A 230,686-nucleotide genomic window follows, 5' to 3' on the forward strand; every position below is an offset into this window, starting at 1 on the left:
TCAAAAACACTCATCGCCACCGCCGAATGGATGACCCTGGGCGGAAACGCCGCCGAACTCGGAATCCGAGTCAATGACTCCCACGGAGAGCCAAGCCAAGCACTTACCGCAGACATCGGCGCGGTCAACCAACGAGTGCTAGCGCTCGCAGAAGCGCAGTCACAAGACATCCGCGCTCGGTTAAAAGCATCAGGAATCACCATCATTAACGGCCACGGGCGCCTCACCTCAGCAACGTCGCTGCACGTGACTGCCGGACACGACGAGAACGGGATCCCCATTCCCGACGCCACCATTGATGCAGACTTTATGTTGGTCTCAACCGGGGCAACACCGAGGGTTTTACCCACCGCCATTCCCGATGGTAAACGAATCCTCACCTGGACCCAGCTGTACACCATGACCGAACTACCTGAGCGCCTCATTGTTGTCGGCTCAGGAGTCACAGGTGCGGAGTTTGCCGGCGCCTTCCATGCATTGGGAACAGACGTCGTGTTGGTGTCGAGCCGTGACCGGGTCCTGCCAGGGGAAGACGCCGATGCCGCCAACGTCATCGAAGACGCGTTCACCACCCGCGGGATGACAGTGATGTCACGATCGCGTGCCGCTGGTGCCACAGTTGTTGGTGAAGGCGCTGATGAACACGTTGAGGTCACCTTGGAGGACGGCAGGGTAGTCACCGGCAGTCACGTGCTGTTCGCGGTGGGGTCCGTGCCAAATACGGCGGACATCGGTTTAGCTGAGGTGGGTGTGGAACTCACACCGAGTGGGCACATTGTCACAGACAAAGTCTCACGCACAACAGTTCCCGGAATTTACGCTGCCGGAGATTGCACCGGGGTTCTTCCCCTCGCATCCGTGGCCGCGGCGCAAGGGCGTGTCGCTATGTCGCATGCGTTAGGTGACTCAGTAGCGCCCCTGCAGTTGCGTTCTGTGGCGGCAAATATCTTTACTGCCCCCGAAATCGCCACAGTTGGGTGGTCGGAAAAGGACCTTCTCGACAAGCAAGTTCGTTTTGTTGCCACGACGTTGCCACTGAAACGCAACCCCCGGGCGAAAATGATGGGAGTGCGTGAAGGGTTCGTCAAACTCTTCACTCGCCAAGATTCCGGCACCGTGATCGGGGGAGTGGTTGTCGCTCCCCGTGCGTCCGAACTGATCTACCCCATCACGTTGGCTGTTGCCCACAGGCTTACCGCTGACATGGTCGCTGAAGCAATCACTATTTACCCCTCGCTATCGGGGTCAGTAGCTGAAGTGGCGCGCATGAGCCACCAACGTACTAGCGACTAACTGGCAGATGCTCGTGCAACATAGTCAGAACTGTTGATAATGAGCGGGCAAAGGAAGGAAGAAGTTCGCGGTCGGGGGTGTCGCTGGTGATGTTATCCAGCGGCACCCACTCCACCTCGAGCGATTCCATGTCGGTCGCACTCACCTCAAGGTCTGTACGGCGGGTGACAGCAATCGCAGTGGTGTAACTCCAATCCGGGTGCTCAAACACATGGGTGGTCAATACGTCGACCGCAGTGGAGTCGATCCCAGCTTCCTCAGTCGCTTCACGCAGAGCACCTTGGACAGGCGTCTCATGTTCCATGATTGCCCCACCAGGAATGCCCCACGTTCCACCATGGTGAGACCACAGGGCACGGTGTTGAAGCACAACATCAGTGGGCTGACCGTCTTCATCGAGTCGAACAAGAAATAAACCGGCGGCACCGAAGAACCCCCAGTGACGGTTCCCGCACTGGCAGTCCACCCAGCCGTCGCCGGACTTTTTGATAAATGGGCGTGGAGGTCGTTGCACAGTGCCTACGCTATCGCACCACCGTCTTAGTAGCCCCCGCACATGCTTGGGTAGCAAACAAAATGACGCCGTGACGTTGCCTGCTGTTCACTCAGACGCAGGCGTGTCCGGCGAACTTCATGTGGCGTTGTGCGCTTCGACACAACAGCGCCATGTCGCTTTTCTATCCTGTCCTCATGGCGTCACCCACCAACACCACCCAGCCAGCGACATCGGTAGACAGCGTGAAAACTTCAGATCATCCACACCGGGAACAAACCTGGCCCGTTGTGTGCGTTTTCGCCACGGTGCGCAATGAAGAACGGTATCTCGAAGCAGCACTAGACTCCGTGCTCGGGCAGCACTATCCCGGACAGATGCGTTTCGTCCTGTCTGTTGGACCTTCCCACGACAATACGTACGGGATCGCAGCCGAATATAGCCGCAAAGACCCACGTTTGTATGTCATCGATAACCCCACAGGGCTAATCCCACACGGCCTGAACACCGCAATCAATGCGGCCCCCAGAGACACCGAAATGTTCATCCGGTTTGATGGGCACACCAGGCTTCCCGAAAACTACGTAAAAACAATGGTCGAAACCCTGCTTCGCACCGGGGCTGACAACGTGGGCGGGCGTATGCGCCCCGTCGGCAAAGCGCCATTAGAACAAGCCATAGCTTGGGGTATGAGCAACCGACTAGGAATCGGTGCCGCATCATTCCACATCGGCGGAGTCGAAGGGCCAGAAGAGACCGCCTACCTGGGGTCCTTCAGACGCGAAGCTGTTGAACAAGCTGGCCTCTACGACGAGCAATTCCACAGAGCTGAGGACTGGGAACTTAACTACCGAATCCGCCGCAACGGTGGGCTGGTCTGGTTCAAACCAGACATCGAAGTTGAGTACCGACCACGTTCCACCTGGCGTGCGCTAGCCCGCCAGTTTTACGACACCGGAGGTTGGCGCAGAGAAGTGATCCGGAAAGATCGCCGGACTGCCTCGCTACGTTACCTCGCAGCACCCTTGGCTACAGCGGCGAACATCACCGGGCTGGCGCTTGGTATTCTCGGGCTCATCACCCCATGGTGGCCACTGCTTTTAGGGTTAGCAGCCCCGTGTGGATACATGCTGCTCATCACCGTGGGTGGGCTGATCGAATCACGCGGCCTACCCGCTGCCGCACGCATACGAGTACCAGGAGTGCTCGCAACAATGCACATGTGTTGGGGAGCAGGGTTTCTACGAGGCAGAAAAGACCGATAACCAGCGCTACACAGCGCAACAAAAATGGGGTGTGACCGAAAAACTCGGCCACACCCCATACGTTGTTTATGCCATCACACTTTCACCGGTCGACGCCGCAACGCCGCACGCGTCCCACGCCACGTATCCATGGCACGCGGAGGAACAGCACAGCGCGCAATACTGCGCAAAATCCTTTGACGCGCCTTCCTTGACATATCCCGAGGCGCTTGAACAAGGTCACCGTTCGCCCGCTGAGCGAGCAATGCAGCCAAAGCACCAGGCAGTTCACTGGCATCATCATGCAAATAATTCTGTTGCTGCCAAACAGGTGGTGGGACAGGAAACGTCAAATCACTGATCTCCTCAAGCGACAAGACACAACCACTATCCAAAAAGACCGCGTTCAAAAGACGCTCGTTCACACCAAAATCGCTAATAATTGCTGTCGGTAAACCCAATGCAAGAGACTCAAAAGCCGCTGTTGAAGACACTGTTACATGCGCCGTGCCAGGGGTCAAAAAATCACTCAGCGCGCCACCAGCAAACGTCACGGCACTGGGATGCAACGATTCATCACTTGCGCACAAATCCTGCCACAACACGTCATACGCAAACTTCTCGTTATGGGTTTGCTGCTCACCAGAAAACGCACGCACCTTCACCACCACATTCACCTCAGGGTGATTCCGAGAGACATCATGCAGCGCCTTTAAAATTTGCTCACGTTGGTGCCGCGACGCCGGAACCTTCGCCTGAGTGGTGAAAACCAATTGAGACAAGGAAACTTGCTCATCGCCACCCAGCGTTGCCTGAGGCAAAAAAGGAAGCCTCGACAACACCAGGCGACACTCCTGAAGTTGATCATCGAGCAACGCTTGATACTCCGTGCGCTCGCGGTGCGAGTGCACAATCCAGGCGTGGATTCTTTTGCGAAAGTTCAAACCTTTTCGGCGTGCAGGCAGAGCCATTCCGGGAATCCCAGATAACAACACTGGCGGGACAGGTAGTTCAAGCGCCATGTCTGCAACCCACTCAACAACTGGACCGGTTGCGGCAAGCAGCATCGCATCGGGTGTGGTGTCCCGCAGCATCCGCCCTATTCCTCGCGGTGTTAGCACGGGCAATTCTTTCCCATGCCATGGTGTGCCCAGTGTTGCCGCGTCAATCTGCGCTGCACTGGGGGCGATGGGGGAGCGGGCAATCACGATCTGATTTTCGTATGTGGTTGGGGAGCCAATATTTAGTTGTGTCAGCGTTGCGGCAGCCCACTTGAGATAGGAATCGGAGTCGACAACAGCGACGATGCGTGGAACTCGAGTCATTGGGCGATCCTCAACAGGTCAAGGGGGCGGAGTAGTTGTTCTCTAAGCAGTGGCGGAGTGGAATCAGTCCACCAGTGTGGCGGAATGTCTTGACTATGAACGGTGACACCACGTTGTGCGAACTGGCGATGCAACGTGAGGAGCGTCGTTGAAGGCAGTGAGTACACGTGTTGTGACGTTCCAAGATGTCGCAACGCGATCTCCGCGAGGGGTAGCCCCGATGCCACAGTAATATCTTTTAATTCTGCAATATGCCCCAAAAGATCTGGGTCCTGCCGCCGATGCGGAATATACGTTGCTGCTGTATCACCAGCGGCCTGTGCCACCCAAGCAAGGTAATCCTCCCGGTGGATGTACCCATCGGCTGCTAAGGCGCTTCCCACGATGATGTGGTCAGTGTGCACCAGCGATTCATCGGCGGGTTGGGTCCCAACCCAGGGGAAAGTATGAGCGCGCAGGGTGATGTCGAGGGTTTCTGCGCAGTGCATGCTGTGCTCAGTGAGAGGCAGCGCCGTAAAGAGAGTGACATGCCCCGCAAAAGCTGACTTTCGTAGTACGTGCGTTGTGGCTTTCCCCAGGGCTTTACGGGCCGGAGATGTAGCGGACGTCGGGCGCACAAGCGGGCGGTTCGCTGCGAGGTCTTCGAGCACACCAAGCGTAGACATGCCATCATCAACAATAACGATGTCCCCTAAAGCGTTGCGCCGCAGTAGCAGTGATTGCTGTTGTCCAGACAGAGGGTCCCCAAGAACGTGGGTGAACCGGCCTTTGGGGGCGGTGTGTCCGCTCAAATACCGGGTGTCTCGCGAACCGTACAGCCTGATTCCTTGCGGAAGCCCCAAGGCGTCGAGGTACTCCACAGTGCTTCGGTACTGTTGTTGCGCATCGCGTATAACAACGTCGGTATTACTTCCCAACAGTCCCGATGCGTGTGCCTCAAGCGTCGAAACGAGTTGGAGGGGGGATTCCACGTACGCTACGGATCTCCACCCTGTCATGAGGCTCTCCGTAGGCGTTGAATAAGGCGTTCCAGTGTTGAACGGTGTGCTGGTGTTTTCGATGCTTGGCGAGGTGCTGGTGCCACTGTCGCCTCTGGCGCAGGCGGGGAGTCTCCAAGGGAGGGTTGGGCTGCTTTGCGACTGGCTACAAGGCCTAGTGATTCAGCCCGCTTCTTCTTGATGTAACGCCTCCACGGAAAGGTGTGGTCAAGAGGATGATTGGCGATGAACGCTTCCGCTTGTTCTCGGAGCTGGGGGTTGATCTGTGGTTGCATGCAGTAGCTGACAGCTTCGATGGTCTGCTGAACCTCAGCGGTGGGCATGGCAGGCGCGGCAAGCGTGTCAGGTGCGTAGAGCAGGTCGCATATGGTCACCGGAATGCGGTTTGAGTTCTGGAAGGGGGATAGCCGTTCTAGGAGCAGGTCTGTGCCGATAGCCACTCCAGGTATAGAGAAAGCTTGTGACGCTGTCACCATGCCGGTGGAGAAGATGGACAGCACCATTGCGGGCAGTCGTCGAGCGACCATAAATTCCACCGGGCACGAGGAAGTGTCGACATGGAACTGCACGCCTTGTGACTGCGCGTGGTCGCGTAACACATGTGGCGAGAACGGTGGGGCGCTGGGGTGCATGCGGAAGACAATCTCACGGTGTCCCGCAGCAATGGCGTGATCGATCATGGCAAGGTACAGCGCGTCTTCTTCAGCGCGCGAAATGATCGAGAGCGCTGCCACATACTGCCCAAGGATGAGCGCGTACTCACCGGCTGGTTGTGTGTTTGTGTCAGTGAGTTGAGCCTCAACTATGTCGCGGATGCTTGATGTGGGCACGGCAACGTGGGCCGCAGAGGATTCGTTGAGCAACATCGGGCGCACACCAGGCCGCATGTCGAGGTAGATGACCTGATCAACACGTGCCAGAAACTGTGGAGAAAAACGCTGGCGCGATGGGCTGTACACCATGAGCCCATCGGCGTGAACGCTGAGGGGGGAGTCATAAAAGATCTCAGATAGAGCCCGAGCAGGGTTTGTTTGGACAGATTCGAGAAAAAGACGAACCGCAGGACTTGCGGGGACGCCTAGGTAGGTGGCGAGGAGCCGCCGCCAGATGTGTACGTGTGCGCGAGCTGGTGAAAAGTCGACGGGACGGAGCGGATGGGTGAGGTCGTTGAGATGGACCACCGTATCGAAGTGCTGTTCGACAAGACCGTGAAGCTCGGGGGCAACAATAAACGGGTGGGTTTCCGGAATTTTTGCGTTATTGCAGATCAGCAGCACTGACTTCCCGGTCGGACGGGGAATGCTGCCATGCTTCAAGGCCGCGCACACTGCGAGGATCTGGAACTGTGATGACACCTGATAAATGTGATGCGTTGATGTGGTCATACGATCACCGGCTCAATCGTTTGGTCACTACTGGACTGAAGAAGTGTGGTGATGTTCGCTTGGCGTTCCTCGTCGAGTGTGTCCACAGCAGTGACCATCCAGGTATCAGTGTCGAGTTCGTGCTGCACACGGGTTGCCAAAATATTTAGTAGGTCACCGTGATTTTCGCCTTCTTGGTCGCTGAGGCGTTCGCGGTGAAATAGTGCAATAGATAAGAACTGGCGTGCACGTTTGAGTGAAAGCTCATGATGCTGTGTGTCGGTGAGTCGCCCACTGGCATGTGCGCGCTCGACTTCAGAGGCAATGACGGCAAACGATTCCGTGAAATCGAGTTGCTTAGGCGTGAACGCTGAGGTCAATGAACCTGTGAGGTCGCGCCGGTAGAAAAAGTCGGGTGTGCTCAACACCGCGTAGTTTTCCGCATGAAGATGAACACGCCAGATCATTTCTCGGTCTTCTGCGGTGTGAAGGTCTTCGCGGTACGTCAAGAGCCCACGTTCCTTCAACGATGCGTGAAACAGTCCCGTGCACGGGTACGGATAGTCCAGCATGGTGCTGTAATGCACTGGGGTAACGCTATCCAATGGGTTGAGTACACGGTCGCGTCGTGATTCAGGCGCGTACCACACTTCCCGGTGGCCACTGAATTGGCGAGTGTGGTCAGTCCGAACAAACTCCACTGACAACCTACGCATAGCATCAGCACAATGCCGGAGATAATGTGGGCCAAACCAGTCGTCTGGATCGAGGTAGGCGAGCATCGTACCTGTGGCATGACGTGTTCCACGGTTGCGTGCAGCTGAGACGCCTTGTGGAGTGACGTTGTGCAACGTTGTGAGACGCGGGAAAACGTGATGAAACTCTTCGACAACACGAGTGGTGCCGTCGGTTGATCCATCATTGATGACGATCACTTCCAGGGCATCGAGGTCGATGCCCTGGAAGCGGAGGCTCGTCAGCGCATCGGCAATGTACTGTTCCTGATTGAGCGCTGGAATGATGACGCTGACAAGCGGAGTAGTCATGGTCAGGCGTCTACCCGGCGCAAGCGTGACAGTGGGGCAAGCTCACCTGGGAAGACCCGCTTGACGCCGTCACCCATTGCAGACTCGAGGATGCGGATGTCACGGACAAGGTTGGTGAACCCTGAAGGCTCAAGGCTCGCAGCCTGGTCTGAACCCCACATGGTGCGGTCCAAGGTGATGTGGCGTTCCACGGTGACAGCACCGAGAGCTACTGCGGCGAGAGAGATTTGCAGTCCACGCTCGTGCCCTGAGTAGCCAACAGGAACCTGGTAGCGCTCGGTGAGAGTTTCGATGGTGCGCAGGTTCGCTTCTTCTGGGGGCAGTGGGTAGGTGGAGGTGGCGTGCATCATGACGAGGCGATCGGTGCCCAAGATCTCAACCGCTGCGTCGATCTGCTCAATGGTTGACATGCCGGTCGACAAAATGATGGGCTTGCCGGTTTGTGCCAGTGCACGGAGCAGTTCGTGGTCAGTAACTGATGCTGAAGCAACCTTGTGGGTGGGCACACCTTGGTTCTCGAGGAACTCAACGGATGGAACGTCCCATGGTGAAGCGAACCATTGCAGTCCACGGTCAGCGGCGTGCTGGGCGATCTTTTGGTATTCGCTTTCGCCGAACTCCACACGGTAGCGGTAGTCCAAGTAGGTCATCTCGCCCCAAGGTGTTTGACGGATCTGGTCACGCTGCGCCATGGGGGTTGCGATGTCTGGGGTGCGCTTTTGGAACTTCACAGCGTTTGCGCCGGCGACTGCGGCCACGTCAATGAGCTTCTTTGCAACTTCGATGTCACCGTTGTGGTTGATACCGATCTCACCGATGACGTAGACAGGTGCACCTGCGCCAACAGTTTGGTCGCCGATTGCTACGGGCTTGATGTCTGTTGAGGTGGTCATGTTAGCTCCTTGCTGGTTGGTGTGTTGCTGGGGTTGATTCAGCGAGTTCTTGGGTGGTGGCAGTGGTGTGGGGGTGCTGCGAGTGTGCAGCGAGTCGGGTGGTGCGGATCAGGTCTGTCACTTCACGCACGGCACCGTCTCCTCCGCGGGAGTTCAACACCAGGCGTGCGGCTTTGTGGACTTCAGGGTCAGCATCTGCTGTGGCGATGGGCCACCCCACGCAACTCATGGGCCCGAGATCATTGATGTCGTTGCCGACATAGGCAACTCGGCTGGGGTCAACACGTTGCGCTGACATCCAGGTACGTAGGGCGCTGGCTTTGTCGTCAATTCCGTGTAGGACGTCGATGGCAAGTTTCTTGGCGCGTGCCGTCACAATGGGGTGTTTTTCGGTCGACAGGATCAGCATGGGGATACCAAGATCCCGTAGCCGTGCAACACCGAGGCCATCGCGTCGGTTCACACTGACCTGTTCGTTGCCGTCAACGTCGATGATTGCTCGGTCGTTGGTGTGCACGCCGTCGAAGTCTGTGATGAGCGCATCAACGTCCAACCCCACCAGTGGGCTGTCACGGCGGTGAGTTGCCAGTTGGCGGGCGATATCGAGTTCGGTGTGGTCGTCGATTTCTAGGGCGTCTTGGGCGGAGATTTCCTCTACACCAACAGAGCCGAAGAATCGTGACCCTGAGTTAAGGAACCCTTCGGTACGCATGACGTAGAAGGCCCCGGTTTCCCGGTAGGTGGGTGGTAAATCTTGCCGCCGTGGCCGGTGGTCACGGGAGTGTCCGAGGGGTTCAGCTTCGCCACCAGGTGTGTAGGTCCACCGGAAACCGTGATCTGGGGTGCCTGCAAAGACGACGTCGTGTTCTGCGTTGAGAACGCGATGAATTGCCCGTTGTAATGCAGAGGAATCGATGAAGGGGGAGGTGCACTGAACAAGAACCGTCACGGGTGGGACGTCGTTCCCTGCGTCACGCCACTGGGTGATGGCGTCAAGAATCGCAGATTCGGAACTTGCGTGGTGCGTTGCGGTGTCAGGGTTTCGGTGGATGACTGTTGCCCCGAACGCCAGGGCAGTTTCCGCAATGAGCGGGTGGTCGGTGGAGACCACCACGGCGTGGGTGAGTGCTGTTGAGGACGCGGTGATGGCTCGTTCGACTAAGGAGCGACCCCCGACGTGTTGCAGGTTCTTCAGGGGGATGCCCTGTGAACCGCCACGTGCGGGGATCACGACCAAAGCGCCGAGTTCCGCGTTGACTGTCTCTGTCACACCATGGACAGTATGTGTCCCAGGTTACGCAACGTTGGCTGGCGTGTGGCCCGTACGTGATGTCTCGTGGGTGTTTACATGACCGCTAGGTGAACGGAGAGCGGGGGCTAGTCCGTAATCTCGCAGATGACAGCACCAGTGGTGACGGGGTCCCCTGCTTTGATCTGGAGGCGTGTGATCGTTCCAGCGCGGTGTGCTGTCAACGGTTGTTCCATCTTCATTGCTTCCAGCACAACAATGAGGTCGCCTTGGGCTACGGTTGCGCCTTCTTCAACGGCTAACTTCACGATCGTGCCCTGCATGGGGGATGTGAGGTGGTCGCCGCCGGCTGCTGGTGCACTGCTTGCGCCACGTCGTGGTGCACGTCGGATGCCTGCGCGTGGTGTGGATCGGGAACCTCGACTGGCAAGGCCAAGCCCAACAGGAATAACGACCTCGAGTCGCTTACCTCCCACCTCAACAACTACGCGCTCTGTTTGTTGCGGCTCTTCTGTTGCTGAGGGCACTGCGGTGGAAGGTTGGCCAAGTGTGGTGCAGGTGTCGAGGAATTCGCTTTCGATCCACGAGGTGTAGACCGTGAAAGCTTCCTCAGGATCGCGAGGAGCGAAGGCGTCACAGTCCAACACAGCCCTGTGGAAGGGGAGGACCGTGGCGATGCCTTCAATAGTCATTTCTGCCAAAGCGCGGCGAGCACGGGCGATTGCCTGGGGGCGGTCTTTGCCTGTGACGATGACCTTAGCGATCATTGAGTCAAACGCACCGGAGATTACGTCACCTTCAATGACACCTGAGTCCACGCGGACACCAGGGCCGCTAGGCATAGATAAACGGGTGATGCGCCCGGGAGCTGGCAGGAAGTTCGCGGCAGGGTCTTCACCGTTGATGCGGAACTCAATGGAGTGTCCGCGGGGTGTGGGCTCGGTGTAACCGAGTTCTTGACCTTCAGCGATCCGAAGTTGTTCAACGACAAGGTCGATTCCGGTGATCTCTTCGGTGACTGGGTGTTCTACCTGTAGCCGGGTGTTTACTTCCAGGAATGAGATTGTGCCATCTGTTCCGACAAGGAACTCACATGTTCCTGCGCCTTGGTAGCCAGCTTCTCGCAGGATTGCCTGCGATGCGCTGACGAGTCGTGCGTTTTGGTCCTCGGTGAGGAAGGGGGCGGGTGCCTCTTCGACGAGTTTTTGGTGGCGGCGTTGGAGGGAGCAGTCGCGGGTTGAGACAACAACAACGTTGCCGTGGGCGTCAGCGAGGCACTGTGTTTCGACGTGTCGTGGACGGTCGAGGTACCGCTCGACAAAGCACTCTCCACGGCCGAAAGCTGCGGTTGCTTCACGAACAGCTGATTCGTAGAGTTCAGTGATTTCTTCCGTGGTGCGGGCGACTTTGAGGCCGCGCCCGCCGCCGCCGAAAGCTGCTTTGATGGCAATGGGAAGGCCGTGTTCTGCGGCGAAAGTGTGGACTTCGTCAGGCGTTTCTACAGGATCTGGGGTGCCGGGAACCAGTGGTGCACCAGCGCGTTGGGCGATGTGGCGGGCGCTGACTTTGTCGCCTAGTGCGTCGATGGCTGCGGGGGAGGGGCCAATCCAGATCAACCCGGCGTCAATGACCGCTTGGGCGAAGCTCGCGTTTTCTGCGAGGAATCCGTAACCGGGGTGGACGGCGTTGGCGCCGGAGCGCTTGGCGACGTCGAGAAGTTTCTCGATGTCCAGGTAGGTGTCCGCGGCACGTGTCCCGTGGAGGGAGTATGCCTCGTCAGCGAGGGTGACGTGTAGTGCTTCACGGTCGGAGTCTGCGTACACGGCAACAGAGTTCACACCGTAGTCAGCACAGGCTCGGATGATACGGACAGCGATTTCGCCTCGGTTTGCGATGAGGACCTTCGAGATAACGGGCACTGCCTTACCGTAATGCTTTGGCAGGGTGAAGGGAAAGTGCGCGACCCTGTGGCGTGAAAGATTGGACTGAACCATAAGGCTGTGCGTCTTGCTTTGTATGAACCCGCCATAGATTCTGCGCGTATTGAGGGTTTGGCCCGGTGGTTTTAGTGATGATGCGCTAAACCTGCAGGGCTTAAACACTCCACAGTGACGGCCAAGAGATGTTAAATCGGTCAACGATACGCCGCATCATAGGCAGCGATAAACCCACAACGAGATTGTGGTCTCCCTCGATCCGCTCCACAAAAGCGCCGCCGATGCCATCAATAGTGAATGCGCCAGCTACATGCAGCGGTTCACCGGTTGCTACGTAGGCGTCGATGTCTTCATCGGTGATGGTGGAGAAGTGAACGGTTGTTGTTCCTGATTCCCCGTGTCCTTCCATGGGGACACTGGTGTGCCCCTGCTGGGGTGGTCCAGGTTCACCGTGTGGGTCGAGTTCCACCACCCAGTGCCCGGTGTGGAGGACTCCGTGGTTGCCGCGCATGGCATGCCACCGTGCGCGAGCGACGTCGGGTGTGTGTGGCTTTCCGAGGATCTCACCGTTGAACTCAAGCATGGAATCGCAGCCAATGACTAAGACCCGTTTGCCTGCGGGTGCTACGGCTCGTGCGCTGCCTAGGGTGGTTGCCACTGATTCTGCTTTTGCCCGTGCTAACGCAAGAACAGCATCGGCGGGTTGCTGTTGTGGTGGGTAGGGCAGGGCCGCAAGAATGGCATCTTCATCAACGTCGGACACCATAATTTGTGGTGAAATGCCTGCGCTGCGCAGGATTTTTTGGCGGGCAGGGGAGGCGGAAGCAAGGATCAGCGTGGTCACCCCATAACCATACGGTTGGGGTGGGTGCACCGGCGAACCGGGCACCCACCTGCTCACCTAGTGGGAGAGTGTCTCTTTGAGAACATCCAAACCAACTGAGCCGAGGCCCAGCGCGCGTGCGTGGAATGCCTTGACATCGAATTGTTCACCAGCTGCTTCGGCACGTGTTTGCGCGTCGGAGCGAATCTGTTCCCACAGCCGTTGCCCCACCTTGTAGGCGGGAGCCTGACCTGGCCACCCCAAGTACCGGTTCAGTTCAAAGCGGATGAAGTCTTGGGGCATGTTGACGTTTGCGGACAGGAAGTGCCATGCCTTCTCTGCATCCCATGTTCCGCCACCCCACTGTTCGGGGCAAGGCTTCTTCAAGTGCACACCGATGTCTAAGACCACGCGGGCGGCACGCATGCGCTGCCCGTCGAGCATGCCAAGGCGATCCGCTGGGTCGGAAAGGTAACCCAACTCTTCCATGAGGCGCTCAGCGTAGAGTGCCCACCCTTCACCGTGACCTGACACCCAGCAAATGAGTCGGCGCCACGAGTTCAGGGATTCGCGGAGGTAAACGGCCTGTCCGAGTTGCAGGTGGTGGCCGGGAACGCCCTCGTGGTAGACGGTTGTTTTTTCGCGCCACGTGTTGAAGGTTTCTACTGAGGGCGGTACTGACCACCACATACGCCCTGGGCGGGAGAAGTCATCACTTGGCGGGGTGTAGTAGATGCCACCGTTGCTGGTGGGGGCGATCATGCATTCGAGGTCTAGGACTGGTTCTGGGATGTCAAAGTGGGACTGTCCTAGTTCGCGGATTGCTTGGTCCGATGTTTCTTGCATCCATGCTTTGAGGGCGTCGGTGCCGTGCAGAACGTACCGTTCGTCTTCGTCGAGGCGGGCTACTGCTTCTTCAACGGTTGTGCCTGGGCCGTAGAGTTCCTCAGCTGTTGCTTGTTGTTCTGCAACGATGCGTGCGAGTTCTTCTAAGCCCCACTCGTAGGTTTCATCAAGGTCGATGCTCGCGCCAAGGAAGTACCGTGAGGACAACTGGTAACGTTCGCGACCTGCGGCATCGTCGGTGGGTGCCAACGGTGCGAGTTCGTTCTCGAGGTAGTCGGCGAGCAGACCGTAGGCTTCGGCTGCTCCACGCGCCGCAGTTTGCAGTGCAGCGGTGAGCGCGGCGGAGTCGTCTGCCTCAGCGAGCACAGTTTGCGCAGATTCACTTGACACAAAGGTGACAAAAAACGATGTTGTGGGATCTGCGATCTCACGAGCCTGTTTCACGCCTTCAGTCACCTGGAGCAGCGCAGGTACTTTGCCTTGTGAAGCGCCGTAGCGCAACGATTCAATGTATGAGCTGATCGAGGTAGGCAACGCCGCGAGACGCGCGGCAATATTGCGCCAGTTATCTACGGTTGCAGTAGGAGTGATGTCAAAAACATCGCGAATTCCTTGCAGGGGGGAGGCAATGACATTGAGGTCAGCGTGTACCCACCCTGACTCGAACATTTCGATCTCAAGTCCCATACGCTCTGTCATTGCAGCGACAGTGACATCATCGGTGTCGTCCTGGCGTGGAGTTTTGGCAATGTTGGCTAGGGTGTCGCGAGTCAAATCGACGCGGCGCTGGTGGCCTGCCGGCGAGTAGTCGGTGACGAGGTGGTCGTAACCGGGAATGCCGAGAGCAGTCGCGCCAAAGGGGTCAAGGGCAGCGAGGTCTTGTACATATGCGTCAGCGATCTGGTCGATCGGTGACGGCGTGCGTGATGTCGTCATACTCCGACGTTACCGCAATGACGTTACTGACCAGTTACATTACTAACCACTAAAGGAGTGTGCCTGCCATAACTTCAGTATCGTGGGTGCAGAGCGCACATCCAAAACTCCCCCTTGCCGTGTAAGACACAGCTTGTGGTCAGCATCAACACGGGTTGAGGACCATCGTCCCGGACACACCCGGGTGGCAGCATGGAACTCTTGGGGGACAACCATAACTGGAGGGGGACCATGACAGCCACGCATACACAGGAGGATGAGGCCGCCGATGCGGAGTTCCCGCTCTATGGGCGTAGGCACTCAAGCCGTCGAATCTTCATCAAAATGCTTGTGGCAGCAGTGCTGTCATTGGTCGCTGCGTTTGTGCTCGCTGTCGACGCGATGAAGTTGGCATCCGATCCGACCTTAGCGTTAAGTTGCGACCTCAATGCGGTACTGAGCTGTGGAACTGTCGCACTGTCATGGCAAGCCGAAGTATTTGGATTCCCCAATGTTTTCCTAGGGCTCATCTTTGAACCCATGGCAATCACTATGGCATTGGTGGGACTTTCAGGGGTGAGAATTCCTCGCTGGTTGGCGCTTGCCGAGCAAGTAATTTACGGCTTTGCGTTGATCTTCGCGTTGTGGCTTTTTAGCCAGTCGATGTTTGTCATTGGCTCCTTGTGCCCATGGTGCATGCTGATCACATATTCCACTGCCTTCATTTTCCTGTCGATGTTGCACTACAACATTCGAGAGCGAAACATCTGGCGCTCTGGCCGGGGAGCGCGGCTCGCTTACGCCTTTATCGCCAAAGACATTGATCTCTATGTCGGGATTGGCTACGTTGCTGTCATCACGTTAATGGTCATTGTGAAATACGGTCCACAACTCGTTGCCTGAGCGTTGCCTGACATTCACCTGGTGACACTAGCGTGTGCTGAGTGACCATAGGCGCCTCCCCACCCCTCAACCAGACGCCACCTGAGATTCGTGAGGTGGTAGCACCCACACCACGTGTACCGCGTATTCGCGAACCGTTGTGGGACAACGCTCGCCTGCTGGCAGCTGTGTTGATTTGTGCCGGGCACTTCACCGACCCCTTTGTGGCCCCAGATAACTCATGGGCAGCCTTATGGGTGGCGTTGTGGCCGTTTCGAGTGCCAGTTTTTGTGGTGCTGTCGGGCTATTTCACGTCAACGCAGCCCCACACACTGCGGTCAGTGTGGGCTCTGGTACGTGACATCGCGTTGGTGTACGTGATTTTCCAAACGATCGCGATTCTGCAACAGGGTTGGTACCGCGACATATGGGACTGGTCCTATGACGAACCGGGCTTGGCGTTGTGGTTTCTTCTCTCTCTGTTTGTGTGGCGCCTTGCTGCCCCGTATCTGTGGCGTATCCCCGGGCGTTTAATAGTCGCGTTCGCTGTTGCAATCTTGGGCGGATTTCTGGACTTGTCCACTCAGTGGGCGTGGGCGCGCACTGTCGCGTGGCTTCCGCTATTTGTGGTGGGTTTGGAGCTTCGAAACCCTCGCTTCGTCGCTTGGTTACGCGTTAGAACCCAACAAATAGTCGCTAGCGTTCTGCTGACGGTCTCCTTGGCAGCGGGAATGCTACTGGGTGGGCAGGTCCGCCGCAGCCCACTGATGATGCGCTCAGGTTACAGTGGGGCTTTCGAGTCACAGATCATTGATGCTGGTGTGCGTTCCGTGGCTTTAGTGGTTGCGGCGGTCCTTGCTTTGGCGCTCTTGAGTGTCATTCCACGGGGGCGCATCGTGTGGTGGACGGCACTTGGCGCTGGGTCCTTCACGGTGTACCTATTGCACCCTGTGGTGTTGCGATACCTGGCATCGTTGGATGTGTTCTCTGACTTGGTCACGACCCCCAGATGCTTAGCGTGGGCGGCTGGTGCTGTGTTGTTGGGGCTTGTGCTTGCGACTCCACCGGTGCGGCGGGCAACAGCGTGGCTGACAAGACCCCGAACGTTCGCAGTGTTTATGACCGGTGTGACCAGCGCCAGCCGCCTGCGCGGTCGCCGGAACCGGCGGCCATTGCCGTGACGCGTCGCTGATGGGAACGACGACTCCACGCCGAAGTGGGTGGCGAGTGTGGTTCTTCGTCAGCCGAATGGTGCGATACAACGGCGGCAAGGCCAGCAACTAGTGCTGCGACCTCCACGTCGTTGGGGTTGCCCCCCACGACGTGGAGTCGAGCGGCTGCCTCTTGTGCAGCTTTGATGATGTCTGCTTGAGATGCTTCACTCACGTGAATGCTCCCTGTTGAGTGATGGTCACAGTGGGATATTTCCGTGTTTCTTCGTGGGAAGTGTGGCACGCTTTGTGCGCAGTGCCCGCAGGGAACGGACCACCTGTGTTCGGGTTTCGCGCGGGGCGATGACAGCGTCAACGTAGCCGCGTTGCGCGGCGTCCCACGGGTTGACGATAGCTTCTTCATACTCTGCCGTCAGACGTGCACGTTCAGCGTCGACGTCTCCACCAGCTTCAGCCACAGCCGCCAGGGCGCCTCGTTGCAAAATGTTCACTGCGCCGCCTGCTCCCATGACTGCGATCTGTGCGGTGGGCCAAGCAAGGTTGATGTCTGCGCCAAGCTGTTTGGAACCCATCACAATGTATGCACCGCCATAGGCTTTACGGGTGATGAGGGTGATGAGCGGGACGGTGGCTTCAGCGTATGCGTAGATGAGTTTCGCGCCACGCCTGATGATGCCATTCCACTCTTGGTCGGTGCCGGGTAAGAAGCCTGGCACGTCAACCAACGTCAAAATAGGAATGTTGAAAGCATCGCAGGTGCGAACAAAACGTGCGGCTTTTTCTGCCGCATTAATGTCGAGCGTCCCAGCCATGGACATTGGCTGGTTGGCAACAATACCGACCGATTGTCCGTCTACGTGCGCAAAGCCGATGAGGACGTTCTGAGCGTAGAGTGGCTGAACTTCGAAGAACACGCCGTCGTCAACGATGTGCTCAATGACAGTGCGCATGTCATAAGGCTGATTGTCAGAATCGGGGATGAGAGTATCAAGTGCTTCATCGTCGAGTGAGACCTCAAGGTCGACATCAACGGGGTACTCTGGCGCATCTGACAGATTGTTTTGAGGCAGGTATGACAGCAGGGTGCGGACGTAGTCAATAGCGTCATCCTCATCGGTGCCCATGTAGTGGGCTACCCCAGAACGTTGGTTGTGCGTGCGTGCACCACCGAGTTCTTCAAAACCGACGTTTTCTCCCGTGACTGACCGAATGACATCCGGGCCAGTGATGAACATGTTTGAGGTGCCGTCAGCCATCACAATGAAGTCCGTCAGGGCGGGGGAGTACACCGCTCCACCAGCTGAAGGCCCCAAAATCAGTGAGATTTGTGGAATAACACCTGAGGCTGCAACATTGCGCCGGAAAATCTCAGCGAACTGCGTCAGCGCGGCAACACCCTCTTGGATGCGAGCGCCTCCGCCATCAGATATTCCAATGAGTGGGGCTCCAGTGCGTAGGGCCATGTCCATGACTTTGGTGATTTTTTGGCCGTGGACCTCACCAAGGGAACCTCCAAATGAGGTGAAGTCTTGGGAGTATACGCATACTTGGCGGCCATCGATTGTGCCGTAGCCGGTGACAACGCCGTCACCGTCGATCTTCTTCTTGTCTAGCCCGAAGTTTGTTGACCTGTGTTGCGCGAAAGTGTCTAGTTCCACGAATGATCCGGGGTCTAGCAGTGCTTCAACGCGTTCACGGGCTGTCTTTTTGTTCCGTGCGTGCTGTTTGGTGTGAGCCGTCGACTCATGGTCAGCGATCGCTTTGGCGCGGCGCTTGTCGAGGTCGGCGAGCTTGCCAGCGGTAGTAGAAAGATCAGTCACATCCATGAGACTAGTTGGCGTAGCGTCTTGATGTACACCGCGCCACCCGAATCAAAACGGAGAACTAGTTGTTGATTTCCTACAATTTTGTGGTTCTACATGACCTTCACAGAAAGACAATGCAGTATTGAGGTATGCCCTCACCAGACCTTGACCTCTTGAACTCGTTGTTGTTGACGCCAGCTGGCCCGCTGGATGACATTATCGTGAAGGAGTCAGTGACTTCCACGAATGATGAGTTGCGCGATCATGTGGAGCACAGTGACCAAGCACCGGGGCGGGTGATGCTTGTTGCCCGCCATCAGCAGGCGGGGAAAGGGCGTGCGGGCCGCCAGTGGGTGACGGGGCCGGATCAAGCACTGACAGCGTCTATTTACTTTGAACCTGACATTCCGGCCGATGCCATGACGTGGTTGCCGCTGATTGCTGGGTACGGGGTGGTTACTGCGTTACGGGGCACCTATGCTGTGCCTGCAGCATTGAAGTGGCCGAATGACATTGTTGTTGCTGACCCTGATGCCCCTCAGCACGCTGGATGGTCGCATCTGCGAAAGCTTGGGGGGATTCTTGTTGAGCGGGTGGGTGAGCACGGCGTGATTGTTGGTGTGGGGATCAACGTTCATCAAGAGGTTGACGAGCTTCCGGTGCCTACTGCCACGTCATTGTCTGCACTGGGGGTGTCCGACGCGTCAGTGACATTCCTGCTTGCCGGAATTGTGCGCGCTTGTGCAGATGTTTTACTCCAGTTTGCTGAAGCGAATGCCGATATCATGGCATCTGGGTTGAGGGACGAGATTACACAATCCACCGTCACAATAGGCTCGACTGTTGTTGCTGAACTCCCTGACGGGTCCAGCATTGATGGTCAAGCAGTGGGCCTTGACCCGCGCGGAGCGCTCCTGATTGAACGCGACGGAGGGAACGTCACAGCAGTTACAAGCGGTGATGTGTATCACCTTCGCCTAAAATAACGTTGGCACACACACCACATTCCTACTGCGGGAGACATGGACACCACACCACACCCCCTTGGCGACACCCCGCCACCAGGCGAAACATCCGCAACCACCCCCCACAGTGCCACGTCACGCGCTGACACCAGCCGGCGCATCGACGACGTCCTACTGAGAGGCCCAGCCCTTTACAACGAAGAAACTCTCTGCGAGGTGACTGGTGCAACCTCTGCACAGGTCAACTCCTATTGGCAAGCGCTAGGGTTGCCCGTCACCAACCGATCAGCAGTGATCTTCACCGAAGATGACGCTGACGCACTGAGATCAATTCTTGTTCTCGCAGAGGCTGAACAATTTGATCACCGCACCCTGACGTCACTGATCCGTTCCGTGGGGCACACAGCCGACCGGTTAGCGTTGTGGCAAGCTGAAGCCCTCGTTGAACACATGGCACACAATTTTGACCTCGATGACCTCAGTGCCCGACAAGAAGTGCTGAAAAAACTCCCAGATATGATCCCAGTGCTTGAGGAGCAAGTTCTGCATGCATGGCGCCGACAGTTTGCCGCGCTTGCGGGCAGGTGGTCGGTGGAGTTTTCCACCCAACGCCCCGATCAGGGCTCTGGTGGGGGAGTACTGCCACTACCGCGGGCGGTGGGGTTCGCAGACATCGTGTCGTTCACGTCGCAGACAGCGAAGATGCGGTCCTCGGAGTTGTCAAACTTTGTGTCAAATTTTGAGGCCTCTGCGCGTGACGTTATAACCCGTGCTGGTGGCCGGGTAGTGAAGACCATTGGCGATGCGGTGCTATATATCGCCGATGACGTAGTTACCGGCGCAAATGTTGCGTTGGGTTTGGCGCAAGCAGGGCAAAGCTCTGATGATGCTGACGCCGATGTTCCCCCGGTACGGGTTTCTCTGGTGTGGGGCCGAGTGCTCTCGCGGTTTGGAGATGTGTTTGGGCCTTCGGTGAACCTTGCTGCTCGGCTCACTGATGAAGCTGAACCAGGGGAGGTGCTCCTTGACCCTCACACGGCGGCACTCCTTGCAGGGGACCACCGTTTTGCGTTGACGGGGACTGAAGCCCGAGATTTGCAGGGTGTGGGGAGTGTTGCTCCAGTGCGTCTTCAATGGGCTTATTCGCCGACGCCATTACCGTCCATGCCGGGAAGTGGCGTGATCAAGTGAGGGCCGTTATTGCGGACGTTACCCACCTCACGGCTGACTTGGTGTGCCGTCAACAATGGTGGCGCTGAACCCAGCACATCGGTGATGACTGTGCGAGATGCATCAGGGTGCAGCCACTGATCCCAACTGGTTGACAGCACAATCACAGGGCGACGGTCGTGAATATGCGCGAACTCTGGAAGCGCCTGTGTGGTGATCACAGAGGCGGTGACTAACCACGTACCATCTGGTGCTTGCCAGAATTCGTACACTCCAGCGAACATCATGACGTTGCTGTCAGCAGGCGCAATAAACCAGGGGGTTTTCACCCCGCCCTGCGGATCGGACTGCCATTCGTAGTACCCGCTGGCAGGAATAAGACAGCGCCGGGCGCTAATAGCTGCCCGAAAAGCAGGCTTATCAAAAATGGTTTCGCTGCGAGCGTTGATCATCCGAGAACCGATGCGCGGATCTTTGGCCCACGAGGGAACCAGACCCCAGCGGGCGCGCCGCACTTGGCGGCGCACCTCACCAGGTGCAAGAGCATCAGGCACGCATCCATCACAGGTCAACAGATCGCCCACACTGCGTTCTTCGCGCAGTGGACGATCAACAATGATGGGGATGTCTTGGCCCGGTGCAATGTTCCATGAAGCAGGCATGGCAAGCGTCTCATCTCCGAAGAGAACGCCATGGTCATACCCGGCGAGGGCGAACGCATCAACGAGGTCTCGTGCTTGTGCCGCTGAAGCATAACGCCCACACATCAACTACTCCGCCCCGTTGTCCTCATCAAAGTCATCGTCGTCAATATCATCATGGCCAAAGGGATCACGGTCCACACCCGGCATCCACGTCAAACCTGGGACGCCCCAACCAAACTCTTTGGACAATGCGCGAGCCTCACTAGCATCTTTGCCCTTGAGCCGGTCCACATACAAGAAGCCATCAAGGTGATCAAACTCGTGCTGCAACACCCGAGCAAACCACCCCTCACCATCGACCTCAATAGGTGCACCATGTTCGTCAAAACCAGTCAACCGCACAGCAAAATGGCGTTTAAGGTCAAAATCTGGCCCAGGGAATGACAAGCACCCCTCCACATCGGTCAACGACTTAGGGGGACGCTTACCCAAACCCTGCGCAAGGAAACGAGCAGGTCGCTGCACAATCGCCATCGTCGGATTGATCATCACACCGCGCCGCTGAGTGTCCTCATCAGGGGCATCAAAAACGAAAACTCGCCGAGAAACCCCAATTTGAGGAGCAGCCAAACCCACCCCATTGGCAGCAGCAAGGGTGTCAAACATGTCAGCAACCAACGTACGCAACTCATCGTCGAACGCTGTTACTTCCGCAGCGCGCTGGCGCAGTACAGGGTCGCCATCAATGACGATTGGGTGAATCATGGAATCTCTTTCAACAGGGTAACCAACCTAACGCACCATTTTATCGCGTGCCCCTGCCCCGCCGCCCCCCACATAGATATGATTTATCCGTGAACAATCCCGCGGAGCCCGCAGAAAATCCAAGCCAAGCAGCACTCCCACGCTACCGCCCCGGCATCAAATACATCCTCATGCTGGGCGCAATAGCGGCCATACCCGCGATCACCACCGACATCTATCTCCCCTCACTGACCACAGTGCGCGACGAACTGTTCACCACCGACTCCGCAGCCGCACTCACCATGTCCGGCATGCTCGTGGGAGGCGCACTCGGACAACTCTTCTGGGGGCCACTCACCGACCGTTTCGGACGCAAACGCCCACTGCTCTTGGGGCTGGCGCTACACGTCATCACCTCCATCCTGTGCGCGATTGCCCCAAACATCGAAATCCTCATCGCACTGCGGTTCCTGCAAGGTTTCTTCAACGCCGCCGCAGCCGTCGCAGCGATCTCCGTCATCCGCGACCGTTTCGTCGGAGCGACAGCAGCGCGCCTTCTCTCACAACTCATGCTTGTTGTTGGTGTTGCACCACTATTCGCCCCCTCAATCGGAGGAGCAATCGCCTCAGTCAGCTCATGGCGCTGGGTATTTGGGGCACTCGCCATCATCGGTGTCCTCATGGCACTGATCGTTGCCCGCTGGCTTCCAGAAACACACGCCCCCGAAAAACGCTCAACAGGTGGTGTGAAACAGGTCGGACGTGGCTACCTCACCCTCGCCACAGACACCCGATTCCTCGCGCTTGCAATGCTTCCAGCGCTAGCCATGACCACTATTTTTGCTTACGTTGTGGGGTCCACCTTCGTTTTCCAAGAGCAGTACGGGCTCAGTGTGTCCCAATACTCTCTGCTCTTTGCAGTCAATGGGATGGCGTTGGTGGTGTCCGCGCAAATCAATGCGAGCCTAGTTCGCAAATTCTCCCCAGAGAACCTGTTGCGTGTGGGACTCCTGGCGCAATTCAGCGTATCGGTTGCTCTTGTTGTCCTCGCCATCACCGGGTTTGGCGGATTCTGGGCCTTTGCCTCAGTGCTGTGGTTGCTTCTCGGGTGCCAAGGATTCATCGGTGCGAACGCACAAGTCCTCGCCCTGGCAAATTACGGATACATGGTCGGGACAGCGGCAGCGGTTCTCGGGTCTTTGCAATCCGGAGTTGCTGGTGCGCTTAGCCCACTCGTTGGAGTGTTCGGGGGCAGCGCCCTGGCCATGGCTGGTGTGATCTGCGGAGGGCTTCTCGCTGCGAACCTGATCGTGTTGTTCGGCACCGACCTGACCGCTGCGGGCCGGCGAATCCAAGCTCGCAAAACCGTGCAACGGCAAGTACGAGAACAAGAAATCACAGACCCAACCCACTAAAATCCTGCGGTGCCTGCGGTGCCTGCGGTGCCTGCGGTGTCTGCGGTGCCTGCGGTGTCTGCGGTGTCTGCGGTGTCTGCGGTGTCTGCGGTGTCTGCGGTTGCTTGAAGCGGCTGACGTTGATGGGATGGCAGTATGAAACGTTTTCTACTGCACCCAATTGTCGGCGCTGTCATTGCTGGAATTTTCGTAGCTGCTGTCGGATCCTTCGTTTTGTGGCTAACGGATTGGCCCGCTTTTTGGACTCGGATGGGTGTAGCAGTTGCGTTCATGATGGGGCTGGCTCTATACGATTTATTTTCTCGGTATCAAAAGAAAAAGCGACACGATGCCGAGGCTCTTCAGCGCACGGAGTAGAAGCAGTAACCACGTTTGTTCCTCAGTTTCAACCTTTCGCAAGTTTGGATTCTTCTCGCAAACTTTGAAACTTCATGGATTTTCGATCGCGGACCGAATCTCGTTGCTGGCAGGGGTACTGGTCGCGAATCTGATCGATGTGTTCGGCACAGGCCTGACTGCTTCCGGTCTGCAAATCCAAACCCGCAAGTCCTTGCAACAGCGTGTGCGAGAACAAGAAATTACCGACCCAACACACTTAAAATTTGCGCAAGCACTGCTCGATGCGGTCACTTGGGTAGGACTGCGAAAACCTGTCGTGGAGAGTCGTTGCGACGCAGTTTGGTTCGTTGGCAGTGGATGCAGCGTCTCGGTGATCAGCGACCCAACTTGCACCCGTGGGTGCAACAAGTGACGAGATTGAACGTGCAATCGCGGCTCACGAAGAGAGCCTGTCGAGCCAAGGCTATGCGCTCAACGGAGAGATTGGCACATTCGGCCCAGCCGACTACTACTCCTACTGTGAAGAGGGGAGGAGTGGACTCATGGTATGGACGAATAACTCGCCTTCGAACTGCTACGGATAGTACTATAAGTACTTAAACGGTCAAAGAGTTTCAAAGGTTAATATGATCCGACTCAAGGCCGAAAATGGTCCGGGAGTCAGCCTTCCTGACCTCAGTGCGTGGTGCTCCAACAACAGTTTTTGGTGCAACCTTGTGACAAATGCGATTCCTCTCGGGGGTGTTGGCGCCTATCTTAAAAAGCTCATGAGATAAGGGATGCTTGAAGTGACTGACGATCGTGGGAGAAGAACATGAGACGCGTACTAGGGAAGCCATTCGTTTTCGGTGCAATTTTTGCTACCTTCGGGCTTGCTATCGCAGCAATCATTTTGCGGTTCACCGATTGGCCCGCTTTTTGGACTCGGATAGGTGTATCAACTGCGCTCATTGTGGGGCTGGCTCTCTACGTGTTTCTCTACCGGCATCGACAGAATCGTCGACGCGATGCCGAGGCTATCCAGGGCACGGAGTAGAACCTGTAGCCACGGGGGTGCCTCAGTTCCAACCACTCGCAAATTTTGAAACTCCATGATGTTTCGATCGCGGAGTGAATTTCGTTGCTGGCAGGGGGTCTGGTCGCGAATCTGATCGTGGTGTTCGGCACATGCCTGACTGCTTCCGGTCAGCAAATCCAAACCCGCAAGGCCCTTCACCGGTGCGTTGGAGAACAAAGAAGGACCAATTCACACCACAAAGAAACCGCGCAAAAGCGCGTAAAAACTCCGAAAAATAGGCCGTGGTGCACCTTCACAACGCGAAGGCACCACGGTCTTGATGCATGACGGGAATCCTGTGGGGAGTTTTCCACAGAGACAGAGGTTCCCATCGAAGTGGTTCGCCAAACTCTCTAATGTGCATGAGGTGCCCCGGTCTACTGCCGGGGGACTGAAGCAGGTGAAGGAGAACGGCAGGATGGATGCGATAGCCCTTCTCGAACACGACGTTCGAGAGAGAGTGCGCCACTCAGGGATCGACCCCGTGAGTGACCCACAGGCAATTCGAGGGCTCATCACGGATGCTCTACGCGACTACGACCGCCAAGTCCTCCGCGGGTACGCACCCGCACTACCCGACGCAGAACGTACCGCAAAAGAGCTCCTCGACACCGTCGCCGGGTTCGGTCCACTACAACGACACCTCGATGACCCTGAGGTCGAAGAAATCTGGATCAACTCACCAACCCAGGTTTTTGTTGCCCGTCAAGGAGTTGCTGAACTCACCAACACTGTCCTCACCCAAGACGACGTAGCACGCTTGGTCGAGCAAATGCTGAAAAGCACCGGGCGCCGCCTCGACCTCTCCACGCCTTTCGTGGACGCAATGCTACCCGACGGTTCACGCCTCCACGTCGTCATCCCCGACATCACTCGGTCAAACATGGCCGTCAACATCCGAAAATTCATTGCCAGAGCAACGCACCTCTCCGACCTCGTCGCCCGCGGAATGCTCCCTACAAACGCCGCGACCTTCCTTGACGCGTGCGTTCGAGCCGGACTGAACATCGTCGTAGCCGGGGCAACTGGCGCCGGTAAAACCACCTTCCTCCGCGCGCTCACCGGATCTGTCAGCCCACTGGAACGCATCGTCACCGTCGAAGAAGTGTTCGAACTCAACCTGACACACCGCGACGTTGTTGCCATGCAATGCCGTGGAGCGAACCTCGAAGGCACCGGAGAAATCAACCTACGCCGACTCGTCAAAGAATCACTACGTATGCGACCCGACCGAGTGATCGTTGGAGAAGTCCGCGAAGCAGAATCCCTCGACCTCCTCCTCGCCCTCAACTCAGGCATGCCCGGAATGGCCACACTGCACGCAAACTCCGCACGCGAAGCAGTCACAAAACTCACTACACTGCCACTGCTCGCTGGTGAAAACGTCACCGCCCAGTTCGTGGTCCCCACCGTCGCCCAAGCAATCGACATCGTGGTCCATATCCAACGTGACCGCACCGGCTACCGTCGAGTCAACGAAATTGCCGCACTATCAGGCCGCATCGAACAAGACGCCATCGAAGTTGGGCTCATGTACCACACAGTTGGTGACACCCTCACCCGCGCAGACGCCTACCCACCCAAAGCAGAACAATTCCAACGCGCAGGAATCGACGTCTCCGCACTCCTCAACGGGAGAGACACATGGGTATGATCACAGGCCTATTCCTGGGCCTAGGGCTCCTCCTCATCTGGATGTCGCTGTGGGAAGCACCAACCGCCACACAACCCCGCCACTCAGCGCTACGCACCCTTGAAGAAGACCTCCTCGTTGCCGGGATCCGCGGAGTATCCACCACCACATTCCTCGGCGCCATCACACTCTTCAGCGCACTGATCGCCGCACTAACCTACGTGACAACAAGCCTCACCGTCGGAGCAGCGCTCGCAGGTCTCGCTGCCGCAGCCGCCCCGTTCTTTATCGTCCGATCACGAGCCACCCGCCAACGCGCACGGCGCCGTGAAGTATGGCCAGACGTCGTCGACCACCTCATTTCAGGTGTTCGGGCTGGGTTACCACTGCCCGAAGCAGTGGCCCACGTAGGTATGCGTGGACCCGACGAACTCAAAGACGACTTCTCACTATTCGCCCGGGAGTACCGCGCAACCGGCCGCTTTGACGAATGCCTCGTCACCTTAAAAGACCGGCTCGCTGACCCCACCGCTGACCGCGTCATCGAAGCTCTGCGAGTAACCCGATCCGTTGGTGGCTCCGAAATCGGGAACCTCCTCCAAACGCTGGCGACATTCCTGCGCCAAGATCTTCGAGTTCGAGGTGAACTCGAAGCGCGCCAAAGTTGGACCATCGGCGGGGCGCGAGTAGCCGCAGCCGCACCATGGATCGTTCTTGCGATGCTCGCCACCCGGCCAGAAGCAGCCGCCGCATTCAACACCACCATGGGCGGGATCGTCATCATCTCCGGTGCGGGAGCCACCGCACTTGCCTACGCAGTGATGTTGCGCATCGGCAAACTCCCTCAAGATGAGAGGGTCCTGCGATGACATCAACACAACTCCTTGGCATTGCGTTAGGGTTCGTTGCCGGGCTCGGCGCCTGGTCAATCTACGCAGCGCTCAGTTCACAACGAATCACTCTCGTTGAACGCATCAGCCCCTACCTTGCAAGCCACGAATCGCGTGACCCACGGTTAGGAACCCAACCAACACGCAGCCCACTAGCGGTATTCGCGAAACTCTTTGCACCGTGGACTCAGACACTCATACGTGTCGTCACAACCATTTCATCGCCCAACGCAGAGACCATTCGCCGCCTCGAACGCGCTGGCCGCTCAACAACATTGCACCAATACCGCCTTCAACAAGTCGCCTGGGCAACCGCCGGATTAACCACCGGCCTAGCAGTCAGCCTTCTCCTAGCGATTTACCGCAACGCCAACGCATTCGCGCTCATCATTTTGGTTGCAGCCGTAACAATTGCGGGAGTCGTAGCATGCGAATCACACTTAAGTAGCGCAGTGAAACGCCGCGGTGAACGCATCATCATGGAGTTCCCCACCATCGCTGAACTCCTCGCCCTCGCCGTAGCAGCCGGCGAACCACCAGTCGCAGCACTAGAACGAGTAGCACGCAGCTCACGCGGGGCGCTATCCGGAGAACTCACCCGCGTCATGAACGACGTCCGCGCAGGCGAAACCCTCGCTGACGCTCTACAACACTTCGGCGACCGGCTCGAACTGCCCATCATCACCCGCTTTGCCCAAGGAGTAAGCGTCGCCATCGAACGCGGAACACCACTCGCCTCTGTGCTACGGGCCCAAGCACAAGAAGCCAGAGACGCCGGTCACCGCAGCTTGATGGAAGTCGGTGGACAACGAGAAATCTACATGATGATCCCCGTGGTGTTCCTCGTCCTTCCCATCTCCATCCTCTTCGCCGTCTTCCCATCATTCACAGCCCTATCGGTCTTGCCCTAATCAGGTTCGCCGAAAAATTCCCCTCACCCCCGCACACCCAACCCCCATCACGAAAGGCCACCCCATGAACCCCGCCAAAACAGCCCGCCGCGCCACTCGCAAACTATCCATCACAGCAGCAGGCGCCGCACAGGCATGCAGCCAAGCAATGTTCGACCGCCTCACCGACATGCGGACCAACTCCCAACGCGGGGACGTCCCCGGCTGGGTTCTCATCACACTTATGACAGCAGGGCTCGTCGTTGCCATCTGGTCAATCGCCGGCCCAGCACTGGAATCACTGTTTAACGAAGCGATCGCCAAAGTCAGTGGACGCTAAGTTCACCGCATCTGGTACACAACCCGCCATGCTTCCTACTGTCCGCCGTTGGGTCCACCAACGGATCAGTAGAAAGACCTCGTCAGAACAAGGAAGCGCAGTCACCGGCTTCTTGTTCACCTCGTTACTGCTCACCATCGTCCTCATGGGGCTCCTGCAACTCGTCATGATCATGCACACCCGGGTCATGCTGATTGACATCGCAGGCGAAGCAGCACGCATCGGTGGTCGCTACGGAGGGTCCACTAACCAAGGGATCACCCACGCCCAACAGCTTCTGACAACGGTTCCAGGACAACACACAGTCACAGCGACACCGACAACTATTGGTGGTAGGCAAGCCATCACGGTAAACATCGCCGCTGAACTACCCATCCTGGGGCCATACGGGATCCCCGGAGGACTAAAAGTTCAAGGCAGTGGATTCATTGAAGAGATCGTGAGTTCCTCATGAGCCCTGCAACTCTGCTCTCACGATGCCGCACAGAAAATGAAGACGGCATGGCCGTTGTGGAGTTCATCGGCGTGGTCATCGCACTGCTCATCCCCGTCATCTACATCATCACCGCGGTATCAACCGTCCAAGCCGCACAATTCGCCGCCGACGCCTCAGCCTACGAGGCTGCCCGAGCCTACAGTTTGAGCCGTAACGAAACCCAAGGCAAAGCTCACGCACACGCCATCGCACAACAAATCTTCGCCGACCAAGGCTTCACATCAGGCCCAACAATTAGTGCCCGATGCGCATCAGGGGCATGCCCATCACCCGGAGCCGTCGTCCATGTCAGCGTGACCCACAAAGTGGAACTCCCCGTGATCTCATCATTTGCGCCACTCTCAGTAACCGTCAACGCTGAATCCAGCTCCCAGGTTGGCACATACGTTTACCGGGAAGGATCGTGACAATGCGCCACGACAACCATGTGCTGCGCCGGGTGTGCAACCATGTGCGCCGCCGTACTACCGATCATGAGGAAGGGCAAATCCTCCTCCTCGGGTTGGGGTACGTCGTCGTGATCTTGTTGTTGGTCATGGTGGTAGTGACCCTTTCCGCAGTCCACCGCGAACATCGAGAACTAGGCCGCCTAGCCGACGCTGTTGCGCTTGCGGCAAGTGACACATCCGTTGCCGCTGAGTATTACCAGTGGGGCAGTGGTGAGCGCACAGCAAACGCCCAACGCGCTGCGACTGACTTCATGGCTGCAGTGAATGTTCCACGCGGAACTGTCCTCGAACAGTTTTCCGTTGCCCCAAGCGGAACCGTCACTGTTGTATTGAGCCGTCAAACACGGCATCGGGTGATGGTGACTGTTGGCAAAGCAGTGGGTGGTACGGCACAACTCACTGCGGTGGGGACAGCGACACCAGTGTCCAGTGCCGACAATCCGTGACCTGCCCCACACGACTGGTGGCATTGATCGCCTGCCGTAGAATGGTGGACCGTGGCCATAGAATTCGCAGTAGAGATCTCCCAGCTTCGCGCAACCCTCGCAACCATCTCCGCGGTGAGCGATCCTGAGGCGTTGATCGCAAAAATCGCAGAACTGTCCGATGCAGCGTCCGCCCCTGATCTATGGGATGACCCAACCGAGGCGCAAAAGGTCACGAGCGCCTTGTCTCTGACACAAAACGAACTGAAGCGCATTGACTCAATGCAGCAACGCATCGATGACCTTGAAGTCCTTGTGGAAATGGCAGTGGAAGGCGACGACGCGGAAACGTTGGCCGAGGCTGAAGGCGAGTTCCACGCCATTAAGAAAGACCTCGATGCCCTAGAGGTTCGGACACTGCTGTCTGGAGAATACGATGCGCGTGAAGCGGTTGTGACAATCCGCTCCGGAGCTGGTGGTGTTGACGCTGCAGACTTCGCAGAAATGTTGATGCGCATGTACCTGCGTTGGGCTGAGCGGCACGGTTATCCAACTGCAGTGTTGGATACGTCTTACGCTGAAGAAGCCGGCTTGAAATCGGCGACGTTTGAGGTGAAAGCCCCTTACGCTTTTGGCACATTGTCTGTCGAGGCGGGTACTCACCGCCTCGTCCGTATCTCGCCGTTCGATAACCAGGGCCGCCGTCAGACATCTTTCGCTGCCGTTGAAGTTGTGCCCCTTATCGAGCAAACAGACCACATCGACATTCCGGACAACGAGATCCGAGTTGACGTGTTCCGCTCATCAGGTCCTGGTGGTCAATCCGTGAACACAACGGACTCCGCTGTGCGCCTCACCCACATCCCCACCGGGATTGTGGTGTCGATGCAAAATGAGAAATCACAGATTCAGAACCGTGCTGCGGCTATGCGTGTGCTTCAGTCTCGGTTGCTCATTGAGCGTAAGGCCGAAGAGAAAGCCAAAAAGAAGGAACTCGCCGGGGACATTAAAGCCTCGTGGGGTGACCAGATGCGCTCCTACGTGCTCCAGCCTTACCAAATGGTCAAAGACCTCCGCACCGAGCACGAGGTGGGTAACACCTCAGCTGTGTTCGATGGTCAGATTGATGACTTCATCGAAGCCGGCATCCGGTGGCGCCGCTCGAAAGACGCGCAAGAATAATTAGTTCCGCACCCCCGCCAAGGGGATAGTTAGTGCCACGCGCCCCGGGCGCCTCGTCATTGAGGTGCCCGGGGCACGTGTTGTTGACGGGGCTAGCGCCAGTGGCGAGTGCTAGGAACTGGGGGCAGGTTCACTGATGCAAAACTCGTTACCCCACGGGTCACTGAGCGTGTACCAGCGGTGGGGCCCCTGTGTGGCTTCATGGAGGAAAGTAGCTCCACGGCTGATCAGTGCATCGCGCTCAGCGTCTAGGGTGCCGGTGTCTACTGTAATGTCGAGATGCATCCGGTTTTTTGTCGTCTTTGCCTCAGGGACTCTCTGTACGAGGAGGCGAGGCGCCCCAGGGTGGTCGGGATCAGTGAGGGCAGCGCCATCGCGCCACACAAGGGTCCCGTTGTAGTCCACTGTCTCGTCTTGGTGAGCATGTCCCTGGGCGACCATCTCCCGGATGAAGTCAGGGTTGCTGGGCTCGACCTGCCAGTCCAACGTTTGCGCCCACCAGTGGGCGGTGTCGTGCGGGTCGGAACTGTCCAAGGCAATCTGAAATGTTCGGCTCATGCGTTCCACACTAAGTGGCCTGTCTGACACGTGCATGACGATGCCAGTACCCAGCAAACATGCAGGTAACTGTGAGTGTTCTCATGATGCGGCGTGTCCTGCACACAGAACTGGGGAGTACTGCCTAGTCTCAAACTGGCTGTTTTTCTGGTGCGGCGCGATTTCGCGCCCTGACCATGGGATGTTGTGTGATTCGGTTCGATAACGTCACGAAGGTCTATGCGCGCGGGGCACGCCCAGCGCTCAATGACCTGACTGTAGAGATTGAACGAGGAGAGTTCGTCTTCCTCGTTGGTGCGTCAGGGTCGGGGAAATCCACGTTCCTGCGCCTTACTCTGCGTGAGGAAAAAGCGACGTCGGGTCGTGTATTGGTGGCAGGGCAAGACCTTACCGCTTTGTCGAATTGGAAGGTCCCAGCGATGCGCCGCAAAATCGGCGCAGTGTTCCAAGACTTCCGGCTGCTTCCCAATAAGACCGTCTTTGAGAACGTTGCGTTCGCCTTGCAGGTGATTGGTAAGCCAAAACACCACATTCTTACGACCGTGCCTGAAACACTAGATATGGTTGGTTTGGCTGGTAAGGAGAAGCGACGCCCCCATGAACTATCTGGTGGTGAACAGCAACGCGTCGCTATTGCCCGGGCGTTCGTTAATCGCCCAGACATTTTACTCTGTGATGAGCCCACCGGAAACCTCGACCCCACCACGTCGCTTGGCATTATGCGGTTGCTGGACCGCATCAATAGAACAGGGACCACAGTGGTGATGGCTACCCACGACGATGAGATCGTGGACCAGATGCGAAAGCGCGTCATTGAGTTGCAGACTGGTGAGCTTGTGCGCGACCAGTCACGCGGCGTCTACGGATCGTCACGGTAGGGAGCCGCTATGAGACTGCAGTTTATTCTTTCTGAAATTGGGATTGGTCTTCGTCGGAATCTTTCGATGACCATCTCAGTGATCCTTGTGACCTTTGTGTCCCTGACCTTTGTGGGCGCAGCGATCCTGACTCAGGGCCAGATCCAAAAGTTCAAGGGTGAGTGGTATGACAAAGTAGAAATCACCGTGTACCTGTGCCCCCGGGACTCGACGGTTCCTAGTTGCGCAGATGGTGAAGCTACTCAGGAACACATCAATCAAATTGAGCAAGTACTTGAATCGCCGGAGGTTTCCCCGGAGATTCGTGAGGTCATGTTTGAGTCTAAGGACGATGCGTGGGTTGCGTTTGAACGCAACTTTTCGGACCGCTGGTGGTTCACTGAAATGTCTGTTGATGACATGAATGCATCCTTCAGGATCAAATTGACTGACCCTGAGGAGTATCAGGTCATCAACGAGGTGCTCACTGGGCGCGCTGGGGTTGAGGAAGTGCGCGACCAGCGCGAAATCTACGAACCGCTCTTCGATGTGCTCACAAAAGCAACGCTTGTTGCGTCTGGTCTGGCTGGGGTGATGCTGTTAGCTGCAGTGCTGTTGATTACCACAACCATTAGGTTGTCAGCCTTGTCTCGCCGCCGTGAAACCGGAATTATGCGCCTTGTTGGTGCCTCGACGTTGTTTATTCAACTGCCCTTCATGCTTGAAGGTGCGATAGCAGCGACTGTGGGTGCGCTCCTCGCGTGCGTTGCCCTCTGGGGTGGTGTCCACTATTTAGTGGAAGGCTGGTTGGGGCAAAACATGGACTGGATACCTTATGTCACCACCGGTGACGTGTTGATGGTGGCGCCGTGGCTCATTATTGTCGCGATACTACTTGCTGCCATCTCATCCATCGTGACCTTAAGCCGATACACAAAGGTGTGAGTATGGATAGGATCATGAGACTCCCGCGAGCAAACCGGTGGTCTTACACCGGGTGGCTTGCCATCACTGTTCTGTTGGCTCTTGTTCTTGGGCTTGTGGCTTTCCCGGCCTATGGTGACGATCTTGACGATCGCATGGCTGCAGCCAAGCGCAAGCAGCAGGAAAGTGAACAGCAAATCGGTCAACTCGAGAGTGAGCTCGCTGAGACAGATGCGGAACTCGCTGATGCCTATCTAAAACTTCAAAAGGTGCAGGCGGAACTTCCCGTTGCGCAGGCCAATGTTTCGCTTGCGCGGGCTGAACATGAAGAGGCGGTGCGTGAGGCAGAGTCTCTCGCTACAAAATTGCGCGATGCACAAGATGAAAAAACATCGTTGGAATCCCAAGTGGAAGCCAATGACGAATCGATGACCCAAGCCCGGGCTGGTGTAGCTGAGATGGCGCGCCAAGCGGCGCGTGGGGACCTCGACATGAGTACCTTCGGCATGGTTGTTGGCGCGCAATCCACAGAAGACTTTGTGGAACGCTACTCGATGTCCAATACAGCTCTGCGGGTTCAGAGTCAGTCGCTATCTGCCTTGCGTGACGCGCAAGCACTTTCCCGCAACGCAGAGATCCGACTTCAAGCAGTTGAAGAAATTATCGCTCAACTAAAAAAAGAAGCTGACGAGCAGGTTGACGTAGCGGAGCAGAAGGAACAGGCCGCTGAAGCTGCTATGCGCGAGGTGGAGAACCTCATCGCGCAGCAGGAGGAAGCTGCCGCAGCTGTTGAATCACGGAAAGAAGCCGCTGAGCAGAAGCTACAGAGCGAAGAAGCATCGGCGAACCAACTGTCACGTGAAATCCGTGAACTCGCAGGACTGCAAGAAGAACAACGCCTCGAAGAAGAGCGCAAAGAAAAGGAACGGCAAGAAGCAGCACGGAAAAAAGCTGAAGAAGAAGCAAAGAAAAACAACAACGGGTCCTCAGGCGGAGGGTCATCTGGTGGGTCCTCCGGCGGAGGCTCATCCAGTGGCGGTTCATCAGGGGGAGGCTCTTCCAGTGGCGGCTCATCCGGGGGGAGCTCCTCGGGTAAAGCATTTACTGCGTGGCCTACCGCGTATCGGGTGGTCACCTCAAGTTATGGATGGCGCCTTCACCCAGTCCTTGGGTACCACCGGCTCCACGCCGGCACCGATATGCGTGCTTACTGTGGAACGCCCATTTACGCAGCACGCTCGGGGAAGGTGCAGTGGGCGAAGTACTACGGTGGTTTTGGAAACCAAGTACTCATCAACCACGGCAGTTACAACGGGAAATCCTTGATGTCCTCCTACAACCACTTGACGTCCTTTTCGGTGCGCAGTGGGCAGAGTGTTAAAGCCGGCCAACTTCTTGGATATTCCGGTACCACAGGCACCTCTACCGCCTGCCACCTGCACTTTGAAGTGTATGTCAATGGATCAACAGTGGACCCTATGACGATGATGTGAGCATCACATTCACCCTGCGTGAAATTCCGTGGCTAACAGTGCCACCCTCGCGTAATGTATGTGGAGTTCCGCGATTCACCAGCCGCGTTGAGGCTGATGATCGTGGTGTGGCATGATCTGCAACATACGCTTGAAAGGAGAGTTGCTGTGGTCAAGAGCAAGATGTACAACGTTCCAGCGGCTCAATCCAACAAGCCGAAGGCGCAGAACAACGCCCCCAAGAAGGAACTCGTTGCTAGTAACAAGAAAGCTCGTCACGATTACCTCATTGAGGATGTGTTTGAAGCCGGAATGGTACTGAGCGGTACTGAAGTTAAAGCACTTCGGGCTGGGCGAGCTTCCCTCATTGACGGGTGGGTAACTATCGATGACAGCTTAGAGGCGTGGCTCGAAGGAGCTCACATCTCTGAGTACAACCACGGCACATGGACAAACCATGCTCCGCGGCGCAAAAGGAAGTTACTGCTGCACAAACAGGAGATCCTGCGGTTGGCAAACAAGTCAACTGATAAGGGGTATACGATTGTTCCCTTGCAGATCTACTTTTTGGATGGCCGGGCTAAGGTGGAAATCGCTGTAGCGCGGGGTAAGAAAGAGTATGACAAGCGGCAGTCGTTGCGTGAGCGTCAGGACAACCTTGAAGCTCAACGGGCGATGCGTCGCAAAGAGTTCCGGTAAAGCACCGGTGCCACACGACCAGTCTTGACGGGTGTTGTGGTGGAATATGCAGTGGACGCATCGCGTTACACTGGATAAGCCCTCGCTTGCGGGGGCGTTGTTTGACAACAACATAGGGGCCGATCGGTTTCGACGGTGGTCGTTTTTCTAGGGGAAGCGAGCCGAGGATGTGAACTTATCTCGTAAACGATGTTCACAAAACAATAGGTGCCGATACAAAGCGCACCGACTTCGCACTTGCTGCTTGATCAGTAAGTCCTGAAGTCCGTCAGCCCTAGGTTGCTATCGCCTAGGTTCCTGGCGTCAGCTAGGTAGCCACTGCTTGTCACATTTGTCGTTGGTGTGGCAGGGACTTTCAGACGACTGGGCCTGTCCGCAACTTGTCTGCGTGCGTGCGGGGGCCGAGAAAATCCAGAGCAGACTGCGCTCGGAGAAGTCCTAGATTCGCGTCATCGGACCGGGGTTCGATTCCCCGCGGCTCCACATATGGGTAATGCCCCCGCTACACGGCGGGGGCATTGCTGCTGTTCAGGGGTTGTTTCCATGCGCTGGGGGAGTGATGCGGGAAGGGCGGGGTCAGGAAATAATCAGGAAAAATTAAACACCCTGTACCTGGAACCACGTCACTCAAAAGAGTCCAAAATGTTGGTGACATCAGGGGTCAATGTTGCACGCTTCACGTAGTGCTTCCGTGCAGTGTCCGAACCGGCGTGACCCAACAGTTTCGCAGCTATTTCCAACCCGCCACTGTCACTGTTCGCCACAGCAGTCGCCGCTGTCTTACGGAACAGGTGCGTTCCAGTCCATTCCTCCCACTGCGTGCCCTGCACCAACCTAGTGATCCAGTCACGCACAGCAGCAGGCTGACGCAACAGGTCACGCCCACGCAAAGACGGAAACACCAGGTCGTGCGGTCCACCGTCCAAACCAACAGCAGCAGCTCGCCGTAACGCGTCGGCAGCAAAACTGGAGATACGGACCTCACGGGTGGACCCCGAGGTTTTCGGCATCTCTGAGAAGATCAAACCTGTGTCATCGCGTGTCAGTGTCGCATCGATTGTGATCGTTGGGTGATCAGTGTCAAGACCATTCACACGCGACCAGCGCAACGCCAGGGCTTCACCGATGCGAATAGCTGACCCCAGCATCACATCAATGATCTCGGCTTGCTGCACGTAGCAGTCAGCCTCGTCCGCCCCAGACGTACTACGAACGAACGCAAGCGCAGAAAGCTGATGCAGGGGAAGGGAACCTCACCGAAGCGACCACATAAAGCACAGGCAAGCACAGAGAACTCGAATGCACATGGTTCATTTCGAGATCGATACGTACTCGTACCCGTATCTGAAACTATTCACCCATTATTTAGACAGGAAATCACATAGCAGACTATTACGCTGGGTGCATGTTTCCAGGAGCCCAAAGTTCACAACTGACGCCCGAGCAATCTGAAATACTGGATGCCCAGTACTTCAAGTCTGACCCGTATTTGTACTACAGGTCGAGAATTGATTCCATCCTCCATTGGGTTGACAGTGGAGACCTTGATCGCACACAGGGTATGGCTGCAACTGTGTGGCAACGTTTGGGGCGAAAGGGTCTGGAAGACAAAGCACCTCCAGCGAAGGAGCGCGATTCCTTTGCTGCCATTGAAGCTTTCATGCTTCGTCATCACCTAGCAGAGGCTATTGCCAGGTTTACGTGGGCATGCATTAACCAAGATAAGACCTCTGATGAAAAGAAAAGGGCGGGGTTTTACCTGGCTCTTGTGGACTCACCCATGAAGACAGGGCAAGTATTAACCACTGTGATAGAAACCCTTGCTCAGGACACTGAGGGCCTCTATTTCAACAAGCTCCTCATGCCGGGTGACCTTCTGGATGCCGTGCGAGCAGGGGAGTTTAAACGTGACGAGGTTGAGGCTGTCTTTCATAATCTGTGTAACTGGCTGTGGCGGTCGTTTGACGTAATCGATAACGACCGTTTGCCCGATCTCAACAGTGCGTACAACAAGATGAAACACGGGTTTGCGGTACGTCCCGACAATCGCTTGAGAATGGACCTTCTGTCCGAGCCGCCAAAGTCCGAGCGTGGCTATTCCGTGCAGGAATTAAATGGCCCCAAAGCACATAAGTTTTTGACTGGATACACCGCTTCGTTCCTCTCAAGGAACAAACGAGACGGCGCTTGGGATTACACGGCGATGAATATCCCTACTGATGCGCTGTTGGCGGAGTGCGAAATGCTCGCAATGGTATACGGGGCTCTTTTTAGGGCCCGTGCGCTGCCAGTTGCGCGTAGTGCATCTGAGCAATGGCGAGTCGCTGACTATCCGCCAGTTAGCGCACGTCCTACCCCTGAAGAGTTTCTGAAAAATAGCGGATATAACGGCGTGGTTACGGCGGCAACTTTCAAGAAGGACGGGAGTCCTTGTGACCGTTCGACCATATTCTCTTCCCCTGCGGTGGAATGGCCAGCCACTGTCCAGAAGAGTAAGAAGTTTACAGCGTTCAATGATCCAGACGATAGTGAATGACAGGGGTCTAAACTGTCCCAGCCGTCCTCATGTCATCACTTACAGCCCGTCGCACACGCCAGGTGGTTCCCGCCGTGGTTCTCGCACTCATCCTGTCTGCGTCCGCGTGCTCAGGGGGTCAGGCTGAGGTGCCACCTGCGAGCGCACCATCATCACCGGCCGTAGTCGATTGCGGAGTCGGCGAACAGTCGGCAGATAGCCGTCGCGTCGTCACGTGCAAACAACTCGTCCAAGGCCAGGTTGAACTCGAGTCGGCGTGCAGCCGGGATCACCTATCACCGGGGCAGAGCGACTTCCCATGCCACATGCTTTCAAGCCAAACCCGAAAGTCATTTCCGACACGCGATGTACCTAGCTATCCCCCTTGCTTTTACTCATGCCCTCGGGAGCGCATGTCTGTGCCCGTAGTGGAGCGAGACGCACCCGTTTTGGCGGACTAGGCGTTAGCAGTCTGAGCGGATGATGCACCATGCGTTCTCGAATGCAAGGTTCTCGAGGTCACTGGCACGCATCCACACCTCTACAGGGTGGATGTCACCAAACCAACCTGTCAAAGCACCACTGGTATCCAGTTCCATCAACAGGACGTGCTCGTCGCTTTCCTTCTCTAGAGGTAGGACTTCTTCCACTGTTGGCCGTATAGCGACTTCTCCCGCCAATGACCGCCCATAAACGTGTGTGAACCCGCTCGGATCATCGCTTGGCTCCCCAATTGAGTAGACCTGCCACATGTTCAGATACTCTTCCAGTGCCGCCTCGGCGGCTTCGAATGAACCTGGCTCACTATCATCTATGTCTAGTGAGCTTGGCAGCATGATCGTGCTTTCCGAGGCAAATAACTGACCATAGGTTTCGTCCGGTAAATCAAGGTCTTCTGGCCCGTAGCACAGTTCCAACCCTTGCTGGGCTATATCACGGTAGCGAATCTGCCATCCCTGCGCGGCGTGGTCCTCACTCTCCCAGCCGTAGGTTTCTAGATCGTGGAACAGTTCCAGGGTTCCTGTTTTAGGTAGCCACGTTTTTGCGCCTGGGAATGAGTGGAATACCTCATCGCTGGTGTGGCCATACCACAGCGTTGACATTGGGAGTGTTAAAACATGCGCTAGCGGCTTCCCATCAGCGTTACGGGGCCAATCCTCAATTGATGCCAACAAGGATGGGCCACCAAGGTAAGTGAGTTCAATGTGAGGGAATTCAACCCGATGCTCTTCAACGGGCATGCTCATGTCTGGAATTTCAGGGAGCAGTAGCGTCCATGCTAGATATTCTTCTAGGTGAGCAGCAGAATACTCGGGTTGTCGTGTCCATTGAATGACTTGTGGGAGCCGGTGATTTGTAGGGGCTGAGGGCATGGTTGCTTTTTTCGGGTTCATTGGTTCACCTCAAAATCGTGTGGTGCATCAAAAGTTGGTGCACCACACGATTTGTGTTTAGAGCGTTACAGCTGGACACCGCAGTGCTTTAGCAACTTTACACCGATCTCATGCTGCTTCTGGAAGGAGTACGAGTTCACAAGATCTCTCATCGTTCGGGTCCCAGTGTTCAGGCCAAAGAGCTTCACATTCTTCTTGTTCATCCAGGAGTTGATGCACTTTTGGTGCACTTCCTTCGGTATCTGAACCAAGTTCTGTGGGTTGTGGATTGCGCGGACATCCCAGTCTTTTTTGAAGAACTTGCTTTTCTTAGAAACGTTTGACTGTTCCACGATGTGATGCCACTGGTAGTTCTTCTTCGTGCCATGCGCTTTCCTAAACGCCTTGAAGGTTTTGTACCCGTTCTTAATGGTGTACTTCATGCCCGCACGGATTGCGACTCCAGCAAATGCTCGGAGTACAGCCCCTGTGACAAGTGCGCGCGCGACGGCAGCTAACGGGATGGCAATCAATGGAAGTGGGTCTGAAACAACAGGGAACACTGCACCACTCGTATCAACGACCTGAATGATCGAGTCACCTTCGACTTCGTAGCGCGTTGGCAACTCAGTGCCTTCAGCATCCACAGACCACGGCGCTTGGAACTGGACAAGTGTCTCTTTGCCCTCTACGTCAACGCTGTAGGCCTCATCCCCTTGCGCTTCGTGAGCGTTCTCAAGAAGTTGAGCGCGATACTCCTCGACATCAAGGTCCGCGTCATTAGCAGCTACCTCAGCAACGATCTCATCGATGCTTTGTTCCGGGACATCAACATCAACAACATCTGAATCAGTAACGATTGCGATACCACCATTAGCAAGCGAGACGAGTTCTGCCCCTTCGGGTAGATCAAGGTCGTAGGTGTATTCGTGAATCTGTGTGTCACCGTAGGTTTCGTCCGCAACTGTCAACAGTCGCGGGGCTTCTTCACCGACATCCTGTAACGCGACTCCAAGACCTTGCGTAGTCGTCTCGAGTACGAGTCGATCATCAAGGACATCACCGATGCCAACAACGTCACCCGGAAGCGTGATCGCTATGCCTGTTTCACCGATCTCGACCGTGCCATCAGAGACGACACCTGATACCCCAAAGACGGTACCGTCACTAGTTTGCGTGAACCCTCCTGCACTCTCATCTAATCCGAGAGCTTCGAGGGCATCGTTCACTGAATCGCGTGTGTCTCGAACACTAAGACCAGACGATAGTTCGTCGTCGTTCGCCAGTGCCGGCTGAATCATCACACTGGACGCGGCCAAAGACACCGTGACAACGCCTGCTATCAGGCTAAACTTTCGCATTTCAACTCCTGTGGGTTGCGGGGCTTTGATAATGACGTGGCAACACATTCGACACATACGGGGAGTTCTCTCCAGGCGAAAGTAGTCGGATTGCGTGCCGAGGGAGTCGGCAAGCTGTCGCGAACGTCCACTGGGGCTTTATTTCGGGCAGTTTAGGTACTATCCACGTGGAAAGTTACAGTTCAGAACAGGTTTCCTATCTGACAAACCCCGTGAAAGTGTTGCCCATAAAGACCACATTTTGAGACGGCTTCCGTAGCGGTTGGTGGCGATTTCTATACGTGACGCAGCCATGCCTCGCACTCAAAAAATGGGGGGGTGAAGGTCACCGCTTAGGCAATTGGCAAGTGCTCCTTGCTAGTTCACTCACCACGACAAAACGAACCCGTAAGTATCTCTTAGGAGTTCGTTTTGTCGTGGTGATATTAGGCAGTTACGGCTCGAGGCGCTTGCACTCTGTTGGCGAGGTCAGCGATTAGATCTGGCCTAAACCTCGTGAAAGACGCGCTCTGGTAGATGAGATTTGGTTCCGCACCTGTCTGCCGCTGTAGACCCGGTGATGTGTGTGTAGGTGGCGGGTGCGGACTTCTCGTGCTTGGCGTACTCGTCGGGTAACCCGGAGCGTTGTGCGGCCTGAACTGCGACGGTCAGTTTCATGGACTGCCAGCCGCTGACCTTGACCAGCGCGTCGTAGAACTTATTTGACGCGTACTTTGGGTCCATGATCTGCTCGGGGGTTCCCCACTCCATGGAGGGGCGCTGTTGGAACAGGCCGAGTGAGTCCCTGTCTCCGCCCTTGATATTGACCAGGGTTGATTCCTGCATGGCTGTGGCAATGGCGATGATCCGCCCGAACTCGGGGACGTCCATCTCTTCACTGACCTGCACAATGGTGCGGGCGTTGTTGATGTGTTCGTCAGTGAGTTGTGAACCAGAATGCCAGGTAGGTTTGCCGGATACTGATGACGCACCGACGGCTGTGTTGGATTCGCAGACGGTGGTGTCGTCGGTGGCGGCTGCGTCTTCCTCTTCGCTGACAACTGCCGCGGTGATGGTGGTGACGATTGTGAACACGATGATGCCGTAGGTCAGCAGGATGACCCCGACCAAGGCGACGAGGACTTTCCACCAGTTGCGGCCCAGCTTGGACCGCGTGACAACGCTGGTTGCTTGGGCGGCGATCGCGCCGACCAGGAGTGTGCCTGCAGCGGTGCCGACGGCTTATGCTGCCGTTGAGCTGGCTCCACGTTTGGTGCGGTCCGGGGAAGGAGGAACGTCAGGCTTGCTTGTGGTGCCTTGAGGGTTTGGGGCAGGTTGTGGTGGCCCGCCACGACGTTTGGGTGGTAGAGGGGTGTCGGGGGTTCGCGGGTCGCTCACGCTGGCTTAAGTATGCGCAGGATTGGGTGCATGCTTTGTACATTTGCGGGGACCTGCAGGCGTCGCGTTGTGCGCGCCGGTTCGTGCCGCACATATGGGTAGTGTGCTCACGGATACCAAAGAACCCCGCCCAGGCGATCAGCCTGTATGCGGGGTTCTTTGTTGCTACCGGGCGGACACCAACCACCAGACCACCGTGGAGCTGATGCTACTTGGTAGCATCGATGACAATCGCGTCAAACTCGTCAATGAGGGGCTGTGCAATGGCAATGATGCCCTGTGGAGTGGTCGCGGTCAGTACACCGACGGACTCGACAAATGCTGGCGTAGCCTTGCGAATCTCAGGACCAGCGACAGTAATGGAGTAGTAGGAGTTAAAAGCCTTGCCATCAGCGCCGAACTGTCCAGCACCAACGACGATCACTGCGTTGACACCAGCGGCTTCAGCAGCAGCAATGGTCTCCATAAGCCCCTCGCGCGTGTCCATGAGTCCGTCGAAATCCGTGGGCTTCGCGGCGGCACCGGTGGTTGCTACGTCCTTGGTGACGAGTTCCTTGGCGGTCTTGCGGTCAATGACCACACCATCGCCGTTGCCGTTAGGTGACACGTAGACGGAGATTCCGGCTTCGCGTGCCGCCTCAACCTGGTCTGCGGTAATCTCAGCGCCAACCTCGGTGGGAATCTCAGGATCTGCAGGTTCCGTTGGCTCTTCGGGTTCTGTGGGCTCCGTTGGGGGGTCCGCAGGTGCAGTCTCGGTCTGTGTCGCTGTGGGCTGCGGCGCGGGCTCCGTGTTGTTGGAGCATCCGGTGAGGATGATGCCTGCGATGAGGGCGATTGCTGCGATTCGAGTGTTCATGGTCTTACTCCTTGTGGTCTGTGGGAGGGTGCCTTCCGTTGGTGTTGCCCCTATATGTGCGGCACGATCCGATACTGCGTTAAGAATCGTGCCGCCCACTAAATCGCCTTACCCCCTGCGCTGTCACTCATGTGACTTCAATAGTCCACCGCAGACGCACCGCTAGTGAGGCAGATAGCCATGGATTAGGCGCCTTGTCGTGGTCTACCTGGTCGTGGTGGCTGGTAGGTCGCAGCCCATGACGCGACCTGAGCAGCGTCCCAGACTGGGCCGCCGTTGAGCTCCCCGATGGGGGCTGGGTATCGGTCGGGGTGTCGTGTGCGGGCGACGCGCAGCGCTGCGCGTGTCATCCCGACGACTTCTGCAAGGTGGCCTTGGTCGTAGAGGCCACCGGTTGGTGTGGGGAGGTGTGTCATGGGGCCTCCGGTGTGTGGTGTGTGCGTTTCCCTTTTAATGCTAACACTGCGTTGCAGTTTCTAACCACTATTGATAACATGGCGTTAGCGATAGGTAGTGTGTGGGCATGCCGCACATACACCAAGGGGAACCACGAACCCAGGAGGCCACCCACATGACAATTGACGCCACAACAGCCAGTGCCACTGCGAGCGCACCTTTTGTGTCTGCGCGCATCCAGCCCGACTCGCGGGCTGTTGTACTGACGACAACGTGGCTTGTTGGCCTGCTTGCTGCTGTGAGCTTCGCGCTTGGTGTCCCTGGGCTCGTGGATGTCGCTAGCTGGGCGGGGCTACCCCCGCAGCTCCGGTGGGGCGTACCTCTTATGATTGATGGAGGACTTATTGTCATGGCCCTTGTTGCGATCGTTCGACGCGCTCGTCAGGAGAGCGCCATGTTCGCGTGGTCTGTGCTTGCGATACTCACTGTTGCGTCCATGGCGTTACAGGTCGCGCACGTTGCTTCACTGCCCGGTGAACGGTGGGCGCTCATGGTTGGTATGGGCTTGGCTGCATCTTTCCCCGCAGTAGTCTTTGCAGCCACACACAGCCTGCTCGATATTGCTGTCGCTCCCGCACCATCTAAGCGACGCAAAGCCAAAACAGCAAGCGTCCCTGTTCAACAGGCATCACAACGTGCCCGCACCGCGGCGTCAACGGCACCGCGGAAAAGCACGGTGAAAGCTAAGGCCACTGCTGCAGAGAAGACTGAGATGGTTGGTGAAGTGGTGCAGGGCGCAGGTGAAGCGCCAGAGAAGGCAACCACACCCAAGGTGAGCACCGTTGACACCAATGACAGAGAAGCCCTGCGCTCGCGGGTCCTAGAACTACGCAGCGAAGGAAAAAGCTACGGAAAAATCGCGGGAGAAACCGGCGTACCAGTCTCCACAGTCAAACGATGGGCGCCTGAGCCTGTGTAAGAGCCTGGGGTGACTAGCATTGTTGTGTCAGTGAAGACAGGTACTCTGTGGTTCTAGATGTTCTATGCAGTGTGTGGAACCTTTTGGAAAGGTTAGTTGCAACAAGCGCATCCATGGCATGACATGGGATAATTAAGTACAGAGCGGAGGTGCTGATATGCCCTTATATGAACCGAGTAACGTTGCCAACAACATCCTTGAGCGCGCATTTCGTGACGGGGCTGCTGTCTCGCCAATGAAGCTCCAGAAGATCCTGTATTTCACTGCAAGTGAGTACGGCAAGGCAACAGGTAAGGCCCTGTTTCGCGAGGAGTTCGAAGCTTGGCAGTATGGGCCGGTGTTGCGAAGCGTGTATAGCGAGTTCAGAGGGTACGGCGGAAGGCCGATAACGGACTACGCAAAGGATGCCCTTGGGGCTAGTTATGTTGTTTCCGAGAAAGACGATCCGCAACTTAGCAGCGCCCTTGAGCGAGTGTGGCAGGTTTCGAAAAACAGGAACGCTGCCGAGCTATCAAGGATCACCCACCTCAAGGGCTCCGCTTGGTATGACTCATGGATGGCAGATGAGGATGTCATTCCATATGAAAAGGTCAAGAGCGATGAGACATACAAAGACAGGCTAGGTGTCTGAGGTGTCAGTTCCGAGAGAGATTCCCGATATCCCTGACTCTGCTACGGAGGAGCTGGCGAACGGTAACACTTCTCTTGGTCAACGACATGGACGGCTGCAGAAGCCCGCGCGTGATTCCCCTCAGGCGCTCCATGATCGTGCCATGGAAAAGGACAAGCTAAGTTTCGCGAAGCGTCTAGTTTACTTTTCAGGTGCGACCATGTTTCTGCTTGGTGGCGTTTCATTCTTCTGGCCCGAGCGGGTTGCTGATGGGCCAACCGAGGCTCTATTTGAGTTTGCGAAACTCTTAGTGATGACTGTTCTGGGGTATGTATTCGGACGCGGGGCCATCGACAAGGGTTAGGCCAGCTTACCCATGGTCCGCAGTTAGGAGGCGAAGGTGGCTTTTCAGGTGTCGGCGCACCAGCTGGTTCAATTCGATGCAGTGAAGACGGCTCCCGCACCATCTAAGCGACGCAAAGCCAAAACAGCAAGCGTCCCTGTTCAACAGGCATCACAACGTGCCCGCACCGCGGCGTCAACACAGAAGAGCGTAGTGAAGGCTAAGGTCACTGCTGCTGAGACTGAGATGGTGGGCGAGGCAACGCAGGGCGCAGGTGAGGTACCAGAGAAGGCAACTATCGCTGACACCAGCGACAGAGAAGCCCTGCGCTCGCGGGCCCTTACCCTACGAGAGCAAGGGCTGAGCTACGGAAAGATTGCGGCAGAAACTGGCGTACCAGTCTCCACAGTCAAACGCTGGGCGGCTTGACGAGAAATGCGCCACGCTGGCACCGTCCAAGGTCTAATATTGCCGTACGGTTGAGAGATGGACTCTGCATCGAAGCGAGCTTTAAGGGATCATGCGACTCGACGTGCCCAGAACCTGCGCCTACTGTCCGACAAGTCACGCGCTGATGAGGAGGAGCTGCGATGGGCCGAGGGAGTTATCTCCGACCTGAACGCAGGTCGTGAACCGAATCCTCATTTTGATAGGTCTCTATTCCGGGATTGATGGCGACCCTCTTGGGTCACAGCACTCTGACCTTATTCAACGGAATCACCAAAGCGATCCAACGTTGAACGAATGTTCGGTGCCGCCGCAGAATGGGCAACATTGCGAGCTTTCGTGGACGCTGCTTGGCGGGCGCAGCAGTCTGCGTAGTGAACATCCTCGCGTCTCGCTCCTGATGTCAGGAAAAAGTCAGGGAAAAATACGCCATCACCATGCACCCGCTTGCATCACCCGGTAACCGTCAGCGAATATCATCGCAGGTCAGTGCACTTTCCTGAATCTCCCTGCACCGGGTTGCATCGCCGTTTTCGATTCCCCGCGGCTCCACATATGGGCAATGCCCCCGCCACACGGCGGGGGCATTTCTGCGTTCCAGGGGGTTATTTAGGTGTCGGAATGTTCGCATGGAACGTACTTCCAGTGTTCTGCTTGGAATGGCTTCGTGGGGCAAAGAAGCGATGAATCTATGAAGCGCCATTCGTCCGAATGTAGACTATAGTGGTAAATCGAGATGAGGTGCGATATGCCAGCGAAAACACTACTTGCCTCCGTGGCGGCTGTGGTGATGACAGTGGGGGCGTGTGGAAGTAGTGAGCCGAGCGCCCCGTACTCCGTAGAAACAGCAGGAGAATTTACGGCGGTTGTTTCTCACAATGACCTTGATGGTATGGACGCGCTGTTCTCTGGCTCTGTCACCAGATTGTCGTCGGGCTGCTTCGGTATTGCAGATAGTGAAAGCGAGCAAGTTCACCTCACCGTATGGCCAAGCGGAACAAAAATGTCCGACGACGGCGACTACTTGTTGCTCCCTGGTGGGGTGCCAGTTCACGAAGGTGTAGCTATCAAGGGCGGCGGCGGACTTGTGCCCGCTGACTCTGGAGAGTTACCTGAAGAATGTGGTGCAAAGGAAGTGCTTGTTCTGCATTCGGTGGATATTGAGAAATAAGAAACACCACATATTTCCTTTTCCTTGATAAAAAAGTGCACAGAGTGCCGGAAAGCCCAATGTCGTACGTGTCAATCACGCCGTTATCCTCGTCTGAGGAGTTATGGGTCGAACTCCATTATCAGAGGTATGCTGATCTCGATATTGATCATTCGTTGATGGTCGATTTATTACGAAAAACCCCCGTGTTGCAGATCCATGGCTCAATACTTGTCAAGAAGAGTCCCATAAGTCGAGGGAGGAAGCGTTCAGACTTCCTGTGGGCTGGTGGCTTACCGATCCATATTGTTTCTTCCGGTTTCGTTGACGCGCTGACCGAATACGGTGCGACCGGGTGGGAAACGTACCCCATTGACTTCGTTAATGGACGAGGGGATGAGGTTTCCGGTTATATAGGGTTCCTCGAAGACATTGGCGGTACAGGCGACGTGAAAAGTTCCTATGAGGATATGCGTAGTGGTTTTGGCATGGACGTGACAACGGAACTTTTCGATTACTTGAAGGCCAAGAAATTGCGTTTCAAAAAGGGGAGTTAGCCCGCCTTGCAGAGGCATGCACAGAAGCTTTTACTGAACGAGGACAGTGGGCTCTAAGGCATCGTTGATACGATGCAGTATCGTGAAGAAAGCTATCTTCGATAGTGCATAATAATTGATATGAAAAGCGAAAAGCCTGATGATCAGCGCGTAGATTCGATTGAGATAGAGCAAGAGATTCTTATGTCCAGAGGGTCTATAGATGTCAATGAACCAATGGACGAAGCGGAACTACAGGCATGGGTCGATCTCTACAGTGGAGACGGACCAGTTTTTCCACAGGCAGAAACGGCAGATGAAGTAGTGTCGATGGAGGCGTGGGTCGACAACAGTGAATCGTATATCCTGTTTTTCCAGGATGATCTACCACCTGACGAATCACCAGAGGCGGTTGGCAGTTCGCCCCTTATGGTGTGGCCTGGGTTCACGAAAGCCTTTGCCTTAGCGTTCGAGATTGATAGCCCCAAACTCAACCTGACATTCGCATATGCCCCTGATCGCACACCTAATCGTCAAGCACCAGTCATGACGATCGATGACGGTGGATTCATCGGGACTGCGTTCAACAATACCCATGTAGAGATCTGCCCGCCCGGTAGCTACTACCTCCAGGCTGACGTACACCCACAAGCCGCCACAAGCATCCTGGTTACTTTCGTACCAGTGACAACACCCTAAAATATTTCTCGTTGAGCCCTACGGACTATAACTTCTAACACTTCTGCCCTATTTACCTGAAGAGAGCGGCATGGGTCGAAGGAAGTGGAATTGCGTTCTGTGTCGGCGACTCATTACTTGCCAAAAACAGTCCCGTGAAGGCTTCATCCCGAGCATGTCACTACGGGCGTTGAAGACTATGAGCTGTGTCCTCTGCGCTTCCAATGGTTTGCTTGCGATGATCCGGTCGCTTTACCCACCACAGGAGGGACATGACCACAGCAGCCGCAACTGCCCCCAAACCAGCACCAATGGCAAGGCTTGTTAGTAGATGCTCCATTCCAGCCCCATCCTCGTGACGCACAACAACTACGGCGAAAGCTGCGACGCTCATCGCTATGACAAGAAGGCATGCCACCCGATGATACCGACGCCGGCGAATTGGGTCTGACGCGACGAGCCAGGCGTCTCTATGAAGCCACGCGTACAACGAAATTGCTAAGAGTCCGACAAGTGTGCTCAAGTGCTGCAGTAGCCGAGCCCACGTCAGCGAGGCAACAGCGTTTGCGCGAAGTACTGCGATGTTTTCCACGAACCACCCATCACTGTGTGTAAATGAGTCCCAAAGTACGTGTGTTAAAACACCTAGAAATAGTGATGCTCCTATCAACCCAACACTGGTATACCAAGTTAGCTTGGCGCTGTTTTCCTGTTGTGTACTTGCTGGAAGTGCCCACAGAGTAGGTTTTTTGCAAAATGCTATTGCGAGGTAGAGCACGAGAGCCACAGGGATGGCAACGGTGATGAACCCGGGCCAACTATGGGTCGTTGTGGCGTTGAAAAATGGTTCCCACCAAGATTGGGCGCTTACGGGCACTCGCGTTGCTCGGAGGAAGTATGGAACGTCAGGTGCTAGTGCCCCTGCCACAAGTGCTGTTGGTACGAGCGGTCCACGGACTAGAGGTAGCACAGCGGCCGGGTGGGCAAAAGTTAACGGCATCGTGGTTCTCTCGCGATAATGTATGAGTTAACAGGAATGTGAAGATTGAGGAGTGAATGTCTAAGCTACAAATGCCCCGTGAATTGACGTGCATACTCAACGGAGAGGTCGATGCAGTCTATAACTTAGCGAATATTATTCGCGACAGCACAAAAACTAACACGCTACTAGCGCTCTATGGATTCGCTTTTGATGCGGGAGTCGAGGAAGCCGCGCTCAACCTGGGCACGTACTTGGCGGATAAGGGCAGGTCGAGTGAAGCGATCGAGTGGTTCACCAAAGCTTATGACACAGGGGACACCAGGGCCGCCATGGCCATCGCGCAAGAATACAAAGAACTTGGTGACTATGAGCGCGCACTCCAGTGGTACAGGCGCGCAAAGGACATTCCTGAAGGCGCGGTTGGATACTCGAAGATTGCACGAAAACTAGGTCTTGAAGATGAGGCCCTCCACATTCTTTTAGAACATGCGGACCACCAGGGTGATGCCGCCGTTGAGCTCGTCGTCAGGTTCGAGAAACTCACACCAGAGGAATCATTTGACCTCCTGCAACAGCATTGGAGCCAGGGCCACTATGACGTCGGCGTAACTTTTGGGAACTTGCTGAGCGAGTTGGGGCGGGTAGAAGACGCGATCTCTGTTTACACTGCCGCAGCCCACTCCGGTGACTCTCATGCAGCCTTCAACCTGGGCATAGAACTTCTCCTCACAGACCCTGTCGAAGCTACGGAGTGGATTCGCCAGGCACGTGACGGTGGGAGCAAAAAAGCGAAAAAATGGTTAAAAAATCACACTGAAATTTGAGATCGACACTTTTTTCATAAATTACTACTGATGGCATCTAGGGTATGCGTTGTATATTCCAATTACTGCTTTAACATCGACGGATGAGCTCTGGGTAGGGGTTGATGACTATCGGTATCACGTGCTTGGCGTCGATGCAGTGGAACTCAAAAATCGTTTGACCTTTGATCCGCATCCAATTATTGAGCGGCCAGTTTTGGTGCGTAAGGCGTCGGAGTGTCGGGCAAGAAGACGTGCAGATCTATTGTGGGCTGGTGGGACGAGCCTGCACGTTGTGTCACAGGCTTTTATTGATGCTCTTGTTGAGTTTGGTGCGACAGGGTGGGAGACCTACCCGATTGATCTTGTGAACGGCCTTGGTCAGGAGATTCCCGGATACGTAGGGTTCCTTGAAGAAATTGGCGGCGCGGGTGATGTGCGTAGCCCTTACGATGACCGACGGTGCGCCTTTGCCATTGACGTGAAACCGCCTCTTTATGATTTATTGAAGACGAGGAAACTGCGTTTCAAGAAAGATGTAGTTCTCTGATTCCTGTATCTAAAAATCCTTCAGTTGTGTTTGCTCAACACTTCACAGCACACTAAAATAGTGTGAGAAATACTGAAAGGGAATTGTGTGTACATTGCAGTATCAGCATTGTCATCAACTGATGAGTTGTGGGTTGAACTTGATGACTATCGGTATCACCTTCAAGACGTGAACTCTTGGCACCTTCAAGATCGATTGATTGAAGAACAACAGCCCGCTATCAACCCGCCGATCCTCATGCGCAAATCGGCATCGTGTCGTGCCCGCAAACGAGCCGACTTCTTGTGGGGTGGGGGCGTGGGAGTGCATGTCGTGTCACAGGTTTTTATTGATGCTCTTGTTGAGTTTGGTGCGACGGGGTGGGAGACCTACCCGATTGATCTTGTGAATGGCCTTGGTCAGGAGATTCCCGGATACATTGGGTTTCTCGAAGAAATTGGCGGCGCGGGTGATGTGAAGAGTTCCGATGATGGTATGCGTGGCGCTTTCAGTGTTGACGTGACGGGAGATCTCTACGAGTTCTTGAGAGCCCGCAAACTTCGATTCAAAAAACATCACAGTAGTTGAATTGGTGAGCACACAACCGGTGAAAGCATGGGCGTAATATGGTGATATGCAAAATCGAACGCATCAGGTGATGGGATCGTTTCTCCGACAGTTCAGGACTGTTACAACAGTCTATGTGCGGGTGGCTTTCCTCATCTGGGCGGTTCAGTTCATTCCCATGATCGTTCTAGTGCTTTTGAAAGCATTTTTTATACGCTCGTTCGAGGAGATGGGTGGTCTTTTCACCTGGGAAGTACTGGTGGTTGTCATCATTCCCGCGCTTTGCGGAGCTATTCCACTGACAGCAATCGTGCTGACCTGGTCGCAAACCAGTGGCCCAGTAAAAATACTGGGGTGCTGTTGTGCCTGGCTATTCAGCCTCGCATCTCCGATACTCGGTCAACCATTTGACCTCAGCCTCGACGGTGTGGGTTTGTCCATCCTCGTCGGCTTGATGCTGGGGCACGGGTGGGGTGTCCCGCTCGCGACCGCCGTTATTCTTGGCGTCAAAGAGTTCTCACCCTCTGGGGGCCGCACGCCCGGTGTCCGGCGCACTCCGTCATCGATGGACAACGCTTTCGAAGACGCGCTGTAGATTCCTGATTTCATACACGACCTGACACCTCTAGTTGTGCGGAATATCACCGCTTCATGATGAGCCTTGTTGCGCACCGTGTCAGGAAGGAGTTGACACAACTCGTTGTGCCTACCGGATGCGAGGTGAGTGCTTCGTGGGGCGGTGTTTCTTCCGTGGTCAGAGAGGTTCTTACGTCATGTGATTGAAAGTTTCGTAAAACTGGTTCAGTCATGGGTGACAAACGGCATGCACCCTGGAGGTATCAAAAAAGGACACCGTGGTGAGAAGTGACCACATTTCTCTCGTGTCTGCGTCTCATGCGGTCGCTAACCTCGGGGAGGACGTTAACGGCATCATCATGATGACGCCTTTCCCGATTGAATAGTTGGAGACCATGAATATTTCGCGCACAATCGCCGCTGTGGCTGTTGTTGGATTGAGTATTGCAGGAACCGCTGCGTGTTCCTCCGAGGAAACACCCACCACTGAAACTTCAGCAACTCAAAGTGCTCAGCCAACTGACACGCAGGAACCTGAAGCAACCGATGATGCTGAGCAGGCGCCTGACACCGATGCGCCATCAACGAGTGCGCCGGAGTGGGCTGTGCCGGCAACCAACCCAGGTGACAAGATCGCTACCGCTGAAGGTGAAGGTTTCACCGTTGATGTTTACCAAGTAGGTACAGCAACAGCCTCGAAAACCGGGAACTTCGTTGACCCGGACACAAACAAGCCCATCATCGCTGAAGGTGATGAGGTTGTGTACGTGAACTACGTCTTCACTAACACTGGTGATGCTGACATCGCGTTGTCATACAGCCTTGTTGAAGTTGACGCGCGCTACGCCGACTGGCCGTACATGCAAGGCATGGATTCAGTGACAGACACTCCTCAAGCTGAAGAGATGGACATCGTCAGCTCAGCGATCGCCCCTGGCGGTGGGGAAGCGCCTTTCGTGTGGAGCCCAGGCCAGTCGTTCTCCTACGGTGAGAACTTCCGCTACCAATCAGGGTCAGACATTACATTCGCAGTGAAACTGACCCCCGTCGATGCAGCAGGCGACCTGATCCACGACGAACGCCAAGAAGTAACAGCAGACGCTACCATCAGCTAGGTCACGCATCGGGCAGGCAGTACTGCGCCGTGGAATAAGGCAAAATTCACCGCCTTCCCCGCAACATAACGTTGGGCTGCGCATCACCATGATGCGCAGCCCAACGTTATTGGTTGAAGTGTTTAGCAACTGAATGAGCTGTGGCACACACGGAAAGCGTATGGCTGGAAGTCAACCTGCATGTTTGCCCACGAGGAGACAATCCCAACAGCTTGACCATTCACGGTTCCGCCACCCCAGTTCAAACCGACAAAAGAAACATCGTTGGTGGATGGGCTGTTTGTAACCCGGAATACTGGTCCACCTGAGTCTCCGCCTTGGGAGCTGTAGGTGCCCATGTATTGGCAGTTCTGGGACACGCCCGGCATACCCTGAATGCTGCTGATTCGTACGCAGCTTTGTGTGATGGTTCCGGTGGACATCCCTGAGGTGCGCCCAACTGCTCGAACTGAGCCGGTAGGAACACTGGTTGAGGTGATGCGGTAGCGGTCTGTGCCATTCCAGTTGAGGTTACGGAGTGCCGCAGGGCGTGCAATGTAGCCGCGTTCCGTGGAAGTAAATGATCCTGTGTACACACCAAATGCTGCATCACTCAACCGGCATTGGAAGCCTGAGGGGCAGCTGGTTGCGGTTGATCCGTATGGGTTGCCAGTGAAGAGGGAAGGGTCAAGAGCTTCGTACCCAATCCTGTTTGCGGTGTTTGAGGAGATTGATGGCTGCCAGTGGTACGTGTTGTCTACTGCGGCGTAACTTGAGGTGCAGTGTGAATTGGTGAGGTAACCGTTCACGGGCGTGGCGGTGTTGGTGATTTGTGCACTGAGGCCAAGGGTGCAATTGTAGGTGCCTCCACCGGATTGGAACTGGATCTGTTGCCCGCCCACCACGGGGCGGTCAGCGTCACGTAGAGTCACCCCGAGGTCAGCTTCAACAACTTTCAGCGCGTTGACGGGTACGCCTGCTGCAGCCACTTCATCGAACACGGCCTTTTTCTCGCCTGCGCTGGAAACACCGAGGGTGACAGTGTTCGCTCGTTCGTCTGCGTCACTGAACACAACTTTGTCGCCAACAGTGGTGTCCGCGACGTCTTGCCATTTTTTGAGTTGAGCGAAGGTGTAGGTGGCTGTCTCGACTTCAAGTTCTGCCCCGTCGACCAGTGCGGTTGCTGCCCCAGAGGCCGTCAATATGGCCGAATCCTGTTCGGTGAAGTGACTTTCGATACGCGTCGCGAGTTGCTTGGTGGATAGCGAGCGCAGGCCTTTGGCGGGAGTCACGGCGACAGTGACGACGTCTTGTCCATTGACATCATCAACCCACATACCGGCGAACCCTGGAAGGTCTGAGGTGGCGGCGAGGAGTTGGCTGTCTTCGTCAACGAGGGTGGGTGTTGTGGTGGGATCGGTGACGGTGTCGAGAAGGGTGCGGAGTTCTGCGAGTTCACTGTCTGATGCGTCGGGCGTGGGTGGAGGGGTGTCGGCGGAGTGGGCTGGTGTGGCCGTGAAGGTGGCGGCCGTCAGCAGCATCGCTGCTGCTCCTGCTTGAGCTCTACGCAGGGTTGTCATGGAGGTCTCCCATCGTGTGGTGGTGTGCCACGGTAGCTGTCCATGCCGCGTATATCGCGGCTGTCACCGAGGAGGTGACGACAGCAGGCTACTCCGGGTGGACGTTGGCTTCGCAAGGTGCTGAAGCGTTTAGGTTGACATCCGTAACAGAAGTGTCTTGTAACGGTTACGCAGACGAATTCTTTCGTCACCTCGCCGAGAGGGCAGGACCTAAGGGGGATTGTGGCGCGTGGATTCGGCGCTTACGCTAACTCGCAACAAACCATGGCGACGGTGCAGACCTCCCGAAGGTACTGCGGTTTGACCTGGTGGCATCGCAGGTGAGGGAGTGGATGAAAATGCTGCGAGTGTTGCGCGGTGCCGGGGTAGCGGCGGCAATGTTGGCTGGCTTTGGGGTGGGGGCTATCGCTGTTGCAGGCGGGTTGGGGGTGCATCGGCGGTTCGGTGTCTCACCCCAGCAAGCATCGAGCACACTACCCGGTGATGAATTTGTTCCTCACCCAACACATCAAGGTGATCGAGGCATTGTCGTTGATGCCTCACCTGACCGCGTATGGCCCTGGGTGGCGCAACTTGGGCAAGCCAAAGCTGGGTTTTACTCGTGGGAGGCGCTGGAAAACGCAGTAGGATGCGACATCCATGGAACCAGCATTATTAACCCGGTGTGGCAGCAGGTGGTGGTGGGTGAGGAGTTCAAGCTCCACCCGGACATGGCGTTGCGGGTGGTGTCCTGCGAGCCAGGAAAGCATCTTGTGGTGTCAACGCAAGGCGCATCTGCCCCGCAGGACATGGCTTTCGATATGGTGTGGTCTTTCGTTCTCATCCCTGAGGTGGGCGGTGGCGGACATGAGAAGACGTTTCTGCATGTTCGTGAACGTTACTCGGCGCGGAGTAGAGGAGCGCATCTCATGGTGAGTGCGACGTTGTATGTCAGTGCTGCGATGACATGGAAAATGTTGCGCACTATTGCGCGTTACGCCCGGTCCTGATTGTGCATTTTTCGGTGGCCTCGTCGCGTGTCTGTCCCCTCAGGCGAGGTCTCACATCCGCCCTGTGAAACTTAACCTTTCGCGCACGCTCCCATATGTACCCCACGAGATCCTCGTTTCGGTACCGAAATCCTAGACGGGGACAAGGATGTCGCGCCGAGATCTAGGATCTCGGCGCGAAGGTGCGGTTGGAGGGCAAGTGGCAGCGGGGGCGTCTGCACTGCGCCGCCAGTGAATTACCGGGGCGGACGCCAGAGCTATCCATTTTCGCAACGAAGGGGTTGCGTAAATTGTGTGAAGAGCTTTAGGCTCAGTTCTGGAAAGGTAAGGCTTCACTAACTTATGGAGCCGCCACACACTTAGTGCCGTGCTGATTTCACGTGGTAAGGCCGGGGCAAGATCAATGGAAGGGTCCGCCCCGGCCCCCGCAGTACGGCATTGAGGCGATGCCACAAACGTGCCATCGCGACTCAAGGTGACGCCGTACGGCGTGCCCTCATTCTAGCTCAGGGGAGTTCAGAATCATGGCAACAATCAAGTCTGTAACCCGCGCACTTGGCGCTCTGACCGGCGCTATAGCCCTCGCGATGACCGCCCCACTTGCCGCCCAAGCGGCCACCGGAATCTCAGTAAGCCCATCAACGGTCTCTGGGGCATCTGGGGCAGTAACAGTCACGGTGAACAACCCCACCGTTGGGGATAGCTACACCGTTGGTCTGTGTTCTACTGCCCGGTTTGGTGGGGTGCCTGCCTGCACATATGTTGCAGACGATGTCACCGCGACATCATCATCAACCTTTACTATCCCCGCCGATGTCACCAAGACATGGTTGAACGAACACCGGTTCATTCCGGGGGGCTTGCAACCAACCACCTACGACTGCGGCACTAACCTGTGCGAAATCATCGTGGTCCAAAACCACGATGGGTCCTCCAGCGTCACCAACTTCACCGCACCCATCACGTTCAACTAACATCCGTGTCCCGTCACCGGGCACACAGTGACGGGTGACAGCGTGCGGGCCGACCACTCTAGGCGGCCCGCACACTCACGCCCGCATGATAAACACCGCGGTTCACTGACGAAACCGCGCCCCCGCCATTACTGCTGAAGGACCTCATGACCACCCACCTGCATGCCCGCGTACGGGCAGGTGCCACGCGCAGCGGCGCGTTTTTCCTCACGATGCTTCTCCTGCTGTCCCTGTCCCTCACAATCCCTGGTGCCCCAGCAGTTAGTGCGCCTGAAAGTATCTCAACAGGGAAACTGACCTGGGGAATCAAGGAGTCGTGGCGTTCCTATATTGGCGCGGCTGGGACCGCAACCTTTGACGGGGCGACCCGTTCAGCGTCGGGGGAGTTCACCTTCCCGGTGAAACAAGGGGCGTATGACGCACAGGCGCGGGCAACGGTCATTGAGTTTGCTGGGGGCGTGCACTTTCAGTCGTACTGTTCAGATGTGTGCGCGCTAGACACCACCTATTCCAACTTGACTGTGGAAATCACTGAGGACCAGCAGGTTCTGCGCGGTGACTGGGCTGGGCGTTTACAGGACTCTAGTGACACGGACATTCACCGTGCGAGCAACGTGGTGTTGGCGACGTTGGATGTGTATGGGGCGAATGTTTCTACAACTGGTGGGACAACTACGTGGGATTCAGTGCTGGCTACCGCGGCGGAAGATTTCATCACTTACCCGGCCGGGGTGGCACTAGATCCCGTCGCGTTCAGCTATGAGGGACCTGGTGGTTTACCAGACCTCAGCGAACGATGGGATACACCAGGTGCAGCTGTCCATGAGTTGTCTGGTGTGTCATGGGAATCTGTGACGAACGCTACGGTTGGCCGTAATACTCGCGCAACGCACCCAGGCAAGGACGTGACCTGGACTGTTGATGCACTCAACACGGCAGGTGGCACCCACCAGATCACTGCGCGTGACCCCGATACTCTTGCCCCGGCCGCGCCGGCAATCAGCGTCACTAAAGTGGACCGGTTTGTGTATAGCAGTGTTGACCCTGACACCAACGCGTTGTTCTGGTTAGAACGGGCCGCAGGAGACTTCACCTACAGTGTGAACCGGTCGGTGTATGACGCCACAACCGAACAGGTGACGACAAAAATACTTGGCAGTTTTACTGGTTCCACCTACCCCTATTCGGTGACGTGGAATGCTCAGGCTTCAGAGTTTGCGATCCTTGCACCAGCGCAAACGGCTCCTGGCGTCACACTGCACCGTTTTACCGCTGTAGGCAACGAGTGGAAGCACAACCACACGGCAATGCCGATGCCCGCGGACTATGACCCGAACCTCAGCGACACAACAGCAGGACTGGAAGCGTTTGGGTTGGTATTTGCCTCCGGGCGATTAACGGGGCATTCCCTTGCCGCTTTGAGTAGCGGGGAGTATGTGTACGCCGGCGGAGGAACCGTTACCCGTGGAGCAACAAACATTGCTGTTCCTGCGGCGCAACTAACGATCACCGATGACGGCAGCATCACAGCGCGAAGCATCGCCGGAACCGAGAACTACCGGATTGCCCTGCCCACAGGACAGCACATGACTCTGGCAAACCCGGGGGGAGCAGGGACCCTTCTTGACGTGCGTGTTACCGATGGCAATGCCAGTGCCCACGGTGACCCGTACACTCCACAGGAGATGACCGGGATTGGCGCAACCCTGGTGTATGACGAGCAGCGCTCAACGATCTACCTCACAGACAATAATCAGGCGACGCTTTTTGGTGTGCGAGATGGTGCAGTGATTTCGCAATCTGCACTCACTGGATACCTTGACGGCGACGATTCTTTGGCTATCGACCACGGTGGTCGTATTTACGCCAATTCACGGATCGGCACCAAGGGTGGGTTCCTGCGTTATGACCTCCTCGGAGTAGTTCCCAGTGTTGTCACTTCACCTCAAAACGTCACGGCGACACTTGGAGCCCAGGACACCACAAAGCAGATCACTTTCACCGCGGCTGGCGCTGGCACCCCAGCCCCCACCGTGCAATGGCAAATGAAAACGCCTGGTTCATCACGGTTCGCTGACCTGCCCGGAGAACAAGGCGCCCAACTCACTGTTACGGCTGCCAGAACATCTGACACAACCCAGTATCGGGCTGTCCTGGGGAACATCGCAGGTCAGGTTGTCACTGCTCCGGCAACCCTCACGGTGAATAGTGCACCGAACATCGATAGTTACAGTTCGGGCGCAACCATCTACGAAGGTCACAATGTCACCTTCTCTGTGTTAGCGAGTGGAAACCCGCACCCCACAGTGACCTGGCAACGCAAAGATGGTGACACGTGGAAAGCCATCAGTGCCAGCGCACACTATGCGCTAGATGGCGCAACCCTCACCATCATGGACGCCCCGGCATCGTTTGATCAGATGATCGTGCGCCCCATTGTAAAGAACTCTGTGGCCACAACAACTGGTGAACCCATCACACTGACGGTGCGTCCTACCCCCACCGCACCTGAACAAGAAGTGACGTATCACGGCGTGATGTTGGAGTGGACAGGAAGCGCCGAATGGCAAGCCAAACCACCCAACGGTTCCACCGCGAACTACTTCTCAGCTGGAGTTTCAGACGGCACCCCGGCGACCTATGCAGCCACACAGGGTGGCGTATCAATTCTCCAACGGGCAAAGAACGGGGCCGATGCGCCTGCCACGTGGGACACCCGTGGCGCGCACATTGCTTCCGGGGGGACAGCAGCACAAGTTATTCACCTTGATGAAGGAACAGCTGTCATCCAACCTGATTCTTCTGCTGTAATCACGTGGCCTGGTGCGGTATCAGTGAACTTCTACGACGGTCTCGTTCCATTCACCATGAGCGACCTCACCTTGAACGTCGATAAAACCGGAACAGGAACACTCACCGCGGACCTTGAAGGGTACGCAGGTGACATGGCGAACCCTGATGCGGAAAAGAAAAAAGTCACGCCACAGCAGGGCGTGACCATCGCGACGTTCACCAACGTGGTGGTCGACGCGAAAGACGGAATCACCATTGAACCCCACTACAGCAGGGTAAGCATCACCACCCCACAAGGGGCTACTGCACAACAAAAAACCGGCAACGGCTGGGGTGCATGGCCACAATCATTTGTTGACTTCCACCACGCCACCGGCCTGGCATCGTACTTCTATTCCACTGGCGGCACCTACGACCAGAACAAAAAACCAGCGCCACTCGTCATTGGGTTTGACGGCGCAGTACCAGAAGTGCCAGAACCCACCACGCCAGAACCAGAAGAACCCACCATTCCCCCCACACCCGTCACACCAGACCCAAGCCCCGGGGGAGGTACCGGGTCGACCGCTGTCCAGGGTTCGCTTGTGTGGGGAGTGAAAGAATCCTTCCGCACATACATCAAAGGCCCTGTCGCGAAGGGGAAAGTGACCGTTTCACAAGGAGCCGCAGAACGCAGTGGCGTGTACTGGTTCGGGCAGTCAGCAACGACATGGAAAAAGGGCGCCGTAAAATCTGCAACGGACTACGCAGGCAGCATCCGGTTCTACGGTCACAACGGTGAACTTGATGTCACCTTCTCCCAACCAGCGGTGCATATTGTCTCGGAAAAACGTGCTGAACTTCAGGTCACCGTCAATGGCACACAACTGAGCATCGGCGACCTTGACCTCACCCGTGCAACCACCCGCAACGTGAAAGGCGGAGTTGCCTACTCCGGCGTCCCCGTGACCCTCACGACCCCAGGCGCGAACGTATTCGCCTACGGTGACGCCCAGTTCTACCCGCCAGGTACAGTCATGGACCCAGTCAGCTTTGTGATCGGTTCAACCGCGACCACAGGCCCTGGAACAATCACCCCACCAGCAACAGCCACCCCTGACACGCCACAAGAACAACCTGCACAAACAGCCACCTCAAAAACCACCACATCAGGAGCTCAAGGATCACTCCGGTGGGGTGTGAAATCATCATTCCGCTCCTACATCACTGGGCCAATTGCCAAAGGCGCAATCTCAGTCAGCAACGGAGCCGCAGCCCAAGGAAGCAGCTACTGGTTCGGGCAATCAGCAACGACCTGGAAAAAAGACGCAACGACCAGTTCCACCACGTATCGAGGTGCCGTTCGCTTCACCGGCCATGCAGGAGTACTTGACCTCACATTCTCCGACCCCATTGTGCGCATTGATTCCCCCACCCAAGGCTCACTCCTCGTGCGTGCCAACGGGCGCGGACACGTCGCCGTTGGAAATCTGGCATTAACGTCAGGGGCACGTACCGCCACTAAAGGATCAGTCACCTACTCGGGGGTTCCCGTGACCCTCACCGCCTCAGGAGCGCAACTATTCTCCTACGGGTCGTCAGCTTTCTATGGCCCAGGCACCGCAATGGACCCGGTCACCTTCACTATCGGAAAAACCGCAACATCAACGCCCGCACCTACCGGCACCCAAGTGGACGCCTACACCACAAACGACTGGACCCCACCCGCAGAGCCTCCCGCCAACACTGGAATCTACATTGACCCAGAAACGCTCACCAGCATCACACCCGGCAGTGAAATCACAGCAGTCGCTGACGGTTTTGAACCCAATGAAAAAGACATCAACGTTGTCCTCTACTCCACACCACTCGTACTAGAAGACGCACTCACCGCGGATGCCACCGGACGCGTCACCTGGACCGGCCTCATCCCACTCGAGGTAGAACCCGGTGAGCACACGCTTACTTTCCAAGGCAGCATCAATAGAGGCATCACCATCACCATCCAAGAAAGCCTCGAACCACACGGGTGCATGGTCACTGGTGGGGCGCTGACCTGGGGATTCAAAGAATCCTTCCGGTCCTACATTTCCGGAACCATCGCCAACGGCGACTGGGCCACCACAGGTGGTGCGACCTACAACACGCCTGAATTCACCTGGTCCCCAGCCCAAGGTGCCCTAGACACTGAGGCTCTCACCGGCCAAGTGCAATACCCAGGGACAGTGCAATTCACCGGCCACAAAGGACTACTCGACACCACCATTTCCAACCCCACCATCGTGTTCGCAGGAGGCGACACTGCCTACCTTCTCCTTGACGTCGATGGCGTCACCATGGACGACGCCATGGCAGGTAACACACAGAACCGCCAAACCCGCACCGAAGTGTCCTTCGTAGAACTCGACCTCACCGCAACTACCGCCACCCCCAGCAGCGACGGGCTCACCCTCACATTCACAGACGTACCCGCCACCATCACCACCCAAGGTTATGAAGCATTCCCCAATTACGAGGCAGGAACAGCCTTCGACCCAGTCAGCTTCACCGTCACCGTAGATGACGGATGTGCCATCACTGCGCTCGCCGACACCACAACAACAACCGGGGTACCACCAACAGCCGACACCCCCACCGCAGCAGACACCACGGAACAACCCCTGTGGCTATGGATCTGTGTTGGCTTGCTCTTAACAGCGGGAACAATCACGCTAACGGTGTGGCTCATCCGCCGCCGCACCGCCGCCCGCGCACACCTCGACACCACCCAACTACACACCGAAACCGCACCCGAAGAGAGCGCCCACTGAAACACGGCAACCCCACGTCACACACTGCGCTGGCAGCCACACTAACCGTGGCTGCCAGCGCAGTCATTGTCCTCACCGCTGCGCAATACATCGGACCAGCATCCCCTCCTGCCCCAGTGAACACCACCCAAACACAGCCCGATGCGTCCCCACCACCAACCGCACAACCACAGCTAGCTTCACCCACACCACACGCCAACCCCGGCGCCACCACAGACATGAACAACCCGCCCACCACCTGGGTGCCCACAGGCATCGTGCTTGAAACAAACCCTCACTGGGTTGCACAAGTCGCCACCGTCACCACGATCCCACCACGGGCTTTGTCGGCCTACGCTGGTGCAGCTCTCACTGTGAGCCAGGAACAAGGGTGTCAGGTGGGGTGGAACACTCTTGCTGGTATTGGGTGGGTGGAGTCCCAGCACGGAACGATTGCTGGTGGTGAGATTGGCCTGGATGGTGTAGCTCGCCCTGCGATCATTGGGGTGGCGCTACAAGGGCAGGGAACAGCGGCGATACCAGACACTGATGAGGGAATGCTTGATGGAGATGCCACATGGGACCGCGCAGTAGGTCCGATGCAGTTCATTCCCCAAACATGGGAACAGTGGGGGAGTGACGGGGACGGCAATGGAGTTGCAGACCCACACAGCATTGACGATGCTGCACTGACTGCGGCCCGCTATTTGTGTCATGCGCATGGTTCTTTGAGTGGTCAAAGCCAGTGGATTGATGCGGTGCGGTCGTACAACAACAGTGCCGACTATCAATCTCAGGTTGCGGCTGCCGCAGGTCGTTATGAGGCAGATGCTTCACTTGTTGAGTGAGGGGCACGGCGCAACATGATGGCGGCGATAACCCCAACCACAACGGCAAGTATTCCTGCGGCGGCGTTTAATCCGTCATATCCCAGAGTTGATAGGCCGATTCCCGCGAGTACGCCGCCTAACGCGCCAGCGCCGCTCATGAGAGTGTCAGAGACACCTTGTACGGAGATCCGTTGCTCACTGGTCACAGATGATGCAATGAGTGCGGCCCCTGCGATGGTTGCTGCGCACCAGCCGAGCCCAAGCAGTACTAGTCCAACAGTGACCCATAGGTGTGAGTTGGCGCCTACACCTGCGAATACTGCTGCAGTGACGAGCAGAACAAAGCCAGTCATGGCCATTCGTGGGGCAGAGATAATGTCGGTGAGCCACCCGACCAGTGGGGACAGAGCATACATTCCGGCAATGTGGAGGGAAATGGTGACGCCGATGATGGTCACTGAGGCGCCATGAGAGTCCATATGCACTGAGGTCACTGACATCAGCGCCACCATGATGCCGTGTGCGCCCATGACGGTGACCAGTGCGCTCATGGCTCTGTTATTTCCTTGTAGCGCTTTGAGTGTGCTCCGGAATCCTTGGCGTACAGGGCGAGGGGGTGTTGCACTGTGATCGGTGTTCATCATGCGGGCAACGGTGGAGGGGTCCGGGCGCAGCCCTACGGTCAGCACAAGTGCGGCGACGAGTAGGCCTGCACCGGAAATAACGAAAATTCCACTGTATTGGGGTAGGGATAGTGCTTTCCCAATGTTCTCGCCAACCCCGAGGAGGTTTGGTCCGGCAACTGCACCGACTGTGGTGGTCCATACGACGAAGGATAGGTCGCGCCCGCGTCGGTGAGGTTGGGCGAGGTCGGTGGCGGCGAACCTGGCTTGGAGGTTTACGGCTGAGCCTGTTCCTAGCAGAAGACCTGCGGCGAGAAGTACCGGAAAACTGCCGATGCTCGCGGCGACAATCATCAGCGCGGCTCCTGCCGCTGCGATAAGTAGGCCGGTGACGAGAGCGCCGCGTCGTCCTCGTGCGCTGGCTAGCCGTGCGAGGGGCATGGAGGCGAGCATCGCCCCGAGGGTGAGGATGGTGGTGACTGACCCGCCCCATGCGGTGTTGCCTGAGAGGTCAACGGCTAGGAGTGCCCCGACCGACACAACAGCGCCGGTGCCTATTCCGGAGAACACTTGAGCTAGGGCCAAGCTGGTGACCGTGCGGCGTTGGTGGCGGGCGACTGCGGCTGTATTCCACGTGTTCACACCACCATCCTATGCTTACGAATGCCCCCCAGGGGATGTGTTCTTCGTCCCTTTCGCGCGTCGGGTGATTGACGAGATCGACAGTCTCTTCTGACGCAGTGTCCCACCGTTGCGTTCCAACCCTGAACCAACCAAGATTCCCAATGCGATGGAGAACATTGCCATACCCGTGGAGACCAAAATATTCATTGTTTCGTTGGAACCGGTTGCGGCTTCTGTGAACGAAATGAAACCCAGCGAACCGGGAACCAATATCCAGAAAGACACCACTTGAGTTACCAGTGCAGGTGGAGCGGTACGGAACTGCGCCAAGAACCGTGACAGCGGAACAACAATGAGTGCACCAAAGAAACCAGATAGCTCAGCAGGCACCAAGAACGCGCCAAGCCGCTGCATGCCCCACGTGATGGTCAACGCCAACACAATCCACAAGAACGCACCTTCTGGTGCTGACATCGCCAGCACATACCCCAATGCCAGCAGGGTGATACCCAACAACGGAACCCACGGCCCAATGGAGTTCAACACAACCGCGTTCGAGGTTGAACCGCCAGGCGCCAATTCCAAACCAATAACCACCCCAAACGCGAGCAGCATCAATTGCGCGATCCCGTATACCAGGCGTGACGCCCCAGAAATCACTTCATTGCGAGTCAATTCCAACGCTGCAATGGTCAACGTGAGCCCAGGGAGGAAGGGCACGAGAGCTGGGGCAATCAACCGCAACGGCACCTCTTGACTGAATCCCGTCAAGAACTCCGAGGCCACCACCGTCACCGTGATAGCAGCGATCACTGGCAGAGCTGAACGAATCGTAGAAAACCGTTTACCCACCTGAACAAGGAGACCAACAATTGCCCCCAAAATCAGGTAAGCCGGGATCGCAGCTACCGAAGGGTTGATGAGGAAACCAATAGCCAAGGTCATGATGATTTGACCGGCAAGTTGCACAAACCAACCAAAGCGAGGTTGGGAATTGGCGATGTCAGAGACCGCCTGAATAACCGCATCCGGCTCCATCACACCACGCCGTGCTTTAGTCATCAGGTCATCTATCGCCGCAGCTTGATCTGACCGTAACTCCCGCCCTTGGACAGAACCAATCTCAATGCGGCGATCAGTCCCCTCAATCTGCACAATAACCACCGTCGGCATCACAATGACCCGCACAGGGGGCATTGCGTACGCCTTAGCAATAGCAAACAACTCTTCTTGCACGTCGCTTGTTGCTTGCCCGGCATCAAGCATCGCCAAACCCAACACCCGCATCATGGTGAGAATGTGGTCGACCTTATCTTCTGGCCGCTCAATAGGAACCGTTGCGGTTGGGTCCTTCAACAAACGAGACACTAATTGCCCCAACGGCAACCGCGGCCCCTTAGGGCGGACCACTTCAACGTTGACCGCCTTGGGGCGTCGTTTCCGGCTTTTGGCTTTAAACGAGGGGAGGTCATCACCTAAGTCTTGGATCTCTGCCAACAAGTCCTGGACATCACGGCTCGTCGAGGCCGCCGACGGCTGAGTCGGCGCATACGTCGCCTGATGAGTTGACGCACTAGAGGCTGTGGGAGGGACCGCCTCATCGGGTTGCTGTTCGTGCGCCTCATCAGGTGTTGAGTGCATTGTGCCTCCTTCCGCGGTGGTGTGGGTAAAAACGTTGATGCTTACAGCAACAACACAACAGGGTTGCTAATGCCGAGGATCGTCAAGATCACGCCCCAGGAAACTATCGAGTTGCCGTCGCTCACGCTTAGTGGGGCGACCAGCCCCGCGATCCCGGCGAGGCATTGGTGGTGTTGAATCACGAACCGGTGGGGGCGTGTGATCGATGTAGCACGTCACAGCAATGGGTGCCCCAACGCGCTTTGTGATAATCGCCTTGACTTCCACCTCCCGGCGCACCTCACCTATCCGCACTGTGAGACGATCGCCGGCACTTACAGCCGTGGCAGGTTTAGCACGCTCACCATTAATAGTGATGTGACCAGCACGTGCAGCTTTCGCGGCAAGAGACCGAGTTTTTGCGAGTCGTGTGGCCCACACCCACACATCGACCCGTGCGTGTGCTGGCCCAGGAGCTGCTGTCATACTCCGAGGTTACGTGGGGTAAGGGGGGTTGTGCAGGGTGGATGTGGGGTTGGATGCATCACGTGTTACGGGCAGCGTACGGGGGCTGCTTCCGCGTAGAGTAGTCATCATGAGTGTGCATCTCCGGTTTAATTCGACGCCGTCCGACCCATTCTGGGACCACCCAGACCTTGGTGGCGGGTCGCAACCTGGCGGTTCAACCAGTGTTCTTGAACGTGAAGAAACAGTTGAGCAAACTGAGCCAGGCGACCATGAACGCTTCGCGCACTACGTGCGCAAGGAACGCATCATGGATTCCGCGTTGTCCGGCAAACCAGTCATTGCGCTGTGTGGCAAGGTGTGGATTCCTGGGCGTGACCCACAAAAATTTCCCGTCTGCCCGATCTGTAAAGAGATCTACGACGGTTTGCGTGACCCCCAAGACGGCGAGCCAGGAGAGGGCGATTCCGACAAGTGAATCCTGAGATTGATCTGTTTTCAGCGGTCGACACCGATGACGATCAGTCTGAGGGCACACGAGGCCTTTCGGCCGGTGACCTCCTTGCAGGATCAGGGCGTGCTCCGCAAGCCGCGTCTGTTGCTGCGGCTGAGCACCTGTCTCCGACCTATCCGACCCGTGCCCCGTGGGGTACGGTCACCAAGTTACGCGCGTGGCAAGCCGAAGCTATTGACATCTACCGGCAACGCCAACCACGTGACTTCTTGGCTGTAGCAACCCCAGGAGCCGGGAAAACGACCTTCGCGTTGCGTGTCGCCACTGAACTCCTTGACCAACGGGCTGTTCGGAAAATCACTATTGTTGCCCCCACCGAGCACCTCAAACACCAGTGGGCAGACGCTGCTGGCCGAGTGGGCATCAAAATTGACCCCAACTACAAAAACTCCCAAGGCCGCGCTGCCGATCACTATGACGGTGTTGCGCTGACCTACGCGCAAGTCGCCGCGAACCCAGCCTTGCACGCGAACCGCACAACTAATGCCCGCACCATGGTGATCCTTGATGAGGTGCACCACGGCGGGGACGCATTAAGTTGGGGTGACGCTATTCATGAGGCATTCGACATGGCGACGCGGCGCCTGTGTTTGACGGGTACACCCTTCCGCTCTGATACAGCTGCGATCCCCTTTGTGCGCTACGAAGAGGGCGCCGACGGGGTCAGGCGGTCAGTGGCTGACTACACCTATGGGTATGGTGAAGCGCTGCGTGACCACGTGGTCCGCCCAGTCATTTTCTTGACCTACGCCGGGTCCATGCGCTGGCGCACCAAAGCTGGCGACGAAATCGCCGCGAACCTCGGCGAAGCAATGACCAAAGACATGACCGGGCAAGCATGGCGGACAGCACTTGACCCTCAAGGCCAATGGGTACCTTCAGTGTTAGCTGCTGCTGACCAGCGGCTCACCGAAGTGCGCAGGGCTATCCCAGACGCAGGTGGTTTGGTGATCGCCTCAGATCAAGACGACGCCCGAGCCTACGCAGGGCACCTAGCCCGCATCACAGGAGTATCACCGACAGTGGTGCTCTCTGATGACGCAGGGGCAGGCTCCCGGATCGAAGAGTTCTCACTGTCACAAGACCGGTGGATGGTTGCTGTGCGCATGGTTTCTGAAGGCGTTGACGTACCACGCCTTGCCGTTGGTGTGTATGCCACGAGCACCCAGACTCCACTATTTTTTGCACAGGCCATTGGCCGGTATGTGCGCGCTCGCAAGCGTGGTGAAACGGCCACCGTGTTCCTCCCTTCAGTTGCGCCTCTGTTGGCGTTGGCGAACTCTATGGAGGAGGAACGCGACCACGCCCTCGATAAGCCTAAAAGTGCGGGGGAAGACGAGTTCTACGACCCTGAGGCAGCGCTGCTCGCGGCGGCTAACCGTGAGGAAAAAGCATCAGGGGACCTGCTCCAAGGTTCCTTTGAAATGTTGGAATCTCAGGCGTCCTTTGACCGTGTTCTTTTTGACGGCGGTGAGTTTGGTACGGGTGGGGTGGGCACTGATGAGGAACAGGACTTCCTTGGGTTGCCAGGTCTCCTTGATGCCGATCAAGTGTCGACGTTGTTGCGTCAACGCCAAAATAAGCACCGCCGGGACCAGGGGGATAGTGCCCCACAGGTCTCGGAGATGGACCACCGTGCCGCCTCGGCGCTGCGCAAGGAACTTCAGCAACTGGTCAACGCATGGGCTAGGCGTTCTGGGCAACCACATGGTTCTGTTCACAATGAGCTACGCCGCCGCAGTGGGGGACCTGAAGTTCCTCAGGCGACAGTGGCTCAGTTGCAGCACCGCGTTGAGTTGATCCGTGGTTGGTTTGTTGGCCGTAAATAACGTCTGAGCTGTGCGAAAAGGTGGTCACCGGTTCAGAAGCCGGTGACCACCTTTGTGTTGTGCTAGTTGCTTGTTGTTGTGTTCTCCAGGGTGATCACGGTGGTGTCCATGGCGAGCTCACCTGATTGCAACCGCCCCGCGTGAGGGCTGAGTTCCGCCCGTGAGGCGCTGTGCCTGGCGGCTGCCCGTGCTAAACCGTCTTTTCCTGTCCAACGGGTATCGATGGTCCCACCGGTGACGAAGCGTTCTTCGAGTCGCCGATATTCAGGTCGGGAGGCAAGCCACGCATCGGCGGTTGTGCTGTCTGCGACGAGAACAATTTCTTCGCGAGCGGTTTCATCCAGGACGAGGCGCGCCCCCGTTTTGCGCCCACCCACACTGGATTTTGAGGTGGATGCTTTTGCCACGGATTGCATTGTGCCGTTGCCGTCCTCGCGGGCGACAAGTTTGTAGACCATTGATGAGGTGGGGGCCCCTGACCCGGTGACGAGTTTGGTGCCTACCCCGTAGCCGTCAACGGGGGCTGAGGCTAGTGAAGCGATTGCGTATTCGTCGAGGTCGGAGGTCACAATGATCTTGGTGTTGTGGGCACCGAGTGAGTCGAGTTGTTCGCGGACTGCTTCTGCTTGGAGCCCGAGGTCACCTGAGTCGAGGCGTACCGCGCCGAGCGAGGTTCCAGCGACCTTGATCGCAGTCTCGACGCCTTGGGTGACGTCGTAGGTGTCAACGAGCAGGGTGGTGCCGGTGCCCAAGGATTTCACTTGTGCGGCGAATGCTTCTTCTTCGGTGTCGTGGAGCAGAGTGAATGCGTGCGCTGAGGTGCCGATGGTGGGGATACCGTATTTGCGGCCCGCTTCGAGGTTCGATGTGCCGGTGAAACCTGCCACGATCGCTGCTCTGGCAGCGGCGACGGCGGCGTCTTCGTGAGCGCGTCGTGATCCCATTTCGAGGCAGGGGCGCCCGTGCGCGGCGGAGGTCATGCGTGATGCGCCCGATGCGACGGCGGAGTCGTGGTTGAGGATGGACAGCAGCAGGGTTTCGAGGAGGACACATTCAGCGAATGTTCCCTCTACGGTCAAGACGGGGGAGTGGGGGAAGTACACTTCCCCTTCGGCGTATCCGCTGATGTTGCCAGTGAACTGGTACTCCTTGAAGTAGTCCAGTGTGGTGTCGCGTAGTGCGCCATCTTTGTGCAGAAAGTCGATGTCTGCGCTGGTGAAGCGGAATGTGTCGAGGTGTTCGAGGAATCTCCCTGTTCCTGCGACAACACCGTAGCGCCGCCATGATGGCAGCCTGCGCGTGAAGACTTCAAACACGCTGGTGCGGTGGGCGGTGCCGTGCTCTAAGGCGGCTTGGATCATGGTCAGTTCATATTTATCGGTCATCAAGGTGATGCTCATAGGGCAACGCTACAGCCGTGGCGCGGTGGGTGAGAGGTGGTCGCGTAGCATGGACGCGTGAGTGTCCAACCCTCAGAGAGCCTTGTTCTTGACCATGAGCCTGCCACGGTTCCCGACAGCCCGTGGATTTTGTTGGTGTGGAATGACCCGGTGAACTTGATGAATTACGTGGAGTGGGTATTCCACTCCTATTTTGCCTACCCCCGTGAGCAGGCGCATCGGCTGATGTTGGCGGTGCACCAGGACGGTAAAGCGGTGGTGGCTACGGGCAGCCGGGAGAAAATCGAATTTGATGTTCAGGCGATGCATAACTATGGGCTGTGGGCCACGATGCAACGCAGCGAGGAGGGGTAGGGGTGGCGCACCCATTTGTGTTTAGCCCATTTAGTGATGGGTCGTATTTGGCGTATTTGACCACGGGGGAGCGGTTTTACCTGGTGCAGATCGCCGGTGAGGTTATTGAGTTGTTGGGTCAGGACCATATGGTGGCTCCTGACCAGGACGATGCTGCTGGTGAGCAAGACCCAACCCGGGGGGCACCAGAGGTGCGGGTTCCTGATCTTCCGCAACTGAACCGGGTTCTTGCTGGTTTGAGTGGTGAGCCTTTCACTGATGTGCCCACGGATCCGGCTGTACGCCGGTTAGTTCCCGATGCGTCACTGGACCCTGAGGTCGCAGCTGAGTTCCGTAAGTTCACCGATGGTGACATTCGTGAGGCTAAGGTGACGCGGCTGGTGAACTTTGCGTCAGCTTTGATGGAAGCGACGCCGTCACGTGATGAAGATGAGCATGTGGAATTCGCGGTGTCTCGTCAGGATGCGGCTGAGGTTGCGATGGCGTTGACGGATATCCGGTTGGTGTTGGGGGACCGGTTGGAACTGGTCAATGATGACTCCACTGAGGAGTTGCATGAGTTTTTGGAACGCACAGCGGCTGTGGAAGACCTCGCAGAAGAGGATGAGCGGCGTTACTTGTTGGGCATGTTGTTTGCCTTGAGTGGTTACTTGCAAGAGTCCTTGGTTGAGTGCTTGCTTGATGATGGGCAGGGGGTCCCACCCGCCCTCTAAACCCGACGAAACCTGTGTTTCGTGTCACGTCACGGTGTGATCTAGGGGGTGCACGGCGCGTCTAGTCGGCCATGACAGTTAATCTCGTACATGTGAACAATTCACCGATCGGAATTTTTGACTCGGGCGTTGGGGGCTTGACGGTAGCCCGTTCCATTCTGGATCAGCTACCCAACGAGTCAATCCTGTACATCGGGGACACCGCGCACACCCCGTATGGCCCAAAACCCCTGGCCCTTGTGCGAGAACTTGCCCTTGGCATCATGGATTACCTCGTTGATGAGGGCGTCAAGATGCTTGTGATCGCGTGCAACACGGCGTCAGCTGCGGTGTTGCGCGACGCCCGAGAGCGTTACACGGTGGGTCGCGGAATACCTGTGGTGGAGGTGATTCTGCCCGCTGCCCGCAGGGCCGTAGCTGCGACACGCACCGGGCGTGTGGGGGTTATCGGCACCCAAGCGACCATTAGTTCGCGTGCCTACGAGGATGCGCTGTCAGTTGCCCAAAAACTCACTGTGACGTCCCAAGCGTGCCCAGATTTTGTGGAACTTGTTGAAGCGGGTGTCACCACAGGTCCGCGCGTCATTGACGCAGCGACCCGCTACCTTGAACCCATTAAAAACCACAACGTGGACACCCTCATCCTGGGTTGCACCCACTACCCACTGTTGACTGGGGCGATCTCCTACGTCATGGGGGAGGACGTCACCCTCGTGTCCTCTGCAGAAGAAACCGCAAAAGACGTGTACCGCACCCTTGTGGCGCACGGATTAGAGCGAGACACCGATGCCGGTCCACCACAACACAGATTTGTGGCAACCGGTGATTCAACCTCATTCAATGGTCTTGCCCGGCGGTTCCTGGGTCCAGAAGTCACCAGTGTGGAGATGGTTTCATGAAACTCACTGTCCTTGGTATGTCCGGTTCCTACCCCGGCCCAACCTCACCAGCCTCAAGTTACCTGGTGCAAGCAGAAGACGGACAGGGTAAAACCTGGTCGCTCGTCATGGACCTGGGTGCTGGAGCATTTGGGGCACTGCAACGCCACATCGACCCCTTCGATGTTGACGCGGTGCTGATCTCTCACCTCCACCCAGACCACTGCTCCGACCTATCAGGGTTCTACGTGTACTATCGGTACCACCCGGTAAAAGGCACAGAAGCCACAGGCTGCGCCCCAGTGGCCGTGTACGGTCCCACTGATGCAGCTGACCGGTTCGCTCAAGCCTACGGGCTTGGTGACAACGAATCGATGGACTGCCAGTTCGCACACAACACCCTGCATGACGGCCACACCACAAACATCGGCCCCTTCACCATCACCACGCGCGCAGTGAACCACCCCGTAGAAGCCTACGGATTCAGGGTTGAAGGCCCCAGCAGTGTGCGCCCCGGGGAACGAGCTGTCCTGACCTACACCGGTGACACTGACGAATGCGACTCTCTCGCTGACCTTGCACAAGGAGCTGACTTCCTCCTCAGCGAAGCAGCATTCATCGACGGCCGCGACGACGCGATCGTTGGACTACACCTCACCGGGCGCAAAGCAGGTGACCTCGCGGCACGAGCACAGGTCACAAACCTGCTGCTCACCCACATCCCACCCTGGAATGACCCGCAGGTCACACTCAACGAAGCGACCGCCATGTTTACCGGGAACATCGCCATCGCCGAAGCAAACCGCACCTACGCCCTGTAACCACCAGACGCCCAGGAGAGGTCCACCATGACTCGCATAGTTCTTGCCACCCACAACGAGCACAAAGTCAACGAACTCAGAGCGATCCTCGCCGCCCACCCAGACCTCACCGACCTGCCAGACAACGCCGTCGCATCGGCCAGCCAGTTCGATGTCGAACCACCCGTAGAAGACGGAATCACCTTCGCGCAGAACGCACTGATCAAAGCGCGCGCCCTCGCCGCAACCACCGGGCTGATCGCCATCGCAGACGACTCCGGCCTCTCAGTAGACGTCCTCGGCGGTGCACCAGGAATATTCTCAGCCCGCTGGGCCGGCACCCACGGCGATGATCAAGCGAACCTCAACCTCCTGCTTGGTCAACTCGCCGATGTCCCCGACGCCCACCGCAACGCCCAATTCGTGTGCGCAGCCGCACTCGTCACACCACAAGGCTACGAACACGTCGAAGAAGGTGCACTACGCGGCACACTCCTGCGTGCACCACGCGGAAACCACGGGTTTGGTTACGACCCGATCCTGCAACCAGCAGGAGACACACGCTCCTGCGCGGAACTCACACCCGCTGAGAAAAACACCATCAGCCACCGGGGGCAAGCATTCCGGGCCCTAGCCCCGGTCATCGCGCGAGTTCTTCGCACGAACCCGCACAACTGACCCCCACACAATCCGCCAACCCACCAACATCAACAACAAAAACCCCAACGACACCAACGGAAAACCACCACTATTGGTGTCACCAGTCGCCGCACGCAACGCCAACCCCACCGCCCACGTCACCGCGGCAAGCATGATCGCACCAGGCCACACCTGGAAAGCCACCGGAAAACCAGAACGCGTCGTCTGCCACTGGCGAGTAATCAACCACGCAACAACCAAACCCGCCATAAACGGCCACGCCGTATCAACGATGCCCGCCAACGTCCCACCCTCATCATGGGACTCACGGCCAGCAGCAGCAAACAACACAACAACCGCAACATCCAGCACACACCACACCAATAAACGCCTCACCCCACCACGCTATCGCAACTAGTATGGGAACAATGCAACTCCTCGCGCAGCAACTAGAGTTTTCCTACCCCGACACTCCCGTCTTCACCGGCGTCGACCTCAGTGTCACCACAGGGGACCGGCTTGCGATAGTTGGTGAAAACGGGTGCGGCAAATCCACCCTCCTCTCAGTCCTCGCCGGGCACCTCGACCCCGGCCAAGGCACTATCACCCGCCACGGCAGCGTGACCTGGATAAGCCAAGAATTCACTGCAGGTGACGACACCCTCGGCGACCTCATCGACGCCGCCCTCGCAGACATCAACGAACTCGCTGCCCACCTCGAACAAGAAGCCGAACAGTTCAACCACGACACCGGGAACCTCACCCAACTCACCGAACTGCTCAACCACCTCGACTACCTCGCCCCCTGGCAAGCCGAGCAACGAATCACCACAGCACTATCCCGCCTCAACGCACCCACCGACCGCGACCGCAAACTCGCCCACATGTCAGTGGGACAACGCTACCGGGCCCGCCTCGCAGTCCACCTCGCCGCCCGCGCCGACTTCCTCCTCCTCGACGAACCCACAAACCACCTCGACGCCCAAGGCATCACCTTCCTCACCCACGTACTCACACACTGGCGTGGCGGAATCATCTTCGTCACCCACGACCGCAGACTCCTCGACGACGTCGCCACCGCCATCTACGACATGGACCCCACCATGGACGGCACCCCCGTCCTCTACGGCCAACCCGGGTACCTATCCTTTAGATTCGCCAAAAACGAATACCGCCGCCGGTGGCGCTCCCTCTACGTCGCCCAAACAAAACGCCTCGCCCGCCTCGAACACCAACTCGACCGCAGCTACGAAGGCCTCTCCGACGAATGGCGCCCACCCAAAGGCTCCCAAAAAAACCGCCGCGCCACTCGCGCCCGCACTCACGTCAAAGCAGCAGACCGCCTCGTAGAATCCGGCAAAGCCAACGCCCTGCCCATCCCACCGCCACCACCACAACTCAACTTTCCCGACCTGCCCGCACTCAACCCCAGCTGGCACGCAGACGAACCCATCATTGACCTACGCAACCCACGCATCGGCCGTGACACAGTACGCCTAGACCTACCCGGGCAACGCATCACCATCCCCCCATCCGGGCGCCTGCTGATCACCGGAGCCAACGCGGCAGGCAAATCCACCCTGCTCGCAGCGCTCGCGGGTCAGTTGCCGTTGGAGCGCGGGTACCGTTCTATGCTTCCCGATGCCCGTGCCGGCGTTGTGCTGCAAGAGTCACCACAGCGGGTGGGGGCCAGTGGCGCCAGTGACCCAACAGGGTTCGATGCGGCAGCAAGGGTGGGGTTGGATTTGTTGGAATCGGGCAGGTTAGACCCAGATAACATCATGCCCGTGGCGTACTTGGGCCTCCTCACCGATGAGGAACTTGATACGCCACTGTCACAGTTGTCCACGGGGCAGCGCCGACGTTTTGATTTGGCGTGCGCGCTGCTCGCCAAACCTCACATTCTTATTTTGGATGAGCCAACGAACCACTTGTCAGTGGACCTCGTGGACGAACTCACCCAGCACGTGCTGAAAACCGCGGCTGCTGTTGTTATTGCCAGCCACGACCGGGCGATGCAAACAGACCTATCAACGTGGCCGGCATTGCATTTAGGGCAGTGAGCGCATTCACTGGGCCGGTTACCCGTCCGTACCAGTTGGCTACATGTCAGGCAAACGCCCCACGTGGGCGAGGGCTTGCTTGAGGAGAACATCTTGCCCGCCTTGCATTTGCGCAAGGTTTTGCGGGGTGCACGCCTCCTCTGGAGTGAGCCAGGTGAACTCTAGGTTGTTTTGCTGTGGGGAGCAGTCACCACGTACCGGCACAATGTAGGCCAGTGACACGGCGTGGTGGCGCTCATCGACGTACGAGGTCACACCAGGTGTGGGGAAGTATTCCGCAACCGTGAATGGTTGTGGAGAGGCCGGAATGGACGGCAACGCCATGGGGCCAAGATCTTTCTCGATGTGTCGCAGCAACGCGTCGCGCACCCGCTCGTGGTACATGACCCGGCCTGATACGAGGGCTCGCATCATGTGGCCTGATTCGGTGGCGCGCAGCAACAAGCCGATTTGCACCACGTCACCGGACTCGTCAACACGCACCGGGACGGCATCAACGTACACCAGAGGCATCAGGCCGCGTACCTCATCCATCTGGGTTGGGGTCAACCAACCCACTGGGCGGGTTTTGTCGCCAAAGTCAGGGTCCGGGAACTCAGCAGTCTCAGTCACCCCTTTGTTGTAACCCGAAACACCAGTGGTGCGCATGTTCGCCGCGCCTAATGGGCACCTGAAACGGCTGAGGTTCGCCAACAGCCGAACACCTGACGGAATAATGCCAAGCCCGGTAGTGTCATGTGGAGAGGGATTTGGTGGCAGCCGAGCTGCTGGATCACCCTGCGCGCCACCGCGCGGGAACACGACGCACAGGAAAGAGGCACCCTATGGCCACCCACAACGTCACCGAGGCAGAGTTTGAGAAAGCAGTTAACGAGAACAACATTGTTCTTGTCGACTTTTGGGCTGACTGGTGCGGGCCATGCAAGCAGTTCGCACCGATCTACGAGCGGTCCTCAGCGGAAAACTCTGACATTTTCTACGCGAAGGTTGACACTGAAGCCGAGCAGGGGCTTGCCGCTGCCGCACAGATCACCTCCATCCCCACGTTGATGGCGTTCCGTGAGGGCATTCTTGTGTTCTCCCAGCCAGGTGCTTTGCCTGCTCCAGCGCTCGCACAGGTCGTTGAAGCGGTGAGGGGCTTGGACATGGACGATGTCCGCAAGCAGCTCGCCGAAGCTCAGGCAGAGGCAGCACAGAACTAAAGTCCACTCACACATCAGCGCATTGCATGGTGTTGTGAACGTGCACTACGAGTGCGCTGAGGACAAACTGAGGGCGGAACAACCTTTGTGGTTGTTCCGCCCTTCTTTGCTGTGCCGCCCATTGAGAACCTAGCCGGTGAATGTGTAGGCCAGGTCGGTAATACCCCTGTCCTTTTCCATGCCTTTGCGTTCAAAGCTGGTGATGGGGCGCCCATCGAACCGCTCCGTACTGTGGAGTGTGAACTGAGGGTGAGCATCGAACGTTTCACGCATGTGGTCTGCGTAGTCTTGCCAGTCTGTGGCAAGGCGCACGAGCCCACCCGGCCGGAGAACACGCGTGAGGCGGTCAAGGAAGTATGGCTGGATGAGTCGCCTTTTGTGGTGCCGTGCTTTGTGCCACGGGTCTGGGAAGAAAATCCACACCTCATCAACACCGGCCTCGGGCAGGTAGGTTTCTACCGCTTGGGCGGCGTCTGCTTGGAGGACCCGCACGTTGGCGAGTTCTGCCCGGCGAATCCGGTACAGCGTTGAGGCGATACCAGGCATATATACCTCGATGGGCAGAAAGTTTGTGTCAGGCCATTGTGCTGCCGCGGAGGCCACACATTCACCTTGACCTGACCCAATTTCCACAACGAGGCGAGCCTCGCGCCCAAACGCTTCACGCGCATCGAACCGGACGTCAGGGTCAATAGAGGTCCGCGCAACATCGCGTGGTGGGCTGATCACATATTGTGGGGCCAGTTCATCCCAGGCGCGTTGTTGACGCTCTTTCAACCGGGTTGACCGCGACACGAAGGACACAATCTTTGGCCGGTGCCGAGTCTCACCTTCTCCGCCTTGAACGTGTGGGACGTCAGGAGTGGGCTGACTGGACTCCTCTGCCTGGGGGGCTGCGTCAGTGCTTGCGGTTGTGTTGGTGGTTGCGTCAGCGGGGGAGGGCTGTGGGGTCTCGTTGTGGCCGGCCACGAGGCTCGCTTTCATTACGGATGGGTGGTGCGGCTCTTGCGGGGCGCCGCCGCGTGCCGTTCACGGCACAACGCTCAAGTGTAGCGCCGGTACATTCACCGTGATGGTCCACCAGTTGGCTCGGGTCAGCTGTTGTGAGTGTCTATGCGTGTGCCGGTGGCTTGGAGAAGTTTGACAAGGCGAACATCTCGCGACCCAAAGATCTCCGTGACGCGGTTCGTTGTCGCTAGCACACAGGTGTCGACTAGTTCGAGCAGCGCTTCGTTCATGGCAACGCGGAGGTCCAAGTCCTCGCCCCCTGGAAGCGCGATGGGATCGTGATGCTCCAGCGGAAGGACAACCAGCAGATCAAGCCGTGAGAGCGCCTGATCAATAGTTTCTTCTAGGTGGGACGAGAAACGATGGTCCGAGGTGCGCCCCAGTTCATGCAGCGCTTTGAGGTACGCCAGGAAGTCCAGTGGTGTGCGTTCGATGATGCACGGTGTGTCGGCGGGTAGCTCTTGCAAGATATTCACCGAAATGCGCAGTTGCTCAACGTACTCGATGACCCCGGGCGGATCAGCTGCGTCATCGAGGTAGGTATATGGGTCATCGTAATGATCCATCGTTGGGTGGAGTGTGAGGTAGTCAGCGATGAGTGTGCTTTTCCCACTACCGTGCGTGCCAGAAACCGCAATCCTCACGCTTACTCCTTGTCTGGTGGCTGTGAACAGTGACGCACATTACCTTCGGTGGCGTTGCAACGTCAACCAGGGATAACAAGCGGTTTTCGAGGAGCCGCCGCGTGCCATTCACGGCACAACGCCCAAGTGTAGCGCCGGTACACTCAACCTGTGAGTCACCCGAGGAGGCCTGGATGTTTGTGAAGGTGTGCGGTTTGAGTACGCCCGAGTCGGTTGCGGCAGCTGTTGAGGCGCAGGTTGATGCGGTGGGGTTTGTGCACGCGTTGGGCAGCTCCCGTCACCTTGACGCCGATGCGATTCGCGCGCTGGTGGCGACCGTGGAGTGCCGTGTCGACACGGTGTTAGTGGTCGCGAAAATCCCGGCGGTTGCGGCAGCGCACCTTGCCTGTGATACGGGTGTGTCTGTTCTGCAGTTGCACGGCTCGTACACGCAAGCTGACTTTGAAGCTGCCCAGCAGGTGTTTCCCCGGTTGTGGCGGGCAACGTCCCTTGAGGCTGCACCTGACGTGACAGTGGGTGCCTTTGGGGAGGAAATGTTGTTACTTGATGCCCCACGGGCTGGTTCTGGTGAGCGGTGGGACGTGACGGCGTTAGCTGACCGCAACCTTGACGGGCGTTGGTTGTTGGCTGGCGGGCTCACCCCGGACAACGTCGCAGAATCCATTGCAGCGGCTAAGCCGTGGGGTGTTGACGTGTCCAGTGGGGTGGAATCAGCACCAGGGGTGAAAGACCTCGCGAAAATCCGCGACTTCGTTGCTGCGGCCCGTGCCGCCGGTACTGCTCCGCGATGATAAAAGCAGAATGACCCCCGCCTTGGAGTGTTACATCCAAGATCGGGGGTCATTCTGTGGTGGTGCGCGAGGGGGGACTTGAACCCCCACGTCCTAAGACACTGGAACCTAAATCCAGCGCGTCTGCCAATTTCGCCACTCGCGCGCACCATTAAGTGTACGTGAAGTTTTTAGTTGTCGAGACCAAGCTCTTTGCGTAGGCGTGCAACGTGCCCGGTGGCTTTGACGTTGTAGAGGGCCTTGTCGATGGTGTGGTCTTCGTTGAGTACAAACGTGGAGCGGATGATCCCCATGACGGTTTTCCCGTAGTTCTTCTTCTCCCCATAGGCCCCGTAAGCGCTGGCAATCTCTTTGTCCGGGTCAGCGAGGAGGGGGAAGGACAGCGACTCGTTGTTGGTGAAGGTTGCGAGTTTGTCAGCGGAGTCTGGTGAGATTCCCAGGACGGTGTACCCGGCGCCTTGAAGTGACGCTAGAGAGTCGCGGAAATCACATGCTTGGGTGGTGCAGCCGGGGGTTCCAGCGGCGGGGTAGAAGTACACGATGACTTTGCGTCCACTGAAGTCACTGAGGGACACGGTGTCACCGCTGGCTGACGTGGCGGTGAACTGGGGTGCTGGTGCGCCAGGTTCGAGGCGTGTAGTCATGGGGTCTCCTTGACGGTGGTTGCGGGCAAACAAGAGGCACCTCGTTGCGGGTGGTGCGTTGACGAATTGGTGCCACTGCCGCCCATCGTATCGGTACGGTAGGACATGTGAGTGAAACATCGAAAACTACCCCGGCTAACCCATCTGCCTCATCAACGCCGCTTCCAAGCGCTACCGCTTTGCCAGCGACACTTCCGGTGAGGATGCTCCACGACCGTGTTCTCGTGTTACCTGAGAAAGATGCGTCCGAGCGTCAATCAAGTTCAGGTTTGGTGATCCCTGCAAGTGCGGTGGGTGCCAGACGGTTGAGTTGGGCCGTTGTGTCAGCGTTGGGTGACTCGGTGCGGCAGGTGCGCCGTGGAGACCGGGTGTTGTACGACCCAGAGGAAAAAGCAGAAGTTGATATTGCGGGCCGTGATTATGTTCTTCTGCGGGAAAAAGATATTCACGGTGTTGCACATCAGGAAGACGCGGTGGCGTCCCCAGGCCTGTATCTCTAGTGGTGGCGGCGTTTCTCCGCGGGTGCTCGGCTGTATTTCCTCAAACTTGAGAGGCAGTTATGGGAATCAGTCACTATGGTTCTGTGCCTGTTGAGTCAGTAACCTGAAGGAACTAGGCGCGCTGTGCAGGGCAGCGAATTGCGGCATCACGGAGCGAAAAGTGAAAATCACCCGGAAATTCATCCTGGTTCTTCACATGATTTTCAGTTTCACCGGGCAGAGTGGAACACGATGACCTGCCGGCCTGGCTACGGAAGGAGGGGCGATATGCAAGAGATACCACGCGACCAGGGCGCAACAGACGACGACCTCTTCGATTTTGAGTTAACTGATGAGGTTCGTGACATCGTGGGGGACACGACCGGTCTTGGCGACCAGATCCGTGAGGGAAACATTCCTGCGGCTCTTCTCGCTGACCTTGCGTTAACAAAAGCAGCGGTACGCATTGTGCCAGCACCTCAGGTTGAAGAATCACCACGACAGGCGCGATCCGCCTAAGGTGATTGGGCAAAGCGCGGTACCTCCGTGTAATATTTTGCCGATGCGCCATTAGCTCAATTGGCAGAGCAGCTGACTCTTAATCAGCGGGTTTGGGGTTCGAGTCCCTGATGGCGCACCACACAAGATCCAGGATCAGCAATGATCCTGGATCTTTTTTGTTCCTTCTGAACTCGTTGGCGTGGAGTGACCTCCGTAGGTCATTGCGCACACCACCATGTGCAACGTGACGAGGGTGACATCCCCAGAAATTGGAGAATCCGCAGGCCGTTGCTATTGTTTCTTGTGCGCGCCATTAGCTCAATTGGCAGAGCAGCTGACTCTTAATCAGCGGGTTTGGGGTTCGAGTCCCTGATGGCGCACTGGAAGCCCCTCCAACCGGCGGGGTTTTTCACTGCCCAAGACGTTCACGCGTTATGGGAGTGGCCCAGCGGTCCACGCCAGCGCCATTAGCTCAATTGGCAGAGCAGCTGACTCTTAATCAGCGGGTTTGGGGTTCGAGTCCCTGATGGCGCACCACCACAACAAGCCGGATCATATGATCCGGCTTTTGTTGTCTCTCCGCATGCGAGCCTCCACTACTCGTGACAGGGTGAAGTAAAACCCCGCGCAATGATGGAGGAACACATGTCTACGCAAGAACCATTCGAGGTTTTCTCAGCTGAAGAAGCTCCTGACATGGTCCCCCTTGACGGGCGGGATGGCCAGCCCGTTGAAGAAGGTGGCCAAGACGACCCCCGCACCCTTGACGCTCACGACCCACTGAAAGATCCAATAAGCCAACTTGATCAAGCCGGTCTCACATTGGATGACGACAGTGCCCTGCTGACCAAAGACGACTTTGTGAACCCTGAAGCCCCAGAACCAGAGGATGTCTGACCCTCCTCTTACGATGCGGCTATGGTTACCCAGCACACGTGGTTTGTTCTTGGGGCTTTCACGTCGAGCCGTGAACTATGGGTTGTGCTTGAGGGCGAAGGAAAGCCCGAATATGGCCCGTGGAAGACTTCGGATGGCCGCGATGTGATTGATGAGATCGCGGTTGGGCGGATTGCGGAGCTACCGTTTCCAGTTGATTTTCGACGTGACACGGCCAGCACAGGGAAGAAACGCGGTGACATTCTGTGGCTAGGCGGTCACCCGTTGTTGCTGGTCTCGCGCAGGTTCGTTGAGGCGCTCGAAGAAATGGGTGTGACAGGTTGGTTAACGTACCCTGTCGAATTACGTGACTCCGGTCGGCGTTCGGGCGAACCTATCGAAGGCTATGTGGGGTTCGTCCCCGACTTAACTGGCAACGCCCCCGTTCGGAGTTACAACGTCGGAACCCCAAACTTCGCTATCCGAGTCAGGGGTGACATCCTCGATGGCTTAAAGTCTCGTGGCGTTGTCCGTTTTTCTGCGGAACTAGCTGAAGAGACTCTAGTCGAATAACTCACACCAGCTATGGGTGTCCCATACGCCACCTGTAGCTGGTCGTTGAGGCGCATCGGGGACATAAAAAGGGTGGTTGCACGCTGAGAGCCAGCGTGCAACCACCCTTTTTTTGTGAGTGGGGTGTCAGTTGATTCGGCGTGCCGCTGCTGCGGCTTCTTTCGCGCTCTCAATGTTTTCAGTGAGGAGTTCACCACTGGGGTTCTCCAAGTGGGAACGCATGAACCACTGGAACAACTCCAACTGGCCTGTTTGGGTGATCAGAAGGTCTTCAGTGATGGGGTCAATGGGGCCTACCGTGCCAATTGCTGCCCGGTGGTCTGAGAGGACGCCGCTGTACACAACGTCAAGTGCGGCCAGGTGTTCTGAGGTAGTTGCCCGCCCGATGGGGTAGTCGTTCCAGGTGCGCTTCTCAGTGAGGTCGCCAGGGAGCCCGTTGGGGGAGACCCCAAGGGTTGCCATGCGCTCAGCGAGTGCGTCGATCATGGCGCGCACCAAGTCAATTTGTGGGTCCAGCATTTCGTGGACGGAAATGAAGTCACGGCCCACCACGTTCCAATGCGCGTGCTTGAGTGTCAAGGCGAGGTCGTTCAGGGCGTGAATGCGCATCTGCAACGCGTCGGCAACCTTGTGACCTGCTTCGAGTTCTAGTCCTGGCACGGTGTAGTTTGCGTACATGTCGCTTGGCATCATGACCCTCCTTTTGGGCGTGGTCCGTTGGTTTCAACGGTGGTGATACTCGTTACGCTAACGCGCTTTGCCGATGCCCGCCTGCGCTGGCAGCGGGCATCGGCTATGGGCGAACACGGGTGCGGTTACTCGAAACGTGCAGTATCTCCCGCGCCGGTGCGGACGATTTCAGGTGCACCGTCGGAGTAGTCGATCACCGTGGTTGGTTCATTGCCACAGTCACCTGCTTCGACGACAGCGTCGAGCACATGATCGAGTTCTTCCTTGATTTGCCACCCCTCGGTCAGCGGGCTGTCGATCTCGGGAAGTATCAGAGAACTGGAGAGGATTGGTTCGCCAAGTTCAGCAATGATTTTCCGGACAATTTCGTTGTCTGGTATGCGAACACCAACGGTCTTTTTCTTCGGGTGGGAAAGACGGCGTGGAACTTCCTTCGTTGCAGGCAAAATGAAGGTGTATGCGCCCGGTGTTGCTGCTTTAATCGCGCGGAAAGCATGATTGTCGAGGATAACTAGCTGACCGAGTTGCGCGAAGTCGGAGCACACCAAGGTCATGTGGTGTTTGTCGTCGAGGTTGCGGATCGCACGTATGCGATCAGCGCCGAAGTGATTGTCGATGGCACACCCAAGGGCGTACCCCGAATCTGTCGGATAGGCGATGACCGCCCCTGATCGCAAAGCTTCTGCGACTTGGGTGATCAGCCGTGGCTGTGGGTTGTCTGGGTGGATATCAAAAAACTTCGCCATGTTCGCAGACTAGTTGCTACACAGTGAAATGCAACCGCGCTACCGTGGTGTTGCAGAACCGACTACGCTGGTACTTGTGACTGATCCACGTGTAGCCCTTGTGACCTGTTCTGACTACCCAGAGCTTGATGCGGATGACCGTATCCTCGCGGACGCCCTAAAGGACGCTGGCATTGAGGCGGTTCCCGCGATTTGGGATGACCCTTCGGTCCAGTGGGACGAGTTCGCGCTTGTCGTCGTGCGAAGCACCTGGGATTACGCGGGACGTCGTGATGAATTCATTGCCTGGGCGAAATCTGTTCCCACCATCATGAACCACGCGGACGTTCTGGAATGGAACACAGACAAGCACTACCTCAAAGAGATGGACGAGCGGGGCATCCCCGTTGTGCGGACACTATGGCTTGACCCAGCCCGCCACTTGACGTCCCAAGCCATCCACACGCGCCTACCAGCGCTCGGTGACTACGTCATCAAACCAACCATCTCAGCCGGTACCCAAGACACCGCCCGCTACCAGGAGTACACCGCGCAGGCGCGCGGCGAAGCGATCATGCACGTCCGGGACCTCTTGCGTTCCGGCCGTCACGTCATGATTCAGCCCTACCTGAAACTCATCGATGAAAAGGGCGAAACCTCACTGATCTTCATTGACGGTGAGTTCTCACACGCTGCACGCAAAAACGCGATGCTCTCCCGCGGAGACGCCCCATCACTGTCCTACCAGCAAGAAGAACTCACAGCCGGGGGAGCAGACCCCGAGTACCGAGAACTTGCAGAACGCGCCATTGAGCAAGCACATGCCATCATTGGGGACAACGAACCGTTCCTGTACGCACGTGTTGACCTCATCCCCGGAGACGACGGCGAACCTGTGCTCCTCGAAATCGAACTTGCTGAACCAACACTGTTCTTCTCCGTTGACGACCAAGCCGCACAACGGTTCGCAGCAGCCGTTGCGAAGCGCATCGCATAACCCGCAACTCACCAACAAAGCGACCACCACGGGGTGACGACGATTTAGTGCAACAGCACATCTGTGTCTAGAATCGTTGTGCCTCCGTAGCTCAGATGGATAGAGCAAGGGCCTTCTAATCCCTAGGTCGCAGGTTCGAGTCCTGTCGGGGGCGCAACACATCCCATAAACGGCTGTGCGACACGTGAAAACGTGTCGCACAGCCGTTCGTATTATCTGATGTAGTTACGTCGATCTCATCAACCCACACGCTCGTCTGACAGTCCGAGGCGGTCTAATACCTCAGTGCTTATTTCCAATGTGCCGTCGAGGCTACGCGCAACGATGCCGTCATCAACGACAAACGCACTTTGGCCCGCAGGTGATGTGAGTTGCCACCAATCATCTAGTTCACTGAGTGCAAGGACATACTCACGACCCACCTCGAGGCCTTGGGTTTCAGCCGTTCCCACTAGCCCTTCCTGAACCGCTGGAATAAGAACCTCAACGTGACTAGGGTCTCCTGACGTCGAGGCGCGAACATCCACCGTGTATGCGACCACGTCGTTCCCATTGAATTCGGTGCGCTCCTCAGTGATAACCGTGCCGCCCACGATCATCGCGCTCGCGCTTTCGAGTTGCTCAAACGTGGCGTAGAAAGCCGAGTCGACCATCGGCGGGGGGGGGGGCAGCACCTGCGACAGCATAAGCGCCGCAACACCTCCGAGAGCTAGTCCACCTGCGACGGCAAAACCAACCCACGATCGTTGTAGAGAAGCTCTCTGAACACGAACGGAGCCGGGCGGGATGTCACCAATTCCCGGGACAATCGAGTCAAGAGATGGCCGCTGCACTGGGCTGTTGGCATCGACAGGGTTGGCGGCACGGAGACTGTCAATCGGTTTCATCATGAGTTCCTCTGATTGGCGCGGGCATATTGTTCGGCGAAACGTTTACGTGCCCGGTGAAGTCGAACCCAAACAGCCGATACAGACACTTCAAGAAACTGCGACAGTTCTGTTGTGGCGAGCTCGTCCCAAAATCGCAACCGAAGCAGTTCCTGATCCTCGCGCGATAGCGATCCAAGCGTTTCCAGAACGCGGTCGTTTGGTCCATCCACACCACCTACCATCACGTCTTCCCGGAGCCGTGCGTCGAGTTGCCCCGCACGATTGCGGGAGCGGTAGAGATCACCGATGATGTTGTGCGCTGTGATAAACAGCCACCCTGGTGCCGGCACTTTGTTGTCACGCAGACAGCACTCCCAAGCCCGTCGGAATGTTTCTGCGGCAACATCCGATGCATCGCTCGAGTTGTCGACCCTCCGTTGGGCGAACCTCACCACACGGTCGAAATGCCCATCGAACAGCCTGGTGAAAGCGCTCACATGGGAAGGGCCGCTCGGTTGCTCTTGCTTCATAACCTGTACGTTGTCCACATCTTGATTTTCCTTACACGCAGTGCGACATCCCCCCACCCGTCATTATGAGTGGCCAGGTCCCCGTGACGCAGGTCAGGTAGCATCTTGGGTGACCCATTCACGCCACACCGCAGGACACTACGTGACGCAAAGCGCCGAAACAGCAGAGACCCAACCCACCGAAGTCCACATGTGGACCGATGGTGCGTGCAAAGGCAACCCAGGCATCGGCGGGTGGGGTGTGTGGATGACAGCAGGCGAACATTCCAAAGAACTCTTCGGTGGCGAAGCACAAACCACCAACAACCGCATGGAACTGCTCGCCGTCATCGAAGGGCTCACCACCCTCAAACGCCCCTGCACAGTGGTGCTCCACGTGGACTCCACCTACGTGATGAAAGGAATCACCACCTGGATCCACGGGTGGAAACGCAACGGGTGGCGCACAGCCGACAAAAAACCCGTCAAAAACGCTGACCTATGGCGTCAACTTGACGAACAAGTAGCCAAACACCACATCACCTGGCAGTGGGTCAAAGGCCACTCCGGTGACCCCGGCAACGAAAAAGCCGACGAACTCGCCAACAAAGGCGTCGACCAAGTGCGCGCTGGCGAATAACTAGGCTCCGTCCACGCATCAGCATCAGCATCAGCATCAGCAACGGCACCCCGCACGCCAACTACACGTCACACCGCGCCCAACACAACCGCCAACCCACCAAGGAGTAGCCTTAATACCGTGATTGAGATCAAGACGCCCCAAGAGATCGAAAAAATGCGAGTGGTTGGCAAAGTTGTCGCCACAGCACTAGAAGCAATGCAACAAGCCGCAGCACCGGGCGTCACGCTCAAAGAACTCGACGCGGTAGGCGCGAAAGTCCTCGCAGACAACGGCGCCACCTCACCCTTTTTGAACTACCACCCCGACTGGGCGCCAACACCATTCCCTGGCTCCATCTGCGCATCCGTGAACGACGTTGTTGTTCACGGCATCCCCAATGACTACGTCATCGCAGACGGCGACGTCGTATCCATTGACTTTGGTGCAGTGCTCGACGGCTGGTGCGGAGACTCCGCACGCACCTTCATCGTCGGAACACCGCGCCCCGAAGATGAACTCCTTGTCGACGTCACCCGCCAAGCCCTCGAAGCCGGCATCGCAGCGGCACAAGTCGGCAACACCATCGGTGACATCGGCTACGCAGTTCACGCACTCGCCCGCAAACACCGCCTCGGCAACCTCGAAGACCACGGCGGGCATGGCATCGGCACCGAAATGCACATGGACCCCTTCGTTCCAAACAAAGCCAAAAAAGGCAAAGGCGTGAAACTCCAAGAAGGCATGGTCATCTGCATTGAACCCATGTTCATCCTTGGCGGCAAAGACGGCTACGTCCACGACGACGACGGCTGGACCATCCGCTCACTCAAAGGCGGACGCGCAGCCCACTGGGAACACACCATCGCCATCACCGCTAACGGACCAGACATCCTCACAGCCCTATGACCACAAGCGCACAGAACCAGCGCATCGTCTGGATTGACTGCGAAATGACGGGCCTCGACATTGAGAACGACGCCCTCATCGAAATCGCCGTAGTCGTCACCGACAGCGAACTGAACCCACTCGACGCCGGCATCGACGTGGTGATCCGCCCACCCGCAGAGGCACTGACCTCAATGGGCGACTTCGTGCGACAAATGCACACCAGCTCAGGGCTCATCACCGAACTCGACGCCGGAATCACCCTCGCCGAAGCCGAAGAGCAAGTCCTCGCCTACGTGAAACGCCACACCACCACCGCACGCAAAGCACCACTAGCTGGTAACTCCGTAGGAACAGACCGGCTCTTCCTCGCGCGCGACATGCCACGGCTCACCGAACACCTCCACTACCGGATCATCGACGTGTCATCCCTTAAAGAACTCGCCCGCCGCTGGTACCCGCGCACCTACTACGCAGCACCAGGCAAAAACGGGGGACACCGGGCGCTCGCGGACATCCTCGAATCCATCGATGAACTGCGCTACTACCGGGCAACGATGTTTGTTCCCGCCCCAGGGCTCGACACTAAAGCAGCACGAACAGTCGCCACACAGATCAGCAAAACTGCTGTGGCCGATGCTCACACCACCACCAGCACGGATGGTGGTGTGGATCACCTCGATTGAGTTTTATTTTTCGGCCTCTCACCGGGTATGCTTTTCTAGGTCGCTGAGGGAATCAGCGCCATGGTGGGTATAGCTCAGCTGGTAGAGCACCTGGTTGTGGTCCAGGGGGTCGCGGGTTCAAGTCCCGTTACTCACCCCAATGAAAGCGCTGGTCGCAGACAATGAGTCTGAGACCAGCGCTTTTTTGTGTGCCGACACCATTATCCAACAAGCGATGTCATGAAAACCCCCGATAGACTGAATGCCTTATCAACGGTGAGAAGGAGCAAACATGACAGCAGCGGCACTAAGCAGCGTATCGGTCATCGTTTTTGTGGTTGCCGCAGTCGCGGTCCTCGCCACGCTAGGGGTCAAGTGGTACCGCAACAGGGCATCGAAGTAGAGCGTCGCCCATAGCCTTAGCCAATTCGGTGAGTTCTGTGTGATGAAGAGAAGAATGAGACGCGTCACGAACTGGCTGATCTTGATGAGATTTACGCCTACGCAGAGCAAATTCGCGGTACGGTCAGGCGTTGCTTGTGAGGTGGGTGTGCCTGCAGCAACAACAGTTCGTGTAGGCACACCTCGAAACCGTGAGGCTAGACCGTGAAGAACCCCGACCGCATTAAAAACCCGATGACAGCTTTCCGTGCAGGGCTAGTTGCCCTGTTTATCGGTGTTGTGATCGTTTTCGTTTACCCGTACGTGGGGTACGGGTTCCTTGCCCTCGGTGTCCTCTGGAGCGTCGCTGGCATCTACCGGTACCGCACAATGATCCGCTACCTCAAAGAGCACGGGAACTACCCGCTCTAACAAACAGATGAGTCAATCAGACCCCAACGGCAACTGACGGGGCTGTTTGTGTTGCATAGGCAGTCCAATAATCTGAGACCGCCGCATCCCAGTTTTCCTGCAACGATGCGTCCCGCAATGCTGTGAACCGTTCTGTGGCTGCTGTTCGGGATGACGCATCTGCGTGTGCGCACTGCTCGGCTGCGTGGGTGAGCGCGTTGTCATAGCGTGCGATCATCGCTGTGCGCAGTGTTGTACGGGTCATCGTCACGCTATACCAGTCCGACACAATGATGATGAATGCGCCGATCAGTATGCTCAGAATCGCCAAGCCACCAGCGTTTAAGAAAAACAGCAAAACCGTAGCGGGAATGAAAATCACCGCAGCCAACAATATAGTGCCAGTGGTCCTTGACGCCGCAAGCTTATCTGCCGCATTTGCCGGAATTCGCGTGTTGTTCAGTGCTGAGTTGAATGTCGCCATGCATGGATCCTATACCTCCTAGGGTTATGCTTGGAGAGGCGATGGATCCCGCCTGGGGCTAACCCCGAACCGCACCCTTTGTGCTGATGGTTCCTGTCTCGTCACCCGACGGGCAGGTCCACGCGTGCCCGGGGAAAGGAACACACGCCGTGTCAACGCCTTTTCAGCGTCGCCTACTCATCCCAAGACGGCCGCTCAACCGCCCCCTGTACCGACAGCCCCGAATCCTTGCCTGCATCATTGCCGGTGGCGCCCTAGGGACGACAGCCCGCCACCTCATCGAAACACGATGGGGCGCCGCGCCCGGGGAGTTCCCATGGGCCACGTTCTCGATCAACATCACCGGCTCTTTTCTGCTCGGTGTTCTGCTCACGGTCCTTTCTCTTGCTGGGCCTGACACCGGTCTACGCCGCACTGTTCGAGTAACCGTTGGAACGGGTGTGTTAGGCGGGTTCACCACCTACTCAACGTTCATTCTTGAAGCCAACACCCTGGCACGTGGTGGTGAGCTAGGACTTGCCGCGATGTACACGGCCAGCAGTGTCGCGTTGGGAATTTGCGCAGCAACCCTCGGCTTCCTGGCCGCGCGAGCCATGTGGCTCCGTCATCCGGCCCGAACACCGAAGACAACACAGATCGTGGGGGAGTAGTGATGATCCTTGCAATCGCTGTAGCGGGCGGTGTTGGAGCTGCTGTGCGGTTCATCATCGATGGGATAGTGGCGACCCATCGCCCCCCAGGTGCCCTTCCGCTAGGCACATTCCTCATCAACGTGGTGGGAGCTTTCGCGTTGGGGCTAGTCGTCAACACAGTGGGTGCGTGGGCAGGGTGGGAAAACCTCACCTTGGTAGTGGGCACCGGCTTGCTAGGTGGTTTCACTACTTTTTCGACGGCCAGTGTTGAAGCCATCAACATTGCGCGGCGAGGTGGGGCCCGCTCGGTTGCGCTAGCAGGCGCCCATGCGGCACTCATGGTGATGTGCGCCTTGGCTGCTGGGTGGGTGGGGCTGACACTCGGTGGACACTGACGCCACCAACGCCGTGTGACTCAGGTTACGATATCTTTCACGATTGTCCGCTACACCACGGGAAAGAGACGTCATGCCGCACCGGAAAAAAACTCCTCAAGACGACGCCCACCACACCCCTGGGCAAGATGCCTGGGTTGAGCAACCACCAGAACAAGACGGCGAAGGTTTCTCAACTGCAGCCCACATTCTCGCTCATGACGACAACACCCCAGAAACCGATACACCAGCGTCCTAATCGGCACATGACCGGAGCCGCCCCCATGCGCAATGCGCGACGAGGGTGAAACGCAAAACGCCACGCTGACTGCGCATGTTACAGCGCGGTCAGCGCGCAGTGTGCCATATTGTTAGGGCCAGGGCAGGCTTAACAACACAACCGAAAGACAGTGGTGACGGCTTCTAGCATGGTGACTCGCAGTTCTCGAACCCAGCGCTCAGGGGTGGACTCAACGGTCTACGACATCGTTACGGACGTCCGCCGTGATGTTGCTGCCCTAAAATTTCCCCTTGATACCGCATCGGCTGCCGATGCCCGCGACCAACAGGCTTTACTGCTGGCGCAACTTGATGACCACCTCATCCCACGGCTGGCACAATTGTCACGCCCCGCAGTCATCGTGGTTGCAGGGTCCACCGGCGCAGGCAAATCCACGCTCGTCAACTCGCTGGTTGGCGCCGAAGTCTCACCCGCATCGGTAATCCGCCCAACGACAACAACACCGGTCTTGGTCCTGCACCCCGACGACGAAAAACTCATGATCGGTTCCGCGCTACTCAGTGACGCTGACGTCACATTTAGTGAAGCAGTTCCACGCGGTTTAGCAGTCCTTGACGCACCGGACCTTGACTCAGTACGAGACGAAAACCGCCAACAAGCGGTGCGACTCCTCGAATCAGCGGACCTATGGCTTTTTGTCACCACAGCACAACGCTACGGTGACGCGTTGCCGTGGAAGACCTTAACCAGTGCGGCTGGGCGCGGTACGTCAGTTGCGTTGATTGTGAACCGCGTGCCACGTGACACCACCGCAACGATCCGCCAGGACGTCACCTCACGCCTCGCTGACCACGGCATGGATTCAACCCCCATCTTTGTCATCGCAGACCGTTCACCACACACCGGCCCACTGCCCCCCGCCGAGGTCGCCGAAGTCATGCAGTGGCTCACCACCCTCGCCGGCGCCGACCACGCGCGAACAGTTATTGTGCGCACTCTCAAAGGTGCGCTCGATGCCCTGCCGCCGCGCCTCGACACGCTCGCGAATACGGTAGCTGAGCAAGAAGAAGCCCACCGGCTACTTATCGCCAGGGCTCGAGAAGTGCTGGTTGACGTGGTTGAAAAAGCCCGCAAAGACGCCTCCACCGGCCAGTACGCCCACGGTCAACTCACAGCAGCATGGAACCGCGCCGCCGAACAAGCGCGGTTCGCCAAACTCATCAACCGCTCGGGGTATGCAAAACCGCTGCGCGGATCAGTGAAACCGCCCCAAGCCCTCGAAGCTCTTCACACCCAAGGCGTCGCAACAGCTGAGAAAGTAGCGGGCGAAACCATCGTGGTTGCGCGGCGGGCACTAGCCCGACTCGCAGACACAGATGACGCAGCGCGAATCATCGATGTTGCCCAACACCCAGTGCGCAACGCCACCGTTTCGGAACAAATCAACCGGTGGGCTGCAGCGATCCCCTCAGCCCTGACCCCGGTGCTGGAACAACAAACCAAACAGATAGTCGCCGCGCAACGCGCAGTAACCGACGACGGGCTCGCAACCATCGTGATGTTCGCTGCCTTAGGTGTGCCACAAGCTGGGGAACTCTTAGAACGGCTCATCGGGTTTGAGGCGGCAAACGTCGCTGAAACCGTTGCGGTGCGCCTCGCGGACACTCTAGACCGACTGATCTTGGACGAATACACCTACGTCACCCACACACTGTCTAGTTTGGGGTTGGACGAATCCACCGCGACACGTTTGAGAGTTCGAAACGCTGAACTCACCCGGCTGCGCGCCTGACCGGCATACCGCATCCTCGTGCACTACACTGACCAGCACCGTGACCCGCATTTACCCCCACCCTGCAGGAGGGACTCATGACTCAGCACACGAGCCCACCCATCGACTACATCGGCGTCGTCAAGTCGTTGAACACCGCACTTGAACAGGGCAAACCCTACCTGCCTCTGGAACTACAAAAACAGGCGCACCAATCGTTGCGTGCCATAGACGAGCGTCTTGCTTTGGGTGTGCACCACACCATCGTTGCGTTGGCAGGTGGCACAGGGTCAGGGAAATCCTCCACGTTCAACGCGATCTCTGGCCTCGAATTTGCCGATGTTGGGGTGCGCCGCCCAACGACCGCCCGGTTGGCATCGTGCTCATGGAACTCCACGGCTACCGCGTTGTTGGACTGGTTAGAAGTTGACCACGACCGCCGCATCTTCCGTGACACTGCACTTGATGGTGCAGACCAGCGTGAACTTGACGGACTGATCCTCCTCGATCTGCCTGACCATGATTCCGTTGCAGAGCACCACCGCACCATTGTGGACAAAGTTCTCCCACTCGTGGACCTCCTTATTTGGGTTGTCGACCCCCAAAAATACGCTGATGCAGCTCTGCACACCCAATACTTGCGAAAGCTTGTTGGCCTCGAAACCTCCATGCTTGTCGTCCTCAACCAGGCAGACAAACTCACGGCAGAAGAACAACAAACAATCTCCAGTGACCTCCGCAGGCTCTTGCAATCCGACGGTCTGGGGGACGTCGATATCCGCGTGATCTCGGCTCGCCACGGTGCCGGTGTTGACGACCTCAAAGCAGACATCCAACAGGCTGTCGCTGCGCAATCTATGGCTTCCCGGCGCCTTGATGATGAGCTCAGCCGCATCGCTGGAATGATCTCGGCTTACACCCCAACTGGGGTTGTCGAAGACCTTGGCCCCACGTTGTCTGGTGAAGTTGACCGCTACGCTATCGCTGCTGGGCTCGCCACTGTCAAAGAAACCATCGAAAGCACCACCGAGCATGACCGGGCAACAGGAACACCACCGCGCCTCTCTCCTCCCCACACGTCAGCGGTGGAGAACCTTCGCCTTGCCTGGCTGGATCGAATCACCAGTCCGCTGCGTTCCGGTTTCGCTGACGCTGTACGGGATGCAGCTGGTAGTGCCGAAGACCTGCACAGTGCACTGGTCAAAGCTTGCGACACCATGGAGGTGCCCTGGGGGCCAGTTCCAGGGGCACGAACCCGCCGCATTACCGCGATGAGCCTGATAGCAGCGGGGGCGATTTTCATTGCCGGAGGGGTGCTGTTTATGGTGTTCTCCCCAGTTGCGTTGGGGATTATCGGAGCGGTCCTTGGAGTGATCCTTGTCGCTGCGGGGCTCTTTGGTTGGTACTCGGCCCGCAAGAAAGCCCAGTACGAGGCGCGAGAACGAGCGAATGCTTTTGAAGAGCACGCCCGAACCGCACTTGGAGCAGCAATTATCTCGGTGTTGTTCACACCCGTCGCGCCGATCCTTGCTATCCACCACAACATCCGGCGGGCAACACGACACGTTGAAACCTCCACGCATCGAGTTGTCCCCACCCAACACGCATCTGCCGCACCACCGGCTACTCCACAAGCACGCTTGCCCCAGCGCACCACCTGAGCGGGGGAGCAGGTACTCCTAGAGAACACGGCGTGTAACTCCACGCCCACAACTTAAGGAGTATCTGATGAGCAACGATGCACGAGTAACAGTGTCCGGGTGGATTGGGTCTCAGCCTAGACTTTTCCCGGCCACTGACGATGGCGTGGCCTACGTCAATTTCCGGCTAGCAGTAACAAAAAGCCGTTATAACAAGGCAAAAGACGAGTGGACCGAAGGGCCCACAACATGGTTCACCGTGAAAGCATGGCGGTCACTCGCAGAGAACACGGCAGCGTCACTGCGCAAAGGGGACCCGGTTATTGTTACGGGTGCGCTGAGCACCGAAGTGTGGGCTGGTACTGAGGGACAACGTGAATCGCTGGTCATTGAAGCCGATTCCCTTGGCCCAAACCTCAGCCGCGGTCAGTGCGTCTTCACTGCTGTGAAGGCAGGCCAAGGTGCGCCTGCAACAGTAAACAGCGGCGCTGATGCCGGAAATGAATCTCGTGACAACGAGCCCGATGGGCTCCACGATGAACTCACCAGTAGACTGGGCGAGGAGAACGACGATCTCGTCACGCGCCAGCTCACAACAGTCTGAGCCCAGAGCGCGCCCTGCCCGCCACATCCCCGTGTTGTGGGGTGTAGCGTGGGCAGGGCGCGGTGGTGTGGCCGCGAGATGTCACCGAACACCATCAACTGACAAGGCGGAAAAAGAGACCAGTGGCTGAGTTCATCTACTCAATGTACAAAGCGCGCAAGGCGCATGGCGACAAAGTCATTCTTGACGATGTCACCCTCAACTTCCTGCCCGGCGCCAAAATCGGCGTGGTCGGGCCCAACGGCGCTGGAAAATCCACCATCTTGAAGATCATGGCCGGCATTGAACAGCCGTCCAATGGTGATGCGCGCCTGGCACCTGGCTACACAGTGGGAATCCTCCTGCAGGAGCCACCTTTGAACGAGGACAAGAACGTTCTGGAAAACATCCAGGAATCTGTGTCCGATGTGAAAGACAAACTTGACCGGTTTAACGAAATTTCAGCGCTCATGGCAGAACCCGACGCTGACTTCGACACCCTCCTCGCTGAGATGGGCGAACTCCAAGAAGCTCTAGACCACGCCAACGCGTGGGACTTGGACAACCAACTCGAACAGGCAATGGACGCCCTGCGTTGCCCACCACCAGACGCCGACGTTACCGTGCTATCCGGTGGTGAACGCCGCCGTGTTGCCCTGTGCAAGTTGCTGCTGGAAAAGCCAGATCTCCTCCTTCTCGACGAGCCTACTAACCACCTTGATGCTGAGTCAGTGTTGTGGCTGGAACAGCACCTCGCAAGTTACCCTGGCGCTATTCTTGCCGTTACTCACGACCGGTACTTCCTGGACCACGTCGCTGAATGGATCTGTGAAGTTGACCGCGGGCGCCTCTACCCGTACGAGGGGAACTACTCGACGTACCTCGAGAAGAAGGGCGAGCGCCTCAAGGTACAGGGCAAGAAGGACGCGAAGCTCGCCAAGCGTCTCGCAGACGAACTGGACTGGGTGCGCCAGAGCGCCAAGGGCCGCCAGACCAAGTCCAAAGCACGCCTCGCCCGCTACGAGGAGATGGCCGCGGAAGCTGAGCGCACCAGGAAACTAGACTTCGAAGAAATCCAGATCCCACCAGGCCCACGCCTAGGTAGTATCGTCATCGAAGCTGACAACTTGAAAAAGGGTTTCGACGAGCGCGTTCTCATTGACGGTTTGTCATTCTCCCTGCCTCGAAACGGGATCGTTGGTGTCATTGGTCCTAACGGTGTTGGTAAAACAACACTGTTCAAGACCATTGTGGGCCTTGAGCCGCTCGACAGCGGAGACCTCAAAGTTGGTGAAACCGTCGAAATTTCCTACGTAGACCAGTCACGTGGCGGAATTGACCCCAAAAAGTCACTGTGGGAAGTTGTCTCCGACGGCTTGGACTACATCAAGGTTGGCAACGTTGAAATGCCCTCACGCGCCTACGTCGCAGCGTTCGGGTTCAAGGGTGCAGACCAACAGAAGCCAGCTGGCGTGCTCTCCGGTGGTGAACGTAACCGCCTGAACTTGGCGCTCACCCTCAAACAGGGTGGAAACCTCCTCCTGCTCGACGAGCCCACTAACGACCTCGATGTGGAAACCCTCGGGTCTCTGGAAAACGCGTTGCTGGAATTCCCCGGGTGCGCAGTCGTCGTCTCGCACGACCGGTGGTTCCTCGACCGAGTTGCCACGCACATCCTTGCCTATGAAGGCACCGAAGAGAACCCCTCAAACTGGTACTGGTTTGAAGGGAACTTTGAGTCCTACGAGGCGAACAAGGTTGAGCGACTCGGAGCAGACGCCGCCCGCCCACACCGCATCACCCACCGTCGCCTCACCCGCGACTAACAACAAGCCACACCACAACTGACGTCATGCTGTGCATGGTGTGCTGCCCGCGGCGTTGTGCCCCACCGGTTCCACGGTGGGGCACAACGCCGCGCTGCATGATGGACACCAAGGTGCCAAACCGTCGCCGATCAGTCACAATGCTGACATGAGTGCGCGCACGGACGGCCTCCCCGAGGCACCGCCCCCACCCACCACACTCCAGGACACTGTCCACGACATTGAACGTCTCCTCTCCCAGGTGACGTTTCCACTCGACACCATCGATGCCGCACCTGCGCGTGACGTTACACAGCGGGTTCGCCACCAACTGGATAACTACATCGCCCCTCGCCTCAGTGATGAGCACGCCCCACTACTGACAGTGGTTGGCGGATCCACCGGCGCCGGGAAATCCACCCTCATCAACTCGATGCTTGGAACTCACGTCACCGCGGCTAGTGCACTGCGCCCTACCACCCGAACCCCCGTGCTGGTGTGCCGCCCCGAAGATGATGCTTGGTTTACCTACGGTGCCGTCCTGCCAGGGCTAGGCCGAGCGCATGTGGAACGCAGCGTCGAAGAACGGCCACAACCCAGCACGAACCCGCCCGCAGAACCCAACCACGGACCTCAACTACGCATCGTCACGAGCGAGCGACTACCTGGTGGGATTGCGCTTCTTGACGCCCCCGATATTGATTCGTTGGTTCAAGCGAACCGTGCAATGGCAACCCAACTGCTCGACGCCGCAGACATGTGGGTTTTCGTCACCACCGCAGCACGCTACGCAGATGCGATCCCCTGGGATGCCCTGCGAGCAGCACACGCCCGCAACGTCCACGTCGTGATCGTCCTCAACCGGATTGACCGTGGAGAGACCAGCGTGCTGGGTGACTTAACCCGCCTCCTCGAAGAACACGGTATGGGCCACACTCCCATCATCGCCGTTCACGAAGCTACCCTCACAGACGGGTTTCTCTCTGAAGAAGCCATAGCTCCGCTTTCGCGTCACCTCACCCGCACTGCAACAACAGATCACATACGCCAACACGTCATTGCCACAACTCGTGATGGCAGCCTAGAACACCTTGCTGCGCAACTCGGAGACATCGCCGCAGCACTCGACACCCAACTACATGTGCACCGTCACTTGCACGACATTGTCACAGCGAAATTTGATAGCGCGCGTCACGATGTTCTCGATCACCTCAACAACGGAGCCGCACTCCGCGCAGAGGTGCTCAGTTCTTGGCAAGACATCGTGGGTACCGGGCGGTTCATGCGAAACATTGAACAACGTATGAATGCGACCCGTGATCTTGTGGCGTCAATGGCTCTCAGGCGGGGGCGTAGCGCAACCGTCCAAGAAAAAGCCACCCAATCCATTGCCACCATCACCCTCAGCGCAGCACAGACGGCAGCACACAACACCTGGTTCGCTCTCTACCATGACCCTGCAGGTCAAGCGCTGACATTACGCCCAGAACTGGCCCACGCCTCACCAGATCTCGCAGACCACCTCGGCCAGCACATGCGACAGTGGCAAGACAGCCTCCGGGAACTTCTCCTCAGCACAGGGGGGCGCCGCCGAACCACCGCACGGATTCTCGCCGTTGGCACCAACACGTTGGGCGCTGCGCTCATCGTTGTCGTTTTTGCCTCCACCGGGGGACTAACTGGCACTGAAATCACTATTGCTGGCGGTACGGCGCTCGTCGCTCAGCGTCTCCTTGAATCAGTGTTCGGAACTGAAGCAGTGCGGCAACTAGCTAGCACCGCAGGTAAAGACCTGAGCGACCGGATCACCGCAGTATTGGCACGCGAAGAACAGCGGTTCCTCACGCCCCTCACCGAGTACGCCACCCCGCCGAACCTACCCATCCAACTCCGTCACGCGGCAACAACGTTGCGGACCACAATGGCTCGCACCAGCCCCACCAACACAAATAAACCCTCTCAAACACCGCACCATCCACCAGGTGCACTACGGGGGGCCACGTTCTCCCCACCTATTGACGACCACACCACGCCAACGCCCACGGGGCACACTGAGGGTGGGCGTTTCCACCGCCTCCTGCAGCAGATGAGAAAAATCGGTGGTGGGGAACGCTAATGAGTATTCGCACCTACGATAAAAAGCACAAAAAACGCGCCAACCTTGAAGTCAAAACCCGCATTGAAGCATTGCAAGAAGCACTCGATGCAGGGCGCCCCTGGCTTTCACAACGCACAGTTACGCACTGCGAACAACGCATTGCCAGTGCCCGCACACGCATCAAACTCTCACTGGACCACACCGTCGTTGTCCTTGCCGGGACCACCGGTTCAGGGAAATCTTCACTCCTGAACACCATGGCAGGGCGCGACATTGCGCACGTGTCAGCGAAACGACCCACCACTTCCCAACCGGTTGCTGTCGTGTGGGACGCCACCGAATCAGGGCAGAGCGAAGCCGCTGACATGGTGAACTGGCTGGGAGTTCGTAACCACCACGTCATTGATGCCCCGCAGCAGCGTAAAGCAGCCTGGCCACCGTGGCGCCCCGCCACCTCACCGGTACAGGAGCCCCCGTCTGCTACGCCACGCACCGCACCTCACATGCTGAGAAGCGGATTGGTACTCATTGATTTGCCTGACATGGATTCCCTCCAGGAAGAACACCGCACTGTAGCGCAACCTATCATCGACCGCGCTGACCTCATTATTTGGGTGACTGACCCCCAAAAATATGCCGATGCGACCCTCCATAACCAGCTGGCCCGCTTACCGCACGCCACTGAAACCATCGTTGTCCTCAACCATAGTGACCGTTTAGATCCCCAAGACCGGGAAGGGTGCCTCGCAGACCTTCGCCGCCTAGTACGCGAACACACGCACACCAGAACACGTGTCATGGCCACATCAGCGACCACAGGGCTGGGTGTCGTTGACCTTGCATCAGTGGTGGACCTCGCGGCTGGTCGCAGGGCAGCCCTCGCAGGCACACTGAACAACCAACTGCGTGAATGCGGGGAGATGCTCCTCAGCGACACCCCGCCCTCCCACACCACGGGAATACCTGAAAGCACTCGTGAGACATTAGTGGACAGTCTCAGTCATGCGATCGGTGTGAACACCATATGCGGTGCAGTGCGTCAATCGGCGTTGCGCCACTCGCATGCGGTCAGCGGTTGGCCTCTGACCGCCTGGATATCCACCTTGCGCAAAGACCCACTGCGATCGCTAGGGGTGCGTCCTTGGCGGACGCAAGGGGAAAGGAACGTCAATGAACCTCCAACAGTGCGTGGGCAGGCGCTGAGTTCTGGGCCGCACGCCCAGGCGCGCATCGATATGGCTGTGCGTAGTTTCCTTGAGACCGTCACAGCCCCTGGCCCACCACGTTGGCAAGAGCAGGTCCATCAAGCCGTTGACGAAGACCTCAGCGATGCGCTTGACGGCGCTATCTCCAACACCGATGTTATTGCCCTACGCCCAGCTCCATGGTGGCGCGGGGCGGTGTGGGTGCACAAAGTGTTCCTCATGGGACTGATTATTGGGATGGGGTGGTTGAGTTTTCTCGCTGTCGCTGCCTACCTACAACTCCCAGTGCCCAATACCCCAGCATGGATGGGTTTTCCGATCCCCACAGTCATCACGGTAATTGGAGCAGCTGGGGGAGTGGTCTTTGCACTACTATGCCGAGCAATGTCATGGGTGTACGCACAGGGTCAAGCCCGACGGGTGTACCGCCAACTGCGATCACATGTTCATGCCGTCACCAGCGTGCGGGTCATCGAACCAGTAGAAGCCCTCGTTGAATCACGAGAACAATGCAGCGTCGCAGCCCTTATCGCTGCACGTTAAGCCCACGAACCTCACCCTAGCCCCCGCAGCGAACCTGCTACCGTGGTCCTATGCGCATCGAGATTCCAGTCCATCTTCGCTGGTCAGACATGGACGCCTACGGCCACGTGAACAACGTTGACATGCTGCGGCTCCTCGAGATCGCCCGCATTGAAGCGTTCTGGGCCTCTGACTCTCAGCAACACCACACCGGGATACTCGATGCACTACCCGGGTCACCAACTGCAACCTACGTGGCCCGCCAAGAGATCGAATACTTGGCCCCCCTGACGTACCGGCGCGAACCCGTCATCGTTGAACTATGGATCGGTCACATCGGCGGCGCATCACTAGACATTTGTTACGCGATCCGTGACCCTCACACCACATCACAGCCCACCGTGTACGCCCAAGCGTCCACCACCCTCGTGATGGTGGACACTGCCAGCGGAACACCACGACGCATTACCCACGTCGAACGAGAAGCGTGGGTTGGGTACGTGGGGGAGCCAGTTTCATTCCGCCACCGCCGTAGCCGCGCCTAACGGTTCGCCGCGTGCGGTGCCCCAAAACGTGTCATACCTTCTTGCGTCGTTGTTGCCACCAACGTGCCATCCTGCTGGTAAACCCGCGCTGTCCCCAAACCGCGGCCACCCTGTGCACTCGGGGCGTCTTGCACAAAGAGGAACCACTCATCAACGGCAACGTCGCGGTGCCACCACATGGCGTGGTCAAGGCTCGCAATCGACAACCCCGGCGAAATCCAACTATGCCCCACACCACGAATAACGGGTTCTAACATGATCTGGTCACACGCATAGGCGAGCAACGCTCGGTGCAGTAACTGATCGCCCGCAACAGGACCACGAGCCTTCATCCACACCGACTGCTGAGTCGGGTGCTGGGAATCAGACGAAAGATAAATCGACGGTTCCACGTGGCGAATATCAAACGCGCTTTGACGAGTCCAAAAAGCAGCTGCTGGGTGCTCAATGTCCGCAAGCTCCTCATGCGCAGGACGCAACGATTCAGGGCCAGCGACCTGTGGCATCGGCGCTGACACCTCAAGGCCATCTTGCACCTCTTGGAATGAAGCGATCATCGACAATATGGCATTCCCACCCTGGTATGCCTGAGCCCGCCTAGCAGAAAACGACCCGCCGTCACGAAGGCGTTCAACCGTGAAATCCACAGGCTGGTGAATATCACCAGCACGCAAAAAATACCCATGCAACGAATGTGGAGGTCTCTGAGGATCAACAGTGCGCCCCGCAGCCAACAACGCCTGAGCCAAAACCTGCCCACCATAAACCCGCCCAGAAGGCTGATGCACGCTCTCCCCGGAATACACGTCCTCACCGGACACGTCACCGTTGTACTCCAAATCCATCACACCCAACAGGTGCCCCAACGGGTCCTGCTCAATCTTTTGAATATCGGGGGTGTACGGCGTTTTGCGGTCGTGTGATCGCGGGGTCATGACGGTCCTCTCAACGGATCAAGGGTGACGGTGACGTCAGGCATCAAAGGAATTCACCAACGAGTGGGCTGCACGCTCAAGATAATCCCACAACAACGATTCCTGCATAGGGGGAAGATCCAACGAATCCACTGCCCGGCGCATGTGGCTCAACCAAGCATCCCGGGCCTCGGGGTTAACCTTGTACGGTGCATGGCGCATCCGCAAACGCGGGTGACCACGCTCCTGAGAATACGTGTTTGGCCCACCCCAGTACTGCTCCAAAAAAGCAGTCAGGCGCCACACCGCACCATCCATGTCATCTTCCGGGTACATCGGCCCCAAAATAGGGTCATCAGCAATACCCCGGTAAAATTCCTTAACCAGTGCAACAAACGTGTCATGGCCCCCCAACGACTCAAACAATGAATCGCGTTCCGAGGCTGTCTGTGGGTTTTCAGTCACCTAGCCACTATGGCAGACAATGCGCTCACAGAGCCAACGCCGTCAACTCACTCAACGAGTCACGAACCACCTGCCGCGCCTGACCCGCACTACGAGCACCAAGTGCCAACCGTGCCATCTCCTGACACTTAGCGAGATCAACAGCAGCCAAAGCCGCAGAAACATCAGCAAGCGAGCGGGGACTCATCGACAAAGACGACACCCCAAGCCCCACCAACACAACCGCCAACGCAGGCTGCGCTGCTGCCTCACCACACACACCAACCGGACGATCAGTGCCCTGGGCGCCACGCACAGCAGCATCGATAAGCCGCAACACCGCCGGTTGCCACGGATCATTCAGCTCAGCCAAAGAACCCAACACACGGTCAGCGGCCATCGCATACTGGGTTAGGTCATTAGTGCCAATCGAGGCAAAATGAGCATGCTCCATGATGTGGTCCGTCATCAACGCTGCACTAGGGGTCTCAATCATCACACCCGAATGATTCAACCCATGCTTTTCACACGCCTGCACGAACGCCTGCGCCTCATCCACCGTCGAAATCATCGGAGCCATCACCCACACATCGCACGTGGCAGCTTGAGCTGCCAACGCAATAGCCTGCAATTGGGTTTCCAACAGCTCCGGCGCAGTGCGCACCGACCGATAACCACGAACCCCCAAAGCAGGGTTCTCCTCATGCCCAAAAGTCATAAAGGGCAATGGCTTATCAGCCCCTGAATCCAACGTCCTAATAACAACCTTTCGGCCACTGAACGTATGAAACACCAAAGCATAGTGATCCACTTGCTCGTCAAGCGACGGCGGAGTTTTACGATCCAAAAAACAAAACTCAGTCCGAAAAAGCCCAACACCCTCAGCCCCAGCAGCCGCCGCCTCACGCGCGCTCGCAGGGTCGCCAATGTTAGCTAGCAACTGGACCCGATGCCCGTCCGCTGTTCCGCCGTGCCCGTGGAATACCCGGCGGGTGTGTGCACCTCGTTGCAGGAGCGCAATAGCGTCGCGCGAGGGATTGAGCAGGACTGTTCCAGCGGCTCCGTTCACCAACGCGGTGCCACCCGGCGTCAACGTTGCTGTCGCGTTCTCAGCGGCAACAACCGCAGGGATTCCTTTGGCATTTGCGATAATCGCGGTGTGTGACGTTGGGCCAGCGCCATCTGTGACAATAGCCAAAACGAGGCGTTCGTCAAGGGTTGCGGCAACCGATGGGGGCAGATCGGGTGCAACAAGAATGTAGGGTTCCTCGGCTATAGGAAGGCCTGGGGCTAACCGATCAGTAAGTTTAGCGATGATCCTGTCGCGGACATCGCTAATGTCGCTTGTGCGTTCCGCAAAGTAACCACCAAGCGCTTTGAATTGCGTGCATACTGTGGCGGCGGCTTCCCACACTGCGCGTTCTGGGGTGAGGTAGTCATTGGTGACAGCGTCTTGTGCGGAGTTCACCAGTGTTGGGTCCGCAGCAATGAGGGCAGTAGCTTCAAGGAGGTCACGGGTTTGGTGGTTGCGCGTTCGCCGGGCAGCTTCTTCCAATTCTTCACGTACTGCTCCAGCGGCTTCTGAAATCCGTTTGGCCTGGGCGCGGTGGTCTTCCCGTGGCCCTAAGCGCATTCCTGGTGCAGGCTCTGTAATGGGTTGGGTGAGGTGAAAAATACGTCCATACGCGATGCCTGGACACACACCTATGCCCGTGATTGTTGGTTCGGTGCTGTGAGTGTCAGTGACGTTCACGCGATGCCTCCCTGATGCGTGTGAACTGCGGTGTCCTTCAGCAGTCTTTCAGGAAAAACTGTGATCTGCACCTCTCAGTTCGTGGGCGGCGTGTCTAGTCCCACGTCGTGTTGCGGTGAGGTGGGGTAGCCTGAAGTATCGGGAGCAAGACCCGTTCATCGGGGTAGTGCTGTGCGCCGATGCGCGGCATAGATTGCAGGTTCAAGTCGAGGAGTGTGCATGATGGGTAAGGCTCAAAATATTCTTGAAGCATTGGGTGGTTTGTCCAATGTTGTTGAACTCGAGCCATGCATCACCCGCCTTCGTGTGGAGGTTAAGGATTCTGCGGTGGTCAATGAAGACCAACTCAAGGATGCTGGCGCATTTGGGGTGGTAAGGTCCGGGCGAATTGTGCAGGTGATCGTCGGTCCTGAGGCTGATAGCCTCGCCGCCGAGTTGCAGCAACGTATGTGATGTCAGTTCTCTTTACTGTCAGCGCGCCCCTCGCGGGGCGCGCCGTGGCGCTATCAGACGTCAATGATGACGTATTCGCCACCGGCATGGTGGGATGGGGGGCTGCGATAGACCCTGGAGAAGCAGAACACTTTATGGTGACATCTCCCTGTGGAGGAGTGGTGTCAACTGTCTTTCCTCACGCCTTTGCCTTGGACCTTGATACCGGTGATCAGATCCTTGTGCATTTAGGGATGGAAACGATCGCTCTCAAAGGTGAAGGATTCACGCCCGTTGTGGTTCCTGGTCAACGTGTTGAACGTGGCCAAGACATGATCGGGTGGGACACCCGCCCGGCACGTGAGCGAGAAATTGACCTTTTGAGCCCCGTCGTTGTGGTGCAGGTTCCCTCAGAGCGGATCGAAGTTTCCGCAGCGTTAGGGTCGAGTGTTAGCATCGGGCAGACGCTTTTCACCGTTCGCCTGTGACCCTCACACTGATATGAGACAGACACGATGACAAAAATATTGCTCCGCGCCGGTAAGTCCCCTTTTACCTCCTTAGAGCCGGAGGTCGCCCTTGAAGGGTTTGGCCAAGGGGTGTGGGGGTCGAATGTTGGAAACCTTATCTTCGGAGATTCGGTACACCGGCTTTTGTCTACTCCGGATGTAGATATCACCACCAATGCGTTTCTTACGGAACGTGCCGGTGTAACCCAAGAGTACATTGCTGCAATTAACGAGCAGTTTGACCACTTTGTCATTCCTTTGGCGAACGCTTTCCGGAAGTCTTTCCTTCCCTTGCTGTCGCGTCTCACCGATGTCATTGAACAACTCACCATTCCCGTTACTGTCGTGGGTGTTGGAGTCGTTGGTGGGCCTAAATCCTTGGAAGACCCAGTTCCGACGATGGAACCTGAAGACGCTGCAGTAGTGCAAAGGTTTGTCCGAGCGGTCCTCGCGCGCAGCGCAACAATCGGCGTGCGCGGGGAATACACAGCACAGTTCCTGAAGAACCTTGGCTTCGGCGATGACGTTGTCCGGGTTGTTGGGTGCCCCTCACTGTTTAAGTTTGGGCCTGACCTTCAGATCACAAAGAAAGTTGACGCACTCACCACCGATAGTGCAGTGACGTTGAACTTGACGCCTTACGTCAAGGAAATGGGAGCAATTTCCCTGGCCAATGTCAAAAAGTACCGTGATCTGGTCTACATTCCTCAGATCACGGCTGACCTTGAAATGATGATGTGGGGTAAGAACCACGAAAAGTACAGCCGCAAAGAGTTGCCGGTTCATGTCCAGCACCCGCTGTATGTTCAAGACCGGATGCGATTCTTTGTAGACTCGCACACGTGGAGTAACTACCTCGGTACACGTGACTTTGCGTTTGGTACACGCATCCACGGGAACATTGCAGCGCTGATGGCTGGAACACCTGCTTATGTTCTTGCGCACGACGCGCGCACCTTGGAACTGGCGCTGCACCACGGAATTCCGCACACTCAGGTCCCAGATCTTGCGGGCCGCAAAGATGCTGCTGAGTTCTACGACAACGCTGACTATTCAGAGTTCAACAGCCGGCAAGCTGGTTTGTTTGCAGCCTTCAGTGACTTCTTGGTCGAGAATAATCTGGAGCACATTTACCTCGACGGTAAAGCGAACCCTGAGTATGACCAACGAATCGCACAGACGCAGTACGCCGGCCCAGTGCGCGCACTCACCAGCACAGATCCTTCAGTGCAACGTGAAAACTACGACCGCATTGAGCGGTTGCGGAGTGGCACGTTCCTCAAAGATGCCAAGAAAACTGCCAAAGAGACCATGGAATTTCCAATGGTCCCTTCCAAAAAGGAGCGGGTAGCTGAAGTCGTCAAAGCGCCCGTCATTGAGCGTGCTGCTCGCAAACTGAAGCGGATGACGGGAATGTAGTTTTCTGTCCTGGACAAAACGATGGCGTGGAACCTTGAAGAAAGGTTCCACGCCATTGTTTATTGCACCGTGGAAAACTAGGCGATTGTGAGATTGCGACGGTGGAACTCTTCACGAATAGCCGTGCGTAGTTCACGTGCTACTGCCCACTGTTGGGCCGGTGATGTTTTGAGGGCCACACGGAAGGAAAGGGTCTTGCCATCGAGGGTTTCTGGTCCAAAGACCTCAGCACCTCCTGAGATGATCTCAGACAGTTCAGGCTGGTGAGCGAGATTGTTTCCTGCGTCCAGTAGCGCACTGCGCACATCGTTGACGTCGGCGTGCGCTGGAACGGAGATCGTTACCTGTGTCATGGAGAAACCTTGAGTGAGGTTGCCAACCGTCAACACTTCACCGTTGCGAATGAACCACAGTGTTCCGTCGAGGTCGCGAATTTTTGTGGTGCGTAGGGCGATGGACTCGACAACCCCGGTAACCGTTCCAACATTGATGACGTCACCAACGCCGTACTGGTCTTCGAGAATCATAAAAGCACCGGACAAGATGTCTTTCACGAGTGACTGAGCACCAAACCCCAATGCGACGCCGGCGACACCAGCAGATGCGATGAGAGGAGCAATGTTCATACCCACCTCAGACAAAATCATCAACACTGCTGCTGCGCCAACGATCAGTGTGACCGAGGAGCGTAGGACTGATCCAATGGAACGGGCGCGTTGAGCTCGGCGTGCGGTGTGGAGAGGATTCGCCGCAGCAAGGGGAGCGAGAAACTCAGGGCCTTTCCGGGTGCCCTCGGCAATGTTCTCGGTAAGTTTGCTGATCAGCTTGTTCGCGGCATACAGCCCAAGGAAAGACAGCACCACAATTAACGTGATGCGCAAAGGCGCTCCCGCGAAGAAGGAAATCCACTCGTCAGTTGTCTCGGGAAAAGCGGCAAAGAAGGCTGTCATCAAATCCATATCTCAAGGCTATCGAGAAACACTGTGATCAGTTGCTTCACCCGCGTCACTCCCGCTTTTCTGTGATGATTCTGGCAAGATCAGCGGTAGGAGGTAAACGTGGATCAGGTACAAATGCTCAGCACAGTGTGCGAGACCTACCGTGTCAAAACCGGTAAAAACATGCCATCGTCGGCAGCATTGACCAAGGTATTGGGGGCATTTGGTGTAGATGTCAGTACCCCAGGGCAGTTGCGCGTCACAGCGGAGGCTATGAGTGACGAGCCATGGCGTACTATGGCGCCGCCGATGGTGGTCGCAGAACCAGCGGGGGCAACGGTAACGATCCACGTGTTTAGTGGCGACCCGACCACCGTGGAGTTAGAGATCGCAGGGGAAAGCCATGCCCTGACACCACAACCCAGTGACCAGTATGTTCGCCGGATTGATGGGGTGCTTGTGGAGCAACTCACCTATAACATTCCACCAGCATTACCCACCGGATTTGGCACACTGCGCGTAACCAGTGCGGGACGATCAGCGCGCTGCGTAGTGATCGTTCCGCCACATACGACCACGGGAAACCATGCACACGGCACCACGCCTCCCCAGGATGCAGATGCCGCACACACGCTGGGCATCTCATGGGAGTTGGGGTGCTTGTCGAGCTCACGTGGCTGGGGAATCGGTGACTACGCAGACGCGCGAGACATCGCTTCGTGGGCGGCAACGTTAGGCGCCCACTACGTTTTGCCTGACACCCAACGCTTATCACCACGCCGCACCTGGGGGCTCCCCACTGACGCGTCGACCTTTCACGACCCGCTGTACCTGCGGGTGGAGGACATCGACGAGTACGCTTACCTTTCCACACCAGACCGGTCACTGATCACGTGGGCGAAAGATGATCCCGAGGTGGGCCGGGGCTTGCCCAACGCGGACGTTGAAGCACTTGCAAAAGCGAAAATTCGTGCGGCCCGTGTGATTTATCAGTCTGGTCTGTCGCCAGCACGGCGTTACGCCTTCGATTCGTTTTGTGTCCAAGGCGGGAGGCACTTACGGGTTTTCGCTGCTTGGTGTGCGCTTGTACGCTACGCAGAAAACCCGTGGCCTGCTGACCGATTCTTTTCTTTGGGTGACGCGCAACTGGCTGATACTTCCGCATATCACGCAGGCGATGTCGACTTTTTCATGTGGTTGCAGTGGATCCTGTCAGAGCAAGCTCTTGCGATCCATCAGGCTCTACCAGACACGTCTCGTGGGCTTGTTCGCCCATTGTGGCTGTCTGTGGCGCGGGGCAGTGTCGAGGAGTGGTTTATTCGCGGTGCAGTGGTTAGCGGTACGCGAGCAGCCACCGATATTACTGGTCCGCACGGCACCGTCGTGTGTAACCCCCTTGATCTTGAACGTAACGGGTTAGTCCAACTTCGTGCGGCGGTGCGGAGAGTGTCTCAGAACTGCGGTGCAATTGTGGTTCAAGACCCGGCACACTTTTTTACTTCTTCCGCGGACGCAGCGGGGGAGCGCGTGCAAATAGTTCACGATGCCCGCGCGTGGATTGCCGCCGTGGTAACAGAGGCTGCCCTTGCCGGCGTGCAGGTCTGGGTTGAAGACCATGGCCTCACCGCTGAGCAACGAGAAGTACTTGGTTCATTTGGGGTGGTATTCCGTTCCGCAGTGGTCGGAGAAGGAGGTTTGGATCCGTCATTTGGTCACGGCGCACACGTTCCAGGCCAAACAATTTCGTTGGTGTCACAGTGGAGTATTGGGCCACTCGCTGCCCGCCTCGAAGGCGTCGATATACAGGCATTGAGTGAAGTATCAGATCTAGGCGCCCACCAAGCGCTCACCTCAGCGCGGCTTAAGCAACGTGACGCAATTGCGCAGGCAGTCAACAGCGCAACGTCAAACACGCCACCATCCACGTGGTCGTTGGTGACTGACGTGTACCGGCATATTGCTCACCGTGGTCTAGTTGATGTGTATTTGCCTGATGCTATTGGGGAAAGCGACCTGACGGTTCGACTTGGGTCAACTGACACGCGGGCTCAGGCACGAGGCGCGCTTGCAGCGTATCCGGTGGTGGCTTTGCCCTACCGTGATGCAACGGGCGAGGTGCTCAGCGTGGACGATGTCTGGGGCAGCGCGCGTGCAGCGTATTTGGTGAATAGGGTGGCGAGTAAAGAAGTTTCTGTATCGCCTGCTCAGAGCGGTAGCTCGTTAGGCGCGTGATCACGAGGACCGCAGCGACGGCAAGATCTTTCTACGCGATGTTGCAGAGGCGGGAGTGTGACGTTTTTTGTTGCGTAGCGTGCCATCTTCGTTGAAGGTGAGCCACAACCCGGTCTTTTCGCCTGCGTTGAAGGTCCCTTGGTCGAGGATGTTCCCGTTGGCGAAGTAGCGGATCCAGGGGCCTTGTTGTTTGCTTTCCACGAAGCTTCCTTCTTGAAGAAGGAGGCCTTTGTCGCGAAACCAAATCCACGGCCCGTCGAGTTGGTCATCCACGTAGGAACCGGCAGCTTTCAGTGCGCCGCCTTTAAACCAGAAAAGCCAAGGGCCTGTGCGTAGCCCATTTTGAACGGCTCCAACACCGGAGCGGTCACCGGCAGCGAACGTTTCGGTGGTCACCGATGCTCCGGCACTCAGTTCTTGGTTCGCGATGATATTTTCAAGGTGCTGCACGATGCTTGCGACTGCAAACCGGGATGATTCTTGCTGCTCGGTGGGGAGTTGGTGCAGTTCGCGTACCCGTAATCCGAGGTTAGCGTCGCGTAGTGCTGCAATGAGTTCTGTTGTGGCTAGACGGAACTTAGCCCGGTGTTGCAACGTGAAAGCGTAGGTTTCCCACGCAATAGTGCTGGGGTCCCGAAGGCAGGTGATGTGCGCTGAGGTGACGCAGGCGTCGAAAAGGTCAGCGGCTTGACCAAGGCGTTCTTCATTGTCGTCCGCGTTCCAGTACAGGGTTGTTGCATACCGCAGCGCCCGGCGAATGAGGTCGGGGTGGATAACACCGATGCTTTCCCCACTCTCTAAGGCATCGATAATTTTTTCGCCACCCCGGCGGCGCAGGGAAGAGCGGGCGACTTCCTCAGCGCGTGTGTGTTGGCCAGATATGCGCAACCATTGCACAAGGTCAGCGACCATGAGGGAACGCTGCTCGGGATCGTTGGATAGTTCCCGGTATTGAGCAAGCAGCGCGTTTGCGTATTCGGTGGCTGCCTCAATGTCCTGGGCGACTTCGCGCAGTGTTGTGGGATCCCACTCAAATGCTGGACGTTCCATACCCGCAACGATACCGGTTCACTCAGCACGATGGCGCAGATCGGTGAAGATCTGCGCCACCGCATTGTGTCATACGGGTAACGATGCCACCTGCTGGTAGCTGTTAGACGTCAGCCTGTTGCACGGTCAGTGCCCGGTCAACATCTGCCAGCGACTCCACGACGATGCGACGTAACGCAGGTGCAGCATCGGCGTTAGCGTCCAACCATGTACGTGCTGCCGAGGCAAGCTCGGGTGAGGCAATGGAAGTGGGGAACAGCCCAGTAATGATTTGACTTGCCATGTGGAACGAACGCTCCGACCACAAAGGTGCGAGCGCTTCAAAGTAGCGAGCAACCAATGGTTCTAGCACCGTGGCATCTGTAACGTGGTTAAAACCAAGTCCAGTCGAGCGGGCAATCGCGTTTGGTGCATCAGCGGAGACCACCAATGAATCAAATGCTGCTGTTTTACCCTCAACCGTAGGAATCGCTGCGCGCGCCCGTGCCGCTGCCTGAGCACCGGAAGCTGTGTTGTCAGCTGCGAGCGCCTGATCAATGTCGGTGTTGTCTGCTGCCCCCAGCAGAACAAGTCCTTCAAGGATCTCCCACCTCAGGTCAGTGTCGATCTCTAAACCTTCTAAGGTGACACTGCCGTCGAAGAGTCCGCTCAGTACTTGCTGGTGCTCTTCGCTGGTGGGTAGGGCTGCAAAGTACTTCACAAACTGGAACTGTGCGTCTGAGCCTGCTGGGGCATTTTGTGCAAGTTCCCACAAGGCCCCTGAGACGAGGTCTAGTGCCGATGCGCGGCGCTGTGGTGCGACGTACATGCGGGCTGTTGTGAGCAACTGCGCGAGGGTGGTGCGCAGGGTGGTTGATTCGGTTTCTGACCCAATGTGGTTGATGACTAGGGCGACGTAGTCTGACGCTGGGAACTCTCCGTCACGGGTAGCGTCCCACAGGGCTCCCCACACGATGGAGCGCGCCAGCGGGTTGGTGATGGAGGACAATTGCTCCGCCGCAACCTGAAGAGACTCGGTATCGAACCGGATCTTTGCGTACGCTAGGTCGTCGTCGTTGAGCAGGACAAGAGCTGGGCGCTGTTGTCCAACGAGGTCGGTGACATCAGTGTGTTCACCGTCGACGTCCAACTCCACACGGTGGGTGCGTACGAGGTCACCGTTGTCGTCGTGGTTGTAGAATCCAACAGCCATGCGGTGTGGCCGGATTGTTGGGTATTCTTCGGTGGCGGTCTGCACGATGGTGAAGCGGGTAATGACCCCGGCGTTGTCAGTGTCGATGATCGGGGTGAGTGTGTTGACGCCCGCCGTTTCGAGCCACAACTGTGACCATGAAGTGAGCTCGCGCCCAGAGGTACGTTCCAACTCCACGAGGAGGTCACTGAGTTCAGTGTTTCCCCACGCGTGTTTGCGGAAGTACGCGGATACCCCGGCCATGAATTGTTCAAGCCCAACCCAGGCAACGAGTTGCTTGAGAACTGAGCCGCCCTTGGCGTAGGTGATGCCGTCGAAGTTGACGTAGACGTCTTCGAGGTCGTTGATGGCGGCCACAATGGGGTGGGTTGATGGCAGTTGGTCTTGCCGGTATGCCCAGGTCTTTTCCATGGCGTTGAAGGTGGTCCACGCTTCGTGCCACTCTGTTGCTTCAGCGGTGGCAAGTGTTGAGGCCCATTCGGCGAATGACTCGTTGAGCCACAGGTCGTTCCACCACTTCATGGTGACTAGGTCACCGAACCACATGTGCGCTAGTTCGTGCAGGATCGTGACGACGCGACGTTCTTTGATGGCGTCGGTCACCTTGGAGCGGAACACATAGGTTTCGGTGAAGGTGACACACCCAGCGTTTTCCATGGCGCCAGCGTTGAACTCTGGCACGAAGAGCTGGTCGTACTTTTCGAAGGGGTAGGGCACTCCGAACTGCGCTTCGAAGAATTCAAAGCCTTGGCGGGTTTTTTCGAAGATGTAGTCAGCATCTAAGTACTGCGACATCGATGCTCGGCTGAACACACCAAGGGGAATGACACGACCGTCAGCTGAGGTCAGTTCCGAGCGTTCCACCACGTAGGGTCCTGCAACGAGGGCAGTGATGTAACTAGACATGCGCGGGGTGGCAGGGAACTCCCACGTGGCGTTGCCATCTGTACCTGAAACAGGGACCGGGGTAGGCGTGGGCTGGTTGGACACTACGTGCCAACGTTCCGGTGCAGTTACCGTGAACTGGAATGTCGCTTTGAGATCTGGTTGCTCAAAAACAGTGAACATGCGACGAGAGTCGGGGACCTCAAACTGTGAGTACAGGTACACCTCGCCATCAACGGGGTCAACAAACCGGTGGAGGCCTTCACCTGTATTCATGTACAGGCAGTGCGCATCAACGGTGAGAGTGTTGTGTTCTGCAAGATCGGCCAACCGCAAGCGAGAGTCCTCGTACACGTCGGCGGGGTTGAGTGCCACACCGTTGAGTTCAATGGACTCGATCGACTCAGCGATGAGGTCGATAAATGTTGTTGCTCCTGGTGTTGCTGAGAACACCACAGTGGTGGTGGAACGGAACGTGACATCTGAGGTTGTCAGGTCCAGGCGCACCGCATAACTGTCGACGTTTACAATCGCTGCGCGCTCTTGTGCTTCACCGCGTGTGAGGTTTTGACCGGGCAAGTAAAACTCCTTGACTTGTAGACGCACAGGGCACGCCACACCGGTGGGTTGTCAGTGGGCAACCAAGGGGCGTTGGATGGACACCTTGCGCATGCTTCTCAGTGACAGCGCTCGCAGCGACATGTGGGCCTGCGGCGCATGATGGGCCCATGGTCAGGGCACCGTTCATCATTCTTTCACGGCTCGTGCAAGCGCTCGACCAGAACCCTCACGTACGGTAGAACCGTTGAGAAGAATGTCGCGGGCATAGTGGCACTCGATGCCCGTGGCATGAACCCGCCTGATAAAGGAGTACAGCTATGGTCGACACCCGTGAAACAGACCAACGCTCTGCTGAAACTACTGCAACTGCTGATTTTTGGTTTGATCCACTATGCCCGTGGGCGTGGATGACATCACGGTGGATGATGGAAGTGGAAAAGGTCCGTGATGTCACTGTGCGATGGCATGTCATGAGCTTGTCGGTCCTGAACGAGGGCCGGGATTTGCCGCAAAACTACCGCGACCTCATGGATGATGGGTGGGGTGGAGTGCGTGTCATCATCGCTGCCGCCGCCCGTCACGGCGAGCAGGTCATCAAGCCGTTGTATGACGCGATAGGGACTCGGTATCACCCTGGGGGCCGCAGCGATCGCCAGCAGGTTTTAACTGAAGCATTGGAAGAGGCTGGACTGGATAGCGACCTCATTGAGGCCTATCACTCAACGGCGCATGATGACGCGTTGCGCGCTTCGCACAACGAGGGGATTTCCCTTGTTGGTGAGGACGTTGGGACCCCAGTTGTGGCGGTGAACGGTGTGGCATTTTTCGGCCCAGTGGTGACTCCTGCGCCTCGTGGTGAAGATGCCGGGCGTTTGTGGGACGGGTGCGTACTCGTCGCTGGGACACCAGGTTTCTTTGAATTGAAGCGCACTCGTACTCAAGGACCACAATTCTGATGCCCATATTCTGGGGACTGCTCACCACTCGTCCATAGAAGCAGCCCGATGCTCGGTAGCGTGGAACAGTTCACCTCTCGATAAGCAGGATGGTATGTCTCACACACACAACTCTTCACAGCAGACCACGGCCGGTAGCCCGTGGCTGACGACACGGTTCAAACCTCTTGTTGGAGGTCTCATTGTCGTCGATATTTTGTTGATTGTGCTTGCGGTTGTGTTCGCAGTGAACACTTTTGCGGGAGGGCCTTCGCAGGATCCTCCTGCGGTCGCTACAACAGAACCTCAAGAAGATCAGGACAACCCTGATGAGAAAGACGAAGATAGCACCGAGAGTGACGAACCTGCAGAAATCGACGTCGAGGCCTCAGGTGCGAAGAGCTTTGCGTCCCCCAGCGGGAACATCAGCTGTACGGTTTCTGCTCTCGGCGTTGAATGTGGGATAGGCACGCTAGAGAACGCACCTGAGCCCAACGTAGCAGGATGTGAAGGTTATATCGGATACGTTGCCCAACTCAATGGGACAGGAGTTATCCGGCCGTGTGTTCCTGAAGAAGCATTGCCAGGGGCAGCAGACTCCTCGGCAAAATTCCTGGAATACGGAGAGAAGTACGGGGTAAATAACTTCACGTGCGTATCAGAGCGCACCGGTATGAAGTGCACGGACGCAAACACTGGTCGCGGGTTCAATATCGCCCGAGCAGGTATCACCGAGTTCTAACTGTTCCGTAGTCAGCGTCGTCAGCACTGTGGGGGCCAGTCCATATGGACTGGCCCCCACAGTGCTGTATGGCCTCACAAGGAAAACACTCACCTCACGGCGCGGTACTCCTTCACGGAAAGGTACTACCAGATACGCACACGATCCTCAGGGGCGAGGTACAACGCATCGCCTGGTTGGACGTCGAAAGCGGTGTAAAACTCATCGACGTTCGACACAATCTGGTTGCAGCGGAACTCGGCAGGGGAGTGCGGGTCAGTGGCGAGGCGGGTGACCATCAATTCGTCGTGCATCTTGGTTCGCCATACCTGAGCCCACGAGAAGAAGACTCGCTGTGCGCCGGACAAACCATCAATGACGGGAGCGTCATCGAGGCTTCCGCCGAGCGCGAGCGCGTACGCCTTGAGTGCAATGGACAAACCGCCAAGGTCACCGATGTTCTCACCAATGGTCAGCGCACCGTTAACCTTGTGCTCCTCGTCCAACTGGCTTGGGGTCAACGCATCGTACTGGGCGATCAACGCACCCGTGCGCTTCTCAAACTCGGTGCGGTCCTGCTCGGTCCACCACGATTCGAGGCGTCCAGCGCCGTCGTACTTGGAACCCTGGTCATCGAATCCGTGACCGATCTCGTGACCGATGACCGCGCCGATGCCGCCGAAGTTCGCGGCGTCCTCAGCGTCTGGGTCAAAGAACGGCGGCTGCAGTATCGCTGCCGGGAACACGATCTCATTCATATTGAAATTGCAATAGGCATTGACCGTTTGTGGAGCCATGAACCATTCGTCGCGGTCAATAGACCTACCGATCTTCTTGAGTTCGCGCAGCGTCTCGACCGCGGATGAACGGCGGGAGTTACCAGCCAAATCCTTCGGATCGATAGTGAGGTTTGAATAGTCCTTCCACTTGACTGGGTATCCGATCTTTGTAGTGAAAGCCTCAAGCTTAGCTAGCGCCTTGACCTTGGTTTCCTCACCCATCCAGTCAAGCGCCGTGATCGACTCGCGGTAAGCCTCAATGAGGTAGCCGACGAGCCGGTCCATCTTTTCTTTGTGCGATGGTGGGAAGTAACGCGAAACGTACACCTCACCCACGGCCTCACCAAGGGAGCCCTCAACCATCGAGACGCCGCGCTTCCAACGCTCACGCACAGCCTTAGCCCCGGAAAGAGTGCGGCCGTAGAAGTCAAAGTTCTCTTCAACGAACTCGTCAGTTAACAACGCTGCACGGCCCGAAATGATGTGGAACGTGAACCACAGGTCCCATTCCGCCTGGTCCACTGACGCCCACAGCTCAGCGAAGCCAGTGAAGAAGTCAGGTTCGCGCACCACTAGGGTGTCGAACGACCCGACAGGGGCGTTCACTCCAGCCAGCCACGCAGCGAAGTCAAACCCGGGAGCGGAAGCTGCCAACTCGTCGAAAGTCATAGGGTTGTAGGTCAACTCAGCGTCACGCTCGCGCACCACGTCCCAGTGGTGTGCCGCCAACTTGGTTTCCAACGCCAGAATCCGCTCGGCTGCGGCGGTGGCATCATCCTGCGTGGAACGGCCCGCGAGCACGAGGGTGCGCGCAACGTGTTTCACGTATGCTTCGCGTACCTCGGCGTACTTGTCTTCGCGATAGTAGGACTCATCGGGGAGGCCCAAACCGCTCTGGTAGGCGTACACCACGTATTTCTCGGGGTCTTTCGCGTCGTTGTCCACGTAGAACCCGAATGCGCCAAGCGCTCCCGTGCGCTGCAATTCGCCGAGCGCCCGTGCGCGCGCACAGGGGTCGGTGAGCCCATCAATGATCTTGAAGTCAGTGTCCAGTGGCCTCGCACCAAGTTCATTGATGCGGTCGGTGTCCATGAAACTTGCGTAGAGGCCACCAATTTGGCTCTCAACCCCAGAAAGTTCCTCGGTGGGCTTAGCGGCCAACTCCAAGATGATTTCCTTGACATTCGCCTCCGCCTGATCGTGCAGAGCGCGGAACGCTCCATCGGATGCGCGGTCATCGGGAATGACGTATTCGTCGAGCCAAGTGCCGTTCACGTGACGGAACAGGTCGTCCTGCGGGCGGACGGAAGAAGAGAAGACAGAAGTGTCGATTCCGGACTTGCCGGACTGTGAAGGTTGCGTCATATCCCCACACTATTGCACCAAAGACAGAGTTGAGACTGCTTTCGCTCAGCGGTGAACACCATACCCACAAAGCGCGCGAGGTAGGGCACAATGGTGGCATGCGAGTACACATTGCTTCAGACCACGCCGGATACTCCCTCAAGGCATACTTGGTTGCCTACCTCAGCGAGAAGGGCCACGAAGTAGTGGACCACGGCGCACACGAATACGACGCACTAGATGACTACCCATCGTTCTGCTTTGAGGCAGGCGAGGCCGTTGTCGCAGAACCCGGTTCCCTAGGAATCGTGATCGGTGGCTCCGGCAACGGAGAGCAGATCGCCGCAAACAAGGTGAAGGGCGTGCGTTCAGCGCTTGCCTGGAACCTGGACACGGCCAGGCTGGCCCGCCAGCACAATGACGCGAACGTAATCGCGATCGGTGCGCGCCAGCACACTGTCGAGGAAGCCGCATCGTTCGTTGAGGCCTACTTGGCTGAACCGTTCTCGCAGAATGAGCGGCACCAGCGCCGCATCGATCAGCTCGCGCAGTACGAGAACGAGCGCTAAAACGCGCTGAGTCTCCGCCCAGTAGTTCGCACGTCCAAGAAAAGAACCATGCCTGAAGGACACACCGTCCACCGCCTTGCGCGCACGTTTGATGAACTGTTCCACGGTGAAGCCGTTCAGGTGACGAGCCCGCAGGGCCGGTTTAGCGATGGGGCAGCGCTGCTCAACGGCCGCCCGCTCCTACGAGCCGAGGCGTTTGGTAAGCAAATGTTCCTTGGGTTCGGCCCGGATTCGGCAGTGCCGTCGCAGGTGTTCGATGAGGACCTGAACTGGTTGCGGGTCCACCTCGGGCTGTACGGATCGTGGACGTTTGCTTCCGATGGTTCCGTTGGCACGGCCCACGCTATTGGTGCGCCGCGTAAGAGGATAGGGGAGCAGGAACGTGTGCTGGAAGCGATTGCACCGGCTTCCTCGGGTGACGACTCTTCGGGCTCGGCCACAGGGCAGAACGCGCCGGGGCAAGCCGCCGCCACCGGTGACTGGATCGTCCCAGAACCGCGCGGCCAGGTGCGCACACGAATCCTTGGCCAGCACGCGGTAGCCGACCTCACCGGCCCAACCGCGTGCGAGGTGCTGAACTATCCGGAGATGCGCCGCGCCGCCGCCAAACTCGGCCCGGACCCGTTGCGGGCCGATGCCGATCCACAACGGTTTGTCGATCAGGTTCGGCGTAGCCGGATTGCTGTCGGGCAACAACTCATGAACCAGTCGGTTATCGCTGGTGTGGGCAATATTTACCGGGCCGAAGCCCTCTTTCGCGCCAACGTTGACCCCTACCAGCCGGGAAACCTAGTTCCCGAAGAAACCCTCAAAGCGATGTGGGATGACCTCGTTGTCCTCATGGAGTACGGGGTCAAGACCGGAGCGATCGTCACCACACAGCCAGAAGACCGGGACAAGGGAATGGACCCGGCCGCATTCGCTGAAGCCGCCACCAAACCGGGAGCCAGAGGGCGCAGGGCCGTCACCCGTCAAAACACGGATGACGACCCTGACGCGGTTCCACGCGATCGCTCGTTTTACGTTTACCAACGGCACGGACAACCCTGCAGGATCTGTGGAACCACAGTCTCTATCGCCGATATGCAGGCCCGCAAGTTATATTGGTGTGAAAAGTGCCAACTCTAAATCTCGACAAACGTCGAAAAAATCAAATGTTCGTACCCTAAGGATCTCAGGTCGATATGCCTATTCTTGCTCTCAACACGCAAATAGAGATTGACGTAGCTCCAGCAGTAATAGCGCAATTTCTCATTATCGATAGCGGAATGTCGTAAACTAAAAAGTGCTAACAATTGTGAGGTTGGAAAGCGTCTAGACTCTCGGACAAACTGGAGTATAGCTTCTGTAGAAGGCGACAAAAGATCAGGGAAATAGTCCGCCAAATCCACGCGGTTTTCAGGATCAAGTTGTTGAAGGCTTTTGTGTGACAACGCGATCGCACGTAAGGAATATGCGAGCAAATCTATACGAGACGCAGAGGCGATACACCGAGACTCCTCCCCGGGACTAGAAACCGACACCTCATAGCAGAGTTCACTGAATCGCGAAAGGTTCCTTCGAGTAGAAGTATCGGCTGTAATAACGAAGCCACTCCGGTCGCCGACCGCCAACGTACGACCTTGGGGAGACCAATAATCTTTCAAACGTTCGATTAATATGTCGGATGAGTGTTCAGGAACCATCGAAAATCTCTCGAAATGTTTGGAGGCCCAACTGGAAAGAAGCTACCCTCGAAAACCCCAATCGTGCGAGACCGTAGGCGAACATTTCAGAACGCATGCCGTAATCACAAAGAAGTGCTAGCGGATGCGTTTGATTGGGGGACTTGCTCGCGATGGCATCCAAAGGATTCCTGTCCGTGTCGATCGTATGCACCGGAAATCCTACTCGTGAAAAATCTACGGTATTCGAACCGATGTAGAATAAAATAGGATCTGATGTGCAGTTGAGGAAGAAATCCACATAGTTATCCCTGTTTAAAATATGAACCGAATTATCATCAGGGAAGGATTCCTGTTCTGGCAGCAGGAGAGAATCGGGCAAATCGTGCAGAATTGGCAGTGTTGACAACTCCATCGACAGCGAATCAAACTTCAATACTGACCCAAAGTGGGGCGTCCTCTTCCTTGTGAGTACCTTAAGCGCCTCGCTTGTCATCATTGACCCCACTATTCCGCAGATGGGTCCGAGAACACCAGATTCAGAGCAAGAATTACGGAAGTCATCAGGGACCGGTTCCGGAAATATTGATCTATAGTCAAAGCCATGCGCCGGTGAGCACACGTAGACATGGCCCTCGTATCGGTGAACTGCACCAGAGATGAAGGGAACACTGAGTTGCCCTGCAGCGTCAGAGATCAGATAGCGAGTATCAAAATTGTCCGACGCATCAATAATCAGATCATGATCTGATAATATGTCCACGGAATTTGCTAGGTTCAGTTCTAAGTCCATCGACTCGACGCTCATCTCTGAGTTGCGCGATTTTACAAAGTGTCCGGCAGAAATTGCTTTCGATTCACCGATTGAAGATTCTTTATGGATAAACTGGCGTTGTAAATTTCTCTCTTTGACGACATCAAAGTCTATTATTGAAAGGTGTCCTACACCTGCGGTGGAGAGGTAGGACAAAACTGGGCTACCCAATCCCCCGGCTCCCACGACAGCGACCCTCGCTAGTGAGAGGTACTTCTGCCCAGATATCCCAAAATTAGGAAGGCTGATCTGCGGCTCGTAGCGCTCTAAGTTAATCACTGGTTATCCACCAGCAATCGCCAGAACAAGTCGAACGTCGGTGTACGGGGTACAGGAGTCATCATAATTCAGAGAGATATTCATGCGAGACTTTTCTCCAAAGATATGAAGATATCCCGGCTTTTGAAGTTGGGTGAGCTTCAATAGATTAGGATGAGTCTTTGACGCAACTTCAAGAAGCTCCAAGACCGTCAGATCGGTAGTGATCGTGTAGCGGAAAACTTCCGCGTCGCCAGATCTTGATATCTGACTTGGAAGATGTAACTGCATCAGGACTCCTTAAGTTTAAATCAATTTCGCGCGAGTTTTTTTCGGTACGAGATGAATCCAACCGATTGGTTCACCTTTTTTAATTCTGATAGTATCCGCCTGCTCAGTCGGCAGATGGACGATGACATTAAGTTGGCTCCTGCAATAGATCTCCCCGTCGATAACTTCATTACGTCCCCCAGTCCCGAACTCAATCCCAGATGCGATCGGAAGCCAGGTGAAAGGCAAGGATCCCTGAAAACTCGGGATTGGGCCTTGGTAAAGCATGTGCGAAGTCGGGAATAGAACTTGTATGCCCGTAAAGATTTTTACATAATTTGTACTTGTAAGCCAAGATGCGTAGAACCCGGATTCAGTTAAATCACACTGGTCGCCGCCAACAGTTGCATCACAAAATGATGCGCTATGCTCGTTGAACTGTCGCCAGCGACTATATGACTCGGATCGTTGAATCAGTATGTCTCCTGGACTTGTCACGATATAGCCATAGGTCGAAAGTGCTTGTACTGCGGGACAGGAGATTTCCGTGATAAGCCGATGTTCGGTGACTGCACGTCTAAGAGCCTCACCCTTCCAACGGGGCGCTCGGCTGATTTGTAGGTCTTCGACTGTGATGGGGCGCAGCTGAGCATTGCGACTAGCTTGATCAAGACGATCATCGTAGGTCCACAGAATATTCGTCATGATGACACACTCATCAATCGTGTATTCGCTTCACCCGCAAGGACATGCCAAGTTTCCAGACCAGGTACGATGGCACGTACACAGTAGTTTTCATCTTTGGTTCGATATTCGTGCCAAGCTACACGCACGAACCCTTTACTCGCAAGACGGGAAACTAACTCCTGAAGATAGGCCGGATCTGTTTTGAGTAACATATTCGAATTGGGTGAAAAGCTATTCAAACGTACGTCCGACAGCGCCCAGTGACCACGTGGCTGGACTTGGAGTCTGCTCTTCTCGGGCTCCACACGGTCCTCCCTACTGCCATGCATGTCAGTCACTCGAGTTTGTGCTAGTTCTAGCAGAGAACGCTCGAGTGCCTCTGCCGCATCTAGTGCCGCGCCGTAGCCACAGCATGCTAAAAACTCCGATGGGTTAATCTCCTCTACAAGAGACGCGGCATAAACGGGAATATCGAATTCGTTGTCCAAGCGATAGATCCTTGGATGGAGGCCAGATGCTACGTACTGGGAATAGAGTTGAGTAGCTGTCGTTGGAAGGCTATCGGGATTGATGCCGACAACATCGTCATTGCGGTCAATAAAGATCTCGGAGAGGTGCGGATCTATCCCGAACCGCTCCGCTAATCCTTGTAGCCGGATAAAGTCCATGTGTGAATTTCTAAGTTCGACGCTTGAAACAACATGACGCTCTACTAACTCTAAGAGCGAATTCACCCGAGCTAACAACTTGCTTGGGTGAGCGGCCAACCCATTTGAACTAACAGTTCTGAAAGGTCGTGGGCCTAACTCGGAAGGTACATCTGGATACGCTAACTGAGCCGGTATATGATATTCCTTCCCATCGATATCTATCGCGGTGGTCCAGAGAATATCCTTCGGATCAATCTCAGGATCTGACAACTCGGTGAAGTGCGTCGGGAGCCAAAATTTTTCGCCGGTGTGGGGAAACTCGTATCGAGCTATTTCCGCGTCTTTGATGGAACGATTACTCCAAACTGCGGTTGTTCGCTCGATTGCCTCCATAATCGCAGTTATCCGCGCGATATTCTTGGTGACTCCCTTGCCGCTAAACACTGTTATCGGAGTATCGTAGTTGGGACAGGTCGCGGAATATACCGGTATACCTATGCGATCGATTCCATCTATGCGAGCCAATCGCGTAATACCGTACTTCCGCAACGTGTCAGCATGCTGATTCAACAGTACCCCTCATCGCAAGTTCAATCGCAGACATCGCATCGATGGTCTTTATGTTTGGTTGGAGCAGCCGACTCTGGACAGAATCCCCAATATGCGCCTCGTAACTATTAAGGACGTCAAATATGGCGCTAGAAGTGCGCTGGGTATAATGAATCTTGACTAACCGATCCATAATGGAGTTATAGACTTCTCCGCAAATAACAGCCGACTCCCTCATATCATGCAAAATTTTGCGGTAGTTGATTAAGGGCTCTGTTAAGGGTTGGTAATTGGACGGATCCATAACGCTTAAAAATTCGTCATCATTTTCTAACTCACCCTCCAACATCCGCTGGTATATCCAACCAGCACCATGCATTCCGAAGTCACGAAGTTCGACAGCACGCATAGCACCCAAACTTGCGGCACCGAAGAGGGCGACGTCCGCATCCAATACCTCCATACATTCGCGAACCGTCGGCGAATATGCATTCACCATATGCCCATCGATGAGAATAATTGCACCCGCTTCTTCTGCCGCCTCCAACAAGTCTCCGCGTCGTGCAGGCGGGCGGTACTCAAGAAGAGTCCTACCCGAATGAAAAGGCCGGTGCGATACTTTAAGCGATGGGCCGACAAAGCATACAATATTGATCGCAACATCTGACATGCTCATATACCTCGGGGCGACGTACGATAGTTGAGTGCAAGTGCCCGACGACTGGAGTCACTGGTCTTCGCAGCGGAGCGATGAACTGTAAATGAATGATGAATGAGTACATCGCCCGCGTTGGCCTCTTGGCATGCGAAGTCCGGATGGCGCTCAAGCAGCGTGCGGCCAAAGTTAGGATGATCTTCCAGCACGCCGTGAGGCAGATAATTGAATGGCTCTACGGCTGTCTCGGAGTATTCAATGGCCCCGTCTTGCTTGCGTGCGCCATTTAAAGAAATCCAGAATGCCAGTGCCAACTCGTCCTCAAAATGTTCTTTGTAGAATGCCGCATCCTGATGCTCAGGCGTAGGTTCTGACGCTCGCTCAGGCTTGTCGAAGTACTCGGAAAGGAACGGTACAGTTCTCGATTGCGTCAGTTGATCCGCAAGGTTCATTAAACGTGGAAGTCTGATAAGGTCGAAAAAGAAATCGGAGTACTTATCTAAGCCATGCACGGAGTTAAAACTCCCGCCAGAGGATGTCCAAGAAGCGAATCCACTCAGAGCCGATAATGGAGTTTCACGATGTATCCGCAATATTTCGGACTGAACGGCTTCGAGTAGATGAGGTGAAACAAAATTCTCAATCTTAGTGTAACCTCTCTCAAACAGCTCCGCTCTGGCCTGGATGATTTCCGAAGAATCGATTTCTCGGAAAAACTCATTCGATAGCTGGAACATACAGAGTTGGCCTTTCTACGAGATTAAGGGATTGTGCTGATAATTTACTCAGTTCAAGTTCCTGGACGATCGAACCAGAAAATGCGGTAGCTGCGGAATAGACAACCTTGACTGGATGATCGTGCGGATAGAAACGTAAGAGATACTCCCTAAATTCCGCCAAAGTATCGTCCGAACCGAGTTGATCAATAACGTTTGGGTTCAGCGTAGAAGTTAACTGGAAAAAAAGGGCCTCTGCGCGGTTATCAAGCTGATGATTTCTACGCAGTAATGTCGTAGTATCGTAAATCTGCAGTGCGTAACCTAGATCCAACTGGAGGTCGCACATTATAGTATCGAGACTCGTCACGCTGGGAAGAGCATGGACGGTGATTGACTTCCTCTCGGCTAGTCCGTAAATATACTCAGAGGCACTCACAAGGAAGAGCGGGTGGCCATGTACGACAAACGACACCGTCGTCGCCTCCGATGTTGCTCCGACGATCAGTTGCGCTATTTGCTTGTAGGCATCGTTACGTGTCTTTACGCCCCGATAGATATACTCAAGGTCGACTACTTCAGCATCGAAGGTCTCTTCGAGATTCCTAATCACACCTAAGTCCGAGTGTAATACATAGATCTTGTCGGAGATAGATAGAGCCTGCTGTGTTTCTTGCGTGATCTGTAGTAGGCCCCGGATTCCAGTTCCGAGTAGGTATAACTTTGGCATAATTCCTCCTGAGGCTGGAGGGGAGGATACCTCCTCCCCTCCAGCGGTTGTATCAGATCATCTTGAACCCGTTGTCCATAAGGAATGCTCGATAATTCCGGACATCGATTCCCCACTCCTCAAGCGCGACGCGTTTCATAGTTGAAAGTGCGAACTTCTCATCCGGAGATAGGTCGTATGACTCAAGTGTCGACTCCGGATCTTCAAGAAGAGCTTCACGGAAAGAGATATCTTGAGCTGCCTTAGTCAAGATTTCTTCGACTCTCTCCTTTGATTCTGGTGTAATCGGTGCGATCATGGTTTTCCTCCCCTCAATGACTAGTCGTTCCATTTAATGAGATCGTCGCACTTAGGCGAGGATCCCAACTCTGTTGATTGCTTGATAATCGCGGAAAATGACCAGAAGTGAAACTAGTAGCATAGCGCCAGCAAGCAGGAATAGAATCAAATACCCGAAATGTTGTGCAACTATTCCAGATATGATGGAAGCAATCGGCATAGCACCCATGATTGCTATTCCAAATAGGGCGCCCACGCGACCAATTATATCCATGGGTATAATTTCCTGGCGAAATCGTCGCTGTGCGATATTTCCCAAACTGACGGAAGCGCCATATGAGCAAGTGGCGATGCAGGCAATTATATTGCTGAAGTTTACCGCACTATAAATACCGCACACGCAGATGGTCGAAATGGCGGTGCTAGCCAGAATTACGTTTCCGGCGCGAAATTTCCCGATAACCCTAGGCGATGCCGCGGACCCGACGATTAGGCCAATCGCAAATGTCGCCGATATTACAGTGGCCCAATAGGTTGATGTTCCGGTGCTTAAGATAAATATTAGCAGCATGCTTTGCACGCATATTAGTGCAGAATTCTGCAAAGCGAGTGATAGGCACAAGCGGCGTAGAATAGAGCTCTGTGAGAAGATTCCCCACGCGTCCTTGAGTGAATGTAGTTTCGCTGATCTTGTCGATTTGTTGGACGGGTTGGGAGGTTGAAGGTGAATGATTGTCGGTAACATGCTTAGCCAAGTTATTATCAGTAATAACGCAACCAGTGTGAAGGAGTGCGTGCCGCCTAGCAGCATGAATATTGTGCCAGCAACTGCGGTCATTATTGCCTCAAGCGTATTCCCTGCGAGATCGATTTGAGCGCCAATCCTAGTCCATCGTTTTTTTTCAGTATATCGTACATAACTGATTGATATCGCGCTATCGCCGTAAATTCGTGCAGTCGAGATTAAGAATGTTATGATGACGAGGGAAAAAATATTAAGGCTTCCGAAAAAGAAGAGAATAGCTATCAAAGTTACAAGCGTGAATCTTGCGAGTAGGCTGTATCCGATAATTTTCCGAATATCACCTCGCTCTGCAAGTGAGCCGGCGTCAAATGAAAACAGCACATATGGTAAATATCTTGATGCAATTATAAGGCTGATTAAGAACGGCTGATCCGTGATGGTGAGTGCTGCGACAATAGTGGTGATGCTGTACAGCAGTTGAGTTGTGCCTTCAGATATACCTGAACCGATGATTAGTGCACGGAAATTTATATATCGCAACATCTCACCCCTGTACATTTTGACTTGTGGCCTGCATGGCCTTTCCCTCGCATGTAGTAAAAAATTACCACAAGATACGTCTTAATCAACTGTTTTGTTGAAAATTCGACGGGCACACTAGATATCTCACTTTGTGAGATATCTAGTGTGCCTGCTTGATTTAGATGTTATGTGCCTGGCAATTGAAGCTGGACGGGTGATGCAATATGCATTCGGACAGGTGACACTAATTGATGATGGTTTTCGAGGACGTATAGTTTGTCGGGTTATGTTAGGTAGGTCGCTGGACGGGGCGAATTTTCTTAGTTTTCTGGCGACCAAGCCCTAGAACACCCACGAACTCATCGGGGCGTGCGGCCAACCAAATGCCGTCGATGCTGTGGCGAGTGCACGCGGGTTCACTGCGTGTACGAGGCCCGCTGAGGCCAGTGAGCTGAGCGATGTCCCGCCCAGATACACGGCACCAAGGTCACGAATACCGAGGGTAATATCCGGTGTCTCATCGGTGCGTTCAACGGTCGGTGTCCGCGAACCACTTGGCCCGTCGAAAGCGGACGCGATGAGTTTCCAGCGTCCTGCGTTTGATTCGATCAGGGTGTCGGTCACCTCCAACACAACCTCGACATCGCACGCATACTGGCGGCCTTCGAGGGCGGTCTTGAGATCGATGATTCGCGCCCACACGTTGTCAACGTGGTGCATCGTGATGGATCGGTTGTTTTCGAGGCGGGTCACGATTGGGTCGTCGATCGGCAGCATGAACGAATCGGTGTATCCGGTCAGGTCGAATTCGGTGATCACGGACCACAGTTTCCAAGACGCGGCTGGGTCGAGAGCAACAACCTCACTGGTAGCCACGTGGCCATTGGGGCCGGTGTTTTCCCAGTTCAGTTCGCGATGGAACTTGGTGTATCCAACGGGCTCGCCGTCACGCAGGATCAGAACGATGCGGGTCGCCTCGCGAGTATTGGGTGGCGGGGCCACGGTGTGTAGGCGGGTGCGTAGTTCGTCGGCTTCGCGGGTGGCCCAGCCGGGTCGGTTGAGCCCGGTGCCGTTCACGCTGTGTCCGGCGCGCGCGTGGAGGACTTCGATGATGGGTATGTGTTGGTCGGGGTTGAAGAGTTCGATGCGGACGGTGAGTTCAGCGCCGTCGCCCGCTGGAGCCTCAATGAGCGGGCGCTGAGTAGCACCGCGCGGGATGCGGCAGCGCACGTCGTAGGCGGCGCGCCCGTACCCGAACCGCCCGTAGATTCCGGGTTCTGCCGCGAACAGGACCGAGATGGCTTCGTTCCGCTCGACACAGTCCGCGAAGTGCCGCTCAATGATCGCGCGCAGCAGTCCCTTGCGGCGGTGCTGTGGGTGCACGCCAACCCACGATAGGCCGGAGGTTGGCAGAGTCGCGCCTGGCACGTTGAACTGCGTGAATGCGTACGAGGTGTGGAAAGCGGCGATCTCTTGGTTCGGGTCGCGCACCACCACGGAGCGTTCGCTCGGGAACGGCTGCGTCTGGCGCAGAAAATCTTCGAGCGACTGCGTGGACGGGAACGCCCACAGGGCGAATTCGTAGACTGCGCGCTTGTCCTCGGGCGTCATCGCGGTCACGGTGAAATTTTGTGGAAATGGCATGGCACAACACCATCAGTTTCTTTGAGTTGGTGCAATTGTTTTTGCTGCTGTGCAGCGCTTTGATTTACGACGAGATGGTCGCGTTCGCCTGCATCAGCGCGGTCACGCCCGTGTGGTCTCCTTGAACAAGAATGGACGTGACAGCGGTGTCTTTCCAGCGTTTGAGCCCCTGAGCGATTCGGTCCACTGGGCCTACTAAAGCGACGTCGTCGATCAACTCGAGCGGGATCAACTCTGCTGCCTTGGCCTTGTCGCTGGGACGTCCGGTTTGGTACAGGGCTGCCACATCGTCGCAAATCTCGCCGTAGCCGAGGCGTTCCACCGCCGAGCGGTGGAAGTTAGCCGACTTGGCGCCCATTCCGCCGATGTAGAGCGCGAAGAACGGGCGGATTGTGGCGAGGGCGTCGTCGAGGTTGTCGTTCGCGACCACGGGTACGGTGGCGCTGACCTCGAACTGTTCTGCCGGTGTGAGGTCGCCGCTGCGGCGGTCGAACCCGTCCTCTAGCAGTTCACGGAACTGGCCGTCCAAGCGTGGGGAGTAGAACAGCGGGAGCCATCCATCGCAGATTTCGGCGGCCAAAGCAATGTTCTTCGGCCCCTCAGCGGCAAGATGGATGGGCAAATCACTCCGCAACGGATGCACCGTCGACTTCAACGCTTTGCCCAACCCAACAATCCCACGCTCGCGCGCATCGGCATCGTCCTTGGCACCTAAAGGCAGCGAATAGAAACGTCCCTGATGCTCCACAGGGCGCTCCCTGCGAAACACCTGCCGCACAATATCAACATACTCACGCGTGCGAGCCAACGGGCGAGCATATGGCTGCCCATACCAACCCTCAACCACCTGCGGCCCAGAAACACCCAAGCCCATCACAAACCGGCCACCCGACAAATGATCCATGGTCAACGCCGCCATGGCAGCAGCAGTCGGGGTACGCGCACTCAACTGCATCACCGCTGTCCCTAACCGCACAGTGCTGGTCGAAGCCCCCCACCAGGCAAGCGGAGTGAGAGCATCAGACCCATACGCCTCTGACGTCCACACCGAATCAAGACCAGCTTGTTCAGCGCTCTTCACCGCCTCCACCATGCCAAGCGGTGGACCAGCCTGCCAATACCCTGCGTTAATACCGATGCGCATGTGACTCCTCGTCGTTGAGTGATCAGTCCCGCCATCCTAACGTGGGTTCTGGCGCTCGCGATCGATGATGGTGTTGATGAGGCCTGCCGGAGTTGATGCGTCATGTGTGGTGATGACATAGCGGCGTCCCCCCGTGCGGCGTAGATCAAGCGCTGTTCCAGAACGCACAATAAGTCCCACTGAACCATCTCGGCCAGTACGCCACCCCCAGCCACCAAAGTCGCGCAGGGGGGATACTGAGGCGACGTCCGCAGTTTCTATTTCCTCGTGGGGAATGTGCAAGGTGATCAGTCTGCTCACAGATCGCACAGTGACACCTTGGGAGTCAACTCGGATATCCCACGCCAAAAAAGTCATGCAAACAACTACCAGCAGAGCGGGCATGACCAAGAGGCCCCAAGCCTGCATCAGCAGTGAGAGGGCACACGCAACAAGGATGCTCCCCATTGCAATCCAGATGCTCGTACCAGCGAATTGGCGCGATACCCATACGCCGGTTTCCGCGTCTGACAGTGCTACACGTGGAGCTGCTGTTGCGGGTAACACTACGGCTGGGTTGTGTGGTTCGCGGGGCAAGGTGAAGGCAAGAGCGACTCCCAGCGCAGCGCCGAAAACGGTTGCTAAACCGATTGGAATGCTCGGAAAAGACAGGGTAGAGGGATCAGAAACGCCACGGGCTGCATGTGCCGTACTGACAGGGATGCTCGCAAGTAAGAAGGCGAGAACAGTGTTGGTAATAACACCCATGCGCCGTGTTGATACGTCTGCGCCGAGTACCATTGTGATCCAACCAATTCCCACCACAACAATGACGCCAACAATGGTTATGGTGGCAGTCAGTTCTGTCAGGCTGCCAAATCTGTCCGGGCCATCAAAGCTCCAGTGGAGAGGGACGCGTTGGGGGATTTCTAGGCGCCAGAGCCAGGGCAGGACTGCACCGAGATTGAGGACTGCTACCGGCAGAGCGAAAGTCCACAGGATCTGACGGGTGCTGATCGGGGCGTTTCGAGAGGTTGGGGCAGATCTGCTCATGCCAAGGCCTCCTTCACTAAGGACACCACAATATGTGGCGCCAGATGGGCCTGATGTGCTTGAGTGACCAGTGCTGCGACTGCCTCGGTGACTTCACGAGGAACGGCTTGTGCCTGGTTGGAAACGAGTGCTCCGCGTCCGCGGCGTAACTCAATCTGCCCTTCATCGCGAAGCATCTGGTAGGCATGGAGCACAGTGTGGAGGTTGACGTCGAGAGCGCCGGCTACTTCACGGGCCGGAGGTAGCCGGTCACCTGCGGCGAGGTTTCCTTGCAAAATAGCGATACGGATCTGATGGGCGAGTTGCTCAAAGATCGGTTCACTCGAGGTTGTGTCAACGCGGAACAGCATCCTGCAATAATAGTTGTTCTACAGAAACTAAAACAAGTTGCTGTGTGTTTTGCGAGCATGCGAACTATATCGCCTACCTACTCGAGCTCCTCGCGATGCTGCTAGATGAAAATTGCAGGGTCCTCACAGTGCTCAACGATGGGAGCTGCTGCTGGCCGTTTCTTGATTTGTGCAGGGACACCCACGGCGACTGCATGGGAGGGGACATCCTTCACCACAACAGCGTTCGCCCCAATTTGAGCATGGTCACCCACCCAAATAGGCCCAAGAACCTTCGCGCCTGCCCCGATCACTGCACCTTCACCGATGGTGGGGTGCCGCTTTCCATGAGTCATGGAGCGCCCACCGAGAGTCACACCATGGAAAAGGGTCACATCATTACCGACCACCGCGGTTTCGCCAATCACCACACCCATTCCGTGATCAATAAAGATCCTGCGCCCAAGAACAGCACCTGGGTGTATTTCAATGCCAGTCAACGACCGCGTCAATTGCGATAACAGCCTGGCTAAAAGTTTGAGTGGCTTCTTCTGCCACAGCGCATGAGTCAAGCGATGAGACCACAAAGCATGCAAGCCAGGGTAACCCAGCACAATCTCAAGGCGGCTTCGCGCTGCAGGGTCACGATCGCGAGCAGCCTGAAGGTCCTCGGCAAGGAGCTTTCGAGCAGAGAGTGTCACAAGGGGTCCTTCAGTGGGGAGCGATCAGGACAATCAGGAACAAGACAACCTGGCATCGTGAAACAGCAAGGTGCGGGGCGGGCGAGAACGCCCAACCCGCCCCGCACACCTACTAGTCGAGCAAATCTGCGTACAAAATGGAGGACAAGTAGCGCTCACCGAAGGATGGAATGATCACAACGATGTTTTTGCCATCGTTTTCGGGCCGGGCGCCAACCTGAAGCGCGGCAGCAATGGCAGCACCTGAGGAAATGCCGACAAGCAGCCCCTCTTCCTTGGCGGCGCGGCGTGCAAACTCAACGGCAGTGTCTGCGTTGATGTCGACAACCTCGTTGTAGATCTCGGTGTCAAGGATTTCAGGTACGAAGTTCGCGCCAATACCTTGGATCTTGTGTGGACCAGGTGCGCCCCCATTGAGGATGGCTGATTCTTCAGGCTCAACGGCGATAACCTGAATCTCAGGTTTGCGTTCCTTGAGGTACTGGCCAGCACCAGAGATTGTGCCACCGGTACCGATGCCTGCAACAAGGATGTCAACTTCACCGTCGGTGTCAGTCCAGATCTCAGGACCAGTTGTCGCCTTGTGGATTTCGAGGTTTGCACGGTTGGCGAACTGACGCGCCAAAATGGCGCCTGGGCGCTCAGAAACAACCTTGTTAGCCTCGTCAACTGCGCCCTTCATGCCGCCGGAGCCAGGTGTCAAAATGAGTTCTGCACCAAAGGCGCGCAAAAGAGCGCGGCGTTCTTTAGACATGGTTTCAGGCATAGTCAACACAACGTTGTACCCACGTGCGGCGCCAACCATAGCCAAAGCAATACCGGTGTTGCCCGAAGTGGCTTCGACTAGGGTGCCACCTGGCTTGAGTTCGCCTGATTCTTCAGCGGCGTCCACAATTGCTACGCCGATGCGGTCCTTCACGGAGTTAGCAGGGTTGTAGAACTCCAACTTGGCGAGGATGTTTGCGCCGATTCCCTCAGTGAGGCGGTTCAGTCGAACAAGGGGGGTGTTGCCAACAAGCTTGGTGACGTCATCATAAACGCGTGCCATGGTGTCCTCTTCTACAGACGGTTTGTGTGGAGTAAGGCCTTTGCGGGCCTGGCGCGCCGAGGAAAGTGTGTGGTGGTTGGCTGTCTGCCGCTGCTCACACAAGAAACTAGGCGCAAGAAAAAGAGCATTGACTGCCGACAGCAACGCCGGATCAATGCTCTACAGACAGCAACAGGGGAGTGGAAGTAGGAGAAGGCGCGTACGGTAGTGGCGGTTGGTGCTCACAACGCTTCCTTTCTCCTCGTGGCGACGGCTCTGGACGGATGGGGGAATCGATTCCCGCCGTCACAGTCCGCGTGGGTTGCATGTGTGCGTGTCCATGCACCGCCGCACGTCCATATACTGCTGGACTCTACGAGCGTCTCATGCATTTGTCCAGCGCGCACCCGTATGACGAGACCTTGTTTAACACTGCGCAACACAGGCGATGCGCAGGAATGATGGCAACAAAAAAGAGGACCCGAAGGTCCTCTTTCTTTATGGAGCGGGCGACGAGAATCGAACTCGCGTCATTAGTTTGGAAGACTAAGGCTTTACCATTAAGCTACGCCCGCAGTGCTCTTCTATTCTAGGTAACTGAGGCCAGATGTCAAAATCTCAGCGTGTGATGCGCGTCTCCTGCCAGCGCAGATGGGTTCTGTGAGCGGCGAGGAGATGAAGCAGGCTCATCGCTCTTACTCATCCTGCCAGCGCCCTTCACGGGCTTACAAAGCGCGTCAGGTGTCCCGCAGTGACGAGAAGTGACACAATGGCGTAGGATTTTCCAGTTGGCCGCATGAAAATTCCGGCCACCTACCAAGGATTGACCAGACCTGCCGAATATCCGGCACCACGCAATAGTTGGAGACCATCGAAGTGAAGAGCACCGTCGAGACCCTAGACCCGACTAAGGCCAAGCTGACGGTCGAGGTGGAGTACGACGAGCTCCAGCCAGCGATCGAGCACGCCTACACCCACATCGCCCAGGACATCAGCATCCCTGGCTTCCGTAAGGGCAAGGTTCCACCACGCATCATTGACCAGCGTGTCGGCCGCGCAGCAGTTCTGGAGCACGCAGTCAACGAAGCCATGCCAGGCTTCTACCGTGACGCACTGGCACAGTCAGAGTTGCGCCCCCTCGGACAGCCATCAGTTGAGGTCACCAAGGTTCCTCTGGGTGATGACGACAAAGGCAACTTAGAATTCGTTGTCGAACTCGAAGTTCGCCCCGAGTTTGAATTGCCAGAACTTGACGGTCTGACCTTGCAGGTCCCCAACATCGAGGTAAGCGACGAAGACCTCCAGGGCCGCTTGGACGCACTGCGCGAGCGTTTCGGCACCCTCGTGGGGGTTGACCGCCCAGCCCAGACCGGTGACTTTGTTGTCATTGACCTCACCGCCAAGATCGGCGAAGAGACTGTTGACTCCGTCTCTGGCGTGTCATACGAGATCGGTTCAGGCAACATGCTTGAAGGTCTTGACGAGGCACTGACTGGCCTGTCATCAGAAGAAACCACCACATTCACTGCACCTCTTGCTGGTGGAGAGCGCGCCGGCGAAGACGCAACCGTCACCGTCACCGCGACTGCCATCAAGGAACGCCAGCTTCCTGATGCAGACGACGACTTCGCGCAAATGGCTTCAGAGTTCGACACTCTCGAAGAGCTCACCGAGGACCTGCGCGAGCAAGCACGCAACGCAGCTGCATCAAACCAAGCAGTGGCAGCACGTGACCTGCTTGTTGAAGAACTCAACAAGGTTGAGTTCCCACTGCCAGCAGGGGTCATCGAAGCCGAAGTGAACCGTCACCTCGAGGGCGAAGGTCGCCTCGAAGATGACGAGCACCGCGCAGAGGTAACCGACGAGACCGAAAAGGCACTCAAGAACCAGCTTCTTCTTGACACACTTGCAGAGAAGCTCGAGATCAAGGTTGCACAGCAGGAACTGCTGGACTACTTGGTAAGTGCCTCACGTCAATACGGTATGGACCCACAGCAGTTCATCACCACACTGGACCAGCAGGGTCAGATTCCTGCCATGGTCGGTGAAGTCGCACGTTCCAAGTCACTTGCTGTCGCATTGCGCTCCATTGAGGTCAAGGACGAAGACGGTAACGTCATCGACTTGTCCGAGTTCATTGGTTCCGATGAGGACGACGCTGCTGCTGAAGCCATTGCAGAAGCTGCTCAGCAGGCAGCTGAAGGCGACTCCGAAGAAAAGTAGTTCGTTAGCGGACCATGAAGCCTGACCTTGCCCCGCTATTGCGAGGTCAAGCTTTGTCCAAGAATGGCTCCTTGAGTAGGCGACTGGTGCAAACCAGTTCTCCCTCGAGGAGCCATTCTGCTCTCCTGAACTTTGTTGGCAGAGTCCGAGCATTTGCACCCTGTGGGCGCTGTGCGCCTTGAGCGAAACCACGCAATTCAGGGAGTGAATCATTGACTGGACGCGTTAAGGTCAAGGCAGCACGAGAACCACAACCATCCTGAATGAGGAGACAGCGTGAACGAGCAGATGCCTCAGGGCGCCCAAGGTGAGGGCAGCGGATTCGCACTCAACGACAGCATCTTCAACCGGCTGCTCAAGGAACGGATCATCTGGCTCGGCTCGGAGGTGCGTGATGAGAACGCCAACGCGATCTGTGCACAGATGCTCCTGCTAGCAGCAGAGGACCCTGAGAAGGATATCTTCCTCTACATCAACTCGCCTGGCGGATCAATTACCGCAGGTATGGCGATTTACGACACCATGCAGTTCATTAAGCCAGATGTTGTGACTGTAGCAATGGGTATGGCCGCATCAATGGGGCAGTTCCTCCTGTCATCAGGTGCAAAGGGCAAGCGTTTCGCAACCCCTCACGCCCGTGTCATGATGCACCAACCTTCTGGTGGAATCGGCGGTACAGCAACAGACATTCGCATCAATGCGCAACTCATCTTGCACATGAAGCGGGTTCTTGCAGACCTCATCGCTGAGCAAACTGGTAAGACTCCTGAGCAAATCAATACTGATTCAGACCGCGACCGGTGGTTTACTGCACAGGAAGCACTTGAGTACGGGTTCATCGACCACATTGTTGAACACGCAGGGTCGATCTCCGGATCCAAGCCTGTCGTTGAAAACTGATCCCGCCACGTTAAGGAGACCCAACCCATGAGCCAAGAATCCCAGTTCATCGCGGCGGCACAACGTCTGGCAGGACCAGGCTTCGGCTACCCTCACGCCGGTGCCGCTTCACCGTCATCACGGTACGTTTTGCCTCAATTCGAGGAGCGCACCGCCTACGGGTTTAAACGTCAAGACCCTTACACCAAACTCTTCGAAGACCGCATTATCTTCCTCGGTGTTCAGGTTGATGACGCGTCAGCTGACGACGTCATGGCCCAGCTATTGGTCCTTGAATCGCAGGAACCCAACCGCGACATCATTTTGTACATCAACTCACCCGGTGGCTCCTTCACCGCGATGACTGCCATCTACGACACCATGCAGTACATCACCTCTGAGGTGCAGACTGTATGCCTAGGTCAAGCTGCATCATCAGCTGCTGTACTTCTCGCAGCAGGTGCGCCAGGTAAGCGACTTGCCTTGCCAAATGCACGAGTTCTGATCCACCAGCCCAGCCTTTCAGGTGGTGGATACGCTCAAGCATCTGACATTGAGATCCACGCGAATGAAATCTTGCGTATGCGTGAATGGCTGGAAAGCACCCTAGCCGTTCACACGGGCAAAGACATCGAAGAGATCCGCAACGACATCGAGCGTGACAAGATCCTGTCAGCCCAGGAATCTGTCGCCTACGGTCTTGTTGACCAAGTCCTCGAGTCGCGCAAGGCGAAGAAGATCGCTCAAGCCCAGAGTTGACGCGTATCACGGAAATATTTCATGCCACCGGTGAGTTGCCGATAAGGTAATCACCGGTGGTATGGAATATTTGACCTACGGTGTTCCCATGCACAGCCGATCATCCCCCCTCAGTGAGGGGCTCGCGAAGGAGGCAATCTGTGACACGTCTAGGTGACGGCGCTGATCTGCTGAAGTGTTCTTTCTGCGGAAAGTCCCAAAAGCAGGTAAAAAAGCTCATCGCGGGCTCTGGTGTGTACATCTGTGACGAGTGTATTGAGTTGTGCAATGAAATCATCGAAGAGGAGCTCCACGAAGCAGTGGAATCCGGGCTCGGTGAACTACCCAAACCTCGTGAAATTTTTGACTTCCTTGAGCAGTATATTGTGGGTCAAGAAGGCGCTAAAAAGTCCTTGGCCGTTGCGGTGTACAACCACTACAAGCGAATCACCGCTACTGAGGGCCCCAAGGTGGGGGAGAGTAGCGATGACATCGACCTCGCGAAGTCGAACATCCTTCTCATTGGCCCGACCGGGTGTGGAAAAACTTATCTCGCACAGACACTAGCAAAGATGCTGAATGTGCCTTTCGCCATTGCCGATGCTACTGCCTTGACAGAAGCTGGTTATGTGGGCGAGGACGTCGAAAATATCCTGTTGAAACTTATTCAAGCAGCTGACTTTGACGTCAAAAAAGCAGAGACCGGGATCATCTACATTGATGAAATCGACAAGATTGCCCGGAAAGCGGAGAACCCTTCGATCACCCGTGACGTATCAGGTGAGGGCGTTCAGCAGGCGCTGCTGAAAATCATCGAGGGGACGACTGCTTCAGTTCCACCGCAGGGCGGGCGGAAGCACCCGCATCAAGAATTCATTACCATCGACACGTCCAATGTGCTTTTCATCGTCGCGGGTGCTTTTGCTGGGCTCGAAGACATGATCTCTCAGCGTACAGGCAAACGCGGCATCGGCTTCGGTGCGCCGTTGGCATTGCCAAGCGACCACGATGACATTTTGTCGCGGGTCATGCCGGAAGACCTCCACAAATTTGGGTTGATCCCTGAATTCATTGGGCGCTTACCAGTCATCACGACGGTTGCGGAACTCGATGTTGACGCACTTGTTTCGATCTTGGTTGAACCGCGCAATGCGCTGATCAAGCAGTATCACAAGATGTTTTCACTCGATGATGTAGATCTAGAATTCACCGATGACGCTGTGCGCGCAATCGCCGAGCAAGCGCTTCTGCGTGGCACAGGTGCCCGTGGTCTTCGTTCAATCCTCGAAGAAGTGCTGCAGCAGGTCATGTTTGAGGTTCCTTCCCGCGATGACGTCGAGAAAGTTGTCATTACCCGAGAAGTTGTCTTAGAGAACGTCTACCCGACCCTAGTGCCTCGATCCCGAGGGGCACGAGAGCAACGCGAGAAGAGTGCATAGCAGCGATATGAGTACCAACTCACAGCCCCCTGCTGATGATCCAACAGCTGACCCCCAGATTCGGCAGGAAATTCTGAGGCTACGAGCGTCAATTGACAACATCGACGCAGCACTCATGCACCTGCTTGCGGAGCGTTTTAAGTTCACGCATCGCGTTGGCGAGCTTAAGGCTCAAGCAGCTGTTCTTCCTGCTGATCCAGCCCGGGATCGTGAGCAAATACAACGCCTCACCTCAATTGCGGAGGCAGCGGGCCTTGACCCAGAATTTGCTGGCCAATTCCGCGAGTTCATCGTGTCTGAGGTTATTCGCCATCATACAAAGATCGCGCAGGAGTACGGAGAAGTTAGACCTCTCGATACTTATTCTTGAAGGTAGGCTCGTGAACAGCGGACTGTAACGCCCGCCGAGAGCCTGAGAACCTGCAAAAACGAGGGGCCCCACAACATTTGTTGTGGGGCCCCTCGTTGCTTGTGTGCTATGAATCTTTGTGTTCTTTGCCAGCCACAGGTGTGTGTGTTGGATCGAGAACTCGCTGCAAAAATTGCCGTGTTCGCTCTTCCTGCGGGTTTGAGATGACCTGGGAGGCAGGCCCCTCTTCCACGATCACGCCACCATCCATGAAAAGGACACGGTCGGCAACATCGCGGGCGAAAGCCATTTCATGAGTGACCACAAGCATTGTCATTCCTTGTTCTGCAAGTTCGCGCATCACCGAAAGGACATCGCCAACAAGTTCTGGGTCCAACGCTGATGTGGGTTCATCAAAGAGCATGAGTTGTGGGTCCATGGACAACGCGCGGGCAATAGCCACTCGTTGTTGCTGGCCACCGGAAAGCTGGCGTGGATTGGCATCTCCACGGTCGCCAAGGCCGACACGCTCAAGGTTCTCCTGCGCGATGCGTTCAGCGTCAGGTTTAGAGCGGCCCAATACTTTACGTTGCGCGATGGTGCAATTTTCTAGCACTGTCATATGCGAAAACAGATTGAACTGTTGGAAAACCATGCCAACCCGGGCGCGTACATCGTCAATGTCAATGTCTGGTTCGTGGTCGTCCGAGGCGATCGTTTGCCCCAGGACGGTCACCGTTCCAGATGTTGCCTGCTCGAGTTGATTAACACACCGTAAGAGTGTTGATTTCCCTGAGCCTGAGGGGCCGATGAGACAGACGACCTCCCCAGGGGACACCGTAAGGTCTATCCCGCTGAGTACTTCAAGGTCACCGTAGGACTTGCGTAGGTTTGTCATGCTGATGACGGCGTTCATCGTGAGCCACCTCCTGTTCGTCGTTCCAACCAACGGGCGAGGAACCCTAGAGGGATGGTTATGCACAGGTAGGCTGCACCCACCACGAACAACCCGGTGAGGCCCCCGGTTCCGCTGTTCAGGGCGTCGCGGCCCACTTTTGTCAGGTCATAGGCGCTGGCACTTAGCCCCAAGAGATAAACCAGCGACGTGTCCTTAGTGAGCAGAATTAGTTCGTTGGTCATGGGGGGAAGAACGATCCGGAACGCCTGGGGAAGGGTCACCGTCAACATGGTGCGAGTCGGGGACATGCCAAGTGAACGTGCGGCCTCGATTTGCCCAGCAGGTACCGCTTGTATTCCTGCCCGGATTGTTTCCGCGATGTATGCCGAGGAGACGATTCCTAGTGCAATTGCTGCTTTAGCGGTGATGGAATCAATGCGAACCCCAAACGCAATGGGCACAGCGAAGCCGACGGTGAATACCACCAGTAGAGCTGGGATCCCACGGAAGAACTCAATCCACAAGGTCGCTATCCAGCGGTAGAGCGCTACTGAGGACAGCCGCATTAATGCGAGGATGATCCCGAGAGCTAACCCTAGCGCGAAGGCAAAGAGGGTGTAGATAATCGTGTTCAGTGCAGCTGAGGGGAGTTGCGGGAGCATCCGCAATGCGACCTCAACATTGAAGAGGTTGCTGGAAATTCGTTGCCAGTCAGCAGTTAACGCAATGATGACTGCGACAACGAGGAGAATGCCGTATTGGACGCCACGAGAGAGCGCAGCACGTTGACGTGGCGTGAACTTTTTTCGACGTCGGGTTGGTGAGTTGAGCGTCGAGGTCATTGGGCTGCAGGTGCGTCGATGTGCGTCTCAATGATGGTGTTGAGGGTGTCGTCTCCCATGATCCGCTCAAGTGTGGTGTTGATGGAGGCGACGAGTTCTTCGTTCCCCTTTTTCACGCCAAAACCGTAGCGCTCGTTGGTTTCTTCGACAAAAGCGATGGTGAGTTCGTCTGTGACGTAGGGAGTCAGTGTTCCTACGTCACCAATCGCTGCGTCTGTTTGTCCGGTGGCAACTGACTGGACAACGAGGCCGAGGTCTTCGAAAACTGTTGAGTCGAGACCTTGTTCTTCTGCCAGGGTTGCGCCAGTTGTTTCGATCTGGACGGCGACTTGCAGGTCACTAAGATCAGTCAGTGAGGAGATGGAGGTGCCTGCAGGGACAAGGACACCCTGGTTTGCGTCGTAGTAAGGGTCGGAGAAGTCAAAACGCTCAGCACGCTCGTCAGTGATTGTCATTCCGGTGGCGATGACGTCGCATTGATTGGATTCCAGGGAGGCGCCAGACTGCATTGCGTCGAATGCTGCTTCGACAATGGAAAGTTCAAGGGATAGGTCTTGTGCAACCTCAGCCATGATGTCCATGTCGATTCCCACAACGGCGCCGGAATCGTCTTTGTATTCGAACGGGGCGAAGGGTGGGTTGGTGCACACGGTCAATGTGTCAGGTGTGACGAGTGCGATCCCTGATTCGGTTTCTGTGCTGTCCGTTGATGAGCACGCAGTGAGCGCGAATAGTCCGGCGGCTGCGAGTGCGATGGGGGCTGACTTTTTCATGTCATGATCCTGTCCGTTGGTGGTCTCCTGACAAGCATCATACATATTCATGCACATGCATGACTAATCATGCGCTGATTTTTTCTCCACCAATGCAGTGGCGGGGGGGGGAGAACTTCCCACCACCCCGCCACTGTTTCGCTATGTGTTTACTCTCCTGCTGCTACTGGTCCGCCATAGAGGTCATCAATGGTGCCTGCGAAGTCTCGAAGAACTTGCTGGCGACGGACCTTCATGGAGGGAGTTAAATACCCATTGGCCTCAGTGAAGTCCGTGGTCAGGACCTGGAATTTGCGAATTGATTCAGCCCGGGAGACTGCTTCGTTTGATCGAGTCACAGCACGGTCAAGGGCGGCCAGCACCTGCTCGTTATCCGCAGCTTGGCTGACGTCCATTGGTGGGAGGCCGTGGTTTTGTAGCCATCCCGGCAACATGTCGGGGTCAAGAGTGATCAGCGCCCCAATGAATGGGCGTTGATCGCCTACCACGACCACTTGGGACACAATGGGGTGGCCACGCAGGCGGTCCTCTAGGACGGCAGGAGCAACATTCTTGCCCCCAGCAGTGACGATGATTTCCTTTTTCCGGCCCGTAATGGTGAGGTACCCGTCATCGTCTAGCGATCCGAGGTCACCAGTGTGGAACCAGCCGCCTTGCAAAGCCTCGCTTGTTGCTGCCTCGTTGTTGCGGTAACCACGGAACACGTGGTCACCGGCGATGAGGATTTCTCCATCTTCCGCTATGCGGATGGACGTTCCGGGGAAAGGCGCTCCGACTGTGCCAATTTTGACGAGGCTAGGCCGGTTCACAACAGTTGGCGCACAGGTTTCAGTGAGTCCGTAGCCCTCTAAGATAGTGAGCCCGATGCCACGGTAGAAGTGCCCGAGCCGCTCACCTAATGGTGCACCACCGGAGATCGCGTACTCAGCGTGACCGCCAAGAAGTGCCCGTAGTTTTGAGAACACCAACGCTGAAGCGATGCGGTGTTGCGCTACCAAACCAACTGAAGGGCCTTGCGGCGTTTGTGTTGCCCGGGAATATTGGATCGCCACTTTTGCTGCCCAGCGGAACAGTTTAAGTTTGCGCGGCCCTGCTTTTTGTTCCGCAGAGTTGTACACCTTCTCGAACACACGTGGTACGGCAAGGAGGAAGGTTGGGCGGAACGATGCAAGGTCTGGAATCAGGTTGCGGGCATCTGGAGTGTGACCCAGGACAGCCCCTGAGGTGACACACAGCACTTCGATGAAACGGGCGAACACGTGCGCCAGTGGCATGAAAAGTAGTGTGCGTTTCCCAGGAGCACACACGTCACCGAGGTCTGCGATTCCGTTACGTGTCAGGAACACAAAGTTGCGGTGGGTTAATTCAACGCCTTTGGGGCGCCCAGTGGTTCCTGAGGTGTAGATGATTGTTGCCAGATCTGACCCTGTCACTGCAGCAGAACGCTGTGCAACGAGGTCTTTGTCGATCTCGGTGCCGCGTCGAGCGAGAGTGACGACAGCGTCATCGTCTAGTACTAGCACGTCCCGCAGTGCTGGCAGGTTGGCTTGTGCTTGTTCAGCCACAGAGCGGTGGGTGCTGTTTTCCACGATGAGGAGGCCAACCTCGGCGTCTGAACAGATCCACTGCAATTGTTCAACAGAGGATGTTTCATACACCGGGACCGGGACCGCCCCAATCGCCCAGGCGGCGAAGTCCATGAGTGTCCACTCATAGCGGGTGCGTGACATGATGGCGATTCGATCGCCAGCTTGCACACCAGAGGCGATGAGACCTCGAGCTGTGATGTCAACTTGACGTTTGAATTCGTGGGCTGTCACTGGCACCCACCCGGAGCCGAGAGCGGTTTGCCGCTCAAAGAGCGTCGCGGAACCAGCCGAGGCGACTCGGTCAGCCAGAAGGGTGTTAATTGATGCTTCCGGCGGGTAGTCGCACCGATCTGGTGCTGACGACTCATGCATGGTGTTGCCTTCCTCAGGTGTCATGTCAGTTGCGCGGAGTGCGAGCTGGGGCTTCGCCGAGTGTTACTCCGGTTATGCCAATTCCACCTTGTCCAGCTGCCGTTGCGTCTGAGGTGTCGTCGTGGGGTGTCACGGTGACCTTCTCAGCGCGCCCAGCAGAGCAGATATCTGGTAGTGCTACGCGAACGTACTCTGCCCAGGGGGATGGTACAAGGAGCTCTGCGGTGAGGATTGGGGTTTTCATCGATGCTTTTGCTTCAGACTTCACCTTGCGCAGTGCGGCAAGGGCCGCTCCTGCAGCAGTGAGGAGCTCAGGGTTAGCGCCCTGTGCGGCGGTGGTGAGCGTAGCAGCAGTTGGCCATGGTGCGCGGTGAATGGATTCAGTGTGCCACCACGACCACACTTCGTCTGTGGCGAAGGGGAGGACAGGTGCAAACAGTCGCAAGAGGGTGTCCAGCGCCAAGGCGAGAGCGGTTCTTGCAGACAAAGCTTCTGTTGTCACACTGTCGTGGCCATCAGCGTACGCACGATCTTTCACAAGTTCGAGGTAGTCGTCACAGAAGGTCCAGAAGAACGTTTCGGTGAGTTCCAAGGCCCGAGTGTGATCGAAGTCTGTGAGTGCAGCAGTAGAACGCTCAACGACGCTGGCGAGCCCGGCGAGCATCGCCTTGTCGATGTCTTCGGTGACGAGTGCGGGGTCTAGTGATACTTCACCGTCCGTGGAAAAGGACAGCGCGAACTTTGACGCATTGAGAATTTTAATGGCTAGGCGGCGTCCGATTTTCATTTGCCCGATCTCGAAGGCGGCGTCTGTTCCCAGCCGTGCTGAGGCAGCCCAGTAACGTACGGCGTCGGAGCCATGTTCTTCGAGAAGCCCCATGGGGGTGACGACATTGCCCTTGGATTTGGACATTTTCTTGCGGTCAGGGTCAAGAATCCACCCGGAAATTGCCGCGTGACGCCATGGCAATTGGTTGTGTTCGAGGTGTGAGCGAACAACAGTGGAGAACAGCCATGTGCGGATGATGTCTTGGCCTTGGGGGCGCAAGTCCATGGGGAAGACGCGCTCGAATAGTTCTGGGTCGCGAAGCCACCCACCAGCGATTTGGGGGCTCAATGATGAGGTTGCCCAGGTATCCATGATGTCGGGGTCGCCAACGAACCCGCCTGCTTGGCCACGCTGTGATTCGGTGTATCCGGTAGGGGCATCACTGGAAGGGTCGATGGGAAGTTGGTCGCCGGTCGGAACGATGGGGGAGTCCCACTGTGTTTCGCCGTGGGCGTCAACGGGGTACCACACGGGGAAAGGAACACCGAAGAAGCGTTGACGTGAGACCAGCCAGTCACCATTGAGTCCACCAACCCAGTTGGCGTAGCGTACCCGCATGAAATCTGGGTGGAATGTCAGTTCATCACCGCGGCTCAGAAGTTCCTCGCGTAGTTCGCGGCCTTCCATGGGACGGCCGCCGTTGCGGATGTACCACTGGCGTGAGGTCACAATCTCCAAAGGCTTGTCGCCTTTTTCGAAGAAGTTCGTTTTGCGTTGGGTCGCAACAGGCTCACCGTCTAGGTCTCCTGAGGCACGTAGCGCATCGACAACTTCCTTGCGTGCTGAGAAGGTGGTTTTCCCGGCAATTGCTGCGTAGAGTTCTTGCCCCGCGGGGGTGGTGATCCACTCGGGGGTTTCTGCGATAACGCGACCATCACGGCGGATGATGGAGCGGGTGGGGAGGTTGAGTTCGCGCCACCATTGGACGTCGGTCAGGTCGCCGAAGGTGCAGCACATGGCGATTCCGGCGCCTTTGTCAGGCTCGGCAGCAGTGTGCGCAAGCACAGGAACCTCAACACCAAAAAGTGGGGAGGTAACAGTGGAGCCAAAGAGGTGTTGGTAGCGCTCGTCATCAGGGTGAGCGATTAGCGCAACACACGCGGCCAGAAGCTCAGGGCGCGTCGTTTCGATAAAGAGCGGCTCACCGGTTGCTGTGTGGAAAGCAACCTTGTGGTAGTGACCTGGGTAGTCACGTGCTTCAAGTTCAGCTTGAGCGACAGCTGTTTGGAACGTGACATCCCACAAACCAGGTGCTTCAGCTTGGTATGCCTCGCCGCGTGACAAGTTGTTGAGGAATGCTTGCTGGGCAACTGCTTGTGCGTCGCGCCCAATCGTTTGATACGTCCGGGTCCAGTCCACGGAAAGCCCAAGACGGCGCCACAGGGCTTCGAACTGCTTCTCATCTTCAACGGTGAGGCGTTCGCACAGTTCAACGAAGTTCTTGCGGGAGATGGGTTGCTGGTCTGCTGCTTTCACTGACTTACCTTCGCCGCCCGCGAAAGGAGGCTCGTAATTCTCTACGTAAGGAAGGGTGGGGTCACAGCGCACCCCATAGTAGTTCTGGACGCGGCGTTCAGTGGGTAAACCGTTGTCGTCCCACCCCATGGGGTAAAACACGTTCTTGCCTGACATCCGCTGGAACCGAGCAATGACATCGGTGTGCGTGTAAGAAAAGACGTGCCCGACGTGTAGCGAACCTGACACAGTAGGTGGGGGAGTGTCAATGGAAAAGACCTGCTCGCGGGTTGTCTCCGGATTGAAGGCGTAGGTGTGGTCGTTCTCCCACGCGGTGTTCCACCGGGACTCTAGACCCTCAACACCAACCCGGTCCGGGACACCAGAAACGCGCGCGGTTGCCGGTGGTACAGAGTCACGGGTGGTTGCAGATTCATCAAAGGCACTCATGTCCACTAATTCTTCCATAGGTTGACCCCTCACAGTGCCGTGTCCAGATAGCAGGTCACCGGCACGGTGGCACGTATGCTGAGAGCTGAGTAGGTCAGTATGAGACATACCAACATGCGAGAAAGGCCGGTTCCGTGGAGTTCCATGTATCAGCCCCCGTCGGACTACCTGAGATTGTTCCGGGGGACGACATCGGTGGCCTCGTGTGTCACAGTTCCATGCCACTCGCTGACGGAGACATTGTGGCAGTCACCTCAAAGATTGTGTCGAAAGCAGAAGGACGCATCGTTGCAGCTGATGACCGCGAAGCCGCCATCGATTCACAAACAGTGCGTATCGTTGCCCAACGGATGCGCCCTGATGGAACCAGTCTGCGTATCGTCGAAAACCCGTTAGGGCTGGTCATGGCAGCAGCTGGGGTCGACGCGTCAAACACACCTGCTGGAACAGTATTGTTACTGCCCAGCGACCCTGATGCGAGCGCCCGCACTATCCGGGCCACCATCGCTGCGCTGCGTGGTGTCAACGTCGCTGTCATTATCACTGACACTGTAGGGCGCCCCTGGCGTGCGGGTCTGACAGATATTGCGATCGGTGCGGCAGGCATTCTCCCAATAGTTGACTACCGCGGACACCAAGACACCGCTGGCCGTGAACTGTCAGTTACCCAGACAGCACTCATTGATGAGTTAGCCAGTGCCTCAGAAATCGTGCGCGGTAAAACTGACGGTCGTCCGATCGCGGTGATCCGTGGACTGGCCGGGGCAGTCCTGCCAGCAGGCAACGATGGGGAAGGTGCACGCCAACTTGTGCGTCTTGGCCCCGACGATTTGTTTGCGCAAGGCAGTCAAGAAGCTTTCGATGCGGGGTACGCCGCTGGCCTCGCTGCTGCCCGCCAGGCTCAGCGAGCAGGCACCGACGCGGAGTGAGCCGCCTCAGAACCTCTCGTAGCAGCGCGCTGTTGGGATACCGGATGTGCCTGATCTGTTTGTGCACTGTGCGTCAGCGGAGCCAAAGCAACCATGAACTCACCCGTGACCGGGTGTGACATGACCGCTGCATCAACGCCGTACACCTTGCGGATATTCGCCGGAGTGAGGACCTCTTGGACCTTGCCCGCAGCCACAACGCGCCCCTCACACAGCAAAATCAGTTGGTCACAGTACCTCGCTGCAAGATTCAAATCATGCAACGCAACGACAACAGTCGGCGCCTCAGTGCCGGAAAAATTGTCAGACCCAGCTTGGGTAGCAACCTGACGCAATATGGCCAAAATATCGAACTGCGCTTTGATATCAAGGTGGTTTGTTGGTTCATCAACCAGCAGAACCCGTGGCTGTTGAACAAGTGCACGAGCAATGTGGACACGTTGACGTTCACCACCGGACAACGTGTCCAGGTCACGGTCCGCGAAGTCTGTCAGGTCCAACGCGCTGAGCACAGAACCAACAATCTGACGGTCCACAACGTGCTCACCACCAAGAAGTGAACGGTGTGGAATCCGCCCCAACGCAACAGCTTGACGAACAGACGTCGGCTGAGACGTGCCATGATGTTGATCCATCACAGCCATCGTTCTAGCGCGCTGCCGCGAACCCAACGAGCCAATGCTGCGCCCGTCAAGTTCAACCAGCCCGGATGCAGGCGAGTTCAGCCCACTCAAGAGACGCACCAACGACGACTTCCCACTGCCATTCGGGCCCAATAAACCCGTCACAGCCCCAGCGCGGAACGCGTGGGAAATGTTGTCAACGATTCGTGTGTCACCGATACTCCAGGACACTTTTTTCGCTGAGAGTTGCGAGAAAGTCATGCTTCACCAGCTTTCGTTCGGTAGAGCACAAACGCGAAAAGAGGTGCCCCAACAGCTGCAGTGATCACCCCAACAGGAATTTCACGAGGGTCAAAAATCGTGCGAGCCAAGGTATCGCACCACATGAGAAACACCGCACCACATGCAGCACTAAGCGGCAGAAGCAAACGGTGACCCGTGCCAACAAGAAGACGAACCGCGTGCGGAATGATGATCCCCACGAAACCAATCGCCCCACTCACCGACACCAAGGAACCGGTCAACACCGCCACAGCAATGAGTAACCCCCACCGCCAAGCCTCAACACGAATACCCAAACTATGTGCCGATGCCTCACCGAACGTAAACGCATCAAGAATATTTCCACTAACCATCAGCGGAACACCAATGACCACCAATGCGCCACCAGCAATGGCAACAGTGCTCCACGACGCCCCACCAAGGGACCCCATCAACCACGCCAGCACTTGCCGGTAAGAATCGCCTGAAGCTGACCAAAAAATAATGAACGACACCCCCGCCGAACAGACCTGACTAATAGCAAGGCCCGCAAGAATAGTCCGAACCGGGGTGACAGCCCCCATTGAGCGGGCAAGAGTCAAGGACCCAACGAGTGCCAACAAGGCACCACTAAACGCGGCAATGGGTAAAGCAACGCCAACAGCAAACAACAACACGATCACTGCGCCAAGAGACGCCCCAGAGGACAACCCTAAAAGGTAAGGATCAGCAAGAGGGTTCCGGGTCAGCGACTGCATGATCACTCCACACAACGCCAACCCGGCCCCCACAGCGCCAGCGGTGAGAACCCGTGGAAGTCGCAACTCCCACACCATCGCGTCGCGCAACGCGGAGATCTCAACACCGCCAGCAAACCCGCCCAAACCTAGGTGATGCAGGATCGAAGCCCACACCTCACCAGCAGATAACTGGGCGGGTCCAATCATGACCGTGAACACCACAGTGACAACCAGCGCACACAATACGCCACTGGTGACAAGCACCCTGCGCCACGCGAACCCACCACGCACTAAATGATCCACGGGGGGAACATAGTGTGCAGAACTGTCAACCTGCTTCACGGCAGTCATGAAACTACGACAACTCGAGTGAACTCAATTGGCGGGAAAGATCTGCCGCCGCTGACACCGTACGAACCCCGGCTTCCGTTGGTGGAAAGTCGATGACCAAATACTGCTTATTCTTCACAGCCGGCAACTGTGCAGCAGCCGGCTGTGATTCAAGCATCTCGATCTTGCTGTCAGCAGTTGACCAACTCGCATCAACAAGAATGATGACATCAGGGTTCGACTCAACAATGGCTTCCCATGACATCGAACCCCACGTGTCATCAATATCTTGCCCTACGTTACTCACTCCCACGGTGTCCATGATGAGCTGGGCCGAGCCAATACCCCCACCAACAAACGGAACATCAGACCCCGAAGAAAACCACAACGCCTCAAGACCGCGATCGTCAGCAGTCACCGCTTCCAACTGCGCCCGCTGATCCGCAACAACCTGCGCCGCCTGCTCAGAAGCATCGAAAATCTCACCAACAGTGGTGATCTCATCAAACAACGCCTCCCACGTCAGCGGGTCAGGCTGATACCCCGGTGCTTTACACGCAGAGGGGGCAACGATCGTGTGCACCCCAAGATCCTCAAAGAAATCCCGGTCAGCGATCCCCTCAGCAGTCAACATAGATTCCCACCCGACATAAACAACCTCAGGCTCCACCTCGAGCACAGCCTCAGCGGACGGTAACTGCTCTGCCAACGGTGACGCAATCGCCTCATTACCCTGCGCCTGCTCCTGCAACCAATCAGGAATCGGACCATCGAGGTACGTCGTCGCCACAATGGAGTCACCTAACCCCAACGCAAGAAGAAGTTCCGTGGTTGACGACTTCGCGGTCATAACCCGGCGCGGAGCCTGCTCAAACGTCACCTCATACCCACAGTTATCGATCGTCAGCGGGTAGGCAGTTCCAGTGGACGTAGTCGACGGCGACGATTGGGCGGCAGGAGAAGATGTTGACTCAGCGCTGCAAGCACTAAGGAAAACGACAGTAGACAAGGTGACAACAACGGGAATAGCCACGCGGCGCAGACCCATAGAAGGGGCTGTGCGCTCGCGGAAAAGTGAAGGCATCATCAGAGGTGATTCTTTCAGCCAAGAGTGGGCGGGAGGATGTGCTGCGAATGCCGGAGCAGATCAGCAGCGCAAATCGGCGCTGCACCTCCCAACCAATCGAGGCTGAGGGACCTTGTCGTTCTATGATGCCAGATGCATCAGCCCTGTTGGTTGAGGTTTTTATCACGTGAGACGGTGGCAGCAACCGCGTCGGTAACTGTTGAAAGAAAACCGTGGCGTTCAAGTTCCAGCAAACCTGCAACAGTGGTGCCGCCAGGGGAGCAGACCGCGTCGATGAGCGCCCAAGGGTGTTCTTGTGTTTCTTGGAGGAGCGTTGCTGAACCAAGCACTGCCTGGGTGGCAACTTTGGTGGCGACTGCTTTGGGCATTCCCGCAGCAACTGCGCCGCGCGACAGGGCATCAATGTAGAGGAACGTGAATGCCGGGGAACTCCCTGCTATGGCGGTGAATGCCGGGAATTGCGCTTCCTCAAGGACAACAACGTCGCCTACTGCTTCGAATGCGGCAACGACGCTTGATTCGTCACTGTCCGTGGCATTCTCGTTGAGACAGATGGCGGTCATTCCAGCGCGCACCGTGGAGTTGACGTTGGGCATTGCCCGGGCAATGCGGGTGTTTTGCCCCAACATTGCGCCTAGGTCATTTAAGGTCAAGCCAGCGGCAACTGAGACCACAAGGGGTGTGCTTTCTTGGAGTTCTTCGCTGATCTCAGCGGCAACTTCAGCAAATTGGTGTGGTTTAACGGCCAAAATGAGGATGTCTGATTCCAGTGCGACAAGCGCGTTGGAATCAAGAGCTCGAAGGGAGAGCTCAGCCGCGAACTCGTCACGCTTCGTCTTGTTTCTCGAGGACACCACAATGTCCTGTGACTGAACCAGTCCACTGGCGATAAGCCCGCGGATAATGGCACCTGCCATGTTTCCGATGCCGATGAAACCAACTGTGCTCATAATGCTTGCCCCTTTTGGTATTGACGTATTTTCTCTACCGTACCGCCGATCAACAGGGCTTTCGACGCGAGGTGGCGCTCTTGCTTCACGATGCGCAACACACGTCCACCAGTTGGGCACGAGATGTTTGCACTAGACGCAGTCTGGGTTTCTCGGTCATCATAGGGGCATGACATTGAGCACCGTGAGTAACCATGACCAGCGTTCCACGCTGTCTGTCATGGGCCGTGTGTGCCTTTCCTGTTGTTGTCAGCCCGTAACTTTCCGCTGACCACACAACAGATGACGCCCCACAGGGGGCGTCTAGATTTTCCAGGATAAAAATGTCATCTCTCGCCGTGGCACTTGCCACCCCTGTGCGCAGTGCTGTGCTCCCTTCCTCCTTGAACCTTGATGCTCCTCGCGTGATGCAACCGACTCCGGTTGCGCAGGAGCGAGTTGTTGACGTGGTGAAACCAGGACGTGCTGGTGCAGTCACCGTGGAGTACCTCGTGTTGCACGACATCGAGCGCTTCAGCATGAGACGCGCCACAAGAACAGAAACACGCCAGACTGCCTCCCTGCGAGACGTGACGAATGGGGGCGTTGCAGTCTAGGATGAAACAGATCGGCGTCGACCCGGCTATCACCGGCGAGCCTCCGGAAGAACAGGCCATGTCACGCGCAGTGATGAACCGTAAGGACTCACTCCCACCGGGACCCACGCGCGAAGCACAGCCCTAGTAGACCCGGACGGGGAAGGCCCGTTACAGCTGAGAACGAGAGGTTGGTAGCTAGTGAACTCCCGCAACACGCGGAGCTCCTAATGCCAGCAAGCGGGGTGGTACCGCGGCCCCATGCCCCTGCGCATGGTGTTCGTCCTCGCAGTCACAGGTTTTATTGGTCCACCCTGGAGTGCTCACGCCATGAGTAACAGCTCACGCTATCCGCTGCACCGCGACGCAGACTCTGTTGTCGCATCTCCTCATCTCCCAACAGTTGAAGAGGAGGTGCTGGCGTATTGGGAGTCCGACAACACTTTCGCGGCGTCCATTGCGCAACGTGACGCAGGGGACAAGGGTTCCAATGAGTTCGTTTTCTACGATGGCCCCCCGTTTGCCAATGGCTTGCCACACTATGGCCACCTCCTGACTGGGTACGCCAAAGACGTTGTACCCCGGTATCAAACGATGCGTGGCCGCCGCGTTGAACGTCGGTTCGGCTGGGACACTCATGGGTTACCAGCTGAACTCGAAGCCGAACGCGTTCTTGGCATCACGGATAAATCCCAAATTGATGAGATGGGTATCGCTGCATTTAACGATGCCTGCCGCACCTCGGTGTTGAAGTACACCAAAGAATGGGAAGAGTACGTCACTCGGCAAGCACGTTGGGTGGACTTCGAAAACGACTACAAAACCCTCGACAGCACCTTTATGGAATCTGTCATCTGGGCATTCAAACAACTTTATGACAAAGGCCTTGCCTACGAGGGGCACCGGGTCCTGCCATACTGCTGGCGTGATGAAACACCGTTGTCCAACCACGAACTGCGCATGGACGACGATGTCTACCAGTCCCGTCAAGATCCAGCACTCACTGTCTTGCTGCCACTGCGTGACGCCCCCCAGGCGCTGCGTGACGCATCGTTGGTGATCTGGACAACCACCCCATGGACCTTGCCTTCGAACCTTGCCGTTGCTGTTGGCCCTGACATTCCTTATGTTGCTGTGCGCCCGACACAGGGTGACATGGCAGGTCGCACGCTGATTCTGGCAGCCTCCCGGGTGAGTTCCTATTCTCGTGAACTTGGTGAAGAGCCTGAAGTTGTTGCCCAGCTCACCGGAGCAGACCTCGTTGGACTGTTCTATCAACCACCGTTTGCATACTTCGCAGATCGGGACAACGCCCACCAGGTACTAGCCGCTGACTTTGTCACCACGGATGACGGAACAGGGTTAGTCCACCTTGCCCCAGCATTCGGTGAAGACGACGCCGCAGTCTGCGCGGAAGCGGGCATCGACACGATCGTCCCAGTGGACTCTAAAGGACGTTTCACCCATGATGTTCCCGACTATGTTGGGCAACAGGTTTTTGATGCCAACCCGGTCATCATCAAAGACCTCAAAGAGCGTGGCATCGTTGTGCGCCACGAAACCTACCAACACTCCTATCCACACTGCTGGCGTTGCCGGAACCCTTTGATCTACAAGGCTGTGTCTTCGTGGTTTGTGCGGGTCACGCAATTCCGTGACCGCATGGTCGAACTCAACGACGACGTCACCTGGGTCCCTGACCACATCAAGCATGGTCAGTTTGGAAAGTGGCTCTCCAACGCTCGTGACTGGTCCATCTCACGTAACCGCTACTGGGGCACCCCCATTCCTGTATGGGTGTCAGACAGTGCAGAATACCCGCGCATGGACGTTTATGGTTCACTAGCTGATCTTGAGCGTGACTTTGGGCGGTTGCCGCTCAACGAGCAGGGAGAGCCGGACCTGCACCGCCCATACATTGATGACCTCACGCGGCCAAACCCCGATGACCCAACTGGGCAATCGACGATGCGCCGTATTCCTGATGTCCTTGACGTGTGGTTTGACTCCGGGTCCATGCCATTCGCGCAAGTGCACTATCCCTTTGAGAATGCCGAGTGGTTCGACAACCACTACCCAGGTGATTTCATCGTGGAGTACATCGGGCAAACTCGTGGTTGGTTCTACACCCTCCATGTCCTTGCCACCGCACTGTTTGACCGCCCCGCTTTCAGAACTGCTGTATCCCACGGGATCGTGCTGGGCTCTGACGGGCGCAAAATGAGCAAGTCGTTGCGCAACTACCCTGACGTGTCAGAAGTCCTCGGTCGAGATGGCGCAGACGCTATGCGCTGGTTCCTCATGTCGAGCCCCATTTTGCGTGGCGGAAACCTCGTGGTGACAGAAGAGGGAATTCGAGATTCTGTCCGTCAGGTACTGCTCCCTGTGTGGTCCACGTACTACTTCTTTACGATGTACGTCTCAGCGGTGGGGAAGGGCCAGGGATACCTTGCCCGCATGATTACCCCCGACGACTACGCAGATCTCCCGGACATGGACCGGTACATCTTGGCTCGGACGCGAACTCTTGTCGCTGACCTCACCGGGCAGATGGATGGATTTGACATTGCCGGTGCGTGTGAATCAGTGCGTGATTACCTCGATGAACTCACTAACTGGTATGTGCGCACCCAGCGTGACCGCTTCTGGGGCGAAGACCACAACGCATTCAACACTCTCTACACCGTGTTGGAAACTCTGACGCGCCTCATCGCGCCACTAGCACCGCTAGTCTCCGAGGAAATTTGGCGTGGACTTACTGGTGGACGGTCCGTGCACCTAGAAGACTGGCCAACCCTGGCTGGAGCGTACGGTGAGATTCTCGTTGCCGATGACACTCTCGTGGGTGCCATGGACGAGATCCGTGAAACAGTGTCCCTGGCGTTGTCCTTGCGTAAAGCACACCGCCTCCGGGTGCGCCAACCACTGTCATCACTAACTATCGTCACTGACAACCCTGCCGCGATTTCGCCATACAGCACTGTGCTTGCTGGGGAACTCAACGTCCGTAATGTCAACATTGAACTTCTCGACGACTCTGCAGCGACCACCTATGGGATCTCAGAGAACCTTGCGGTCAATGCTCGTGCTGCAGGCCCGCGCCTCGGACGTGGTGTTCAAGCTGTCATCAAGGGCGCCAAAACTGGAGCATGGTCGAAAACAGCGGCCGGGGCAGTTGTGGTCACCACCGATGGCGGCGACGTGGAGCTCTTACCTGCTGAATACGAACTCACGACAGTCGTCGATAACACCTCGGGTCAGCACACTGCAGCAGCCGTTTTGAGTGGCGGAGGGTTTGTTGTTCTCGACATCGAACTCACCGAAGAACTCATCGCGGAGGGTTACGCACGTGACTTAATCCGTGACATCCAAGAGGCACGCAAAAACGCAGGACTCAACGTGTCAGACCGTATTCACCTGACAATCACTGTGCCAGAAGAAAACCTTGCTGCTTTGACAACGCACCGTGACCTGATCGCACGCGAAACGCTCGCAATCGACATGGTTACCGAGCCCGGGGAACGCACCGTGTCTGTGCAGCGAGCCTAAACCCAACCAAGCCGTTTGTGCCCGTGATAAGAAGGAGCACCCCCGTGCAGAGAAAGCCCCTGCCTACAGAACCAACTGACCAAGAACTCGCAGAACTCCGCGAGATCTACGGGCAGATCATGACCCGCAACCCGGAACATGATTTTGAGCCAACTCTTGACCGGGTACGTCACGTACTCGACCTTCTCGGAAACCCCCAAAATGCCTATCGGACGATTCACATCACGGGCACAAACGGAAAGACTTCAACGGCGCGCATGGTCGAAGCGCTTATTGACGAGCACGGATTGCGAACTGGCCGGTTCACCTCTCCGCACCTCACCTCGGTCACTGAGCGCATCACCATTGACAGCGAACCAATCTCTCCACGTGCTTTTGTGGAGGTTTACCACGATGTTGCGCCGTACATTGAGATGGCTGATGCCTCCTCACAAAGCGCAGGTGGGCCACGCCTGAGTTTCTTCGAGGTATTGACTGTCATGGCGTATGCGGCTTTCGCTGACGCGCCGGTCGATGTTGCCGTCATTGAAGTTGGGCTTGGCGGAACCTGGGACGCAACCAACGTCATCGATCCTGAAGTATCGATTATCACCCCGATTTCTCTAGACCACACCCAATGGTTGGGCGACACATTGCATGACATCGCCACGGAGAAGGCTGGCATTATCAAACCACACCGACGGGTAGTAGTCGCTCAACAAGAAGAATCAGTTCACCAAGTCATTGTGGAAGCTGCGCAAGCAGTCTCCGCTCACCTCATCGGTGAACCAGCTGACATGGACGTGACCGGGCGTGCACCAGCAGTGGGTGGGCAGATGCTAACCCTGACAACACCTGCTGCAACGTACACGGATATTTTCCTCCCACTATTTGGGCGCCATCAAGCACACAACGCGTTGCTGGCACTTGTCGCAGCCGAAGGTGTTATGGCTTCAGGGGCTGCATTGCGTGGTGAAATTGTTGAAGCAGCCTTCGGGAAGGTGACGTCCCCCGGGCGTCTGGAACTGGTGCGGTCAAGCCCGGCTTTCCTTGTTGACGCCGCGCACAACCCAGGAGGTATCGATGCGCTCATCGAAGCGCTCGATGAATCGTTCCAGTTCCACCGTTTGATCGGTGTGGTCGGTATTTTTCAAGACAAAGACGCAGAAACTATTCTGTCGCTGCTTGAACCTGTGCTAGCCGAAATCGTTATCACACAGTCCGATTCTGACCGGTCACGTGACACACAAGAACTCGCAGAACTCGCCGAAGAGATTTTCGGCGAAGAACGTGTGCACCAAGCCCCAGCGCTTGATGAAGCTCTTGATATTGCTGCCACTCAAGCGGAACTCTATGACGACATCGGAACAGGCACAGGAACTGGGGTGATTGTTACCGGTTCGGTGATCCTTGCCGCCCAGGCCAGAACACTGCTCGGTAAGCGGTAAACGCCATGCGGTGTGGAACATCGCAACACCAGACACGCCGTGACCGACAAGCGTGAACAGGGTCGACAGTGATTGAATGACACAGTGGTCTTCATTCCCCACAGCCGACGTTGTCTGTCTTGGAAGGTGCACAGTGAAAAAGCTCATTAATGACCCCCGCGATGTCCTGAGGGAAAGCGTTGAAGGGTTCGCGCTTGCTCACTCGTCCATTGTTGAGGCGCATTGGGACCCAACATTCATTTCCCAACGCAGACCGCTGCCACACTCAACGGTGGCGTTGGTGTCCGGTGGGGGATCGGGCCACGAGCCCCTGCACGGTGGTTTTGTGGGGGATGGCATGCTTGCTGCCGCCGTGCCCGGTGCGATGTTTACCTCGCCAACTCCAGATCAGATTGATGCAGCATTTCACCACGCTGATGTTGGTGGCGGGGTTGTGGCGATCGTGAAAAATTACACTGGCGACGTCATGAATTTTGAGATGGCAGTTGAACTAGCGCAAGCCGACGGAATCGATGTGCGTACAGTGCTCGTAAATGACGATGTTGCTGTTGAGGACTCGACATGGACGGCAGGTCGGCGAGGGGTGGCCGGCACAGTGTTGGTGGAGAAAATTGCTGGTGCTGCAGCGGCTCGGGGTGATGATCTTGAGACTGTTGTGCGTATTGCCGAGCATGTCAACGCCAACGTGCGGTCAATGGGAGTTGCGCTCAGTGCATGCACAGTCCCACATGCCGGGGTTCCCTCATTCGATCTCGGTGACGACGAAATCGAGTTGGGTATCGGGATCCACGGTGAGCCCGGGCGACGGCGAGAGAAACTGTCAGAAGCAGACACCATCACCGCAACGCTCCTTGAAGCGATCACTGATGACTTAGCGCTGGCTTCCGGTGAGCAGGTACTTCTTTTTGTTAATGGGATGGGCGGCACGCCGACTTCCGAGTTGTATATCGTCTACCGTGCGGCTGCTGAACTACTAAGCCGCGCAGGCGTTGTCGTGAGTAGATCACTTGTGGGGAACTATGTCACCTCGCTTGATATGCAAGGGGTGTCGCTGTCTGTGTTACGGCTCGATGATGACATGACGAGCCTGTGGGACGCTCCCGTCCATACAGCAGCTCTACGCTGGTAGCGAGTACAGGAGATGACCGTGTTAACCAACCAATGGGCTGTGAAGTGGATCGCTGGATGTGCCACCTCTATCCACGACCACCGCAGTGAACTCAGTCAACTCGACCGTGTCATTGGTGATGGTGATCATGGAGAGAACCTTGCTCGCGGCTTCGCAGCGGTTGCACAACGACTTCAGGAGAACACGCCCGACACCCCCGCTGATGTGCTGCGGATGGTTGCTACCACGTTGATGTCGACAGTAGGGGGTGCGTCTGGGCCACTATATGGGACGGCATTTCTCCGTGCAGCGAAGGCAATTGAGGGGCGTGATCTCGACTCGTTGGCTGTTGTCGATCTCCTGACAGCAGCGAGAGACGGAACTATTTTCCGAGGGAAAGCCGCGGTGGGAGAAAAAACTATGGTCGATGCTTGGGCGCCCGCTGTCGACGCCGCACGTGAGGCGTATGACCAAGGGCTGCCCCCAGATCAAGTACTCAGTGCCGCTGCCACAGGCGCAGCGCTTGGAGCACGCGCAACAACAATTCTGCAAGCCCGAAAAGGACGAGCGAGTTACCTAGGTGAACGTTCCGTGGGACATAAGGACCCCGGAGCAACCTCAACTGCGCTTATCCTTGAGGCTGCATCTCAAGCCGCTAAGAATGGAGAAGTATCATGACCCCTGCTGTTGCTTTGGTCTTTGTCTCACACAGCGGTCTGCTCGCTCAGGGCATCGTTGACCTCTGCCGCCAGATGGCGCCCACCACTGTGATGATTCCAGCTGGTGGTTTAGAGGATGGTTCTTTAGGAACATCTTTTGACACGATTGCTGCTGCCATCGAACGTGCCGCTGGGTTAGGTGATGACAGTGAAGACCCTCTGCGTGATGTAGTTGTTTTGGCTGACCTTGGGTCAGCAGTGTTGTCGACGCAGTCTGTGATGGAGTTTCTACCAGCGGAATTGGAGGGGCGAATCACTTTGGCTTCAGCCCCCTTTGTTGAAGGTGGTGTTGCTGCTGCTGTGTCTGCTGAAGGAGGCGCGCCTGCAGCTGATGTTGCCCGCAGCGCTCATCAAGCTATGGACTCTCTTCTGTCACCGTTGTCAGCGACTGAACACGTTACACCTCCAGGTGTTGAGGGCAGCGTCTCGCAAGAAGTTGAGGTACTGAACTCGCTGGGCTTGCATGCACGGCCAGCTGCTGTGCTTGCTCGACTGATTGCTTCTTTCGATGCACACGTGACACTCAACGGAGCTGACGGAAGTTCGGTCATTGAGATCATGAAGTTGGGGGTGAGCGGCGGACAACGGCTTGTGATTACAGCACAGGGGCCGCAAGCAGAAGAGGCGCTCACCGCTGTTGTGCGCGCGATCACTGAAGGTTTCGGCGAACTGGCATAGATTGTCGCTATCCTTGGACAGTGACACATGCCCCAGCTCCCGGTTCCCGAATCATTGCTAAGAAGAGTGCGCGCCAACAGTTCACTTCTGTGACGCTGGTGCTCCAAGCCTTTGTCGTAGTGTTTGCGACGGTGGTCGCCGTCAGGTTTTCTGATATCGATCTCATCGCCGCAGAGCCCCAACAACTCTGGATCTTTGGTGGCGTACTGACTGCCTTCTTCCTCGTGATTTCTCGGTTGCAGGGCAGTGTGTATGGAGTTGTTGCAGGCACTGCAGCACAGGTCCCATTTGCTGCACTCAGCCTAGTGGTGGACACCTCGTTCATTGTTGTTGCGATTGTTTTTCTGGGTGTGTGGATCGCTTCAGTGTTGCTTGGTGCAAAGATTGACCGAGAACGGGCCGCATACGACGCACAGCATCCAGACACTGCGCCAAACGTGTAGAAGTTACCTGCCTAGCAGGGGATTCATCCCCTGCTAGGCAGGGCGCGCGTGTCACAGAGACTAGGTAGAGTTGTTCTCATGACACACCACACGACGGAACGCACACTCATTCTCATCAAACCCGATGGGGTAAGGCGCGGTCTCATCGGGCAGATTGTGTCCCGCATCGAGTCCAAAGGGTACATTGTTGTTGCTTTAGAGTTGCGGGAAGCCAGCCGAGAACTGCTGGAGCAGCACTATGCAGAGCATGTCGGTAAGCCTTTCTATGAACCTCTGTGTGACTTCATGTCTTCAGGCCCTTTAGTTGCTGTCGTCGCTGAGGGGGAACGCGTCATTGAGGGATTCCGCTCCCTTGCTGGAACGACAGACCCAACTCAGGCTTCGCCAGGAACAATTCGTGGTGATCTCGGGCGGGATTGGGGTCTACCTGTTGCCCAGAACCTGGTACATGGTTCTGATTCTCCACAGTCAGCAACACGCGAGATCGGTCTGTGGTTTCCTACGCTTTCTTAAGAAGTCTTTGTGTATCTCAAAACCTTGACCCTTCGCGGGTTTAAATCTTTCGCCAGTGCTACCCGGTTCGATTTCGAGCCGGGTATCACTTGTGTCGTCGGACCAAACGGTTCCGGTAAATCCAACGTTGTTGATGCCCTTGCGTGGGTGATGGGGGAGCAAGGGGCTAAAACCTTACGTGGCGGCAAAATGGAAGATGTCATCTTCGCCGGCACGTCAGCTCGCCAAGCTCTGGGGCGCGCCGAGGTTTCTTTGACCATCGACAATGCCGATGGCAAACTCCCCATTGATTATGCAGAGGTAACGATCACTCGGACACTGTTTCGCAGTGGGGGTTCAGAGTATGCGATCAATGGGGCGCCAGTGCGGCTGCTCGACATCCAAGAACTGCTCTCAGACACTGGCCTTGGCCGGGAAATGCACGTCATCGTTGGTCAGGGCCAACTCGACACAGTCCTGCGCGCAACCCCAACAGAACGTCGTGGCTTCATCGAAGAGGCTGCGGGTGTTCTTAAACACCGAAAACGTAAAGAAAAAGCACTTCGTAAACTCGATAATATGCAGGGAAATCTCCTGCGGTTGACGGACCTGCTTGCTGAGCTCAACAAACAACTCGGGCCACTAGCGCGCCAAGCTCACGCTGCACGCCGTGGAGCAGTATTCCAAGCCGTAGCCCGCGATGCCGGGTTGCGTCTCCTCGCAGACGACTTGACCCACCTCGATGCGCGCCTTAAAGACCGTAGCGGTGCAGTGCACACCATGCAGGCCCAGGTCGCTGACATGAACCGTCAGTTGGCAGTCGCCCGTGAACACCTCGCGGAACAGGAGGTGATCGCAGCTCACGCTTCACCGCGTCGCTCGACTCTGTCAGCAGCAGTCATGGCACTCGCCCAACACCACGAACAGCTCAAAGCGATGGCATCACTCACTGCTGAACGCTTGCGCCACCTTGGGGCCCCTGATCAACATGCTGTCATCGATCGTTCGCCCGCAACAGAAGAAGCGTTGTCCTCAGCGCAGCGTCAACGAGAGGCTCTCGATGAGAAAATCTCCCAGGAGAACGCGGAACTACAGCGCGTCACATCACTGAAAACTGCTGCCAGTGAGGCGCTCATTAAGGTTGAAACTGAGCGGTCCACTGCGTTCACTACTCGTCGCAACTATGAAAAACAGCGTGACCAACTATCAGCGGATGTCACTGCGGCCCGCGCCATTCTTGATGCAGTGACTACCGATGTACAACAAGCGCATGAGGCGGTCACGGCTGCAGTGGCACGCCGTGATGATCTTGAAACGCCGGGCGAACTCCCGGTCCTTCACGACGATGGCTTGAGTGCTGTTCAAGAAGCACGATCTACGGCGACATCCATTGCAGAGCAACTACGGCAAGCCCGAGGTGAGACTAGTCGGGCAGAACAAGCGCTAGCTAGGTCCAGTGCGAGTGTGGAGGTCTTGACGAGTCAACTTCGTTCAGTTCCGGATTCGATGCTTGACGCCGGAGGAGTTCACGGAACACTGCTGGAACATGTTCACTTAGTTCCCCGCTATGCGCCGGCGCTAACAGCACTATTTGAGCACTATCTCGAAGCCGTTGTGGTGGACTCACCAGAACTCGCACTGGATATAGCCGATGGCCATCCAGAATCGACCCTGACACTGGTGCACCCAGGCGCCCAGATACGTGCTCATGCTTCCACACTCACTCAAGACAACATTGAGCCGCCATTTGTGAATGTCGGAGCTCTCGTTCCACAGATAGTCGATTCTCAACGACATCGCGGAGCCGATGTGACTGCACAGTTTATGCAGTTAATTGCCCGGCACGCCGTCATCGCGCCAGATCTTGAGCACGCGCAGCAGTGGGTTACTGACAATCCGGCAATGGTGGCAGCAACGATGGATGGGCACTTAGTCCGTCACGGATCTTTGCACCTGCACCCTGCGCAAACCGGGAAAGTTGCATTGAAAGAGCAACTGGATCAGCATCGGACAGACATAGTCCGTCATGAGCGCGACCGTGATGCTGCACTGATGCGTCAAGAGGAGCTTTCTCGACTGCATGACGAAGCCTTAGTAGCGCTGAAGTCTGCCCAAGATCGCCAGGCAGAGATTCGATCTCAACACGCACAAGCAACAGCAGAGCACCAACGATTGTCCGCGCTATGGCACTCAGCTAGTGCTGAACTACAACGCGCAGAGTCTGCTGTTGTGTCGTTAGTTGCTCGTAGGTCGAAGGCACAAGAGACACTGGAACAGCGAACCTTAGCGTTGGAGTCACTCACCGCTAAACCAACTGAGGTTGTTCCCGAACAGGATTACGCTGATCGCATCAGCGACCTGCGCCAGCAGTTCGCTGATGTTCAGGAACATGAAACCCAAGGGCGTGTTCGCCTGCGTGCGCTTCAGGAACAGCGGACAACTTTGCACAACAAGATCAACAGTTTGACTCGAGCACTCGAGCATGAGCGAGTCGCTCATCAGCGGGCCGCGGAGCAGGCGCGCCGTCGATCAGAACAGCATGCCGCCACGACAAGCATCCAGAACACAGTCCACCGTGCGCTCACGCTCATTGACCGATCAGAACAGCACGCTCGAGCTGAACTTGCTGTGCTTGAGGAAAGTTACGCTCAGACCCACCAACATATTCAGGGGCTACGCGATCGTGAACGCGATCTGGGGACCGCACTTGATGATGTTCGTGAACGCCTGCACCGTGAAGAGCTTTCACTGTCCCACCTGACAGCGGAGCACACACACCTCAGCTCCCAAGCCCTAGAAGACTTTGGGGTTGACCCCACACTTCTGGTTGAACAGTTTGGTCCGCACCATGACACCCCGGACTATGCTGCTGCCCTGCGGTCACCAGACAAGGAAAACGGCGATAAACTCCTGCCATTTGACCGTCAGCGAGTGGAACAGGCTCGTGACACCGCTCAGAAGAAGTTCGGAAACCTCGGCAAAATCAATCCGTTGGCTCTTGAAGAGTACAAAGCTCTTGAAGAGCGGCATACGTTTCTCGCCCAACAGCTTGATGATCTCAAGCGTTCTCGGACGGACCTTATGGCACTGGTCCGGGACATTGATGATCAGGTTCGCACGGTGTTCCTTGAAGCTTTCGAAGATACTGCGCTGCAGTTTGAGCGCATTTTCCCTCGACTTTTTCCCGGGGGCACAGGGCGGATGTTCTTGACTGACCCTGACAACGCGCTCACCACTGGAATTGAGATCGAAGCGCGCCCTGCCGGGAAGAAAGTGACACGAATCTCGCTCCTCTCAGGTGGGGAGAGGTCCCTTACTGCGGTGGCACTTCTCGTTGCGATTTTCAAAGCCCGGCCGAGCCCTTTTTATGTCATGGATGAGGTCGAGGCTGCGCTGGATGACATGAATCTTTCACGCCTGTTGACGCTGTTCAGAGAACTACAAGAGGACTCTCAACTCATCGTCATCACACACCAAAAACGGACCATGGAGATCGCCGATTCGCTCTACGGAGTGACCATGCATAAGGACGGCATCTCCACCGTTGTGACGCATCGCATGGACCACGACGACAGTGCGACCAAAATCATCACATGATTCGCGATGAAGGCCCACTTTTACGTGCTAAAAATGAAGACATGATGCCTGTTGTCGCCTGGTTTTTCGGTGCTTTTATCCTTGCTGTAGTTGTCCTTGTCGGAGCCGGGCGAGCCTCAATGATCGCGGCTGCTAGCGATGATGAAGAAGATGTGAAACGGCCTCTTGGTTCGCGTTGGCGTCTCCTGTGGAGCGACGCGGCAGGTGCGCTTAAACCACTATCACTTCGTGTGCGGATCGCCTTGTTGAGTATGCTCGCCGCAGTTCGCATCGTGAGTCGTGAACGAGTCCGTGCAGTCCGCCGTGATTTGGCTGTTCATGTTGCCCAGCGACGCAACCTGAAAAAGTCAGGTGTACGCGTTCCTGCGTCACCGGCAACGGGACTCGCTACGGCAGGTCTATCAACCTTCACCTCCAACGTCACCTGGGACGAGTTCACTGAAGCCACAGCGCTTTCTGACAGTGACCACGACAGTTTCGATATGCTTGCGCAGCGTTTTGACAGTCTCTATGGAGCAGTGAGCGGGAGCCGCGACAGCGCATAAGGTGGGAATCTGTCACACTGTAATGCGTGACTGATCTGCTTCCTTACCTTGTCCCCACACTCGTTGTCCTTTCAGGACTTGGCTACGCCGGCTTTGTGCGGAGCAAACGCTCCTCCCGTGGTCCACAAGAGGGCCCGCAAAGCATTGAACGCGACACTGTTGTCACGGGGGACGACAGTGACCTGCGTGATGGTGTGGGGGAGGAAAGCGAGCCGCGTTCTGCTGGGCCTGTTCACACTCCCGATGTTCCATTACCAGCCAGCGGTCGCATGGCGCGATTGCGTGGCCGCCTCGCAGCTTCAGGGTCACCGTTAGGGCAGCGCCTCTTAGCGATTCTCTCAAAAGACCACATTGAGGAAAGCGACTGGGATGAGTTGGAAGAAACTCTTCTCATGGCGGACTTAGGCGTAGGCCCCACCACGGAACTTATCGATGCTCTGCGAACTCGGGCACGTGTTGAGGATATTCGTGAGGCGGGGACCATCCGCCAGATTGTCAAAGAAGAACTCCTCGCAATTGTGGACCCAACGTTGGACCGAACACTCCACCTTGACCGTCCCGAATCTGCGGATGAGGTTGTACCCCCCGCTGTCATCGTGGTTGTTGGTGTCAATGGGACAGGAAAAACCACAACGATCGGTAAACTCACCCGGGTTCTTGTTGCGGACGGCCAAAAAGTTCTGTTGGGGGCAGCAGACACCTTCCGTGCTGCAGCCGCAGATCAACTTCAAACATGGGGCCAGCAGGTCGGTGTAGAAACGGTGCGGTCAGATCGTGACGGTGCCGATCCGGCGTCCGTTGCCTTCGATGCTGTTCGAACTGGCCGTTCCACCGGTGTTGACGTTGTTGTCGTTGATACGGCCGGGCGTTTGCAAAACAAGGCAGGACTAATGGATGAACTCTCAAAAATCACGAGAGTTATCACCAAAGAAGCGCCCATCAGTGAGGTGTTGCTTGTTCTTGATGCCACGACCGGGCAGAACGGTTTGAACCAGGCGCGCGTATTCTCCCAGGTTGCAGGTGTCACGGGAATTGTCCTGACGAAACTTGATGGCACTGCCCGCGGAGGCATCGTCGTCGCTGTGCAACGTGAACTCGGTGTGCCGGTCAAGCTTGTTGGTTTAGGTGAGGGCCCTGATGACTTGGCGCCGTTTGATCCTGAACAGTTTGTTGACGGTCTTCTTGGAGTGTCCGCTTCATAAAACTGGACAATCGTGTCCTACCCGTTGAGTAAAGCGGTACATATGTTCAAGAACAGTGATCCGAAACACACTGTTTACACGCGGGTCCAGAACGTCACCGCGACGAAACCAGAGACTGACATCACCGTAATTCCCCTCCCGCACAGTTGATACAGGTCAGCCGCCCGGCTGACGAGGGAGGTGAAATCACATGGTTGATACAGGATTAACTGCATGGATGCTCATCAGTGCGTCGCTCGTGCTGCTGATGACCCCTGGTCTGGCGTTCTTCTACGGAGGTATGGTCCGTGGTAAGAGTGTCTTGAATATGCTCATGATGTCCTTCGGTGCCATGGCTGTTATCGGCATCGTGTACGTTCTCTTCGGCTGGTCAATGTCTTACGCAGACCAAAGCATTGGCGGGATCTTCGGAAACCCCTTCGAACAGTGGGCACTAAAAGGCGTCTTCACACATGGCGCTGATGGATTTGAATTTACGGTCTCTGACGGCCTTCCAGTTATTGTCGATGTAGGGTTCCAGGCAACATTCGCCATGATCACGACAGCACTGATCTCCGGTGCTATCGCCGACCGTGTGAAGTACGGTTCATGGCTCGTCTTCTCAGGTCTATGGGTTACCCTCAGCTACTTCCCACTGGCACACATGGTGTGGGGTGGGGGGCTACTCTCCGACGACGGTCCATTCGCCTCAATCGCATCGCCTGTTGACTTTGCAGGTGGAACAGCAGTTCACATTAACGCCGGTATCGCTGCACTGGTATTGGTCCTCGTCATCGGTAAGCGCAAAGGCTTCGGCAGTGAAGCAATGCGCCCACACAACCTTCCGTTTGTCATGCTTGGCGCCGCACTCCTGTGGTTCGGGTGGTTCGGATTCAACGCAGGATCAGCGTACGCGGCAGATGGCATGGCAGGGCTCGCCTGGGTCAACACCACAACCGCAACAGCAGCAGCAATCATCGGGTGGCTCATCACAGAGAAGATTCGTGACGGCCACGCCACATCGCTCGGTGCAGCTTCAGGTGTTGTGGCAGGTCTTGTGGCCATCACACCAGCTGCTGGTTCACTTAGCCCCTTCGGCGCCATCATCTTGGGTCTCGTTGCCGGTGCGCTCTCCGCACTAGCCGTTGGGCTGAAGTACCGTTTCGGATACGATGACTCGCTCGACGTTGTCGGTGTTCACCTCGTTTCAGGGCTCTGGGGAACAGTTGCCATTGGCTTCTTGGCACTTGACGGCGGTTTGTTCTACGGTGGCGGAGTCTCGCTTCTTGCAGTGCAAGTCATCATCGCCGTTGTCGCTATGGCCTACTCCGCGATCGTGACCTTGGTCTTGGCACTGATCATCAAATCAACTATCGGATGGCGTGTCACCGAACAAGTTGAGGTTGCAGGAATCGACCTTGCAGTCCACGGTGAGAGTGCCTATGAAACTCTCTCAGCTCGTTCATACTCGGAGGTAAAGCCATGAAGCTCGTCACCGCGATCATCCAACCCCACCGCCTCGACGCTGTGAAGAGTGCCTTAGAAGCAGCCGGCATTCGCGGCATGACAGTTTCAGAAGCAAGTGGCTACGGCCGGCAAAAGGGACACACAGAGGTCTACCGCGGTGCGGAATACACTATCGATCTGGTCCCCAAGATTCGTCTCGAAGTTCTCATTGACGATGTCGACACGGAACGGGTCACGGGCGTGATTTCCCAAGCAGCCCACACTGGAAAAATCGGTGACGGCAAAGTGTGGGTCGTTCCAGTTGACTCAGTGACCCGCGTGCGAACTGGTGAAGAGGGAGCAGCCGCACTGTAACCTCACCACCGGCGGCGACCCCGAAGAATGCCCAGGCGGTGGAAAACACCACCACAGGTCGCCGTCAAGCATCACCAACCTAACTGGCGCGGATCGTTTACCCACGGATCCGCGCCAGTTCTTTTGTGAACCAAGGGGGAACCATGGAACTTCAACAGCTGCGACCCACGCTGATGGAGATTGCCCGCACCACACCACACGGTGCAGTTCGACGAGCACGCATCACCTCTACTGTGACGAAGGCTCTGAAAGATATGTGGCATGACGCCACTCACCATGATCAAGACAACCGTGCCGCCGGAATGGCGTTAGTTGCGGTGGGGTCATTAGGGCGTGGTGATATGGGTGCGATGAGCGACCTTGACCTCCTCTTGGTATACGACGGAAACGTCGCTGATCCAGCCGCTGTTGAGGAAATAGCAAACCGATTGTGGTATCCGATCTGGGATGCAGGCATCGACCTTGATCATTCAGTCCGGTCTCTCAACCAATGCCGCAAAGTCGCCTCCCACGACATCACCGCGGCAGTGGGCATGTTGAGCATGACCCATCTGTGCGGAGACAAGGAGGTCGCGAGTCGTGCATCGGCCGCTGTTTTGGCTGATTGGCGCAGCGCAGCGCGCACCCGTCTGACCGCACTACGCGCTTCCGCTAAGGTGCGTCAGGAACGATTCGGTGAGGTGGCTTATTTGGTTGAACCGGATATCAAAGAAGCACGCGGCGGCCTGCGGGACGCACTATTACTGGATGCTCTAGCGGCATCATGGCTGACAGACCGTTCACATGGCGCGCTTGATGACGCTATCGCAGAACTCCTTGATGTCCGTGACGCGATCCATGTGGTCACTGGTCGACACGCAAATACGCTACTCGCGGCGGACCGTGATGAAGTAGCCCAAGTCCTCCAACTCAACGATGGCGACCAGGTGACAGCGCATATTGCTGCTGCTGGTCGTCGCGTGTCGTTTGAGCTTGACGTGACGTTCCGCCGGGCGATGGGTGTTCTCTCGGGAGGGCAGGGAATATCGCGAACGCTCGTGATCCGGGGGCGTCGGAGCGCACCGAGACTACGATATGTGGCACCCGACGTTGTGGAACTTGCAGGTGAACTGGCCCTCGCACCGCCAGATGGTGGGGTTCACGACCCCCTCGTTGCCTTGCGGATAGCTGCTGCATCAGCCAAAAGTGGTCTTCCGATCTCCGGTTCAGCAGTACCGGTACTTAGTGCCACTGCTGATCCGCCAACCCCGTGGTCACCTGAGGCGCGAGGGTTGTTTGAGACGTTATTGAGCTCTGGAAGTGCACTCATTGATGTCTGGGAGGTCCTTGATGTCGCTGGCCTACCCAGCAGATGGTTGCGTGGTTGGGAAGGGGTGCGCAATCGGCCACAACGAGCACCTGTTCACCGCCACACGGTTGATCGTCATCTCATTGAAGTTGTCAGCAGAACTCGATTGTGGAAGAGCAAAGTTGACTCACCCGTGACGCTGATGTTGGCGGCGCTCCTGCATGACATTGGTAAACAGCAGGGCATTGACGATCACTCCGTTGGGGGAGCTGAACTCGTTCCACAAATTCTTGAACCCTTAGGGTACGGTGCCAATGTTATTGCTGACGTCCGCATTCTTGTTGAACAGCACTTGATTTTGTCCCAACTGGCAACAACCCAGGACCCCCAAGACCCTGAGGTGATCGCTAAGGTTACGCAGGCGGTGCAGGGGCGGCGGGATATCTTAGAGATGCTCCGCGCATTGACAGAGGCAGACGCATCATCTTTGGGGAGCGCTGCGTGGACGCGGTGGCGTGAACGACTCGTTGACGAGTTGTTCCACGGCGCCCTCCGCACCCTCTCTGACCGCCCCACAGGAAGCTAGCGACACCTCGCGGGCCATCAACATGGCCCGCGAAAGTGTATGTGAGCGCCTGTGGCAGGTAGGCTAGGTGTCAATAGTTTTTACGTCTTTGCGAGTCAAGGGAAGCACGTGTTTGCAACGCTGTCTGATCGGCTGACATCAACATTTAAGAATCTGCGCTCAAAAGGACGCTTGTCTGAGGCAGATATCGACGCCACGATCCGTGAGATCCGGCGTGCACTGCTTGATGCAGACGTCGCGGTCTCGGTGGTGCGGGACTTCACAGGGGCGATCCGAGAACGGTCTTTGTCCTCAGAGGTTTCGTCTGCACTCAATCCTGCCCAGCAGGTCGTGAAGATCGTCAACGAGGAACTCGTATCGATTTTGGGTGGCGCGAGCCGTCCCCTCCAATTCGCGAAAAATGGCCCAACAGTCATCATGTTGGCGGGTCTGCAGGGTGCCGGTAAAACGACTCTGGCTGGGAAGCTTGCGCTACATCTAAAAAGCAAGGGACACACCCCTATTCTCGTTGCTGCTGACTTGCAGCGGCCCAACGCTGTTCAGCAACTCAAGGTTGTTGGTGAACGGGCCGGTGCGCCTGTCTATGCGCCGCATCCTGGGAATATGGGGGAGGGGGCTACCCCCGGTCTTTCCGCCGGTGATCCGGTTGCTATTGCCCGTGCCGGGTATGAGACCGCTAAGGTCCGTCAACATGATGTTGTCATTGTCGACACCGCCGGGCGGCTCGGTGTTGATGCAGAACTGATGAAGCAAGCATCGGATATCCGCGATGCTATTTCTCCGCATGAGATTCTCTTTGTCATTGACGCAATGATCGGGCAGGACGCTGTTGCCACAGCGCAAGCGTTCGCCGAAGGTGTGAACTTCACTGGTGTCGTGCTATCGAAACTTGATGGCGATGCTCGTGGTGGTGCAGCCCTCTCGGTCGCGCATGTCACTGGGCGACCAATCTTGTTCGCTTCTACCGGTGAAAAACTCACTGACTTTGAGGTATTCCACCCCGATCGTATGGCGTCACGCATCCTCGATATGGGTGACGTGCTCACTCTCATTGAGCAGGCGGAGAAAGCCTTCGATTCTGGTGAAGCCGAACGCATGGCACAGAAGGTCGCGGATGGTAAGGACTTCACCCTCTCCGACTTCCTCGTGCAAATGCAGCAACTTCGCAACATGGGATCCATGAAAAAAATGTTGGGCATGTTGCCTGGCATGGGGCAGATGCGTGAGGCTCTCGATAACTTTGACGAGCGTGAAGTCAACCGCATAGAGGCGATCATCCAGTCGATGACACCCGCTGAACGCGAGAACCCCAAAGTTATTAACGGTTCGCGACGTGCACGCATTGCCAAGGGGTCTGGAACCACAGTTCAAGAGATCAACCAACTGTTGCAACGTTTTGACGGCGCTCAAAAAATGATGCGACAGATGGCAAAGGCTGGCCCTGCAGGGGCTGCGATGCCAGGCATGGGCAAGATGCCTGGTGTTGGCAAGCGTGCTGGTGCCCGTCAGCCCAAGAAAGACAAAAAACTCACTCCTCAACAGCGTGCAGCCTTGGCACGTAAGAAAGCCAAAGAGGAAGCTCAGGGCGCGTCAGCGCCTGGCTCCGCTTTTGGAGTGAAGCAGGACGTTGACCCGGCGTCACTACAACTCCCCTCGGGTTTTGATAAATTCCTTGGCAAGTGACCGATGACCCAGTCGCAACGGTGGCGCTTACGTGGCCGAATCATTCTTGATGATGGTAGTGAGCGCCCCGAGGCTTGGGTCGTTGGTGGAAAGTTATCTTTGACTGCTGTCAGTGGCGATGTCACCACCCTTGATGGTGTCTTCCTTCCCGGACTCGTTGATATGCACTGTCACATTGGCTTGGACGCCCACGGAGCAACAACTCCCGAAATTGCTTATCAGCAAGCGGTTGTCAATCGGGATTCAGGGGTTTTGCTGGTGCGCGATGCTGGTTCTGCCCTTGATACGTCATGGCTGCAAAGTCGCACTGATGTTCCCCACATCATCAGATGCGGGCAGCATATCGCTCGTCCGCGGCGCTATCTCAAGGATTTCGCTTCAGAGATCGATCAGTCGGATCAGTTACCTGCTGAGATGGATCGACAAGCGAGGCGTGGTGATGGTTGGGTCAAGATTGTTGCGGACTGGATTGAACGAGAACACGGCGATCTCGCACCATTGTGGAGACCACAGGATCTGGCTGCTGGAGTCGCCCGCGCTCATGCTGCTGGTGCCAGAGTTACTGCCCATACTTTCGCGACGGAATCGGTCGGGGCGCTCCTCGATGCAGGTATTGATTGCTTGGAACATGGAACTGGTATGTCAGAAGAGCACATGCGTCGTGCTGCGGAAGCCGGAATTCCAGTTGTCCCAACGCTGCTACAAATCGAGAGGTTTGACCAGATCGCTGCGCAAGGTGAGCATCGCTTCCCTGATTTTGCTCTCAGGATGCGGCGCATGCACGCGCAGCGTCGCGAGCAGGTCCACGCGCTCCACGCCTTAGGGGTTTCGCTCTTTGTCGGTACTGACGCTGGCGGCAGTATCGCCCATGGTCGTATCGCTGATGAGTGTGCAGCTCTTGTAGAGGCCGGTATTCCTTCTGAACAGGTCACTGCTTCAGCGTCGTGGCAGTCTCGCCAGTACCTTGGTCGTCCTGGAATGCGCGAAGGTGAGGTTGTACAAGCGGTCCGATACGCGGATGACCCTCACCTCGATATCACGGCTCTTAGGTCGCCAACGACGATTATTACTCACGGCGTCCTTCAGCTCGTGTAGCGTCGCGGTTGAGCCTTTGTCAGCGGGGATGCAGGCACGGAGAATCGTGATGTGACCAAGATCTTTGGGGTTTGACGGTCTTTCGTCCACGCTGGTGGTGGAACAGGCCCTGAGGTTCTGGCATAATCAGTCTCTGTACTCGACTGTTCTGGCCCCTCTCACCAGAAGATGTTGTGTCCGGGTGACGTCTCGATGGCTGTCCCCAAATCATCGTGAACTCACCACTCCATCCGAAACAGGAGCGTCCACTCAAGTGGCAGTTAAGATTCGTCTCAAGCGCATGGGTAAGATCCGTGCACCGTACTACCGTGTTGTTGTTGCTGATTCACGCACTCGTCGTGACGGCCGCGCAATCGAAGAAATCGGTAAGTACCACCCAACCGAAAACCCTTCCTTCATTGAGATCGACTCAGAGCGTGCACAGCACTGGCTCTCTGTTGGTGCTCAGCCCACCGAGCAGGTTCTGAACTTGCTAAAGATCACCGGTGACTGGCAGAAGTTCAAGGGCCTTCCAGGCGCTGAGGGTCGCCTGAAGACCAAAGACGCCAAGGTAGACCCAGCAACGGTTATCTCCCAGGTGAATGACGACGCTGAGAAGGTTAAGGCTAAGGCAGCGGAGAACAAGGCATCTGAGCCTGCAGCAGAAGAAGCATCGGACGAAGCCTGATGTTGTCAGAAGCTCTCGAGCACCTAGTACGGGGTATCGTCGACAACCCCGATGATGTGACCGTTCGTGCGAAGCATTTGCGTCGCGGCGAACTCCTCGAGGTGCGTGTGCATCCCGAAGACCTTGGTCGAGTCATTGGCCGGTCAGGACGTACAGCTCGCGCGCTTCGCACTGTCGTTGGAGCATTGGCTGGTGACAATTCCGTCCGCGTGGACGTTGTTGACGTCGACCGTCGGTGATCTCTCACGATTGACCTTCTCAAGAGGCTCGGCCACGTTTGTGGCCGAGCCTCTTGACGTAGAAACACAAAAGGACTGGTATGCAACTCCGCATTGGGACACTCGGTAAAGCACACGGCCTCAAAGGCGAAGTGAGCGTGATTGTTCGTACTGATAATCCGGAAGAACGCTTGGCAGTAGGTGAAGTACTAGCTACCGAACCGCAAGAGCGTGGCCCACTCACTGTCGTGACGAGCCGACGGGCCCAGGGCCGGTGGTATGTGCGTTTTGCTGGCATCGATGGGCGCACAGCGGCAGAAAACCTTCGCGGCACTGAACTCGTTGTGGACATTGATTCTTCCGATGAGGAAGATGCTTGGTATATCCACGAGCTCACCGGACTTGAGGTGCGGAACCTTGACGGTGACGTGGTGGGAACCGTTGTCGACCTTGAGCACTTTCCTGCTCAAGATGCCCTTGTTCTGAAAGAAGTGGGTGGGGAGCGCGTCTATCTTCCCTTCATTACCAAGTTTGTGCCGGTGGTCGACATTGCGGGTGGGTTCATTACCATCGACCCACCTGGTGGGTTGCTCTCTACGGACAGTGCGAGGCTTGTGGTGGTCCAAGATTCTGAAGGGTCTGTAGATCACGCGGAGCAGGATGATGCTGAGGAGAGGGACGAGAACTCGTGAACATCGACGTTGTCACGATCTTTCCTGACTATCTGGCACCTCTGAATCTTTCGCTGGTAGGCAAGGCTCGCCAAGAGGGCGTTGTTGATATTGCCGTTCATGATCTTCGGGAGTGGACTACTGATCGTCACCGCACGGTGGATGACACCCCTATCGGGGGCGGTGCAGGGATGGTCATGAAGCCCGATGTGTGGGCGTTAGCCCTTGACGATCTTGTGGATCCAGCTACCCCCCAAGAAAATCGCGACACGGTGATTGTTATCCCCACCCCATCGGGACGAACGTTCACCCAGGCACTAGCGCACGAACTTGCCTTAGCCTCTCATCTTGTTTTTGCTTGTGGGCGTTATGAGGGTATCGATGCGCGTGTAGCTGAGCACTACCGTGGCCAAGGCGTTCGGGTAGAAGAGCTATCCATCGGTGACTACGTGCTTAATGGCGGTGAAGTTGCCTCAATGGTGATGATCGAAGCTATCGCCCGACTAGTGCCCGGGGTTGTCGGGAACCCAGAATCACTGGTCGAAGAATCTCATGGTGCAGCAGGTTTGCTGGAATATCCGGTATATACGCGCCCGCCTCAATGGCGTGACACTTCTGTTCCAGAGATTCTTCTGAGTGGTCATCATGCAAAGATTGCCCGGTGGCGCAGAGATCAAGCTCTTCAAAAAACTGCGGTAAAGCGTCCTGACATGATTGCGCTCCTTGATGTGTCAGCGCTGGATCGCCACGACCGTATGGTGCTCGAAGAACATGGTTGGACTGTGACGTCCGACGGTAAATTGGTTTACTCCCCAGCTGCTGTGACAGAATAGTGACTTGGTGTGTGCCATTGCCTTTCTGCCATGGGGGAGAGCGACCGGCTACAACGCGCCATCATTTGACAATGCGGGGTCATTCCCGCCAGATCGTGCCTGACCTGTGGCAGGGCGAGGAGAAAACATGCAGAAGCTTGACTTCGTGACCGAGAGCGCACTGCGCTCAGACCTTCCTGCTTTCCGTGCCGGTGACACTGTGCGCGTTAACGTGAAGGTTGTTGAAGGAACCCGTTCCCGTATCCAGGCCTTCCAGGGCATCGTCATCCGCCGTCAGGGTGGCGGAATCGCTGAGACCTTTACTGTTCGTAAGATCAGCTTCGGAACGGGTGTGGAGCGTACGTTCCCAGTACACACACCTAGCATCGAGTCCATCGAGCTGCTGTCGCGCGGTGACGTGCGTCGTGCAAAGCTTTACTACTTGCGTAAGCTCCGTGGCAAGGCTGCGAAGATCAAGGAAAAGCGCGACAACATCACTAAGTGATCGTGACCGACGCAGCATAGAACGCAACACAGGGCGGCCCCAGATGGGGCCGCCCTGTGTCGTAAACTAAGACCGCACTGTCCAACAGGTGCGCCTTCCCGCGGTACCGGGACAGGTTTAGGTGGGACAATTATTCGGCAAGGAATGGCAGGGAACGAGTGAGTCAAGGAAACGCCAACACTGACAATCCGCCGGGCCCTGGGAAGTTGTCGCTCCTCAAAGAAACGGCAATCATTGTCGTCAGTGCTTTGGTTTTGTCGTGGATCATCAAAACTTTCCTTGTCCAAGCGTTCTATATTCCCTCAAGTTCCATGGAAGACACGCTTCAGGTAAACGATCGCATCCTGGTGTCAAAGATGACGCCAACGGTGTTCGACATAAACCGTGGCGATATCGTGGTGTTTACAGACCCAGGCGGTTGGCTCGATGGGTACGTAACTCAGGACACCCCGGGTCAGAACGCTGTACGTTCGGTGTTGACATTCATTGGTATCCTCCCGCAGGATGCTGGAAATCACCTTGTTAAACGCGTTATCGGCCTGCCTGGCGATACTGTGGTGTGCTGTGATGCTGACGGAAATCTCACGGTAAACGATGAACCAATCGTGGAAAGTTACCTCAAAGATGGTGTCGCGCCTTCAGCGGTAGATTTTGATGTTGTCGTACCGGACGATGCATTGTGGGTACTGGGAGACAACAGATCAGACTCTGGGGATTCGCGCTACAACATGGGTAAGCCAGGTGGTGGATTTGTGCCAGTCGATAATGTTGTTGGTACTGCCTTTGTCACAATGTGGCCATTCGATCGCTTGACGTGGCTTGGTAATCCTGAAGAGGTCTTTGACAATGTTCCTGCGCCTGCAGGCAAGTGAAGTGAACGCCACTCAACTATGACCGACGAACCTAACGCACTTTTTGATGTGAGTTTCCCCGTGCCTCCAGCAACACCTGGTGTCCATGACATCGAACACGAGCCAACTCTAGATATATCGATCGAGTCCTCACTGATCAAGGGGGATGAGTTCGCTAGTGACCGGGAAGAGGTCGACGCGGACAATCTGCACGCAACCCACGTGCGTGCACGAAAGAGTCCTCGTGTTTTTGCTGACCTCACCCATGAGCGCTCTCTTTTTGATCGCGGTGCCCGGCTGATTGCTGGTGTGGATGAGGTAGGTCGCGGCGCTCTGGCAGGTCCAGTGGCTGTTGGAGTGTGCGTCATTGATGCTGGAACCCAGCCCCCGCCCGTTGGGCTCACCGACTCAAAAGAACTTTCTCCTGAAGCTCGTGAACTTTTTGTTCCGATGATCCACGGGTGGTCAGTAGATCACGCGGTGGGGATCGCCGATTCCTCTGAAATAGATGCGATCGGGATTATCGGCGCTCTACGCCTTGCTGGGCAGCGGGCGCTTGGGGAAATTATGCAACGCATCGGCCCCGTTGACACCGTGCTCCTCGACGGGTCGCATGACTGGTTAACTGAACCCGAACAAGACCTATTCGACGCAGTGACCAGTGAACCTCAACCGATTGAGGGATACATCGAACCTCGTGTGGTGACCCGCGTCAAAGCGGACCTTGCCTGTGCAAGTGTCTCTGCAGCATCAATCATCGCCAAAGAATATCGAGATGCGATGATGCGTGACCTAGACCGTGACCACCCCCAGTATGGGTGGGTGACGAACAAAGGCTATGCCTCTTCAGGGCACACGTATGCTCTCAGTACCTTAGGCCCCACCCCCTATCACCGAGTCTCATGGAACCTGCCCGGCGTGGATCCAGCAGCACACGCCACAGATAAGGCATGATGAGACGGTGAGTGCCGAAGAGCTTGAGAACTATGAAACCGATATGGAGCTCGCGCTATACCGTGAGTACCGAGACGTCGTCCATCTGTTCTCCTACGTGGTAGAAACAGAGCGGCGCTTTTACCTCGCTAATAGTGTCGACCTCGACGTGAAATCTGCAGCTGGAGAAGTCTACTTTGAGGTGAAGCTTGCAGACGCTTGGGTGTGGGACGTGTACCGCTCTAAGAGGTTCGTCAAGTCAGTGCGGGTCGTGACGTTCAAAGACGTCAACATTGAAGAACTCACACCAGCGGAAATTTCCTTGTAGCCGCTGCACCCTTGTCCATCAATCAACAACATAGGCCTGCCCACACCATTGAGGTGTGGGCAGGCCTATGTTGTTGATTGAGTTTCCCACAGGGCACATTCGTGGTGGCGGCTCGGACTTTATGCACAGAGAGGCGCGGAAAGGCCGCACGAATGATCGGGACTTGTCCATGATGGCGTGGACGAAAGGACTGACCTATGAGAACCACCCCACAACAGACCGGGCGCTTCGGTGAAGACGTTGCAGCACAATGGCTGACAGAACATGGCTATGTCATTTTGGATCGTAATTGGCGGTGCAGCTCGCCGATCCGAGGCGAAGTAGACATCATTGCTAGGGATGGTTCGACCCTGGTGTTTATCGAGGTGAAAACACGTACAACAACCCATGCCGGGTACCCAGCTGAAGCGGTGACACCTGCGAAGCTGGTGCGCCTGCGTCAATTAACAGCTGCTTGGCTCAATCAGGCACGGTTGGTCATCCAACAAGTTCGCATCGATGTGATCTCCATCGTGCTCAATCCTGCGCCAACACACTCGACTGCAACCACTGGTGGGCCGTACATCGACCATGTGAAGGATGTGCGCTTGTGAGCATTGGGCGCGCTGAAACAATCAGTCTATTGGGGTTAGAAGGTCACACCGTCACTGTTGAAGCACATCTGGCACACGCGTTGCCTGGATTTGTGTTGGTGGGGTTACCAGATGCGTCGTTATCTGAATCGAAAGAACGCGTGCGTGCAGCCATTGCTTCATGTGGAGTGACGTTGCCACCAAGAAAAATCGTGGTGAACCTCGCGCCTGCTTCGCTTCCAAAATCTGGTTCAGGTTTTGATCTTGGTATTGCCGTGGCAGTTATGCATGCGGCTGGACTTCTGCCGTCGCATCAAGAAAATGCTGTGTTTCTCGGTGAACTATCACTGGACGGAACGGTGCACCCTATCCGCGGTATTCTTCCAGCACTGCATGCAGCTTACCGGCAGGGGCGCACGGTGGCTTATGTCCCAATGGGCAATGCGGCTGAAGCGCAACTCGTTGAGGATATTGATGTTCGCCCGGTGTACCACCTGAGCGAACTCGCCACCCAGTTGGGAGCGGATTTTGACGTTCCTGTCATATCACCTGCTCCACCACAGCCTCCGGTGAAAGCGCCAGCGCCCTACAGCCCCGCTGGGGCGCCTGGAGTTAAGGATCTCAGCGATGTTTTGGGACAAGAGAACGCAAAGTATGCACTCGAGGTAGCTGCTGCCGGTGGACACAATCTCCTCCTCGTAGGACCGCCAGGTACTGGAAAGACCATGCTCGCTGAACGTTTGCCCGGAATTCTCCCGGAACTCACCAGCACTCAGTCACTTGAAGTGACCTCGCTCCATTCGTTATCTGGAACATTCGATCCATCACAAGGGCTCATTGTTACTCCACCTTTTGAAGCACCACACCACACGGCAACACCTGCTGCCATTGTTGGAGGAGGCAGCGGAACACCGCGTCCAGGTGCCGCTTCACGCGCTCACCATGGCGTGCTCTTCCTTGATGAAGCGCCTGAGTTCTCCCCGCGAGTACTTCAAACGCTGAGGCAACCGCTTGAAGGAGGGAGCATCGTCATCCAGCGGGCGGCCGCCACCGCGCACTACCCGGCGCGCTTTCAGGTAGTTCTTGCCGCGAACCCGTGCCCGTGTGGGAATGCGATTGGTAAAGGAGACCTATGTGTATGCACGTCGTTACAGCAACGGCGTTACTTCTCTCGATTATCTGGCCCGTTGTTAGATCGGATTGATGTGCAGGTGGAGGTGTTGCCCACCTTGGTGACGGGACGCCCTGCAACGCAAGAAACCACAGCAACTGTCAAAGCGCGGGTGCAAAACGCACGTGATCGAGCCACGCGCCGCCTGCTTGACACTCCCTGGCACACCAACGCAGCGGTTGCGGGGGCATGGTTACGCGACTTAACAGGTCGAGCGCACCCCGTCATGAAGGAACTGGACCGTGCGACCGATACGGGTGCTTTGACCTTGCGTGGAGCAGACCGGGCGCTTCGAGTGGCCTGGACTCTGGCTGATCTTGATGGGCGTGATTCTCCTCGTGTGGAGCATGTCCACCGGGCAATTACTTTACGGATGAGAGGGCAAGGTTTGTGACTGCTTTGACAGATCTCGATGCACGACTGAGTCTGAGTAGAATCGCGGAGCCTGCTGACCCTCTAGTCAGTCAAGTCATTGCTCAATGTGGGGCACCTAAAGCCTGGGAGCTGATCTTCCAGGCGGCGCATGTTGAGTCCCTTGGAGCTGAGAAAGCCACGCAGAAACTCAGTGAAATTCTCTGCATTGAATCACCGCAGCAACGCGGGCACCTCACCAAGGTAAAGACCCGATGGAATGCGCGGCTTCCGGTGGTAAATCCAGACCATGACCGGCGTGCAGCGATAGCGTTAGGTGCGCACCTTGTGTGTCCTCATGATGACTTGTGGCCAGCCCGCTTGGATGATTTAGATGACTGCGCGCCGTGGATGCTCTGGGTCCGGGGTAATCCCGAAACGTTAGTGACCGCGCCAGCCCACCTATCTGTTGTGGGTAGTCGCAATCCCACTGCATATGGGGAACATGTCACGGCCCACATCATTGCTGGGCTCGACAACACGCGAACGTTGCTGGTGTCCGGGGGAGCGTTTGGTATTGACGCGCGTGCACATCACGGAGCGCTAGCGCAAGAAATGCTGAGTGTTGCGGTGCTGGCTGGGGGAGTGGATCGGCTGTACCCGGCAGGTAATCAGCGTTTGTTGGAGTCACTCATCGCGCGTGGATGCGTAGTGTCAGAGATGCCGGTGGGCGCAGCCCCCTCTCGAGTCCGTTTTTTACGTCGCAATCGTTTGATTGCTGCACTGAGCGATGTCACGTTAGTTGTGGAGGCTGCGTGGCGCTCTGGGTCATTGTCAACTGCGAGGCATGCTCAAGACATTGGGCGCACGGTGTTGGCCGTGCCTGGTCCAGTGACCTCTGCGCAATCTGCTGGCTGTCATCGTCTTATTCGGGACGGTGAGGCGCGGCTTGTTAGCGAACCTGCAGATGTTCGTGGCGCGTTGGAAAGCGCGATGCGTGGTAGTGGTTTGACCGAGATTCAGGACGGTGCCCAAGACATGCCCACCACCATGCGGTCTACGGGTGGTGGTGAGTTCGATCTTTTATCGGAGATTCAGCGTTGTGTATTTGAGGCGTTGAGTCCATACCGTTTTCGACATCTTTCAGATCTTGCCCAGATTGCAGGGCTGGGAATTCTCGAAATCCGAGATGTCTTGGGTTCTTTGGAGGTGAAAGGTCTTGTGACATGTGACCGTGATTCGTATCGGCGCACCACTCAATAGTTGCCAACTGGAAACTATTCCCGCAGGTCCGCGCAACGTAACCATGGGAGAAAAAGAGAGGCGGAGCATCAAACGCTTTATATCTGCTCAAATGGTGTGATGATCACCGGTGCGGATACCTGCATGGGGACTAGTCTCCATGCTTGATTTCGGATAGTCTTCGAGGCATTGACGAAGCAACCAGTCAAGAATGCACGTAGCCTCACAAGCATGACGCAACCTGAGGCAGGCCCCGCCAGGCCGAACAACCACGAAGAAGAGCAACCCAGGGAGTCACGGATGACCCTGCTCGATGAGTACGCGACACATCTCGCACTGCGTAAAGGCCTGTCTCAGGCAACAGTACGCGCCTATACGAGTGATGTCCGCGACCTGATTGTATTCCTTGCAGCAGGTGGCGATGCAACGCCTATCGACCCAGAAACGTCACCCACTGATGACCACGAGCCACTCCTGAGCGCAGACCTCAATGATCTGCGTGAGTGGCTAGCTCACTGCCTTGCTCGAGGGGCATCTCGAGCAACATTGGCCCGACGAGGGGCAAGCATCCGGCAATTCTTCCACTGGCTAGAGGACACTAGTCGGCGACCGGACAATCCGGCACGCCGCCTTCGAACTCCCGCGCCAGTTTCAGCGCTCCCTCACGTTCTTACTCGAGGGCAGATAAGCACTCTCCTTGATGCGTTACACGCGAACACTGTCTCCCCAGACATCCAACAAAGCGACGACGACATTCGTCTGCGTCAGGCCAAAATGGATCGACTCAGTGCAGCAGTGGAACTTATCTATGCCACAGGAATGAGAGTTGCTGAACTCGTTGCCCTTGACATGGGTGATATTGACCGATCCTCACAACTCATTACCGTCACCGGCAAGGGGGACAAGCAGCGGGTGGTTCCACTTGGAACCCCAGCACTGCACAGCCTTGACCAGTGGCTCAACCGTTCGCGACCACTTTTGACTTCTGACGCCAGCGGAACCGCAGTGTTCCTTGGCGTACGCGGGGGCAGATGGAACGTCAGACAAGTTCGCGAAGAAATCGAAAAACTGGCGGAATCCGCCGATCTGAATGTTGTGCGGCCCCACGATCTGAGGCACACAACAGCAACACATCTGCTTGAAGGGGGAGCAGACATGCGATCTGTCCAAGAGATCCTAGGACACTCGTCATTGCGTACTACACAGCGCTATACCCACGTGACAACGTCGCGGCTACGCGCAACCTACGCCCAGGCCCATCCACGAGCCTGAGTTCCCACCAAGTCCTTGGTTTTACCGCCATAAACATCAAGGGGCAGCAGATGTCAACGATAGTTACTGAAACCCAGGGAGTAACACTCCCCGCCGGTCCACGAACCCCGGTGCCAGACCCAGCAGGCCATGCGTTGGAAGCTCTTTCTGAAATCCAACAGTTGTGGCTCGACTACAAAGCAACACCAACACCATCCGGCCGAGAGCGACTCATTTTGCACTACGCTCCACTGGTGTCCGCTATAGCGGGACGAGTGGGAATGCGATTGCCGAATACCGTTGAGTCGGCTGATCTTGTGTCATACGGAATGTTCGGTCTCATCGATGCGATCGACAAGTTTGATCCGAGCAGAGACATAAAATTTGAGACCTACGCATCCACCCGCATCCGCGGAGCAATCATTGATGAGCTCAGGGCATTGGACTGGATCCCACGGTCAGTGCGATCACGCGCCAGGGAATATGACCGTGCGTGCCAGCATCTCGAAAACACTCTGCACCGCGAACCTACTAATGCTGAAATTGCAGGGCACATGGGCGTCAAAGAGAAAGATATCTGGCAACTCCAGTGGCAAGTCTCGAGTGGCAATGTCATTGCACTCGATGAAGTTGTTGCAACAGGAGATCGCGTAGACCAGATTTCTGCCATGGAGAGCGTTCAACGAACAATGACTGATGACCCAGCGCAATCATTCGCTCAGGTAGAAATGCGAGAAATTCTTGGTTCAGCAGTTGACCAATTGAATGAGCGAGAGCGTGCAGTAGTGACCCTGTATTACTTCAAATCAATGACACTGAGTGAGATCGGACGCTTACTCGGAGTTACTGAATCGCGAGTATCACAAATGCACTCAGCGATTCTTCTGAAGTTGCGGAAACAACTCATTGCAGTAGAAGCGGATTGAACGAAAAGTGTACTGCGACGTGGTCGGCTAAACATGGTGTGCATGGTTAGCCGACCAAACGCACGGTCTTCCAGGGCGCTAAAAGCAGCCATGGATCCAGGTAGGTGCGCCCGTCCTTAAGTCCCCAGTGGACGCATTGGATCGCTGCACAATGTGAGTGGTTATCCTCAGAAACTGTCGCGAAGTAGTCGCCAGCACGTACTGAGGTTCCCACCGGTAACGTTGTGCGTGCTGGCTCAAAAGTTGACCGCAGACCACCCGGGTGCGTCACAACCACCAGATGTTTTCCACCAACGTTGCCAGCGAATGTGAGAGTGCCCGCTTGCGGTGCGCGAAGCTCCGTTGCTGGGGGTGCATAAAGGTCAATCCCACGGTGCCCTGCTAGCCAGTTCTGAGCAGGGGGATCGTAGTCATCTGTCAAAATTCCTGCATGCGTAAGAAGCTCGCGCTGGAGAGGGACTCCGTCATGCGCCACTGGAAGAAAACCCTCAACCGCAGATGGCTCCACCGGTGACTCAACAACTGGACGACTCGCATGTGCAGTAGTGAGCGACCCTACGCTCAATAGTGCGATAGAAATGACAAGCCTCAGGTAAGTGAAGCGGTGAACGACCCTACGCCGAGATGAGGTAGGGGTCTGTGACGCAGTGCGTGGTGTACGTGCCATCTGGATGGTCATGTTTCTACGCTAAACGCGTGGCGTAGGCCGGGTGAGGTTTTCCACAGACGGTGACGTTGTGGAGAGGATCACCTTGGTGTCTGCGCCGATTGGTGTCCATGCTATGAAAGCATCGAGTACTATTTATTGTGCAGCACTGCGCTCATGCGCATGTGACTAAAAGCATCCTGTAGAGCCTCTCGTTGTCTTTTAAGACGACGACGTTGCTCCTGCTACGCGCCGTGGTCCCTTGTGGGCGCGCGTGACAGGGATGTGGAGCGACACTTCGTGTGTCGAAAACCCGGATATGCGGCGTCATGCCGCCAGAAACGCGCGCTTCGGTGCGCACTGAAAGGACACTGCCGTGGCAGTTGTAACCATGCGCCAGCTTCTTGATGCTGGTGTGCACTTCGGACACCAGACTCGTCGCTGGAACCCTAAGATGAAGCGTTTCATCTTCACTGAGCGTAACGGCATCTACATCGTTGACCTTCAGCAGTCACTGTCATACATTGACCGCGCGTACGAGTTTGTCAAGGAAACCGTTGCTCGTGGCGGATCTGTTCTCTTCGTTGGAACAAAGAAGCAGGCACAAGAGCCAGTTGCTGAGCAAGCCGTTCGTGTTGGCATGCCATACGTGAACCACCGTTGGCTCGGTGGAATGCTCACTAACTTCCAGACAGTGAACAAGCGCCTGCAGCGCCTGAAGGAACTTGAGCAGATCGACTTCGACGACGTTGCTGGGTCAGCTTTCACCAAGAAGGAACTTCTCATCATGCGTCGCGAGAAGGACAAGCTCGCTCGCACCTTGGGTGGTCTTCGTGACATGACCCGTCTGCCTTCTGCGTTGTGGGTTGTCGACACAAACAAAGAGCACCTCGCCGTTGACGAAGCTCGCAAGCTCGGAATCCCTGTTGTGGCGATTCTTGACACAAACTGCGACCCAGACCACGTGGATTACAAGATCCCAGGTAACGACGACGCGATCCGCGCTGTTGCCCTGCTTACTCGTGTCGTCGCAGATGCAGTAGCAGAAGGTCTTGTTGCTCGCAGCAAGGGTGGCAAGGCTGACGCTGAGCCACTCGCTGAGTGGGAGCGCGAACTCCTCGAAGGTGCACAGGAATCACCTGCAGCGCCTGCAGAGGCGCCTGCCGTTGAAGCTGCTCCTGCAGCAGAGGCCGCTCCTGTAGAGGAAGCAGCCCCTGCTGCTCCTGAGGCTGAGTCAGAAGCAAAGTAAGTCGATGTGGTGGCGCTGGGGTACAGCGCCACCACAACCATTCACTCAAGCTAACCTAGGGAAACAACATGGCAAACTACACTGCCGCTGACATCAAGGCGCTGCGTGAGCGCACCGGTGCAGGCATGCTCGACGTCAAGAAGGCTCTTGATGAGGCTGCCGGTGACATGGACAAGGCAACAGAAATCCTTCGAGTCAAAGGGCTCAAGGGTGTCGCGAAGCGTGAAGGTCGCTCAACATCCGAAGGGCTTGTTGCTGCCCGCATCGTTGACGCAGGCGAAGGCCAGCGTGGCGTACTTGTAGAAATCAACTGCGAAACAGACTTCGTCGCAAAGTCGCAGAAGTTCATTGACCTCGCGGAGCAGGTTCTCGAGTCTGTAGTTGCTTCAGGCGCTACCTCTGCAGAAGACGCACTTGCTGCGGAAACCAACGGAACCCCGTTGCAGACCACTATCGACGAAGAAGCTGCGACTCTCGGCGAGAAGATCGTTTTGCGTCGGGTCGCTGTTGTTGAAGGTCCTGTCGTTACTCAGTACCTCCACCGCACGGCTAAGGACCTCCCACCAGCAATTGGCGTTTTTGTTGTCACTGACGCCTCGGGTGCTGCAGTTGCTAAGGACGTTGCACAGCACGTCGCTGCTTTGGCTCCAGAGTTCCTTGCTCGTGAAGACGTACCTGCTGACCAAGTGGCCAACGAGCGTCGCATTGCGGAAGAGACATCACGCAACGAAGGCAAGCCAGAAGCAGCTTTGCCAAAGATCATCGAGGGTCGCCTTAACGGTTACTTCAAGAACGTCGTTCTCCTTGAGCAGCCATTGGCTAAGGACCCAAAGAAGACAGTCGCACAAACAGTTAGCGATGTGAACGGTGAGCTGAAGAGCTTCGTCCGTTTCCGCGTCGGTTCCTGATAGGCTTCACCCGGTATGCCCGGCTCACAGAATGTGAGCCGGGCATCCGTGCACGTACGATCAAAGAGCACTGCGACATCCCGTTTCACAACTGCGGAGAACACGATGACCTTTACCACGCCCACAGCTACAACACCTCCAGAGATCGAGAAGACTCCCGCCCGTCGCGTTTTGCTGAAACTCTCAGGTGAGGCGTTCGGTGGAGGACAAATTGGTTTGGCATCGCACGTTGTACGCCGCGTGGCAGCCGAAATCGCTGAAGCCGTAGGGCGAGGTGTGCAAGTTGCCATTGTTGTCGGTGGGGGTAACTTCTTCCGCGGTGCTGAACTTTCCCAGCAAGGACTTGACCGTGCACGTGCTGACTACATGGGCATGCTTGGCACGGTGATGAACTGTCTAGCATTGCAAGATTTTCTCGAGCAGGCTGGTGTCCAAACACGAGTCCAAACGGCTATCACTATGGGTCAAGTCGCAGAGCCGTATATTCCACTTCGTGCTATTCGCCACCTCGAAAAGGGGCGAGTAGTGATATTTGGTGCTGGTGCTGGGATGCCGTACTTCTCCACAGACACGGTGGCCGTGCAACGTGCACTGGAAACCCACTGCGAAGAAGTTCTCATGGGCAAAAATGGGGTTGATGGTGTCTACACAGACGACCCGCGCACAAACCCAGACGCGACCCTTCTTGATGAGTTGACCTACACTGATGCCCTTGTCCAGGACCTTGGAGTAATGGACGCTGCAGCGATGAGCTTGGGACGTGACAACCACCTGCGCATGCGTGTCTTCGGCATGGATGAACAAGGTAATGTGACACGTGCACTTGTTGGTGAACGTATCGGAACCACCGTAACGAGTAACTGACAAGGTTCCCCCGGAACAACTGGCTCGCCCAGCGAGTCGTAAAGGAGAAATAATGTCTGACGAGATTCTGCTCGAAGCAGAGGAAAAGATGGATCGCGCCGTCGAGGTGGCCAAAGAGGAATTTGCAGGTATTCGCACTGGTCGAGCCAACGCTTCGATGTTCTCCAAGATCATGGTGGACTACTACGGTGCACCAACTCCGCTTCAGCAACTTGCGTCCTTCAATATTCCAGATGCTCGTACCGTCTTGGTTGTGCCTTACGACAAGTCAGCGATGGCTCTCATCGAAAAAGCACTGCGTGATTCCGACCTCGGTGTCAACCCATCAAGTGATGGAAACGCGATTCGCATTGTTTTGCCAGCTCTGACCCAAGAACGTCGTCGCGACTATGTGAAGCTTGCAAAAACTAAGGCAGAAGACAGCAAGGTTGCGCTGCGTAACATCCGTCGTAAAGCGAAAGACGGCCTTGATCGATCAGTGAAAGATGGCGACATCCCTGAAGACGAAGGCACGCGTGCTGAGAAAGAACTTGAAGCACTGACGAAGCGTCACGTCGAAGAAATCGATAAGCTCCTTGCCGGCAAAGAAGCTGAGCTCCTCGAGGTCTGATGAGTTTTCAGGAAGGCCTGTCGAACACGGCGACCGCGAAAAGCGGACGAAACATCCCCGTAGCGATCGCTGTTGCGGTGGGTCTGCTTGGCGTGGTCGCTGCGTCGCTATATTTCCGTAAAGAGTTTTTTGTACTTGTCGTTATTGTCGCGGTTTGCTTTGGCATGTGGGAACTTGCGAAAGCGTTTGAACGTCGAGATATCAATGCACCGCTGCTACCTATGTGGGTAGGTGCAGCTGGCATGTTGGTATCAACGTACCTTGCTGGGCCTGAAGCCTTGATGGTGTCGTTCATTTTGACAATAGCCGGGATCGTTGTGTGGAGAGTTATTGACGGCGGTGGGCAACATGCCGTCAGGGACTGCACGGCTGCAGTTTTCGCAACAGCCTACCTCCCTTTGATGGCAGGTTTTGTTGTCATGATGCTTGCGCAAGACGACGGTCCGATACTCGTTGCAATTTTTATCTTGTTGGCTGTTGCCAATGACACGGGCGGATTTTTCGCAGGGGTTGCCTTCGGGCGGCACCCTTTAGCCCCGTCAATTAGCCCGAAAAAAAGCTGGGAAGGACTAGCTGGCTCATTTCTTCTAGCTCTCGCCGTGGGAATAGTTGGAACAGCGGTGGTGTTGGACTTCAATCCAATGGTTGGTGTTGCACTGGGTGTACTTACCCCGATTACAGCTACCATTGGCGACCTGTCTGAATCCCTTATCAAACGGGACTTGCAGATCAAAGACATGGGATCTATTTTGCCCGGCCACGGCGGGGTCCTTGACCGAATCGATTCAATGCTCTTAACTGCCCCTTTTGTCTATTTAATGTTTACTGCCGCTGCCAACTTGCCGACCGGACCAGTCGTTTAAACGACGGTCAGAGAAATTGTGAGAGAACACCTTGGTTGAAGTACGCCCTACCCCCAGCACGATTCCCCTGCAGATGACCGCTCCGCGCCGGGGTAAAGCTCCTCGACACTTTGCAGACATGAGTGTCGATGAGCGCAAGGAGGCTGTCACTCAACTTGGCCAGAAGCCCTTCCGTGCTCGCCAACTCAGTACCCACTACTTCACGCACTACACGGCAGATGCGCAGAGCATGACTGATCTGCCTGTTGGTATTCGCGATGATCTAGTGGAGCAGCTCATGCCACCACTCGTTAACAAGATTCGCACTCTTGAAGCAGACCAGGGCGCAACAGTGAAAACACTGTGGCGACTCTTTGACGGCATCAAAGTTGAATCAGTTCTGATGCGGTATCCAAACCGATCAACTCTTTGTGTGTCAAGCCAAGCGGGCTGTGGGATGGCCTGCCCTTTTTGTGCTACTGGGCAGATGGGTCTGACACGTAACCTCTCCACGGCAGAAATCGTTGAACAAGTTCGCCAAGCGAGCTTGTCATTAGCCAGCGGTGAGATTCCAGGTGGACCTGCTCAACTGAACAACCTCGTTTTTATGGGCATGGGGGAGCCGCTTGCAAATTACAAGGCGCTCATGGGTGCGATTCGGCAATTTGTTGCCCCTCAACCTGATGGCTTTGGGTTGTCTGCGCGAAATATCACGGTGTCGACAGTGGGTCTCGTACCGGCCATGAAAAAGCTGGCTAAAGAAGGGCTGCCACTAACGCTAGCGTTGAGTTTGCACGCCCCGGATGACGAGTTGCGTTCGGAACTGGTCCCCATCAACACGCGCTGGACCGTTGACGAAGCGTTGGACGCCGCTCGTGAGTACTTCGAGGCAACGGGACGTCGAGTTTCTATTGAATACGCACTGATCAAAGATATGAACGATCATGCGTGGCGAGGCGACCTCCTGGGGGAGAAACTCAACAGTAGGGGGCGTGGTTGGGTTCACGTCAACCCCATTCCACTCAATCCCACACCCGGGTCAATTTGGACGGCAAGTGACCGTGACGTCGAAAAAGAGTTCGTCGCGCGCTTGCGTAACCATGGAATTCCCACGACAGTGCGGGATACTCGGGGAAGTGACATTGACGGCGCATGTGGCCAACTGGCAGCCGACGAGCAGTAAGGTGGAATCATGTTCTCAACTGTCTCCAAGATGAAGGTCGGATACGACACAGAAGACGTCGACGACTTTTTTGCGCAAGCTCGTGAGACCTATGAAGGCGTCACCGCTGACATACTCACCTTCCGCGACGTAAATACTTGTGTTTTCGAGACGCAACGTGGCGGTTATGACCCTGCAGAGGTTGATGCTGCACTAGAGCGCCTTGAAGTGGCTTTCATTGCAAAGGAACGCCAGTTTCACACGAACCAAGGTGGCCAGCAAGCATGGATGGCGGTCATGGCCGAACGGGCTCAGACGCTGTACCCCCGTCTTCAGCGTCCTGCCGGCGAACGTTTTGAATCACCACCAAAAGGTCCTGGCTACAGCAAAGAGGAAGTTGACTACCTCTGTAAACGTCTTATTCGCTTTTTTGAAGGCAAAGGCAAGTTGACGTCAGCCGAGGTTCGCTCAGCGACATTTTCGCCAGCTCGCGGACGTAACGCTTACGAGGAAATGACTGTTGACGCCTTTTTGGCGCGGGCAGTTGAAGTATTGCTGGGCGTCGAGTGACAACATCACGAAAATCGGTCACGCTGCTCGGATCTACTGGCTCCATCGGTACGCAAGCGCTGGACGTTATTACTCGCAATGCTGGACTTTTCGAGGTTTATGGGCTGGCTGCAGGCGGAAGTTCACTTCCGCTACTAGCAGAGCAAATCCGTCAGTATGCTCCCGCGATCGTTGCGGTTCACAACTCTGAGACACGTGTGGAGTTGGAGAATCTCCTGGCAGGGGTGGAAAACCCTCCACAGTTACTATTCGGCCCAGAAGCCGCATCTGTCCTAGCATCTCATCCGGTCGATGTTGTGCTGAACGGTATGACTGGAGCTGTTGGTCTAGGGCCAACACTCGCTGCGTTACGTGCGAACAACACGCTTGCCTTAGCAAACAAAGAGTCGTTGGTGATCGGCGGTCAACTGGTTAAGGAAGCAATGAAGCGCTCTGACCAAATTGTTCCGGTTGACTCAGAACACTCCGCAATGGCACAAGCGTTACGTGGTGGCCGACGCGAAGAAGTCACGCGTTTTATTCTCACCGCATCCGGGGGTCCGTTTCGAGGTATGAACCGTGAGCAACTCCAAGCGGTTACCCCAGAGGAGGCGCTGGACCACCCAACGTGGAACATGGGCCCAGTCGTGACAATCAACTCATCGACATTGGTGAATAAGGCTCTAGAGCTTATCGAGGCGCACCTACTGTTCGATGTTCCTGTTGATGACATCGTTGTGGTGGTTCACCCGCAGTCAATCGTGCATTCCATGATCGAGTTCACCGACGGATCAGTCATCGCCCAAGCATCTCCACCAGACATGCGATTGCCCATCTCGCTTGGTCTGAGTTGGCCTGATCGTATTTCTTCTGGCGCTCAGCCCTGCGACTGGACGAAGGCGTCTTCGTGGACATTTGAGCCCCTCGACACAGAGGTCTTTCCTGCCGTCGAGATTGCGCGACGCGCAGTGGCAGCTTCTGCATGGCATCCAGCAGTTTTCAACGGCGCGAATGAGGAACTGGTCGACGCATTTCTCAGACATGAGGTGCGCTACAGCCAAATTGTCGACACTTTATCTGCAGTGCTCGACGCTTTTGATGAATACCTCGTGACGAATTCTCTGACGCGATCGGTTGATGGCGTCATGCAGGCCGATGCGTGGGCGCGTTCATGGGTGCGCAACCAAGACATCTTGGCTTAAAGACTAGTCATTTATACGCCGTCTGGAGGCGACAGTGGATTTTCTGTGGGGTGTACTCACAGTAGTTGTGGGGTTGTTAGCATCGATTGCCCTCCACGAGGTTGGGCACATGGTGCCGGCCAAGAAATTTGGTGTCAGAGTTCCTCAATACATGGTGGGATTCGGACCAACTTTGTGGTCGACTCACAGAGGTGAAACTGAGTACGGTATCAAAGCAATACCACTTGGTGGGTATGTGCGGCTGGTAGGAATGTATCCGCCGGAAAATACCGACCGTAAGCGTCGCATGTGGTTTAGGGAACTCATCACCGGGGCTCGTGAAGCGAGCTTGGAAGAAATCCGACCCGGGGAAGAGAATCGTGCTTTCTATAAGTTGAGCACCCCCAAGAAACTCATCGTGATGGCCGGTGGTCCGCTCATGAACCTGGTGATCGCGGCGTTTCTCCTGACTGTAATTGTTGTTGCTTTTGGACGGTCAGAGCCAACAACCCAGATCGCAGAGGTCTCGCAGTGTGTGGTGAGCGCCCAGGAGTCAAGGACTGAGTGCGAATCTACTGACCCTATCACTCCAGCAGCTCAAGCTGGTTTGTTGCCCGGTGACGTCATTACGGGCTTTGCGGATCAAGAAGTTAGTTCATGGGATGACTTGTCCGACCGTATTGCTCGCTATGGTGGGCAAGAGGTCTCGGTAACGTACCTTCGCGATGGTGCGGAAAGCGAAACAACACTGGTACCTTTGATCACCCCGCGACCGGTCCTTGACCGATATGATATTCCGCAGTTCGATGACAGCGGAGAACTCGTGACAGAACAACGCGGATTTCTCGGGGTTGCTCCAACCTTCGAACAAAACCACCAGCCATTTGTTGTGGTGCCCGAATTAATGGGCCAGGGGATCACCGGCACGCTAGGCATCATTGTTCGTCTTCCTGAGCGAATGGTAGACGTGTGGAACGCGGCGTTTGGCGGTCAAGAACGTGATGTGAATTCTGTGATCGGTGTCGTTGGGGTAGGTCGAGTAGCGGGTGAGATTACCTCGGCACCAGAGTTCAGTAGTAACTTGGCTGCGCAAACTCAGCAACTCCTTTCCTTGCTGGCTTCATTAAATATTGCGCTCTTCGCATTCAATATGATTCCCTTGCTTCCGCTGGATGGGGGACACGTCGCAGGGGCGCTTTATGAAGGTGGGCGCCGTCAATGGGCGCGACTGCGACATCGCCCTGACCCAGGACACGCGGATACGGCACAGATGCTCCCGGTGGCCTATGTTGTGTTTGTTCTGTTAGCAGGTATGGGGATCTTGTTGATATATGCAGACATCGTCAATCCTGTCCGTCTCATCCAGTAGTCTGAACCCCTGAAGGTCAGATTTTGGTGTTTGTGCTGTGTGATGTCGCGGCGGCTGCGTGGTGATGATCACCATGGCATGGCCTCGCGGTGAAAAAGGAGATAATAGGTTCTGTGACTGTTCCAATCAACCTCGGTATGCCGCAGGCGCCAGCGCCAGTACTCGCGCCTCGTCGTAAAACCCGCAAGATCAAAGTCGGGAAGGTGGAAGTTGGTGGTGATGCACCAGTAAGCGTGCAGTCAATGACCACCACCCGTACAACGGACATCAATGCCACTCTCCAACAAATCGCTGAACTCACAGCGTCAGGTTGTGACATTGTCCGTGTTGCGGTGCCTTCCGCAGACGATGCTGAAGCTCTGCCTGCTATCGCGAAAAAATCACAGATCCCTGTGATTGCTGACATCCACTTCCAACCCAAGTACGTGTACGCGGCGATTGATGCTGGGTGCGCCGCTGTGCGAGTCAATCCTGGAAATATCCGGAAATTTGACGACCAAGTTAAGCAGATCGCAGCTGCCGCCAAGGACGCTGGGGTCTCGATCCGTATTGGTGTCAATGCTGGATCTTTGGATCCTCGTTTGCTCAAAAAGTATGGAAAAGCAACGCCAGAAGCGCTTGTTGAGTCAGCGGTATGGGAAGCATCGTTGTTTGAAGAGCACGGGTTCCATGACTTCAAAATTTCGGTGAAGCACAATGACCCTGTCATTATGGTGCGCGCCTATGAAATGTTGTCAGAACGTGGTGACTGGCCACTCCACCTTGGTGTGACCGAGGCAGGTCCGGCTTTCCAGGGGACCATCAAGTCAGCGACGGCCTTCGGTGCATTGTTGTCACGTGGAATTGGGGACACCATTCGGGTCTCGCTGTCCGCTCCTCCAGTGGAGGAAGTGAAGGTCGGCAATGCAATCCTTGAGTCTCTCAACCTCAAACCCCGCAAGCTTGAGATAGTCTCATGCCCTTCGTGTGGCCGGGCGCAGGTAGATGTTTATACTCTTGCAGAACGTGTCACCGCTGGCCTAGAAGGGCTTCCCGTTCCGTTGCGAGTTGCCGTTATGGGTTGCGTTGTAAACGGGCCTGGTGAAGCTCGAGAAGCTGACCTGGGAGTGGCCTCCGGAAACGGCAAAGGGCAAATTTTTGTCAAAGGTGAAGTCATTAAGACCGTGCCGGAGTCAATGATCGTGGAAACGCTCATCGAAGAGGCTATGCGAATCGCAGACTCTATGGAGAAGACCGGGGAAAGCCCCTCTATTGTCGTAGGGTAACGGATATGGGATCACGGCGAGTTGAGTACCCCGTTGAACTGTTGCGTGATCATAGCGACATTGAAGCGGTCATAGAACTTGCCCGCCGTGATCCAGTGTCATACGTTCTTGCGCTGACCCATTTGGAGGATGGGTTAGCCTCCGGGGCTTTGCCGGGAGAAGTGTGGGCCTACAGGAATGGCGGTGAGTTAGTCGCGGCTTGTTGGGTTGGCGCAAACTTCATTCCCATTTTTGATCTCGCTCTCGCTGATAGCGCCGAATACGCTGCGGCATTATCTGCGTTCATTTCTGCAGCGCGTTCAACTGGCAGGCGGTCATCCTCGCTGGTTGGGCCGGCGCAAACAGTTCTTCCGCTGTGGAATGCTGTAGAGGATCTTTGGTCGCCGGCACGAGAGGTACGAGCGTCTCAACCCTCAATGGTCTGGGATCGCGAACCGCAGTGCACAGCAGACAGTCGGGTCAGGTGCGCAGAGCCCGAAGATTTTGATGCTCTGCTTCCAGCAAGTGTTCACATGTTCCTTGAGGAAGTTGGTGTGTCTCCGCTTCGCTATGGTTCCGTGCAGTATTCACGTCGTGTGCGTGAACTGATTGCTGAGCGACGCTCTTTCGTCATGCTTCGCCGGGACGTTGAGCCTGGGTGCACTGACTCGGTTGGGGATCAAATTGTCTTTAAAGCGGACATCGGAGCGCTGTGCAACGATGTTGCTCAAGTCCAGGGCGTGTGGGTTGATCCAGCTTTCCGGAGTCGTGGAATTGCTGCCCCTGCTATGGCTCAGGTTGCTCGGATTGCTCAGGAGCAATTTGACCGCACCATTTCGCTATACGTCAACAGTTATAACCATCGCGCATTAAAGGCATATCAGACATCAGGTTTTAGCGTGGCGGGGGAGTATGCAACCGTAATGTTCTAGGTCACCATGATTCTCGGCCTGCGCCTCTAGGCATGGGCATTACGCTTAGAACATGCTCTTACGCCTATCGAACCTATTCGTTCGCACCCTTCGTGAAGATCCCGCTGATGCTGAGGTCGCAAGCCACAAACTTCTTGTCCGTGCGGGATATATCCGCCGCGCCGCCCCAGGTGTTTATTCGTGGCTTCCATTAGGACTGCGCGTCCTTGACAAAGTGGAGGCTGTGGTCCGGGAAGAAATGGAGCGGGCTGGCGCTCAGCGCGTTCATTTTCCAGCCCTCTTGCCCCGTGAGCCGTATGAAGCAACGGGCCGGTGGACGGAATACGGGCCAAATCTGTTCCGTTTGAAGGACCGCAAGGATGGCGATTATCTTCTTGCTCCAACCCACGAAGAAATGTTCACACTTTTGGTGAAGGATCTCTATTCTTCGTACAAAGATCTTCCCGTCACACTGTTTCAGATTCAGACCAAATACCGTGACGAAGCACGCCCACGCGCAGGTCTGATCCGTGGCCGTGAATTCATTATGAAAGACGCCTACTCCTTCGACATAAGTGATGAAGGTTTGAGTGCCTCTTATCAGGCTCAGCGTGATGCCTATGAGCGAATCTTTACCCGCCTAGGGCTTGAATATGTCATTGTGGCAGCGACATCTGGGGCCATGGGTGGTTCGCGGTCTGAGGAGTTTTTGACTCCAACTCCAATTGGGGAAGACACCTTTGTTCGTTCTCCAGGCGGGTATGCCGCCAATGTGGAGGCGGTAACAACGGTTGTTGGGGAACCGTTGGATGCTTCTGCAGTTCCAGCATCAGTCGTGATTGACACACCTGACACCGCCACAATCGAGTCACTTGTTACATGGTTGCAGGAAAATCACGGTAACGATGCCCCCCAAGGGGAACAGTGGTCAACTAAACACACCCTAAAGAATGTTGTGCTCGCTGTGTCACACCCAGATGGGCAACGTGAACTGGTTGTCGTGGGTGTTCCTGGGGACCGAGAAGTTGATATGAAACGTATCGAAGCCGCGCTTGCGCCTGCAGAGGTTGAGGCGGCGGGGGACGGTGACTTTGCGAAGAACCCACACCTGAAGCGGGGTTACATTGGCCCACAAATTCTTGGTGTTTCACACACGGGGCAAGAATCTGCCACGCGCTACCTGGTCGATCCACGCATCGTCGACGGTTCTGTGTGGGTTACTGGGGCCAATGTTGTCGGTCAGCACGCGCTGAATGTCGTTGCAGGACGTGATTTCCGTGCGGATGGAGTGATCGAGGCCGCAGAAGTGCGGGCAGGCGATCCAGCTCCTGATGGTTCTGGTCCTCTAGAACTTGCACGTGGTATCGAGATTGGGCACATTTTCCAACTTGGCCGCAAGTATGCGCAGGCGTTGGGCCTCAAGGTTCTTGATGCCAATGGTAAACAAGCCGTCGTAACGATGGGATCATACGGTATTGGGGTGTCCCGTGTGATGGCTGCTTTAGCGCAGGCAAATTATGACGACAAGGGTTTGGCATGGCCACTGCAAATCGCCCCCGCTCATGTGCACCTGGTGGCGACAGGGAAAGATGAGGCAGTGTACGCTGCTGCAACCAGCCTTGCTGAGCAACTCGAATCACGTGGCATCGAAGTGATCTACGATGACCGCCCGAAGGTTTCTCCAGGCGTGAAATTTAAAGATGCTGAACTCATTGGAGTGCCCTTCATCGCCGTTGTTGGACGCGGACTTGAGCAGGGTGTCATTGAATTCCGTACACGCACCGGTGAGCCGCAAACTGTCCAATTGACAGAGGCAGTCGATGTGATCGTCGATGCGGTGACAAAAAGCACTTCCTGATACTCCGTTCGCGCCATTGACATCATGCAAGACGGTCCACCCCTTGAAGGGGCGGACCGTCTTGTTGTATGTGACGGGAAGTGCCGTTTGTTCTGTCAGATTCTTTAGTTGCTGACTTCGGGTGTGCTTGCCGTAATGGCCTCAGGGCTCTCGATGAAGACAAATGGCCCCATGTCGCTTCCGAGCCGATTGGCGCATTGCGCCGCAGGGACCAGCAAGTCGAGAATCGCGGCACGGTCTTGTGGTTCCACAGTGGCTAGCGCGGTGCTGTAGTGTTCCCCAAGGTCGATGCATAGTTCACGTCCGAGTCGCCGCGCTTCGCTTGGCTCGGGGGTGGGGGAGTCTGGGGTCAGGGTGAATGGTAGGTCGTAGCGTAGTGCGCGTGGGTCATCGCTGGTCCGATCTACAGCGGCGAGTACTGCGAGGTGTTGCGCCGTGCGGCGGTGTTCGCGAGCTTGTTTGGTGAAGTAGGCTCGATCATCGACCGGGAGCATGGCTGCAATGACTTCGAATCCGTATGCGGCGGCATCTTCTCGGGTGATCCACGTGATGACATTCGCCTGGGTAATGTTTGAAGGAAGCGCTTCAAGCTCGGAGTCGGTGAAATCAGGAGGCAACTCATAGTCGATCTTGCTGAGCCGTGCTATGTCAGAGGCTTGAAGCGCAAACCAGGTGGCAAGTGATCCGTAGGCTCGGGCAACATCTGGATCCTCTGGAAGATCGAGTGTTGACCGGATGCGGTTCGCTGCGTTGTTGAGTTGGTCGACAAGGTCCTGTGCAGTGGCTGGAGCCGTCGTTTCGCTGGATTGTGAAGGTTCTGGTCTGCTGGTTCGAAGTTCTTCGGGTAACCCTGAGTCATACTCACCGCCGAGTTGGGTTGCGGTGTCGCTCGCTTGGAGTGCTAGTGACTCGAGGGCCTGCACTACGGCGTCGCTCTGTGCGTCGTCTTGTGTAAGAAGGGCGGCTGCTGCTGACACGCTGAGTAAGTCATTGACAACCGCTTGACGTGCCACTTCGTTACTGTCGGGTGTTGGTTCTGTTGGCGGCGCTGTCTCAATGCGCACTCCGCAGCCGGCGACGAGAAGTAGTACGACGAGAGATGTCAGAAACGTTCGAACGTTGATGCGAGCCACGAATGTCATTTCCCTTGTTGGTAGGTATGGGATGATCTTACCGAGTTACGGAGTGGCTGTGGGACGCCTCACCGGGGCAGATGCGACGAGGAATACACTAAAAGACAGCATGCAGGCCACGAGATTCTCGGTAGGCTTAGGGGAGAACAAGTTCATACCGGTCTGTTGTGTCCGGTAGTCAACACGACGGCAGGAGGACATGTGGCGCGTTCAGAAGTTCCAGCATCCGTGGCAGACGCAGTCGGGCCGGTAGTAGATAGTGCAGATCTTGTCTTAGAAGATCTCGAATTCTTGGTACAGGGCAAGCAGACGATCGTTCGGGTTACCGTCGATCTGCCAGACCACAAACACGGGGCAGTGTCCCTTGAGAGTATTGCCCAAGTGTCGCGTGAGTTATCAAAGACTCTTGACGCTGTGCGAAGCCTAGATCCTGATTACACCCTCGAAGTGTCGTCCCCTGGGACAAGCAGGCCGTTGACACAAGAACGCCATTTTCGCCGTAACCTTGGTCGGCTCGTTGACGTCCGTTTAATGGATGGAACCCGCTTCACTGAACGCCTCGTCGATGTTGAAGATGCCAATGCCGTGTTTGAAACGCGAGGCATCGTTGAAATTTCTTCGATTCGCAAGGCGCGGGTTGAAGTTGAGTTGTCCCGTGCTGAGGCGGCCTCAGACAGTGACTTTGTAGATATTGCCGGGACGGACTCTGACCGGACGCAGGACAGTGAGGACTAAAAATGCATATTGACATGGCGGCACTTCGACTTTTGGAACGCGAGCGTGAGATCAGCCTGGATGTGTTGATCGGTGCGATCGAACAGGCTTTGGCTGTCGCGTATCAACGCACGCCAGATGCGCTGAAGCACTCCCGTGTGGAAATTGATCGTAAATCTGGCCAAGTTGTGGTGTGGGCACGCGAAGACATCGAGGTCGAACCAGCAACAGTTGATGACGAGGGGAACTACGTCTCAGCTGTTCGTGTTTTAGGTGAAGAATTCGATCACACACCAAAGGATTTTGGGCACGTCGCAACAGCGACAGCTCGACAAGTCATCTTCCAACGTATGCGTGATGCTGAAGACGACCAAGTGTTGGGACAGTTCAAGGACAAAGAAGGCGAACTTGTCTCGGGGCAAATCCAACAGGCTGCTAATCCGCGGGTTGTGAATGTTGATGTGGGGGGCGGCGTCGAAGCTGTGCTCCCGGAACATGAGCAAGTTCCCGGTGAAACCTATCGGCACGGTGAGCGTATCCGTGCGTACGTAGTTGAGGTTGCTCGCAGGGCCAAGGGTCCTTCCATCACCCTGAGCCGTACACACCCCAATCTCGTACGTCGTTTGTTTGAGATGGAGGTGCCGGAGGTTGCTGACGGCGCGGTAGACATCGTCGCTATTGCACGTGAAGCCGGACATCGGACGAAAATGGCCGTCCGTTCCTCCGTTGCCGGCTTGAATGCAAAGGGTGCTTGTATCGGTCCAATGGGACAACGTGTGCGAGCAGTGATGGCGGAACTCAACGGTGAAAAAATCGACATCGTCGATTTCACCGAGGATCCTCAAGCCTTCATTGCTTCTGCACTGTCTCCTTCTAGCGTGATCTCTGTGACCGTGTTAGACCAGCAGGCCCGAATGGCCCGAGTAGTTGTTCCTGACTACCAGCTCTCCCTGGCCATCGGGAAAGAAGGGCAAAACGCTCGTCTTGCGGCAAAACTAACTGGATGGAAGATTGACATCCGTTCGGATGCCGATAACGAGCCGCGCAGTGAGGAACCCGCGGATATCGAAGAGGTTCCTGAAGACTAGACGCCGTTGGCAAGGCGGTAAACACTCCCAGTGTGAGCAATCTCTGCCAGGAACTCGAGGTTTTTCCTCACAGAGTTCCTGGCAGTGGGGGTAGTATGGACACTAACCGCTATGGGCGTTGGTTTCGTTGCGCCCTTGACGGTATGTGATCTGTGACGTCGATACACAAAACACTCTCTGGTGTTCTGTGCCATCTACTCGCAGAGCTCAACGGCAGTTCAATGGAAGGAACGTGCAACACGAGTGGCTGACAATGCACCAGAACGAACGTGCATCGGGTGCCGCCAACGTGATGCACAGGACCATCTCCTGCGTCTCGTTTTGAGGCAGCGCACAACAACGCATCGCTTGATGCAGCGTTCCCTCGTCCCTGACGCGTCGCGAAGACTGCCGGGACGAGGCGCCTGGATCCACCCCGAAATCGATTGTGTCACTGTGACCCAACGAAAGCGGGCATGGCTTCGGGCCTTCAAAATATCCGGTGATGTTGATGCCTCAACGCTCGATGAGCTCATGGCAAGCATCAGGTCACCAAGCAACACCACTTTGCGGTATAGAAATCCGCATGCTTCTGTCAGTGCGACAGAAGCAGACACGTCGACAGGAAGCGGGTAAGAAGCCGATGGGCACCCGATGAGTACTCAGCGATGAGTCCGAGAAACTAACGACGGTCCTCCCAGTTTCGGGTGGACCGAGACTGGAGAGTTGTGGCTAAAATCCGCGTCTACGAGCTCGCGAAAGAGCTCGGGGTGGAAAGCAAGACAATTATGAGTAAGTTGACAGAACTCGGTGAGTTCGTGCGTTCAGCTTCCTCAACCATCGAAGCGCCAGTGGTGCGCAAACTTAAGGACTCCTTCCCAAGTGAAGGATCCTCGGCGTCATCAGGATCAGAACGACCCGCTGCGCCAAAGCCGCGTACACCGCGAGCACCCAAGCCCGGAGCATCACCACGTCCGGTATCGTCTCCTGCAGCACAAGAGACCCCAGAAGTTCAGCAGTCAGCACCCGAGGCACCCGCTGCCCCGGCTCCAACTGCAAAAACCCCCGCGCAGACTGCGCCTTCACCTGCGCCTGAAACGACGGCAACACCTGCTTCAGAGGTGCCAAGTGCTCCCGTTGAAGGTGCGACCCAGGCTCCGCGCGCATCATCACCAAAGCCAGGTCCTAAGCCAGCAGCCCCAAAGCCGGCCCCACGCAGCAAGCCTGCAGAAGGCAGCGGACGCGAAGGACGCGAGCAAGGATCACGCGGTGGTCCACGCCCTGGAAACAACCCCTTTGCTACGCAGCAGGGAATGCCACGTCAAGGCGGCCGCCCTTCATCGGGTCAACCTCGACCACCACGCGCCGGTGGAAACCAAGGTGGCGGTCCTCGCCCCGGAGCTCCTCGTCCAGGCAACAACCCATTTGCTACGCAGCAGGGAATGCCACGCCCAGGCAGCCGACCAGACCGTGGTGAACGCACTGATCGGCCAGCAAAGAGCCAGAATGCTGATGCCTCGGCAACGCAAGAGCGTTCCGGTGGTCCACGTCCCGGTGGGCCACGTCCAGCAGCTCCCCGCCCCGGCGCCGGAGCATCAAGTGGCCCCCGTCCGAACCCAGGGATGATGCCCGGTCGTACCAGTGCACCTCGCCCTGGTGACCGTCAACCAGCTGGTGGTGGCGGAGGCCGTGGCGGCCGCGGCGGCCGTGGTGGTTCAGGTGGAGCGCCAGGGACTAACGGTCCAGGTGGCAACACAGGTGGGTTTGGACCAGCTCGCACTGGTGGTCGTCCCGGTCCTGGTGGCCGTGGTTCGACTGCGGGAGCTTTCGGCCGTCAAGGCGGAAAGCCAGTTCGCGGACGCAAGTCCAAGCGTGCGAAGCGTCAAGAGTTCGAGCAGATGCAGGCTCCCTCACTTGGTGGGGTAACTGTTCCTCGCGGTGACGGTGCAACAGTAGTGCGGTTGCGTCACGGAGCTTCGCTGTCGGACTTCGCTGACAAGATTGATGCGAACCCAGCAAGCCTCGTCACTGTGCTGTTCCACCTCGGTGAGATGGCAACTGCTACACAGTCACTTGACGAAGACACATTCGGAACTCTTGGTTCAGAGCTTGGCTACATCATTGAAATGGTGTCTGCTGAAGACGAAGACCGTGAGCTCTTGGGTGGATTCTCCATCGACCTCGAAGCTGAAGAAGCGGCAGAATCCGATGAGGACCTCAGCCCGCGCCCACCAGTTGTTACCGTCATGGGTCACGTTGACCACGGTAAGACTCGTTTGCTGGATGCGATCCGCAACTCGGACGTTATCTCCGGCGAAGCAGGCGGAATTACCCAGCACATTGGTGCCTACCAAGTGCGTCACGACATTGATGGTTCAGAGCGTTACCTGACCTTCATTGACACCCCTGGTCACGAGGCGTTCACCGCCATGCGTGCACGTGGTGCTCAGGTTACTGACATCGCGATTCTTGTGGTCGCTGCAGATGATGGTGTCATGCCTCAAACCATCGAAGCGCTGAACCACGCTCAGGCGGCTGGCGTACCGATTGTCGTCGCGGTGAACAAGGTTGATAAGGAATCTGCTAATCCAGCGAAGATCCGTCAGCAACTCACCGAGTACAACTTGGTTGCTGAAGAGTATGGTGGCGACACCATGTTCGTTGATGTCTCTGCAATCAAGGGTATGGGCATTGACCAGTTGCTTGAAGCTGTCATTCTGACAGCCGATGCTTCGTTGGACTTGCGTGCAAACTCAGATAAGGATGCGCGCGGTGTCGCCATTGAAGCGAACCTCGACAAGGGCCGTGGTGCAGTAGCAACTGTCCTCGTGCAGTCGGGTACGCTCCACGTCGGTGACTCAATTGTTGCTGGTACTGCCCACGGGCGTGTGCGTGCAATGTTTGACGAGCACGGTGTCGCACTCAAGGAAGCAACCCCAGCTCGTCCAGTGCAGGTTCTGGGTCTTACCTCAGTTCCACGTGCAGGCGATGTATTCCTTGTTGCTCCAGATGACCGAACTGCACGTCAAATCGCTGAGAAGCGTGAAGCTGCTTCTCGTGCGGCACAGCTTGCTAAGCGCCGTAAGCGCATCAGCCTCGAAGACTTCACCCAAGCTCTTGAGCAGGGCAAGGTTGAAACCCTCAACCTGGTTCTTAAGGGTGACGTTTCAGGTGCTGTTGAAGCGTTGGAAGACGCGTTGCTGAAGATCAATGTGGGTGACGAGGTTGAACTTCGGATTATCCACCGTGGTGTTGGTGCAATCACACAGAACGACGTGAACCTTGCAACAGTCGATAACGCGATTATTCTCGGGTTCAACGTCAAGCCTGCGGAGCGCGTTAGCGAACTTGCTGACCGCGAAGGTGTTGATATCCGGTACTACTCGGTTATCTACCAAGCAATCGAAGATGTTGAAGCGGCTCTGAAGGGCATGCTGAAGCCTGAGTACGAAGAGGTTCAGCTTGGAACAGCGGAAATCCGCGAGATCTTCCGGTCTTCGAAGTTCGGAAACATTGCTGGTTCGATTGTTCGCTCTGGTGTGATGCGTCGTAACGCCAAGGCGCGCGTTCTACGCGACGGTGTTGTGGTCGGTGACGGCTTGAGCATCGATTCGCTGAAGCGATTCAAGGACGATGCAACTGAGGTGCGTGAAGGTTACGAGTGCGGTATTGGGCTCGGTTCCTTCAATGACATCCAGTCAGGCGATATCGTCGAGACATGGGAAATGCGCGAGAAGCCTCGAGCATAACCACAGATGAACGTGGGAGCCGCAACACCGTTGCGGCTCCCACTGTTTTCTCATCGCCGAGAGTAACAACTCCCCAAGCAGTACTGTTGATACTGTCAACTGAAAGGAAGAGTGATGGTAGATCACCCACGTGCCCGTAGGCTCGCTGAGAGAATCCAAGTGATTGTCGCGCAGATGCTGGAAGGTCGGATCAAAGACCCCCGTCTCGGATTTGTCACCATCACTGACGTGCGTGTTACTGGAGATTTGCAGCACGCGTCTGTTTTCTACACCGTCCTAGGAGACGAGAACGAACGCCGTGATAGTACCCGGGCGCTGAACAGTGCTCGTGGCACGATTCGTTCAGAAGTGGGCCGTCAGGTAGGCATCAGACTGACACCTACGATCGAATTTCACCTGGACGCTGTCCCGGAAAATGCGGCAAGTTTTGACAAAGCCCTCCACGAGGCGCAGCAGCGGGATGCGGAACTTCAAAGAATCCGTGAAACTGCACAATACGCGGCAGGAGAAGACCCCTACCGCAAACCTCGTGAGCTCGACAGTGAAGCCGAAGACGCACCCAGTGATGTTGATGGTGACACTGAAGCCTCGGATCGGCCAACAGCGGAGTGACACCTCAGTCTCGACCTGAACGCGATGGTTCCACTGGCGCGACTCGCCAACGGCAACCCCGGCGACCCACAGCTCCTGATGGAATCGTTGTTATCGACAAACCTCAAGGTATGACAAGCCATGATGTTGTCGCCAAAATGCGACGTCATGCTGGAACGCGCAAGGTGGGCCATGCGGGCACTCTTGATCCGATGGCCACAGGTGTATTGGTCATCGGGGTTGGTCGCGCTACACGTCTACTTCACTACCTGACATCTGCAGACAAGTCCTACACGGCAACAGTTCGTTTAGGGATTGGCACAGTGTCAGAAGACGCGGATGGCGACGTGACATGCGTGGAACCAGTTCCAGAGTTGAGCCGCGAAAAAGTTGCGGCAGCAGCAGTGATGCTAACTGGTGTCATACAACAAATTCCGTCCAGTGTGAGCGCACTGAAAATTGATGGTCAACGAGCCTATGACCTCGTTCGTGCGGGAAAAGAAGTCGAGCTTTCAGCCCGCGAGGTGAGGGTGTCGAGGTTCGATGTCCTGGCAGTTCGCCCAGGATTCACTGACGCGGGTCAAGCAATTACGGACGTTGACTTTTCTGTGGATGTGTCTTCGGGGACCTACGTGAGGGCTCTTGGGCGTGATCTTGCCGCCGCTCTGGGGACATGCGGGCACCTGATTGCTTTGCGACGTACTAGTGTTGCCCAGTTTGCACTGGATCGCGCCCGAACCCTCGCAGAACTGGAAAAACTCGATGTCAACACGCCGCTTGAAACGATGTCGATGTCAACTGCAGTACAAGGGGTCTTTCCTGTCGTGGAAGTAAGTCATGAAACGGCTGTCAAGATCTCACACGGGCAGCGTCTGTCACCTGTAGACACGGATGGTACGGGACGGTATGCGGCTGTGAGCGAGTCGGGATCTCTGTTAGCGGTGGTGGAGGACAACGGTTCTTTCGGGCGTCCGGTCACGGTTTTCGCCCCAGCGGAGTAAGGAAGTGTTTGTGTGAAGGTCTGGCGTCACCTCTCTGAGGCGCGTGAGGGTAGTAGGCCCAGTGTTGTTACTATCGGGAATTTTGATGGAGTGCATCGAGGGCATCAAAGTGTTCTCGACACTGTTGTGTCAGTTGCCAATGCACGAGGGCTTGCTTCTGTCGTTGTGACATTCGATCCGCACCCTGCGTATGTTCACCGGCCGCAGGAGGCAGCCCCTCTTCTTACCGGTCAAAAAGACAAGCTGGAACTGTTGCAGGAGCAAGGGATTGACGCAACGTTCGTCGTGCCTTACAACTTGGAATTCGCTCAGCACACCCCAGAAGCATTTATTCGGACGTACATAGTTGAAGCACTCCACGCTCGAACCGTTGTCATTGGTCAAGATGTCCGTTTCGGGCGGGGGAACTCAGGCGACCTCACGACACTGAAGTCTCTAGGGGAAACATACGGTTTTGACGTCGTCGTGGTAGACGACTTTGGCTTCCCTGATGGCGGCCACCGGTGGTCATCCTCTGTAGTTCGGCAGTTGGTGTATGGCGGAGAAATGGGAGCTGTCACTCAGCTTCTCGGTAGGCAGCATCGGATGCGGGGGATTGTTGTCCATGGCGATGCAAGAGGCCGGGACTTGGGGTTTCCCACTGCCAACATGTCGGCTGATTCCTCCGGCATGGTCCCGGCTGATGGCGTGTACGCCGGGTGGGTTACTGTCGTTGGAGGTGGCGAGGAATTTGAGCATCTACCCGCTGCGGTGTCTATTGGAACGAATCCCACGTTTGACGGTCAGGAACGGCGCGTAGAGGCGTATGTTATCGACCGCGACGGGTTGGATCTTTACGGTAAAGAGATCATTGTCGAGTTCGTTGATCGGCTACGCCCTACGATCGCCTTCGACAATATGGAGTCTTTGGTGACTCAGATGCACGATGACGTGGCGCGTGCTCGAGAGATCCTCAACTAGTTTTCACCCCCGGTTTATATCGTTTCACTAAGAAACATTGGCCTCAAGCCGATAGTTGTAGAAGATGTGACTCGTTGTGTGTGTTCTGTGCCCAGAGCCCAGCACTCGCTCCAACGTTCGCTTTATGTTTTACAACACTCGGGGGAGTTTCATGCGCAGGACAACGGTAGTAGCCATTTCTTTGGCTCTCGCAGGTGGGGGTGTTGTGGCCCCAGTTGTGTCATGGCAGCCAACCCCGGCTCAGGCTGCTGAGGTAAACAGTGAGGAGATCTCGCTGGATGGCGTAGATGCGGACGCTTTAGAGATACCTGATGTTCTTGAGGCAGTGACCGATGAACCGGAAGTGCCCAGTAACGATGCTGTAGAAGCGCAGTTCCTCGGTGGCGTGGAGCCTCAGCAAGAATCTGTACCAACCTCGCAGGGAGAGGTTCTTGAGGAGAACATCGCAGCGATCACTGTCCAAGAAGATGTTGCGCCCTTCCTGCTCGCTGGTGTGACCTGGGATTCTTCGAGTGATGCCACGGTTATGGAAGTAGCCGTCAAAGTTCATGAAGAGTCTGGTTGGACCGACTGGCAGAGTTTGGAGATCCTCCCAGTGGGGGAGTCCGACGATCGTGCCGGGGTTGAACCGTTGTTGACGTCTGGCGCCGATGGTGTTCAAGTACGTGTTCTGACCTCATCAGGTGAACAGCCAGCTGACCTTTCTGTTGAGCTCATCGATCCGGGTTCATCTCCGATGGACACGTGGACATCGGGTGTATCGCCAGACAGTGCAGCCCTGTCCAGTGCACAAGCCGCAGGGTCGGTGGCGCGACCAGCGATTGTTCCGCGTGAGACCTGGATGGCTAAGGGTGCTGAAAAATACACCACGTGGCGCCCGGTGCAATCGGCGCGACTGAACGCCATGTACATTCACCACACAGCAGGTAGCAGTACCTACACGAAGGCTCAAGCAGCCGCTCAGGTGCGAGCAATTTACTCCTATCACGCGCGCACCCTGGGTTGGGGAGACATTGGCTACAACTTCTTAGTTGACCGATTCGGAACAATCTATGAGGGCCGCAAGGGTTCCATCGATGGAATCCCAAAAGGAGCTCACGCGGGTAACTACAACGACACAACCATCGGTGTCTCAGCGATGGGGAACTTCGAAAACATCACTGCCCCAACCGCGATGACGAACTCTATGGTGAACGTATTGGCGTGGAAAGGTGCCCAATATGGCATCAACGCGACTGGAACTACGACGTTGAGAACTGGTACCGCGAAAAGTTCTTCGGGGCGAGCAAAGCCCGGAAGCCTCGTAGAGGTGCCAACTATCGCAGCACACCGTGACACCAACTACACCGCGTGCCCCGGTAGGAACCTCACGAGTCGCATGTCGAGCATCCGAACCTCAGTGTCGAAAAAGATTGCTGCTTCTCGAGTGCCTGCTGTTGCCGCTCCCAAGGTTTCGTTGCTTTCTTCGAAGTACCGTCCCATCGCATTGAACACCAATGTCCCATTGACGTGGGGGGCGGTCAGCAATGCAGTGTCCTATGAGGTTGGTGTAAAACAAGCAAAGCACGGTGGACTCTTCTCGCCCGTTGAGATCGTGACGAATACGACCTCTCTATCGCACGTTGTGAAACTTCCTACTGCAGTCTCAGCACGGATGTACGTTCGTGCAGTTGCGGCAGATGGCAAGAGATCAAAGTGGTCTGCGTTTGGCACACTCACGCGCTCCGTCCCATCGTCTGCGCTTAAACGCACAAGCGGGACATGGACACGTGTGACTTCTTCGAAGTTCTACCGCAACTTTGCCTTCCAATCTCGAGTCAAAGATTCACGCATCAAAATCTATGGCACACGTGACGTCAGAACCGTCCAAATGGTTGTTGGCAAGGGTAAAGGATATGGCAGGGTCGCGGTATACGCTGGGACGAAGCGAATCAAGACTGTCTCACTGAACGCGTCCAAGAAAACCTATGCCTCCAAAGTCACTCTGAAACTTCCGGAGAAGTTCTCTGGAACCATCACCATCAAAACGCTGGACAATAAACCAGTGAGAGTGAGCGCAGTCACCGCAGCTCGATGAGAGTCGTATCTGGGAAGCCTTTGGCCAACCTGTTAGACTTGAACAGCCGTTAGAACGGCCGCGGAAAGTAGAGCTCGGGTGAACAGGCCCCGATGCGCCGCGCAACGAGTAAAAGGGAGAGCCGTGCCGCTCGATCAAGAGACAAAGAAGAGCATCGTTGCCGAATATGGCAGCACAGAGGGCGACACTGGTTCGCCAGAGGTTCAGATTGCACTGCTGTCGCAGCGCATCAAAGACCTCACCGAGCACCTCAAGGAGCACAAGCACGACCACCACTCACGTCGTGGACTGCTTCTCCTCGTCGGGCGCCGTCGTCGCCTCCTGGGCTACCTCCAGAAGATCGACATCAACCGCTACCGTTCGCTCATTGAGCGTCTCGGCCTGCGTCGCTAAATAATCGTCACTGTCCAGCTCGGGTCGTTTCGGCCCGGGCTGGTCCAGTGTTCGGAACAAGTTACGAGGTGTGACACCTTGTAGCAGCAACATCACACCCCTGCTGGCAATCCAGTTCGGTCCTCGGTAGTGGCCCCCGGAGGAAACTCCGTAGGCCCCGATCGAAGACCGCCGGATGGTCGGCCAGCACACTCCAAGAGAAATGGAGGGCCACATGGAAGGTCCAGAAATCCACTACGCCGAAGCAGTGATCGACAACGGTCGTTTCGGAACCCGCACAGTTCGGTTTGAAACCGGACGCCTAGCTCGTCAAGCCGCAGGTTGCGCGACAGCTTACCTTGATGGTGAAACAATGCTGTTGGCCACCACAGCGGTTGGCAAGCACCCCAAAGACCAGTTCGACTTCTTCCCGCTGACCGTTGACGTTGAAGAGCGCATGTACGCCGCGGGTCGAATTCCCGGCTCCTTCTTCCGTCGTGAAGGCCGCCCCAGCACTGAAGCGATTCTGACATGCCGCCTCATCGACCGCCCATTGCGCCCTAGCTTCGTTAAGGGATTGCGCAACGAGGTGCAGATCGTCGTGACAGTCTTGTCTATTCACCCAGATGAGGCATACGACACGCTGGCGATTAACGCCGCATCGTTGGCCACCCAATTGTCCGGACTGCCATACTCAGGACCTGTTGCTGGGGTACGTGTCGCGCTCATTGATGACCAATGGGTTGCTTTCCCTAAGTACTCCGACAAAGAACGTGCCGTGTTTGACATGGTCGTCTCTGGACGCATCGTCGGTGACGATGTTGCCATCATGATGGTGGAAGCAGAAGCAACCGAAGCATCGTGGTCGCTCATCAAGGACAATGGTGCAACTGCTCCAACTGAAGAAGTTGTTGCTGAAGGTCTCGAGGCAGCAAAGCCATTCCTTCGTGCACTGTGTGAAGCTCAATCCGAACTCGCTGCGAAGTCAGCGAAGCCACAGGTTGAGTTCCCACTGTTCCTCGACTACGAGGATGACGTCTACAACGCTGTTGAGGCATCAGCAACTGCAGACCTGCGTGAAGCCTTGACAATCGCGGACAAGCAAACCCGCGAAAACCGTCAAGACGAGATCAAGACCAACACTCTGGAAGCGCTTGCTTCACAGTTTGAGGGACGTGAAAAGGAAGTCAGTGCCGCTCTGCGCTCACTGACGAAGCAACTCGTGCGTCAGCGTGTCCTGACTGAGGGCGTCCGTATTGACGGGCGTGGCCTAGCAGACATCCGTACTCTGAGCGCTGAGGTAGAAGTTATTCCTCGCGTTCACGGCTCTGCCCTCTTTGAGCGTGGCGAAACCCAAATTATGGGAATCACCACCTTGAACATGCTCAAAATGGAGCAGCAGATCGACTCACTCGGTCCAGAAACGCGCAAGCGGTACATGCACAACTACAACTTCCCACCATATTCAACCGGTGAAGTTGGACGCGTTGGCAGCCCCAAGCGCCGCGAAATTGGTCACGGTGCACTCGCTGAACGTGCACTTATGCCAGTATTGCCAAGCCGTGAAGAGTTCCCTTACGCGATTCGTCAAGTATCCGAAGCTCTCGGCTCCAACGGTTCGACCTCCATGGGGTCTGTTTGTGCATCAACGCTTTCCTTGTTGAATGCTGGTGTGCCATTGCGTGCAGCAGTCGCAGGTATTGCCATGGGCCTCATCTCAGACACCGTTGATGGTGAAACGCGCTACGCTGCGTTGACCGACATTTTGGGTGCTGAAGACGCCTTCGGTGACATGGACTTCAAGGTTGCAGGAACCCGTGAGTTCGTGACAGCTATTCAGCTGGACACTAAACTCGATGGCATCCCAGCCTCCGTCCTTGCAGGTGCTTTGACTCAAGCCCGTGACGCACGCCTGACAATTCTTGATGTCATCAACGAGGCCATCGACGTCCCAGACGAGATGAGCCCCAACGCACCGCGAGTCATCGCAGTGCAGGTCCCCGTCGATAAGATCGGTGAGGTCATTGGCCCTAAGGGCAAGATGATCAACCAGATCCAGGAAGACACGGGTGCTGACATCAGCATCGAAGACGACGGAACAGTGTACATCGGAGCCGTTGACGGAATTTCCGCTGAAGCTGCACGGTCAGCGATCAACGCGATCGCTAACCCACACGTCCCGGAGATCGGCGAACGTTTCGTAGGTACTGTCGTCAAGACGACAACCTTTGGTGCTTTCATTTCGCTGCTGCCAGGCAAGGACGGGCTGCTGCACATCAGCCAAATCCGTAAGCTTGTTGGCGGAAAGCGTGTTGAGAACGTTGAAGAGGTTGTCTCTGTTGGTCAGAAGATCCAAGTAGAAATTGGTGAAATTGACCCACGTGGAAAACTCTCGTTGCACGCTGTTGTTGCAGAAGACGCCGAGCAGGAACAGGCTGACGCCTGAGTGGTCTGGCAACTTCCTCTCAACAGAGTCGGTCACCCCGACAATGACCTGAGCGCCTCGCAGGATGGAACGACTATTCGTCGTTCCATCCTGCCCGGCGGGGTACGGGTCATAACTGAACAAATGCCAGGGCAGCGTTCAGTGACACTTGGCGCATGGTTTAACGTCGGTTCGCGCGATGAAGCAGATGGCCACTTTGGGTCAACGCACTTCCTCGAGCACCTTCTTTTTAAAGGCACCGAGCGCCGTACCGCCTTCGACATTGCTGGTGCTTTTGACTCAGTCGGTGGCGAAGCTAATGCGGTAACTGGCAAAGAAAATACGTGTTACTACGCACGAGTGCTGGACACCGACCTGCCAATGGCTATTGATGTCATCGCTGACATGGTGACAAGTGCGACACTCGACGCCAGTGAACTCGAAACAGAACGCGGTGTCATCCTCGAAGAGCTCGCTATGAATGACGACGATCCAGGTGACGTTGTCCATGAAGAGTTCACTGCTGCTGTGTTACGCGGACACGAGCTGGGCCGGCCAATTGGTGGTACTGCTCAAACAATCACCGCTGTGCCACGTGATGCGGTATGGGCGCACTACACGCGTCACTACCACTCTGCCGGTCTTGTGATCACCGCAGCTGGTTCGGTAGATCATGACGTGCTGTGTCTCCAGGTCATGGATGCCCTCAAACGTGGTGGATGGGACGTCACTGGTTCGCAGGCACCTGTGAGTAGGCGTGATCCTTCACCGTTGTCGTTGGCGACAGTCGAACAAGACATTGTTATTGCCCGTCCCACTGAACAGGCACATGTCATTGTGGGGATGCAGGGGATCAGTGCTCTTGATGAGCGCCGGTTCGACCTGTCTGTCCTCACAGCGGCGCTTGGCGGGGGGATGTCCTCTCGGATGTTCCAAGAAATCCGTGAAAAGCGTGGCCTTGCATATTCCACATACTGCTTTGGCAGCAATTACACCGGGCTAGGAACCTTTGGTTTGTACGCGGGGTGTGCTGGAGCAAAAGTAGACCAGGTTCAAGACCTTATGGTCAAAGAGTTGGAGAAGGTCGCCGATAGCGGAATTGACGCTGAAGAACTCGACCGCACTAAAGGCCAACTCAGAGGTTCACTGGTCTTAGGCGTGGAAGATTCCGGGTCACGAATGAATAGGCTCGGGCGTGCAGAACTCACTACTGGTGAGTTGCTATCACTGGAAGAGTCTCTCGCTCGAATCAACGGTGTCACATCACACGGCGTGCAACTTCTCGCCCAGGAACTATCCGAACGCACCAGAGTGTCTGTCAAGGTCGGTCAGTTTTCCTGATCGCATGAACAAAAGGTGACAAAACATCATGATGAAGGTTGCAGTACTCGGGGCTCATGGTCGCATGGGGCAACAAGTATGTTCAGCGGTCGAAACTGCGCAGGACATGACGGTTGTTGCTCGTCTCGACCGTGAGGACAAGGTGAGTTCACTGCGTTCGTCAGACGTTGACGTGGCAGTTGACTTCACTGTCCCTGATGTCACAGAGGACAACGTTCACGCACTCATCGACGCTGGAATTCACGCTGTAGTTGGAACAACTGGGTGGACCCCGCAGCGACTAGCTCGTGTTGAAGAGCATCTCGCGCAATTAGGAAACCGAACTGGTGTGTTGATTGCGCCGAACTTCGGTTTATCCGCAGTCCTCGCGATGACGTTTGCGCGTCAAGCTGCACGGTTCTTTGAGTCGGTCGAAGTTGTTGAACTGCACCACCCGAACAAGGTTGATGCTCCTTCTGGCACGGCACGCCACACTGCAGCGGGGATAGCAGCAGCACGCCGTGAAGCTGGAATGTCACCCTCCCCAGATGCCACACAAGAGGGTTTCGAAGCGCGAGGAATGGACGTTGACGGAGTCCGGGTACACGCCGTGAGACTTCGCGGATTAGTAGCACATGAAGAGATTTTGTTGGGAAATGAGGGCGAACAACTCACCATCCGACAAGACTCATTTGACCGGGCATCGTTTATGCCTGGTGTGTTGTTAGGTATCCGCGAGGTCCCTTCGCGCCCCTACCTGACCGTTGGCTTGGAAAATGTCATGGACTTGGGGTTAGGGACACCGCGATCATGAGTCGCAAAATCATCTTCCCCGCTCTCCTCGTTGCCATTCTTGGTATCTTCTTGTGGGCAGTCTCTGGGCGCGTCATCGCCATGATGACCAGTGGCGAGCCCATCATGATTGCTTTGGCAATCGCCGGTATCCTCATCATCGCTTTAGTAGGTTACGCGATGGCTCGTGAGTGGCAGTTGGCCTTTACTGTGTCTGCTATGGCACGAGTTTTGGCCGAGCGTGGAGAGTTACCTGAAGACACCCTTCCACGTAGTCCTGGTGGGCGTATTGATCGAGAAGCAGCAGATGCCGCATTTGAACAAGCGCGCATCGTCACGCAGCAACGCCCGGAATACTGGGGAGCATGGTACAACCTTGCTTTTGCCTACGACGCTGCCGGCGACCGTAAACGTGCAAGGTCGACACTGCGCACTGCTGCGCGTCTTTACCGTTCCAGTGGAGACTAGGGCGAGTTAAGAAATCGCAGCAGCCCAGCGTTCCTCGGAAAACGCGCTTGCTGTTGCTGGTGGAATCTCAAAACCGCGTGTGCGTCCAGTGAACGTCAGACCAGCGGACGCGAGGAACTGTTGACGTGCTTGGTCATGGTGCGCAACCCACGTGACAATGTCAGTCATACCGTCTGCGCGAAGACGATCAACACACGCGGCAAGCAACCGCGAACCGTGCCCTTCACGCTGGGCATCGGACTTCACTTCCAATGCAATGAGACCCTGTGGTGTTACTGCAGCGAACCCCACGATCTCATCATGGGCGAGCGCTGTGACAACTGCGTGCGCTGCGTTGGGTGGCGAATCGATTGCTTGCCGCCACTGAGTAGCCATAGCCGCAGTGTCAAAGCCAACTAAAACCTCTTGAGGAAGCACCTGCGCATGCACACTGCGCCAACTTTGCGTCTGTATGGCAGCGATTGCGTCTGCATCCGCACTGATTGACGGGCGGACGGACACATCGGCATGTGGTGTGGCGGGAGGCACAGATCTCCTAGGTAGTGACGGTAAAGAGTGGGTTACTGCCAGGCAACATATTTTGTGGTGAGGTAGTCCATGATTCCTTCGTGGCCGCCCTCGCGTCCAAGACCAGAACTTTTTATGCCACCAAATGGTGCGGTGGGGTCAGAGATCACTCCGCGGTTGATCGCAACCATACCGGCTTCCAGTCCGTCCACGAGGCGCCACGCAATGCTCTGTGAATTGGTATAGGCGTAGGCAACGAGCCCGTAAGGGGTGTCATTCGCTTGAGTGATGCATTCGTTGATGTCGGTGTAGGTCATGACAGGGATGACCGGACCAAATATTTCGTCAGTCACGATAGATGCATGGTGCTTCACACGCGAAAGGATCCGTGGAGGGCTAAACGATGCTGGGAGGTTGGGGTTGAGGGACCTTTCGTAAAATAGGTGCGCGTCGCCTGTATGGAGAGCTTGTGATACGAGTGATTCAATGCGTTGAGCTTCATTGGCGTTAATCAACGGCCCAAGGGTGGTTCCTTCGATGAGTGGGTCACCTGCGGTCAGAGAGTCCAGCGCTATTGCTAACTTCCGCATGAACTCGTGGGCTACCTCGTGATGAACATAAAAACGATTTGCGGCAACACACGTCTGACCACTGGCTCGCATTTTCGCAGCCATAGCTCCGGTGACAGCTGCATCGAGGTCAGCGTCGTCATGCACGATAAATGGTGCGTTTCCACCAAGTTCCATGGAGGTGCGGGCAACGATAGGTGCGGCTTGCGCCAGAAGCTTCGCCCCAACACTCGTTGATCCAGTGAAGGACAGCTTACGGAGACGAGCATCACTCAAAAGTGCCGTACTTAATGCCGCTGCGTTATCGCTGGGGAGTATCGACACGATAGAACGCGGTAGGTCGAGGCTATCGAGCGCTGCTATAACGAGCTCAGCCCACGCAAGAATAGTGAGGGGAGTGGCAGAGGAGGGTTTAATGAGCACGACGTTTCCTGCAGCAAACGCTGGCGCAACTTTGCGAGTAGCCATTGCCAACGGGAAATTCCACGGCGTGATGAGCAAACTTGGCCCCACAGGTTCGTGAAACACAAGTTGCCGATGCCCGCCCGGCGCACGTCGGGCATCGCCTGGTATGCGCAGGGCTTCGTGAGCGAACCACGAGAGGTAGCCAGCTGCGTACTCGACCTCGGCTCGCGCCTCAGTCAAAGGTTTTCCGTTTTCCAATGTGATGATTCTCGCCAAGCGCTCACTGTTCTCCAGCGTCAACTGGTGAAGGGTGCTCAGGAGAGCTGAACGTTGCTCAGGTGCGGTGTGGCCCCACGAAGGCGAAATGGCGTGGGCTGCAGAAAGAGCATCACGAGCATCCAACCCACTAGCACTGTGAACTTGAGTGAGGAGTTCACCGGTGAATGGGTTATGCACATCGAATGCTTGGGATGTGGTTGACCACACACCCGCGACCAAGGGGGATGTGTTCTTCACGAGATCAGGTGACACCGAGACAGGGCTCATAGTGAGAGAATACCGGTATGTCTGTGAACTCTCAGTACGAGGACCTCCTGCGGCACGTCATGCGAGATGGTGCCCTGAAAAGCGACCGAACTGGCACCGGAACTCTCAGCGTTTTTGGCCATCAGATGCGTTTCAATCTGGCCGAGTCCTTCCCACTCATCACCACAAAAAAAGTCCATGTGCGCTCTGTTGTGGGCGAACTACTCTGGTTTTTACGGGGAGAATCAAACGTCACCTGGTTGCAGGAAAACGGGATTCGTATTTGGAACGAGTGGGCTGACGACGCAGGTGAACTTGGTCCCGTATACGGTGTGCAATGGCGGTCATGGCCCACTCCAGATGGTGGCCACATCGATCAGCTCAGTGATGTGCTAGACACCCTTCGAACAAATCCAGATTCGCGTCGCATGCTGGTCTCAGCATGGAACGTCTCTGAACTCGACAAGATGGCTCTGCTGCCATGCCATGCATTCTTTCAGTTCTACGTCGTTGACGGTCGCCTTTCGTGCCAGCTATACCAGCGTTCAGCTGACCTTTTCCTGGGAGTCCCGTTCAACATTGCATCCTATGCGTTGTTAACCCACATGGTGGCGCAACAGACAGGCCTTGAGGTGGGCGATTTCATTTGGACAGGAGGGGACTGCCACATTTACCTCAACCACCGTGACCAAGTCACTGAACAACTGTCACGGGAGATCCGCCCATTCCCGACCCTGGCGTTGACTCCTGCCCAGTCACTGTTCGACTACACATTTGATGATGTCTCATTCGACGGGTACGACCCACACCCTGCGATTCGAGGGCAGGTCGCTGTATGACCCTCCCCATGGCACATACCTACGACCAAACGACGCCCGTGATCGGGATGATTTGGGCTCAAGCACGCGGTGGAGTAATCGGAGCGAACAACGCTATACCGTGGCATTACTCAGACGACATGAAGCACTTTCGCCGCACCACCGCAGGGCACGCGGTCATTATGGGGCGCGAGACATGGGAGTCACTGCCTATCCGGCCACTCCCCAAACGCACAAACATTGTGTTGAGTACCCAACACAACTATGAGGCACCAGGCGCCATTGTGGTCGCAAGCGTCCCACAAGCCTTGCAATGGCTCACTGAACACCCCCGTGAACTCCCAGATAACGATGCCTCAGCCGCTCACCCAACACCCACCGCTTGGATTATCGGAGGAGCAACGATATATCAAGCGTTCATGCCCTATGCGTCACACCTTGAAGTGACTGACATACACCGAGATATCGCAGGTGACACGGTGGCTCCTCCCATTCCCTCCACTTTTCATTGCGAGAAACGCAGCACTCTGTGCGCTCCAGATGGTACCGAACTCACGTTCTCAACATGGCGCACGCAGTCCACCACTTCACCAGGGCAGCCCACCACCGACGAGACAAGGTAGATTGAGACTATGCCTGACACTTCGATGACCAAGCCGTTCGGATCCGTGCTCACCGCCATGGTGACCCCTTTCCACGCAGACGGAAGCCTCGACATCGACACCGCTGTTGCACTTGCAACACGGCTCGTTGATGAAGGCAACGACGGACTTGTCCTGAATGGAACGACAGGCGAAGCCCCGACAACCCACGCACCAGAAAAAGCTGAACTCATCCGTGCAGTTGCTGACGCCGTGGGGGAGCGCGCCCACATCATTGCCGGAGCAGGCTCCAATGACACAAAACACGCTGTCCGAATGGCCGAACAAGCAGCCGAATCTGGCGCTAGCGGCCTCCTCGTTGTGTCCCCTTACTACTCGCGGCCCAGCCAGCGAGGCATCATCGCGCACACCCAAGCAGTAGCTGACTCTACTGACTTGCCCGTGATGCTCTATGACATCCCCGGCCGAACAGGAGTGCGCTTCGCGCCCGAAACGTACATCTCACTCGCCGAACACCCAAACATCGTTGCCGTCAAAGACGCGACAGGTGACTTGGGAACAGCTGCAGCGAACATCGCTGCCACCAACCTGGCCTGGTACTCAGGAGATGACGGACTCTACCTGCCATTTCTGTCGCTCGGTGCGGCAGGCATCGTTTCCGTTGTTTCCCACCTTGCCACCCCAGAATTTGTCACCTTGACCAAACAATTCGAAACGGGACGCCACCACGAAGCAGTGGCAACCTCTCAACGCCTCGCCCCACTGATCTCCGCTGTCATGGACGCAGGGTTCGGCGTGGTCACGGTCAAGGCCGCACTCCGACTTGTGGGGGCTATCCCTCACGACACACTGCGCTTGCCCCAGGTAAACGCAACAGAATCTGACATCGCGACTCTAACCGACGCTTTAACAGCGTACGGATTACTTGGCGCCGTCGCGTCGCCGACCAATCAACCCTAGGAGGGTATGTGAGTCATCCTCACCCTGATCTGCCGACACCACCACCACTAGCTGCAGGCGCCCTACGCGTCGTTGCACTCGGTGGACTCGGCGAGATCGGCCGTAACATGTCAGTCCTCGAATACGATGGCCGACTCCTCATCATCGACTGCGGTGTCCTCTTCCCAGAAGACCACCAACCAGGCGTGGACCTCATCCTGCCCGACTTCAGCTACCTGCAAGGACGCCTTGACGACATCGAGGCAATAGTCCTGACACATGGCCACGAAGACCACATTGGTGGGGTTCCATATCTCCTGCGCCAACGCCGAGACATCCCCATCATCGGGTCACGGCTCACCCTGGCATTCATCGAAGCCAAACTCAAAGAACACCGCATCACGCCCACCACCGTACTGGTCGCTGAAGAACAAAAAATTAAACGAGGCGTCTTTGACCTCGAGTTCGTTGCCGTCAACCACTCCATCCCTGACGCGCTCGCAGTTGCTGTTACCACTCCAGCAGGCACGGTGTTGAACACAGGTGACTTCAAGATGGATCAGTTGCCTCTGGACGGGCGGATCACCGACCTGCGCGCCTTCGCACGACTTGGTGAACAAGGTGTTGACCTCTTCATGGTTGACTCGACAAACGCAGAAGTCCCTGGGTTTGTTACCGCGGAACGCGAAATTGGCCCAGTGTTGTCAAACGTCTTCCGCCAAAGTGAAGGGCGCGTTGTTGTTGCGTCGTTCGCATCTCACGTGCACCGCATTCAGCAAGTCTTTGACGCTGCCCATGAACACGGCCGAAAGGTCGCCCTGGTCGGGCGGTCCATGGTGCGCAACATGGGGATCGCCGCTGAACTTGGCTACCTCAATATCCCAGCAGGTGTGCTAGTGGATATGAAGGACCTTGATGCACTGCCCGATGACCGCATCGTACTCATGTGTACAGGCTCCCAAGGCGAGCCAATGGCTGCACTTTCGCGCATCGCTAACCAGTCCCACCGTATTTCGGTAGGGCAAGGCGACACGGTGATCTTTGCCTCCTCACTTATCCCCGGCAATGAGTCATCGGTGTATCGGGTGATCAACGGGCTCATGAGGCTTGGAGCCAAAGTTGTGCACTCAGGCAACGCTAAGGTGCACGTCTCGGGGCACGCCCCAGAGGGCGAGCTCACGTACTGCTACAACATTATTCGCCCCAAGAACGTGATGCCTATTCACGGTGAAGTCCGCCACCTCATCGCCAACGGTGCTATCGCTGTGCGCACGGGAGTTCCCGCGCAAAACGTTATCCTCGCTGAGGATGGTGTGGTTGTTGACCTCATCGATGGGCAAGCGTCCATCGTTGGAGCAGTGCCGTGCGGATACGTTTTTGTGGATGGTTCCAGTGTCGGTGAGATTACTGAAGCCGAGTTAAAAGATCGCACGATCCTCTCCGAAGAGGGGTTTGTCTCATTGTTTGCCGTTGTCGACTCATCGACGGGGAAGGTTGTGGGGGGTCCTCAGATCCTTGCACGTGGCTTCGCAGAAGACGCTTCCGTGTTCGACGACATCCGGCCTCAACTCGTGGCCGCCATTGAACAGTCCGCAGCAACCGGCAATGCTGATGTTCACCAACTGCAGCAAGTCATGCGCAGAACCGTTGGGCGCTGGATCGCTACGAAATTGCGCAGAAAACCGATGATCATCCCAGTTGTCGTTGAAGCGTAGAGCACTACGACCACACCGTTTGGTGTGCGCATCACAGTTGTCCTGGACACAGGCACAAATGCGCACACCAAACGCCAAGTAAAGCTAGATTGAGACCTATGGCCCCGCGTTCCCGATCGTCATCCTCCACGAAACGTTCCTCGCCGACCCGAGCGCGGTCCACCGCTAGTGGGTCACGTGGCACAGCGGGTGATAAAACTCGCCCGTTACCGACCACTGAGTCTGGAGCTGGGCCAGACCACGCGTTGGATGCTTTTGGTTTGGTGCTGATCGCCGCGGCAATTGCCAGCGCTACAGCAGAGTGGTTTGGAGTGGATGCTCCAGTTGCTCATTGGTTGCACATCGCCGCGACATTCGTGGTCGGAGCGTTGTCTTTCATGATTCCCGTTGTGCTTGCTGTGTGGGCTCTGCGGATCTTAACGCGTAGACAACGCCAAGAACGCACTCAACGCGTCACGATCGGCGTCGCGTGCATGCTCCTAGCAGTGACCGGAATCGTTCATGTGACCCAAGATTTCCCAAGTCTATTGGATGGCGTAGAGCAATTCAGTGAAGCTGGGGGAGTGCTGGGCTTTCTGCTGGGGTATCCGCTAGCAGTTGGTTTAACACCTATCCCCGCTGTGCTCATTTTGTTAGTCGTAGGCTTTTTTGGCGTACTTGTGACAACAAAAACACCCGTATCAGCCATTCCGCAGCGCCTTTCGGCTGCTCGGGAATGGCTATTTGGCGCTCCCCAAGAACACCAACCTGAGAGCGAAGACGCACTAGAATTCGCTGACGGGGTTTCCCGCCATGACGGTAACGAACCTTCTCCAGTTGCGCCGTCCCGTGCGAAAACTGGCTTGTTCGGTCGAGGGAAAAAGAACAAAACTTCAGCCGAAGGAAACACCAAAGTTCTGCCTCGATACGCGGGCGATGAGGCGTTTACTCGAGCATTGGAGGCTGAGGAACGGCGCCAAGCTGAACAAGATGCAGAGGACCTAGCGAACTCCGAAGCGCCGACTCCGAAGAAAAAGCGTGCATTGCGCCGGCCACCGCCGCCTCCTGTTAGCGCGAACACGCCTTCAGAAGCACCGCCTAAGCCTTCAGCCGCTGCGACCCAGGTGATCGCCGGTGCGACCCAGGGTGATGACGGAATTCTTCTTGACCCTGACGTAGCTGATGACAGCGACCTGCCAGCGCCGTCTCCTCGCGCAGTTGAGCCACCGCCTGCATCATCAGGTGTACCTCGCGGCGAACAACCCATGCTCGATGGTGACACGGTTTACCTCCTTCCCGATGAAGATGTGCTGCAACGTGGTGCGCCGCATAAGACCCGATCCGCAGCAAATGATCGAGTCGTCGAGTCGCTCACCCAAGTGTTTGAACAGTTCGGTATTGACGCCACCGTGACGGGCTTTATGCGTGGACCTACAGTCACGCGCTATGAAGTAGAAGTAGGCCCAGGCCTCAAAGTTGAGCGAGTGACGGCGCTGTCGAAGAACATTGCGTACGCTGTTGCTTCCGCAGACGTGCGCATTTTGTCCCCCATCCCCGGCAAATCAGCCATCGGAATTGAGATTCCAAACTCCGACCGTGAAACTGTCATGCTCGGGGATGTCCTGCGATCCTCCGTGTCCCGCAAGTCTGAGCACCCCATGGTGATGGGCGTTGGTAAGGACGTGGAGGGGGGGTACGTTGTTGCCAACCTGGCCAAAATGCCACACATCTTGGTTGCTGGCGCGACAGGTGCTGGAAAGTCGAGTTTCGTCAACTCGATGATCACGTCAATTTTGATGCGATCCACTCCAGACCAAGTCCGCATGATTTTGGTTGACCCCAAGCGTGTGGAGTTGACGATCTATGACGGCATTCCTCACTTGATCACCCCCATTATCACCAACCCGAAAAAGGCCGCTGAGGCATTGGAATGGGTTGTGCGTGAGATGGATGCGCGTTACGACGACCTGGCCATGTTTGGGTTCAAACACATTGACGACTTCAACAGTGCTGTACGAGCCGGGAAAGTTAAGCCGCTGCCTGGGTCGGAGCGGAAAATCGCACCGTACCCCTACCTTCTCGTTGTGGTCGATGAGTTAGCGGATCTCATGATGGTTGCTCCACGTGACGTGGAAGCCTCGATTCAACGCATCACACAGTTGGCACGTGCTGCGGGCATCCACTTGGTGTTGGCTACCCAACGCCCCTCAGTGGACGTGGTGACGGGGCTTATCAAGGCTAATGTGCCTTCGCGCCTTGCTTTCGCAACCTCATCGCTTGCCGATTCACGTGTTGTCCTTGACCAACCGGGTGCGGAGAAGCTGATTGGGCAGGGCGATGCGTTGTTCCTGCCGATGGGTTCATCAAAGCCGATGCGTGTTCAAGGCGCGTGGGTCAATGAGTCGGAGATTCACAAGGTCGTTGAGCACGTCAAAACCCAGCTGAAACCGATATACCGCGAAGACGTGGCCCAAGTGGCAGCGAAAAAGGTTGTTGATGACGACATTGGAGACGACCTCGATGTCCTGTTGCAGGCTGCTGAACTTGTTGTGAACACCCAGTTCGGGTCGACCTCGATGCTTCAACGGAAACTGCGTGTCGGTTTTGCTAAGGCTGGGCGTCTGATGGATCTTCTGGAGTCCCGCGAAATCGTTGGTCCTTCAGAAGGCTCCAAAGCTCGTGAGGTTCTGGTTAAGCCAGAAGACTTGCCCGGAACGCTCGCCCTCTTGCGAGGGGAGCCCTCACCATCGTCGACGAATGAGTCAGCAGACTACAGCGAAGGAATCGACGGGCATATGCCCGCAGTTGCTGAGGACTATCATGACTCTGCAGACACTGAAGATGACGGGTGGAGCGGTCCGGTGCGCTAATTCCTTCCGGGGATACCTAGTATGCTGGCGTCTCAGTATGTAATCAGGCTCCGTGCCTCCAACTGACAGGGTGTGACGTGACGGAAGAAAACCGCGAGCAGGCGCAGGCCCACTGGTGGAATATCGCGAATATCATCACGATGATTCGTATCGCGATGGTTCCGTTTTTTGTCGCTGCGCTGCTTGTCGAGGACTCTGTTGCCTGGCGAATCGCAGCGCTAGTGATCTTCCTCGTCGCGTCATTGACGGACAAACTTGATGGGCATCTCGCTCGTTCTCGAGGACTGATCACTGATCTGGGGAAAATTCTTGACCCGATCGCGGATAAAGTCCTCACCGGCGCAGCATTGGTTGTCCTTTCTCTTTTGGGTGAACTGCCATGGTGGGTAACGATCGTCATTTTGGGCCGTGAGGCTGCCATCACGTTGATGCGGTTCATCGTTATTCGGTATGTCGTTCTCCCGGCTTCTCGTGGTGGAAAAATCAAGACGGTAACGCAGATAGCCGCTATTTCAGCATGGCTACTCCCGCTGTCGATACTGCCTGGTGCTGTGACCGTCATCGCCTGGATACTGATGATTGCCGCTGTAGTCGTGACTGTCTACACAGGCCTGGACTATATGGTCCAAGGCTTGCGAGTATTTCGTGCGGGACAGCGCGATGGTGATAGTAAGTAACGTCAGCCGTGTGCAGTTTGATGCAGCGCGATGCTGTATCCATGCCATGGCGCGCAGTGGGCAGACGCTTGTTGCCGCGGAGTCTCTCACGGGTGGCTTGGTTGCTGACGCTTTTATCCAAGTACCTGGTGCTTCGCACGTGTTCCTCGCTGGATTAGTCACTTACGCAACGACGATGAAAACATCCTTGCTGGGCGTTGATCCGCGTCTATTAGCTGAGCGTGGTGCAGTGGATCCTGATGTGGCAAGTGCGATGGCCGTAGGGGCTCGTCTACGTACTGGAGCTGACGTTGCGGTAGCAACGACAGGTGTTGCTGGCCCAGAACCACAGGATGGCAAGCCCGTTGGCTTGGTCTATATTGCGCTAGCTGATGGCCGCGGGGTGCGCGTCCATGAGGTGAACTGTGCAGAACTCACAACAGAAGCCTCAGGTCGTGATGAAATCCGCCGATACGCTACATACGAGGCTGTGAAACTCGTGCATCACTACTGGCGTCCATCCGATGGAAGAAAATGTGACGACTTACATACGTGCAGTACTGTAACCAGGGAACAATAAGCCCGTGGCAATAGTTGAATTCTGTAGCACGTGATGGAAGGCTCTTCAGAGTACTTTCAGCAAGACTTGCTACAGTCATCATGACAAGATAGACACATGGGCACGGGAGGAGGTAGCCAGATGGTCGTATTACGCCGAGAAATCGGAGACGTACTGCGCAGCGCTCGGCAACGTCAAGGTCGTACACTCCGCGAAGTGTCCTCAGCAGCGCGAGTGTCATTAGGCTATTTGAGTGAAGTTGAACGTGGGCAGAAAGAAGCCTCGTCAGAATTGCTCGGATCAATTTGTGATGCTTTAGACACGCCGCTGTCGCTGATTCTTCGCGAAGTGAGTGACCGCGTGGCGGTAGCGGAAGGCCTGGACATTCCAGACACCATTCCCGCCGACATGGTCATGGATCGCGTACCGGCTCGAGTGTAGCCGCACCACAACAGAACACTGCGTTCTTAACAAATGGGGAGCCACATACATGGGTCCCCATTTGTGTGTCACTCTGCACTGTGCGGAGGCTGTGGTCAGGTGCAGCCTGCCATAACTTTTCCTACCTGCGTGGTTGAGCTTCATTCTGGAGAGGCTGGCACGTTGGGCAAAAGAAAGCTGGGCGTTGCCGCAGTTCAGGGCCGACCATACGGCGTGATATTGGTGTTCCGCACCGGTGACAGGGGCTACCGCGCCGAGCGTGTACATGAATGATCCGGCCGCTTACCGGTTGGATGACTCCTCGGATCATGTGTCCACGGATCGAGGACAGCAGGCGGGGGACATCAACCTGGCTGATCGGCGTTAGAGGATGAATCTTGGCGGTGAAAAGTCCCTCGGCCATAAATATCGTGCCGATGCCACTGACAACACTTTGGTCGAGCAACGTCTCGCCGATAGGTCGCTCTGGGGGTTGTTGGGAGAAATTCTCAAGCCCTTGAAGCCAACCAACGTCGTTGATGCCCTGAATTGTCATTCCGAGGCCGGCATGCGAGCGTCGGGGCGCCAATAGGCGTTGTTCAGAGGTGGCTCGATCAATGAGGGCAGTGGGGACACTGGAGTCGGCCAGAATGTCGGGGCCGAGATGGTCGAGGAGGGGCTGTTCGTCGCGTGTTGCTAAGACATCGAGCATACCGAGCTGGTAGCCCACACAGGTCCACTGTGATGTGCCAAGGACCGCGCGAACTGTGTCGGATTTTCCCTGTGATTCACGGGATCCAGTTGGTGTGACTCGCCATACGCCATCCATGCGCAGGTGTGTCCGTAGGGTTTGCCCATCGGCGCAACGCATCAGCATGTGCTTCGCGTATGCGCCGACTTCTATCACTTCGACTCCTACGAATGCGTTGAGTGGTGCACTGGGCCATCGTAGGTCGCTGCGGGTGAGTACTGCTCCGGCAAGGACGTCGTGAAGTCGGTTGGCTGCGCACAGGACGGTATCACCTTCAGGCATTGTTCCTCCGAGTTCCCCGGTACCTTACGCCACTTGGGGTGCTGGAGAACCCAACGTCGGTAAGTGCTGCAAGGAGTGCTTCTCCAGTGGTGGAGTGAAGGTAGGGGACGGCTTCTTCGCCGTTGATCCGTTGAAGCGTCAGACCAGTCATCCTTCCGTCGTCTACCGCTCGAATGGTGGCGCGCGCAGCCGCGGGAAACAGTGTGCTGTTTGTGGTGCAGGTGATCAGTGCGCGCCCTCCACGGTCAATAAAGAACACGAGCTCACCGTTGATCGTAACGACGTGAGCGCCGGCTCGTCGCGCGAGTCGGACGCCTTGTGGTGTGTCTGGCCAACTGAGCGCCGCTCCGTATGGGTTAGCTGGGTCGACTGCACTGAGAACTAGTGGTTCGCTGAGGTGTCGGTCCACGCTTGTTGCTCGGACGCTGTCGCTGGCACGAAGAGCTTCTACCGCGCCGGGGGCTGCGAACTGGGACCCGCCAAGGTGCTCAATGAAGTACCCGCGGCGCACCTGACCACCGGATTCCATCGTGCTTAATGCCCGGTAGAGGTCTGCAAACCGGTAGTCGAGATCTTCTGTATCTAGGACAGATCGGGTGATGACGCCGTGCCGATCAAGGAGTACGGCTGTCCACGCGGCAAGGTGTTCTTCGGGGCGGGCACTGGGTTGGGGAACACTGGACCAGCGCCCCACCAACGTGGGGTCTGGAATGTTGGCCGTGGTGCGTTGTACGCCGCTGAGTCCGGCGAATCGTGAGGAACTCCGCCTGGTTCGTGGAGCAGCTGTTGAACGAGAGGCAGGTGCGGCCCCAGTGCGCCCCACGAGCGCCCGTAGCGGGGCGAAACTGTCATTGGTGACGTACCCTGCCCACACAAGGTCCCATAGGGCGTTGGCAACGTCAGAGGTCGGCACGTTCAGCAGTCCAATGAGCTGGTGGGCGAAGAATCCACCTGACCCAAGCAACGCATCGTGAATGTCGCGGTGCAAAGTGCTCTTGCCGAACTCTTCATGGTCATGAACCGGCGGCCGTACAGGTAACGTCAGATGCGCGTGAGCCGCCTCGTGGAGAGAAATAACTCCATCACGACCACCACGTAAACCCGCTAACGGGCGATGCCCAACCCACAGTATGTCTCCGCCGACCATGAGCTCGTCCATCATCGTTGGGCGGTACCCACGTACCCGTGCGGGCAGAATGTCAGACTCAATAGTCGAAAAGGGCAACGGGGCGCCAGTGAGTTGTTCTACGGCAACTGCCACTCCGTCAACACCTCGAAGCTGCCCCATCCGGTGCCAAGAGGGCAGGAAAGTGGCGAGACTTGCTGGGGCGACAGGTTCAACTTCAGCACGCAGCGCGGCAAGGGAACGCCGCCGTAGCATCCGCAGAACCTCAGGGTCACAGTATTCTTCGCCGATTCCCCCGAAACGTTCTGGTAAGAGCCTCCCCGTAACAAGGTGCCCACTGGAGACCAAGCGGCGGAGAACATCGCGAACAACTGCCCGCCCCACACCATAACGGTTGGCAACATCCTGATCGGTGAAAGGAACGTGTGTTTTTGCGTAGCGCCGCACAAGGTCTGCAAAAGGGTCCGGTAGCGCTTCGGTGTACGCATCAGGGATACCTGTGGGCAGGGGGACGCCGAGCGCATCACGAAGCCGACCTGCATCTGTGATCGCTGCCCACTGGAGTGGGTAGGTGGATACCCCAGACATCCGCACACTCATGACACGCCGTGACCGCTCTAATTCAGCCAGAGCAGTGTGTACCTCAGCAAGACGAGGATCAGAATCATCGCAGGTGACCGCATCAATATGACTGTTCAACGGTGAACTATCCATGGTGCTGTGTGATTCATGATGCCAACGCGCTGCAAGCGCTTGTGGTGAAGCTGGCCCCCAACGCTGCAGAAAATCCCATAGGTCTTCACCATGGCGCAGTGGCCTTTTCCCAGATATCCCGGCAAGTTCGTGCGCAGTGGTTTCTATTGCGTGGTCATCGAGAAGATCCGCAAGATCACCAGACCCAGACGCCCCAAGAAGTTCTGCGAGGAGTGTCGGATCAAGGGTGAGGGCTGCAGCGCGACGTTCAGCTAGTGGAGCATCGGAATCGTAGATGAACTGCGCTGTGTAGCCAAATAGCAGTGACTGAGCGAAGGGCGACGCTGTTTGTGTCGTGACATCAACAACACGAATCCGCCCGGATTCAATGTCTTTCATGATGTCGCGTAGTGCGGGCACGTCATAGTCGTCTTGCAGACATTCCCTTACTGCCTCTAGCACAATCGGGAAGTCAGGGTAGTTGGAGGCAACAGACAATAACTGTGCTGCGCGTTGACGCTGCTGCCACAGTGGCTGTCTACGGTCAGGACGAGCCCGAGGCAAGAGTAAAGCCCTGCCTGCCGCCTCACGAAACCGGGCACCGAACAATGATGATTCAGCGACGTGCTCCCGCACAATGTTGAATGCAATGTCAGGGTCAATAAACAAATCTTCATAACTCACCCCGACCGCGTGCGCAGGTTGAGAGGCACTTTCATCGGGCAATGCATACGGGTCATCGAGTTGTGGCAGGCGCACAACGATGCCGTCATCAGAGTGCATCGTTGCTGCATCAACACCGAAACGTTCCCTCAAACGAGCGCCCAGGACAAGTGCCCACGGTGCGTGTACCCGCGCGCCAAAAGGCGTGTGAATAACGATGCGCCAGTCACCAAGTTCATCTCGGAAACGCTCAACAATAATGGTGGTGTCTGTGGGGAGTGTCCCGGTGGCTTGCTCTTGGTCGTCTAGGTACTGACGAAGATTAGACATAGCGCGGTCGTCCAAGCCTAGCCAGGCAGGGTCTTGTGGGTTGTGACGGCCGGTACGCATCCATTCCCCCATGGCTAAGCCGAGGGAGTAAGGGCGCCCGAGGGAGTCGCCTTTCCAAAATGGAAGGCGCCCAGGCAAACCTGGAGCAGGACTCACCAACACCCGATCTGGGGTGATCTCTTCTATCCGCCAGGTTGAGGAGCCCAGCGTGAAGACATCACCAACACGTGACTCGTACACCATCTCTTCATCAAGTTCTCCAACCCGTTTCGCCCCACGAAGCCGCACACTCCCTGGACGCTCAGATGGGTTACCTGGAACTTCCTCGTGAGGTTGTTGACCTGATTCGGTTGCTGACGCACCATCAACTAAAAACACCCCGTACAGGCCCCGGTCTGGAATGGTTCCCCCCGAGGTCGCTGCAAGGCGTAGCGCACCAGGCCGCGCACTGAGTACCCCGCTGGCCCGGTCCCAGATGATGCGCGCTCGCAGTTCCCCGAAGTCCTCTGACGGGTAGCGGCCGGAAAGCATGTCAAGAACGGCGGTGAAGGATGCGTCTCCTAGGGCAGTGTAGGGGGCTGCTCTGCGTATGAGCGCCAGCATGTCCTGTGTGGTCCAGTCGTCAACAGCAAGCATCGCCACGATGTGCTGTGCAAGGACGTCGAGGGGGTTCGTTACTTGGTGCAGTGGTTCAAGGATCCCGTGGCGCATCCGGTGCGCGATGAGGGCAGCTGGGACCAAGTCCCCGCGGTGAACAGGGAATATAACCCCGTGTGATACTGCACCAACTTGGTGTCCTGCGCGCCCTACCCGTTGCAGCCCACTTGCTGCTGATGGTGGTGGTCCCACCTGCACCACGAGGTCAATAGACCCCATATCGATTCCCAATTCGAGCGATGAAGTAGCGACCACACTGGGCAGCGAACCATTTTTCAGGTCAGTTTCTGTTTTTGTGCGTTCATTACGGCTCATCGACCCGTGGTGGGCTTTAGCGATGGTGTGGTGTACGTCTGCAGCGGCCCCTGATTGCGCTTGGATGTGGGCGGCGTGGAGTTCGCCGGGGGGTGGTACTTCTTCACCGTGGCGGCGGGCCCAAATTTCGTTCATGCGGGCGGTGAGCCGTTCAGCTCCGCGGCGCGCATTGGTGAAAACCAGTGTGGTGGTGTGATCGGCGACTAGATCAACAATGCGTTCTTCGACGTGAGGCCACACAGATGCTTTTGCTTGGGCGTTTTGGCTCGCGTCGCCCTGGAGCGCGGAATGTGGGAGAGGGCTGTCTGCGGGAGCAGTGATGTCATCGAGGGGGACCTCAACGGAGATATCGAAGCGTTTTGTTGTTGGTGGTTGGACGATGCGTACACTGCGTCCACCCTCAGTGGGGCCACGCCCACCTGCCAGGTAATCGGCCACAGCGGTTACTGGTTCGACAGTTGCCGACAAACCTATTCGCCGCGCTGGGTGGGGGAGCAAGGCGTCGAGTCGTTCAAGGGAAACCGCAAGGTGAGCTCCTCTTTTTGTCCCCGCCACATAGTGGATCTCATCAATGATGACGGTTTCGATGCCGCGGAGCCCTGCGCGTGCAGCGGAGGTGAGCATCAAGAAGAGCGACTCGGGTGTGGTGATGAGAATGTCTGGAGGTTTGGTGGCAAATCGGCGCCGCTCGGCGGCTGGAGTGTCTCCGGTACGGATACCCACTGTCATGTCACGCGGTGTTTTGCCAGCTCGGATTGTTGCTTGCTCGATGCCTCGTAGTGGCGCACGAAGGTTACGTTCGACATCTGCGGCGAGTGCTTTTAGGGGAGAAATATAGAGAACTTTGCACCGTTGGGTTGGGTCATCGACGGGGATGGGAGTGGACGCAATTTGGTCGATTGCCCATAAGAAAGCGGCGAGAGTTTTCCCTGACCCGGTGGGCGCAACAACTACAGTGTGGTTTCCATCAGCGATGGCTTGCCATGCTCCTCGTTGCGCTTGGGTGGGTGCCTCAAATGCTCCAGTGAACCAATCACATGTTGGGGGAGAAAACAGGTCCGCGAGTTGAGGTGCGTCACTGTTGATCGGAGGAAGTGGAGGTGGGGCGGGGGTACTCACATGCTCTATTGTGCGCGTGCCCTATGACATGTGCAGAGCGCATGGGTGGGCATGGCAGGATAGGGGAGTGCGTTTGCGTGATTTTTGGCTTCTTGTTGATGAGGTTTTCGATCCCCGATACGGCCGTACCTTGGTAGCAGACCAGGTTCTGTCGGTTTTGGGCGACCGTACCGCAGCTCAAGCCCTTGACGATGGAGTTGAGCCACGTCATGTGTGGCATGCACTGTGTGATGCGATGGATATTCCCGATGCTCGGCGATGGGGCAAAGACCGCTACCGGCAGGCGCCGCCTCGCCCATAACGTGTGAGAGTTGCCTCGTGAGATCATGACGCGGCAACGACGCATTCGAACAAGTGTTCGTAGTACAGTGGGTTGAGACTGGTTGTCCACATCGAGTTATCGATCTGGTTTTCGTGACCTCTTCCACAGGTTCTCTGTAAGTTCGTGGGGATGTCAGAGGGGATCGATATGCTCGGTGAAACGTTCGTTGCCTCACCTATGTTGAGTGTGATGACATAACATCCTCGAACCTTGGATGAGGTTCACAACGAAGAATGGATTCTCCCACATGGCAGTTTCACCAGACCGCGAGAAGGCACTGGAAGCCGCACTCGGCCAGATCGACCGACAATTCGGTAAAGGCTCGATCATGCGTCTCGGAGATGACAATCGGCAAAAGGTTGAGGTTGTCCCCACAGGGTCAATTGCTTTGGACGTGGCTCTAGGTATAGGTGGACTTCCACGCGGTCGCATCGTTGAGGTGTACGGCCCAGAATCCTCCGGTAAAACAACTGTTGCACTCCATGCTGTTGCCAATGCGCAACGCAATGGCGGCATCGCGGCATTCATCGACGCAGAACACGCCCTTGACCCCGAATATGCCAAGAAGTTGGGTGTCGACACCGATGCGCTTCTTGTGTCACAGCCAGACACCGGTGAACAAGCGCTAGAGATCACCGACATGCTTATTCGGTCCGGTGCTATTGACTTGATCGTCGTTGACTCTGTTGCTGCGCTGGTCCCTAAGGCGGAAATTGAAGGTGAAATGGGAGACTCGCACGTTGGTCTCCAAGCGCGTTTGATGTCTCAGGCTCTGCGGAAAATCACCGGCGCTCTGTCAACGACAGGAACCACGGCGATTTTCATTAACCAGTTGCGTGAGAAAATTGGGGTGTTCTTCGGCTCTCCAGAAACAACCACCGGTGGTAAGGCGTTGAAGTTCTACGCCTCAGTGCGCTTAGACATTCGCCGTATCGAAACCCTCAAAGAAGGATCAGAACCGGTCGGTAACCGCACGCGTGTCAAAGTTGTGAAGAACAAGATGGCTCCTCCATTCAAACAAGCGGAGTTTGACATCCTTTACGGGGTGGGAATCTCACGTGAAGGTGGCCTGATCGACATGGGAGTGGAACACGGATTTGTTCGGAAATCTGGGTCGTGGTTCACCTACGAGGGAGACCAACTTGGCCAAGGGAAGGAAAACGCGCGCAAGTTCCTTCGCGACAATCCTCAACTCGCTGCGGAAATTGAACGCAGGATCAAAGAAAAGTTGGGCATCATTCCTCCCACTGAGTCCCCTGACGATGCTCAAGGCGCACCGGTTGCAACTCCACCAGCAACTCCACCAGTGAAGAAAACGGCAGAGAGCAAGAAAAAGTAGCCTCAAGTGCCCACCGTTGACTATGACGACCTCGATATTCCTGAGGAGTCACGACTACGCGTCGATCCTGATCTAGAACGCGCCCGCTCCGTGGCCTTGCGCATCCTCAGCGCAGGGCCACGCAGTAGAGCGGATTTGACGGAACGGCTGAGAGGCCGTGACATCAACGAGGAGGTCATCTTTGAACTTCTTGAGGGTTTTGAACGCGTTGGGCTCATTGACGATACTGAGTACGCGAAAGCAGTAGCACGTACCCGATTTGCTGAACGCGGGCGCGCGCGTCGTGCGATAGCGCAAGAACTCTCCCGCAAGCAACTCTCTGATGAAGATATTGCTGACGCAGTTTCGCAAATCAGTGATGAAGCAGAGTATTCAACCGCGCTTGAACTAGCCCGTAAACGACTAGCCCGCGACTCATCGGGGGACATCACCGCTCGTAAAAGACGGGTCGCGGGTTATTTGGGGCGTCGTGGATATTCACCCGGTGTGGTCATGTCTTGTATTTCTACGGCACTTGCTGAAGAACAGAACGCCGATTCTCACCGTCACGCTTGACGCGCAACTTTCTGCTTTTCCTCTTTCGTCCGATCTGTATTACGGTTAGATCACGAAGCTCCGACGAGGGCGCTTCAACTTAACCTGACCTGTGAAAAGACAAAGAGACTATGACCTTGAACGAGTCGGGGTTCATTGTCGCGACACTCCTTATTGCTCTGATAGCGCTGCTGCTAGTCATCGCTGCCCGCAGAGACGCACGAGTTGTTCGTGACAATGCCCGCAGAGACGCAGAAAAACTCCTCGCTCACACTGAGCGACGCGACGATGAGTCGCGGCAGCGCGCTCAAGAGCTCACAGATCGAGAAAACAGGCTGGTCGTACAGGAACGATCACTTGCTGACAGCCACCGAGAACTTGCGGAACAACAGGAAACTATCCGCAGGGACCGAGACGAACTAGACCAGCGACTCGCGCAGGAACTCGCACGTATTGCCGAGATGAGCGTTGAGCAAGCAACAGCGGAACTCCGAGATCGTGTGGCCCGGGACAACGAAGCCTATGTCCGCTCGACCTTGCGCGACAGAGAAGTTGTTGTCAAACAACAATCAACCCAAACGTCACAGCGCATTCTCGCTGATGCAATGAGCCGCATCGCCGTTGCTGCAACCTCCCGCCTCACCCAAGAGGCAGTGGAACTGCCGTCAGCAGATTTCCGTGGTCGGATCATCGGAAAAGAAGGCCGTAACATTCGCACCTTTGAAGCGGTGACCGGCGTTGACGTGATTCTTGACGACGATTCCTCCAGTGTCGTGCTGTCTTCCTTTGATGCAGAACGCCGGGATGTTGCGGTGACAGCGATGAAGGAACTCATAGCTGATGGGCGCATCCACCCAGGCCGGATTGAAGAAGTCGTCCACGACGCTCGTGAATCAATGACCCCTCGCACAGTGGCTGCAGGCTATGACGCAGTGAAAGAATCAGGGGTAGGAACACTGTCGCCTGAACTTGTCGCGCAACTGGGGCGCCTGAGATTTCGCACCTCATATTCCCAAAATGTTTTGGACCACTGCGTTGAGACAGCGCTCATTGCAGGGCTGCTCGCTGAGGAATTAGGGGCTGATGGAGCACTGGCCCGTCGCGCTGGACTACTGCACGACATTGGAAAAATTCTCACTCCTGCACAGCAAGGATCACACGCTCGCTTAGGTGCTCAGCTCGTTCTTGAGCTTGGTGAGAGTGAAGACGTTGCACACTGCGTCCGCGCGCACCATGGTGAAGAGGATTTCCGAAGCGTGGAAGCAGTCCTGGTTCAGATTGCGGACTCCATTTCTGCAGCCCGTCCCGGCGCTCGTCGAGATGATGTGACAAGTTACGTAGAACGTATCACCCAGTTAGAA

At 56.4% G+C, this 230,686-nt stretch carries 223 protein-coding genes, 7 tRNA genes, 1 other RNA gene and 1 riboswitch (2 of these 232 running past the window's edge); of the genes, 153 read left to right on the top strand and 78 right to left on the bottom strand.

Features of this window, described 5'->3' with window-relative positions; translation table 11 throughout:
• Nucleotides 1-1,293: the 3' portion of an NAD(P)H-quinone dehydrogenase gene (locus G538_RS0106200; protein ID WP_029068640.1), read on the top strand. It extends 231 nt beyond the left edge of the window; 1,293 of the gene's 1,524 nt are visible here — the last part of the coding sequence; its start codon lies beyond the left edge, outside the window; it ends in the stop codon at nucleotides 1,291-1,293.
• Here G538_RS0106200 and G538_RS0106205 read toward each other — a convergent pair.
• Nucleotides 1,283-1,807, bottom strand: a complete 525-nt coding sequence (locus G538_RS0106205; RefSeq protein ID WP_029068641.1) for an NUDIX hydrolase — start codon at nucleotides 1,805-1,807, stop codon at nucleotides 1,283-1,285. The two genes, G538_RS0106200 and G538_RS0106205, sit on opposite strands and share 11 nt — an antisense overlap.
• 152 nt (nucleotides 1,808-1,959) lie before the next feature.
• Between G538_RS0106205 and G538_RS0106210 the strand changes: the two genes are divergently transcribed.
• Nucleotides 1,960-3,051 (top strand): glycosyltransferase family 2 protein, encoded by a 1,092-nt coding sequence (locus G538_RS0106210; protein ID WP_245566808.1) that lies wholly within the window; start codon nucleotides 1,960-1,962, stop codon nucleotides 3,049-3,051.
• A 74-nt stretch (nucleotides 3,052-3,125) separates the two neighbouring features.
• Here the strand turns inward: G538_RS0106210 and G538_RS15405 are convergent, their stop codons facing one another.
• The 9 genes from G538_RS15405 to G538_RS0106255 all read right to left on the bottom strand — a co-directional run bounded on the left by G538_RS15405 (nucleotide 3,126) and on the right by G538_RS0106255 (nucleotide 14,447).
• Entirely contained in the window at nucleotides 3,126-4,355 is a 1,230-nt protein-coding gene (locus G538_RS15405) for a DUF6716 putative glycosyltransferase (protein ID WP_051196635.1), read from the bottom strand.
• A complete protein-coding gene (locus G538_RS0106220; protein ID WP_029068643.1) occupies nucleotides 4,352-5,353 on the bottom strand; it encodes a hypothetical protein in 1,002 nt (333 codons plus the stop codon). Before G538_RS0106220 ends, G538_RS15405 begins: the two co-directional genes overlap by 4 nt.
• Complete coding sequence (locus G538_RS0106225; protein ID WP_169514105.1) at nucleotides 5,350-6,708, bottom strand: polysialyltransferase family glycosyltransferase; 1,359 nt, start codon at nucleotides 6,706-6,708, stop codon at nucleotides 5,350-5,352. Before G538_RS0106225 ends, G538_RS0106220 begins: the two co-directional genes overlap by 4 nt.
• Nucleotides 6,709-6,734: 26 nt before the next feature.
• Nucleotides 6,735-7,763 carry a glycosyltransferase family 2 protein gene (locus G538_RS15410; protein ID WP_051196636.1) on the bottom strand — a complete coding sequence of 343 codons (1,029 nt, stop codon included), beginning with the start codon at nucleotides 7,761-7,763 and terminating at the stop codon, nucleotides 6,735-6,737.
• A 2-nt stretch (nucleotides 7,764-7,765) separates the two neighbouring features.
• Entirely contained in the window at nucleotides 7,766-8,656 is an 891-nt protein-coding gene (locus G538_RS0106235; protein WP_029068645.1) for an N-acetylneuraminate synthase family protein, read from the bottom strand.
• Between the two features lies 1 nt (nucleotide 8,657).
• On the bottom strand, nucleotides 8,658-9,926 hold the full coding sequence (locus tag G538_RS15415) for an acylneuraminate cytidylyltransferase (RefSeq protein WP_051196637.1): 1,269 nt from the start codon (nucleotides 9,924-9,926) through the stop codon (nucleotides 8,658-8,660).
• 107 nt (nucleotides 9,927-10,033) lie between these two features.
• Nucleotides 10,034-11,824: an acetyl/propionyl/methylcrotonyl-CoA carboxylase subunit alpha gene (locus G538_RS0106245; RefSeq protein WP_029068646.1), complete on the bottom strand. Its 1,791-nt coding sequence runs from the start codon at nucleotides 11,822-11,824 to the stop codon at nucleotides 10,034-10,036.
• A gap of 175 nt (nucleotides 11,825-11,999) precedes the next feature.
• Nucleotides 12,000-12,686 carry a Maf family protein gene (locus G538_RS0106250; protein ID WP_029068647.1) on the bottom strand — a complete coding sequence of 229 codons (687 nt, stop codon included), beginning with the start codon at nucleotides 12,684-12,686 and terminating at the stop codon, nucleotides 12,000-12,002.
• Between the two features lie 57 nt (nucleotides 12,687-12,743).
• Nucleotides 12,744-14,447, bottom strand: coding sequence for a DUF885 domain-containing protein (locus G538_RS0106255; RefSeq protein WP_029068648.1), 1,704 nt, complete (start codon nucleotides 14,445-14,447; stop codon nucleotides 12,744-12,746).
• A gap of 231 nt (nucleotides 14,448-14,678) precedes the next feature.
• Between G538_RS0106255 and G538_RS0106260 the strand changes: the two genes are divergently transcribed.
• Complete coding sequence (locus G538_RS0106260) at nucleotides 14,679-15,329, top strand: vitamin K epoxide reductase family protein (RefSeq protein WP_029068649.1); 651 nt, start codon at nucleotides 14,679-14,681, stop codon at nucleotides 15,327-15,329.
• 41 nt (nucleotides 15,330-15,370) lie between these two features.
• The gene (locus tag G538_RS0106265; RefSeq protein ID WP_029068650.1) at nucleotides 15,371-16,489 is read left to right on the top strand and encodes an acyltransferase family protein; all 1,119 of its coding nucleotides are present in this window, start codon (nucleotides 15,371-15,373) and stop codon (nucleotides 16,487-16,489) included.
• On the opposite strand, the gene G538_RS17740 is transcribed toward G538_RS0106265, so the two are convergent.
• Both G538_RS17740 and G538_RS0106270 read right to left on the bottom strand, forming a co-directional pair.
• Nucleotides 16,425-16,694, bottom strand: coding sequence for an acyl-CoA carboxylase epsilon subunit (locus tag G538_RS17740; protein WP_245566809.1), 270 nt, complete (start codon nucleotides 16,692-16,694; stop codon nucleotides 16,425-16,427). The genes G538_RS0106265 and G538_RS17740 overlap by 65 nt on opposite strands.
• A 25-nt stretch (nucleotides 16,695-16,719) precedes the next feature.
• Entirely contained in the window at nucleotides 16,720-18,306 is a 1,587-nt protein-coding gene (locus tag G538_RS0106270) for an acyl-CoA carboxylase subunit beta (protein WP_035833475.1), read from the bottom strand.
• A gap of 128 nt (nucleotides 18,307-18,434) precedes the next feature.
• Between G538_RS0106270 and G538_RS0106275 the strand changes: the two genes are divergently transcribed.
• Both G538_RS0106275 and G538_RS15420 read left to right on the top strand, forming a co-directional pair.
• Nucleotides 18,435-19,271, top strand: coding sequence for a biotin--[acetyl-CoA-carboxylase] ligase (locus G538_RS0106275; RefSeq protein ID WP_029068652.1), 837 nt, complete (start codon nucleotides 18,435-18,437; stop codon nucleotides 19,269-19,271).
• Between the two features lie 36 nt (nucleotides 19,272-19,307).
• On the top strand, nucleotides 19,308-20,441 hold the full coding sequence (locus tag G538_RS15420; RefSeq protein WP_084618156.1) for an adenylate/guanylate cyclase domain-containing protein: 1,134 nt from the start codon (nucleotides 19,308-19,310) through the stop codon (nucleotides 20,439-20,441).
• Here G538_RS15420 and G538_RS0106285 read toward each other — a convergent pair.
• Together G538_RS0106285 and def are read right to left on the bottom strand one after the other, a co-directional pair.
• Entirely contained in the window at nucleotides 20,390-21,187 is a 798-nt protein-coding gene (locus G538_RS0106285) for an SOS response-associated peptidase (RefSeq protein WP_029068653.1), read from the bottom strand. The genes G538_RS15420 and G538_RS0106285 overlap by 52 nt on opposite strands.
• A 3-nt stretch (nucleotides 21,188-21,190) precedes the next feature.
• Complete coding sequence (def, locus tag G538_RS0106290) at nucleotides 21,191-21,829, bottom strand: peptide deformylase (RefSeq protein ID WP_029068654.1); 639 nt, start codon at nucleotides 21,827-21,829, stop codon at nucleotides 21,191-21,193.
• Between the two features lie 89 nt (nucleotides 21,830-21,918).
• Here def and G538_RS0106295 point away from each other — a divergent pair, with 89 nt between their 5' ends.
• A complete protein-coding gene (locus tag G538_RS0106295; RefSeq protein ID WP_029068655.1) occupies nucleotides 21,919-23,223 on the top strand; it encodes a multidrug effflux MFS transporter in 1,305 nt (434 codons plus the stop codon).
• Here G538_RS0106295 and G538_RS18210 read toward each other — a convergent pair.
• Complete coding sequence (locus tag G538_RS18210) at nucleotides 23,220-23,399, bottom strand: hypothetical protein (RefSeq protein WP_157544323.1); 180 nt, start codon at nucleotides 23,397-23,399, stop codon at nucleotides 23,220-23,222. The two genes, G538_RS0106295 and G538_RS18210, sit on opposite strands and share 4 nt — an antisense overlap.
• A gap of 558 nt (nucleotides 23,400-23,957) precedes the next feature.
• On the opposite strand from G538_RS18210, the gene G538_RS17985 reads away from it, so the two are divergent.
• From G538_RS17985 to prfB, 10 genes are all read left to right on the top strand, one after another.
• The gene (locus G538_RS17985) at nucleotides 23,958-24,146 is read left to right on the top strand and encodes a hypothetical protein (RefSeq protein WP_157544324.1); all 189 of its coding nucleotides are present in this window, start codon (nucleotides 23,958-23,960) and stop codon (nucleotides 24,144-24,146) included.
• A 230-nt stretch (nucleotides 24,147-24,376) separates the two neighbouring features.
• Nucleotides 24,377-24,598 (top strand): hypothetical protein, encoded by a 222-nt coding sequence (locus G538_RS17990; protein WP_157544325.1) that lies wholly within the window; start codon nucleotides 24,377-24,379, stop codon nucleotides 24,596-24,598.
• 439 nt (nucleotides 24,599-25,037) lie between these two features.
• The gene (locus tag G538_RS0106315) at nucleotides 25,038-26,273 is read left to right on the top strand and encodes a TadA family conjugal transfer-associated ATPase (protein ID WP_029068659.1); all 1,236 of its coding nucleotides are present in this window, start codon (nucleotides 25,038-25,040) and stop codon (nucleotides 26,271-26,273) included.
• Nucleotides 26,264-27,121 (top strand): type II secretion system F family protein, encoded by an 858-nt coding sequence (locus tag G538_RS0106320; protein WP_029068660.1) that lies wholly within the window; start codon nucleotides 26,264-26,266, stop codon nucleotides 27,119-27,121. Before G538_RS0106315 ends, G538_RS0106320 begins: the two co-directional genes overlap by 10 nt.
• A complete protein-coding gene (locus G538_RS0106325) occupies nucleotides 27,118-28,053 on the top strand; it encodes a type II secretion system F family protein (protein ID WP_029068661.1) in 936 nt (311 codons plus the stop codon). Before G538_RS0106320 ends, G538_RS0106325 begins: the two co-directional genes overlap by 4 nt.
• A gap of 64 nt (nucleotides 28,054-28,117) precedes the next feature.
• Nucleotides 28,118-28,372 (top strand): hypothetical protein, encoded by a 255-nt coding sequence (locus G538_RS15425; RefSeq protein WP_035833486.1) that lies wholly within the window; start codon nucleotides 28,118-28,120, stop codon nucleotides 28,370-28,372.
• A gap of 28 nt (nucleotides 28,373-28,400) precedes the next feature.
• Nucleotides 28,401-28,826 carry a TadE/TadG family type IV pilus assembly protein gene (locus G538_RS0106335; RefSeq protein ID WP_157544326.1) on the top strand — a complete coding sequence of 142 codons (426 nt, stop codon included), beginning with the start codon at nucleotides 28,401-28,403 and terminating at the stop codon, nucleotides 28,824-28,826.
• A complete protein-coding gene (locus G538_RS15430) occupies nucleotides 28,823-29,275 on the top strand; it encodes a hypothetical protein (protein ID WP_035833488.1) in 453 nt (150 codons plus the stop codon). Before G538_RS0106335 ends, G538_RS15430 begins: the two co-directional genes overlap by 4 nt.
• Nucleotides 29,276-29,277: 2 nt before the next feature.
• The gene (locus G538_RS17285) at nucleotides 29,278-29,763 is read left to right on the top strand and encodes a pilus assembly protein TadG-related protein (protein ID WP_029068663.1); all 486 of its coding nucleotides are present in this window, start codon (nucleotides 29,278-29,280) and stop codon (nucleotides 29,761-29,763) included.
• A 51-nt stretch (nucleotides 29,764-29,814) separates the two neighbouring features.
• Entirely contained in the window at nucleotides 29,815-30,924 is a 1,110-nt protein-coding gene (prfB, locus tag G538_RS0106350; RefSeq protein ID WP_029068664.1) for a peptide chain release factor 2, read from the top strand.
• Between the two features lie 111 nt (nucleotides 30,925-31,035).
• Here prfB and G538_RS0106355 read toward each other — a convergent pair whose 3' ends face one another.
• Nucleotides 31,036-31,482: a VOC family protein gene (locus G538_RS0106355; protein ID WP_029068665.1), complete on the bottom strand. Its 447-nt coding sequence runs from the start codon at nucleotides 31,480-31,482 to the stop codon at nucleotides 31,036-31,038.
• A gap of 188 nt (nucleotides 31,483-31,670) precedes the next feature.
• Between G538_RS0106355 and ftsE the strand changes: the two genes are divergently transcribed.
• The 5 genes from ftsE (at nucleotide 31,671) to ssrA (ending at nucleotide 35,920) form a co-directional block, all read left to right on the top strand.
• Nucleotides 31,671-32,360, top strand: a complete 690-nt coding sequence (ftsE, locus tag G538_RS0106360; protein ID WP_029068666.1) for a cell division ATP-binding protein FtsE — start codon at nucleotides 31,671-31,673, stop codon at nucleotides 32,358-32,360.
• Between the two features lie 9 nt (nucleotides 32,361-32,369).
• A complete protein-coding gene (ftsX, locus tag G538_RS0106365; RefSeq protein WP_029068667.1) occupies nucleotides 32,370-33,284 on the top strand; it encodes a permease-like cell division protein FtsX in 915 nt (304 codons plus the stop codon).
• A 14-nt stretch (nucleotides 33,285-33,298) separates the two neighbouring features.
• Entirely contained in the window at nucleotides 33,299-34,756 is a 1,458-nt protein-coding gene (locus G538_RS18430) for a M23 family metallopeptidase (protein ID WP_084618207.1), read from the top strand.
• A gap of 162 nt (nucleotides 34,757-34,918) precedes the next feature.
• Nucleotides 34,919-35,434 (top strand): SsrA-binding protein SmpB, encoded by a 516-nt coding sequence (gene smpB / locus G538_RS0106380; protein WP_051196738.1) that lies wholly within the window; start codon nucleotides 34,919-34,921, stop codon nucleotides 35,432-35,434.
• Nucleotides 35,435-35,549: 115 nt separating this feature from the next.
• Nucleotides 35,550-35,920: a transfer-messenger RNA gene (gene ssrA / locus G538_RS17745) on the top strand.
• Nucleotides 35,921-36,057: 137 nt separating this feature from the next.
• On the opposite strand, the gene G538_RS0106385 is transcribed toward ssrA, so the two are convergent.
• Nucleotides 36,058-36,609, bottom strand: a complete 552-nt coding sequence (locus G538_RS0106385; RefSeq protein ID WP_029068669.1) for a tyrosine-type recombinase/integrase — start codon at nucleotides 36,607-36,609, stop codon at nucleotides 36,058-36,060.
• Nucleotides 36,610-36,839: 230 nt separating this feature from the next.
• Between G538_RS0106385 and G538_RS0106390 the strand changes: the two genes are divergently transcribed.
• Nucleotides 36,840-37,970 carry a hypothetical protein gene (locus G538_RS0106390; protein ID WP_029068670.1) on the top strand — a complete coding sequence of 377 codons (1,131 nt, stop codon included), beginning with the start codon at nucleotides 36,840-36,842 and terminating at the stop codon, nucleotides 37,968-37,970.
• Nucleotides 37,971-38,413: 443 nt separating this feature from the next.
• Here G538_RS0106390 and G538_RS0106400 read toward each other — a convergent pair whose 3' ends face one another.
• The 5 genes from G538_RS0106400 to G538_RS0106420 all read right to left on the bottom strand — a co-directional run bounded on the left by G538_RS0106400 (nucleotide 38,414) and on the right by G538_RS0106420 (nucleotide 43,332).
• On the bottom strand, nucleotides 38,414-39,343 hold the full coding sequence (locus G538_RS0106400) for a DUF1963 domain-containing protein (protein ID WP_029068671.1): 930 nt from the start codon (nucleotides 39,341-39,343) through the stop codon (nucleotides 38,414-38,416).
• A gap of 65 nt (nucleotides 39,344-39,408) precedes the next feature.
• On the bottom strand, nucleotides 39,409-40,683 hold the full coding sequence (locus G538_RS0106405; RefSeq protein WP_029068672.1) for a hypothetical protein: 1,275 nt from the start codon (nucleotides 40,681-40,683) through the stop codon (nucleotides 39,409-39,411).
• Between the two features lie 486 nt (nucleotides 40,684-41,169).
• Complete coding sequence (locus G538_RS18475) at nucleotides 41,170-41,757, bottom strand: hypothetical protein (RefSeq protein WP_157544328.1); 588 nt, start codon at nucleotides 41,755-41,757, stop codon at nucleotides 41,170-41,172.
• Nucleotides 41,758-42,268: 511 nt separating this feature from the next.
• On the bottom strand, nucleotides 42,269-42,916 hold the full coding sequence (locus G538_RS0106415) for a hypothetical protein (RefSeq protein ID WP_029068673.1): 648 nt from the start codon (nucleotides 42,914-42,916) through the stop codon (nucleotides 42,269-42,271).
• Between the two features lie 185 nt (nucleotides 42,917-43,101).
• The gene (locus G538_RS0106420; protein ID WP_029068674.1) at nucleotides 43,102-43,332 is read right to left on the bottom strand and encodes a hypothetical protein; all 231 of its coding nucleotides are present in this window, start codon (nucleotides 43,330-43,332) and stop codon (nucleotides 43,102-43,104) included.
• Between the two features lie 155 nt (nucleotides 43,333-43,487).
• Here G538_RS0106420 and G538_RS17290 point away from each other — a divergent pair, with 155 nt between their 5' ends.
• The 7 genes from G538_RS17290 (at nucleotide 43,488) to G538_RS0106455 (ending at nucleotide 48,076) form a co-directional block, all read left to right on the top strand.
• The gene (locus G538_RS17290; protein WP_051196640.1) at nucleotides 43,488-44,291 is read left to right on the top strand and encodes a helix-turn-helix domain-containing protein; all 804 of its coding nucleotides are present in this window, start codon (nucleotides 43,488-43,490) and stop codon (nucleotides 44,289-44,291) included.
• A gap of 157 nt (nucleotides 44,292-44,448) precedes the next feature.
• The gene (locus tag G538_RS0106430) at nucleotides 44,449-44,922 is read left to right on the top strand and encodes a Panacea domain-containing protein (RefSeq protein ID WP_029068675.1); all 474 of its coding nucleotides are present in this window, start codon (nucleotides 44,449-44,451) and stop codon (nucleotides 44,920-44,922) included.
• 199 nt (nucleotides 44,923-45,121) lie between these two features.
• Nucleotides 45,122-45,265: a hypothetical protein gene (locus tag G538_RS18000; protein ID WP_157544330.1), complete on the top strand. Its 144-nt coding sequence runs from the start codon at nucleotides 45,122-45,124 to the stop codon at nucleotides 45,263-45,265.
• Nucleotides 45,266-45,301: 36 nt separating this feature from the next.
• Entirely contained in the window at nucleotides 45,302-45,673 is a 372-nt protein-coding gene (locus G538_RS0106440; protein ID WP_029068677.1) for a helix-turn-helix domain-containing protein, read from the top strand.
• Between the two features lie 766 nt (nucleotides 45,674-46,439).
• Nucleotides 46,440-46,862, top strand: coding sequence for a hypothetical protein (locus G538_RS0106445; RefSeq protein ID WP_029068678.1), 423 nt, complete (start codon nucleotides 46,440-46,442; stop codon nucleotides 46,860-46,862).
• A gap of 68 nt (nucleotides 46,863-46,930) precedes the next feature.
• Nucleotides 46,931-47,398, top strand: a complete 468-nt coding sequence (locus G538_RS0106450) for a hypothetical protein (RefSeq protein WP_157544332.1) — start codon at nucleotides 46,931-46,933, stop codon at nucleotides 47,396-47,398.
• A 120-nt stretch (nucleotides 47,399-47,518) separates the two neighbouring features.
• Nucleotides 47,519-48,076 (top strand): hypothetical protein, encoded by a 558-nt coding sequence (locus tag G538_RS0106455; protein WP_157544334.1) that lies wholly within the window; start codon nucleotides 47,519-47,521, stop codon nucleotides 48,074-48,076.
• A 160-nt stretch (nucleotides 48,077-48,236) separates the two neighbouring features.
• Here G538_RS0106455 and G538_RS15460 read toward each other — a convergent pair whose 3' ends face one another.
• Nucleotides 48,237-49,055 (bottom strand): DUF4184 family protein, encoded by an 819-nt coding sequence (locus G538_RS15460; protein WP_051196641.1) that lies wholly within the window; start codon nucleotides 49,053-49,055, stop codon nucleotides 48,237-48,239.
• Nucleotides 49,056-49,111: 56 nt separating this feature from the next.
• Between G538_RS15460 and G538_RS0106465 the strand changes: the two genes are divergently transcribed.
• From G538_RS0106465 to G538_RS0106490, 5 genes are all read left to right on the top strand, one after another.
• On the top strand, nucleotides 49,112-49,861 hold the full coding sequence (locus G538_RS0106465; RefSeq protein WP_084618158.1) for a tetratricopeptide repeat protein: 750 nt from the start codon (nucleotides 49,112-49,114) through the stop codon (nucleotides 49,859-49,861).
• 49 nt (nucleotides 49,862-49,910) lie between these two features.
• On the top strand, nucleotides 49,911-50,390 hold the full coding sequence (locus G538_RS0106470) for a hypothetical protein (protein ID WP_157544336.1): 480 nt from the start codon (nucleotides 49,911-49,913) through the stop codon (nucleotides 50,388-50,390).
• A gap of 87 nt (nucleotides 50,391-50,477) precedes the next feature.
• Nucleotides 50,478-50,957, top strand: a complete 480-nt coding sequence (locus G538_RS0106475) for a hypothetical protein (protein WP_029068683.1) — start codon at nucleotides 50,478-50,480, stop codon at nucleotides 50,955-50,957.
• A gap of 208 nt (nucleotides 50,958-51,165) precedes the next feature.
• Nucleotides 51,166-51,531, top strand: coding sequence for a hypothetical protein (locus G538_RS0106480; protein WP_157544338.1), 366 nt, complete (start codon nucleotides 51,166-51,168; stop codon nucleotides 51,529-51,531).
• 376 nt (nucleotides 51,532-51,907) lie between these two features.
• Nucleotides 51,908-52,627, top strand: coding sequence for a hypothetical protein (locus G538_RS0106490; RefSeq protein WP_029068685.1), 720 nt, complete (start codon nucleotides 51,908-51,910; stop codon nucleotides 52,625-52,627).
• A 122-nt stretch (nucleotides 52,628-52,749) separates the two neighbouring features.
• Here the strand turns inward: G538_RS0106490 and G538_RS0106495 are convergent, their stop codons facing one another.
• Nucleotides 52,750-54,186, bottom strand: coding sequence for a chymotrypsin family serine protease (locus G538_RS0106495; protein ID WP_029068686.1), 1,437 nt, complete (start codon nucleotides 54,184-54,186; stop codon nucleotides 52,750-52,752).
• 332 nt (nucleotides 54,187-54,518) lie between these two features.
• Between G538_RS0106495 and G538_RS0106500 the strand changes: the two genes are divergently transcribed.
• The 4 genes from G538_RS0106500 to G538_RS15470 all read left to right on the top strand — a co-directional run bounded on the left by G538_RS0106500 (nucleotide 54,519) and on the right by G538_RS15470 (nucleotide 62,558).
• A complete protein-coding gene (locus tag G538_RS0106500; protein ID WP_035833501.1) occupies nucleotides 54,519-55,175 on the top strand; it encodes a hypothetical protein in 657 nt (218 codons plus the stop codon).
• A 524-nt stretch (nucleotides 55,176-55,699) separates the two neighbouring features.
• Nucleotides 55,700-56,149: a hypothetical protein gene (locus tag G538_RS0106505; RefSeq protein WP_029068688.1), complete on the top strand. Its 450-nt coding sequence runs from the start codon at nucleotides 55,700-55,702 to the stop codon at nucleotides 56,147-56,149.
• Between the two features lie 146 nt (nucleotides 56,150-56,295).
• Nucleotides 56,296-61,731, top strand: coding sequence for an HtaA domain-containing protein (locus tag G538_RS17295; protein ID WP_051196642.1), 5,436 nt, complete (start codon nucleotides 56,296-56,298; stop codon nucleotides 61,729-61,731).
• 47 nt (nucleotides 61,732-61,778) lie between these two features.
• The gene (locus G538_RS15470; protein ID WP_051196643.1) at nucleotides 61,779-62,558 is read left to right on the top strand and encodes a lytic transglycosylase domain-containing protein; all 780 of its coding nucleotides are present in this window, start codon (nucleotides 61,779-61,781) and stop codon (nucleotides 62,556-62,558) included.
• On the opposite strand, the gene G538_RS0106520 is transcribed toward G538_RS15470, so the two are convergent.
• The 3 genes from G538_RS0106520 to G538_RS0106530 all read right to left on the bottom strand — a co-directional run bounded on the left by G538_RS0106520 (nucleotide 62,528) and on the right by G538_RS0106530 (nucleotide 65,893).
• Nucleotides 62,528-63,805 (bottom strand): MFS transporter, encoded by a 1,278-nt coding sequence (locus G538_RS0106520; RefSeq protein ID WP_029068689.1) that lies wholly within the window; start codon nucleotides 63,803-63,805, stop codon nucleotides 62,528-62,530. The two genes, G538_RS15470 and G538_RS0106520, sit on opposite strands and share 31 nt — an antisense overlap.
• 15 nt (nucleotides 63,806-63,820) lie before the next feature.
• Entirely contained in the window at nucleotides 63,821-65,428 is a 1,608-nt protein-coding gene (locus tag G538_RS15475; protein ID WP_051196644.1) for a threonine/serine exporter family protein, read from the bottom strand.
• A 66-nt stretch (nucleotides 65,429-65,494) separates the two neighbouring features.
• On the bottom strand, nucleotides 65,495-65,893 hold the full coding sequence (locus G538_RS0106530) for an RNA-binding S4 domain-containing protein (protein WP_029068690.1): 399 nt from the start codon (nucleotides 65,891-65,893) through the stop codon (nucleotides 65,495-65,497).
• A gap of 109 nt (nucleotides 65,894-66,002) precedes the next feature.
• Between G538_RS0106530 and G538_RS0106535 the strand changes: the two genes are divergently transcribed.
• Together G538_RS0106535 and G538_RS0106540 are read left to right on the top strand one after the other, a co-directional pair.
• Nucleotides 66,003-66,350 (top strand): DUF3039 domain-containing protein, encoded by a 348-nt coding sequence (locus tag G538_RS0106535; RefSeq protein ID WP_029068691.1) that lies wholly within the window; start codon nucleotides 66,003-66,005, stop codon nucleotides 66,348-66,350.
• Nucleotides 66,347-68,215 carry a DEAD/DEAH box helicase gene (locus G538_RS0106540; RefSeq protein ID WP_029068692.1) on the top strand — a complete coding sequence of 623 codons (1,869 nt, stop codon included), beginning with the start codon at nucleotides 66,347-66,349 and terminating at the stop codon, nucleotides 68,213-68,215. Before G538_RS0106535 ends, G538_RS0106540 begins: the two co-directional genes overlap by 4 nt.
• A gap of 62 nt (nucleotides 68,216-68,277) precedes the next feature.
• Here the strand turns inward: G538_RS0106540 and G538_RS0106545 are convergent, their stop codons facing one another.
• Nucleotides 68,278-69,615, bottom strand: coding sequence for a nicotinate phosphoribosyltransferase (locus tag G538_RS0106545; RefSeq protein ID WP_029068693.1), 1,338 nt, complete (start codon nucleotides 69,613-69,615; stop codon nucleotides 68,278-68,280).
• A 57-nt stretch (nucleotides 69,616-69,672) separates the two neighbouring features.
• Between G538_RS0106545 and clpS the strand changes: the two genes are divergently transcribed.
• The 5 genes from clpS (at nucleotide 69,673) to rdgB (ending at nucleotide 73,038) form a co-directional block, all read left to right on the top strand.
• Entirely contained in the window at nucleotides 69,673-69,969 is a 297-nt protein-coding gene (gene clpS / locus G538_RS0106550) for an ATP-dependent Clp protease adapter ClpS (RefSeq protein WP_029068694.1), read from the top strand.
• A 2-nt stretch (nucleotides 69,970-69,971) separates the two neighbouring features.
• Nucleotides 69,972-70,682, top strand: coding sequence for a DUF2017 family protein (locus G538_RS0106555; RefSeq protein WP_029068695.1), 711 nt, complete (start codon nucleotides 69,972-69,974; stop codon nucleotides 70,680-70,682).
• Between the two features lie 92 nt (nucleotides 70,683-70,774).
• On the top strand, nucleotides 70,775-71,581 hold the full coding sequence (gene murI, locus G538_RS0106560; protein WP_029068696.1) for a glutamate racemase: 807 nt from the start codon (nucleotides 70,775-70,777) through the stop codon (nucleotides 71,579-71,581).
• On the top strand, nucleotides 71,578-72,381 hold the full coding sequence (locus G538_RS0106565; RefSeq protein WP_029068697.1) for an MBL fold metallo-hydrolase: 804 nt from the start codon (nucleotides 71,578-71,580) through the stop codon (nucleotides 72,379-72,381). The genes murI and G538_RS0106565 overlap by 4 nt, the downstream gene beginning before the upstream one ends.
• A gap of 27 nt (nucleotides 72,382-72,408) precedes the next feature.
• Nucleotides 72,409-73,038: an RdgB/HAM1 family non-canonical purine NTP pyrophosphatase gene (gene rdgB / locus G538_RS0106570; RefSeq protein ID WP_029068698.1), complete on the top strand. Its 630-nt coding sequence runs from the start codon at nucleotides 72,409-72,411 to the stop codon at nucleotides 73,036-73,038.
• Here the strand turns inward: rdgB and G538_RS17750 are convergent.
• On the bottom strand, nucleotides 72,991-73,395 hold the full coding sequence (locus G538_RS17750; protein WP_084618162.1) for a DUF3054 domain-containing protein: 405 nt from the start codon (nucleotides 73,393-73,395) through the stop codon (nucleotides 72,991-72,993). The genes rdgB and G538_RS17750 overlap by 48 nt on opposite strands.
• 23 nt (nucleotides 73,396-73,418) lie before the next feature.
• Here G538_RS17750 and G538_RS0106580 point away from each other — a divergent pair, with 23 nt between their 5' ends.
• Nucleotides 73,419-75,062: an ABC-F family ATP-binding cassette domain-containing protein gene (locus G538_RS0106580; RefSeq protein ID WP_029068700.1), complete on the top strand. Its 1,644-nt coding sequence runs from the start codon at nucleotides 73,419-73,421 to the stop codon at nucleotides 75,060-75,062.
• Between the two features lie 39 nt (nucleotides 75,063-75,101).
• Here the strand turns inward: G538_RS0106580 and G538_RS0106585 are convergent, their stop codons facing one another.
• The gene (locus tag G538_RS0106585) at nucleotides 75,102-75,674 is read right to left on the bottom strand and encodes an NUDIX hydrolase family protein (RefSeq protein WP_029068701.1); all 573 of its coding nucleotides are present in this window, start codon (nucleotides 75,672-75,674) and stop codon (nucleotides 75,102-75,104) included.
• Between the two features lie 212 nt (nucleotides 75,675-75,886).
• On the opposite strand from G538_RS0106585, the gene trxA reads away from it, so the two are divergent.
• Nucleotides 75,887-76,264, top strand: coding sequence for a thioredoxin (gene trxA / locus G538_RS0106590; protein ID WP_029068702.1), 378 nt, complete (start codon nucleotides 75,887-75,889; stop codon nucleotides 76,262-76,264).
• A gap of 129 nt (nucleotides 76,265-76,393) precedes the next feature.
• Here the strand turns inward: trxA and trmB are convergent, their stop codons facing one another.
• On the bottom strand, nucleotides 76,394-77,248 hold the full coding sequence (gene trmB / locus G538_RS15480; protein ID WP_084618164.1) for a tRNA (guanosine(46)-N7)-methyltransferase TrmB: 855 nt from the start codon (nucleotides 77,246-77,248) through the stop codon (nucleotides 76,394-76,396).
• Between the two features lie 110 nt (nucleotides 77,249-77,358).
• Nucleotides 77,359-77,916 carry a DEAD/DEAH box helicase family protein gene (locus tag G538_RS15485; protein WP_051196645.1) on the bottom strand — a complete coding sequence of 186 codons (558 nt, stop codon included), beginning with the start codon at nucleotides 77,914-77,916 and terminating at the stop codon, nucleotides 77,359-77,361.
• Between the two features lie 173 nt (nucleotides 77,917-78,089).
• Here G538_RS15485 and G538_RS0106605 point away from each other — a divergent pair, with 173 nt between their 5' ends.
• Nucleotides 78,090-78,707: a phosphoribosylanthranilate isomerase gene (locus tag G538_RS0106605; protein WP_029068703.1), complete on the top strand. Its 618-nt coding sequence runs from the start codon at nucleotides 78,090-78,092 to the stop codon at nucleotides 78,705-78,707.
• Between the two features lie 60 nt (nucleotides 78,708-78,767).
• Here G538_RS0106605 and G538_RS0106610 read toward each other — a convergent pair.
• Together G538_RS0106610 and bcp are read right to left on the bottom strand one after the other, a co-directional pair.
• Nucleotides 78,768-78,852: transfer RNA gene (locus tag G538_RS0106610), tRNA-Leu, on the bottom strand.
• Between the two features lie 25 nt (nucleotides 78,853-78,877).
• Nucleotides 78,878-79,351: a thioredoxin-dependent thiol peroxidase gene (gene bcp / locus G538_RS0106615; RefSeq protein ID WP_029068704.1), complete on the bottom strand. Its 474-nt coding sequence runs from the start codon at nucleotides 79,349-79,351 to the stop codon at nucleotides 78,878-78,880.
• Nucleotides 79,352-79,458: 107 nt separating this feature from the next.
• Here bcp and G538_RS0106620 point away from each other — a divergent pair, with 107 nt between their 5' ends.
• The 7 genes from G538_RS0106620 (at nucleotide 79,459) to G538_RS0106650 (ending at nucleotide 81,780) form a co-directional block, all read left to right on the top strand.
• A complete protein-coding gene (locus G538_RS0106620; protein ID WP_245566810.1) occupies nucleotides 79,459-79,851 on the top strand; it encodes a GroES family chaperonin in 393 nt (130 codons plus the stop codon).
• Between the two features lie 267 nt (nucleotides 79,852-80,118).
• Entirely contained in the window at nucleotides 80,119-80,349 is a 231-nt protein-coding gene (locus G538_RS0106625) for a hypothetical protein (RefSeq protein ID WP_029068706.1), read from the top strand.
• Between the two features lie 45 nt (nucleotides 80,350-80,394).
• Nucleotides 80,395-80,470 (top strand) — tRNA-Lys (locus G538_RS0106630).
• A 168-nt stretch (nucleotides 80,471-80,638) separates the two neighbouring features.
• Nucleotides 80,639-80,711 (top strand) — tRNA-Lys (locus G538_RS0106635).
• An 81-nt stretch (nucleotides 80,712-80,792) separates the two neighbouring features.
• Nucleotides 80,793-80,868 (top strand) — tRNA-Lys (locus G538_RS0106640).
• 108 nt (nucleotides 80,869-80,976) lie between these two features.
• Complete coding sequence (locus G538_RS0106645; RefSeq protein ID WP_029068707.1) at nucleotides 80,977-81,228, top strand: hypothetical protein; 252 nt, start codon at nucleotides 80,977-80,979, stop codon at nucleotides 81,226-81,228.
• Nucleotides 81,229-81,249: 21 nt separating this feature from the next.
• Entirely contained in the window at nucleotides 81,250-81,780 is a 531-nt protein-coding gene (locus G538_RS0106650) for a hypothetical protein (RefSeq protein WP_029068708.1), read from the top strand.
• 126 nt (nucleotides 81,781-81,906) lie between these two features.
• Here the strand turns inward: G538_RS0106650 and G538_RS0106655 are convergent, their stop codons facing one another.
• Both G538_RS0106655 and G538_RS0106660 read right to left on the bottom strand, forming a co-directional pair.
• Nucleotides 81,907-82,470, bottom strand: a complete 564-nt coding sequence (locus tag G538_RS0106655; protein ID WP_029068709.1) for a Dps family protein — start codon at nucleotides 82,468-82,470, stop codon at nucleotides 81,907-81,909.
• A 125-nt stretch (nucleotides 82,471-82,595) separates the two neighbouring features.
• Nucleotides 82,596-83,216, bottom strand: coding sequence for an L-threonylcarbamoyladenylate synthase (locus tag G538_RS0106660; RefSeq protein ID WP_029068710.1), 621 nt, complete (start codon nucleotides 83,214-83,216; stop codon nucleotides 82,596-82,598).
• 76 nt (nucleotides 83,217-83,292) lie between these two features.
• On the opposite strand from G538_RS0106660, the gene G538_RS0106665 reads away from it, so the two are divergent.
• Entirely contained in the window at nucleotides 83,293-84,192 is a 900-nt protein-coding gene (locus G538_RS0106665; RefSeq protein ID WP_035833715.1) for an ATP-grasp domain-containing protein, read from the top strand.
• An 80-nt stretch (nucleotides 84,193-84,272) separates the two neighbouring features.
• Nucleotides 84,273-84,346: transfer RNA gene (locus G538_RS0106670), tRNA-Arg, on the top strand.
• An 85-nt stretch (nucleotides 84,347-84,431) separates the two neighbouring features.
• Here G538_RS0106670 and G538_RS0106675 read toward each other — a convergent pair.
• Complete coding sequence (locus tag G538_RS0106675) at nucleotides 84,432-84,866, bottom strand: hypothetical protein (protein ID WP_157544340.1); 435 nt, start codon at nucleotides 84,864-84,866, stop codon at nucleotides 84,432-84,434.
• Between the two features lie 212 nt (nucleotides 84,867-85,078).
• Nucleotides 85,079-85,609, bottom strand: a complete 531-nt coding sequence (locus G538_RS15490; RefSeq protein ID WP_051196650.1) for an RNA polymerase sigma factor — start codon at nucleotides 85,607-85,609, stop codon at nucleotides 85,079-85,081.
• Between the two features lie 124 nt (nucleotides 85,610-85,733).
• On the opposite strand from G538_RS15490, the gene rnhA reads away from it, so the two are divergent.
• From rnhA to G538_RS0106700, 4 genes are all read left to right on the top strand, one after another.
• Nucleotides 85,734-86,210 (top strand): ribonuclease HI, encoded by a 477-nt coding sequence (rnhA, locus tag G538_RS0106685; protein ID WP_245566811.1) that lies wholly within the window; start codon nucleotides 85,734-85,736, stop codon nucleotides 86,208-86,210.
• Between the two features lie 120 nt (nucleotides 86,211-86,330).
• Nucleotides 86,331-87,098 (top strand): type I methionyl aminopeptidase, encoded by a 768-nt coding sequence (map, locus tag G538_RS0106690; RefSeq protein WP_029068714.1) that lies wholly within the window; start codon nucleotides 86,331-86,333, stop codon nucleotides 87,096-87,098.
• A complete protein-coding gene (gene orn, locus G538_RS15495) occupies nucleotides 87,095-87,763 on the top strand; it encodes an oligoribonuclease (protein ID WP_051196652.1) in 669 nt (222 codons plus the stop codon). Before map ends, orn begins: the two co-directional genes overlap by 4 nt.
• Nucleotides 87,764-87,826: 63 nt before the next feature.
• Nucleotides 87,827-87,902: transfer RNA gene (locus G538_RS0106700), tRNA-His, on the top strand.
• Between the two features lie 110 nt (nucleotides 87,903-88,012).
• Here G538_RS0106700 and G538_RS18005 read toward each other — a convergent pair.
• Nucleotides 88,013-88,324: a hypothetical protein gene (locus tag G538_RS18005; RefSeq protein WP_157544342.1), complete on the bottom strand. Its 312-nt coding sequence runs from the start codon at nucleotides 88,322-88,324 to the stop codon at nucleotides 88,013-88,015.
• Between the two features lie 24 nt (nucleotides 88,325-88,348).
• On the opposite strand from G538_RS18005, the gene G538_RS15500 reads away from it, so the two are divergent.
• Nucleotides 88,349-88,555: a hypothetical protein gene (locus G538_RS15500; RefSeq protein WP_035833504.1), complete on the top strand. Its 207-nt coding sequence runs from the start codon at nucleotides 88,349-88,351 to the stop codon at nucleotides 88,553-88,555.
• Between the two features lie 16 nt (nucleotides 88,556-88,571).
• Here G538_RS15500 and G538_RS0106715 read toward each other — a convergent pair whose 3' ends face one another.
• Nucleotides 88,572-89,018 carry a hypothetical protein gene (locus G538_RS0106715; protein WP_029068715.1) on the bottom strand — a complete coding sequence of 149 codons (447 nt, stop codon included), beginning with the start codon at nucleotides 89,016-89,018 and terminating at the stop codon, nucleotides 88,572-88,574.
• A gap of 28 nt (nucleotides 89,019-89,046) precedes the next feature.
• Nucleotides 89,047-89,121: riboswitch (Fluoride riboswitch) on the top strand.
• 46 nt (nucleotides 89,122-89,167) lie between these two features.
• Between G538_RS0106715 and G538_RS15505 the strand changes: the two genes are divergently transcribed.
• The 10 genes from G538_RS15505 to G538_RS0106770 all read left to right on the top strand — a co-directional run bounded on the left by G538_RS15505 (nucleotide 89,168) and on the right by G538_RS0106770 (nucleotide 100,434).
• The gene (locus tag G538_RS15505; protein WP_245566812.1) at nucleotides 89,168-89,668 is read left to right on the top strand and encodes a fluoride efflux transporter FluC; all 501 of its coding nucleotides are present in this window, start codon (nucleotides 89,168-89,170) and stop codon (nucleotides 89,666-89,668) included.
• Between the two features lie 2 nt (nucleotides 89,669-89,670).
• Nucleotides 89,671-90,045, top strand: coding sequence for a fluoride efflux transporter FluC (locus G538_RS0106725; protein ID WP_035833505.1), 375 nt, complete (start codon nucleotides 89,671-89,673; stop codon nucleotides 90,043-90,045).
• A 73-nt stretch (nucleotides 90,046-90,118) separates the two neighbouring features.
• The gene (locus G538_RS18010) at nucleotides 90,119-90,283 is read left to right on the top strand and encodes a hypothetical protein (protein ID WP_157544344.1); all 165 of its coding nucleotides are present in this window, start codon (nucleotides 90,119-90,121) and stop codon (nucleotides 90,281-90,283) included.
• A 169-nt stretch (nucleotides 90,284-90,452) separates the two neighbouring features.
• Nucleotides 90,453-92,057 carry a dynamin family protein gene (locus tag G538_RS0106735; protein ID WP_029068717.1) on the top strand — a complete coding sequence of 535 codons (1,605 nt, stop codon included), beginning with the start codon at nucleotides 90,453-90,455 and terminating at the stop codon, nucleotides 92,055-92,057.
• A gap of 77 nt (nucleotides 92,058-92,134) precedes the next feature.
• On the top strand, nucleotides 92,135-93,697 hold the full coding sequence (locus tag G538_RS15510) for a GTPase (protein WP_051196654.1): 1,563 nt from the start codon (nucleotides 92,135-92,137) through the stop codon (nucleotides 93,695-93,697).
• A gap of 67 nt (nucleotides 93,698-93,764) precedes the next feature.
• Complete coding sequence (locus G538_RS15515) at nucleotides 93,765-94,280, top strand: single-stranded DNA-binding protein (RefSeq protein WP_051196656.1); 516 nt, start codon at nucleotides 93,765-93,767, stop codon at nucleotides 94,278-94,280.
• 122 nt (nucleotides 94,281-94,402) lie between these two features.
• A complete protein-coding gene (ettA, locus tag G538_RS0106750; protein ID WP_029068718.1) occupies nucleotides 94,403-96,085 on the top strand; it encodes an energy-dependent translational throttle protein EttA in 1,683 nt (560 codons plus the stop codon).
• A gap of 148 nt (nucleotides 96,086-96,233) precedes the next feature.
• On the top strand, nucleotides 96,234-98,180 hold the full coding sequence (locus tag G538_RS15520) for a GTPase domain-containing protein (protein WP_051196658.1): 1,947 nt from the start codon (nucleotides 96,234-96,236) through the stop codon (nucleotides 98,178-98,180).
• Entirely contained in the window at nucleotides 98,180-99,910 is a 1,731-nt protein-coding gene (locus G538_RS0106765) for a GTPase family protein (protein WP_029068719.1), read from the top strand. Before G538_RS15520 ends, G538_RS0106765 begins: the two co-directional genes overlap by 1 nt.
• Before the next feature lie 50 nt (nucleotides 99,911-99,960).
• On the top strand, nucleotides 99,961-100,434 hold the full coding sequence (locus G538_RS0106770) for an acyl-CoA thioesterase (RefSeq protein WP_029068720.1): 474 nt from the start codon (nucleotides 99,961-99,963) through the stop codon (nucleotides 100,432-100,434).
• Here G538_RS0106770 and G538_RS0106775 read toward each other — a convergent pair.
• From G538_RS0106775 to ptsP, 3 genes are all read right to left on the bottom strand, one after another.
• Complete coding sequence (locus G538_RS0106775; RefSeq protein WP_051196660.1) at nucleotides 100,431-101,369, bottom strand: acyl-CoA thioesterase; 939 nt, start codon at nucleotides 101,367-101,369, stop codon at nucleotides 100,431-100,433. The two genes, G538_RS0106770 and G538_RS0106775, sit on opposite strands and share 4 nt — an antisense overlap.
• Nucleotides 101,370-101,405: 36 nt before the next feature.
• Complete coding sequence (locus tag G538_RS0106780) at nucleotides 101,406-101,774, bottom strand: globin (protein WP_029068722.1); 369 nt, start codon at nucleotides 101,772-101,774, stop codon at nucleotides 101,406-101,408.
• Nucleotides 101,775-101,838: 64 nt separating this feature from the next.
• Nucleotides 101,839-103,545 carry a phosphoenolpyruvate--protein phosphotransferase gene (ptsP, locus tag G538_RS0106785; protein ID WP_029068723.1) on the bottom strand — a complete coding sequence of 569 codons (1,707 nt, stop codon included), beginning with the start codon at nucleotides 103,543-103,545 and terminating at the stop codon, nucleotides 101,839-101,841.
• A gap of 222 nt (nucleotides 103,546-103,767) precedes the next feature.
• Between ptsP and G538_RS0106790 the strand changes: the two genes are divergently transcribed.
• Genes G538_RS0106790 through G538_RS15530 form a run of 3 tightly spaced genes read left to right on the top strand, consistent with a single transcriptional unit; the run spans nucleotide 103,768 to nucleotide 105,905 of the window.
• Nucleotides 103,768-103,998 (top strand): PTS sugar transporter subunit IIB, encoded by a 231-nt coding sequence (locus tag G538_RS0106790; RefSeq protein WP_029068724.1) that lies wholly within the window; start codon nucleotides 103,768-103,770, stop codon nucleotides 103,996-103,998.
• Complete coding sequence (locus G538_RS15525) at nucleotides 103,998-104,465, top strand: PTS sugar transporter subunit IIA (protein ID WP_035833507.1); 468 nt, start codon at nucleotides 103,998-104,000, stop codon at nucleotides 104,463-104,465. The genes G538_RS0106790 and G538_RS15525 overlap by 1 nt, the downstream gene beginning before the upstream one ends.
• A gap of 27 nt (nucleotides 104,466-104,492) precedes the next feature.
• A complete protein-coding gene (locus G538_RS15530) occupies nucleotides 104,493-105,905 on the top strand; it encodes a polysaccharide pyruvyl transferase family protein (RefSeq protein ID WP_051196664.1) in 1,413 nt (470 codons plus the stop codon).
• A 77-nt stretch (nucleotides 105,906-105,982) separates the two neighbouring features.
• On the opposite strand, the gene G538_RS0106805 is transcribed toward G538_RS15530, so the two are convergent.
• On the bottom strand, nucleotides 105,983-106,864 hold the full coding sequence (locus tag G538_RS0106805) for a mechanosensitive ion channel family protein (protein ID WP_029068725.1): 882 nt from the start codon (nucleotides 106,862-106,864) through the stop codon (nucleotides 105,983-105,985).
• Between the two features lie 99 nt (nucleotides 106,865-106,963).
• Here G538_RS0106805 and G538_RS0106810 point away from each other — a divergent pair, with 99 nt between their 5' ends.
• The gene (locus G538_RS0106810; RefSeq protein WP_029068726.1) at nucleotides 106,964-109,075 is read left to right on the top strand and encodes a 4-alpha-glucanotransferase; all 2,112 of its coding nucleotides are present in this window, start codon (nucleotides 106,964-106,966) and stop codon (nucleotides 109,073-109,075) included.
• Here G538_RS0106810 and G538_RS17300 read toward each other — a convergent pair whose 3' ends face one another.
• Complete coding sequence (locus G538_RS17300) at nucleotides 109,076-110,125, bottom strand: toxin-antitoxin system YwqK family antitoxin (protein WP_051196666.1); 1,050 nt, start codon at nucleotides 110,123-110,125, stop codon at nucleotides 109,076-109,078.
• Nucleotides 110,126-110,228: 103 nt separating this feature from the next.
• Nucleotides 110,229-112,781: an aminopeptidase N gene (gene pepN / locus G538_RS0106820; RefSeq protein WP_029068727.1), complete on the bottom strand. Its 2,553-nt coding sequence runs from the start codon at nucleotides 112,779-112,781 to the stop codon at nucleotides 110,229-110,231.
• Between the two features lie 299 nt (nucleotides 112,782-113,080).
• Between pepN and G538_RS0106825 the strand changes: the two genes are divergently transcribed.
• Together G538_RS0106825 and G538_RS17305 are read left to right on the top strand one after the other, a co-directional pair.
• Entirely contained in the window at nucleotides 113,081-113,719 is a 639-nt protein-coding gene (locus tag G538_RS0106825) for a mycothiol-dependent nitroreductase Rv2466c family protein (protein ID WP_029068728.1), read from the top strand.
• A gap of 94 nt (nucleotides 113,720-113,813) precedes the next feature.
• Nucleotides 113,814-114,440 carry a hypothetical protein gene (locus tag G538_RS17305; RefSeq protein ID WP_051196668.1) on the top strand — a complete coding sequence of 209 codons (627 nt, stop codon included), beginning with the start codon at nucleotides 113,814-113,816 and terminating at the stop codon, nucleotides 114,438-114,440.
• A 125-nt stretch (nucleotides 114,441-114,565) separates the two neighbouring features.
• Here the strand turns inward: G538_RS17305 and G538_RS0106835 are convergent, their stop codons facing one another.
• Complete coding sequence (locus G538_RS0106835; protein ID WP_029068729.1) at nucleotides 114,566-116,563, bottom strand: M13 family metallopeptidase; 1,998 nt, start codon at nucleotides 116,561-116,563, stop codon at nucleotides 114,566-114,568.
• Between the two features lie 98 nt (nucleotides 116,564-116,661).
• Between G538_RS0106835 and G538_RS0106840 the strand changes: the two genes are divergently transcribed.
• Complete coding sequence (locus G538_RS0106840; RefSeq protein ID WP_029068730.1) at nucleotides 116,662-117,111, top strand: ribose-5-phosphate isomerase; 450 nt, start codon at nucleotides 116,662-116,664, stop codon at nucleotides 117,109-117,111.
• 48 nt (nucleotides 117,112-117,159) lie between these two features.
• Nucleotides 117,160-118,239, top strand: coding sequence for an Fpg/Nei family DNA glycosylase (locus tag G538_RS0106845; protein ID WP_029068731.1), 1,080 nt, complete (start codon nucleotides 117,160-117,162; stop codon nucleotides 118,237-118,239).
• 546 nt (nucleotides 118,240-118,785) lie between these two features.
• Here the strand turns inward: G538_RS0106845 and G538_RS15545 are convergent.
• From G538_RS15545 to G538_RS0106925, 16 genes are all read right to left on the bottom strand, one after another.
• Nucleotides 118,786-119,868, bottom strand: a complete 1,083-nt coding sequence (locus G538_RS15545) for a ThiF family adenylyltransferase (RefSeq protein WP_051196670.1) — start codon at nucleotides 119,866-119,868, stop codon at nucleotides 118,786-118,788.
• 3 nt (nucleotides 119,869-119,871) lie between these two features.
• Nucleotides 119,872-120,138: a ubiquitin family protein gene (locus G538_RS0106855; RefSeq protein ID WP_029068732.1), complete on the bottom strand. Its 267-nt coding sequence runs from the start codon at nucleotides 120,136-120,138 to the stop codon at nucleotides 119,872-119,874.
• Nucleotides 120,139-120,153: 15 nt separating this feature from the next.
• Nucleotides 120,154-120,822 (bottom strand): hypothetical protein, encoded by a 669-nt coding sequence (locus G538_RS0106860; protein ID WP_029068733.1) that lies wholly within the window; start codon nucleotides 120,820-120,822, stop codon nucleotides 120,154-120,156.
• Nucleotides 120,819-121,898, bottom strand: a complete 1,080-nt coding sequence (locus G538_RS0106865; protein WP_169514106.1) for a YcaO-like family protein — start codon at nucleotides 121,896-121,898, stop codon at nucleotides 120,819-120,821. Before G538_RS0106865 ends, G538_RS0106860 begins: the two co-directional genes overlap by 4 nt.
• 109 nt (nucleotides 121,899-122,007) lie before the next feature.
• Nucleotides 122,008-122,673 carry a TfuA-like protein gene (locus G538_RS17310; protein WP_051196672.1) on the bottom strand — a complete coding sequence of 222 codons (666 nt, stop codon included), beginning with the start codon at nucleotides 122,671-122,673 and terminating at the stop codon, nucleotides 122,008-122,010.
• A 2-nt stretch (nucleotides 122,674-122,675) separates the two neighbouring features.
• Nucleotides 122,676-123,395, bottom strand: a complete 720-nt coding sequence (locus G538_RS0106875) for a phytanoyl-CoA dioxygenase family protein (protein ID WP_029068735.1) — start codon at nucleotides 123,393-123,395, stop codon at nucleotides 122,676-122,678.
• Nucleotides 123,376-124,104 carry an SAM-dependent methyltransferase gene (locus G538_RS0106880; protein WP_035833511.1) on the bottom strand — a complete coding sequence of 243 codons (729 nt, stop codon included), beginning with the start codon at nucleotides 124,102-124,104 and terminating at the stop codon, nucleotides 123,376-123,378. The genes G538_RS0106875 and G538_RS0106880 overlap by 20 nt, the downstream gene beginning before the upstream one ends.
• A 52-nt stretch (nucleotides 124,105-124,156) precedes the next feature.
• Nucleotides 124,157-124,402, bottom strand: coding sequence for an Os1348 family NHLP clan protein (locus tag G538_RS0106885; protein WP_035833513.1), 246 nt, complete (start codon nucleotides 124,400-124,402; stop codon nucleotides 124,157-124,159).
• Between the two features lie 51 nt (nucleotides 124,403-124,453).
• Nucleotides 124,454-125,671: an MFS transporter gene (locus G538_RS0106890; protein ID WP_029068738.1), complete on the bottom strand. Its 1,218-nt coding sequence runs from the start codon at nucleotides 125,669-125,671 to the stop codon at nucleotides 124,454-124,456.
• 321 nt (nucleotides 125,672-125,992) lie between these two features.
• Nucleotides 125,993-127,294 (bottom strand): GNAT family N-acetyltransferase, encoded by a 1,302-nt coding sequence (locus G538_RS0106895; RefSeq protein ID WP_029068739.1) that lies wholly within the window; start codon nucleotides 127,292-127,294, stop codon nucleotides 125,993-125,995.
• A gap of 64 nt (nucleotides 127,295-127,358) precedes the next feature.
• A complete protein-coding gene (locus G538_RS15555) occupies nucleotides 127,359-128,438 on the bottom strand; it encodes an LLM class F420-dependent oxidoreductase (RefSeq protein WP_035833516.1) in 1,080 nt (359 codons plus the stop codon).
• A 36-nt stretch (nucleotides 128,439-128,474) separates the two neighbouring features.
• Entirely contained in the window at nucleotides 128,475-129,470 is a 996-nt protein-coding gene (locus G538_RS0106905; protein ID WP_029068740.1) for a hypothetical protein, read from the bottom strand.
• Nucleotides 129,467-129,820 carry a GntR family transcriptional regulator gene (locus tag G538_RS0106910; protein WP_029068741.1) on the bottom strand — a complete coding sequence of 118 codons (354 nt, stop codon included), beginning with the start codon at nucleotides 129,818-129,820 and terminating at the stop codon, nucleotides 129,467-129,469. Before G538_RS0106910 ends, G538_RS0106905 begins: the two co-directional genes overlap by 4 nt.
• Before the next feature lie 101 nt (nucleotides 129,821-129,921).
• A complete protein-coding gene (gene cysE / locus G538_RS0106915) occupies nucleotides 129,922-130,500 on the bottom strand; it encodes a serine O-acetyltransferase (RefSeq protein WP_029068742.1) in 579 nt (192 codons plus the stop codon).
• 112 nt (nucleotides 130,501-130,612) lie between these two features.
• The gene (gene cysK / locus G538_RS0106920; RefSeq protein ID WP_029068743.1) at nucleotides 130,613-131,548 is read right to left on the bottom strand and encodes a cysteine synthase A; all 936 of its coding nucleotides are present in this window, start codon (nucleotides 131,546-131,548) and stop codon (nucleotides 130,613-130,615) included.
• Between the two features lie 480 nt (nucleotides 131,549-132,028).
• A tRNA-Gly gene (locus tag G538_RS0106925) sits at nucleotides 132,029-132,102 on the bottom strand.
• Between the two features lie 301 nt (nucleotides 132,103-132,403).
• Here G538_RS0106925 and tig point away from each other — a divergent pair.
• The 5 genes from tig to G538_RS15560 all read left to right on the top strand — a co-directional run bounded on the left by tig (nucleotide 132,404) and on the right by G538_RS15560 (nucleotide 137,176).
• Entirely contained in the window at nucleotides 132,404-133,750 is a 1,347-nt protein-coding gene (gene tig, locus G538_RS0106930; RefSeq protein WP_029068744.1) for a trigger factor, read from the top strand.
• Between the two features lie 276 nt (nucleotides 133,751-134,026).
• Nucleotides 134,027-134,650: an ATP-dependent Clp protease proteolytic subunit gene (locus G538_RS0106935; protein ID WP_029068745.1), complete on the top strand. Its 624-nt coding sequence runs from the start codon at nucleotides 134,027-134,029 to the stop codon at nucleotides 134,648-134,650.
• A 27-nt stretch (nucleotides 134,651-134,677) separates the two neighbouring features.
• Entirely contained in the window at nucleotides 134,678-135,388 is a 711-nt protein-coding gene (locus G538_RS0106940; protein WP_029068746.1) for an ATP-dependent Clp protease proteolytic subunit, read from the top strand.
• 140 nt (nucleotides 135,389-135,528) lie between these two features.
• A complete protein-coding gene (gene clpX / locus G538_RS0106945) occupies nucleotides 135,529-136,806 on the top strand; it encodes an ATP-dependent Clp protease ATP-binding subunit ClpX (protein ID WP_029068747.1) in 1,278 nt (425 codons plus the stop codon).
• A 7-nt stretch (nucleotides 136,807-136,813) separates the two neighbouring features.
• Complete coding sequence (locus G538_RS15560; RefSeq protein WP_035833519.1) at nucleotides 136,814-137,176, top strand: chorismate mutase; 363 nt, start codon at nucleotides 136,814-136,816, stop codon at nucleotides 137,174-137,176.
• A 106-nt stretch (nucleotides 137,177-137,282) separates the two neighbouring features.
• Here the strand turns inward: G538_RS15560 and G538_RS0106955 are convergent, their stop codons facing one another.
• The 5 genes from G538_RS0106955 to valS all read right to left on the bottom strand — a co-directional run bounded on the left by G538_RS0106955 (nucleotide 137,283) and on the right by valS (nucleotide 144,363).
• On the bottom strand, nucleotides 137,283-138,071 hold the full coding sequence (locus tag G538_RS0106955; RefSeq protein ID WP_029068748.1) for an amino acid ABC transporter ATP-binding protein: 789 nt from the start codon (nucleotides 138,069-138,071) through the stop codon (nucleotides 137,283-137,285).
• Nucleotides 138,068-138,895, bottom strand: a complete 828-nt coding sequence (locus tag G538_RS15565) for an amino acid ABC transporter permease (protein WP_035833522.1) — start codon at nucleotides 138,893-138,895, stop codon at nucleotides 138,068-138,070. The genes G538_RS0106955 and G538_RS15565 overlap by 4 nt, the downstream gene beginning before the upstream one ends.
• Nucleotides 138,892-139,668 (bottom strand): transporter substrate-binding domain-containing protein, encoded by a 777-nt coding sequence (locus tag G538_RS15570; protein WP_035833753.1) that lies wholly within the window; start codon nucleotides 139,666-139,668, stop codon nucleotides 138,892-138,894. Before G538_RS15570 ends, G538_RS15565 begins: the two co-directional genes overlap by 4 nt.
• 149 nt (nucleotides 139,669-139,817) lie before the next feature.
• Nucleotides 139,818-141,629, bottom strand: coding sequence for an AMP-dependent synthetase/ligase (locus tag G538_RS0106970; protein WP_029068749.1), 1,812 nt, complete (start codon nucleotides 141,627-141,629; stop codon nucleotides 139,818-139,820).
• Between the two features lie 25 nt (nucleotides 141,630-141,654).
• The gene (gene valS / locus G538_RS0106975; protein WP_029068750.1) at nucleotides 141,655-144,363 is read right to left on the bottom strand and encodes a valine--tRNA ligase; all 2,709 of its coding nucleotides are present in this window, start codon (nucleotides 144,361-144,363) and stop codon (nucleotides 141,655-141,657) included.
• 134 nt (nucleotides 144,364-144,497) lie between these two features.
• Between valS and cofE the strand changes: the two genes are divergently transcribed.
• A complete protein-coding gene (gene cofE, locus G538_RS15575) occupies nucleotides 144,498-145,292 on the top strand; it encodes a coenzyme F420-0:L-glutamate ligase (RefSeq protein WP_035833525.1) in 795 nt (264 codons plus the stop codon).
• Here cofE and G538_RS15580 read toward each other — a convergent pair.
• The 4 genes from G538_RS15580 to proC form a co-directional block, all read right to left on the bottom strand.
• Nucleotides 145,265-146,176, bottom strand: a complete 912-nt coding sequence (locus tag G538_RS15580) for an ABC transporter ATP-binding protein (protein ID WP_084618172.1) — start codon at nucleotides 146,174-146,176, stop codon at nucleotides 145,265-145,267. The two genes, cofE and G538_RS15580, sit on opposite strands and share 28 nt — an antisense overlap.
• Nucleotides 146,173-147,267 carry a putative F420-0 ABC transporter permease subunit gene (locus G538_RS0106990; RefSeq protein ID WP_084618174.1) on the bottom strand — a complete coding sequence of 365 codons (1,095 nt, stop codon included), beginning with the start codon at nucleotides 147,265-147,267 and terminating at the stop codon, nucleotides 146,173-146,175. Before G538_RS0106990 ends, G538_RS15580 begins: the two co-directional genes overlap by 4 nt.
• Before the next feature lie 4 nt (nucleotides 147,268-147,271).
• Nucleotides 147,272-148,333 carry a putative F420-0 ABC transporter substrate-binding protein gene (locus tag G538_RS0106995; protein ID WP_245566813.1) on the bottom strand — a complete coding sequence of 354 codons (1,062 nt, stop codon included), beginning with the start codon at nucleotides 148,331-148,333 and terminating at the stop codon, nucleotides 147,272-147,274.
• Nucleotides 148,334-148,470: 137 nt separating this feature from the next.
• On the bottom strand, nucleotides 148,471-149,283 hold the full coding sequence (gene proC, locus G538_RS0107000) for a pyrroline-5-carboxylate reductase (RefSeq protein ID WP_035833528.1): 813 nt from the start codon (nucleotides 149,281-149,283) through the stop codon (nucleotides 148,471-148,473).
• 323 nt (nucleotides 149,284-149,606) lie between these two features.
• Here proC and G538_RS0107005 point away from each other — a divergent pair, with 323 nt between their 5' ends.
• From G538_RS0107005 to G538_RS0107150, 29 genes are all read left to right on the top strand, one after another.
• Nucleotides 149,607-149,879 (top strand): hypothetical protein, encoded by a 273-nt coding sequence (locus G538_RS0107005; protein WP_029068754.1) that lies wholly within the window; start codon nucleotides 149,607-149,609, stop codon nucleotides 149,877-149,879.
• A 309-nt stretch (nucleotides 149,880-150,188) separates the two neighbouring features.
• Nucleotides 150,189-153,407 carry an isoleucine--tRNA ligase gene (gene ileS, locus G538_RS0107015; RefSeq protein WP_029068755.1) on the top strand — a complete coding sequence of 1,073 codons (3,219 nt, stop codon included), beginning with the start codon at nucleotides 150,189-150,191 and terminating at the stop codon, nucleotides 153,405-153,407.
• A 44-nt stretch (nucleotides 153,408-153,451) separates the two neighbouring features.
• The gene (locus G538_RS0107020; protein WP_029068756.1) at nucleotides 153,452-154,834 is read left to right on the top strand and encodes a bifunctional folylpolyglutamate synthase/dihydrofolate synthase; all 1,383 of its coding nucleotides are present in this window, start codon (nucleotides 153,452-153,454) and stop codon (nucleotides 154,832-154,834) included.
• Nucleotides 154,835-154,967: 133 nt separating this feature from the next.
• A complete protein-coding gene (gene dhaK, locus G538_RS0107025) occupies nucleotides 154,968-155,963 on the top strand; it encodes a dihydroxyacetone kinase subunit DhaK (RefSeq protein WP_029068757.1) in 996 nt (331 codons plus the stop codon).
• Nucleotides 155,964-155,975: 12 nt separating this feature from the next.
• Complete coding sequence (dhaL, locus tag G538_RS0107030) at nucleotides 155,976-156,620, top strand: dihydroxyacetone kinase subunit DhaL (protein ID WP_029068758.1); 645 nt, start codon at nucleotides 155,976-155,978, stop codon at nucleotides 156,618-156,620.
• Nucleotides 156,617-157,339, top strand: a complete 723-nt coding sequence (gene dhaM / locus G538_RS0107035) for a dihydroxyacetone kinase phosphoryl donor subunit DhaM (protein ID WP_029068759.1) — start codon at nucleotides 156,617-156,619, stop codon at nucleotides 157,337-157,339. The genes dhaL and dhaM overlap by 4 nt, the downstream gene beginning before the upstream one ends.
• A 20-nt stretch (nucleotides 157,340-157,359) precedes the next feature.
• Nucleotides 157,360-157,782, top strand: coding sequence for a DUF4233 domain-containing protein (locus G538_RS0107040; RefSeq protein WP_051196674.1), 423 nt, complete (start codon nucleotides 157,360-157,362; stop codon nucleotides 157,780-157,782).
• Nucleotides 157,783-157,860: 78 nt separating this feature from the next.
• A complete protein-coding gene (ndk, locus tag G538_RS0107045) occupies nucleotides 157,861-158,295 on the top strand; it encodes a nucleoside-diphosphate kinase (RefSeq protein ID WP_029068761.1) in 435 nt (144 codons plus the stop codon).
• A gap of 9 nt (nucleotides 158,296-158,304) precedes the next feature.
• Nucleotides 158,305-161,871 carry a chromosome segregation protein SMC gene (gene smc, locus G538_RS0107050; protein ID WP_029068762.1) on the top strand — a complete coding sequence of 1,189 codons (3,567 nt, stop codon included), beginning with the start codon at nucleotides 158,305-158,307 and terminating at the stop codon, nucleotides 161,869-161,871.
• Nucleotides 161,868-162,416, top strand: coding sequence for a hypothetical protein (locus G538_RS0107055; protein ID WP_029068763.1), 549 nt, complete (start codon nucleotides 161,868-161,870; stop codon nucleotides 162,414-162,416). Before smc ends, G538_RS0107055 begins: the two co-directional genes overlap by 4 nt.
• Nucleotides 162,417-162,442: 26 nt before the next feature.
• Nucleotides 162,443-163,618, top strand: a complete 1,176-nt coding sequence (gene ftsY, locus G538_RS0107060) for a signal recognition particle-docking protein FtsY (RefSeq protein ID WP_029068764.1) — start codon at nucleotides 162,443-162,445, stop codon at nucleotides 163,616-163,618.
• A gap of 190 nt (nucleotides 163,619-163,808) precedes the next feature.
• On the top strand, nucleotides 163,809-165,083 hold the full coding sequence (locus G538_RS0107065; RefSeq protein ID WP_029068765.1) for an ammonium transporter: 1,275 nt from the start codon (nucleotides 163,809-163,811) through the stop codon (nucleotides 165,081-165,083).
• Nucleotides 165,080-165,418, top strand: a complete 339-nt coding sequence (locus G538_RS0107070) for a P-II family nitrogen regulator (protein WP_029068766.1) — start codon at nucleotides 165,080-165,082, stop codon at nucleotides 165,416-165,418. Before G538_RS0107065 ends, G538_RS0107070 begins: the two co-directional genes overlap by 4 nt.
• Nucleotides 165,419-165,561: 143 nt before the next feature.
• On the top strand, nucleotides 165,562-167,292 hold the full coding sequence (locus tag G538_RS15590) for a [protein-PII] uridylyltransferase family protein (protein WP_051196676.1): 1,731 nt from the start codon (nucleotides 165,562-165,564) through the stop codon (nucleotides 167,290-167,292).
• A gap of 108 nt (nucleotides 167,293-167,400) precedes the next feature.
• Complete coding sequence (gene ffh / locus G538_RS0107080) at nucleotides 167,401-168,975, top strand: signal recognition particle protein (RefSeq protein WP_029068767.1); 1,575 nt, start codon at nucleotides 167,401-167,403, stop codon at nucleotides 168,973-168,975.
• A 3-nt stretch (nucleotides 168,976-168,978) separates the two neighbouring features.
• Nucleotides 168,979-170,070 carry an amidohydrolase family protein gene (locus tag G538_RS0107085; RefSeq protein ID WP_029068768.1) on the top strand — a complete coding sequence of 364 codons (1,092 nt, stop codon included), beginning with the start codon at nucleotides 168,979-168,981 and terminating at the stop codon, nucleotides 170,068-170,070.
• 253 nt (nucleotides 170,071-170,323) lie between these two features.
• Nucleotides 170,324-170,737: a 30S ribosomal protein S16 gene (rpsP, locus tag G538_RS0107090; protein ID WP_029068769.1), complete on the top strand. Its 414-nt coding sequence runs from the start codon at nucleotides 170,324-170,326 to the stop codon at nucleotides 170,735-170,737.
• Nucleotides 170,737-170,976, top strand: a complete 240-nt coding sequence (locus G538_RS0107095; protein ID WP_029068770.1) for an RNA-binding protein — start codon at nucleotides 170,737-170,739, stop codon at nucleotides 170,974-170,976. Before rpsP ends, G538_RS0107095 begins: the two co-directional genes overlap by 1 nt.
• Before the next feature lie 80 nt (nucleotides 170,977-171,056).
• On the top strand, nucleotides 171,057-171,647 hold the full coding sequence (gene rimM, locus G538_RS0107100) for a ribosome maturation factor RimM (RefSeq protein ID WP_029068771.1): 591 nt from the start codon (nucleotides 171,057-171,059) through the stop codon (nucleotides 171,645-171,647).
• Nucleotides 171,644-172,459 carry a tRNA (guanosine(37)-N1)-methyltransferase TrmD gene (trmD, locus tag G538_RS15595; protein WP_035833534.1) on the top strand — a complete coding sequence of 272 codons (816 nt, stop codon included), beginning with the start codon at nucleotides 171,644-171,646 and terminating at the stop codon, nucleotides 172,457-172,459. The genes rimM and trmD overlap by 4 nt, the downstream gene beginning before the upstream one ends.
• 127 nt (nucleotides 172,460-172,586) lie before the next feature.
• Entirely contained in the window at nucleotides 172,587-172,943 is a 357-nt protein-coding gene (gene rplS / locus G538_RS0107110) for a 50S ribosomal protein L19 (protein WP_029068772.1), read from the top strand.
• 158 nt (nucleotides 172,944-173,101) lie between these two features.
• A complete protein-coding gene (gene lepB, locus G538_RS15600) occupies nucleotides 173,102-173,815 on the top strand; it encodes a signal peptidase I (RefSeq protein ID WP_051196679.1) in 714 nt (237 codons plus the stop codon).
• Between the two features lie 18 nt (nucleotides 173,816-173,833).
• Nucleotides 173,834-174,748 carry a ribonuclease HII gene (locus G538_RS0107120; RefSeq protein WP_029068773.1) on the top strand — a complete coding sequence of 305 codons (915 nt, stop codon included), beginning with the start codon at nucleotides 173,834-173,836 and terminating at the stop codon, nucleotides 174,746-174,748.
• A 7-nt stretch (nucleotides 174,749-174,755) separates the two neighbouring features.
• A complete protein-coding gene (locus G538_RS0107125; protein WP_029068774.1) occupies nucleotides 174,756-175,055 on the top strand; it encodes a DUF2469 domain-containing protein in 300 nt (99 codons plus the stop codon).
• Between the two features lie 197 nt (nucleotides 175,056-175,252).
• Entirely contained in the window at nucleotides 175,253-175,648 is a 396-nt protein-coding gene (locus tag G538_RS0107130; RefSeq protein ID WP_029068775.1) for a YraN family protein, read from the top strand.
• Nucleotides 175,645-177,192, top strand: a complete 1,548-nt coding sequence (locus G538_RS0107135) for a YifB family Mg chelatase-like AAA ATPase (RefSeq protein ID WP_029068776.1) — start codon at nucleotides 175,645-175,647, stop codon at nucleotides 177,190-177,192. The genes G538_RS0107130 and G538_RS0107135 overlap by 4 nt, the downstream gene beginning before the upstream one ends.
• Nucleotides 177,189-178,412 (top strand): DNA-processing protein DprA, encoded by a 1,224-nt coding sequence (gene dprA / locus G538_RS0107140; protein ID WP_029068777.1) that lies wholly within the window; start codon nucleotides 177,189-177,191, stop codon nucleotides 178,410-178,412. Before G538_RS0107135 ends, dprA begins: the two co-directional genes overlap by 4 nt.
• 210 nt (nucleotides 178,413-178,622) lie before the next feature.
• Nucleotides 178,623-179,663 (top strand): tyrosine recombinase XerC, encoded by a 1,041-nt coding sequence (locus G538_RS0107145; RefSeq protein WP_035833538.1) that lies wholly within the window; start codon nucleotides 178,623-178,625, stop codon nucleotides 179,661-179,663.
• Between the two features lie 50 nt (nucleotides 179,664-179,713).
• Complete coding sequence (locus G538_RS0107150; protein WP_084618178.1) at nucleotides 179,714-180,568, top strand: FliA/WhiG family RNA polymerase sigma factor; 855 nt, start codon at nucleotides 179,714-179,716, stop codon at nucleotides 180,566-180,568.
• A 46-nt stretch (nucleotides 180,569-180,614) separates the two neighbouring features.
• Here G538_RS0107150 and G538_RS15605 read toward each other — a convergent pair whose 3' ends face one another.
• Nucleotides 180,615-181,247 (bottom strand): M23 family metallopeptidase, encoded by a 633-nt coding sequence (locus tag G538_RS15605; protein WP_084618180.1) that lies wholly within the window; start codon nucleotides 181,245-181,247, stop codon nucleotides 180,615-180,617.
• Nucleotides 181,248-181,590: 343 nt separating this feature from the next.
• On the opposite strand from G538_RS15605, the gene rpsB reads away from it, so the two are divergent.
• The 12 genes from rpsB (at nucleotide 181,591) to G538_RS0107215 (ending at nucleotide 193,961) form a co-directional block, all read left to right on the top strand.
• Complete coding sequence (gene rpsB / locus G538_RS0107160) at nucleotides 181,591-182,463, top strand: 30S ribosomal protein S2 (protein ID WP_029068780.1); 873 nt, start codon at nucleotides 181,591-181,593, stop codon at nucleotides 182,461-182,463.
• Nucleotides 182,464-182,531: 68 nt separating this feature from the next.
• Nucleotides 182,532-183,371 carry a translation elongation factor Ts gene (gene tsf, locus G538_RS0107165; RefSeq protein ID WP_029068781.1) on the top strand — a complete coding sequence of 280 codons (840 nt, stop codon included), beginning with the start codon at nucleotides 182,532-182,534 and terminating at the stop codon, nucleotides 183,369-183,371.
• Between the two features lie 105 nt (nucleotides 183,372-183,476).
• Entirely contained in the window at nucleotides 183,477-184,235 is a 759-nt protein-coding gene (gene pyrH, locus G538_RS0107170) for a UMP kinase (protein ID WP_029068782.1), read from the top strand.
• Nucleotides 184,236-184,287: 52 nt separating this feature from the next.
• Nucleotides 184,288-184,845, top strand: a complete 558-nt coding sequence (gene frr, locus G538_RS0107175) for a ribosome recycling factor (RefSeq protein WP_029068783.1) — start codon at nucleotides 184,288-184,290, stop codon at nucleotides 184,843-184,845.
• Nucleotides 184,845-185,708: a phosphatidate cytidylyltransferase gene (locus G538_RS0107180; protein ID WP_029068784.1), complete on the top strand. Its 864-nt coding sequence runs from the start codon at nucleotides 184,845-184,847 to the stop codon at nucleotides 185,706-185,708. Before frr ends, G538_RS0107180 begins: the two co-directional genes overlap by 1 nt.
• Nucleotides 185,709-185,781: 73 nt before the next feature.
• Nucleotides 185,782-186,870 (top strand): dual-specificity RNA methyltransferase RlmN, encoded by a 1,089-nt coding sequence (rlmN, locus tag G538_RS0107185; RefSeq protein WP_035833540.1) that lies wholly within the window; start codon nucleotides 185,782-185,784, stop codon nucleotides 186,868-186,870.
• Nucleotides 186,871-186,879: 9 nt separating this feature from the next.
• Nucleotides 186,880-187,419: a DivIVA domain-containing protein gene (locus G538_RS0107190; protein WP_029068786.1), complete on the top strand. Its 540-nt coding sequence runs from the start codon at nucleotides 186,880-186,882 to the stop codon at nucleotides 187,417-187,419.
• The gene (dxr, locus tag G538_RS0107195) at nucleotides 187,416-188,600 is read left to right on the top strand and encodes a 1-deoxy-D-xylulose-5-phosphate reductoisomerase (protein ID WP_157544348.1); all 1,185 of its coding nucleotides are present in this window, start codon (nucleotides 187,416-187,418) and stop codon (nucleotides 188,598-188,600) included. Before G538_RS0107190 ends, dxr begins: the two co-directional genes overlap by 4 nt.
• Nucleotides 188,601-188,634: 34 nt before the next feature.
• Nucleotides 188,635-189,948, top strand: a complete 1,314-nt coding sequence (locus tag G538_RS0107200) for a M50 family metallopeptidase (RefSeq protein ID WP_029068788.1) — start codon at nucleotides 188,635-188,637, stop codon at nucleotides 189,946-189,948.
• Between the two features lie 137 nt (nucleotides 189,949-190,085).
• The gene (gene ispG / locus G538_RS0107205) at nucleotides 190,086-191,213 is read left to right on the top strand and encodes a flavodoxin-dependent (E)-4-hydroxy-3-methylbut-2-enyl-diphosphate synthase (RefSeq protein ID WP_211218594.1); all 1,128 of its coding nucleotides are present in this window, start codon (nucleotides 190,086-190,088) and stop codon (nucleotides 191,211-191,213) included.
• Nucleotides 191,214-191,218: 5 nt separating this feature from the next.
• On the top strand, nucleotides 191,219-192,124 hold the full coding sequence (locus G538_RS0107210) for a GNAT family N-acetyltransferase (RefSeq protein WP_029068790.1): 906 nt from the start codon (nucleotides 191,219-191,221) through the stop codon (nucleotides 192,122-192,124).
• Nucleotides 192,125-192,176: 52 nt separating this feature from the next.
• The gene (locus tag G538_RS0107215; RefSeq protein WP_029068791.1) at nucleotides 192,177-193,961 is read left to right on the top strand and encodes a proline--tRNA ligase; all 1,785 of its coding nucleotides are present in this window, start codon (nucleotides 192,177-192,179) and stop codon (nucleotides 193,959-193,961) included.
• Nucleotides 193,962-194,065: 104 nt separating this feature from the next.
• Here the strand turns inward: G538_RS0107215 and G538_RS0107220 are convergent, their stop codons facing one another.
• Nucleotides 194,066-195,103 (bottom strand): DUF4439 domain-containing protein, encoded by a 1,038-nt coding sequence (locus tag G538_RS0107220; protein ID WP_029068792.1) that lies wholly within the window; start codon nucleotides 195,101-195,103, stop codon nucleotides 194,066-194,068.
• A gap of 192 nt (nucleotides 195,104-195,295) precedes the next feature.
• On the opposite strand from G538_RS0107220, the gene G538_RS15610 reads away from it, so the two are divergent.
• The 13 genes from G538_RS15610 to G538_RS0107285 all read left to right on the top strand — a co-directional run bounded on the left by G538_RS15610 (nucleotide 195,296) and on the right by G538_RS0107285 (nucleotide 210,630).
• Nucleotides 195,296-195,829 carry a ribosome maturation factor RimP gene (locus tag G538_RS15610; protein ID WP_035833546.1) on the top strand — a complete coding sequence of 178 codons (534 nt, stop codon included), beginning with the start codon at nucleotides 195,296-195,298 and terminating at the stop codon, nucleotides 195,827-195,829.
• 2 nt (nucleotides 195,830-195,831) lie between these two features.
• The gene (gene nusA / locus G538_RS0107230; RefSeq protein WP_029068793.1) at nucleotides 195,832-196,896 is read left to right on the top strand and encodes a transcription termination factor NusA; all 1,065 of its coding nucleotides are present in this window, start codon (nucleotides 195,832-195,834) and stop codon (nucleotides 196,894-196,896) included.
• A 243-nt stretch (nucleotides 196,897-197,139) separates the two neighbouring features.
• Nucleotides 197,140-197,511, top strand: coding sequence for a YlxR family protein (locus G538_RS18525; protein ID WP_051196683.1), 372 nt, complete (start codon nucleotides 197,140-197,142; stop codon nucleotides 197,509-197,511).
• Nucleotides 197,512-197,603: 92 nt separating this feature from the next.
• Complete coding sequence (infB, locus tag G538_RS0107240) at nucleotides 197,604-200,624, top strand: translation initiation factor IF-2 (protein WP_035833548.1); 3,021 nt, start codon at nucleotides 197,604-197,606, stop codon at nucleotides 200,622-200,624.
• Between the two features lie 114 nt (nucleotides 200,625-200,738).
• Nucleotides 200,739-201,236, top strand: a complete 498-nt coding sequence (rbfA, locus tag G538_RS0107245) for a 30S ribosome-binding factor RbfA (RefSeq protein ID WP_029068795.1) — start codon at nucleotides 200,739-200,741, stop codon at nucleotides 201,234-201,236.
• Entirely contained in the window at nucleotides 201,233-202,216 is a 984-nt protein-coding gene (truB, locus tag G538_RS0107250; RefSeq protein WP_051196685.1) for a tRNA pseudouridine(55) synthase TruB, read from the top strand. Before rbfA ends, truB begins: the two co-directional genes overlap by 4 nt.
• Nucleotides 202,217-202,228: 12 nt before the next feature.
• The gene (locus G538_RS0107255; RefSeq protein ID WP_029068797.1) at nucleotides 202,229-203,176 is read left to right on the top strand and encodes a bifunctional riboflavin kinase/FAD synthetase; all 948 of its coding nucleotides are present in this window, start codon (nucleotides 202,229-202,231) and stop codon (nucleotides 203,174-203,176) included.
• Between the two features lie 151 nt (nucleotides 203,177-203,327).
• On the top strand, nucleotides 203,328-205,253 hold the full coding sequence (locus tag G538_RS17315) for a peptidoglycan recognition protein family protein (protein WP_051196687.1): 1,926 nt from the start codon (nucleotides 203,328-203,330) through the stop codon (nucleotides 205,251-205,253).
• 123 nt (nucleotides 205,254-205,376) lie between these two features.
• A complete protein-coding gene (rpsO, locus tag G538_RS0107265; protein WP_029068799.1) occupies nucleotides 205,377-205,646 on the top strand; it encodes a 30S ribosomal protein S15 in 270 nt (89 codons plus the stop codon).
• Nucleotides 205,647-205,860: 214 nt separating this feature from the next.
• A complete protein-coding gene (locus G538_RS0107270; RefSeq protein ID WP_029068800.1) occupies nucleotides 205,861-208,071 on the top strand; it encodes a polyribonucleotide nucleotidyltransferase in 2,211 nt (736 codons plus the stop codon).
• On the top strand, nucleotides 208,072-209,391 hold the full coding sequence (locus G538_RS0107275; RefSeq protein WP_029068801.1) for a M16 family metallopeptidase: 1,320 nt from the start codon (nucleotides 208,072-208,074) through the stop codon (nucleotides 209,389-209,391).
• Between the two features lie 28 nt (nucleotides 209,392-209,419).
• Nucleotides 209,420-210,184 (top strand): 4-hydroxy-tetrahydrodipicolinate reductase, encoded by a 765-nt coding sequence (gene dapB, locus G538_RS0107280; RefSeq protein ID WP_029068802.1) that lies wholly within the window; start codon nucleotides 209,420-209,422, stop codon nucleotides 210,182-210,184.
• Nucleotides 210,181-210,630 carry a tetratricopeptide repeat protein gene (locus G538_RS0107285; RefSeq protein ID WP_029068803.1) on the top strand — a complete coding sequence of 150 codons (450 nt, stop codon included), beginning with the start codon at nucleotides 210,181-210,183 and terminating at the stop codon, nucleotides 210,628-210,630. The genes dapB and G538_RS0107285 overlap by 4 nt, the downstream gene beginning before the upstream one ends.
• A gap of 6 nt (nucleotides 210,631-210,636) precedes the next feature.
• On the opposite strand, the gene G538_RS0107290 is transcribed toward G538_RS0107285, so the two are convergent.
• Entirely contained in the window at nucleotides 210,637-211,158 is a 522-nt protein-coding gene (locus G538_RS0107290; protein WP_029068804.1) for a GNAT family N-acetyltransferase, read from the bottom strand.
• A gap of 32 nt (nucleotides 211,159-211,190) precedes the next feature.
• Nucleotides 211,191-212,657, bottom strand: coding sequence for an NAD-dependent succinate-semialdehyde dehydrogenase (locus G538_RS0107295; RefSeq protein ID WP_051196689.1), 1,467 nt, complete (start codon nucleotides 212,655-212,657; stop codon nucleotides 211,191-211,193).
• Nucleotides 212,658-212,674: 17 nt separating this feature from the next.
• On the opposite strand from G538_RS0107295, the gene G538_RS0107300 reads away from it, so the two are divergent.
• The 8 genes from G538_RS0107300 (at nucleotide 212,675) to G538_RS15640 (ending at nucleotide 221,215) form a co-directional block, all read left to right on the top strand.
• Complete coding sequence (locus G538_RS0107300; protein ID WP_029068806.1) at nucleotides 212,675-213,475, top strand: thymidylate synthase; 801 nt, start codon at nucleotides 212,675-212,677, stop codon at nucleotides 213,473-213,475.
• Nucleotides 213,472-214,077: a dihydrofolate reductase gene (locus G538_RS15625; protein ID WP_051196691.1), complete on the top strand. Its 606-nt coding sequence runs from the start codon at nucleotides 213,472-213,474 to the stop codon at nucleotides 214,075-214,077. The genes G538_RS0107300 and G538_RS15625 overlap by 4 nt, the downstream gene beginning before the upstream one ends.
• A 9-nt stretch (nucleotides 214,078-214,086) precedes the next feature.
• Complete coding sequence (gene dapA, locus G538_RS15630) at nucleotides 214,087-215,016, top strand: 4-hydroxy-tetrahydrodipicolinate synthase (protein WP_035833552.1); 930 nt, start codon at nucleotides 214,087-214,089, stop codon at nucleotides 215,014-215,016.
• 8 nt (nucleotides 215,017-215,024) lie between these two features.
• A complete protein-coding gene (locus G538_RS0107315) occupies nucleotides 215,025-216,710 on the top strand; it encodes a ribonuclease J (RefSeq protein ID WP_029068807.1) in 1,686 nt (561 codons plus the stop codon).
• Nucleotides 216,711-216,808: 98 nt separating this feature from the next.
• Nucleotides 216,809-219,559: an FtsK/SpoIIIE family DNA translocase gene (locus G538_RS0107320; protein ID WP_029068808.1), complete on the top strand. Its 2,751-nt coding sequence runs from the start codon at nucleotides 216,809-216,811 to the stop codon at nucleotides 219,557-219,559.
• A gap of 77 nt (nucleotides 219,560-219,636) precedes the next feature.
• Nucleotides 219,637-220,236, top strand: coding sequence for a CDP-diacylglycerol--glycerol-3-phosphate 3-phosphatidyltransferase (gene pgsA, locus G538_RS0107325; RefSeq protein ID WP_029068809.1), 600 nt, complete (start codon nucleotides 219,637-219,639; stop codon nucleotides 220,234-220,236).
• Nucleotides 220,237-220,282: 46 nt separating this feature from the next.
• Nucleotides 220,283-220,795: a CinA family protein gene (locus G538_RS15635; protein ID WP_051196693.1), complete on the top strand. Its 513-nt coding sequence runs from the start codon at nucleotides 220,283-220,285 to the stop codon at nucleotides 220,793-220,795.
• Nucleotides 220,796-220,915: 120 nt separating this feature from the next.
• A complete protein-coding gene (locus G538_RS15640; RefSeq protein WP_035833554.1) occupies nucleotides 220,916-221,215 on the top strand; it encodes a helix-turn-helix domain-containing protein in 300 nt (99 codons plus the stop codon).
• Nucleotides 221,216-221,336: 121 nt separating this feature from the next.
• On the opposite strand, the gene G538_RS15645 is transcribed toward G538_RS15640, so the two are convergent.
• Complete coding sequence (locus G538_RS15645) at nucleotides 221,337-222,227, bottom strand: DNA-formamidopyrimidine glycosylase family protein (RefSeq protein ID WP_035833556.1); 891 nt, start codon at nucleotides 222,225-222,227, stop codon at nucleotides 221,337-221,339.
• Nucleotides 222,220-227,130: a DEAD/DEAH box helicase gene (locus G538_RS0107345; protein WP_245566815.1), complete on the bottom strand. Its 4,911-nt coding sequence runs from the start codon at nucleotides 227,128-227,130 to the stop codon at nucleotides 222,220-222,222. Before G538_RS0107345 ends, G538_RS15645 begins: the two co-directional genes overlap by 8 nt.
• A gap of 67 nt (nucleotides 227,131-227,197) precedes the next feature.
• Here G538_RS0107345 and G538_RS0107350 point away from each other — a divergent pair, with 67 nt between their 5' ends.
• From G538_RS0107350 to rny, 4 genes are all read left to right on the top strand, one after another.
• Nucleotides 227,198-227,431, top strand: a complete 234-nt coding sequence (locus G538_RS0107350) for a DUF3046 domain-containing protein (RefSeq protein ID WP_029068811.1) — start codon at nucleotides 227,198-227,200, stop codon at nucleotides 227,429-227,431.
• 268 nt (nucleotides 227,432-227,699) lie between these two features.
• Nucleotides 227,700-228,791, top strand: a complete 1,092-nt coding sequence (gene recA / locus G538_RS0107355) for a recombinase RecA (protein ID WP_029068812.1) — start codon at nucleotides 227,700-227,702, stop codon at nucleotides 228,789-228,791.
• 6 nt (nucleotides 228,792-228,797) lie between these two features.
• Nucleotides 228,798-229,346, top strand: a complete 549-nt coding sequence (locus G538_RS15650; RefSeq protein ID WP_051196695.1) for a regulatory protein RecX — start codon at nucleotides 228,798-228,800, stop codon at nucleotides 229,344-229,346.
• Nucleotides 229,347-229,456: 110 nt separating this feature from the next.
• Nucleotides 229,457-230,686, top strand: the 5' portion of a protein-coding gene (gene rny / locus G538_RS0107365) for a ribonuclease Y (RefSeq protein ID WP_029068813.1). The gene runs 216 nt beyond the window's last position; the window shows 1,230 of its 1,446 coding nt (coding positions 1-1,230); it begins with the start codon at nucleotides 229,457-229,459; the stop codon falls past the right edge of the window.

Source organism: Jonesia quinghaiensis DSM 15701 (genome assembly GCF_000423205.1).
In the GTDB taxonomy this organism is placed as follows: Bacteria; Actinomycetota; Actinomycetes; order Actinomycetales; family Cellulomonadaceae; genus Jonesia; species Jonesia quinghaiensis.

Coding starts and splice junctions, on each gene's coding strand:
- G538_RS0107210 (WP_029068790.1), top strand. CDS start 191,219: ATGGGATCACGGCGAGTTGAGTACCCCGTTGAACTGTTGCGTGATCAT.
- G538_RS15520 (WP_051196658.1), top strand. CDS start 96,234: ATGAGTGCGCGCACGGACGGCCTCCCCGAGGCACCGCCCCCACCCACC.
- G538_RS0106500 (WP_035833501.1), top strand. CDS start 54,519: ATGAAAATGCTGCGAGTGTTGCGCGGTGCCGGGGTAGCGGCGGCAATG.
- G538_RS0107215 (WP_029068791.1), top strand. CDS start 192,177: ATGCTCTTACGCCTATCGAACCTATTCGTTCGCACCCTTCGTGAAGAT.
- G538_RS0107095 (WP_029068770.1), top strand. CDS start 170,737: ATGTTGTCAGAAGCTCTCGAGCACCTAGTACGGGGTATCGTCGACAAC.
- G538_RS18000 (WP_157544330.1), top strand. CDS start 45,122: ATGTTTCTGCTTGGTGGCGTTTCATTCTTCTGGCCCGAGCGGGTTGCT.
- ispG (WP_211218594.1), top strand. CDS start 190,086: ATGCCGCAGGCGCCAGCGCCAGTACTCGCGCCTCGTCGTAAAACCCGC.
- orn (WP_051196652.1), top strand. CDS start 87,095: ATGACCACAAGCGCACAGAACCAGCGCATCGTCTGGATTGACTGCGAA.
- G538_RS0106905 (WP_029068740.1), bottom strand. CDS start 129,470: ATGAGCAGATCTGCCCCAACCTCTCGAAACGCCCCGATCAGCACCCGT.
- G538_RS15420 (WP_084618156.1), top strand. CDS start 19,308: ATGGACACCACACCACACCCCCTTGGCGACACCCCGCCACCAGGCGAA.
- rlmN (WP_035833540.1), top strand. CDS start 185,782: ATGACCGCTCCGCGCCGGGGTAAAGCTCCTCGACACTTTGCAGACATG.
- G538_RS0106565 (WP_029068697.1), top strand. CDS start 71,578: ATGAAACTCACTGTCCTTGGTATGTCCGGTTCCTACCCCGGCCCAACC.
- G538_RS0106895 (WP_029068739.1), bottom strand. CDS start 127,294: ATGCCATTTCCACAAAATTTCACCGTGACCGCGATGACGCCCGAGGAC.
- cysK (WP_029068743.1), bottom strand. CDS start 131,548: ATGGCACGCGTTTATGATGACGTCACCAAGCTTGTTGGCAACACCCCC.
- G538_RS0106315 (WP_029068659.1), top strand. CDS start 25,038: ATGGATGCGATAGCCCTTCTCGAACACGACGTTCGAGAGAGAGTGCGC.
- G538_RS0106955 (WP_029068748.1), bottom strand. CDS start 138,071: ATGAACGCCGTCATCAGCATGACAAACCTACGCAAGTCCTACGGTGAC.
- G538_RS0107130 (WP_029068775.1), top strand. CDS start 175,253: ATGAGAACCACCCCACAACAGACCGGGCGCTTCGGTGAAGACGTTGCA.
- smpB (WP_051196738.1), top strand. CDS start 34,919: ATGTACAACGTTCCAGCGGCTCAATCCAACAAGCCGAAGGCGCAGAAC.
- G538_RS15640 (WP_035833554.1), top strand. CDS start 220,916: ATGGTCGTATTACGCCGAGAAATCGGAGACGTACTGCGCAGCGCTCGG.
- G538_RS0106970 (WP_029068749.1), bottom strand. CDS start 141,629: ATGCATGAGTCGTCAGCACCAGATCGGTGCGACTACCCGCCGGAAGCA.
- G538_RS0106235 (WP_029068645.1), bottom strand. CDS start 8,656: ATGACCACCTCAACAGACATCAAGCCCGTAGCAATCGGCGACCAAACT.
- dhaL (WP_029068758.1), top strand. CDS start 155,976: ATGACCGTGTTAACCAACCAATGGGCTGTGAAGTGGATCGCTGGATGT.
- dapA (WP_035833552.1), top strand. CDS start 214,087: ATGCCTGACACTTCGATGACCAAGCCGTTCGGATCCGTGCTCACCGCC.
- proC (WP_035833528.1), bottom strand. CDS start 149,283: ATGAGCACAGTTGGTTTCATCGGCATCGGAAACATGGCAGGTGCCATT.
- rplS (WP_029068772.1), top strand. CDS start 172,587: ATGCAGAAGCTTGACTTCGTGACCGAGAGCGCACTGCGCTCAGACCTT.
- G538_RS0106655 (WP_029068709.1), bottom strand. CDS start 82,470: ATGCCAAGCGACATGTACGCAAACTACACCGTGCCAGGACTAGAACTC.
- G538_RS15475 (WP_051196644.1), bottom strand. CDS start 65,428: ATGCACTCAACACCTGATGAGGCGCACGAACAGCAACCCGATGAGGCG.
- G538_RS0107120 (WP_029068773.1), top strand. CDS start 173,834: ATGACCGACGAACCTAACGCACTTTTTGATGTGAGTTTCCCCGTGCCT.
- ftsX (WP_029068667.1), top strand. CDS start 32,370: ATGAGACTGCAGTTTATTCTTTCTGAAATTGGGATTGGTCTTCGTCGG.
- G538_RS0106775 (WP_051196660.1), bottom strand. CDS start 101,369: ATGACCCCGCGATCACACGACCGCAAAACGCCGTACACCCCCGATATT.
- G538_RS17990 (WP_157544325.1), top strand. CDS start 24,377: ATGAGACGCGTACTAGGGAAGCCATTCGTTTTCGGTGCAATTTTTGCT.
- G538_RS0106715 (WP_029068715.1), bottom strand. CDS start 89,018: ATGGCGACATTCAACTCAGCACTGAACAACACGCGAATTCCGGCAAAT.
- G538_RS15430 (WP_035833488.1), top strand. CDS start 28,823: ATGAGCCCTGCAACTCTGCTCTCACGATGCCGCACAGAAAATGAAGAC.
- G538_RS17295 (WP_051196642.1), top strand. CDS start 56,296: ATGACCACCCACCTGCATGCCCGCGTACGGGCAGGTGCCACGCGCAGC.
- G538_RS0106535 (WP_029068691.1), top strand. CDS start 66,003: ATGAGTGTGCATCTCCGGTTTAATTCGACGCCGTCCGACCCATTCTGG.
- G538_RS15510 (WP_051196654.1), top strand. CDS start 92,135: ATGACTCAGCACACGAGCCCACCCATCGACTACATCGGCGTCGTCAAG.
- G538_RS0106530 (WP_029068690.1), bottom strand. CDS start 65,893: ATGACAGCAGCTCCTGGGCCAGCACACGCACGGGTCGATGTGTGGGTG.
- trmB (WP_084618164.1), bottom strand. CDS start 77,248: ATGAAAGCGAGCCTCGTGGCCGGCCACAACGAGACCCCACAGCCCTCC.
- pyrH (WP_029068782.1), top strand. CDS start 183,477: ATGACCTTTACCACGCCCACAGCTACAACACCTCCAGAGATCGAGAAG.
- G538_RS0106645 (WP_029068707.1), top strand. CDS start 80,977: ATGTCTACGCAAGAACCATTCGAGGTTTTCTCAGCTGAAGAAGCTCCT.
- G538_RS15590 (WP_051196676.1), top strand. CDS start 165,562: ATGGAACTTCAACAGCTGCGACCCACGCTGATGGAGATTGCCCGCACC.
- G538_RS0106430 (WP_029068675.1), top strand. CDS start 44,449: ATGCCCTTATATGAACCGAGTAACGTTGCCAACAACATCCTTGAGCGC.
- G538_RS15530 (WP_051196664.1), top strand. CDS start 104,493: ATGACAAAAATATTGCTCCGCGCCGGTAAGTCCCCTTTTACCTCCTTA.
- G538_RS0107065 (WP_029068765.1), top strand. CDS start 163,809: ATGGTTGATACAGGATTAACTGCATGGATGCTCATCAGTGCGTCGCTC.
- G538_RS0106465 (WP_084618158.1), top strand. CDS start 49,112: ATGTCTAAGCTACAAATGCCCCGTGAATTGACGTGCATACTCAACGGA.
- G538_RS0106890 (WP_029068738.1), bottom strand. CDS start 125,671: ATGTTGCGATATATAAATTTCCGTGCACTAATCATCGGTTCAGGTATA.
- frr (WP_029068783.1), top strand. CDS start 184,288: ATGTCTGACGAGATTCTGCTCGAAGCAGAGGAAAAGATGGATCGCGCC.
- G538_RS0106765 (WP_029068719.1), top strand. CDS start 98,180: ATGAGTATTCGCACCTACGATAAAAAGCACAAAAAACGCGCCAACCTT.
- G538_RS0106325 (WP_029068661.1), top strand. CDS start 27,118: ATGACATCAACACAACTCCTTGGCATTGCGTTAGGGTTCGTTGCCGGG.
- G538_RS0107320 (WP_029068808.1), top strand. CDS start 216,809: ATGGCCCCGCGTTCCCGATCGTCATCCTCCACGAAACGTTCCTCGCCG.
- G538_RS15425 (WP_035833486.1), top strand. CDS start 28,118: ATGAACCCCGCCAAAACAGCCCGCCGCGCCACTCGCAAACTATCCATC.
- G538_RS0106415 (WP_029068673.1), bottom strand. CDS start 42,916: ATGAACACTCGAATCGCAGCAATCGCCCTCATCGCAGGCATCATCCTC.
- G538_RS17305 (WP_051196668.1), top strand. CDS start 113,814: ATGTCTCACACACACAACTCTTCACAGCAGACCACGGCCGGTAGCCCG.
- tsf (WP_029068781.1), top strand. CDS start 182,532: ATGGCAAACTACACTGCCGCTGACATCAAGGCGCTGCGTGAGCGCACC.
- G538_RS17285 (WP_029068663.1), top strand. CDS start 29,278: ATGCGCCACGACAACCATGTGCTGCGCCGGGTGTGCAACCATGTGCGC.
- G538_RS0106445 (WP_029068678.1), top strand. CDS start 46,440: ATGCCAGCGAAAACACTACTTGCCTCCGTGGCGGCTGTGGTGATGACA.
- G538_RS0106270 (WP_035833475.1), bottom strand. CDS start 18,306: ATGGATGTGACTGATCTTTCTACTACCGCTGGCAAGCTCGCCGACCTC.
- G538_RS0106455 (WP_157544334.1), top strand. CDS start 47,519: ATGAAAAGCGAAAAGCCTGATGATCAGCGCGTAGATTCGATTGAGATA.
- G538_RS0106990 (WP_084618174.1), bottom strand. CDS start 147,267: ATGACTGCCGTGAAGCAGGTTGACAGTTCTGCACACTATGTTCCCCCC.
- G538_RS0106855 (WP_029068732.1), bottom strand. CDS start 120,138: ATGCAGTTACATCTTCCAAGTCAGATATCAAGATCTGGCGACGCGGAA.
- G538_RS15460 (WP_051196641.1), bottom strand. CDS start 49,055: ATGCCGTTAACTTTTGCCCACCCGGCCGCTGTGCTACCTCTAGTCCGT.
- G538_RS0106275 (WP_029068652.1), top strand. CDS start 18,435: ATGCCCTCACCAGACCTTGACCTCTTGAACTCGTTGTTGTTGACGCCA.
- G538_RS0107150 (WP_084618178.1), top strand. CDS start 179,714: ATGTCAACGATAGTTACTGAAACCCAGGGAGTAACACTCCCCGCCGGT.
- G538_RS0107220 (WP_029068792.1), bottom strand. CDS start 195,103: ATGACATTCGTGGCTCGCATCAACGTTCGAACGTTTCTGACATCTCTC.
- G538_RS15515 (WP_051196656.1), top strand. CDS start 93,765: ATGAGCAACGATGCACGAGTAACAGTGTCCGGGTGGATTGGGTCTCAG.
- G538_RS0106995 (WP_245566813.1), bottom strand. CDS start 148,333: ATGATGCCTTCACTTTTCCGCGAGCGCACAGCCCCTTCTATGGGTCTG.
- dapB (WP_029068802.1), top strand. CDS start 209,420: ATGATGAAGGTTGCAGTACTCGGGGCTCATGGTCGCATGGGGCAACAA.
- G538_RS0106545 (WP_029068693.1), bottom strand. CDS start 69,615: ATGAGCATCACCTTGATGACCGATAAATATGAACTGACCATGATCCAA.
- ileS (WP_029068755.1), top strand. CDS start 150,189: ATGAGTAACAGCTCACGCTATCCGCTGCACCGCGACGCAGACTCTGTT.
- G538_RS0107295 (WP_051196689.1), bottom strand. CDS start 212,657: ATGAGCCCTGTCTCGGTGTCACCTGATCTCGTGAAGAACACATCCCCC.
- G538_RS15580 (WP_084618172.1), bottom strand. CDS start 146,176: ATGACTTTCTCGCAACTCTCAGCGAAAAAAGTGTCCTGGAGTATCGGT.
- G538_RS0106355 (WP_029068665.1), bottom strand. CDS start 31,482: ATGAGCCGAACATTTCAGATTGCCTTGGACAGTTCCGACCCGCACGAC.
- G538_RS0106390 (WP_029068670.1), top strand. CDS start 36,840: ATGTTTCCAGGAGCCCAAAGTTCACAACTGACGCCCGAGCAATCTGAA.
- G538_RS0106835 (WP_029068729.1), bottom strand. CDS start 116,563: ATGACGCAACCTTCACAGTCCGGCAAGTCCGGAATCGACACTTCTGTC.
- G538_RS0106260 (WP_029068649.1), top strand. CDS start 14,679: ATGACAGCCACGCATACACAGGAGGATGAGGCCGCCGATGCGGAGTTC.
- G538_RS0106875 (WP_029068735.1), bottom strand. CDS start 123,395: ATGTTCCAGCTATCGAATGAGTTTTTCCGAGAAATCGATTCTTCGGAA.
- G538_RS0106320 (WP_029068660.1), top strand. CDS start 26,264: ATGGGTATGATCACAGGCCTATTCCTGGGCCTAGGGCTCCTCCTCATC.
- G538_RS15405 (WP_051196635.1), bottom strand. CDS start 4,355: ATGACTCGAGTTCCACGCATCGTCGCTGTTGTCGACTCCGATTCCTAT.
- G538_RS0106505 (WP_029068688.1), top strand. CDS start 55,700: ATGGCAACAATCAAGTCTGTAACCCGCGCACTTGGCGCTCTGACCGGC.
- rbfA (WP_029068795.1), top strand. CDS start 200,739: ATGGTAGATCACCCACGTGCCCGTAGGCTCGCTGAGAGAATCCAAGTG.
- G538_RS0107285 (WP_029068803.1), top strand. CDS start 210,181: ATGAGTCGCAAAATCATCTTCCCCGCTCTCCTCGTTGCCATTCTTGGT.
- G538_RS0107190 (WP_029068786.1), top strand. CDS start 186,880: ATGTTCTCAACTGTCTCCAAGATGAAGGTCGGATACGACACAGAAGAC.
- G538_RS0106400 (WP_029068671.1), bottom strand. CDS start 39,343: ATGAACCCGAAAAAAGCAACCATGCCCTCAGCCCCTACAAATCACCGG.
- G538_RS17300 (WP_051196666.1), bottom strand. CDS start 110,125: ATGGAACGTCCAGCATTTGAGTGGGATCCCACAACACTGCGCGAAGTC.
- G538_RS0106405 (WP_029068672.1), bottom strand. CDS start 40,683: ATGCGAAAGTTTAGCCTGATAGCAGGCGTTGTCACGGTGTCTTTGGCC.
- ndk (WP_029068761.1), top strand. CDS start 157,861: ATGACACACCACACGACGGAACGCACACTCATTCTCATCAAACCCGAT.
- G538_RS0106335 (WP_157544326.1), top strand. CDS start 28,401: ATGCTTCCTACTGTCCGCCGTTGGGTCCACCAACGGATCAGTAGAAAG.
- G538_RS15525 (WP_035833507.1), top strand. CDS start 103,998: ATGTCAGTTCTCTTTACTGTCAGCGCGCCCCTCGCGGGGCGCGCCGTG.
- G538_RS0106285 (WP_029068653.1), bottom strand. CDS start 21,187: ATGTGTGGGCGTTATGCTTCAGCGGCACAAGCACGAGACCTCGTTGAT.
- G538_RS17310 (WP_051196672.1), bottom strand. CDS start 122,673: ATGTCAGATGTTGCGATCAATATTGTATGCTTTGTCGGCCCATCGCTT.
- G538_RS18010 (WP_157544344.1), top strand. CDS start 90,119: ATGCCGCACCGGAAAAAAACTCCTCAAGACGACGCCCACCACACCCCT.
- G538_RS18430 (WP_084618207.1), top strand. CDS start 33,299: ATGAGACTCCCGCGAGCAAACCGGTGGTCTTACACCGGGTGGCTTGCC.
- G538_RS0106735 (WP_029068717.1), top strand. CDS start 90,453: ATGGTGACTCGCAGTTCTCGAACCCAGCGCTCAGGGGTGGACTCAACG.
- valS (WP_029068750.1), bottom strand. CDS start 144,363: ATGAGTGCCTTTGATGAATCTGCAACCACCCGTGACTCTGTACCACCG.
- G538_RS0106940 (WP_029068746.1), top strand. CDS start 134,678: ATGAGCCAAGAATCCCAGTTCATCGCGGCGGCACAACGTCTGGCAGGA.
- G538_RS0107055 (WP_029068763.1), top strand. CDS start 161,868: ATGATTCGCGATGAAGGCCCACTTTTACGTGCTAAAAATGAAGACATG.
- G538_RS0106580 (WP_029068700.1), top strand. CDS start 73,419: ATGGGAACAATGCAACTCCTCGCGCAGCAACTAGAGTTTTCCTACCCC.
- rimM (WP_029068771.1), top strand. CDS start 171,057: ATGCAACTCCGCATTGGGACACTCGGTAAAGCACACGGCCTCAAAGGC.
- dhaM (WP_029068759.1), top strand. CDS start 156,617: ATGACCCCTGCTGTTGCTTTGGTCTTTGTCTCACACAGCGGTCTGCTC.
- G538_RS0107180 (WP_029068784.1), top strand. CDS start 184,845: ATGAGTTTTCAGGAAGGCCTGTCGAACACGGCGACCGCGAAAAGCGGA.
- G538_RS15410 (WP_051196636.1), bottom strand. CDS start 7,763: ATGACTACTCCGCTTGTCAGCGTCATCATTCCAGCGCTCAATCAGGAA.
- G538_RS0106490 (WP_029068685.1), top strand. CDS start 51,908: ATGAATATTTCGCGCACAATCGCCGCTGTGGCTGTTGTTGGATTGAGT.
- rdgB (WP_029068698.1), top strand. CDS start 72,409: ATGACTCGCATAGTTCTTGCCACCCACAACGAGCACAAAGTCAACGAA.
- G538_RS0106880 (WP_035833511.1), bottom strand. CDS start 124,104: ATGCCAAAGTTATACCTACTCGGAACTGGAATCCGGGGCCTACTACAG.
- G538_RS0107145 (WP_035833538.1), top strand. CDS start 178,623: ATGACGCAACCTGAGGCAGGCCCCGCCAGGCCGAACAACCACGAAGAA.
- G538_RS15555 (WP_035833516.1), bottom strand. CDS start 128,438: ATGCGCATCGGTATTAACGCAGGGTATTGGCAGGCTGGTCCACCGCTT.
- G538_RS15560 (WP_035833519.1), top strand. CDS start 136,814: ATGAGTACCAACTCACAGCCCCCTGCTGATGATCCAACAGCTGACCCC.
- G538_RS17315 (WP_051196687.1), top strand. CDS start 203,328: ATGCGCAGGACAACGGTAGTAGCCATTTCTTTGGCTCTCGCAGGTGGG.
- G538_RS15605 (WP_084618180.1), bottom strand. CDS start 181,247: ATGACCATCCAGATGGCACGTACACCACGCACTGCGTCACAGACCCCT.
- G538_RS0107005 (WP_029068754.1), top strand. CDS start 149,607: ATGTCATCTCTCGCCGTGGCACTTGCCACCCCTGTGCGCAGTGCTGTG.
- bcp (WP_029068704.1), bottom strand. CDS start 79,351: ATGACTACACGCCTCGAACCTGGCGCACCAGCACCCCAGTTCACCGCC.
- def (WP_029068654.1), bottom strand. CDS start 21,829: ATGATTCACCCAATCGTCATTGATGGCGACCCTGTACTGCGCCAGCGC.
- G538_RS15570 (WP_035833753.1), bottom strand. CDS start 139,668: ATGAAAAAGTCAGCCCCCATCGCACTCGCAGCCGCCGGACTATTCGCG.
- G538_RS0106790 (WP_029068724.1), top strand. CDS start 103,768: ATGGGTAAGGCTCAAAATATTCTTGAAGCATTGGGTGGTTTGTCCAAT.
- G538_RS15625 (WP_051196691.1), top strand. CDS start 213,472: ATGACCCTCCCCATGGCACATACCTACGACCAAACGACGCCCGTGATC.
- G538_RS0107070 (WP_029068766.1), top strand. CDS start 165,080: ATGAAGCTCGTCACCGCGATCATCCAACCCCACCGCCTCGACGCTGTG.
- G538_RS0106255 (WP_029068648.1), bottom strand. CDS start 14,447: ATGACGACATCACGCACGCCGTCACCGATCGACCAGATCGCTGACGCA.
- G538_RS15635 (WP_051196693.1), top strand. CDS start 220,283: ATGGCGCGCAGTGGGCAGACGCTTGTTGCCGCGGAGTCTCTCACGGGT.
- trxA (WP_029068702.1), top strand. CDS start 75,887: ATGGCCACCCACAACGTCACCGAGGCAGAGTTTGAGAAAGCAGTTAAC.
- G538_RS0106910 (WP_029068741.1), bottom strand. CDS start 129,820: ATGCTGTTCCGCGTTGACACAACCTCGAGTGAACCGATCTTTGAGCAA.
- G538_RS0106480 (WP_157544338.1), top strand. CDS start 51,166: ATGGGTGGTCTTTTCACCTGGGAAGTACTGGTGGTTGTCATCATTCCC.
- G538_RS0106210 (WP_245566808.1), top strand. CDS start 1,960: ATGTCGCTTTTCTATCCTGTCCTCATGGCGTCACCCACCAACACCACC.
- G538_RS0106805 (WP_029068725.1), bottom strand. CDS start 106,864: ATGGATTTGATGACAGCCTTCTTTGCCGCTTTTCCCGAGACAACTGAC.
- G538_RS0107085 (WP_029068768.1), top strand. CDS start 168,979: ATGACCCAGTCGCAACGGTGGCGCTTACGTGGCCGAATCATTCTTGAT.
- G538_RS0106495 (WP_029068686.1), bottom strand. CDS start 54,186: ATGACAACCCTGCGTAGAGCTCAAGCAGGAGCAGCAGCGATGCTGCTG.
- G538_RS0106220 (WP_029068643.1), bottom strand. CDS start 5,353: ATGACAGGGTGGAGATCCGTAGCGTACGTGGAATCCCCCCTCCAACTC.
- G538_RS15645 (WP_035833556.1), bottom strand. CDS start 222,227: ATGCCTGAAGGTGATACCGTCCTGTGCGCAGCCAACCGACTTCACGAC.
- G538_RS0107270 (WP_029068800.1), top strand. CDS start 205,861: ATGGAAGGTCCAGAAATCCACTACGCCGAAGCAGTGATCGACAACGGT.
- G538_RS0107300 (WP_029068806.1), top strand. CDS start 212,675: ATGTCTGTGAACTCTCAGTACGAGGACCTCCTGCGGCACGTCATGCGA.
- G538_RS18210 (WP_157544323.1), bottom strand. CDS start 23,399: ATGACAGCGCCGACAATTGGGTGCAGTAGAAAACGTTTCATACTGCCA.
- G538_RS0106770 (WP_029068720.1), top strand. CDS start 99,961: ATGCGCATCGAGATTCCAGTCCATCTTCGCTGGTCAGACATGGACGCC.
- G538_RS0106650 (WP_029068708.1), top strand. CDS start 81,250: ATGGTTACCCAGCACACGTGGTTTGTTCTTGGGGCTTTCACGTCGAGC.
- G538_RS17290 (WP_051196640.1), top strand. CDS start 43,488: ATGACAATTGACGCCACAACAGCCAGTGCCACTGCGAGCGCACCTTTT.
- G538_RS0106840 (WP_029068730.1), top strand. CDS start 116,662: ATGCGAGTACACATTGCTTCAGACCACGCCGGATACTCCCTCAAGGCA.
- nusA (WP_029068793.1), top strand. CDS start 195,832: ATGCATATTGACATGGCGGCACTTCGACTTTTGGAACGCGAGCGTGAG.
- G538_RS0106725 (WP_035833505.1), top strand. CDS start 89,671: ATGATCCTTGCAATCGCTGTAGCGGGCGGTGTTGGAGCTGCTGTGCGG.
- recA (WP_029068812.1), top strand. CDS start 227,700: ATGGCAGTTTCACCAGACCGCGAGAAGGCACTGGAAGCCGCACTCGGC.
- G538_RS0106845 (WP_029068731.1), top strand. CDS start 117,160: ATGCCTGAAGGACACACCGTCCACCGCCTTGCGCGCACGTTTGATGAA.
- G538_RS0106420 (WP_029068674.1), bottom strand. CDS start 43,332: ATGACACACCTCCCCACACCAACCGGTGGCCTCTACGACCAAGGCCAC.
- G538_RS0106625 (WP_029068706.1), top strand. CDS start 80,119: ATGCAAGAGATACCACGCGACCAGGGCGCAACAGACGACGACCTCTTC.
- G538_RS0106885 (WP_035833513.1), bottom strand. CDS start 124,402: ATGATCGCACCGATTACACCAGAATCAAAGGAGAGAGTCGAAGAAATC.
- G538_RS15565 (WP_035833522.1), bottom strand. CDS start 138,895: ATGACCTCGACGCTCAACTCACCAACCCGACGTCGAAAAAAGTTCACG.
- G538_RS0106605 (WP_029068703.1), top strand. CDS start 78,090: ATGTTTGTGAAGGTGTGCGGTTTGAGTACGCCCGAGTCGGTTGCGGCA.
- G538_RS0106660 (WP_029068710.1), bottom strand. CDS start 83,216: ATGGCGAAGTTTTTTGATATCCACCCAGACAACCCACAGCCACGGCTG.
- G538_RS0106825 (WP_029068728.1), top strand. CDS start 113,081: ATGGTCGACACCCGTGAAACAGACCAACGCTCTGCTGAAACTACTGCA.
- G538_RS0106860 (WP_029068733.1), bottom strand. CDS start 120,822: ATGACGAATATTCTGTGGACCTACGATGATCGTCTTGATCAAGCTAGT.